154 protein-coding genes, 2 tRNA genes, 3 rRNA genes and 1 pseudogene (2 of these 160 only partly in view) are annotated in these 230,686 nt (G+C 36.2%); 85 read left to right on the forward strand and 75 right to left on the reverse strand.

Annotated features, from left to right (window positions below; all coding sequences use genetic code 11):
- Both LNQ34_RS18260 and LNQ34_RS18265 read left to right on the forward strand, forming a co-directional pair.
- Positions 1–835, forward strand: partial view of a CusA/CzcA family heavy metal efflux RND transporter gene (locus tag LNQ34_RS18260; protein ID WP_230000757.1) — the end only. The gene continues 3,545 nt to the left of window position 1, outside the view; 835 of the gene's 4,380 nt are visible here — the last part of the coding sequence; its start codon lies off the left edge, out of view; it ends in the stop codon at positions 833–835.
- Between the two features lie 4 nt (positions 836–839).
- Entirely contained in the window at positions 840–1,970 is a 1,131-nt protein-coding gene (locus LNQ34_RS18265; protein ID WP_230000758.1) for an efflux RND transporter periplasmic adaptor subunit, read from the forward strand.
- A gap of 75 nt (positions 1,971–2,045) precedes the next feature.
- Here LNQ34_RS18265 and LNQ34_RS18270 read toward each other — a convergent pair whose 3' ends face one another.
- The 4 genes from LNQ34_RS18270 to LNQ34_RS18285 all read right to left on the reverse strand — a co-directional run bounded on the left by LNQ34_RS18270 (position 2,046) and on the right by LNQ34_RS18285 (position 8,889).
- Positions 2,046–5,261 (reverse strand): TonB-dependent receptor, encoded by a 3,216-nt coding sequence (locus LNQ34_RS18270; RefSeq protein ID WP_230000759.1) that lies wholly within the window; start codon positions 5,259–5,261, stop codon positions 2,046–2,048.
- Between the two features lie 294 nt (positions 5,262–5,555).
- Positions 5,556–6,923, reverse strand: a complete 1,368-nt coding sequence (locus LNQ34_RS18275; protein ID WP_230000760.1) for a HAMP domain-containing sensor histidine kinase — start codon at positions 6,921–6,923, stop codon at positions 5,556–5,558.
- 332 nt (positions 6,924–7,255) lie between these two features.
- The gene (locus tag LNQ34_RS18280) at positions 7,256–7,939 is read right to left on the reverse strand and encodes a response regulator transcription factor (protein WP_202702890.1); all 684 of its coding nucleotides are present in this window, start codon (positions 7,937–7,939) and stop codon (positions 7,256–7,258) included.
- A 32-nt stretch (positions 7,940–7,971) separates the two neighbouring features.
- The gene (locus LNQ34_RS18285; protein WP_230000761.1) at positions 7,972–8,889 is read right to left on the reverse strand and encodes a bestrophin family protein; all 918 of its coding nucleotides are present in this window, start codon (positions 8,887–8,889) and stop codon (positions 7,972–7,974) included.
- A 701-nt stretch (positions 8,890–9,590) separates the two neighbouring features.
- Between LNQ34_RS18285 and LNQ34_RS18290 the strand changes: the two genes are divergently transcribed.
- Both LNQ34_RS18290 and LNQ34_RS18295 read left to right on the forward strand, forming a co-directional pair.
- The gene (locus LNQ34_RS18290) at positions 9,591–13,877 is read left to right on the forward strand and encodes an RHS repeat-associated core domain-containing protein (protein WP_230000762.1); all 4,287 of its coding nucleotides are present in this window, start codon (positions 9,591–9,593) and stop codon (positions 13,875–13,877) included.
- Positions 13,878–13,916: 39 nt separating this feature from the next.
- Complete coding sequence (locus LNQ34_RS18295; RefSeq protein WP_230000763.1) at positions 13,917–14,249, forward strand: hypothetical protein; 333 nt, start codon at positions 13,917–13,919, stop codon at positions 14,247–14,249.
- 220 nt (positions 14,250–14,469) lie between these two features.
- On the opposite strand, the gene LNQ34_RS18300 is transcribed toward LNQ34_RS18295, so the two are convergent.
- Together LNQ34_RS18300 and LNQ34_RS18305 are read right to left on the reverse strand one after the other, a co-directional pair.
- On the reverse strand, positions 14,470–15,321 hold the full coding sequence (locus LNQ34_RS18300; RefSeq protein ID WP_230000764.1) for a PorT family protein: 852 nt from the start codon (positions 15,319–15,321) through the stop codon (positions 14,470–14,472).
- Positions 15,322–15,374: 53 nt separating this feature from the next.
- A complete protein-coding gene (locus LNQ34_RS18305) occupies positions 15,375–21,467 on the reverse strand; it encodes an HYR-like domain-containing protein (RefSeq protein WP_230000765.1) in 6,093 nt (2,030 codons plus the stop codon).
- A gap of 86 nt (positions 21,468–21,553) precedes the next feature.
- On the opposite strand from LNQ34_RS18305, the gene LNQ34_RS18310 reads away from it, so the two are divergent.
- A complete protein-coding gene (locus LNQ34_RS18310; protein ID WP_230000766.1) occupies positions 21,554–22,573 on the forward strand; it encodes an SAM-dependent methyltransferase in 1,020 nt (339 codons plus the stop codon).
- A gap of 1 nt (position 22,574) precedes the next feature.
- On the opposite strand, the gene LNQ34_RS18315 is transcribed toward LNQ34_RS18310, so the two are convergent.
- Positions 22,575–23,129 carry a phage tail protein gene (locus LNQ34_RS18315; RefSeq protein ID WP_230000767.1) on the reverse strand — a complete coding sequence of 185 codons (555 nt, stop codon included), beginning with the start codon at positions 23,127–23,129 and terminating at the stop codon, positions 22,575–22,577.
- A 762-nt stretch (positions 23,130–23,891) separates the two neighbouring features.
- On the opposite strand from LNQ34_RS18315, the gene LNQ34_RS18320 reads away from it, so the two are divergent.
- The 10 genes from LNQ34_RS18320 (at position 23,892) to LNQ34_RS18365 (ending at position 38,669) form a co-directional block, all read left to right on the forward strand.
- Positions 23,892–24,449: an RNA polymerase sigma-70 factor gene (locus tag LNQ34_RS18320; RefSeq protein WP_230000768.1), complete on the forward strand. Its 558-nt coding sequence runs from the start codon at positions 23,892–23,894 to the stop codon at positions 24,447–24,449.
- Between the two features lie 114 nt (positions 24,450–24,563).
- A complete protein-coding gene (locus LNQ34_RS18325) occupies positions 24,564–25,484 on the forward strand; it encodes a FecR family protein (RefSeq protein WP_230000769.1) in 921 nt (306 codons plus the stop codon).
- Between the two features lie 187 nt (positions 25,485–25,671).
- On the forward strand, positions 25,672–29,061 hold the full coding sequence (locus tag LNQ34_RS18330) for a SusC/RagA family TonB-linked outer membrane protein (protein WP_230000770.1): 3,390 nt from the start codon (positions 25,672–25,674) through the stop codon (positions 29,059–29,061).
- A 20-nt stretch (positions 29,062–29,081) separates the two neighbouring features.
- Complete coding sequence (locus tag LNQ34_RS18335; protein WP_230000771.1) at positions 29,082–30,617, forward strand: RagB/SusD family nutrient uptake outer membrane protein; 1,536 nt, start codon at positions 29,082–29,084, stop codon at positions 30,615–30,617.
- 320 nt (positions 30,618–30,937) lie between these two features.
- Entirely contained in the window at positions 30,938–32,764 is a 1,827-nt protein-coding gene (locus LNQ34_RS18340; protein ID WP_230000772.1) for an alkaline phosphatase, read from the forward strand.
- A gap of 398 nt (positions 32,765–33,162) precedes the next feature.
- Positions 33,163–33,684: an RNA polymerase sigma factor gene (locus LNQ34_RS18345; protein ID WP_089076171.1), complete on the forward strand. Its 522-nt coding sequence runs from the start codon at positions 33,163–33,165 to the stop codon at positions 33,682–33,684.
- 46 nt (positions 33,685–33,730) lie between these two features.
- Positions 33,731–33,940: a hypothetical protein gene (locus LNQ34_RS18350; RefSeq protein ID WP_017495723.1), complete on the forward strand. Its 210-nt coding sequence runs from the start codon at positions 33,731–33,733 to the stop codon at positions 33,938–33,940.
- A gap of 12 nt (positions 33,941–33,952) precedes the next feature.
- Positions 33,953–34,795: a FecR family protein gene (locus LNQ34_RS18355; RefSeq protein WP_230000773.1), complete on the forward strand. Its 843-nt coding sequence runs from the start codon at positions 33,953–33,955 to the stop codon at positions 34,793–34,795.
- Positions 34,796–35,181: 386 nt separating this feature from the next.
- Positions 35,182–37,794: a TonB-dependent receptor gene (locus LNQ34_RS18360; RefSeq protein WP_230000774.1), complete on the forward strand. Its 2,613-nt coding sequence runs from the start codon at positions 35,182–35,184 to the stop codon at positions 37,792–37,794.
- 5 nt (positions 37,795–37,799) lie between these two features.
- Positions 37,800–38,669, forward strand: a complete 870-nt coding sequence (locus LNQ34_RS18365) for a DUF4249 domain-containing protein (protein ID WP_230000775.1) — start codon at positions 37,800–37,802, stop codon at positions 38,667–38,669.
- 182 nt (positions 38,670–38,851) lie between these two features.
- On the opposite strand, the gene LNQ34_RS18370 is transcribed toward LNQ34_RS18365, so the two are convergent.
- Both LNQ34_RS18370 and LNQ34_RS18375 read right to left on the reverse strand, forming a co-directional pair.
- Positions 38,852–39,280, reverse strand: coding sequence for an META domain-containing protein (locus LNQ34_RS18370; RefSeq protein WP_202703069.1), 429 nt, complete (start codon positions 39,278–39,280; stop codon positions 38,852–38,854).
- Positions 39,281–39,458: 178 nt separating this feature from the next.
- The gene (locus tag LNQ34_RS18375) at positions 39,459–40,244 is read right to left on the reverse strand and encodes a hypothetical protein (protein WP_230000776.1); all 786 of its coding nucleotides are present in this window, start codon (positions 40,242–40,244) and stop codon (positions 39,459–39,461) included.
- Positions 40,245–40,738: 494 nt separating this feature from the next.
- Here LNQ34_RS18375 and LNQ34_RS18380 point away from each other — a divergent pair, with 494 nt between their 5' ends.
- The 13 genes from LNQ34_RS18380 (at position 40,739) to LNQ34_RS18440 (ending at position 62,036) form a co-directional block, all read left to right on the forward strand.
- Positions 40,739–41,374: a hypothetical protein gene (locus LNQ34_RS18380; protein WP_230000777.1), complete on the forward strand. Its 636-nt coding sequence runs from the start codon at positions 40,739–40,741 to the stop codon at positions 41,372–41,374.
- Positions 41,375–41,591: 217 nt separating this feature from the next.
- Positions 41,592–42,041 carry a hypothetical protein gene (locus LNQ34_RS18385; RefSeq protein WP_017495730.1) on the forward strand — a complete coding sequence of 150 codons (450 nt, stop codon included), beginning with the start codon at positions 41,592–41,594 and terminating at the stop codon, positions 42,039–42,041.
- Positions 42,042–42,210: 169 nt separating this feature from the next.
- Positions 42,211–43,758 carry a peroxidase, FMP-type gene (locus tag LNQ34_RS18390; protein WP_230000778.1) on the forward strand — a complete coding sequence of 516 codons (1,548 nt, stop codon included), beginning with the start codon at positions 42,211–42,213 and terminating at the stop codon, positions 43,756–43,758.
- A gap of 400 nt (positions 43,759–44,158) precedes the next feature.
- The gene (locus tag LNQ34_RS18395; protein ID WP_230000779.1) at positions 44,159–45,823 is read left to right on the forward strand and encodes a T9SS type A sorting domain-containing protein; all 1,665 of its coding nucleotides are present in this window, start codon (positions 44,159–44,161) and stop codon (positions 45,821–45,823) included.
- A 41-nt stretch (positions 45,824–45,864) separates the two neighbouring features.
- Positions 45,865–50,310 carry a DUF5977 domain-containing protein gene (locus LNQ34_RS18400; protein WP_230000780.1) on the forward strand — a complete coding sequence of 1,482 codons (4,446 nt, stop codon included), beginning with the start codon at positions 45,865–45,867 and terminating at the stop codon, positions 50,308–50,310.
- Between the two features lie 17 nt (positions 50,311–50,327).
- Entirely contained in the window at positions 50,328–54,050 is a 3,723-nt protein-coding gene (locus LNQ34_RS18405; protein WP_230000781.1) for a DUF6443 domain-containing protein, read from the forward strand.
- Positions 54,051–54,062: 12 nt separating this feature from the next.
- On the forward strand, positions 54,063–54,548 hold the full coding sequence (locus LNQ34_RS18410; protein ID WP_230000782.1) for a hypothetical protein: 486 nt from the start codon (positions 54,063–54,065) through the stop codon (positions 54,546–54,548).
- A gap of 411 nt (positions 54,549–54,959) precedes the next feature.
- Positions 54,960–56,087 (forward strand): RHS repeat domain-containing protein, encoded by a 1,128-nt coding sequence (locus tag LNQ34_RS18415; RefSeq protein WP_230000783.1) that lies wholly within the window; start codon positions 54,960–54,962, stop codon positions 56,085–56,087.
- Positions 56,065–56,505, forward strand: a complete 441-nt coding sequence (locus LNQ34_RS18420) for a hypothetical protein (RefSeq protein WP_230000784.1) — start codon at positions 56,065–56,067, stop codon at positions 56,503–56,505. The genes LNQ34_RS18415 and LNQ34_RS18420 overlap by 23 nt, the downstream gene beginning before the upstream one ends.
- A gap of 8 nt (positions 56,506–56,513) precedes the next feature.
- Complete coding sequence (locus LNQ34_RS18425; RefSeq protein WP_230000785.1) at positions 56,514–56,927, forward strand: hypothetical protein; 414 nt, start codon at positions 56,514–56,516, stop codon at positions 56,925–56,927.
- Positions 56,928–57,314: 387 nt separating this feature from the next.
- Positions 57,315–57,881, forward strand: a complete 567-nt coding sequence (locus LNQ34_RS18430) for a helix-turn-helix domain-containing protein (RefSeq protein WP_230000786.1) — start codon at positions 57,315–57,317, stop codon at positions 57,879–57,881.
- Positions 57,882–57,965: 84 nt separating this feature from the next.
- Positions 57,966–60,386 carry a heavy metal translocating P-type ATPase gene (locus LNQ34_RS18435; protein ID WP_230000787.1) on the forward strand — a complete coding sequence of 807 codons (2,421 nt, stop codon included), beginning with the start codon at positions 57,966–57,968 and terminating at the stop codon, positions 60,384–60,386.
- Positions 60,387–61,814: 1,428 nt separating this feature from the next.
- Positions 61,815–62,036, forward strand: a complete 222-nt coding sequence (locus tag LNQ34_RS18440) for a heavy-metal-associated domain-containing protein (protein WP_230000788.1) — start codon at positions 61,815–61,817, stop codon at positions 62,034–62,036.
- A 411-nt stretch (positions 62,037–62,447) separates the two neighbouring features.
- Here LNQ34_RS18440 and LNQ34_RS18445 read toward each other — a convergent pair whose 3' ends face one another.
- The 8 genes from LNQ34_RS18445 to LNQ34_RS18480 all read right to left on the reverse strand — a co-directional run bounded on the left by LNQ34_RS18445 (position 62,448) and on the right by LNQ34_RS18480 (position 70,701).
- The gene (locus tag LNQ34_RS18445) at positions 62,448–62,882 is read right to left on the reverse strand and encodes a hypothetical protein (RefSeq protein WP_230000789.1); all 435 of its coding nucleotides are present in this window, start codon (positions 62,880–62,882) and stop codon (positions 62,448–62,450) included.
- 4 nt (positions 62,883–62,886) lie between these two features.
- Positions 62,887–63,975: an efflux RND transporter periplasmic adaptor subunit gene (locus LNQ34_RS18450; RefSeq protein ID WP_230000790.1), complete on the reverse strand. Its 1,089-nt coding sequence runs from the start codon at positions 63,973–63,975 to the stop codon at positions 62,887–62,889.
- A gap of 3 nt (positions 63,976–63,978) precedes the next feature.
- On the reverse strand, positions 63,979–67,125 hold the full coding sequence (locus tag LNQ34_RS18455) for an efflux RND transporter permease subunit (protein WP_230000791.1): 3,147 nt from the start codon (positions 67,123–67,125) through the stop codon (positions 63,979–63,981).
- Between the two features lie 10 nt (positions 67,126–67,135).
- Positions 67,136–68,521 (reverse strand): TolC family protein, encoded by a 1,386-nt coding sequence (locus LNQ34_RS18460; protein WP_230000792.1) that lies wholly within the window; start codon positions 68,519–68,521, stop codon positions 67,136–67,138.
- A gap of 74 nt (positions 68,522–68,595) precedes the next feature.
- Positions 68,596–69,000, reverse strand: a complete 405-nt coding sequence (locus LNQ34_RS18465; RefSeq protein ID WP_230000793.1) for an HYC_CC_PP family protein — start codon at positions 68,998–69,000, stop codon at positions 68,596–68,598.
- Between the two features lie 136 nt (positions 69,001–69,136).
- On the reverse strand, positions 69,137–69,340 hold the full coding sequence (locus LNQ34_RS18470) for a helix-turn-helix domain-containing protein (protein ID WP_017496797.1): 204 nt from the start codon (positions 69,338–69,340) through the stop codon (positions 69,137–69,139).
- A gap of 3 nt (positions 69,341–69,343) precedes the next feature.
- Positions 69,344–69,898: a DUF2975 domain-containing protein gene (locus LNQ34_RS18475; RefSeq protein WP_230000794.1), complete on the reverse strand. Its 555-nt coding sequence runs from the start codon at positions 69,896–69,898 to the stop codon at positions 69,344–69,346.
- A gap of 233 nt (positions 69,899–70,131) precedes the next feature.
- Positions 70,132–70,701 carry a hypothetical protein gene (locus tag LNQ34_RS18480; protein WP_202704278.1) on the reverse strand — a complete coding sequence of 190 codons (570 nt, stop codon included), beginning with the start codon at positions 70,699–70,701 and terminating at the stop codon, positions 70,132–70,134.
- A gap of 132 nt (positions 70,702–70,833) precedes the next feature.
- On the opposite strand from LNQ34_RS18480, the gene LNQ34_RS18485 reads away from it, so the two are divergent.
- Both LNQ34_RS18485 and LNQ34_RS18490 read left to right on the forward strand, forming a co-directional pair.
- Entirely contained in the window at positions 70,834–71,292 is a 459-nt protein-coding gene (locus LNQ34_RS18485) for an RNA methyltransferase (RefSeq protein WP_230000795.1), read from the forward strand.
- A gap of 106 nt (positions 71,293–71,398) precedes the next feature.
- Positions 71,399–73,720 carry a glycoside hydrolase family 20 protein gene (locus tag LNQ34_RS18490; RefSeq protein WP_230000796.1) on the forward strand — a complete coding sequence of 774 codons (2,322 nt, stop codon included), beginning with the start codon at positions 71,399–71,401 and terminating at the stop codon, positions 73,718–73,720.
- A gap of 93 nt (positions 73,721–73,813) precedes the next feature.
- On the opposite strand, the gene LNQ34_RS18495 is transcribed toward LNQ34_RS18490, so the two are convergent.
- Positions 73,814–75,322, reverse strand: a complete 1,509-nt coding sequence (locus LNQ34_RS18495; protein ID WP_230000797.1) for a fibronectin type III domain-containing protein — start codon at positions 75,320–75,322, stop codon at positions 73,814–73,816.
- Between the two features lie 558 nt (positions 75,323–75,880).
- Positions 75,881–76,285 carry a hypothetical protein gene (locus LNQ34_RS18500; protein WP_230000798.1) on the reverse strand — a complete coding sequence of 135 codons (405 nt, stop codon included), beginning with the start codon at positions 76,283–76,285 and terminating at the stop codon, positions 75,881–75,883.
- Positions 76,286–77,048: 763 nt separating this feature from the next.
- Here LNQ34_RS18500 and LNQ34_RS18505 point away from each other — a divergent pair.
- Positions 77,049–77,966: an N-acetylmuramoyl-L-alanine amidase gene (locus LNQ34_RS18505; protein ID WP_230000799.1), complete on the forward strand. Its 918-nt coding sequence runs from the start codon at positions 77,049–77,051 to the stop codon at positions 77,964–77,966.
- 66 nt (positions 77,967–78,032) lie between these two features.
- Positions 78,033–78,815: a hypothetical protein gene (locus LNQ34_RS18510; protein WP_230000800.1), complete on the forward strand. Its 783-nt coding sequence runs from the start codon at positions 78,033–78,035 to the stop codon at positions 78,813–78,815.
- Between the two features lie 62 nt (positions 78,816–78,877).
- Here the strand turns inward: LNQ34_RS18510 and LNQ34_RS18515 are convergent, their stop codons facing one another.
- Positions 78,878–79,726, reverse strand: coding sequence for a hypothetical protein (locus LNQ34_RS18515; protein WP_230000801.1), 849 nt, complete (start codon positions 79,724–79,726; stop codon positions 78,878–78,880).
- A gap of 173 nt (positions 79,727–79,899) precedes the next feature.
- Between LNQ34_RS18515 and LNQ34_RS18520 the strand changes: the two genes are divergently transcribed.
- The 3 genes from LNQ34_RS18520 to LNQ34_RS18530 all read left to right on the forward strand — a co-directional run bounded on the left by LNQ34_RS18520 (position 79,900) and on the right by LNQ34_RS18530 (position 82,845).
- Positions 79,900–80,451 carry a hypothetical protein gene (locus tag LNQ34_RS18520; protein ID WP_230000802.1) on the forward strand — a complete coding sequence of 184 codons (552 nt, stop codon included), beginning with the start codon at positions 79,900–79,902 and terminating at the stop codon, positions 80,449–80,451.
- 1,025 nt (positions 80,452–81,476) lie between these two features.
- Positions 81,477–82,274, forward strand: coding sequence for a rod shape-determining protein MreC (gene mreC, locus LNQ34_RS18525; RefSeq protein WP_230000803.1), 798 nt, complete (start codon positions 81,477–81,479; stop codon positions 82,272–82,274).
- 79 nt (positions 82,275–82,353) lie between these two features.
- Complete coding sequence (locus LNQ34_RS18530) at positions 82,354–82,845, forward strand: DUF6985 domain-containing protein (protein WP_230000804.1); 492 nt, start codon at positions 82,354–82,356, stop codon at positions 82,843–82,845.
- Between the two features lie 103 nt (positions 82,846–82,948).
- Here the strand turns inward: LNQ34_RS18530 and LNQ34_RS18535 are convergent, their stop codons facing one another.
- The 6 genes from LNQ34_RS18535 to LNQ34_RS18560 form a co-directional block, all read right to left on the reverse strand.
- Complete coding sequence (locus LNQ34_RS18535) at positions 82,949–84,004, reverse strand: serine hydrolase domain-containing protein (RefSeq protein ID WP_230000805.1); 1,056 nt, start codon at positions 84,002–84,004, stop codon at positions 82,949–82,951.
- A 220-nt stretch (positions 84,005–84,224) separates the two neighbouring features.
- Positions 84,225–84,581, reverse strand: coding sequence for a hypothetical protein (locus tag LNQ34_RS18540; protein ID WP_230000806.1), 357 nt, complete (start codon positions 84,579–84,581; stop codon positions 84,225–84,227).
- A gap of 489 nt (positions 84,582–85,070) precedes the next feature.
- On the reverse strand, positions 85,071–86,030 hold the full coding sequence (locus tag LNQ34_RS18545) for a PorP/SprF family type IX secretion system membrane protein (protein ID WP_230000807.1): 960 nt from the start codon (positions 86,028–86,030) through the stop codon (positions 85,071–85,073).
- Positions 86,031–86,063: 33 nt separating this feature from the next.
- The gene (locus tag LNQ34_RS18550; RefSeq protein ID WP_230000808.1) at positions 86,064–90,866 is read right to left on the reverse strand and encodes a T9SS type B sorting domain-containing protein; all 4,803 of its coding nucleotides are present in this window, start codon (positions 90,864–90,866) and stop codon (positions 86,064–86,066) included.
- Between the two features lie 262 nt (positions 90,867–91,128).
- Complete coding sequence (locus tag LNQ34_RS18555; RefSeq protein WP_230000809.1) at positions 91,129–91,515, reverse strand: hypothetical protein; 387 nt, start codon at positions 91,513–91,515, stop codon at positions 91,129–91,131.
- Positions 91,516–92,208: 693 nt separating this feature from the next.
- Complete coding sequence (locus LNQ34_RS18560; RefSeq protein ID WP_230000810.1) at positions 92,209–92,709, reverse strand: helix-turn-helix domain-containing protein; 501 nt, start codon at positions 92,707–92,709, stop codon at positions 92,209–92,211.
- A gap of 1,931 nt (positions 92,710–94,640) precedes the next feature.
- Here LNQ34_RS18560 and LNQ34_RS18565 point away from each other — a divergent pair.
- From LNQ34_RS18565 to LNQ34_RS18580, 4 genes are all read left to right on the forward strand, one after another.
- Positions 94,641–103,625 (forward strand): T9SS type B sorting domain-containing protein, encoded by an 8,985-nt coding sequence (locus LNQ34_RS18565; RefSeq protein WP_230000811.1) that lies wholly within the window; start codon positions 94,641–94,643, stop codon positions 103,623–103,625.
- Positions 103,626–103,671: 46 nt separating this feature from the next.
- The gene (locus LNQ34_RS18570; RefSeq protein ID WP_230000812.1) at positions 103,672–104,583 is read left to right on the forward strand and encodes a PorP/SprF family type IX secretion system membrane protein; all 912 of its coding nucleotides are present in this window, start codon (positions 103,672–103,674) and stop codon (positions 104,581–104,583) included.
- A gap of 97 nt (positions 104,584–104,680) precedes the next feature.
- Entirely contained in the window at positions 104,681–105,364 is a 684-nt protein-coding gene (locus tag LNQ34_RS18575; protein ID WP_230000813.1) for a tetratricopeptide repeat protein, read from the forward strand.
- A 55-nt stretch (positions 105,365–105,419) separates the two neighbouring features.
- Complete coding sequence (locus LNQ34_RS18580) at positions 105,420–107,354, forward strand: OmpA family protein (RefSeq protein WP_230000814.1); 1,935 nt, start codon at positions 105,420–105,422, stop codon at positions 107,352–107,354.
- Positions 107,355–107,545: 191 nt separating this feature from the next.
- Here the strand turns inward: LNQ34_RS18580 and LNQ34_RS23670 are convergent.
- Positions 107,546–107,779: pseudogene (locus LNQ34_RS23670) on the reverse strand (DUF1801 domain-containing protein); the annotation flags it as partial.
- Positions 107,780–108,742: 963 nt separating this feature from the next.
- On the opposite strand from LNQ34_RS23670, the gene LNQ34_RS18585 reads away from it, so the two are divergent.
- On the forward strand, positions 108,743–110,527 hold the full coding sequence (locus LNQ34_RS18585) for a T9SS type A sorting domain-containing protein (protein WP_230000815.1): 1,785 nt from the start codon (positions 108,743–108,745) through the stop codon (positions 110,525–110,527).
- A 52-nt stretch (positions 110,528–110,579) separates the two neighbouring features.
- Positions 110,580–112,073 carry a hypothetical protein gene (locus LNQ34_RS18590; RefSeq protein ID WP_230000816.1) on the forward strand — a complete coding sequence of 498 codons (1,494 nt, stop codon included), beginning with the start codon at positions 110,580–110,582 and terminating at the stop codon, positions 112,071–112,073.
- A gap of 363 nt (positions 112,074–112,436) precedes the next feature.
- On the opposite strand, the gene LNQ34_RS18595 is transcribed toward LNQ34_RS18590, so the two are convergent.
- Complete coding sequence (locus LNQ34_RS18595) at positions 112,437–112,835, reverse strand: hypothetical protein (protein ID WP_230000817.1); 399 nt, start codon at positions 112,833–112,835, stop codon at positions 112,437–112,439.
- 393 nt (positions 112,836–113,228) lie between these two features.
- Positions 113,229–114,221 carry a fumarylacetoacetate hydrolase family protein gene (locus LNQ34_RS18600; RefSeq protein WP_230000818.1) on the reverse strand — a complete coding sequence of 331 codons (993 nt, stop codon included), beginning with the start codon at positions 114,219–114,221 and terminating at the stop codon, positions 113,229–113,231.
- 505 nt (positions 114,222–114,726) lie between these two features.
- Here LNQ34_RS18600 and LNQ34_RS18605 point away from each other — a divergent pair.
- The 3 genes from LNQ34_RS18605 to LNQ34_RS18615 all read left to right on the forward strand — a co-directional run bounded on the left by LNQ34_RS18605 (position 114,727) and on the right by LNQ34_RS18615 (position 118,123).
- Positions 114,727–115,824, forward strand: a complete 1,098-nt coding sequence (locus LNQ34_RS18605; protein WP_230000819.1) for an IS3 family transposase — start codon at positions 114,727–114,729, stop codon at positions 115,822–115,824.
- Between the two features lie 39 nt (positions 115,825–115,863).
- Positions 115,864–117,024: an IS3 family transposase gene (locus LNQ34_RS18610; protein WP_255664579.1), complete on the forward strand. Its 1,161-nt coding sequence runs from the start codon at positions 115,864–115,866 to the stop codon at positions 117,022–117,024.
- Positions 117,025–117,781: 757 nt separating this feature from the next.
- A complete protein-coding gene (locus LNQ34_RS18615; RefSeq protein WP_230000820.1) occupies positions 117,782–118,123 on the forward strand; it encodes a helix-turn-helix domain-containing protein in 342 nt (113 codons plus the stop codon).
- A gap of 48 nt (positions 118,124–118,171) precedes the next feature.
- Here the strand turns inward: LNQ34_RS18615 and LNQ34_RS18620 are convergent, their stop codons facing one another.
- The 21 genes from LNQ34_RS18620 to mnmE all read right to left on the reverse strand — a co-directional run bounded on the left by LNQ34_RS18620 (position 118,172) and on the right by mnmE (position 138,809).
- The gene (locus LNQ34_RS18620; protein WP_230000821.1) at positions 118,172–119,314 is read right to left on the reverse strand and encodes a site-specific integrase; all 1,143 of its coding nucleotides are present in this window, start codon (positions 119,312–119,314) and stop codon (positions 118,172–118,174) included.
- The gene (locus LNQ34_RS18625) at positions 119,311–119,874 is read right to left on the reverse strand and encodes a helix-turn-helix domain-containing protein (protein WP_230000822.1); all 564 of its coding nucleotides are present in this window, start codon (positions 119,872–119,874) and stop codon (positions 119,311–119,313) included. Before LNQ34_RS18625 ends, LNQ34_RS18620 begins: the two co-directional genes overlap by 4 nt.
- 423 nt (positions 119,875–120,297) lie before the next feature.
- Complete coding sequence (locus LNQ34_RS18630; RefSeq protein WP_230000823.1) at positions 120,298–121,278, reverse strand: hypothetical protein; 981 nt, start codon at positions 121,276–121,278, stop codon at positions 120,298–120,300.
- A gap of 145 nt (positions 121,279–121,423) precedes the next feature.
- Complete coding sequence (locus LNQ34_RS18635; RefSeq protein WP_230000824.1) at positions 121,424–122,278, reverse strand: DUF6602 domain-containing protein; 855 nt, start codon at positions 122,276–122,278, stop codon at positions 121,424–121,426.
- A 174-nt stretch (positions 122,279–122,452) separates the two neighbouring features.
- A complete protein-coding gene (locus tag LNQ34_RS18640; RefSeq protein WP_230000825.1) occupies positions 122,453–123,055 on the reverse strand; it encodes a hypothetical protein in 603 nt (200 codons plus the stop codon).
- 163 nt (positions 123,056–123,218) lie between these two features.
- Positions 123,219–124,091: an AbiTii domain-containing protein gene (locus LNQ34_RS18645; protein ID WP_230000826.1), complete on the reverse strand. Its 873-nt coding sequence runs from the start codon at positions 124,089–124,091 to the stop codon at positions 123,219–123,221.
- Between the two features lie 478 nt (positions 124,092–124,569).
- Positions 124,570–125,250, reverse strand: coding sequence for a hypothetical protein (locus tag LNQ34_RS18650; protein WP_230000827.1), 681 nt, complete (start codon positions 125,248–125,250; stop codon positions 124,570–124,572).
- A 964-nt stretch (positions 125,251–126,214) separates the two neighbouring features.
- The gene (locus LNQ34_RS18655; RefSeq protein ID WP_230000828.1) at positions 126,215–126,484 is read right to left on the reverse strand and encodes a hypothetical protein; all 270 of its coding nucleotides are present in this window, start codon (positions 126,482–126,484) and stop codon (positions 126,215–126,217) included.
- Positions 126,485–126,701: 217 nt separating this feature from the next.
- Positions 126,702–127,607, reverse strand: coding sequence for a GIY-YIG nuclease family protein (locus LNQ34_RS18660; RefSeq protein ID WP_230000829.1), 906 nt, complete (start codon positions 127,605–127,607; stop codon positions 126,702–126,704).
- Between the two features lie 78 nt (positions 127,608–127,685).
- Positions 127,686–128,180 carry a hypothetical protein gene (locus LNQ34_RS18665; protein ID WP_230000830.1) on the reverse strand — a complete coding sequence of 165 codons (495 nt, stop codon included), beginning with the start codon at positions 128,178–128,180 and terminating at the stop codon, positions 127,686–127,688.
- Between the two features lie 37 nt (positions 128,181–128,217).
- The gene (locus LNQ34_RS18670) at positions 128,218–128,763 is read right to left on the reverse strand and encodes a conjugal transfer protein TraO (RefSeq protein ID WP_230000831.1); all 546 of its coding nucleotides are present in this window, start codon (positions 128,761–128,763) and stop codon (positions 128,218–128,220) included.
- A 45-nt stretch (positions 128,764–128,808) separates the two neighbouring features.
- Positions 128,809–130,725, reverse strand: coding sequence for a type IV secretory system conjugative DNA transfer family protein (locus LNQ34_RS18675; protein WP_230000832.1), 1,917 nt, complete (start codon positions 130,723–130,725; stop codon positions 128,809–128,811).
- Between the two features lie 2 nt (positions 130,726–130,727).
- On the reverse strand, positions 130,728–131,063 hold the full coding sequence (locus LNQ34_RS18680; RefSeq protein WP_230000833.1) for a hypothetical protein: 336 nt from the start codon (positions 131,061–131,063) through the stop codon (positions 130,728–130,730).
- Positions 131,060–132,163 (reverse strand): relaxase/mobilization nuclease domain-containing protein, encoded by a 1,104-nt coding sequence (locus LNQ34_RS18685; RefSeq protein WP_230000834.1) that lies wholly within the window; start codon positions 132,161–132,163, stop codon positions 131,060–131,062. Before LNQ34_RS18685 ends, LNQ34_RS18680 begins: the two co-directional genes overlap by 4 nt.
- Entirely contained in the window at positions 132,147–132,464 is a 318-nt protein-coding gene (locus LNQ34_RS18690) for a plasmid mobilization protein (RefSeq protein ID WP_123922193.1), read from the reverse strand. The genes LNQ34_RS18685 and LNQ34_RS18690 overlap by 17 nt, the downstream gene beginning before the upstream one ends.
- Before the next feature lie 241 nt (positions 132,465–132,705).
- Complete coding sequence (dnaB, locus tag LNQ34_RS18695) at positions 132,706–134,112, reverse strand: replicative DNA helicase (RefSeq protein WP_230000835.1); 1,407 nt, start codon at positions 134,110–134,112, stop codon at positions 132,706–132,708.
- Between the two features lies 1 nt (position 134,113).
- Positions 134,114–134,797 (reverse strand): helix-turn-helix domain-containing protein, encoded by a 684-nt coding sequence (locus tag LNQ34_RS18700; RefSeq protein ID WP_230000836.1) that lies wholly within the window; start codon positions 134,795–134,797, stop codon positions 134,114–134,116.
- A 216-nt stretch (positions 134,798–135,013) separates the two neighbouring features.
- Positions 135,014–135,301: a helix-turn-helix transcriptional regulator gene (locus tag LNQ34_RS18705; protein WP_230000837.1), complete on the reverse strand. Its 288-nt coding sequence runs from the start codon at positions 135,299–135,301 to the stop codon at positions 135,014–135,016.
- Positions 135,302–135,396: 95 nt separating this feature from the next.
- Complete coding sequence (locus LNQ34_RS18710) at positions 135,397–136,128, reverse strand: hypothetical protein (RefSeq protein ID WP_230000838.1); 732 nt, start codon at positions 136,126–136,128, stop codon at positions 135,397–135,399.
- Between the two features lie 3 nt (positions 136,129–136,131).
- The gene (locus LNQ34_RS18715) at positions 136,132–137,259 is read right to left on the reverse strand and encodes a tyrosine-type recombinase/integrase (protein ID WP_230000839.1); all 1,128 of its coding nucleotides are present in this window, start codon (positions 137,257–137,259) and stop codon (positions 136,132–136,134) included.
- A gap of 149 nt (positions 137,260–137,408) precedes the next feature.
- Positions 137,409–138,809 carry a tRNA uridine-5-carboxymethylaminomethyl(34) synthesis GTPase MnmE gene (gene mnmE, locus LNQ34_RS18720; protein ID WP_202703579.1) on the reverse strand — a complete coding sequence of 467 codons (1,401 nt, stop codon included), beginning with the start codon at positions 138,807–138,809 and terminating at the stop codon, positions 137,409–137,411.
- Between the two features lie 181 nt (positions 138,810–138,990).
- Between mnmE and LNQ34_RS18725 the strand changes: the two genes are divergently transcribed.
- The gene (locus LNQ34_RS18725; RefSeq protein ID WP_070905704.1) at positions 138,991–139,824 is read left to right on the forward strand and encodes a universal stress protein; all 834 of its coding nucleotides are present in this window, start codon (positions 138,991–138,993) and stop codon (positions 139,822–139,824) included.
- 68 nt (positions 139,825–139,892) lie between these two features.
- Entirely contained in the window at positions 139,893–141,665 is a 1,773-nt protein-coding gene (locus LNQ34_RS18730) for a MutS-related protein (protein WP_230000840.1), read from the forward strand.
- Between the two features lie 99 nt (positions 141,666–141,764).
- Here the strand turns inward: LNQ34_RS18730 and LNQ34_RS18735 are convergent, their stop codons facing one another.
- The 7 genes from LNQ34_RS18735 to LNQ34_RS18765 all read right to left on the reverse strand — a co-directional run bounded on the left by LNQ34_RS18735 (position 141,765) and on the right by LNQ34_RS18765 (position 148,312).
- The gene (locus LNQ34_RS18735) at positions 141,765–142,394 is read right to left on the reverse strand and encodes a DsbA family oxidoreductase (protein ID WP_230000841.1); all 630 of its coding nucleotides are present in this window, start codon (positions 142,392–142,394) and stop codon (positions 141,765–141,767) included.
- A gap of 370 nt (positions 142,395–142,764) precedes the next feature.
- Positions 142,765–143,883 (reverse strand): DNA polymerase III subunit beta, encoded by a 1,119-nt coding sequence (dnaN, locus tag LNQ34_RS18740; protein ID WP_026109975.1) that lies wholly within the window; start codon positions 143,881–143,883, stop codon positions 142,765–142,767.
- A 108-nt stretch (positions 143,884–143,991) separates the two neighbouring features.
- Entirely contained in the window at positions 143,992–145,677 is a 1,686-nt protein-coding gene (gldG, locus tag LNQ34_RS18745; RefSeq protein WP_230000842.1) for a gliding motility-associated ABC transporter substrate-binding protein GldG, read from the reverse strand.
- Positions 145,677–146,402 carry a gliding motility-associated ABC transporter permease subunit GldF gene (gene gldF, locus LNQ34_RS18750; protein ID WP_230000843.1) on the reverse strand — a complete coding sequence of 242 codons (726 nt, stop codon included), beginning with the start codon at positions 146,400–146,402 and terminating at the stop codon, positions 145,677–145,679. Before gldF ends, gldG begins: the two co-directional genes overlap by 1 nt.
- 64 nt (positions 146,403–146,466) lie before the next feature.
- A complete protein-coding gene (locus tag LNQ34_RS18755; RefSeq protein ID WP_230000844.1) occupies positions 146,467–146,844 on the reverse strand; it encodes a YbbC/YhhH family protein in 378 nt (125 codons plus the stop codon).
- 157 nt (positions 146,845–147,001) lie between these two features.
- Complete coding sequence (locus LNQ34_RS18760) at positions 147,002–147,298, reverse strand: putative quinol monooxygenase (protein WP_230000845.1); 297 nt, start codon at positions 147,296–147,298, stop codon at positions 147,002–147,004.
- A 186-nt stretch (positions 147,299–147,484) separates the two neighbouring features.
- Positions 147,485–148,312 carry an SAM hydrolase/SAM-dependent halogenase family protein gene (locus LNQ34_RS18765; protein WP_202703480.1) on the reverse strand — a complete coding sequence of 276 codons (828 nt, stop codon included), beginning with the start codon at positions 148,310–148,312 and terminating at the stop codon, positions 147,485–147,487.
- A gap of 239 nt (positions 148,313–148,551) precedes the next feature.
- Here LNQ34_RS18765 and LNQ34_RS18770 point away from each other — a divergent pair, with 239 nt between their 5' ends.
- The 5 genes from LNQ34_RS18770 to LNQ34_RS18790 all read left to right on the forward strand — a co-directional run bounded on the left by LNQ34_RS18770 (position 148,552) and on the right by LNQ34_RS18790 (position 154,672).
- Positions 148,552–149,502, forward strand: a complete 951-nt coding sequence (locus tag LNQ34_RS18770) for a PhoH family protein (RefSeq protein ID WP_017496394.1) — start codon at positions 148,552–148,554, stop codon at positions 149,500–149,502.
- Between the two features lie 147 nt (positions 149,503–149,649).
- Positions 149,650–150,012: a DUF1801 domain-containing protein gene (locus LNQ34_RS18775; RefSeq protein WP_230000846.1), complete on the forward strand. Its 363-nt coding sequence runs from the start codon at positions 149,650–149,652 to the stop codon at positions 150,010–150,012.
- A 138-nt stretch (positions 150,013–150,150) separates the two neighbouring features.
- The gene (locus LNQ34_RS18780) at positions 150,151–150,981 is read left to right on the forward strand and encodes a Cof-type HAD-IIB family hydrolase (protein ID WP_230000847.1); all 831 of its coding nucleotides are present in this window, start codon (positions 150,151–150,153) and stop codon (positions 150,979–150,981) included.
- Positions 150,982–151,164: 183 nt separating this feature from the next.
- On the forward strand, positions 151,165–153,513 hold the full coding sequence (locus tag LNQ34_RS18785; RefSeq protein WP_230000848.1) for a S9 family peptidase: 2,349 nt from the start codon (positions 151,165–151,167) through the stop codon (positions 153,511–153,513).
- 205 nt (positions 153,514–153,718) lie between these two features.
- On the forward strand, positions 153,719–154,672 hold the full coding sequence (locus tag LNQ34_RS18790) for a phosphoribosylaminoimidazolesuccinocarboxamide synthase (protein WP_230000849.1): 954 nt from the start codon (positions 153,719–153,721) through the stop codon (positions 154,670–154,672).
- A gap of 67 nt (positions 154,673–154,739) precedes the next feature.
- Here the strand turns inward: LNQ34_RS18790 and LNQ34_RS18795 are convergent, their stop codons facing one another.
- Positions 154,740–155,279, reverse strand: coding sequence for an SRPBCC family protein (locus LNQ34_RS18795; protein WP_202703485.1), 540 nt, complete (start codon positions 155,277–155,279; stop codon positions 154,740–154,742).
- A gap of 358 nt (positions 155,280–155,637) precedes the next feature.
- On the opposite strand from LNQ34_RS18795, the gene LNQ34_RS18800 reads away from it, so the two are divergent.
- The gene (locus LNQ34_RS18800) at positions 155,638–156,018 is read left to right on the forward strand and encodes an ankyrin repeat domain-containing protein (protein WP_230000850.1); all 381 of its coding nucleotides are present in this window, start codon (positions 155,638–155,640) and stop codon (positions 156,016–156,018) included.
- Between the two features lie 1,711 nt (positions 156,019–157,729).
- Here the strand turns inward: LNQ34_RS18800 and LNQ34_RS18805 are convergent.
- The 7 genes from LNQ34_RS18805 to LNQ34_RS18835 form a co-directional block, all read right to left on the reverse strand.
- Complete coding sequence (locus LNQ34_RS18805) at positions 157,730–160,828, reverse strand: efflux RND transporter permease subunit (protein WP_202703487.1); 3,099 nt, start codon at positions 160,826–160,828, stop codon at positions 157,730–157,732.
- A gap of 76 nt (positions 160,829–160,904) precedes the next feature.
- Positions 160,905–162,170 (reverse strand): carbohydrate porin, encoded by a 1,266-nt coding sequence (locus LNQ34_RS18810; protein ID WP_230000851.1) that lies wholly within the window; start codon positions 162,168–162,170, stop codon positions 160,905–160,907.
- A 4-nt stretch (positions 162,171–162,174) separates the two neighbouring features.
- Entirely contained in the window at positions 162,175–163,260 is a 1,086-nt protein-coding gene (locus tag LNQ34_RS18815; protein WP_230000852.1) for an efflux RND transporter periplasmic adaptor subunit, read from the reverse strand.
- 11 nt (positions 163,261–163,271) lie between these two features.
- A complete protein-coding gene (locus LNQ34_RS18820) occupies positions 163,272–164,516 on the reverse strand; it encodes a TolC family protein (protein ID WP_230000853.1) in 1,245 nt (414 codons plus the stop codon).
- A gap of 87 nt (positions 164,517–164,603) precedes the next feature.
- The gene (locus tag LNQ34_RS18825) at positions 164,604–165,962 is read right to left on the reverse strand and encodes a sensor histidine kinase (protein ID WP_230000854.1); all 1,359 of its coding nucleotides are present in this window, start codon (positions 165,960–165,962) and stop codon (positions 164,604–164,606) included.
- Positions 165,959–166,639, reverse strand: coding sequence for a response regulator transcription factor (locus LNQ34_RS18830; protein WP_202703492.1), 681 nt, complete (start codon positions 166,637–166,639; stop codon positions 165,959–165,961). The genes LNQ34_RS18825 and LNQ34_RS18830 overlap by 4 nt, the downstream gene beginning before the upstream one ends.
- Before the next feature lie 238 nt (positions 166,640–166,877).
- On the reverse strand, positions 166,878–167,966 hold the full coding sequence (locus LNQ34_RS18835; protein WP_230000855.1) for a M42 family metallopeptidase: 1,089 nt from the start codon (positions 167,964–167,966) through the stop codon (positions 166,878–166,880).
- An 81-nt stretch (positions 167,967–168,047) separates the two neighbouring features.
- On the opposite strand from LNQ34_RS18835, the gene LNQ34_RS18840 reads away from it, so the two are divergent.
- From LNQ34_RS18840 to rrf, 7 genes are all read left to right on the forward strand, one after another.
- Positions 168,048–168,731 (forward strand): DUF4294 domain-containing protein, encoded by a 684-nt coding sequence (locus LNQ34_RS18840; protein WP_202703494.1) that lies wholly within the window; start codon positions 168,048–168,050, stop codon positions 168,729–168,731.
- A gap of 307 nt (positions 168,732–169,038) precedes the next feature.
- Positions 169,039–175,938 carry a S8 family serine peptidase gene (locus LNQ34_RS18845; protein WP_230000856.1) on the forward strand — a complete coding sequence of 2,300 codons (6,900 nt, stop codon included), beginning with the start codon at positions 169,039–169,041 and terminating at the stop codon, positions 175,936–175,938.
- Between the two features lie 1,121 nt (positions 175,939–177,059).
- Positions 177,060–178,573: ribosomal RNA gene (locus LNQ34_RS18850) — 16S ribosomal RNA — on the forward strand.
- A 126-nt stretch (positions 178,574–178,699) separates the two neighbouring features.
- Positions 178,700–178,773, forward strand: a tRNA-Ile gene (locus LNQ34_RS18855).
- Between the two features lie 147 nt (positions 178,774–178,920).
- Positions 178,921–178,994, forward strand: a tRNA-Ala gene (locus LNQ34_RS18860).
- Positions 178,995–179,182: 188 nt separating this feature from the next.
- Positions 179,183–182,063: ribosomal RNA gene (locus tag LNQ34_RS18865) — 23S ribosomal RNA — on the forward strand.
- Positions 182,064–182,249: 186 nt separating this feature from the next.
- Positions 182,250–182,359: ribosomal RNA gene (gene rrf / locus LNQ34_RS18870) — 5S ribosomal RNA — on the forward strand.
- Together the 16S, 23S and 5S rRNA genes with 2 tRNA genes alongside form the textbook arrangement of a ribosomal RNA operon.
- A gap of 51 nt (positions 182,360–182,410) precedes the next feature.
- On the opposite strand, the gene LNQ34_RS18875 is transcribed toward rrf, so the two are convergent.
- Positions 182,411–182,608, reverse strand: coding sequence for a hypothetical protein (locus LNQ34_RS18875; protein ID WP_230000857.1), 198 nt, complete (start codon positions 182,606–182,608; stop codon positions 182,411–182,413).
- A 579-nt stretch (positions 182,609–183,187) separates the two neighbouring features.
- Between LNQ34_RS18875 and LNQ34_RS18880 the strand changes: the two genes are divergently transcribed.
- Together LNQ34_RS18880 and LNQ34_RS18885 are read left to right on the forward strand one after the other, a co-directional pair.
- Positions 183,188–183,640 (forward strand): DUF1569 domain-containing protein, encoded by a 453-nt coding sequence (locus tag LNQ34_RS18880; protein ID WP_202701963.1) that lies wholly within the window; start codon positions 183,188–183,190, stop codon positions 183,638–183,640.
- Between the two features lie 15 nt (positions 183,641–183,655).
- Positions 183,656–184,090, forward strand: coding sequence for a Cif family virulence factor (locus LNQ34_RS18885; RefSeq protein WP_202701964.1), 435 nt, complete (start codon positions 183,656–183,658; stop codon positions 184,088–184,090).
- A gap of 5 nt (positions 184,091–184,095) precedes the next feature.
- Here LNQ34_RS18885 and LNQ34_RS18890 read toward each other — a convergent pair whose 3' ends face one another.
- Positions 184,096–184,740: an endonuclease III domain-containing protein gene (locus tag LNQ34_RS18890; RefSeq protein WP_230000858.1), complete on the reverse strand. Its 645-nt coding sequence runs from the start codon at positions 184,738–184,740 to the stop codon at positions 184,096–184,098.
- 48 nt (positions 184,741–184,788) lie between these two features.
- Positions 184,789–185,655, reverse strand: coding sequence for an alpha/beta hydrolase (locus LNQ34_RS18895; protein ID WP_230000859.1), 867 nt, complete (start codon positions 185,653–185,655; stop codon positions 184,789–184,791).
- A 139-nt stretch (positions 185,656–185,794) separates the two neighbouring features.
- Between LNQ34_RS18895 and LNQ34_RS18900 the strand changes: the two genes are divergently transcribed.
- The 6 genes from LNQ34_RS18900 (at position 185,795) to LNQ34_RS18925 (ending at position 195,671) form a co-directional block, all read left to right on the forward strand.
- On the forward strand, positions 185,795–187,222 hold the full coding sequence (locus LNQ34_RS18900; protein WP_230000860.1) for a glycogen synthase: 1,428 nt from the start codon (positions 185,795–185,797) through the stop codon (positions 187,220–187,222).
- Positions 187,212–188,492, forward strand: coding sequence for a glucose-1-phosphate adenylyltransferase (locus LNQ34_RS18905; protein WP_230000861.1), 1,281 nt, complete (start codon positions 187,212–187,214; stop codon positions 188,490–188,492). The genes LNQ34_RS18900 and LNQ34_RS18905 overlap by 11 nt, the downstream gene beginning before the upstream one ends.
- Positions 188,493–188,528: 36 nt before the next feature.
- Positions 188,529–190,433 carry a 1,4-alpha-glucan branching protein GlgB gene (gene glgB / locus LNQ34_RS18910; RefSeq protein WP_230000862.1) on the forward strand — a complete coding sequence of 635 codons (1,905 nt, stop codon included), beginning with the start codon at positions 188,529–188,531 and terminating at the stop codon, positions 190,431–190,433.
- Positions 190,434–190,928: 495 nt separating this feature from the next.
- Positions 190,929–193,328 (forward strand): glycoside hydrolase family 31 protein, encoded by a 2,400-nt coding sequence (locus LNQ34_RS18915; RefSeq protein WP_230000863.1) that lies wholly within the window; start codon positions 190,929–190,931, stop codon positions 193,326–193,328.
- 86 nt (positions 193,329–193,414) lie between these two features.
- Positions 193,415–194,227 carry a M48 family metallopeptidase gene (locus LNQ34_RS18920; RefSeq protein WP_202701971.1) on the forward strand — a complete coding sequence of 271 codons (813 nt, stop codon included), beginning with the start codon at positions 193,415–193,417 and terminating at the stop codon, positions 194,225–194,227.
- A gap of 145 nt (positions 194,228–194,372) precedes the next feature.
- Positions 194,373–195,671: an MFS transporter gene (locus LNQ34_RS18925; protein ID WP_230000864.1), complete on the forward strand. Its 1,299-nt coding sequence runs from the start codon at positions 194,373–194,375 to the stop codon at positions 195,669–195,671.
- Positions 195,672–196,092: 421 nt separating this feature from the next.
- Here LNQ34_RS18925 and LNQ34_RS18930 read toward each other — a convergent pair whose 3' ends face one another.
- The 5 genes from LNQ34_RS18930 to LNQ34_RS18950 all read right to left on the reverse strand — a co-directional run bounded on the left by LNQ34_RS18930 (position 196,093) and on the right by LNQ34_RS18950 (position 200,939).
- Positions 196,093–197,922 (reverse strand): serine hydrolase domain-containing protein, encoded by a 1,830-nt coding sequence (locus LNQ34_RS18930; RefSeq protein ID WP_202701973.1) that lies wholly within the window; start codon positions 197,920–197,922, stop codon positions 196,093–196,095.
- A gap of 125 nt (positions 197,923–198,047) precedes the next feature.
- Entirely contained in the window at positions 198,048–198,779 is a 732-nt protein-coding gene (locus LNQ34_RS18935) for a head GIN domain-containing protein (protein WP_202701974.1), read from the reverse strand.
- Positions 198,780–198,800: 21 nt separating this feature from the next.
- Complete coding sequence (locus LNQ34_RS18940; RefSeq protein ID WP_230000865.1) at positions 198,801–199,865, reverse strand: DUF4097 family beta strand repeat-containing protein; 1,065 nt, start codon at positions 199,863–199,865, stop codon at positions 198,801–198,803.
- Positions 199,849–200,388 carry an anti-sigma factor gene (locus LNQ34_RS18945; protein ID WP_089077905.1) on the reverse strand — a complete coding sequence of 180 codons (540 nt, stop codon included), beginning with the start codon at positions 200,386–200,388 and terminating at the stop codon, positions 199,849–199,851. The genes LNQ34_RS18940 and LNQ34_RS18945 overlap by 17 nt, the downstream gene beginning before the upstream one ends.
- Complete coding sequence (locus LNQ34_RS18950) at positions 200,385–200,939, reverse strand: RNA polymerase sigma factor (RefSeq protein WP_026110196.1); 555 nt, start codon at positions 200,937–200,939, stop codon at positions 200,385–200,387. Before LNQ34_RS18950 ends, LNQ34_RS18945 begins: the two co-directional genes overlap by 4 nt.
- A gap of 286 nt (positions 200,940–201,225) precedes the next feature.
- Here LNQ34_RS18950 and lon point away from each other — a divergent pair, with 286 nt between their 5' ends.
- From lon to LNQ34_RS18980, 6 genes are all read left to right on the forward strand, one after another.
- Complete coding sequence (gene lon, locus LNQ34_RS18955; protein WP_202701976.1) at positions 201,226–203,679, forward strand: endopeptidase La; 2,454 nt, start codon at positions 201,226–201,228, stop codon at positions 203,677–203,679.
- A gap of 175 nt (positions 203,680–203,854) precedes the next feature.
- On the forward strand, positions 203,855–204,874 hold the full coding sequence (gene porQ, locus LNQ34_RS18960) for a type IX secretion system protein PorQ (protein ID WP_202701977.1): 1,020 nt from the start codon (positions 203,855–203,857) through the stop codon (positions 204,872–204,874).
- Between the two features lie 4 nt (positions 204,875–204,878).
- Positions 204,879–205,481: a murein L,D-transpeptidase catalytic domain-containing protein gene (locus LNQ34_RS18965; RefSeq protein ID WP_202701978.1), complete on the forward strand. Its 603-nt coding sequence runs from the start codon at positions 204,879–204,881 to the stop codon at positions 205,479–205,481.
- A gap of 126 nt (positions 205,482–205,607) precedes the next feature.
- The gene (locus LNQ34_RS18970; RefSeq protein WP_230000866.1) at positions 205,608–206,210 is read left to right on the forward strand and encodes a murein L,D-transpeptidase catalytic domain-containing protein; all 603 of its coding nucleotides are present in this window, start codon (positions 205,608–205,610) and stop codon (positions 206,208–206,210) included.
- Positions 206,211–206,256: 46 nt separating this feature from the next.
- Positions 206,257–206,949, forward strand: a complete 693-nt coding sequence (gene cmk, locus LNQ34_RS18975) for a (d)CMP kinase (RefSeq protein WP_230000867.1) — start codon at positions 206,257–206,259, stop codon at positions 206,947–206,949.
- Between the two features lie 67 nt (positions 206,950–207,016).
- Positions 207,017–208,393 carry a nucleoside permease gene (locus tag LNQ34_RS18980; protein WP_230000868.1) on the forward strand — a complete coding sequence of 459 codons (1,377 nt, stop codon included), beginning with the start codon at positions 207,017–207,019 and terminating at the stop codon, positions 208,391–208,393.
- A 73-nt stretch (positions 208,394–208,466) separates the two neighbouring features.
- On the opposite strand, the gene LNQ34_RS18985 is transcribed toward LNQ34_RS18980, so the two are convergent.
- Entirely contained in the window at positions 208,467–210,119 is a 1,653-nt protein-coding gene (locus LNQ34_RS18985; RefSeq protein WP_230000869.1) for a hypothetical protein, read from the reverse strand.
- Positions 210,120–210,553: 434 nt separating this feature from the next.
- Between LNQ34_RS18985 and budA the strand changes: the two genes are divergently transcribed.
- The 4 genes from budA (at position 210,554) to LNQ34_RS19005 (ending at position 214,492) form a co-directional block, all read left to right on the forward strand.
- A complete protein-coding gene (budA, locus tag LNQ34_RS18990) occupies positions 210,554–211,336 on the forward strand; it encodes an acetolactate decarboxylase (RefSeq protein ID WP_230000870.1) in 783 nt (260 codons plus the stop codon).
- Positions 211,337–211,371: 35 nt separating this feature from the next.
- The gene (locus LNQ34_RS18995) at positions 211,372–212,784 is read left to right on the forward strand and encodes an L-dopachrome tautomerase-related protein (protein ID WP_230000871.1); all 1,413 of its coding nucleotides are present in this window, start codon (positions 211,372–211,374) and stop codon (positions 212,782–212,784) included.
- 312 nt (positions 212,785–213,096) lie between these two features.
- Positions 213,097–213,345: a hypothetical protein gene (locus tag LNQ34_RS19000; RefSeq protein WP_230000872.1), complete on the forward strand. Its 249-nt coding sequence runs from the start codon at positions 213,097–213,099 to the stop codon at positions 213,343–213,345.
- Between the two features lie 304 nt (positions 213,346–213,649).
- Positions 213,650–214,492, forward strand: coding sequence for a helix-turn-helix domain-containing protein (locus LNQ34_RS19005; protein WP_230000873.1), 843 nt, complete (start codon positions 213,650–213,652; stop codon positions 214,490–214,492).
- Positions 214,493–214,595: 103 nt separating this feature from the next.
- On the opposite strand, the gene LNQ34_RS19010 is transcribed toward LNQ34_RS19005, so the two are convergent.
- The gene (locus LNQ34_RS19010; RefSeq protein ID WP_017497155.1) at positions 214,596–215,066 is read right to left on the reverse strand and encodes an Lrp/AsnC family transcriptional regulator; all 471 of its coding nucleotides are present in this window, start codon (positions 215,064–215,066) and stop codon (positions 214,596–214,598) included.
- A 210-nt stretch (positions 215,067–215,276) separates the two neighbouring features.
- Here LNQ34_RS19010 and LNQ34_RS19015 point away from each other — a divergent pair, with 210 nt between their 5' ends.
- The 8 genes from LNQ34_RS19015 to LNQ34_RS19050 all read left to right on the forward strand — a co-directional run.
- Entirely contained in the window at positions 215,277–216,071 is a 795-nt protein-coding gene (locus tag LNQ34_RS19015; RefSeq protein ID WP_230000874.1) for a DUF1338 domain-containing protein, read from the forward strand.
- A gap of 83 nt (positions 216,072–216,154) precedes the next feature.
- Positions 216,155–217,708 carry an L-piperidine-6-carboxylate dehydrogenase gene (gene amaB / locus LNQ34_RS19020; protein ID WP_230000875.1) on the forward strand — a complete coding sequence of 518 codons (1,554 nt, stop codon included), beginning with the start codon at positions 216,155–216,157 and terminating at the stop codon, positions 217,706–217,708.
- A 155-nt stretch (positions 217,709–217,863) separates the two neighbouring features.
- Positions 217,864–220,995: a SusC/RagA family TonB-linked outer membrane protein gene (locus tag LNQ34_RS19025; RefSeq protein WP_230000876.1), complete on the forward strand. Its 3,132-nt coding sequence runs from the start codon at positions 217,864–217,866 to the stop codon at positions 220,993–220,995.
- 24 nt (positions 220,996–221,019) lie between these two features.
- On the forward strand, positions 221,020–222,519 hold the full coding sequence (locus LNQ34_RS19030) for a RagB/SusD family nutrient uptake outer membrane protein (protein WP_230000877.1): 1,500 nt from the start codon (positions 221,020–221,022) through the stop codon (positions 222,517–222,519).
- 509 nt (positions 222,520–223,028) lie between these two features.
- On the forward strand, positions 223,029–225,035 hold the full coding sequence (locus tag LNQ34_RS19035; RefSeq protein ID WP_230000878.1) for an MGH1-like glycoside hydrolase domain-containing protein: 2,007 nt from the start codon (positions 223,029–223,031) through the stop codon (positions 225,033–225,035).
- A gap of 298 nt (positions 225,036–225,333) precedes the next feature.
- Entirely contained in the window at positions 225,334–227,469 is a 2,136-nt protein-coding gene (locus LNQ34_RS19040; protein ID WP_230000879.1) for a beta-galactosidase, read from the forward strand.
- Positions 227,470–227,671: 202 nt separating this feature from the next.
- A complete protein-coding gene (locus tag LNQ34_RS19045) occupies positions 227,672–229,969 on the forward strand; it encodes an aminotransferase class III-fold pyridoxal phosphate-dependent enzyme (protein WP_230000880.1) in 2,298 nt (765 codons plus the stop codon).
- 146 nt (positions 229,970–230,115) lie between these two features.
- On the forward strand, positions 230,116–230,686 hold the 5' portion of the coding sequence (locus LNQ34_RS19050) for an FAD-binding and (Fe-S)-binding domain-containing protein (RefSeq protein WP_230000881.1). Its footprint extends 2,381 nt past the window's final position; the window shows 571 of its 2,952 coding nt (coding positions 1–571); the start codon lies at positions 230,116–230,118; its stop codon lies beyond the right edge, outside the window.

Consider the following 230,686-nt stretch of genomic DNA (forward strand, 5'->3'; position numbering starts at 1 on the left):
TAAAAAGGAATTGCTGACTTATGCCGATTCGATTTACAGATTAATGGAACAGAAATCAGAGCTGCGCTATAAAACAGGAGAAACTACTGTTTTGGAAAAAACCGCTTCTCAATCGGCACGGCAGTTTTATATGAACCAGCTTGCAATGGTGAATAAAGATATCGTCATCACGCTTAAAACGTTTAATACGGTTCTTCAGGATAGCATGGTTCATGTGCCCGCTTCAGAGACTGTAAAAAATGATTTTATGGTTTCATTACATCAAAGTAAAGATACTGCAGAGCTTCCTCAGGTACAACTTTCAATGTACGAAGCAGAAGCGGCAAAATGGAGATGGAGAACGGAACAGTCCAAAATACTCCCTGATATTACCATTGGCTATAATAATTTAAGTATCATTGGAACACAAACAAACACTATAGGTAATGATATTTATTACAATGGTAGTCAGAGATTTAATTATTTCAATTTCGGTTTGTCAGTTCCTCTTTTTTTCGGCAGTCAGTCCGCGCGTAATAAAGCTGCCAAAGTAGATTATGAAGCATATAAAATGCAGGCAGAAACGACAAAGATTGAATTGAAGGCAGAGATTGTCAATGCGGTAAATGAAATCGAAAAATACAAAGAAAGCCTTTCCTATTATGAAAATGAAGGATTAAAAAATGCGACAATCATTATCGATACTGCCAATAGTCAATTGGAAAATGGAGATATCGATTACCTGCAATGGGTTTTAGTGGTCAATCAGGCGATCACCATAAAAAATGAATATTTAGACCGAATTAACGATTACAACAAAGCCGTAATTGATTGGCAAACCCTTAATAATTTATAAAATAATGAAAATATATAGCAGTATCATTTTTGTTTTTCTATGCTTGGTTTCCTGCCAGAGCGATAAAAAAGAACCACAAAGTAAAAAAGTACTAAGACCCGAAAATAGTATTCAATTAAGCGATGCACAGATCAAAAATGCAAAATTGGTTGTTGGTCGTCCTAAAGAAAGAACAGTAAAAGGAATATTACAGCTTCAGGGAACAGTGACGGTACCTCCGAAGAGTGTGGTAACAGTGAGTATTCCTTTAGGAGGTTACATCAAAAAAACGGATTTAATGACAGGTATGCATGTTAGAAAAGGGCAAGTATTGGCGGTAGTCGAGGACATGCAATACATACAATTGCAACAGGATTATCTTACCGCGAAAGAAAAATTTCAATTGGCCCAAAGTGAGTTTAACCGACAAAAGGAACTTAATGTTAAGAAAGCAAGTAGTGATAAACTATTGGAACAGACTGCAACTGAGATGCAGACACAACACATTTATATGTCATCATTAGCCCAAAAACTAGGGTTGTTAGGGATTAATGTCAAAAAACTAACCGCTTCAACAATAAGCAAAACAGTTGTGATTCATTCACCAATCAATGGGTTGGTTGCTAAGATTAATGTGAATGTGGGAAAATACATTTCAGCGACCGACATGCTTTTTGAGTTAATCGAAATGAGCGACATTGTCCTGATGATGAATGTTTTCGAAAAAGACATACAGCTGCTTTCAGTCGGGCAGGTTGTTACGGCTTTCACTAATGCGAATCCGTCTAAAAAGTATCAGGCAAAAATTGCTTATATCAATCAAAGTCTAAATGATGATCGTGCGGCAGAGGTGATTTGTAAAGTGAATCAATACGAAAGTTCGCTAATACCGGGACTTTTTATTAATGCCGAGGCAGAGTTTGACAATGCAAAAGCGCTTACAGTTCCGGATGATGCTGTGGTAAGATGGCAGGGTAAGTTTTTTGTTTTTTTGAAGGCTGGTGCGTACAGTTTTAAAATGGTTCCCGTTGAATTGGGTACTGCCAGTCAGGGATACCGTCAGATTAAATCTTCGGCTATCAATACCTCTTCGGCTGTTGTAATCAAAAATGCTTATACGCTGCTGATGGCTTTTAGAAATGGAGGAGAGCAGTAGGTTGTAGTTAAGAAAAATCCCCCAGTTTCAAAAGGGACTGAAACTGGGGGATAATAAAAAAATAAAACACAATCTTTAGAACGTATACCTCACTCCAAATTGTCCTTGGAATCTTGAGGCTAACTGATCTACAGTATAAGGTGATGTCGAAGGTTTTTGGAACGTATAAGTTGGATCGCCAGTAGCAACTCCGCCTAAGTTTCCTGATTTTGTTAACCCAAGATTTGCTGTTGAATTGTAGGTGTTCGGAACAAAGTAACTTCTTCCCCAATCTTTATTAATCAGGTTTCCGACATTTGCTATGCTGAATGAAAGCTGTAAAGTACCTGCTTTAGCAATTTTGATTTCATCCATTAGTTTCAGGTCAGCTTGTATGTTCCATGGTGTAGTGGCACCGTTTCTTTCCGTGAAGTTTCCTCTTCTGCTTTTCAAATAATCATTTCCATTAATAAAAGCTTCGTAATCTGCTACCTGTTGTGCTGCTGTAGCCGATGGAACTCCTGCTGCATTCACACCAATGTATTTCGCTGCTTCTGCGGCATCCTTGAAGATATAAGCCAATCCTGCTGCCTGACCCGTTCCTGCAATAGTGGAGTTTACAAATCCCCATGAAAACGGATTTCCGGATTGAGCATTGAAATATACATTTGCTGAGAACGTATTGTTATCGGCCACTTTTACGGCATATCCAACATTAGAAACAATTCTGTGCTTGATGTTGAAGTTGGATGTTGCTAACTGAGGATTATTTGGTGTTAACGACTGGTTCATCTGGAAATTACTTTCCATCGAGTTACGGATTCCGTTAGTAATATCTTTAGAATTTCCGTAGGTATAAGCGACCATAAAATTAAGACCAAAATCATACGTTTTTGAGATCATCTCCGTAATACTGTATCGGTATCCTTTGTTGGTGTTTGATAATAAATACGCATTTGAAAAAGCAGGATTTATATTGGCTGCATAAATGGGCATCTGATGATTGGTATCATAAGAAAAATAAGTTGGGTTATCAGTCTTATTGACTTGTTGAAATTCAAGATCACGAATTACTTTGGTATAAATACCTTCGGTGGTAAATTTATAACCGTTGATGATTTTATCGATGGCAAGTGAGTTTCTCAACACTGCCGGCATTTTAAATTTGTTATCCACTAAATCGGCCTGTACTTTTGGCGTTGCATCATGATAACCGTTTAATCCGTTTGCTGCCAAAGGATCTCCCGCTGTAGCAACTTGTGCCGGGCTAAGGTTATTTTTGTCATAACTTCCGTAACCTACACCATCATTGTAGTAAGCATATCCCAGCCATGCAAATGGAATTCTTCCTGTAAATACTCCTGATCCGCCACGAATAACAAGTGTTTTGTCTTCGTCAACATTATATGTAAATCCAATTCTTGGAGAAACTAATGCTGTACTGAAGAAGTTGTTTTTAATCTGACTTAAGGGAGTGTAGGAGTAAGTGTTACCGTAATTTGGATCAGCCGGAGAGTTTTGTACCTGCGGGCTTAATTTTGGTTTATTAGGCAGGTCTGTATAATCAATTCTCACACCAGGAGTAACTTTAAGTTTGTTGCCAATTCTAATTTCATCCTGTACATAAACACTGTAAAGATTTACTTTAAACTGTGCATAAGGATTGTTAAAGATTTGGTCTCTTGAAGAACCGTCAAAAGGATAGGTTCCACGAACACGGGTAGGAAGTTTGTTGTAGAAATCTGCCAGAGATTTGTAGGATACTCTTCCGTTAAGGGCATTTACGAATCCGTAATTGATGTCGTAGAACTCATTGTGTGTACCGAACAATAAGGTATGATTTCCGGTTTTGTAGGTAAGGTTATCTGTGATTTCGGCAGTATTTTGTTTCATGTTAAATACGGTTGCTTCACGATCGTTTCCTAAAAAGATGGTTCCGCCATTATATCCAATTTCGGTTTGTGGAAACATGATATTACCTGATTTTGGATCTCGATAATCTTTGATAGCCGAGTAACTGGCGATGAACGAGTTAGACCACTGGCTGTTAAAATGACTTTTAAGTTCTAAAACGGTACTGATAGATTGGTTTTTTTGCGTGAAATCCATGCTGGAGAATCTGAAATTTGCCGCATCACGCTCTAAGTTGGAAGCTTGCGAGATCACGGTGTTGTTTCGCAACGATAACGAATGTTTTTCGTTAATTTTCCAGTCTAATTTGTTGAAGAATTTTTGGCTTTTTGCAAAGTTGTTGTACCCACCGAAAGTTCCGGTATCAAATCCGTAGTTTGTTTTTACGAAGTCTGAGATTTGCTGAGCGGTAGTGTTGTCTACCAATGAAGTCAGTTTTCCGTTAGAATCAGTTTGTCCAGCATTGTAAAATATAGGATCAGTTCTTTCGGCATATTCCATATTCGTAAAGAAGAACAACTTATCTTTTACGATCGGTAAACCCAATCGGAATCCAATTTGATAATCACCAAAAGAGTTTGGCATTTTAGAACCGTCACCGGCATTGTTACGGCCTGTAATAGCCGCGTTTCTTCCGTAACTGTAAATCGATCCCGTAACATTGTTGCTGCCGCTTCTGGTAACAGCATTAACGCTTCCTCCTAATAAGTTACCTAATTTAATATCGTAAGGAGCAATATACACCTGAATATCCTGTATCGCATCAAGACTTATAGAGTTGGAACGTGTACTGCTTCCCGGCATTCCTGAAGTTCCTGATTGTCCCCCTAAAGACGGACTAAAACCGATCGCATCATTGTTGATCGAACCGTCGATCGTGACGTTGTTGTATCTGAAATTGGTACCGGCAAAAGAGTTGTTGGAACTTTGCGGAACTAATTTTGTCACATCCTGAATCCCGCGATTGATTAACGGAAGACCATTGACCTGTTTTTCATTAATGTTCGTTCCGTTATTTTTAGAAGAGGGTTTAGAACTTGTAATCACAACTTCTTCCAGTACATTGTTGTCTGCTTTGCCAACCACTATCACCGGCAGGTCATTATCGCCGAGTGCTAAGTGTATTTGTGCGTTGGAGTAGTCTTTAGTAGCAGAACTTTTAATTTCTAATTCGTAAGGTCCGCCGGCATTTAAATTTTCGAAACTAAATCTACCTTGTTTGTCTGTTACAGCTTTGTACACTGCATTAGTAGGTAAATGAGTTAAAGTAACTTCTGCACCCGTAAGCGGGCTTGTACCATCATTAACTTTTGCAGATAATGAAGAGGTAGTAATCTGAGCAAAAATGTTTCCCATAACAAGGAGCATTACAGCCGAAAAAATGAGTTTTAGTTTTGTCATTGATTTTTGAGTTTTTATTTGACAAAGAAACTCAGTTTGCTCCGATCGGATTTAACGCTTTTGTTAACTTAAAATGATAAAAATAGTTAGTGTTAACTTAAAATGATCAAGCCGTTAGGTTTGTAGAATCTTTTAGGTCTTTAAAATCAATGATTTGTGTAAATCATTAAAAATAAACGGATTAGAGTTGTATTTAAAGTAGATTAAAGAAAGATTAGAGTGTTAAGTAAAGGTTACCAACTGGAAAAACAGATTGGATTAAGGTTTGTAAAAACAGCAGAGAAACGAATCAGATTATGGAAATACTAAGGTAACAGAAGTACCTTTTCCAACTTCAGAATCTACTCTAACATGAATATCATGCAGTTTGAGTATCTGCATGGTAATGAAGAGACCTAAACCTTGTCCTTGTATGTGACGGGTATGATCGCTTCTGAAAAAAAGATCAAAAATAGATTCTTTGTCCTGTTCTGAAATTCCGGAGCCCTGATCTGTAATTTGTATTAAAAGTTTATGGTGCTCAGAGAAAGTTAAAACATTTACCGGTTTTGGAGATGAAAACTTGATCGCATTGTCTAAAATATTGTAAAGGGCTATAAAAAGCATATGTTTATTGGCATGAACCGAAAGTAAATTTTCACGATCGGCCAAAGCACTTAGATCTACCGATACTTTAGATTCGGGGTATTCAATTGCTTTTTTCTCCAGTACATTCCATAGTATTTCATCAATTCTTATGGTTTCCATTTGCTGAGGTTCAGACAACTGAAGTCCCGATAGTACCAGAAGACCATCTAAGGTTGATTTTAAATGCAGTGTGTCTTTTTTAAGAGATTTTAAAATTTCTTCATATTGCTCGTTGGTTCTGGGTTGTTGCAGGGATACGTCAATATCACCAATGATGATGGTCAAGGGAGTTTTGAGCTCGTGTGAGGCGTTTTTTAGAAAATTTTTCTGCGTCATCACACCGGTTTCAAGTCTTTCTAAGAGATAATTGAAAGTGGTTACAAGTTCTTTAATTTCATCTTTTTCCTGAGCTTGCTGCACTTCTAATCTCGAATGCAGATTTTCGGTGGTGATGGTATTTACTTTTGCAATGACTTCTTTAAAAGGACGGAAGGTTTGTTTGGCTAAAAATGTCCCCAAAAGATAGTTTAGAGGAATACCTGCCAGGTAAAAAAGGATAAACATTAGACCCAAAATCTCAAGCTGTCGGTTACCCGTGTGATTGATACCAGAGACTACAATTATAAAATCCCCTTGATTGTCTTTGTAAAATAAACCTACAAACTGCCTGTTTTTTATGGTAAACGATTCTATTTTATTTTTTACAATACTATTCAGTTCATGGTCGCTAAGCTCAATATCAATTGAATCTTTTAAGTATAATTTTTTGGTTTTAGCATCGTAAACCCGAATGGATTCATTGTTGATTCGGTGGTACTGAACTTCAATCTGATGGTATCGTTCGTTTGTGAATTCTTTTATTTCATCCTTCTTAAAATAAAATAAAGCAGCAGTCAAGGCATGATCTTCGAGATTGTCATAGTAAAGGTCTTTCATATGACTTCTGAAAAGCAGGAATGATCCGGTCATGAGTAATCCGACGATAAAAGCAAAAAGCAACGTAGAATTTACTGCTAATTTTTTTTTTAGATTCATAACGCTTTAGGTCTGTTTTTAATATATGGGAACATAATTCAAAATAAGTGGGTATTTATTTCCTCTCGCAGATTGCTTCGCCTGTTCCCTATCGCTCGGGTTAGCAGATTCAGCAGATTTTTACTCTTCACTCTTTACTCTTTACTCTTTACTCTTTACTCTTTGCTCTTTACTCTTTACTCTTTACTCTTTACTCTTTACTCTTTACTCTTTACTCTTTACTCTTTACTCTTTACTCTTTACTCTTTGCTCTTTACTCTTTACTCTTTGCTCTTTACTCTTTGCTCTTCACTCTTCACTCTTCACTCTTCACTCTTCACTCTTTACTCTTTTCAACTCTTCTGCTTCAACATATACCCCGTTCCTTTTATGGTATGAATGAGCGGAGTGGGGAAGTTCTTGTCGATTTTATTTCGCAGATAATTAATGTACACGTCAACAGTATTGGAGGTACTGTCAAAATCAATGTTCCAGACCGCTTGTGCAATGGCCACTCTTGACAAGGCAGTTTCGCGATTTTTCATAAAGAAAATCAGGAGTTTGAGTTCTCTTGATGAAAGGTTGAGCTCTTTGCCGTCTCTTGTGGCACTTTGTTCTTTCATATTGATTTCGATTCCGGCATAGGACTGAAAATCGAGAATTCCGGTACTGAATTCGGCACGACGAAGCTGTGCATTAATTCGGGCCAAAAGTTCTTCAAACAAAAAGGGTTTGGCGAGATAATCGTCGGCTCCGGATTGTAAACCTTTTACTTTTTCCTGTGGTGTATCAAGTGCACTTAAAATAAGTATGGGTACAATAATTTTTCTGCTTCGTAAAACTTCGCAAACTTCAAAGCCGGTAATGTCCGGAAGCATGATATCAAGGATAATGATATTGTACTCGTTTTGCATGACCTCTTTGATGGCTTCAAAACCTTTGGTAATGGTTTTAACTTCATACAAATGTTCTTCTAATCCTCTTGTGATAAATGATGCCACTCTGGGATCATCTTCAACTAATAACACTCTGTTCATATTCGAAATATAATGGAGGAGTGACTCCTCTTTTAGGTAATAAAGCAATCCTTATGATGCGTTACCGGATTTATTTTTTTATCGTTTAATTCTAATAAGGTGTTTTCGATCATTTCAGACATTGCATCAAGGGCAAGATCGTTAGGCTGCAGGCCAAATGGATTTTCGAGTTCATCTGCAATGGCTTCCAACGCCACAAAAGTATAGGCAATAAAAACAATGATAAACGGTGTAATCCAGCCCATAGTTTCGACAAAACCAAAGGACAATAAAAAGCAATAAATATAAACCGTTCTGTGTAATAATACACTGTAGGTGTAGGGGATAGGTGTGCCGGCAATTCGTTCGCATCCGCCAACAATATCGGACAGTTTATTTAAATTTTCTTCAAAAGCCAGTTGTGTAACACTGTCTATTTTATTTTCAGCTTTAGCGTCTTTTACCCAAAGACCTAATTCTCTTAAAAGGAGTATGGGTTTGTAGCGAGTTTCTTTTAATTGGTCGGCAAACTCTTTGGGTAGTAATCGACTCATATCGGCATCAGAATTGGTTTCCCGAAGCTGATGTTTGAGACTGTATACAAATGCAATAAGCAAATTAGTGAATTTTTCGCGTTGGACTTCATATCCTTTATCAGGAACAAGAGTGATGCTTTGTCGGGCAAGAGATCGGGTATCATTGAGCAATGCACCCCAAAGTTTTCGCCCTTCCCAAAAACGATCGTAACTCACACTGTTCCTGAAACCGAGGAAAATGGCCAGCGCAATTCCAAACAATGTAAAAATAGCAGGATTGATGTGCAGATTATATTGGAGTAGCCAGGGTTTAAAATAAACCACGACAAAGGAAAACAGCAGTAATAATAAAAGCCTTGGAAGCAGCTGTGGCAAAACGGAACCTCGCCATTCAAAGAGCATTTTAAACCAGGTATTCTTTTTCTTTATAATCATTGATGCTGATTAGATTTAATACCATAAAAGTAATTAAAAGTGCGGCCTCAAACAAAAAATGATAGAAATATATGAGGATTAAACGAGATCAGGCGTATAGATTGGAGTTTACTCTTTCGCCCTTACAGGACTTTGATAGATGGTTTATTTATTTCATAATACGCTGCATTATGCTTTTGCCTTTGGATTTTCAGCCCATCTTTGAGATTTAAATAAAAGTATTGAGAATATTATTCGAAGCTGCAATATTTTTTACAATGCAGTCTGATCTAAAAGAGATCACTTTTCCAAACCAGCTCTGAAAGAGCTTAAGCAACAGTATAGTGCAATGCACTATGCAGTAAATTAACATTAATTACCCTGAAAGGGTAAAAGCAAACCTAGGTTATACAGGCGTTTGCTCATCGAGAAATCAGTTTAAATTTGAATCAGTTACTAATTTGATTGTTTATCTGGAGATTACTCTTCCGTCCTTATTGAGACTTTGTCATTCAGAAATCAATTTGAAAACACTGAAAAATTAGTATTTCTGGCTCCTGAAATTTTGGTTTGTTATAAATTGAAAGTTTAATCTTATAAAAATGTATTTACGATTAATATTTTGTAGTACATTTACCCTTATTTGTCGTGGTTTTCGAATGTACTTGTAAGGGTATATGTATAAATAAGAAAAGAATATCAATTAAACAACGCCTGAAATTATGTTATTAGCCAACAATCACTTGACCATTGTGGTCGGGATAGATATTCATTTTACCACTTTGCCGCCTTTTAATCCCTTTCATCCTTATATAGGTATTGTAATTGACCCTGCAGATTATACTCCGTTTTTAGGTACCAGTGTGTATGTTAATGGTTTAAAAAGGGGTAACTCAGATACCAGCGGAATTATAATTCCTTTGGTGCATATTCCGCTTTTTAGCCCTCCCTGGCTTATGGCTCCCATTATTGGTCATGAAAGTGTGAACTTTTTTGCCTCACAAACCGTTTTTTCAGACAGTACCCGAATGAGCCCCAAAGGCCATATGCTAATGACCTGCAACGATATCGGAATCCCGATCTCGATGGGAAAAACAACCAAAGTAGGTCAAAAAAAGCTTCCCTTTGCCCCGACATTATTTGCCCCAACATCATTTTCTTTGCCTATTCCTACCGGAAAGCCCGTGATACTGGGCGGTCCTTATGTTCCCGATTTGGGAGGTATGCCTACCGGACTGATTGCCAGTATGGGTTTTGGTACCCTGATGAAAGAGAGGAGGAAAGCATTCAATAAATTTCTAAAAGGTGCTATTGGGCCTAATAAACTCAGTAAATTATTGTGTAAGGCAGGTTTTGAGCCTGTAAACCTGATCAACGGAGCGGTGATATATGAAGGCAGTGATTTTGATATTGCAAGTCCTATAACCCTGAATTGGGAGCGCAACTGGTATTCCGATTCAGACTATTTAGGCTGGCTCGGACATGGTGTACACAGTGTTTATGACAGAGCCGTAGAGTTGTATCCTGAAGATGATGCTTTAGGACTTCGTATGGACGATGGACGCCTGGTCGCTTTTCCTGCTTTACTACCCGGTGAAGAATTTTACCTGCGCCAGGAAAAAACCACTTTAAAAAGAACCCCAATCGGTTATCAGGCCTATGATCATAGCGGTAAACGGTATTATGATTTTGCCCTTTTTGACGGCAAAAAATACCAACTCACCCAAATAAGCAATTCCGATGGACTTTCTATCTTTTTTGAATTTTCGGGATATATCCTAAACAAAATCATCGATGCCTGTGGCCGAATCATAAAAGTAAGTACCAAAGACGGATTCATTCAGAAACTTGAACTGGAAGGCCCTGAGCAGGACGAGCTTTTAGTGGCCTATGAATATGATGAGTCACATAACATAATCGCTATTGTGGATGCCTTAGGCAAACCCACCCGAATCGTGTACGAGGATCATCTGATGGTGGAGAAAACGGATCGTAACGGACAAACCTTTTATTGGGAATACGATACTGAGAACCGTTGTGTACACACCTGGGGTGACGGAGGCTGGCAGGAAGGCCGGATCGAATATCATACTGAAGAAGGGTATAACCTGGTAACCGATGCCAACGGAGCGGTAACTACTTATTATTATGAACCTGATCAGCTCATTACCCGGATCAAAGACCCGTTAGGCAATAGTATCTATAACACTTATACCGAGTTTATGGAATTGTATCGCCAGATCGATCAGGAAGACCGTATCTTAGGATTCACTTATGATGAGATGGGCAATAAAATCAGTACCACTTATCCTGACGGCACTCAGGAAATGATGTTATTTGATGAGGAAAACCGTCCTTCCATAGCCATAGATCCGGAAGGACATAAAACCATCTATCTTTATAATGATCAAAAAACACATCAGCTCAAAACCATTATTGCACCCGATAAAACCTATACCAGTTTTACGTATTATGAAAACGGGCTATTGTCCGGCGTTGCTAAAAATAATAACGCACTTGAATTGGTTTATGATCAGCAGTATAATCTTATTGAATGGCGCGAAAACGACCAAAAACTAAAGAGTTGGGAATACGACCATCGTGGACGTGTAAAAGCCATTTACACCCCTATGCAAATGGCCGATTACTTTACCTATGATGCATTGGACAGAGTACAGCAAATTATAGAAAAAGACAGTAACATCATTGAGTTTGCGTATAATAATTATGAGGAAGTAATCGCTTTAAAAGACAATAAAAATCATATAAAATTCAGCTATACCCCAATGGGAAGCCTTGCCGTAAGAGAGCAAAACGGGGTAAAAGTACGTTTTGACTACGACAAGATTGAGCAGTTGACCAGTATAAAAAATGAAGACAACGAAAGTTATAGTTTTAGGAGAGACAAAGCCGGATACATCATGTGTGAAACCTCTTTTGACGGGATCATTAAAAAATACCATCGCAATCTGGCCGGTGAAGTAACCCGAATCGATCAAGGAGAGGGAAAATTTACCGACTATGAACGGGATGCACTCGGGCGAATTATCAGAGCCGATTACCATGATGGTAGCTGGGAAACCTATACCTACAACAAAAACGGATTACTGACAGAAGCCAACAACCAAAACGTAAGCATTTGTCTGGAACGCGATGCTGTTGGACGCATCGTAAAAGAAACCCAAAAACAACAACTTGACAGTCCCGAAAATGCTATAACGCTGATTTCAACTTATAACACCTTAGGACAGCGTACCCATATCGAAACAAGTCTTGGCGCCAACATCAACACCCACTACAACCCAAAAGGACAGCTCGAACGTATAGAAGCTCAAAGCAACGAACTCAAGGAACAACATCAGGCTTGGGAAACTACTCTGAAAAGAGATGATTTAGGGCGCGAGATAGAACGTTTTGCTACAGGAGGATTGCACATCAAAACCAGTTATAACAGCAGTGGGAAGCAAAAAGAACAGGAAGTTTTTGTCAATGGTAAACGTACCGGTTCCCGTTTCTATAATTGGGATACCAACGGACAGCTTCGCAGTGCTGTAAATCAGCTAACCCAAAACATGACCTACTTTGATTATGATGATTTTGGGAATTTGGCTAAAAGTTATAATGGAACTGAAGAACTCTATAGAACACCTGATGTCGTAGGAAACCTTTACAAAACCCTGGATCACAGCGATCGTAAATACGGTAAAGGAGGTAAACTGCTCAAAGACGATAACTACCATTACAAATATGATGAACTGGGGAATCTGATTCACAAAAGTCCTCGTGATATTACAAAACCGTTAGTTTTTGAAAAACCAACCAATCTCTTTGATAAACTTATAGGCAACAAAAAAGAAGAAAAAAAGCTACAACAAGAACACGAGCAGTGGCAACAAGGCGATACCATTTACCGCTGGCTGGCCAATGGTATGCTCGAGAGTTTACAAAACCCTGATGGTAAAGTGGTACGCTTTGAATATGATGCACTGGGCAGACGTACGGCAAAAATTGCCGACCAACAAATAAATCGCTATTTTTGGGACGGTAACGTTCTTATTCATGAGTGGAAATACGATCTGAAAGAAAGCCCCCGGTTAATCGCCATAGATGAAGACGGAGACTTTCTGATATACGATAAACCTGAGCCAAAAGACAATCTGATAACCTGGGTATATCAGGAAGGAAGTTTTACACCGAGTGCAAAAATAATGGGGGAAGAAAAATTCTCCATTATTAATGATTATATCGGTCGTCCTGTGCAGGCTTACAATGATACTGGTAATCTTATTTGGGAGACTGATTATGACATTTATGGTGCTTTAAAAGATTTAAAAGGGGATAGGAACTTCGTCCAATTCAGACAGCTCGGGCAATTTGAGGATGTAGAGACGGGCTTGTACTACAACCGATACCGTTATTACTCGCCGGACACAGGAACTTACCTGAGTCAGGACAGAATAGGACTGCTGGGAAATAACCCGAATTTCTATGCTTACGTGCATGACTCTAATGGATGGGTGGATCCGTTTGGGTTGAGTGCGGGACAATTGACTATTTATGCAGATGCTCCGGACAATACCTTTGTCGGCCATGCTTTTATTGGCGTGAATACAACCGGGGATCCTGAAGTATATCTGGGCCACTGGCCCGGACAAGGACGTGGTCTTCAAAAATCGGAGGCATGCCCTTTTATATTTTTCGGAATGCCGGGAATGTTAGTTGTAGATGATAAATCTCATTTAAGAAGTCCCGATTTGGTTTCAAGAACTTATCAACTTGATTTTAATCAAATGTCCCGTCTTTCAAATTATATAAGAGATTTTAATAGTGGGAATTCAGATACGTCCGGTTATCATTACCGCAGACAATGCGCCACTTTTGCGTATGGAGCTGCACAGGCAGTTGGTATAGAAGAAATGAGGTTGCCTTGTTATAAGTGGGTTACACCTGAAACTTTGGCAAATAAAATGATATATTTAAACAAAAGGGACCATATAAAATGTGTTTAGCAATTGCAATAGGCATATCAATCATTTAATTTATTATTTATGTTTTCAATATTATCCAGACCAACTATAGTTTCTTATGAAGAAGATCAGGATTCATGTATGTTAAATGTCTATTTAAAATCTCGTAAATGTGGCTTCATTTGCATATCCCAAAAACATGTCGTTTTTCATCTTTCTTGTGGATGTAGTAAAATTGGAAAAGGCGCATCAGATATCAAAAGTGTATTTTTAAAGTATGCAAACAATCAGATGATTATTTTTAGAGTTTATGATAATAAAGAAATACTTGTTATAAAATGTGATCAGATTATATATGAAAAAGCATTAAATTTTTTAAAAAATAAACAAAGAGAAATGAATGTGTTTATTTAGGTATGGCATTCGGGTTAAGAACTAATCTTAATTTTAAAGCTTAAATCAGTCTGGAAATAATCCAATTTGTATTCTTAATATTCATAATGGCAATGATTGGATTGATATTTTTGGATGAACTGAGATCCCTCAAAAAAAAAAGCCGATTTCCCCCAAGAAACCGACTTTTTTAATTTTTCCCGAGCGGGAAAAGTAGTTATTTAAGATTTTTATTTGTTAATTAACGTAAAGCAAATCTCAGCTTAAGTCCGTAAGAAACCAGTCTGACATTGTGTACGGATGGAGAATCCAATACGCTGTTGTATTGCAGCTGCACAGGAAGGTCCGGATTGTACTGTACCAGACTTTTGTCTCCATTTTTATTGTAGATGTTATTTAGACCATAATCGATATAAGCCCCAAGATAGAATGAACTTCTGTTCCCAATCTTTTGTTTTAAACCTGTTTCAAAAGTAGCAGAGTAAGACACTTTAGTATCTAAATCCTGTTCGCTGGTCTTTACATCATTAGTACTTGCAAAACCGGCAAACGCAGGGTTAAATAATTCTACATTGTATTGCGGATAGTAACCGCTTGTAGTAAGGTTTTGAAAGGTACTCTGATAACATCCTTTGATCGCAAATCCTACTTTAGCACCCGCAGCAACGTACAATTGAGTAGTTCCCGGAGTTTCAAATTGAATGGCGATTGGAACATTTATGTAACTCAGGCTTTGTTCTTCTCTGAAGTTAGTGGCTTTGTATCTAAACTGAAAGGTTTCATTTTCGGCATCTTTAGTAACATATTGTCCACTAAAAGAAGCATACTTTGCATCAGAATTATAGGATTGATACTCCGCTCCAATTCCGATACTTAAGCCTTCGTTTAAATAATAGGAGTATCTGATTCCTGCACTAATTCCGTTTCCGGGTACGATAGTACCACCGCCACTGTACTTAAGAAAAGAACCGGGTCCTGCGACGGAGATCGATATTTCCTGTTTTTTATCCTGACTATAGCCCTGGAGGCATATCGCTAAAAACGCCGTAACTGTAGCTATAGATTTTATAGAGGTACTGATATATTTTTTCATCTTAAAGTTGTATTAGCCAGTACCATTTTGAAGTGGTACTGGCATGATTTTGATTATTTTACAAGTACTTTGAATGACTTTTTGATATTGCCTGATTCAATAACTACAAGAACCATATTACTCTCAGTACTTGGAGGTAATTGCACCTGTGTTTGAGCAGTAGACGACTTCATTGTTGTAAGTAGTTTACCTGTAACAGAGTAAAGACTTATTTGCATGTTTTCTAAATCACCTTCTGGTAAATCAGCGTCTACAGTAAGCATTTTTCCTGTTTCAACCGGATTTGGATACAATTTAACCTCAAGTGATTTCTGTGTCTTAATTTTAGAAGGACATGTTTGCAGCACTTTACCATCTTTAGTAGTCATTTTTACACTATAATCGGCTGTTAAATCCAATGTATTAGATTGAGCCTCACCTGCTGAAAAGTATTGATTTGTTCCAATTACTTGTCCGTTTTTAAACCATTGGTACGAAACAAACTCGTAACCTCCATTCGTTTGAGGGTTGTTGTTTACGATAAGTACATTATTGAATTTTTGGTGTACAATATCATAGAATCCAAATGGTTTTTCTACAGTTATAGCATAAGTAGCATTAGCACTTCCGTCTTCAGAAGTAATTGTTACGTTTTGCGTATAAATTCCAGGTTTAGGTGTATTGATCGTAAAATTAGCTGCAGGCGTAAAGGTTGCATTGGTTGTATTGGTCAATGCTACATTTACGTTGTTCTCGCCACATGCCATCAGGTAATTAATAGTTTTAGCCGGATTTGGATAAACTTTAGTACCAACAGTAATTTGAGTAACAGTGATGTCATTGTTTTTGATCACCAAAAGCTGTGAAACATCCGCAGCAGGTAAATAATTCGCATCACCAGCCTGAGCAGCAATAATTGTTACTTCTCCAGGTCTTAACATAGTTACTAGACCAGTTAATGGAGCAACAGTAGCAGCAGGTAAAGCTGTTTTGTAGGTGAAAGAATAGTTCACCGCTAAACCTGAACTGGCAGTAGCCCCCAGTGAGAACGTATTTATAGTTCCAAGAGTTTTTACTCCTAAAGCTGCGAAAGTAATTTGTTGCGCTGCTTTTTGAATAGTAAGCTGTGCAGTAAGCGTAATTGGAGAACAATTAGGCTCGCTTGCAGCAGGAGTTACTAGCGCAGTTACCGTATATGTACCCGCATTTGTAGCTGAATTTCCTGTAGATCCAGGTGCTATTGTATAAGCAACAGTAGCTCCTGCAGGTAAATTAGCAACTTGTATTGCTTGTGGGTTTTTGTTGTAGGTTACTGTAGCATTGCTAAAAGTTACTGCTTGAATAGACGAAGGAAGAACTTTAACGGTCTGATTTTGTGTGCTTGTGTTTCCACTGGCATCAGTATACGTCCAGGTAATTGTATAGGTTCCCGGTGTATTATAAGTTAAAGGATTCGTTGTGGTTGCAGTAATATTTCCACTACAATTATCCGTTGCAGTTGGAACTGGAATCTGAGCCGATAAAACAGCACAAGCACTTGTAATTACTGGAAGAGTAGCCACATTTGGTACTGGTGGTGTTACATCAGGAGTAGTGGTTAAAGTTACTGATAGTGGTGCAGTACAACCATTAGCATCTGTAACTGTTAGGGTATAGGTTCCTGTCGTTAATCCGCTGATGTCTTTAGTTGTTGCTGCATTTGACCATAAGTAAGTGTATGGAGTTGTACCGCCAGTTATAGTAGTGGTAATCGCTCCATTGCTTGCTCCATTGCAGGAAATGTTTGTTTGAGTTGCAATGGTGGCAGTTAATAGAGCCGGTTGGTTGATCACAATATTGGTAGTTTTGGTACATCCATTTCCATCAGTAACCAGTACGGAGTAATTTCCTGAAGGTAAGCCACTTGCAGTTGCTGAATTTCCTCCGGTTGGAGACCAAACGTAAGTATAACCACCTGTTCCACCTGTTACATTAACAGTAGCCGAACCATTGCTTCCTCCGTTACAGCTAACATTTGTTCCTGTAATTGTAGTTGCGATTGCAGCTGGTTCTAAGATGTTGTAAACTTGAGTTTTAGTACAACCACTACCATCAGTGATCGTTAAAGTGTAAGTTCCTGCAGTAAGTCCGGTTGCAGTTGCAGCCGTACCTCCCGATGGAGACCATGAATAGGTATAACTACCACTTCCGCCACTTACGGTAGCCGAAGCTTGTCCGTTTTGCCCTCCATTACAGGTTACATCAGTTTGTGCTGGGGTAACTGTAATAGCAGTTGGTTGATATACAATAATATTACTAACTGTTTTGGTACATAAGTTGGCATCTGTTATGACCACATTATAGTTTCCGGCAACAAGATCAGTTATAGTTTGTGTTGTTGCTCCATTTGACCATAAGTAAGTATAGCCCGAAGTACCTCCGGTTGGAGTAACCGTTGCAGTACCGTCAGCTTGCCCAAAACACGAAACTACTGTTGTAGTTGCAGTTCCGTTAAGAACAGCTGGTTGACTAATAACAATACCAGTTATCGTTTTAGGACATGCGTTAGCATCTGTAATGGTCACGCTATAAGTTCCTGCAGCAAGCCCGCTTGCTGTAGCCGCTGTACCACCTGTTGGAGACCAGGAATAAGTATAATTTCCGGCACCCCCGGATGGAGTAACTGTAGCCGAACCATTGGCATTACCGAAACAAGTAGCAGCTGTTGTAACTACAGTCCCGTTCACGGCGTCAGCTGGTTGACTAATAACAATACCCGTTATCGTTTTAGGACATGCGTTAGCATCTGTAATAGTAACACTATAAGTTCCGGCGGCAAGTCCTGTAGCGGTTGCTGCGGTACCTCCGGTTGGAGACCATGAATAAGTATATCCTGCAGTTCCTCCGCTAGGAGTTACTGTTGCAGTACCGTTAGCTCCTCCAAAACAAGAAGCGGCTGTTGTAGTTACAGTTCCATCAAGAGCTGCGGCTGGCTGACCTATAATAATATTGTTTATCGTTTTAGGACAGTTGTTCGCATCTGTAATGGTAACATTATAAGTCCCTGCGATAAGTCCGTTTATGGTTTGAGTTGTAGCTCCGTTAGACCATGCATAAGTATATCCTGCAGTTCCTCCGCTAGGAGTTACTGTTGCACTACCGTTAGCTCCTCCGAAACAAGAAACGGCTGTTGTAGATATAGTTCCATCAAGAGCAGCTGCTGGCTGTCCTACCACAATACCCGTTATCGTTTTAGGACATGCGTTAGCGTCTGTAATAGTAACGCTATAAGTTCCGGCGGTAAGTCCTGTTGCTGTTGCAGCCGTACCTCCCGATGGAGCCCATGAATAAGTATATCCTGGTGTACCACCTGAAGGGGTAACTGTTGCTGTACCGTTATTACCTCCAAAACAGGAAACGGCTGTTGTAGTAGCAGTTCCGTCAACAGCTGTAGGCTGGCCAATAACAATACCTGTTATCGTTTTAGGACATGCGTTAGCATCTGTAATGGTAACACTATAAGTTCCGGCAGTAAGCCCGGTTGCCGTTGCGGCTGTACCTCCGGTTGGAGACCATGAATAGGTATATCCCGGTGTACCTCCTGATGGGGTTACTGTTGCTGTACCGTTAGCACTTCCAAAACAAGAAGCTGCTGTTGTAGCTACAGTGCCATCAAGAGCGGTAGCTGGTTGTCCTACCACAATACCCGTTATCGTTTTAGGACATGCGTTAGCATCTGTAATAGTAACACTATAAGTTCCGGCGGCAAGTCCTGTTGCGGTTGCTGCTGTACCTCCTGATGGAGACCACGAATAAGTGTAAGCTGGAGTACCTCCGGTTGCAGTTACTGTTGCAGTACCATTAGATCCTCCAAAACAAGAAGCGGCTGTTGTAGTTACAGTTCCATCGAGAGCTGCGGCTGGCTGACCTATAATAATATTGTTTATCGTTTTTGGACATAAGTTAGCATCTGTAATAGTAACGCTATAAGTTCCAGCTATCAAACCTGTTATAGTTTGCGTTGTGGCTCCTGTAGACCATGCATAAGTATATCCTGCAGTTCCTCCGCTAGGAGTTACTGTTGCAGTACCGTTAGCTCCTCCGAAACAAGAAACGGCTGTTGTGGATATAGTTCCATTGAGAGCTGCTGCTGGCTGCCCTACCACAATACCCGTTATCGTTTTAGGACATGCGTTAGCGTCTGTAATAGTAACGCTATAAGTTCCGGCGGTAAGTCCTGTTGCTATTGCAGCCGTACCTCCTGATGGAGCCCATGAATAAGTATATCCTGGTGTACCACCTGAAGGGGTAACCGTCGCCGTACCGTTATTCGCTCCAAAACAGGAAACTGCTGTTGTAGTAGCCGTTCCGTCAAGAGCTGTAGGCTGGCCAATAACAATACCCGTTATCGTTTTAGGACATGCGTTAGCATCTGTAATGGTAACACTATAAGTTCCGGCAGCAAGTCCCGTAGCCGTTGCGGCTGTACCTCCGGTTGGTGACCAGGAGTAAGTATATGCCGGAGTACCTCCGGTTGCCGTTACTGTTGCTGTACCGTTAGTACTTCCAAAACAAGATGCGGCTGTTGTAGTCACAGTGCCATCAAGAGCGGCAGCTGGTTGTCCTACCACAATACCCGTTATCGTTTTAGGACATGCGTTAGCATCTGTAATAGTAACACTATAAGTTCCGGCGGCAAGTCCTGTTGCGGTTGCTGCTGTACCTCCTGATGGAGCCCATGAATAGGTGTATCCAGGTGTACCTCCTGATGGTGTAACTGTTGCTGTACCGTTACTACCTCCAAAACAAGAAGCGGCTGTGGTAGTAACAGTTCCGTCAAGTGCGGCAGCAGGCTGACCTATAACAATATTGTTTATTGTTTTAGGACAATTGTTAGCATCTGTGATGATCACACTATAAGTTCCGGCTACACGGCCTGTTATAGTTTGCGTTGTAGCTCCGGTAGACCATAAGTAGGTATATCCAGGTGTACCTCCAGTTGGAGTTATTGTTGCTGTACCGTTACTGCCTCCAAAACAGGAAACAGCCGTTGTCGTAGGCAGTCCATTTAGTGCTGTTGGTTGTGTTATCGAGAAGTTTCTGGTAATTTGTGTCAATTCAGCATCGGTAATTGTAACGGTGTATGCATTTGCAGACAGTCCGGTTGCCGATGATCCGGTACCTCCTGCAGGAGACCATGAGTAGGTATAGGGAGTAACTCCGCCAATTACGGTAACACTGGCAGCACCAGTAGTTCCTCCGTTACAAGCCACATCTGTTTTTGAGGTGGAAGAAGTGGCTAAAGCAGCCGATGTTACGAAAGTTGACTCGGCACCATAAGCTGTACCGGCAGTATTCTTTGCATAAGCTCTGTAATGAATAGTCGAACCAGGAGTTAATCCGGTTACAGTATTACTAAAAATTCCAGTTCCAGTTCCGATTTGAAATTTATTGTTTGCGATCGTCGGGCTTGCTGTTGTTGCCCAAACGATTCCTCTTTCTACATTGGCATCTCCGCCATCTGCAGTTACATTTCCTCCAATAATTGCTTTCGTTGAACCCACATTTGTTGCGGTTGTAGTAGTTACTGTTGGTAAACTTACCCCATCAACCCAGGTAAAATTATCAATTGCAAAATAATCGTAATTGGCGCTTAGCTGAATTTCAAGCTGGTCAATGTTGATATTGGTAAAATTTGAAACTCCGTCTGTCGCGAAGTTGACAGGGATAAAACCTTTATTAGGTAAGGCAACACCAATGTTTGCGCCAGTAGTGCTTTTTACAATAGAGAATTGTGTTACACCTCCAAGTTTTCCGGTTAAGGTAACCGAACCAGGTGCGCCATCAAAGGTACTATTAGGAGTCTGACCAGAAGTACCGGTAAGGTAAATCCATAAACTATTCATCTTAAAGCTTCCGGAGGCAGCTGTAATGTATCCGGTTTGTCCTAAACTTTCGGCTAATCCGCCATCCGTAACCTGTATAAATCGGTTTGAACCGTTATAGCCTAAACCTGCAAATTGAACAGTAGTAAAGCTAATGTAAGTGTTAGTCAGATTAAAGGTCTTACCATTGCTGGTAAAGTTAGGCTGGTTAATTGTCTGAGCTTCGAAGGTCTCTACTGTTTGTGCAGTCAATTGCTGCAGCGTAAAAAACAGTAGAATGAGTAATAGGTAGAGTTTTTTCATAATTAACTGATATTAGATTTATCATTTTGTATTCTTACATTTGTTTTTCAGTTTCAACTTTAAAGCTTTAACTAAAATTGAGTATCATGTATAAACAAGAGCTTACGATTATTGTTCAATCTATCATTGCGTCAAATACTATTGATGAACACACCACATGTGCGCGAAACCTTTCAGAATTTTATGAAAAAATCGCAACAGTTAACCATTTTGAGAACAACGAAGTTCTTGTGAAAGGTGGCGTTGCCTTGTCAAGCTCTGGTGCGGCAGACTGTGTTGACGATTATTTACGCACGGTTTATTTCATAAAAGGCGTTTATAAGGCTCTGACAAAATTGTGTATTGATTTTCCAGAGAGAAGTATTAATGTTCTTTATGCGGGTTGTGGCCCTTATGCAACTTTAATTCTTCCTTTACTTCCTTTGTTTCATAAAGATAGAATTAAAGCCATTTTACTGGATATCAATACTGCTTCTATAGCATCTGTACATCATATTTTATCGGTGACCGGTTTAAACGATTATTCATTAGAATTAATCGAAACAGATGCCATTACATATACAAAACCATATGATTTTGAAATTGATTTGGCCATTTCCGAAACGATGCATTATGCTCTTACCCGAGAGCCGCAAGTGGCGATTACACGAAACATTGTTTCGCAGCTGTCTTCACATGGAATTTTAATTCCCGAAGAAATCAAAATCGATTTGGCTTTTACCTTTTTCGATCATGAGCCGTCACTTAAAGATGCTAAAACAGAGGTTAAGGGCCACAATGAAATGCAGCCCTATCCTCATAGTGTATTTGTAGATAGATTATTTACAATAAGCAAAGAACTTTTTGGCAATAGAAGTCAGGATTTAGAATTTAAAAGTGACTTTTATAATCTGCCCGATGATTTTAGTAACCATCCCGATGTGTGTATTTTTACTGAAATCAGGATATTTGAAGACATCGAATTAAAAACTGCGGAGTCTTATATTACAAACCCTTTTTGTCTTGTTTCTATGTACAATCTTACAGAGTATTCTGAAATTCAGTTTTTATACGACTTCAGCGATATACCCAAATGGTCTTATAATGTAAAAAATGCTCTTAAATAGTTTAATTTCTGGAAGGGAAAATTCCTTCTAGACAAATGATATAAGATAATGCTACATAAGGCTGCATTATTGAGATAGGCAGATTGCTACCAGTGGCACCAGTGGTTACATTGCTTAATAAATCGACACTTGGAGTTGCTGTTGCAAAGCCTAATGTTGGTGCAAAAACTCTCGATACAAGAGCTCCCGGTATTGCTATCGATGCTCCGGCTACCGGTGTTGAATCTGATGCATTTGTTGCACTCACAGAAATTTTACCAGGTCCTGCGTGAACGTGAGCAGGAAGGTTGCTTGTTAAAATTGAAACGTTTGGTGTACCTGCAGCTTGTCCAAGAACGTAAGTTCCTCCAGGTGAAGTTCCTTGTCCAATAGCTGTTGCACCTTGTAGATTTGGTAAAGCGAAAGTAGTCTGACCATTTCCTCCATAGGTTGTACCAAGGATTGAGAATAATGCCGTATTTTGTGCAATTGACAATATTTGTCCGTTACAAAAGGCCCAGCCTCTTGGGGCAAAATTTCCCGCAAAAAGTTTTACAACTCCAATGAATTCTTCCATAGTGTTTAGTGTTAATAGGTTAGTGTTTATATTTGTTTTTGATATTACTTGTGTTTTTAACTAAGAAATAAAAGGACAATTTTTATATTTCAACTAAGATATAAAATATAAAACTCTCAAAAACAGGTGTTTCTACCTGTTTTTCTCTTCTAAAACAGGTTAAAACTAAGAATCTTAGGCACCGAAACTGAAAAATATGTCATGAGAAAGGTTTTTATTGTCATGAAATATCTTTTTAATGTCGGAAACACTAATAATGAGTGAGATAAATCGCAAGTAGCAGAAAAATGAGCCACATCCTTATGTTTATTGGTGTTTTGCACGATTTTACGGTAGAAATATGATAGTTGTAGGAGGTATAGTACAACCTAAGCTTTCTATTGACACATTATTATGAAAATTATGGAGAAAAAATTCTGCACCAAATACTAAGATCGTTGCGGCAAATTCGTAATTACTTGCAGTATGCTTTGCTTTAACAAGTGACACTTTACAAAGCTGATATCGAACAAGATCTCCTATCAATATTGACGTAACATAAAGCATCAGATGTTAATATAATGTTTTATAACGAGCTCAGTTTATTAATGTAAACGTAACCTTCCAGACCTACCCTCAGCTTTAATTTTGAAGACATATTATAAACAACACAATTGTAGTATATGTCATTTTTTAAAATCAGAATACATCGCTGTATAAAGATTGGATCGAAAGTCTTATTTCGAACACTCCATTCGCCAAATCATTCAAAAACAGTGTCTCATGTATAAGAAGTTTACAGATGAGGAGCTTGTTGAGTTATTGAGACAAGGAAAAGATAAAGCGTTTGATGAATTGTATTTCCGATATCGGGATGTATTGGTTCGGTTTGTTTATGTGAGGATGAAGTCGGTTCCGGTTTCCGAAGAGATTGTTCAGGAAGTTTTTGCAACAATTTGGGAAAGACGAAAGAGTTTGGTTATTCAAAAGCAATTTTCAGCTTATATCTACACCTCTGTTCGGTATACCACTTTAGATTATATAAAATTGCATACCCTCACCGATCAGTATATAAGAGAGGTTATAGACAGAAACACCAATGATTGCGACGGCAGCAACACTACCGAAGATTCTATTTATTATGAAGAACTGCAGGAAGCCGTTGATAAGGCTGCGTTATTGCTTCCTAAAAAATCCAAAGAAGTTTTTATTCTCAGCAGAATCAAACATTACACCAACAAAGAAATAGCCGAAGAACTTAATGTTTCGCACGAAACGGTAAAGTATCACATTGCCTACGCATTAAAGTTTATGCGAAACTACCTGGGTGAATTTAACTAATAGCAGATGGCTAATGTAAGGTTATGCATTTTTTCTTAACAAAAGCGTAACCTTAAGCGCCTACCTGAAATTACTATTTCTAAGACATACTATTAAAGAGATAAACACATTATAATGCCTGAAAAATCACATCAAGATATAAAACTTTTTTTAGAAGGGAAGCCCTCTTTAAATGGGGAAGAATTATGGAATAACTGGTACGATCATCCTGAAGAAATATTCGACACGATAGCATTGATCACATCAGACCAATCGAAGTTAAAAAAGGAAATTCAAAATATTAAAAAAACGAATAAGGTTATTTCTTTTCCTAATAGTAATTGGGCGGTGGCAGCTTCTTTGTTATTTGTAGTTAGCTTGTCCTGTTTCCTTTATTTATCCTCGCTAAAAACCATTACCAGGCAATATGCGACAAGAGCAGGAGAACATGCTAAAATAGTTTTAAGTGACGGAACTCAGATATGGCTTAATGCCGGAAGCCATGTAAAATATCCGGTTACTTTTAAGGGGGATACCAGAGAAATCTATTTAACCGGAGAAGCCTTTTTTGATGTAGCCAAAGATAAAAAGCATCCTTTTATCATTCATACCGATAAAATGGATACCAAAGTACTGGGAACGAGTTTTAACGTGCAGGCTTATCCGGATCAGACTACTCAGGAAGTTTCGGTGCTGACGGGAAGAGTGAATGTCAAATCAACTGTGACCGAAGAAAATGTATATGTAACTCCGGGGCAAAAAGTGGTTTTTAAATCGCACAGTAACAAACTTCAGACGTTTAAGGATATCCCAATGAACTCAATTTCGCTATGGCGGAAACACATTATCGTTTTTGAAGATGCCCCTTTACCGGAAGTCATTGCAACGATCAATCGAAATTATAACGTAACCGTTCAGATTGCAAACAAAAATTTAAACAACTTAAAAATTAGTGCTTATTTCAAAGAACTTCCGGCAGGACAGGTCGTTGCTTTGGTGTGCAATATTATCAATGCAGATTACAAAATAGAGTCGGGGACTTATGTCATCCGTTAAGTTTAAAAAATACGGTTGAGAGAAAAATAGTTCGCATAGCGCAATGCGGGTTAGCGGAGTGGAGAGAATTTTTAAAATCTCCAATTCCTGTTTCGATCAGCCGGAATACAATTCCCTTAAAAATCAAATTAAAAAATCTACGTAGAAAACCGTTCCACAATCAAAAACAATTAAAAAACACACAATCATGAATAAAAAGCAAATGCGGTATGTCGTAAAGGCTCAGAGCATTAATAAATCGGTACTAATGAAGGCACTGCTTTTCGTGGCGCTATTTTTTATCGGATTAACCGTAAAAGCGGCCCGTTTTGATATCGGTAAAAGAGTAACTTTAAAAGTAGAAAATGAAAGTATAAAGAGTGTTTTTCAGAAGATTGAAAAACAGGTCGACGTGCATTTTATGTACGAAACCAATCAGGTCAATACCAATCAAAAGATTAGTTTAAAACTTAACAATGTACCTCTGGAGCAGGCTTTGGATAAAATATGCAGCAATCTCTTGTTGAGATATGAAATGGTCAGCAATAATATTGTGATTAAGAAAAGCATAAAAGTTTCAGACGTCGGTCAGGGTAAAATAAGCATTTCGGGAACTGTTTTTGGCGGTGATGACGGAATGCCGTTACCGGGTGTTGGAATCAAAGACAAAGATTCGGATGCAACAGCCACAACAGATTTTGACGGAACTTTTAAAATCGAAATCAATTCGTCTGCAGCAGTACTTGTTTTTTCCTATGTAGGTTATGTGACGCAGGAAGTAAAAGTAACACAATCCGATAAAAACATAAGTGTAAAATTGGCGGCCGACATGAAACAACTGCAGGAAGTGGTTGTAATGGGATACGGAAGCGTAAAAAAGAATGAAGTTTTAGGATCAGTAGGAACCGTTTCGATGAAAGAAACCTCAAGCAGAACCTACAATAGTGCCGCAGAATTACTGCAAGGAACAGTGGCAGGTGTTACCGTAATTAATAATGGTGGTGATCCAACTGCCGAGCCTACAATTAATATAAGAGGTATCGGATCTTTGAACGCCGAAACACCACTGATTGTTTTAGACGGAATTATTTACAGCGGTTCTTTAAACACTTTAAATCCAAACGATATTGCTTCGATAAGTGTTTTAAAAGATGCGGCTTCTGCAGCAATTTATGGAGCAAGAGCTTCGGGAGGAGTGATTTTAATTACCTCTAAAAAAGGAGTTTCGGAACGCATAAACATCAATGTAAATTATCAGGGAGGTTTTCAAAACGTAGCTAAAAAGTTAGACGTTTTAAATGCGGCGGAATATGCGGATGCGATGAACACCGCCAGAGATAATGCAGGTATGCCGAGAATTCCGGCTTTTGATCCGGCTTTTGAACCAACAGCCAGAACAACAAAGACCAATTGGATGGATGAAATTTTCCGTACTGGCGAAATTCAGGATTTGTCTATTTCGGTAAATGGTAAAACGGAGAAATCTAATTTCTTTATTTCCGGAAGTTACCGCAAAAACGAAGGAATATTGTTAAATACCTACGGAACCCGTTATACGGCGAGAGCCAATTCTTCTTTTAAACTGGCACCTAATTTTACAGTGGGTGAAAATTTGTCGTACTCTTTAACAGATGGTCAGGCAGCCAATACAACAAGTGGTTACACAGGAGCCATTTTAGCAGCGATCTTTTATCCGCCAAACGCGACAATCTATAGAGAAGATGGTTCAGGAAAGTTTGGAGGCGTTCCTGAAAAATATATAGGTTCTTATGGAGACGTAATCAATCCGGTGGCCTATTTAAAAAGACTGGACAACCGCAATCCGATTTCGACTGTTTTGATTAATCCTTATGCAGAATGGGAAATCGTATCAGGTTTAAAATTTAAATCAAACTGGGGATATACCAGAATTCAGAACAACGCAACCGATTTTGCGGTAAAAATAACAGAGCCGGGTAAAATATTTGACTTTAACCGATTAACAAAATCTTCTGCTACCACAACTGACTTATTAAGCGAGCAGACACTTTCTTATGAAAAATCATTAGGGAAGCACAATTTTAAAGCACTTGCCGGATATACCTATCAGCAAACCAAAAGAGATTTTTATACCGTGCAGGGAACAGGCTTTGATAATGAAGATCCATCACAGCGTTATTTATTAAATGCTAAGTTAGTACAGCAGGTAGAAGCAGGAATGTCCGAAGAAATCATTTCTTCTTATGTAGGAAGACTGAATTACGACTTTAATCAAAAGTATTTGATTTCAGGAATTATACGTCGTGACGGTACTTCAAAACTAACTTCAGACAACCGCTGGAAAGTATATCCTTCTGTTTCTGCCGGATGGTTGATTTCTGAAGAAGGATTCATGAAAAGCATAGACCCGTTAGTAAGCAACTTAAAATTACGTGCAAGCTGGGGACAGATTGGAAACTTAGGAAATCTTGGACCTTACCAGTTTAGTGTGCCTTTAACGCAGACACAAGCTTTAATTGGAAGCAGTCCGGTAATCTCTTACGGTTATTCTGAGAGCGAATTGTCGAATCCTAATTTAAGATGGGAAAGTTCAGAGCAGAGCAACGTAGGATTGGATTTTACGATGTTTAACAATGCTTTATCAGGATCTGTAGATGCTTACATTAAAACGAATAAGGACATGTTGGTTCGCGATCAGCTTCCGGGAGTTTCAGGAACTCCGTTAGGAAGAATCGTAAATTCGGGTAATGTTGAAAATAAAGGAATTGAAGCCAGTTTAACGTACCAAAAAACACGTGGCGAATTCAAATTTGATGTAACAGCAAATGCAGCTTTCTTAAGCAATAAAATTGTTTCGATCAAAGACGATTTAACTTCCTTAGAGCCTTTAAATCTTAGCCGTGTTCGTAGTTTGTCTTTGGCTAATATCTATCAGGTTGGAAGCCCTGTCGGAGCATTTTACGGATACTCTACAGACGGATTGTTTCAAAGTAATGCCGAAGCAAAAGCCTATGTAAATAATAAAGGCGTAGTGTATCAGCCTAATGCGGTTGCAGGAGACATTAAATTTAAAGATGTAAATGGCGATGGTGTAATCAATAACAGTGACAGAGTAGTGCTGGGAAGTCCTTTTCCGAAAACGACCTTCAGTTTAAACACCAATTTCAGATACAAAGGATTTGATATGAACATCTTCCTTAGCGGAACAGCCGGAAACAAAGTTTTTAATGCCGTAAAATATACAGGTGTGAATGCTTCTTTCCCAGGTTATAACTTATTAGCCGATTCTAAAAATGCATGGTCGCCAACGAATACCAATACCAATATTCCGGTGCTTTCGTCAACAGACAACAATAATAATTTCGGAAGAATCTCTGATTTTTATATTGAAGATGCTTCTTTCCTGAGATTACGAAACGTTTCGATTGGATATACAGTAAAAGAACAATGGTTACACGGAAAAGCGAAACTTAGATTTTTTATCTCCGGGCAAAACCTTTTTACCATAACTAATTATTCAGGAATGGATCCGGAAGTGGGACTTAGGAATTTCGGTTTAGACTTAGGAAAATATCCGCTATCCCGTATTTATATGACAGGTGTCAACGCAACTTTTTAAAAAAATATAACACAAATAAAATGAAAAATTTAAGTCTTTTATTATGGAGTCTGGTGCTTTTAATGAGCATGTCGGCTTGCGAAAATGAACTTGATTTAGTACCTCAGGGAGCACCTTCAAGTGGTAATTTCTGGAAAACACCTGCTGATGCAAAAGCGGGAGTGAATGCGATTTATGCACTCTATTCGGATGATAATATGTACGGTCGTGGATTTTTCTGGCTGAACAATGCCAGTGATGATATCGGAACGAAACCAAGACAAAATGCGGAACGAATCAAAAATTTTATTGTTGACGGAGCAGAATCTGACACCAAAGACATTTGGAGACTTCACTATGAAGTGATGAAACGCTGTAACGATGTGATTCGCAATATTCCGAAAATCAGTCTGGACGATAAAACAAAAAACATGATGTTAGGAGAAGCGTACTTCAATCATGCTGTAATGCATCTGGAATTGGCCTATCACTACGGAGATGATCGTGCCGGGATTCCAATTCAGGACAGAGAAAACCCAACCAATGTATATGTGCCGCGTGCTAAAAACGTAGCCGAAAACTACGCCTATATCGCTGCCGATCTGATTAAAGCTGCCGATTTATTACCTTATTTCAATGAACTTAGTTCAGACAATTACGGACGTGCGCATAAAACGGCAGCATGGGGATATTTGGTGCGTACCTATTTGTATGCAAAAGACTGGGACAATGCAATAAAGTATGCCAATATGATTGTCAACAGTGGAAAACACAAATTACTGGATAATTTCGAAGATGTTTTTAAAATTAAAAACAACTGGTCGTCAGAGTACATTTGGTCCGTAACCTCGAGTGCCGAAAATACAAGCTTAGGATCTATTTTTCCGGGAGTATGTCTGGAAGATAAAGGCTGGGGAGTTTACAATGGCTGGGGAAATTTTTATCCTACTAAAGAATTGTTCGATACGTATGATCCTGCTGATAAAAGACGAAGTGCTACAATTCTTCAAAAAGGAGACAAGTTTATGTACTTCGGTGAATTAGTCACTTTTAATGAAGGAAAATATATGGTCAGTTCAAGTAACAGAACCGGTTATCAGTTTAAAAAATACATGGAGCCATTCGGTTATCCAAAAACGACATCGGGTGGAATTGATATTCGTTATGTAAATGCAAACGGAGACAAGCCTTCTACCGCTTTAAATGTACCTCTTTTACGTTATGCGGATGTAATCCTGATGCTGGCTGAGGCAAAATTAATGAAAGGACTAAGTGCCGATACCGAAATAAACCTGATTCGAAATCGTGCCGGTTTACCAAGTATTGGAGGAGCCACATTAACGGATCTGAAAAGAGAAAGACGTTGTGAGCTGGCAGGAGAATGGACAGACCGTCATTTCGATTTAGTACGCTGGGGCGATGCTCAGGCGACTTATGCAAAACCTTTACACCATTACAACGGAACAGTGATTTACCCTGCCCGTAATTTTAATCCTGCCATTCACCATGTATGGCCAATACCACCGGATGAGATTGCCGTGAGCAAAGGAGCCCTTTTCCAAAACAAAGGCTGGTAGTTAATAGTTTCATTTTGTTTGTTTAGTTTTTTTTACGCTGCAGGCTTAGTTGTGGAGCTTGCAGTTGTAAAGAAAAAAGCTAACAATCTGTATATATCGTTAAACACATAGAAACATAGATTTTATACTCTTAAATAAGGCGTTTCACTTATTTTAAAAACACAGAGGAAGCTATGCGTAAGAAACAGGTTTCTATGTGTTAAATGATTTTTTATTAATTACAGTCAACGGGTTAAAGAAATCTGTAGAAATCTTTTTAATCTGTGGTTCATCTTCTAAGTATTGAAGACCATATTAGAATTGAATTAATTTTATTTGTAATGAAAAAAATAATTATACTTTTTTGCCTTCATTTTTTTCTGTTGGCGCAGGCACAGGAATACAGTTCGGCTAATATTCATTCACACAATGATTATGCAGGTAAATTGCCTTTTTATGAAGCCTATTCCAATGAAGCCGGAGTTATCGAAGCGGATGTTTTTCTGAGGAATAATGAACTTCTGGTAGCACATACTTCGGACGAAATTAAAACGTACAATACACTGCGAAGTCTTTATTTAGATCCTTTGTCGAAGAAGATAAAAAACTTAGAAGGTAAAGTTTACCCTGAGAATAAGCCTTTAATTTTAATGATTGATATAAAATCAGAAGCTGATGCCACACTTAAAGCAATTGTACAACAGCTAAAAACGTATCCGGATTTGATTTCAAACAAAAATCTAAAAGTCGTTATTTCAGGAAACAGACCTGAACCATCAAACTGGAATCAATATCCTGAGTTTATCTATTTTGACGGAAGAAGGAATGAAACGTATTCATCGGAACAATTGTCACATGTCGAAATGATTAGCGAAGATTTAAAAGAGCTTACCGTTTGGAACGGAAAAGGAGTAATGACACAGGCTGATTTAGAAAAAGTACAGTCGGTCATTAAAAAAGTTCATGCTCAGAATAAAAAAATCAGGTTCTGGTCGACACCCGATAATGTGAATACCTGGATGACTTTGATGAATTTAAAAGTCGATTATATTGGTACTGATAATGTGCCGGCATTGACGCAGTTCATTCAGAAGATAAAAAGTACTTTTTACCAAAATACATCATTTTATCAGGCCTATAAACCTAAGAATGCAGCTTTATTTTCTAAAAACAGCCGTCCCAAAAATGTAATTCTGCTTATTGGCGACGGAATGGGGCTTACTCAGATTTATGCCGGGTATACAGCCAATAAAGGACAATTGAACCTTTTTAATATTCCAACTCAGGGATTGTCGATCACGAAATCGTCAGACAGTTATATCACCGATTCGGCCGCAGGAGCTACGGCAATGGCAACAGGTCATAAAACCAATAACCGATTTATCAGTGTCGATGAAAACGGAAAAGGGTTGGAACTAATCACCCAGCAACTGGCAAAGAAAAAGTATAAAACGGCTATTATTTCCGCTGGAAATATTACAGATGCCACTCCGGCAGCTTTTTACGCGCATCAATCTGAAAGAACTTTAAGCGAACCAATTGCTGCAGATTTTCTTGTCAATCCGTCTGATATTTTGATTGGAGGAGGCACAAAAGAATTTAATAACAGAAAAGACGGTAGAGATCTGTCTAAAATAGTAAGAGAGAAAGGCTATACTTTTTCAGATCAGTTTAAAAGTCTGGACACCATTAAAAATTCACGTTTTGTAGTGGTAGATGATGCTTCTGTGGTTTCGATGAAAGAGGGAAGAGGAGATTTTTTAGCGAAATCTTTGGCAAAAACAACGACCGTTTTTTCAAAATCAAAAAATCCTTTTTTTGTAATGGCTGAAGGTGCGCAAATTGATTATGGCGGACATAAAAATGACCTGGAATATGTGGTTCGTGAAATGCTTGATTTTGATAAACTGGTAGGACAAGCCATGGAATTTGTCGATCAGAATCAGGAGACACTTTTAATCGTAACGGCAGATCACGAAACCGGAGGACTTTCCTTAATTGATGGCAGCATCGAAAAAGGATATGTACAGGGAAGTTTTAGTACAAACGATCACACAGCGGTGCCAGTTCCGGTTTTTGCCTATGGACCCGGAGCTGCAAATTTTATGGGAGTTTATCAAAACACAGAAATCTACTTTAAAATACTCGAAGCACTTTTAATCAAATAACTGGTACCACTTTGGTTTGATAGTGGAGATACACTAAATGCAGCGACAAAACATTTTGTCGCTGCATTTTTATTTTTAACAAGTGTAAACGTCAAGTTTGTTAAAAGTGAAATTTGGAGAAAGAACCATATTCTTGTCAGGATTATAAAGTCTTGATTTTGCAAGGTTGGTTTCTGCTTAAATAGTATGGTAAGAAAAATAAGATTAAAATAAAAAATAGTAAATTAGCATTTCTTTAGGATTAATTTCTTTTTCTGTTAAAAACTTTTACAAGAAAATTTCTGTTCTTTGTATCTTAAAATAGCTTAAGAAAAAGATTAAATAAGTCTTAAGTGATTCGCTTGACACCACAATATTATTTTAGACATTGAGTTTAGACTAATTATCATATTTGCGTTATGGATAACAGGAAGTTTATTTTAAGTTTAAAAAAAGGTAATGAGGCCGCTTTCAGGGAAGCATACCTTAATTACTACGATAAACTGATAAACATTGCCAAACGCTTTAATTTTACAGTACTTACCCCACAGGATTTTGTTCAGGAGACTTTTTTACGAGTATACAATAAAAGAGAATTACTCCATGAAGATGTTTTATTCGACAAACAATTATTTGTGATCTGCAAAAACATTATCCTCAATCATCTCAACAGAGAAAATAAAATAGTACAGCTCGAGCCTTCGCATGTTGTAATGGAAAATGTGGATAACGATCATGAAATTTTTGAGGAAAGACAGGAAATATTAAATAATTTAATAAATGAGCTTCCTGAACAACAGCAAAAAATCTATACTTTACATAAACTGGAAAACCTTAGCTATAAGGAGATTGCAGCTTTGACGGATCTTTCTGAAAAGACCATAGCCAATCATATTTATCTCGCCAGTAAATTTATTCGAAAAAAAGTCGAAAACCATTAGGAACTTTTTTGTTCTCGTTTGTTATCTATAAAAATGAGAACATAAAATGAATATTGAAACTTACAAAACGGATGTTACTACAAAGGAAGAAGCAAAATTTGTTGTAGCGCTGCTTCAATTTGTTATTTCTGATTGTATCATGAATTTTGATGTAGAAGACAAAAATCATGTTCTGACAATCGAAACCAACAGGGAGATTAAGGATATGGTGTATGGTGTTTTTAATAAGCAAGGATTTTATTGTCAGAAACTTTAACGCCCCAAAGATATGAATGATAAAAAAGTAGAAGATGAACTAAAGAAGATTTGGGATGATGTTCCCATTTCGCATTCTGATGAAGAAAAAGAGACCTCGTGGGAAGCATTTCAATCCAAAGCCTTTCCTTCAAAAAAAACAAGATTTAAAGCATGGTATTATGCCGCAGCGGCAGCCGTTTTACTTTTTGCGTTTATCGGAGTGGGACTTTTCTTTAATAAAGAGCAACACCAGCAGGAAATTAAATTGACTTCAAACGTAATTGAAAATAAGACTTCAATTGTAAAAACGATTTTTTTACCGGATAGTTCAAAAGTGGAGTTAAGTCCTGATTCCAGAATCGAGTATGCCGATAATTTCGAGACTAATCGTAAAATAGAAATTAAAGGAGAAGCTTACTTTCAGGTAACAAAAGACAAAAAACATCCCTTTCAGGTTTTTTGCAATGAAACGACAACCACTGTTTTAGGAACTTCTTTCTTAGTAAAAGGATACACCCAGAAAGAAGTTTCGGTAGCCCTTTTTGAAGGAAGCGTTGAGATGAGCGTAAAAGACCAGACTCAAAAATGGATACTCGTACCGGGTGAAAAATTTACCTATACCAATAATACGGTTGAGGTATCTGAATTTGAAAGATTTACCGATTTTGAAAATGAAAAGTTGACCGTTCTTGCTGCCTACATTAAAGCAAACTATGGTTACACGATGAAATTTCCAAAGGAATATTACGATCAGCACATTACTTTGAGAATCAATAAAAAAGAAGATTTAGAAATAATTATCCAGTTAATATCCGAAATGTATAACCTAAATTTTGAAATAAATGAAAAATTGAAAGAAGTTACTTTTCAATAGAAAAGAAAAAGGATGCACTAGCCGCGAAACTAAACATCCTTCTCATGGTCAGGATAATAAGAATTATCCAGTTTAATAATGTTCAAAAATACAAAATTTTATGAAACAGATCATTTCAGCATGTTTTTGTTATACATTGAAATTCCCAAAGGAATATTATGACCATCGTATTACCATACGAATTAATAAAAAAGAAGATTTTAAAAGAACCATTCAATTAATATCTAAAATGTATAACCTAAATTTTGAAATAAATGAAGAATTAAAAGTAATTACTTTTCAATAGAAAAGAAAAAGGATGCACTAGCCGCGAAACTAAACATCCTCCTCATGATCAGGATAGCAGGAAACTATCTCATTTAATAATATCAAAAATACAAAATTTCATGAAGCATATAATTTCAGCGTGCTTTTTTTTATTCAGCTGGGGAGTGTTTTCTCAAAACGTAACCATAACTGTTGATAAATCAGTAACACTAAAAGAATTCTTTAAACAAATTGAAAGCCAGAGTGATTTCAAATTTGCGCATACAGACCAAATCAATACCAGTCAAAAGTATTTTACCGAAACAAAGACTTATAAAAATATCAGCGTAAAAGAATTGGTCAATGAACTTAATAAAAGTGCAGCGGTTCAGTTTTCTATCGTTGGCAATAATATTTTTGTAAAGCAAAAAGTAACCAAAGCACCTAAAAAAAAAAATAAGCTGAGTGGTCAGGTTTTTGACGAGAACAAGCAGCCGGTTATTGGAGCTAATATTTTCATTAAAGAACTTTCTACCGGTGCAACAACTGATGCAGACGGGAAATTCTCGATAACACTGGACAAAGGAAATTACACCGTATTGATCAGTTATCTGGGCTTGAAAAACAACGAAAAACAAATTGTAGTTGCTGACGATTCAAGAATCAATTTTTATATGGATTCCGACAGTCATGAGCTGGAGCAGGTCGTAGTAACCACCAATAAGGCTGTGGATGTTAAAAATACTCAAATGAGTGTAAACAAACTTTCGATGGCCGAGATCAAACGAATTCCTGTGGCCATGGGAGAAGCTGATCCTTTAAAATCGATATTGACCTTACCCGGAGTTACCAACGCCGGAGAACTTTCGTCGGGTTTTAATGTCCGCGGTGGTGCAGCCGATCAAAACCTGATTCTGGTAGATGGTGGTCCGGTTTATGCTGATTCTCACATGTTTGGTTTTTTCTCCATTTTTAATCCTGATATTGTGAATGGATTAGATTTGTATAAAGGAGGAATTCCTTCTAAATATGGAGGACGTGTTTCTTCTGTTCTGGATATCACACAGCAAACCGGGGATTTTGAAAAGTACAAAGTTAACGGAGGTATCGGTTTGATCTCAAGCCGCTTATTGATGCAGGGACCTATTCAAAAAGAAAAAGGATCTTTTATCATTGCAGGACGTGCTTCGTATGCCCATTTATTCATGAAACTGGCTGATAGTAAGAATTCCGTGATGTTTTATGATTTAAATGCGAAGTTCAATTATCGCTTAGGAGCCAATAATACACTGTCTTTTTCAGGATATTTTGGGAACGACCTTTTTGATCTTAATAATCTTTTTAACAGTACTTATGGAAATACAATGGGTATTTTAAGCTGGAAGCATAAGTTTTCCGAGAACTTAAATACCAACTTGTCTGTATATTTCAGTGATTATAAATTTAATCTGGACCTGGATAGAGAAGGTTTTGAATGGAACAATAAGATTTCGACTTATGGACTTAAATATGGCTGGAGTCAGACGGTATCAGAAAAATTAAAATTGAATTACGGAATAGAAGGTCAGTATTACGATTTTAATCCCGGAACCGTAAAGCCTACCAATACAACTTCGCAGTTTAATTACAAACAGTTGGATAAAAAGTATGCTTTTGAGTCTTCTGTTTATTTGGACTTTGAGCATCAGCTTACAGAGAAACTGAACCTTCGATACGGACTTCGTTACAGTATGTTTTACCGTTTAGGAGGGGAAGAAATCAATACCTATGAAGATGGGAAAGCAGTAGTTTACAATCCGTTGTATAAAATTTATGAAGAAGGAACTCCAACGGGAAGTATCACTTATAAAAAAGGAGCGACCATCAGTAAGTTTGATAATTTCGAACCGCGTGCTGCAGTATCGTATGCTTTTAATGAGACTACTTCGGTAAAAGCGAGTTACAACCGAATGGCGCAGTACATTCACATGTTGTCGAATACGCAGTTTCCCTTGCCAACAACGATTTGGACACCAAGCGGCCCTTTTACAAAACCGCAGCTTTTGGATCAGTATGCCGTAGGTTATTTTCAGAACTTTAAAGATAATGAATACTCTTTCGAAGGAGAGCTGTTCTATAAAAAAATCAAAAACCGTATTGATTATATTGACGGAGCCGATATTTTGGCCAATAACAATATAGAACAGGTGATTTTGAATGGTAAAGCCAGGTCTTATGGTATGGAATTAATGTTGCGAAAAAATACGGGAGCATTAACCGGTTGGGTTTCTTATACCTTATCCAGAGCTGAACAAAAAACACCCGGAAGAACACCGGAAGAACCGGGAGTCGCAAATGGTAAATGGTATTTATCAGGATATGATAAACTGCACAATTTAAGTGTTGTGGGGAATTATGAATACAATAAAAAATGGTCTTTTAATGCAAATTTCAGTTTGCAGTCAGGTCAGCCAGTAACCTATGCCAATGGGTATTATGAATTTGGAGGGATTAATGTTCCAAACTTCTCCTTAAGAAATGAAAACAGATTGCCACTTTTCCACCATTTGGATCTGGCGGCGACTTATACGCCAAAACCGGATAAAAAGAAAGGATGGCAGAGCTACTGGGTATTTAGTCTTTATAATGTTTACAACCGAAAAAATGCAGCTGCGATGACTTTTGCAACAAATGAAGACACCGGGATGAATGAGACGAAAAGGCTTTCTATTTTTGGGGTAGTACCGGGAGTTTCTTATAATTTTAAATTTTAATGAATATGCAAAGGATTGATATAAAAACGATAAAGAAGAATACAATAGCTATTTTGGGTTTTGTTTTGGTACTGTTTTTCTCCTCTTGTGATGATGTGGTAAAACTTGATTTAGAAACCGGAGAAACGAGAATCGTAGTCGACGCCGAAATTATCTGGAAAAAAGGAACCTCCGGTAGTGAGCAGGTCATCAAGGTGAGTAAAACGGCTCCTTATTACAACGATAAAACTCCAAAAGTCTCAGGAGCTAAAGTAAAAGTGACCAATAGCAAAGGAGATGTCTTTACTTTTAATGAAACAGGACCAGGACTTTACGTATGTACTAATTTCGTACCTGTGATCAACATGGATTATGTGCTTTCTGTAGAGGCAGAAGGGCAAACTTTTACGGCTGCCGAAAAGTTAATTTCAGTATCACCTATTGATAAAATAGAACAGAAACGCGTTCCGGATGTAGCCGGAGACGACTTGTATGAGATATCGTTTTATTTTAAAGACCCGGCGGATCAGGTCAATTTTTATCTTACCGATTATAAGAGTGATGTTTTTCGTCTTCCTTCACACACGCTGTTAGATGATGAATTGTTTAATGGAAATGAAATATATCCAAGATTTTCAGATCCCGATTTGAAACCGGGAAAAAGTCTTTCGGTGATAAATCGAGGTATTTCTAAGAATTTTTACAACTATATGAGTTTAATTTTAGAGATATACGGAGGAAGTCCTTTTTCTATTCCTCCCGGAAATATCAGAGGGAACATTGTAAACACTACAAATGCCAATAATTTTGCTTTTGGTTATTTCAGGCTTTGTGAAGCAGATAGCTTTTCCTATACCGTACAAGAGAACGATAATATTGTCTATCCGGGAAAGTAAAATTTTAATTGAAGGTTGATTTGTGACTACATCTGGCATATAAATAGTTATGTCAGATGTTTTTTTTATGCCGTAATTTTAGGTTATAAAAAAAAGGATTTTAACAAAATCCTTTTTTTTAAATCTGATAAAAGATACAGCTGTTTTTAACTAAGATTGGGATGAATCAAGAAGTTACCGGACTACTTTCTTTTGAAACGCATCATCGGAACATCGTTAAGCAATAAGTTTAGTTTGCCTTCTTTATCAATAGAATAAGAGGTAATTTTTCGGATCATCTCAGTAAAAGTCTGTTCCCCGCCGCCTTCGCAAAACATCATCGTGGTAGGCCCCTGTTCGCCAAAGCTGATCGTTTTTCCCTTTAAAGTATAAGGAGCACTGTACCCATTACAACCCGCATTTCCGAAAACCTGACCGGTATTCTGGTCAAACTTGATAAAAGGTTTTTTGTTGGGATATAAACCCTCAAAAGCAATTCTCGGACCCGAAATGTATTCGAGCTCCCAGGTAGTATCAAAAAGAGCGGTATTTTTTGTAGTATCCTTTGTAGCGTTGCAGGAAGTAAAAAATAGAGCAATTGCAGCAAGCAGTAGTGTTACGTAGTTTTTCATCTGTTTTTTTGAAGATAAAATTAACAAGTTTTGGGTTATGATAATCGTTTTTCGGATAGAACTTCGTTTAAAATTTTAAAGCTTTAGGAAACAGCAATGTTTTCAAAAAACATTCGGAATCAGGACTGGATTTTAAAAAGCAAAACATAAATCAGGAACATTGAACTTACCATGTGTGTTACACTCTTCTGGGATCTCCTTTTAAATAAGTTTTGCTATATTTAAAATATTCGGTTGAAGTTCTTTCTCCTGCTTTCCCGTCAATTCTAAGAACACTTCCGGCACTATTAAGAAGTTTTTGAAGCTCGACAGCTTCGTTTGTAACCTTCCCGGAATAGTACATCGTTTGGTTTCCCTGCGCTATGATTTGTTCTACAATATGCGTGTTGGGCAGTGTAATTAGATGCTGTTCCATCATACGGCGCAACAGAACAGCGGCACCACATTGTTTGGAGACCGCATTGGGATCGTATTTGCCGTCCTGAACATATTTACCTTTAGTGTACTGATTCGAATAACTCCATAAATAAGGCGAATTTATTCCCTGCTTGTAATATCCTAATCCGTTAAACAATTCAAGTCGGTAAAGAATTCCGGCAATGCTCCAGTCTGTCCATGAATTTAGCTTGTCGTAAATCAAGGCGTCATTTGCGCTCACTTCCCAGGTAAATGGAGGATTTCCTGCTTTCGGACGACCTGCTGGTACGTTAACCGTACGCTTAGTAAGTGGGTCGCCATTGTGCAAATGAGTAGTAAAGTTCAGACTTCCTTCCATACAATGTATAATAGAAATCATGTACCAGGGAATATTTAAGGGATCACCAACAGATTGATATCTGCTTTTGTTTGAAACTATTTTAGCCACCAATGCATCAATTTCAGGATATTTGACTTCTTTTATAATGCAGGATGCAAACAACTTTTCGTAATTGCTTTTTTTGTCAGGGGGTACTGTTGTTGCCATAAGTATAGTTGGTTAGCGTTGAGTTCTATTCAACGGATTAGTTGGATTTAGATAGTATAAAGTTAGTTTAAAAATGCTATTTTTGTTTTAACAGGTTTAAAAACAGGTATTTATACTTGTTTTTGAAAAGGTGGCCAGGATTATTTTTGATAAAAAACGAAGAGAAGTAGTTGCAATTGAAAAAAGAAACGGATATCGAGCGTTGATAGAAGGTGTTGAGTTGGTTTTTATAAGAGTACAATAGGTGCTAAAGTTCTAAATTTAGAGTTAAAGTCGTCAAAAGCAAAAAATCAGCTCTGTTTCATTTTTTAGAAAACAGAAAGTTTTAAGTTAATGCAATCGTAACCCTTTCAAAAGGATTTACTTAGAGTATTCGCAACATTTTTTGATAAAAAGGAAGAAGTAGAAAACAATTTTACGTTGATTTTTATAGATTTGTACTATCAATAATATGCCCAAAAACGGATTGGGATTAATTATAAAATACTAAGACAATGAAAGCGGTTACTTCACTATTTTTATTTTTAATATTTGTCTACTCAAATTCTTATTCACAGTTAAGCTCAGATAAAATATTCGAAAGTTTTAAACAGGGAGAACGGACCAATTGTTCGTCGATTGCCTTTATTAAAGCCTCTTTAAATGTCTATGGATTAGACAATCTTTTTGTAAACGAAAAGACCGGTGAAAACACTCACAAAATCACCTTAAAAAACAATGCATCATTCAATCTGCAAGAGGGCGAAATCAGTAAAGCTAAAATATCGGCCGGGTTTATTTATATTAAAGACAATCCTGAGAGTGAAAAAATCACCGATTATGCAATACTGACTTATGCTGTAATGGCGAAATACAAACAAATTATTGATAAGGTCGATACTTTTGACAAAGCATTAGAAGATTTAGAAGATGGTTCAGTATATACTCCTACCATTTACAAATATTTAGGATTCAAAGAAGGTAAACAAGTGCTAAAGTTAAAACGACAATCCGGAAGTGAATACTGCGGAGTAGTAGCATGGTCTACTGCTCATGCCGTTTTTGTCTGTGAAGATTTTATGGACTATTATGGCAATAAAAAAAGTATCTGGATCAAGTATCCGGGACGTTTCAGAGTCATTAAATCGTAAGCACAAGTAAAGATTTACGGGGAAATGTGGAGATTTCCATAAAAAAACAAACAAGCATTAAATTCCTGAAATGTGCGCTCCAGTACCTCAGAATTGTCTTATAGATTGACATAAAATAAAATGTTAATTTTTTTTTAAAAAAAGGAATCATTAAAGTTGCGGCTTAAGTTAATTTGTATACTTTTGTGTTCCTCAAACAACCAATTACATTAGTAAAATGAAAAGTAAAATAATTCTAGTAAGTTTCTTTTTCTTTTTTGCAACTGGAGCTATTTCAGCACAGGCAAAAAATGCTCCAAGAAGTATAATCAGTACAACAGCAATTATCCGCAAATACCATGATCAAAAAGAATTGAGCGGTATGCAAAAAGGGGAGCTTTTGGAATTATACATCGAGCGTATTAAAGTTTTAGTAAAAACACTTCCTTATATCGCTTTGGTTACTAAACCAGGTGTTACTATGGCAGACTTAGGTATTCCGGACGATAGTGAGCACAAAAAAGTGTTAGACGGTCAGGCAGAAGGAACAACAGTATTTTTGGATACTACTGTAGAGTTTCAAAGAAAAATGATGCCTTACTCAGATAAAGGAAATTTAATTGCTGCAATTTTATTCTACGAAAGTACATTGAAATCATTACACGAGTTCAATGATATCATGAACTAAAGTTATCAGGATCTGATTCCTATAAAAAATAGAAACCTCCAAAGTCATTTGACTTTGGAGGTTTTTTTTTGTTTTTACAGTATAAAACGGGTATTAATACGGGTTTGCAATCACCATAAATTGGGTTACTTTGATTGCACAAGTTATTAACGCTAAAAAAAAGTTTATCATGCTAAAACGTAAAAACCCTGATGAAGAAGGGAATTTAAATCAGCTGACCTCTGATTTTGCTCAGCAGGCAAATGAGGCCCTATTCGAAGCACTTCAGGAAGAGAAAGGTGTATTGGATAAATTGATGTCCGGTTATCAAAAAGTTCAGATTGAAGATCCAATCAGACCTTTTTATGAAGAAGACCTTCAACAAATTGTAAAAAATGTAGATTATGGCATTTTACAGGTACTAGAAGGCACCTGGGTAAGTTACAATAATAACAGTGACAATCAGAGTGATAAAAAACTCATTGGCAGCGGTATACATACCACCATCATGCCTTCACCGGGTACCAACGCAGGAACCATTCCGGGAAAATACAGTTTTGAGTGCGAAGAATATATTGAAAAACTTACTTTTAATCTGGTACCGGGTGGTGTTCGAAACCGTGGTGGTGCAAACGAGCAGTTTTGCGGCGCTGTGAAATACGAACAAAGCATCAAAAGTGTAAACCGCGTAACCGGTCAGGACGCTTTGCAATACACTCCAATTCACGAAGAGAACGGAATGTATCTGTGGTTGAGTGATATCTTTAACTATGCGGCAACAGAAAAAACGATTAGTGAAGACCGTGGTATTCATGCCATATCACCTAACAATCCAAATAAAGATTTATACAAAAGCGGTTATCAGGATGAAACCCTGTTTTTAATCAAGAACGATCAGGGAAACAAAGAATATGTAACGCTGGAAAACTTAAACGGAAGAAAATATTACGAGATTATTGCTTCAAAAGAACTTAAAGCAGGAGCAGGGCAGACCGGACCTTATTTTATACCCGATTATTCGATTTCGAGAAGTGGTGTAATTCCCCATGGAAGTACAATTACTTTACTGGGAGATTTAAAGCCAAATAAATCGGGTTATTTGATTAGTGGTGCTCCACAGTACCCGGAAGGATTCGCGGCCTGGGACTATAAACACCTTGCTATTTCGCAAACAATGGGGGGAGCAGATGCCAGCAATGAGCCTATAAATCTGGATGCACCTCCACCACCTTGGGTATTTGAGACATTGGATGATAAAAACGATGAACGTGAAAATAAAATCTATACGCAGCGAATATTAGCGCATCCTTTATATCCTTATTCGGTGCGGCCAGATTTACGTCTTCGGGATACGCTTAAAAGTGATGTGGTAAAAAACCATGTACTGATCGAGATGTCCTCTAAAAATAAAACCGGAGCTCAGGGAGGAATCCTAAATGTTCCGTTTGTCAATCGTTTTGTTCCTACAGTCGAAATGAACATGAGAATGTGGATTGAAACTGTTGTCGAAAACAAAAAAGAAATTCTTCAATTGCAATACGAGCAGGTCATATTTTTCGAGTTTGATTTCGGAGACGATGGCGGTACGACAAGCTGGCCACACATACAAGTCAATACACTTCGTAAAATGGAAGATGTATCACCTGATCAGAAACGATTAATAGAAGAGCAATTCCCGGGAACTTATAAAATGGGATCTTCGGGGGAGGCTTCGGGCTGTCCGCATCACAAAGAGTAACTTACAATAAATGTTGACAAGCAGGAAGTGAGTTAATAGCCTATAACCGATTTAACAGATAACATAGTGCTGTAGGGCGTTACTGTTTATAATGTGCAATGATTTTTGATCATTGCACATTTTTTTTGTTTAAAAAAGCGACGAAGGTTCTCCTGGTCATTCAGAATTTGTGACTAACAATAGGGGATTCTGTAATCAAAATTTGCAGTTGTTTTATATATAAGTCCGTTTATGGCATGAATGCTGTCATTTGTTGAATTTGTTGACTATAGTTTGTTTTATTGGGATAACTTTTGCATAAATATCAGCGGAATGTGGAAAGCCGTAAAGAAAATATAAAACAGAGTGTTAGATTTGGCCTCTTAATTTGATTACCCAAAAGACTAAACCGGAATATCTTATGAAAAAACGACACCTATTACCCTTTTTAATTTTACCATTCTTTGCCTATTCTCAGGACATTCTCTGGGAGAAATCATACGGCGGACAGCATGCCGATTATTTGTTTGACGCACAGCCCACAGCCGACTACGGCTTTATTCTGGCAGGTAGTTCCTTATCTAATAAAACCGGAAATAAAGACGATGACAATCATGGAGATCTGGATTACTGGATCTGGAAAATGAGCGAAAAAGGAGATCTGGTCTGGCAGAAAAGCATAGGCGGAAGCGGATTTGATTTGCTTCAGAGTATTAAAAATACAAAAGATGGCGGCTTCATTCTGGCAGGAACTTCAGATTCGGGGAGAGGTTTTCAAAAGAATGAAAAATGCAAAGGCCTTACTGATTTTTGGGTCATCAAATTAGATGCATCGGGTACTGAACAATGGCAAAGAACTATTGGCGGTAAAGGAAAAGACGAACTCTTATGTGCTTTTCAAACCAAAGACGGAGGGTATATGTTGGGAGGTTCATCCAGTTCGGATTATTCAGGTAATGCACTTGCTGCTACAAACGGAATGTCCAAACCCACCACAAAAGCGTCTCAGTTTAATAAATCAGATAAATGCCGTGGCAATATGGATTACTGGATTGTTAAACTGGACCAACAGGGCGATGTCGAATGGCAAACGACCTATGGAGGAAGTTATAGCGATGTGCTGAGGAGTATGGAACAAACCACAGACAACGGATACATACTGGCAGGCTATTCCAATTCGCCTGTTTCAGGCGATAAAACCGAAAACAACAAAGGAATAGGAGATTACTGGATTCTTAAAATAAATGATACCGGTGAAATTCAATGGCAAAAGACCTATGGAGCTGAGGGAGATGATCAGCCTTATGTGATTCATCAGACTGCCGATGGCGGTTATATTGCGGGCGGAAACTCCAACAGCAAAAATGCCCTGACCACTTTGGGCGGTATCGTAGGAAACGGAACCGACTACTGGATCCTGAAACTCGATAAAGACGGAGGTGTGGTATGGAGTAAAACCTACGATTTTGGAAAAACAGACATCTTAACCTCACTGGTAGAAAACAAAGACCAAAGTTACCTTATTGGTGGTTACGCACAGAGCGAAAGCAGGCGCCCGCGTGAAGGGATCGTAGCCAAAGCACTTAACGCTGTCAGTAAAGAAAAAGAAGGCATCAACGACTATATCGCGATGAAAATAGACGACAAAGGCGAAGAAATCTGGAACAAAACCGTTGGCAGCGCCGGAGAAGACATCCTCAGGAAATTAATTGAGACCAGAGATGGCGGTTATCTGATGGCAGGAACCTCCAATTCGGCAGCCTCAAGAGATAAAAACGGCAGTATGGGAGGTAATGATTTTTGGGTAGTAAAGCTCAAAGACAAAACAAAAGTGGAAAAGGTAAAATCCAGTACCGAAGTCATTCCGAATCCTGCTTCAAGCTATACCAACATTATCATCGGTTATGATTTTAAAGAAGGCACCGTCACACTGATCGATATTGCCGGACGGACCTTACTGGAGTTTGACATCAACAACAGGACCGTACCAGTGAATCTAAGCCAGTACCCTGAGGGAATCTACATCATCAAAGTCAGAACAGATGTGAAAACAGAATCTGTAAAAGTGATTAAATCTGTTAGATAATTCAGGAGCCTTTTAATTATTATATCAAGTTACAAATCCATATGAAATCAAATATATATCAATTGCTGTTCCTCGTTTTGTTTTTGAATACTCAAAATGCGAAATCTCAAACGGACGATGGAGCAAAAAAATCTTATATTCCAAATATTAGTATAGCAACGCCACAAGTGGCTGCTATGAGTAAAGTAAACGAAATACCTGTAGATATTGCCACAGGAAGAATCAATTATACCATTCCGATATTCGAAATTAAGGAAGGCGAATTTACCATGCCTATTAACCTATCCTATAATTATTCCGGTCTTTTGGTAGATGAAACTCCCGGATATGCCGGAGTGGGCTGGACTTTTAACGTAGGTGGAGCTGTTATGCATACGATTAAAGGACTAAATGATGAAGGGCATGAACTCGACAGAAGCATGATGCACAACTATTTTAACAAGCTGCCTCCGTATCAGGATGAGAATGTACCAGCATCAAAAGCCAGAATTTTAGATCTGTATGAAAAAATAGCAGAAGGGAGAATAGATGGCAGACCCGACAAATATTCTATTAACATTGGAAATATTAGCTGTAATTTTTATTTAGATAAGAATGATAATCCTATCTTCATGAAAAATGAAAATTACAAACTGGTTAAAAATGGCTCTTCGGGATTTACATTAACTGACGACAGAGGCATAAATTATATTTTCGGTTTACCTCAAATGAACACAAATACCGGTTCAAGTATTGAGGGATATGGGTATAATTCTTCTTTTTTGATAATGGAGATCAACTTTCCGTATACCAGTAACAAAATTACATTCAATTACACAGCTCCAAACACACTGTATGATATTTATGACAGTTATACTTCCATTAATACAGTTTTAAATGGACATAGTAGTTGGTCTATAAGCAAAAGCAGGACAGAAACAAGTGCATCGGTCACCAAACTTTCTAAAATTACAACCGATAATTACACGATCGAATTGCAATATGAGAATAACCCTACTGAACTTGCAGTAGCTGTTGTCACTAAGTTAGAGATAAAAAACAAAGTCGGAATCGCAATTAAAACTTATGATTTTAACTATTCACAATGGTCCGGAAGAAGAAAGAATCTATTAGATGTAAAATACAATGGACAAGTTATAAATACCATGGAATATGATGAAAGTTTGGCTTATCCTAACTTTTCTGAATATGATTTGGTAAAAAAAGATTTATGGGGTTACTACAATTCCAATGGTTCACTTTCTCTGGGTAGTGGGCCGCATAATCCCTTAGATAATCCCGGAATCAAACCGAATTTCGCAAGTACCAAGATTGGAAGTCTTAAAAAAATCACCTATCAGACAAAGGGCTATTCATTAATTGAATACGAGCCCAATTCGGTTTTTATGATTGTGACCGATTATAATTTTCCATACCCTAATGACTCCAACTCCTCTAAATCTTTATCGGCAACAGCAACAAATATTGTAGAACCCGAACCTACTGAATTCGACGTAATTTCAGTTCCTGTAACATTAAATCTTTATAATGTACTGTCTAATGATACAGGAAAAAACGGTTGGGAAGACAGGATTTCTATAGTTAAACTATTTAAACAAGGAGAAGAATCGAATCCAATTTTTATAAGAAGCCAGACCTGGAGAAAGGATGGACGATGGGAACCTACACAAACCTCATTTGTCAATCAAACTACAGTTACAATAAACACGCCTGGCAAGTATTATTTAAGGGCGATATCAAGTGTGGGATCTACAGCGCATATAACCACCACCCTTCAGCAATCGGCACAGACCTTTAACCAAACTGTGGGAGGAATGCGGGTAAAAGAAGTAAAAAACTGTGATTTTAACGGAGCCTGTACCACGACTGCTTACAACTATTCGCAATCGGGTAAAAGTACCGGTATCATGCTGCAAAAACCACAATTTTACTCAGGATCCTTTTTTACAGACAGAAGAGGTTGTTTACCTGAAAATGATAATAGAAGTTCCTTTACTTATTACTACAGTTACAACAGTGTTTCTCCGCTGTCTAATTTTAGAGGAAGCCCCGTATTGTATAAAAAAGTAGAACAAATTGAGAGAAATCCTCTTGAAAACAATGGAAGAACCGTGTTTTTGTACTCAGGAGGAAGTGTTAATTTTCTGCATGATGATGGATATAATTTGGGTCAGTTGGACCAAAAAATGATTCAGTCAAAAACCGGAGATACGATCCAAAAACAAAAAAATACCTATTTAAATAATGTAAAACGCAACAATCGCAGGTTTATCCTGGGTTTAGAATGCAAACCTACCCGCATTACATTTGGTACTTATCCGTCTAATGTAACCAATGCATCCACGGCATGTTTACCAATACTACAAAGACCATTAAGTGATTTTGTAACCGAAACATTTACACATGAATCTAAAAATTATTTTTTGGAGAAAGAAGAGAACACAAGCTATCTGAATGGTAAAACAGTGATACAAAAGACAGTCAATTCCCATGATCCGGAAACAGGAAATCTTAAAAATCAGGTTACAACAAATTCTGAAGGGGAAAATTTAGAGACAAAATATTTTTATGTTACAGATCCTGAAATGACAAATGAGTCTTTTCGAAATGAATTGATTGCGAAGAACATGGTTAGCAAACCGATGAGTACACAAAGTTTTAATGGAGAAAAAATAGCAGAACAGAAAACAGCATATAGCAATGAGGCTTCAACCGCTAATTTGCTACTGCCAAAACATGTTTATGCAAACAAAGGGGCTCAGAACATAAGTATTCCCGATGATAAAAAAATTACCTACGACCAATACGATCAAAAGGGCAATATTTTACAATATACTGTTGAGGGAGGTTTACCAGTGGCTATAATTTGGGGGTACAATAAAACACAGCCTATTGCAAAAGTAGAAAACGCCAGTTACGATCAGATTGCCAGTTATGTTTTGAATCTGCAGAATCGATCTGATTTAGACGATGATAATTGTTTGACTGAGGATTGTAATGAGCAAATATTGAGAAGTAACCTGCAAACTTTAAGGACTTCTTTCCCTCAATTTATGATTACTACTTACACTTACAATCCACTGCTTGGTGTTACAAGTATAACAGATCCCAAAGGTATACCTTCTTATTATGAATATGATACTTTGGGAAGATTGAAATTTGTAAAGGATCAGGATCTAAATGTAGTTCAAAAATATTGCTACAATTTTAAAGGGCAGCAAACTGATTGCAGTGATAATACTTCAACCAGCGAGTACCTCTATAAAAGCGCAGCCAGAAGCGGGGTGTTTACCAAAAGGAATTGTGCTGCAGGAGGAACAGGTCAAAGTGTGACCTATAATCAGGCGAGAGGGGTGGTTACCTCGACCATTTCACAGGCAGATGCGGATGAAAATGGTCTCAGAAAGTTCAATATAGACGGACAGACTTATGCAGACAATAATACGGATGTTAAATGTATTTTTAAAAATACGATTCAAAGCCGATTAGTGACACGAAACAATTGTGCTACCGGAGGAATCCCGGATAGTGTTTGGTATACCGTTGCGGCCGGAATCTATAGGTCTGATGTTTCTCAGGCGGAAGCTGATGCACAGGCCCAGTGGGAAATTGACAACAATTGGGTGACTTTCGCCAATAATGATAATAATGCAAAATGTACCTTTAAGAATACGGTTCAAAGTCGATTAGTGGCACGAAATAACTGCGCTGCAGGTGGAATTCCAGATAGTGCTTGGTATACCGTTGCTGCCGGAATCTATAGTTCAAATAGTTCTCAGGCAGAGGCTGATGCACAGGCCCAGCGGGAAATTGATCGAAATTGGGAGGCATTTGCAAACAATGATAATAATGCAAAATGTACATTTTGGAATACGGCTCAAAGCCGATTAGTGACGCGAAACAATTGTGCAGCCGGAGGAATTCCAGATAGCATTTGGTATACCGTTGCTGCCGGAAAGTATAGTTCGAATAGTTCTCAGGCAGAAGCCAATGCATTGGCCCAACGAGAGATCGATAACAATTGGGAGGCTTATGCAAACAACAATAATAATGCAAAATGTACTTTTTGGAATATTGCACAAAGTCGATTGATCACCAGAGATAACTGTGGTGCTAGAGGTACTGGTGACAGTGTTTGGTATACTGTTCCTGCAGGAACATACGGTTCTTATAATTCCCAGGAGGAAGCTGATAGTCGGGCTGTATATCAAATAAATAGATATGGACAAGCTTATGCAAACGATAATAATAATGCAAAATGTACTTATTATAATTATGAGTTAAACCTTCAGTATACTAAAGATAATTGTTCAGGTCCGCTAGAAAGAGGCTCTACGGTTTACTACCATATACCAAATGGAAAACACAAATCTAATGTATCACAAGCCGATGCGGACTATAAGGCACTTATGGATGATGCAGCAAATGGACAAAACTATGCTAATGAAAATGGCTATTGTTTAGATCCCGGAGAGGAAGAACAATAAAAAAAGAACAAATTAGTATGATGAAATATTTAAATAACATTCAAATTAGGATGAAAGAATATATTCTTTTAATAATATTGCTATTTACAGGTTGGGGCATAAAAGCCCAGACCTTCAGCGATGACAACTTCATATACGCACTTACCCCTAAGAAACCGGTGCGGGCAGCAAACTTAAATTCGCTCACCAAAGACGAGATGAGTCAAAATGTGACCTATTTTGATGGACTGGGGCGTCCGATACAAACCATTGCCATTGGTCAGGGAGCAGCAGGACAAGATATTATAACCCCTATGGAATATGACGGCTTTGGCCGACAAGCCATAGAATACCTGCCCTATCCGGCTGCCAATGGAAGCAGCAGTTATCCCAGAATTGACTCCAATACAGCCATAGCTGCCGCAAAAGGCATTTATAGCGCTGCAAAATACGACAATACTGCGAACCCTTTCTCTCAGAAGGCATTTGAACCATCACCGTTGAATCGCGTTGTTAAACAAGCTGCTCCGGGAGCTTCGTGGGAAATGGGCAAAGGCCATGAAATTAAAATCGATTATCAGGCTAATACCGCTGCTGATACCGTAAAACTGTATAAAGCCAATACCACTTGGGACGCAGATTTAGGGTTGTACGACATTAGTTTTTCAGATGCAGGAATTTATGCCGAAGGGAGGCTTTACAAAACGATTACGTACGACGAGAATACAACTGCAAACCCAAGCGAGTCATCAGGCTCCACAGTAGAATTTAAAAATACCGAAGGGCAAGTTATTCTCAAAAGAACCTACAATTCAGGCAACCGACACGATACCTACTACGTTTACGATATTTATGGGAACCTGACTTATGTATTGCCGCCAAAAGTATTGGGGACAGTCAGTGACGAGATTTTAAACGGTTTGTGTTACCAATACAAATACGACTACCGCAATCGTCTGGTCGTGAAAAAACTGCCCGGAAAACAATGGGAGTTTATCGTGTACGACAAACTTGATCGTCCCGTAGCCACAGGGCCCGCTTTTTCGCCTTTTAAAGACGAAACTGCCGAAGGCTGGCTCATTACCAAATACGATGCTTTTGGCAGACCTGTTTATACGGGTTGGAGCAGTCAGCCTTCCAATGCGGTGACCAGAAAAGCAATGCAGGACACCCAAAATACAACCAATGTTATATTTGAAACGAAAAAGACCTCAGGAACCATAGATGCTATTTCGGTATATTACAGTAATGACATTGCTCCGACCAATTTTAAGCTTTTAACGGTTACTTATTACGATAATTATGCTTTTCCCAACGCAGAAAGCCGGCCTACTACAATTGAAGGACAGACTGTTTTGGACAATTCCAAAGGTTTGGTAACCGGAAGCTGGGTAAGAGCTCTGACTACTGCCTCAGCGGCATTGGGAGAAACCACTACGACTTTTTACGATACCAGATCCCGTGCGGTAAGAACCCGGACTCAAAATCACTTGGGAGGTTATACCAATACCAACAGCAGTTTAGATTTTACCGGAAAGTCGCTCTATACCATTACCAAACACAAACGTACTTCCGGAGACACAGAACTCACCATAAGAGAAGAATTCAACTATTCGCCACAAGATCGTTTATTAACCCATACCCATCAAATCAACGGAGGAACTGTTGAAGTTTTGGCAAACAATACTTATGATGACCTGGGACAATTGAGCGTTAAAAATGTGGGGAACAGCGCAGGAACTCCGTTACAGAAAGTACACTACAGTTACAACATCAGAGGCTGGCTTACCGGAATCAACAATGTCGAAGAACTACAGCAGGACACTGATCCGAAAGATCTGTTTGCTTTTAAAATTAATTATGACAAACAGCCGGGCAACACACAGGTTCAGGCCTTGTACAATGGAAATATCTCAGAGACCACCTGGACAACAGATACGGATCTTAGCAAGCGTTCTTATGGGTATCAGTACGACAAGCTGAACCGTCTGACCAGTGCCATTTACAGTAAACCCAATGAAGCTATACCGGTTTCAGGAGCGTATAACGAAAGTTTGAGTTACGACAAAAACGGAAATATCAAATCTTTGCAGCGTTATGGAGACAGTGATGCACCTTCTATAGTTTTTCAAACCGATGATTTAACTTACGGTTATTTAGATCAAAACTCGAACCAGCTCACTAAAGTAACCGACGGCCCCGCCGGAAATGACAACAAAGGTTTTAAAGACGGCAATAAAACGGGGGATGATTTCACGTATGATGTCAATGGGAATATGATTGCAGACAAAAACAAAAACATCACCGAAATACAATACAATCATCTGAATTTACCTAAGAAAATTACATTTGGAACAAATGGCACGATTGAGTATATTTACAACGCAGCGGGGCAAAAACTGAAGAAAATTGTAAAAGAGGCCAGCGGTACAACTCATACTGATTATCTGGGAGGATTTCAGTACAGGTATAGCGAAGATCAAAGTATTCCGGTTGATCCGGGCGGTGGAGATCCAGAACCTCCTGCACCGGATGATCCGGGAAATCCGAAAGACCCAATCGATGGGTTCGACCCGGTTCCTAAAGATCCACCGGCAGAAGCGAATCGTTTTAGTGCCTTTGCAGCGCAGTCGGCAAGTCAGGCTGCTCCGTCGCGACCAACGTTGGAGTTTTTCCCTACGGCAGAGGGGTATTATGATTACATAGGTAAAAAATATGTGTACCAATACAAAGATCATTTGGGTAACATACGATTGAGTTATGCTAAAAATCCCGCAACCCAAGTTCTTACCATTATTGATGAGAATAATTATTATCCTTTTGGATTGAAACACAAGGGGTATAATGATTATGTACCTACAAGTCATAAGTTCAAGTATAATTCGAAAGAATTCCAAGACGAGCTGGGGCTTGAGGTTTACGACATGGAGGCTAGAAATTACATGCCTGATATTGGGCGCTGGGGTAATATTGATGCACTAGCGGAAAGTTTTTTTGAATTTTCACCATATAGTTTTTCAAATAATAATCCGATATATTTTTCTGACCCAACTGGACTCTCACCTGAAGCATCAACTTTTCTATCTGCAACATTCATCAATGGAGCTGGAAAAGTGGTTGAGCATAGAAATGACGGCGATGATAATGTTTATTTAGTTGATGACGATTGGGAAAAAGGAGGCTCGAAAAAGGGATTACCAGTAGTAGGAAAAGAAAAGCCAGGGATGGTTTATACTCCTGGACTGACTTATCAATTTGATGAAAATCTAGAATTAACAACTCCAGATTTTGGTAGCTTCCGTAAAGCAAATGGTTCTGCGACGCCTGTAGGTGGTGCGTTCGACATTTTTGGATTTTGGGATGCATTCTATACAGAGTTATTCTCAGAAATAGGTGGTGATTCGCCAACAACTGCTTTAGCTTTTGCTGTGGTTACAAAGGGAAAAGCAAAACCGTCTACCTCTATAAGAGCATTAACTGGTTTGCTAAAAGCTGGAAAGTTGCATAAACATCATGTGCTTTCTCAACAGTTTAGAAAATGGTTTGCTAGTAGAGGAATTAAAAATATTGATGATTACACTATTCAAATCAGTGCAAAAAATCATCTAAAATCTTTGCATGGACAGGGAAAATGGAATCAGCAGTGGGCTGATTTTATCAAAGCGAATCCAAGTGCTTCACCTTCTCAAATATTTTATCAGGCTGAATCAATGCTCGCAAAACATGGATTAGAACATTCTCGTTATGTTCCTTATAAATAAAAATATTAAAAAATGAAAAATATATCTAAAAATAATGAACCTTTAGAATTGAGTATAGGCAAGAAATATTACATTATTGATGCACTTTACGTTACTAATATTAAAAATGAATTTCTGAAAGCTAATATTTTACCCAAAGATATTAGAAATGAAGTTTTTCCGTTTACCGATACACCATTTGCTTTGTATAAAGCAAATAATAACATTTTTTTTATTAACCAAATAAAGAAAGTAGATTACGATGAAGTTGTTTTAGAAGATTTGTCATTTTTTTCAACTGATACAGGTTTGATATTATTCCTTAATGAAGATTTATTAGTTGATTTTTTGAAAGAATTCAATTATGATGATTTAGTTAATTCAGACAATGAATTAATAAATGAAAAATATTGGGAAGAATTAGTTTCAAATTTTGAATCGACAGATTTTGGATTGGTATTAGCAGATATTGATTCGGAAAATGACTTTGATGGTAGCGGAACTTATAAGGTTTTTTGATAATAAATTTTTTCTAATAAACAAAGCCATTCCATAGCGGAGTGGCTTTTTTATTTACATTGTCTAGTCCTGAAATAGCGGTACACAAAAATTACCTTTGCAAGCCCTCGATCAATTGAGTACATTTACAACGCAGCGGGTCAAAAACTGAAGAAAATTGTAAAAGAGACCAGCGGTACAACTCATACTGATTATCTGGGAGGATTTCAGTACGGGTATAGCGAGGACCAAAGTATTCCGGTTGATCCGGGCGGTGGAGATCCAGAACCTCCTGCACCGGATGATCCGGGAAATCCGAAAGACCCAATCGATGGGTTCGACCCGGTTCCTAAAGATCCACCGGCAGAAGCGAATCGTTTTAGTGCCTTTGCAGCGCAGTCGGCAAGTCAGGCTGCTCCGTCGCGACCAACGTTGGAGTTTTTCCCTACGGCAGAGGGGTATTATGATTACATAGGTAAAAAATATGTGTACCAATACAAAGATCATTTGGGTAACATACGATTGAGTTATGCTAAAAATCCCGCAACCCAAGTTCTTACCATTATTGATGAGAATAATTATTATCCTTTTGGATTGAAACACAAGGGGTATAATGATTATGTACCTACAAGTAATAAGTATAAATTTAATGGAAAAGAGCTGCAAGACGAGCTGGGGCTTGGGATGACAGCGATGGACTTCCGTCAATATGATAATACTTTAGGTAGATTTAATTCTATTGACGTTTTAGCAGAGCTATTTTCTGATGGAAGCCCTTATATGTTCTCCTTTAATAATCCTGTTGCATTTGCAGACCCTACTGGTTTGTGTCCTCAATGTCCAGATCCTAGCATGGCTAAGAATGGTCAAAAGTATGTTTCAACAGGGGGAATGACGTATACATTCAATGATGGGCAATGGACGGGAGAAGGAGGTGAATTAAAAGAGGTAGTAGTAACTCGTGATAAGCGTGAAAAGAAAGAAACATCAGATTCGGAGGGACAAGAAGGTAAACATCCTGATGCAGGATCAGGAGTTGGTCAACCAGGGGCATTAGAGAGTATGATTCCAGTATGGGGATCTGGAAGAGCGGCAATAGATCATTTTCAAAATGGTAATTATTGGCAAGGTACTTTTTATACAGCAATGGCTATATCTGATGTTTTTTTAGTAAAATCTATTGCAACAGGAATTGCTAAAGGAGGTCTAAAAGCTTTTGGCAAAAGTTATTCTTCTTGGAGCTCATATCGAAGATTTTATGGTAAAGAAGGTTTTGCAGAAACAGGGCAACATTTGCATCATTGGGCTTTAAGAAGAAATGGTCAAAAAGTAGGTTCTGGTTTAGGATGGAAATTGAAAAACCAAATGTGGAATCTAATGCCAATGAGAAGTCCAGCTTTCCATACAGCAGTACATGGAAATGGTATAAATGCGTTCAACACATTAGAACGAGCTTACTATGGTAGTCCAATTTGGTTTCAAACAGGAATAATATCAACCATTGGACATTCATTAGAGTTAAGATATATATATACAGATGAAGAAAGTGAAACAGAATAATTTTAAATACCCAATAGTTGCCTTTTCAAAATCAGCTATTCATTTAGCGAGAAATTCCGATGAAATTCTTGTATGCACTAAAACCGCATTAAAAAACAATTTTTATAAAAACATGAAGATTGTTGACAGTGCGGGAATTTTGTACAAAGTTAATAATGCAATTAAACTAAAAGGGCATGGCTTTTTATGGGGCTATAATATATTTTTAAATCAAAAAGTTGATGTTGAATTAGTTTTTACTGAAGATCCAATTTTAATAAACATTGAAGATTTAAAAAAAATGTTGCTGAGTTCACTTAAGGGAGAATTTTGGAGATCAGGAGACAATCATAGTAAAATAATTAAAGAGGTAGAGAATACTACTAATTTTCATCATATTATTAAATATTTGGAGATTATATATTATAATTTAGAGTAGGTTGTAAAATGCATATAAAATTTCCAATACTTGGCTTAGTTGATAATGATAATTTTTTGTACTTTTTTGACAAAGAAGAAAGATTGAAAAAAACTAGTGAAGATATATTTAAGAAAGGGGTACTACCAGGAGAAAAGTATATCGACTCCAATGGCTTTATATTTAAAGTGATAAATATAAAAAAAATTGGTTATGCCCCTTTCTTTGGCTTTAGTCTAGTTTTGAAAGGACGACAAATAAAAATAGAAATGGAATTTGATCCCAATGTTGAGAAAATGGAATTAAGTACTTTAAAACAAATCGCTCTTGAAAAAGTAGAAAAAACAAAACAATTTTGGAAAGAAGCTTGGAGCATTAAAGATTTAAAAAATGCAATAAAAAATGCACAATCATTTGAAGAATTGATAATTCTTTTCAAATAAAATTATTTCGAATATTATGTAAAAAAGTAATGAGTTATTATCCAAAGAAATAAAAAATGAAGAAACTAATTCAAATAGTATTTATTTTAATATTTATAAATGTATATGCTCAAGCAAATAGGGTAATGTTACAGATTAGGTGTTTTTGCAAAATTACGATGCAACGAACTGAAAGAGAATATAAAATTTTAATTCTTGAATAGAAAGAGAGGTGACCTATTGGTCGCCTCTTTCGTTTTTTGTCTTTTAATAAGGCTTAAAATGCTTTTAGCTTAGCTTAAGCAAAAATCAACCGTCTGATTCTCTCTGTATAACTTTTTGATACAGGTTTAATAAAAATTTAGTGGTAATTTTGTAAGTACATATAAAATCAGATCAAATAGGGATATGAGTACATTATTCGTTAAAAACATGGTTTGCAACCGCTGTATTATGGTGGTTCAGAACGAACTTGAAAAACTTGGACTAGAATTTACCCACATAAAGCTTGGAGAGGTTACTCTGGCAAAAGAACTGACTGCCACAGAACGAACTTTACTGGAGCAGGAACTGGTTGCTCTTGGATTTGAAGTGATCGACGATAAAAAAAGCAGAATCATAGAAAAGATTAAAAACATCATTATTGATTTGGTACACCATCAGGATAATGATACCAAGAATAACTTGTCGGATATCCTGAGCGAAAAGATCAATCATGACTATAATTATCTTTCCAATTTGTTTTCTGAAGTAGAAGGAACTACCATAGAAAAGTATTTTATTGCGCAAAAAATTGAAAAAATAAAAGAACTTCTGGTGTACGATGAGTTATCGCTTAGTGAGATCGCTTTACGTCTGAACTATTCAAGTGTGGCTTATCTGAGCAATCAGTTTAAAAAAGTAACCGGCCTGACTCCAAGTTATTTCAAGCAAATTCGGGCAGAGAAAAGAAAACCTCTGGATGAGGTGAAGTAAATATTACAAATCAAATCCATAATTCCACAATACAATTCAGCGCTATTCTTGCCAACTTTGCAGGTATAAAAGAACAACTGAATTATGGCAACAACTGATAATAATAAAGAGACAATTTACATTCCGTTAGAAGATGTAAACAGCGAGCACTGTGCATTAATCGTAGAGAAAGGATTGGCAGAGGTTAAAGGAATTGAAACTCACAAGGTGGAAGTTAACAACCGCAGAGCCGCTATAACGGTTAAAGGCAATGAAACAGTTGGTAACGCTGTGAAGGCTATTAAAGACCTTGGGTATGGTGTACCAACCGTAAAAAATACGTTCCCGGTTCTGGGAATGACCTGTGCCTCTTGTGCCAGCAGTGCAGAAAGTATAGTAACTTATGAATTGGGAGTAGTGGATGCTTCGGTAAACTTTGCAACAGGAAATCTTACTGTTGAATATCTTCCCAACCTTACAGATGCTTCTAAATTGCAAAAAGCAGTTCAGGGTGTTGGTTACGACTTGCTTATTTTAGAGGAAGCGAAACAACAAGAGTCTTTAGAGACTATTCATGCAGAAAATTTCAAAAAATTAAAAAACAAAACCATCTGGGCGGTGTTATTGTCATTGCCTGTAGTGGTGATAGGGATGTTCTTCATGAATATTCCTTATGCCAATGAGATCATGTGGCTTTTTTCAACACCTGTAATTCTTTGGCTGGGGAAAGACTTCTTTGTAAATGCATGGAAGCAGGCCAAACACCGCTCGGCCAATATGGATACGCTGGTAGCTCTGAGTACAGGAATTGCTTACCTGTTTAGTGTTTTTAATATGTTATTCATAGATTTCTGGCACCAACGCGGATTGCACGCGCACGTTTACTTTGAAGCGGCGGCAGTTGTGATTGCGTTTATTCTGCTAGGTAAATTATTAGAAGAAAAAGCAAAAGGAAATACGTCATCGGCTATTAAAAAACTAATGGGACTACAGCCTAAAACCGTGATCGTTATTCAACCCGACGGGACAGAAAAACAAGTAGCTATTGAAGAAGTAAATGCAGGAGATGTTATTTTGGTAAAGCCGGGTGAAAAAATTGCGGTAGACGGTATGGTGATTTCGGGTCATTCTTATGTAGACGAAAGCATGTTAAGCGGTGAACCGGTTCCGGTACTGAAAAAAGAAAATGAAAAAGTGTTTGCCGGAACGATTAATCAAAAAGGAAGTTTTCAATTTAAAGCCGTTAAAGTAGGCAAAGAAACCATGTTGGCCCAGATTATCAAAATGGTGCAGGATGCTCAGGGAAGTAAAGCCCCGGTGCAGAAATTGGTCGATAAAATTGCAGGTATATTTGTTCCGATTGTAATGGGTATTGCACTTCTTACTTTTATGGCCTGGATGCTTTTGGGTGGAGACAATGCCGTAGTGCAAGGACTGATGGCAGCGGTTACTGTATTGGTTATTGCCTGTCCTTGTGCTTTGGGTCTGGCCACACCAACTGCGATTATGGTAGGTGTAGGTAAAGGTGCCGAAAATGGAATATTAATCAAAGATGCCGAGAGTTTAGAATTGGCCAGAAAAGTAACGGCTATTGTACTCGATAAAACGGGAACCATTACCGAAGGTAGACCACAAGTGACCGGGATAAAGTGGCTAAAAGACGTGGATAGGACCAAAGATATTCTGCTAAGTATTGAAAAACAATCAGAACATCCGTTAGCCGAAGCAGTGGTGAAAAGTCTGGAAGGAGTGTCAGGTGTGGTTTTATCCAATTTTGACAGTATTACCGGTAAAGGTGCGAAAGCGGTTTATGCCGATGAAACATATTATGTGGGGAACAAAAAACTGCTGGCAGAAAATAGTATTGTCATCGCAGAATCACTATTGATTCAGGCAGAAGAATGGGGGAAGGAGTCCAAGACGGTGATTTGGTTTACCAATAGCAAACAGGCACTTTCGGTTATTGCGATATCCGACAAAATCAAAGAAACCTCTGTTAAGGCGATCAAAGAATTGCAGGAGATGAATATTGAATTGTATATGCTCACAGGAGATAACGAAGCGACTGCAAAAGCGATTGCCGCACAAACGGGAATCAAACATTATAAAGCAGAAGTTCTGCCACAGCACAAAGCCGATTTTATAAAAGAATTACAACAGCAAGGTAAAACAGTAGCAATGGTAGGTGATGGTATCAACGACAGTACAGCTCTGGCAACTGCAGATGTCAGTATCGCGATGGGCAAAGGAAGCGATATTGCAATGGATGTAGCAAAAATGACGATTATCTCCTCTGATCTGACCAAAATACCTCAGGCGATTCGTCTGTCTAAACAAACGGTTGCGACAATCAAACAGAACTTGTTTTGGGCGTTTATTTACAATCTTATCGGTATTCCGCTTGCAGCAGGGGTACTTTATCCGATAAATGGATTTTTACTAAACCCAATGATTGCAGGTGCTGCCATGGCTTTGAGTAGCGTGAGTGTAGTGAGTAACAGCTTGCGTCTGAAATGGAAAAAATAAACTCTTGATGCGTTTGTCAAACGGCGGTTCCAAAATTTTTGGGCCGCCGTTTTTATTTGTAGACCATCTGACTGAAATCATTTTAATTCCCGGAACTATCGTACTTGTATACCTGGAAAGGGCGTTAGACTAATGAATTCAGGTTTTTGGTTAATTACTATGGCGTTCCCCTCCGGGTCGGGCTGTCCGCTAAATCTTTTGCGATAGACATTTTTTGTCTGATATAAAAATAACAGGAATCGCAAAAGGATACCGCTTTCATCCCTAACGCAGTCTGCGATAGAAGGAATATTTAAGGAAAAGAAACCTTCTGATCTAATAATTTATAAGAGTATCGCTCTGAAAGAGCAAAAACATCAGCATGGTGCTTTCATCCCTAACGCAGGCTGCGATAGAAGGAATATTTAAGGAAAAGAAACCCTCTTATCTATAATTTATAGAGTAATATGAAGAGTATTACTCTGAACGAGGAAAAGCATCAGCATGGTGCTTTCATCCTTAACGCAGTCTGCGATAGAAGGAATATTTAAAGAAAAGAAACCTTCTTATCTATAATTTATTAGAGTATTATGAAGAGTATTGCCCTGAAAGAGCAAAAACATCAGCATGGTGCTTTCATCCTTAACGCAGTCTGCGACAGAAGGAATATTTAAGGAAAAGAACCTTTCTTATCTAATAATTTATAGAGTATTATGAAGTGTATTACTCTGAAAAAGCAAAAACATCAGCATGGTGCTTTCATCCTTAACGCAGTCTGCGATAGAGGGAATATTTAAGGAAAGGAACCCCTTTTGTCTATAATTTATAGAGTATTATGAAGAGTATCGCTCTGAAAGAGCAAAAGCATCAGCATGGTGCTTTCATCCTTAACGCAGTCTGCGATAGAGAGAATATTTAAGGAAAAGAAACCTTCTTATCTAATAATTTATAGAGTATTATGGAGAGTATTGCCCTGAAAGAGCAAAAACATCAGCATGGTGCTTTCATCCTTAACGCAGTCTGCGATAGAGGGAATATTTAAGGAAAGGAACCTCTCTTATCTATAATTTATAGAGTATTATGAAGAGTATCGCTCTGAAAGAGCAAAAGCATCAGCATGGTGCGAAGCACTATGTCTTAAATTAAAGTAAATATCGCCCTGAAAGGGCAATAGCAATTTCCACGCCTGTAAATAAAATAATCCGTTCTGATCTGCGTTTTCGCCTGGCGAATCGGTTTAATCCGTGTGCTGTTTTTATCCAATTTACTAAACCTGTGCTTTGTTTTTTAATACCTGCCAACTAGCAACTTGAATGAATTAATGGATGAAGTAAAACAAGACACTGCAATCAGTAAATTTCATAAATCTAACACAGAATAGTGTATAACGATTACGGTTTAATTGACGGAAATTTGTAGTATAAAATAACAATTAAAAACAGCAATATAATGGAAAAGCAAGATTTTCAATTTAAAACCAACCTGAACTGCGGCGGATGTGTTTCTAAAGTACAAGCAGACCTGGACAATGCAGCAGGAATAGGGGAATGGAATGTAGACACTACTAATGCAGATAAAATACTTACGGTTCAATCTAATGGTGCTACTGCCGAAGAGATCATTGCCATTGTTAAAGCAAAAGGTTTTAAAGCAGAACCTTTAGAAATTTAATCCTTTAAGACTACTGTTGGATTACAGATTTTAAACAAAAGTTAATGCTTATCGTTACCGAATTGAAAGTAAGCCCGATGTTTTATCGGGCTTATTTTTTTTAAAGTAATACTTCAAGTAAAAGGTAGTAATGATTATCGTGTAGATGGCTGATTACTAATGAAAACGCGATAATTTTAATTAAATTAATTATTAAAATAATGCATTATAATAATTTGTATTTTATTGATTTATATTTTATAATTAATTCATTTTATACGGATCTGTAAGTTTCAGTTTAAAAAGATAAAGTTTAATCTTTAACAGAATTAGATAAGTGAATTTTAGCTTAAAAAAGTTAGGGCTGTCCGGTGATAATTCGGACAGCCCTTTTGGTATACTTACTCGAAAAGTGAATCTGTTTTTCAGGTTTTATTTTTTCAATTCTTTGTTGGCTTGAATGAAATTCTGATAATTCTCTTCCGATTCAAAGTAAGCTACATTTCCCTGTTTGTTCAGCGAAACGATGTAAGCCGAAGCTTTGTCAACTTTTACTCCGGTATGTGGATCCGTTGCCTGACGAACGTTTTCATCGTTTGGGATACGTTCTACACACATATTGCAGCAGCCGTAATACATTTTTCCGCCAAACGGAACTTCAATTTGTTTTTTACCCATATGCAGATCATTTACCATACAAACTTCATCATTGGGTACAGGAGTTCCTTCTGAAACAGCAGTACTGTCTTTCACAGTTAATTTCTGTTGGTCTGAAACCTGATTCTGCGGTTTGTTTTCCTGATCTTTACACGAGATCAATACTACTGCCATTGCGGCAATAAGGAAATAGCGGCCAAGTATTTTCATTGTTTTATTTTTTAATTTTTGTTCCTTCTGTTATTTCTTCGGTGGCTTTCATTAAAATGTTGTCGCCTTCATTTAGCGTACCAAACACTTCAATCTGATCCATCAGCGCACGTCCTTTCGCAACGGGAATGTTTTTGGTTTTTCCTCCAATTACCTGAATAACGTACATTCCTATATTACTTTCTACCAAAGCTGTTTTGGGTACAAAAAATGTCGCTTCACTGGCTTGTAACGAAAGCATCGCTTCTACCACCATCAAAGGCTTCAGTTCGGGATGTATTTTTAGAATATCAGCTTCTATGCGTTCTGAACGTAATTTAAAATCTAAGACACCTGATTTACGCGAAATTTTAGCCCTATACTTTTTCTGCGGAAGCGAGGTGACCTTAAAATGTATCGAATCGCTCAAGTTCAAATAAGGAGTATTGGCCTCTGGAATAGAAAGTGACACACGCAGTTTTTTATTGTCCTGAAGCACTAGTAACGGTTTGTCGGAACCTTTACCCATTGGACCTACATAAGAACCGGGATCTACATTTTTTTCAGCAACAATTCCGTTAAAAGGTGCCCGGATGATCAGATAATCATTCATGGCTTGTATTTCCTGATAGGCAGATTTTGCAGCCTCTAATTGTGACTGGTCGGATAGTTTTCTGGCGGTAATCTGGTCTAAGGCATCTTTCGCAATAGCGCCTTTGGTTTCATTGGCTTTAAACATTCGGTCATAATTCGATTTGGTAGCAATGTATATGGCTTCCTGTGCTTTCCATTTGGATTTTGCTGCCGCCAGCTGTGCCTGAATTTCAGGTGCTTCTAAAACCATGATGATTTGTCCGGCAGTTACCGGAGAACCAATGTCGACATGCAGTTTTTTTACGTAGCTGTTTACTTTGGCATAGATGGCCGTTTCTTTGTCCGAAACCAATTCTCCGGCAAGTTTCAGAGGAACCTGGGGATTGCTCTTTTTCAGAGAAACCGTTTCAAAATTCTGCATCATCATCATGGGCATGGCTGCCGGTTTCTCTTCTTTTTTGTTTTCTGAATTACAAGATGCAACTGCAATTCCGATAAGGATATAATAGATTAATTTCATGGTTTATTTTTCTAACGTTATATAATGAATACTGTTTTCGTCTTCAGGATCTAAGGATGGTGATTGGGTAGTGGTTTTGTTTTGTATCCACACAAATACCAGTGGTAATAGGATCAATACACTAAATGAAGATGCAATTAGTCCGCCAATTACCGCTCTTCCTAATGGAGCCACCTGATCACCGCCTTCTCCGTGTCCAATAGCCATTGGAAGCATACCTGCAATCATAGCCAGTGTAGTCATAATGATAGGACGTATACGCAAAGCTGCGGCCTGAATAGCCGAACTAAGAGCGTCACCATTTTCTAAACGGAGCGATTCCGCATTACTAATCAGCAAAACAGCATTCGCAATAGAAACTCCGACAGACATAATAATTCCCATATAAGACTGTAAGTTCAGGGTAGAACCTGTAAGTTTCATTAAAATCAAAGAACCCAGAATTACAAAAGGAACAGTGGTCAGGATAACTAAGGACACTTTAAACGATTGGAAATTGGCCGTTAGCATTAAGAAAATAACAATAACTGCAATCAGTAAACCTGTTGCCAGACTATTCATGGTTTCCTCGAGCACCGGAACCATTCCGGATACCTGTATATTGACTCCTTTAGGCAATTCACCAAGCGAATCGATAGCAGCCTGTACGTCTTTCTGTGCTCTTCCTAAATCAGTATTATGAATGTTTGCCGTTACCGGTGTGTAACCCATGGTTCCCAGATTGTAGCTTTCACCTAATACTTTTGTAGGAGTAATTGTTGCCACATCACCCAGAACAGGTCGGTCTGAGTTTTTTCCTAACGGGACATTCATCAACTCATCTTTGCTGTTTAAAATGTTTTGTGGGGTTTGTACCTGTACATCGTAGGCAATTCCCATCATTCCGCCAACCCACATGTTTTTACTAGTGTAGCGTGAAGAGGCCGTTATAGGAACCAAAGAACGCGCGATGTCTTGTGCGTCGATACCCAGTTGAGCCGCTCTTATTCGGTCGATATTGATTTCGTATGCCGGATAGTTTAGCGATTGTGGAATTTGTTGATCTCTCAAATAATCAATTTCTTTTAGCTTGGCCAAAAGTTTATTAGCATACATCACGTTCATTTTTTTCATCATTCCCGAAAAGCGAACCTCAATCGGAGTATTGGTTCCCTGGCTTAGAATCTTCTCCGTAAGTTCGATAGGCTCGAAAGAGAAATGCAGTTCGGGCATCTTTTGCTTCATGTGCTTGCGGATGATTTCTTTCAGCTCATTGGTATTTCCGTCAAAATCTTTCAAGGCAATCTGCATTAAGGCTTCATGCGGACCTGCATTGTACAAATAAATTGGACTCACTGCAAAAGAGGAGGGATGCTGACCAATAAATACCGATGATATGGCAATATGATCTTTACCGATAATCGTTTCCAGTTCACCTAAAACCTGTTTTATTTTGAGTTCCGTTTTTTCGATACGAGTCCCTTCAGGCGCTTTAATACGAACCTGAAACTGACTTGAATTTACAGTAGGCAAAACGTCTTTACCGGTACTGCTGTACATTAAAAATGCTCCAACTGCAACCAGGATAAAACTGATAATTAAAATAGGCTTGCGTTTGCCCATTATGGATTGCAAAAACAGCACGAAACGATTTTTGAATCCGTCGAATTTATCTTCGGTATGCTCATGGTTTTCTTTGTCCTTCATTAACCAGTTAGCCATTACAGGCACAAACGTTTGTGACAGCATAAAAGACAGCAACATAGAAAAACCAATTGCGAGAGCCAAAGGCATAAACAACGATCCCGGAATACCGGTCATCATAAAGGCTGGTGCAAAAACCGCAAGAATACACAACAAAATCAATAGTTTTGGGAACGCAATTTCCTTACAGGCGTCTAAAATAGCTTTGGCTTTCGTTTTACCCATGGCTAAATGCTGGTGGATATTTTCGATGGTAACGGTACTCTCATCCACCAAAATTCCAATAGCCAGTGCCAGTCCGGATAGTGACATGATGTTGATACTTTGTCCGAATAACTTAAGGAACAATACTCCCGAAATAATAGAGATCGGAATGGTGAGTACTACGATTAAAGCGGCTCTGCGGTCACGTAAAAACAGAAGCACCATTAATCCCGTTAACATTGCTCCCAAAACACCTTCTGTAATTAAACTTTTGACAGCATTGATTACATATACCGACTGATCGAATTCGTATGAAATCGCAACATCATCCGGTAAATTATTCTGAATGGCAGGAATCGCTTTTTTAAGATTCTTTACCACGTCCCAAGTAGAAGCATTACCCGATTTTGCAATGTTAATATATACTGATCTCGTACCATTAATAAGGGCATAACCGGTAGTAATATCGGCACCGTCTTTTATGGTAGCCACATCACGGATGTAGACATTATCAACTCCGTTTTTAAAAATAGGAATGTTGCCAAAATCAGCCACCTCTTTAATGGTATTGTTTGTAGGCGTCAGATAGTTGATATCATTCACATAAATATTACCTGAAGGTGATGTAATGTTGTTTCGGCTAATCGATTCCACAATTTGCTCTGGCGTTAGCTGATGGGTACGCAGTTTATTCGGATCGATGTTGATTTCGATCGTCCTCGGACTTCCTCCAAATGGCGGAGCGGTTGTCAATCCAGGTATTTTAATCAGAAACGGACGTGCCGTAAAGTTGGCGATATCCTGTAACTCATTGTTGGTTTTGGTTTTACTTTTAAACACCAGCTGACCGACAGGCTGAGAGGAAGCATCAAAACGAATAATAAACGGAGGTGGAGCTCCCGGTGGTAAAAATACCTGAGAACGATTGGAGAGCGCATTGATTTCGGCAATGGCCTGCCCCATGTCTGTACCTTCATAAAAATTAATTTTCATTAAGGTAAGTCCTTGAGTATTTTTAGTTTCGATGCTTTCGATACCGCTCGTAAACAGCATCATATTGACATACATTTTGGTAAAATAACCTTCCATTTGCTGAGGGGTATAACCATTAAAGGAATGGGCAATGTATACCACAGGAAGATTCATATCAGGTAAGATGTCGACCTTTATTTCTTTTGAAGCTTTAATCCCGAAGAATAAAAGCCCCAGCACCATCACCATGATAGAGATGGGCTTGCGCAAGGCAAAACGTATTAAATTCATAATTTGGGGTTTAGTGTATCGCGTTGAGTAAAATGTTCAGATTGCCTGTGGCAGCAGCTTTAATCCATAAGGCCTGCCAAATGTTGTTTTGGGCAATTTCATAATCAATCTCTGCGCGGTTAAGAGTGTAGAAAGATTGTGTTAAATCAACAATGGTGGTAAGGCCGTTATCATACAAAGCAGTGTGCTGGTGATAAGCGTCAGTAGCAGCGATTACTTGTGTTTTGGTTTCTTCAAAATTCTGAAAGGCATTTTTTAGTTTGTCATTCGCCAATTTTTGCTGAGCAATCAATTCCTGATTCATATATTCATATTCGTTTTGAAGCGATTGGGTAACCAATTTTTGTTCCCGCTTTTTAGAAGACTGACGGTAGATATTGGTTAGATTCCAACTTAAATTGATTCCAACGATATAATTGCTGCGATCGATTCCAACACCATCGGCATACGATTTCGAGAAAGCGGTATTGTCCTGTACATAATTCCAGTCAAAACCGGAACCGCGTCCCTGCAGGACTCCAAAAGCAGATAGGCTTGGCAAAGCCAGTGCAGACTGTAGTTTTTCCTGCTGTTCGCTTTTCAGAATATCACTTTTTCTCCATTCCAGTATAGGATGTTGACCTGTTTCTGTTGCAGACTCTGAAAGAATAACAGGTGTTTTAGTAGTAAAGACGCTATCGAGTTGATACACCTGATACCCTTCGCCCAACATTACCGCAAGTGATTTAGAATGATCCAGTTCCATATCATAAGCCTTTATCACAGCCGATTTAGCACTAGCCACTTCGGCTTTTGCCAAAGAATAATCAACCTCCGGAATCAGACCGCTCTCTGCACGGCTTTTGGTTGTAGTTTCCACCACTTGAGCACGTTCGAGATTTTTGTCCTGCACAAATTTAATGCGCTGAGCAGCAAGTAAGTTCAGATATGCAGCACCTACTTTTACCTGATGCTGAAACTTTACCTGTTCCAGATCTTTTTGGGCTACATTTTCGTCGGCTTTGGCAATGGCAACCTGTGTTTTAATTTTGCCAAATGTGAAAAGATTCCAGTTGATGTTAGCCAGATACAAGGATCCAAAAGCGGCATTCCAGTTTTGGTCTTGTAAGGGCATTGAGGTCGCAGCACTGCCCAGTCCGCCATAACTGTACAAAGGACCGTTTTGCGCATTGATAGTGCCATAACTTTGTTGCGCCATTACAGTAAAGTCAGGTAAGTACTGGCTTTTTTGATAGGTAGTGTTCTCTTTAGAAGCGTTAACGATGGCTTCTTTGGCTTTTATTTTTTCAAAATTTTGAATAGAGCGTTCAAGAGCATTGGATAATGTTACTGTCTGTGCCCAGAGATTTCCGGAAACCATACAGAACATAGCCAACGCAAAATATTGCATTTTCATAGGATGTATTTAAAATTAAACAATAGAAATCGCATAGCATCTTTAAATGCTACGGTTCGATCAATTGTCTAAAATCAAATACGGTAAACGCAGTAGAAAATATAAAGGGGATTATTCCGAATGGGAATAGAGGAGAAGAAAGAATAGTCCGTTTTCTTTTCCTTAGAAGAACAAGAACTGAAGACAGTTTCGTAAAAATGAAAAGGTACTGCAATTCCTAAGAATTTTGGAACTAAGTCAGCGGGAGCAGTTTGCTGTACCTTTTCGGTCGCTTTATGAAACTGTGCTTTATGTTTACAGCAGTCTTTACTTTTTTGTTGTTTTTTCGCCACACATTTTGGACAAACTTTACCAACCGGAATATCACCAAACAGATTGGTTTCCTGTGGTACCCCTTTGCAAAAATGAGTTATCGTGGTAAAGCCTGACGACAGTACCAGATAAAAAACAGAAAGAAGTAGTAGAAGTGCTTTTCTCATAATCAGTTACAAAGGTGGCCTTATTTTGCCACATAGCTGTTGCAAAATTTTGGATGAAATTTGTAAAATTTATAAATCTCCTCTTGATTTTTTTTATGCTAATTGCTTAAGAGTTTTTACTACTGAAGGTGTTTTTTTATTCTTTAAACTCCAGGATATCCCCCGGCTGACAATCCAATACTTTACAGATGGCTTCTAAGGTGCTGAATCTTATGGCTTTTGCTTTTCCAGTTTTCAATATCGAAAGATTGGATAAGGTTAGGTCTACTTTTTCAGAAAGTTCATTCAATGACATTTTTCGTTTTGCCATCATCACGTCTAGGTTTACAATGATTGCCATATCTTATATTGTTAATTCGTTCTCGTCCTGTAATTCGATTCCCTTTTTGAAGATATAAGCAACAACAAGCAATATTACCCCCATAAACAACCAGACATCTGCACCTGCAATTTGCAATTGTTGAATGTCTTGCAGCTTAAGACCGCTATTAGACAAAGCCTTTACTAATTCTATTCCCCAGGAAGAAAAGAAACCAATGCCAAAGGACAAATAAGCCAGTGTTAGAATAAAATTCCTGAAGAGATTATTGAAGGGTGCTGCAATGTTGAGGTTCTTGTTCAGGAAAATTTTTATAATGCAGTAAAACAATATCGCTTTTAATAGAGCAACAATAATGATAACACTGCTTAGGGTGACGTACTGACTCTGATTAAACTGATACACTTCGGTTAAATCCACCGATTTCCAAAATTTAGCGGCATCAGCAGGATCGAGCGTTAAGGTTGCAATTGTTTTGGTAAGTATTCCTCCGGCTTCGATACATAATCCAACAAAAATAATCCACGAAAGCACGTGTAATACTTTCAGAATGGTTTGGGTACTAATTTTAATTTCCATAATGTTTGGTTTAAAAATTCAATGTAAAAATAATAAATATTTATTGATAAACAATAAAATTGTATTGAAAAATAATTAAAACTAGAGAGGATGTTCTTTTAAGACCAGTAAAAGCAATGCTTTTAGAACAAAAAAAATCCTCAACTATTTTAGTGTTGAGGATAATCTATATTCGTTTCAAAACTGAGACTGAAAACTGAGACTGAGACTGAAACTGAAAAACTAATTTATATTCAATACACCATGTTATTTCTTATATTATCGCAAAATTCGACAAAATCATCAGGCTGCTTAACACTGAACTGCTGCAGATAAACTTTATTTGTTGTATAGGATTTCTTAATTGTTGGAATTTTTATACGTTTTTTTAATTTAAGGTCAACGCGAATCCATTCGCCAATATATTGATGTGTCAATAAATTTACACTGGATTCCCCACTGCCATCTTGCGCCGCATTACCATCACTATATCTACTCATTCCAATTAGCTCAATTTTATTTTGTGCGGTGTTATATCTGAATTGACAATAGTATCCGGATCGCATTGAATGATTATAAAATTGAAAACCATTTTTTGTCAATTCAATTCCTGATGTATCATTTAAATCATCTAATTTTTTGCTTTTAATAGGTAATGAATTCTGTGAGGATAGTTTACAGATTATTTGAGTATTTTTTCTATCAAAGAGTATCTCATCTTTTATAGTATCATTGTCCAGATCTTTTAACAATAAATCTTGGGCATAACATTTCTTTGATATCGTCAGGAAGCAAAAAAGAAATAAAAGTCTCAGGGTATTCATAAATATTTGTTCTTTAAAATTAAGTCGTTGGGTACAATTAACAAAAAAAAAGCAATTAACGCATAGAAACATAGATTATAGGTATAAAAAAGAACTTTTTTTTTATTTCACATAGTTTGTATTTTTGCCCTTATGAATGATAATTTTACAAACGAATATTTTGGTATAGGGATACAAAATGGTAAAACGCCTGAGAATTTGGGTGTACTGTGGCGATCGGCTCAAAATCTGGGAGCTACATTTATATTTACTATCGGTAATCGATATGCCAAACAAGCCTGTGATACCCACGATGCGGTAAAAGCAATTCCGTATTTCCATTACGATACCTTTGAAGCTTTTCTTGACAACTTACCTAAAGGAGCACGATTAGTGGGGGTCGAACTAAACGAAAATGCTTCCGACTTAGAGACCTACGAACATCCAAGACGCTGTGTTTATTTATTGGGCGCAGAAGATCATGGACTGTCCAAAAAAGTAATGGAAAAATGCCATCATTTAGTAAAATTTAAATCCGTAAAGAGTTTAAATGTGGCTGTTGCAGGAACTATCATTATGTACGACAGAAATTTAGCCAAACCACGCTCTTAAATCGCAGATAGCTTGTTTTACAACGTGATTTTTCAGTTTGATTTACTAAGAGACAAAGGTTGTCTTTATCAATTTAAAACGTTATCCTCTTTAAAATAAATAAAGAATGAGAGTACTAAAACCAGTTGTTATTGCGTTTTTTTTGACCCTTTTAAGCAATGCTTACAGTCAAAAAGTAAATAGAGAAAAAGGGATTCAAATCATTCCGAAACCAAAACAATTGGTTCTTAAACAAGGTAATTTTCAGTTTTCTGCAACGACTAAATTTGTGGTAAAGGATGACGCTCAAAAAGAAATCGCTACGGTTTTAATAAACAAATTCGGAAGTGCAGCAGGATTTCGCCCTGAAATTTCAAATAATACTCCCAAAAGTAATTACGTTCAGTTTATAGAGGATGCAACTTTAAAGAATGAAGCTTATTTGTTGGAGGTAAATAAAGAAAACGTTAGCATTAAGGCAAAAGGAAATGCGGGTTTTATTTACGGTTTAGAAAGCATCCGACAATTACTTCCCGAAGAGATTGAAAGTAAAAGCAGCATTAAAGGGGTGAAATGGGAAATTCCAAATCTTACGATTACCGATGAACCCCGTTTTCAATGGCGAGGATTGATGCTGGACTTATCGCGTCATTTTTTTGATAAAAATTATATACTCGAGACTATCGACCGTTTGGCAATGCTTAAAATGAACGTTTTGCATTTGCATTTGGTTGACGATCAGGGGTGGAGAATTGAGATTAAAAAATACCCAAAACTGACCGAAGTGGGTGCCTGGAGAGTCGATCAGGAAAATGCGCCCTGGAATGCAAGACAGCTAACCAATCCGGAGGAAAAAGGAACGTATGGCGGCTTTCTGACCCAGGAAGAGCTAAAGGAAATTGTAAAATATGCCGCTGAAAAAAATATAGAAATCATTCCCGAGATCGAAATGCCGGCACACATGAGTTCTGCCATTGCAGCTTATCCTGAACTGGCTTGTTTCAACCAGAGAATCGGAGTTCCATCAGGTGGATTATGGCCTATTACGGATATTTATTGTGCCGGGAAAGAAACTACTTTCGAATTTTTGCAAAACGTCATACAGGAGGTTATTGCCATTTTTCCATCAAAATACATCCACATTGGCGGTGATGAAGCCACTAAAACCAATTGGGACAAATGTCCGAATTGCCAAAAGAGAATGAAGGACAATGGCTTGAAAGACGCTCACGAACTGCAAAGCTATTTTGTGAAAAGAATGGAGCGATACATCAATTCTAAAGGCAAAAAGATAATTGGCTGGGACGAGATACTCGAAGGCGGTTTAGCTCCCGAGGCTACTGTAATGAGCTGGAGAGGAACGGTAGGAGGGACTGAAGCCGCAAAACAAGGCCATGACGTCATCATGTCGCCCGAATCACCTTGTTATTTTAATTTTTATCAGGGACCTCAAAACGAAGAGCCTCTGGCTTTTGATGCTTTTAATCCGTTAAGCAAAGTTTATGAGTTTGACCCCATTGTCGATACCATGACTCCACAAGAAGCCCGTCATGTTTTAGGCGGTCAAGCTAATTTATGGGCAGAATACATCACCAATCCAAAAGCTTCCGAGTATATGATCTTTCCGAGATTGGCCGCTTTGTCTGAAGTGTTGTGGAGTGCAAAGGAAAACCGAAATTGGAGTAATTTTACCTACAGATTGCCTTCTTTGTTGCAACGCTACGATTATTTAGGGATTAATTATGCCAAAAGCGCTTATCTGGTTACAGCTTCTGCCATGGCTGATTTAGACAAAAAGGTGATTAATGTTACGCTTAAAAATGAATTTCCAAATTCCGATATTCGTTATGTTTTAGGAAATAAAAATATTAACGATAAGGCTATAAAATATGAAAAGCCTATCCCCGTTAACCAAACTACAATTCTAAAAGCGTCTTTGTTTCAAAATAGTAAACCGGTTGGAAGAATATTTTCCGATACGATTGTATTTCATAAAGCGGTAGGGCATAAGGTCAATTATGCGATACCATATAATGAAAGTTACAAAGGCGATGGACCTCTCGGAATGGTCAATACCATCAGAGGGTCTAAAAACTTTCATGACGGTCAATGGCAGGCATGGTTGGTTAAGGACATGGAAATTGTAATCGATCTTGAAAAAGAACAAAACATCGAAAAAGTAACTGTTGGAACTTTAGAGAGCCAGGGTGCCGGAATTTATTTTCCAATACAACTAACCGTTTTAGTCTCTAAGGACGGCAGTAATTATAAAGAAGTCGGAAAAATAAATCGTCCGTTTGCTGTTAACGTCAATTCGGAGTTGAAAGACTTTAAAATCAATTTTGAAAAACAAGAGGCCAGGTTTGTAAAAGTAATCGCTACGAATTTAAAAAAGAGCCCAACTGGTTCAAGTTCGTGGTTGTTTGTTGATGAGGTTGTGGTGGATTAATAAAAAGCAGCTCATTAGTTGAGCTGCTTTATCTTTTTTATCTGTACGTTTTACTTAAATAGTCAAATGTGTCCGATTAGCAGTTAAGAGTGACTAGTTTAAAATATCAGTAAAATTTCCAAAAGGATCCGTTTTATAAACTACTAATTTTGGTTTTTCATCTCCGTAAAAGAAATTTTTTCCATTATTCCCTACCACAACATAACCGCCATCCTCTGCTGCTAATATTGAATGGCCGATTAAATAAGTATATTGGATATAATAATTTTGCCTCCAAGTTTTTTTCCCCTTACCATCAAATTTGCATACAGATAAGGCATTAGAAAGTTGAGCACCAATATAACCAGTTGTTACGTATCCACCATCTAAGGTTTCGGCAATTGCTTTGATACTATCGCTTTCTTCCGTAGTAATATTCCAAATTTCATTTCCAGATGTATCTATTTCAAAAACTCTTCCATTGCCTGTATCATATGCCCCCCAACTATATCCTGCGAATACATAATTACCACTACGAGTAATAATTAGCTGACTTGAAAAATCGAAACGTGCATCTCCAAAAGATTTATCCCATATAATCTTTCCATCACTATTTGTTTTTAATATCCAAAAGTCAGTTTGGCCACGTTTAGTTCCGTCTTTCATTTCAGCGTATGTAAATCCGGAAGTTTCTTTTGTGCCGAAAATTATTAATTCATTAGAAGAACTAATTTTTATGTCATTAAAAAAATTTCTTGCTGTAGATCTGTATGTTTTTTCCCAAATAATATTACCTAAGTGATCTAATTTTGTAAGTACGGCTTCCTGTTCTATTTCTTCTTTAGAATCGGATCTACTTCCAACTAGATAAATATTATTATCTTTATCTTGAGCAACAGATTTTATTTCATTAGGGTCACGAGGCAATTCGTAACTATTTATCTTTTTTGACCAAATCAAATTTCCATCATTATCTAAACTCAAGACATACTTGTCAGCAGCCAATAATAAACCTGTTGTTGATTCAATTATTCTACAGTTAAGAGCATCACCGATTCGGTAGTTGTAGAATTTTTTCCAGATTTCATTTCCTTTATAATCAATTTTTAATATAAAGAGCTGACTGGCATCACCATTTGGTCTCGCAGATTTTCCGGCGATGATATAATTTTTATCTTTAGTTTTTATTATGTTAAAAGGTGTTCCGGGTGCATATCCATTAATACGTCCTGGACCATAGTCATATGATTTGAAATATTTTAAATAAAACTTGTTGGTTACAAATGATAAGGATTTGGAGGTTTTATTTCGAAACGAATCTTGTGCAATTATTTGAACTGTATAATTAGTAGATTCTGTAAGATTAGCTAACTTATAAGTTAGTTCCGAAAGTCCTCCAATGAGTAAAGATTGATTTAGAAATATGCTGTAGGTAATTGGGTCATTTTCTGGGTCAATAACCTGATTCCATGTTATAGTTGCACTGTTGTGCGAAACCTCTTTAATTTTCATTTCAAAATCATTAGGAGCTAAGTTTTTTATCTTTTCTTCTGTATTAAGATCATCTTTAGAACAACTCATTATGATAAACAAGAAAGCAATTATTGAATAAAGTTTTTTCATAAAAATTTTAGTTATTGGTAAGTTTGTTGTGGGTTAATTTAAAGAAATAGTTTATTGAAATGTTAAGGTTTTCCGTATTTTTAAAAGAGTTTCGATATTGTATGGTGCTTTATTTATAGTATAAAAAAGTAATTACCTGATAAAATACTTTTTTTGGGATTCTCTTCGCTTATTTTTAATTACTGAATTGCCTGTTTAACTAAACTCATAATGTACTCTAGGTGATGAGTATCACTTACGATGGTTTCATAATTACCATTTCCTCAATGGCCTTTTTTTGAAACGCCTTTCATTAAACCTTTTGAATCATCTAGTTCTCCCTTTTTGAGATTAATGAAAATTTTGATTCCTTTTTTAGAATAACCATATCCGCTATCTTTTTATTCTTTTTAAAAGCGATGTATAGTTTTATTTTAGCCACAATTATATTTAATAGTGAAGTCTTTGTCGATATTAGCTAAACAGTTTTAATATTATATGTTTTATTATGTAAAATTATATCTGAATATATAAGAATTCGGAAGGCTTTTCTAAGAAGGAAATTGCTTAAAACTGTTTCTAAATTAAAGCAAAGATTCTGCTAGCATCATTGTTATTGGCTTGACTTTCTGTTAAGATTTGAGATGCGATTGTTTTTGAAATCCTTGTATTGTTAAATTGATTTATTCTGTTATTTGCCCTTATTTTTGGGGTCCCGGTACTTAAAGAGCAAATAAAAAGATCACACTTTTGATTGTTGTAATGTACAATAGCTTGTGAAATTGCGGTGGAGTTGTCACCCATAGAAAATACTGCAATTTTTAAATTTTTGTAGTTTATAACAATATCTGAAAAATCCTTTGGGTCACCCCCTAGAGGTTGTTTATTAGTTGAGGTACCAACATTTAATAACAATTGATATAATAATCCAATTGTGGTTGATTTTCCCGTATTTGAAGATCCTTCAAGTACAATTATTTCCATGCGTTGTATTGTTTATTGATGTTTTCTAAAAAGTTGAACGGTAAAACTAAATAAAAGATCTAATATGAAAACCAGTATATATACGTGTTGTCTGATAAAGGCAACCCTTTTTTTATGTTATTTTTAGAGAGGAGGGAGTATTTTTATACTAGAATTTATAGGGTTTACATTGGCTTTTGCCCTTTCAGGGCGGTATTGGTCATGAATTTAGATTATAGTGCGTTACACTATGTTAATGCTAAAGCTCTTTCAGAGCAATTAGCCGAGTAAATCGCAATTTAATACTAATGCGTACTTACTTCGAAGTAATACGAATTACAACTAAAACTCTAAGACCAGACAGGCTGAAAGCCTAAAAGCAATAGCATAGTGGAACGCACTATCAATAGTTATTCGTATTGTTTACGCCCTGAAAGGGCAAAAGCCCAACCGCAAAGAACTGAATTACGAATGAATTACCGGAAAACAAAAATCAGAACACGAATTAATTCAATGGCAAATCCGTTCCTTAAATCACGTATAAATACTCGCTTGTAAAATACTGATTGTCAGTATATTTGATAAGTTTTAATGTTTTAAATTATGTTGCTTATAAAATGATAAGTAACGGACGCTACTACTCATTTTTAATCCTAAACAATGACTTAAGCCTATTGATTTTATGCGTAAAGAGGTAAGTATTTAGGGCTTCATCATCCATAAATGCAAATTGAAGGTATTGTTTAGAAACTATCCTATTTCAAACTCTAAAAAACAAATCCTTATGAAAATTGACAAAAACTGGCTTGTTCAGGAAAGCCAAGCAGAAAAAATAGTAAAAGATCCCACCCCGAATTTTCAATATCAAATTTCGCCAAAATATTTAATCATACATTACACGGCAGGCGATAAAGCATCGGGGGCAATAACCTATTTTAAACAAACCGCAGCACAAGGAAATACTGACCGGATTTGTGCTCATATTGTAATTGATCTCGATGGAACGATTACACAGCTTGCTCCATTTAACACCAGATGCAACCATGCCGGCTACAGTAGTTGGGACGGCAGAACGGGAATGAATGAGTATGCTATTGGTATTGAAATCGTAAATGTCGGATTCTGTGAGAAGTTAACAGATGGGAGTTTTAGGAGAAGAGAAGGGGTGAAAAAAGACGGAACGCCAAGTTATAAAACATATCCTGCGTCAGAAAAAGACAGAATTGTAAAATTGAAACACAAACATAAATTTTGGGACAGTAAAGAAAATCAGTATTGGTTTAAATATACAGATGCTCAGATAGCAGCAGTTTCAAAATTAAGCAAACTCCTGATTGATACCTATCAATTATCGTTTGTAGTAGGGCACGACGATATCTCACCGGCAAGAAAACCGGATCCGGGACCTGCTTTCCCTTGGGATGAGTTTAAAACAAATGTTTTTGGAAAAACAGACAATATCGGAAAGATCTTTTTGGTGAACTCAGCCTCTGATGGCGTTGCCGAATTTAGAACAAAACCCGACAAAACGTCAAGCTCAATCCGAACGCTAAAAAACGGCTATGAAGTTGGATTAATTGAAACTTTTGGACAATGGTCTAAAGTTTACTTAGTGAATGATATTAAAGATATCAAGGATTGGAAACATAGCATTAAAATAGAGGGATGGATACATTCAAGTCTTCTAGAACCAAAAAAATAAAGGTTTACTAACGATAGCAAAATGTTTATACGAAGTGTATGAATTAACATTTATTTTATTTAAAATATGTCAAACATTGGTCTGGTTTCGCTTTTACTATATCTATTTGTTGTACTAGTGGGTATTTCATTTGTTTTTATAGTATATAAATTGATTAACAAATCAACTTTAGAAAATGATAAAATTGATAAGTTTATCGAGTATCTCAAATGGGCATTAGTGACCCTTTCTCTGCCAACAGTAGCAATTATAGTAGCAAATTTTTATCAGGAAAGGAGAGAAGCTATTGAAGAAATGAAATATTTTGAAAAATATTCAGTAGATGTCAGAGATTTAGATAAGCTGGAGGAGAGACGGCAATTAGTTCGATATTTTGCAACAGTGGCACCAAATGATAGACTCAAAAAGTCATGGAGGAATTATCTAGATACTATAAATAAAGATTACAGTAAAGCGATTGTTATTGATAAGTTGGTAAAAGAATTTAGAAGAGACTCTGTAAATAATGAAAAAAAAATAGATTCTTTAAATAATGAACGAATTAAGATTGAAGCCCGAATGAGTTCAAGTAAAGATTTTATAAATGCTGAGAAATATGAATTAGCGGGTTTTAAATTTTTAATAAACAAAGATGTTAACGCTGCAATAGAGTCATTTACAGAATCCGAAAATTCATATAATGGTTTTCATAATGTTTATGAAATTGCTAGATATTTATCTAGAAACAAAGCTAATCTTTTAAATAAAAATTCAGCACAATGGAAATCGGTATACAAAATGATTGGTACCGAATTTAGATGGAGAATACCGGACATTTACAAAAAAGAATTGATAGAATTGTCTAATTAAAGAAATTAGCCAAAGTATCAAGATGATTATTTAGAAGTGATTGTTTTTTAAATGTAGTACTCTTATGTTTTTTTTATCTCTAAAAGTATTTTTAAAACATTATCAGTAAATTTTTGAGTTTCAAAATTTTGAGGGTCGTCATGGCTGTCATTTAAATTTTGATCAATGTTAGCATGGAAAGCAGGCACTAGCCATTCCCCTTTTCTAAAACTAGAGCAGATGTAAAGTAATGCAAGTTTTTCATATTGAGCATTAGTAAATCCTGGTTTTGGTGCAACAGGAGCGTTTTTTATATTTCCGGGAGGATATACTCTTGGTTGCACTAATTCAATATGAACGTATAAACCACGTGAAGGAACTCCTAGTATTTTTAATTCAAATTTTGTAGCTCTTAATCCTTCAGAGAAATCTGCGACAGTTTTAGATTTTCCGGTTCTGGTTAGATAGACATGAGTTACTTTTTTACTCCATTTATTTACATTATTAAAACTCCAGGATTCATCGTTAATATTTGTGGGAAAATCTGTCTTGTAAACTGGCGAGCTTACATCATGAATTACAAAATATTTCGCAAAAACTTTCTTGTTACCAACAATTATATGTGAAATAGGAGAGTTTATATCACCTCCAATTTCATTATTGGTGATATTTTTAGAATGTAGGTGTTTTTGAAGCTGTTCCTTGGTTATGCCAATGCTAGAATTCAAGAGTTCTAAATAAGTAACGTCTAGTTTAGCCTCCTTTTCATTTATTTTTCCCCAAATATCCACATGCCTCATCAGCATCTTGGCTTGCATTGATTTGCTGCCTTTATATTCCATTTTTGTTTTGTCAAATTCTTCCGAAGGAATTTGCGCCTGTATTATCAATATATTAAAAGCAAACAGTATTGGAAATAATAGATTTTTCATAGTGCAGTTTGTTAATATTTTAATAAAGTTAGAAAAGAATAAAGAATCAAACAATACGTATATATACGTGATTTAAATATTTGTGAATTAACTATTTTTGTTCTGTTCTAAAAGTATATTGTATCTTTATTATTAAAATCCTGTAATCATTGTTATTTGCTTAGAACTGATTTATGAGAACACTCCGAACAAAATATTTAAGCAGTATTCCTATCAATGAGGATAATTATAAAGTAGATTTTATAATTTTAGAAAGGTATCAAAGTTTTTCTTCAGAAATACTAAGACTTTCATTACTGGGTTTAACAATTTATGGTTTTCTGATAACGAATGTAATATTTAAAATTACAGATTGTGAAAAGAAATATATATTTATCAAACCATTTTCAGCAAATAAGTTATGGTTGTTTCTTGGAGCGATAACTTTAATATTGACAGCCCTGTTGACTTTAGGTCATCGTTATTTTTCAACAGATTGTATGACACATTTTATAAGAGGCTTTCGTTTACGACAAAAGATATCTGAGATTAAAAGTGTAAAAACAAAAGATAACAAAGTACTTACCAAGCTTAAAAAATCTTTGAAAAATGAAAAATTGAGCTTTGAAAAGGATTTGAATCGGTGTAAGTGGTTATTGCTCGTTTCTTGTTTATTTTTAATTACAGGCATCTTAATAATTACAATTGCTTTGGCATGTTCTTTTAATACTATACTGATGATATAGAGACAAATTTCTTTTCCTTATTGCTAGGGCACGAAATTATCTGTGTGTAAATTGGAGCAATGTTTTTAGATGGTATAATTAGGGACTTTTTGTATACTGCTAAACACCTCTGTATTTTCAATGCGAAGGTGTTTAGAATCGCATTGATTAGACCATTGATATATTAAAATTTTTTTATAATATATCATTAGATTATCCAACTCGACATTGATAAGATCCATAATAGTACTCGCAGTACCCTCATTGTGATGGGCACCAAAGCCAACATTCATTCCAACCTGTAGGGGCGCTACCTGAAATGGTTTTCATTTCGGTTCTTGAAAGCACTTTTCTGCGGTTTTTAAACTCAATTTTTTCATGATTTTTTAAGGTTTTAAAATTAATTGAGTGGCAAATATTTTGCGATTTTAGTTTTTCTCTTAATGATATATTATCTCCATTGTATACAATGTTATCCTAAAGGTAAATAATGGTTGATTTATATAAATAACTTCTAAAAAGAAATAAACAGTATAGAAATGTGAAGAGAAAAAAGAGGTTTAATTTTAATAAAAAACCTGTTGACCTATTACAAAAGTGAAGTGATTAGTTTTTTTGTTTTTATAAACAATTGATATTCTTTTTTTAGGTGTGTGAGATGTAGTAGGGGTGAAATGTTAGTAATTTTTTGTTTTAGGTGGTAAAAGGCATATTCCAAAAAAAATGAAATTAGTTTGACTTTTATTCTGTGGATTAAAAGATTGAATTTTCGTTTGGGTAATATAATATTATTAAGGGATACTAAAATACTCTTTTTATCAATTGAGATTCCTTTTTTTTGTTCAGAAAAGTCGGTAATATTTTTAGGTTTCCAGGAGTGTGATTTTCAACTATTATGAAATCAAAATTGGTTAAGATTTCTTATTTGCAGGTTGAGTTTGCAGTATTCAAATTTGAATAAAATTTAAAAGAATGAATTGAGAATTAAGATCTGCGTATTCGAGAGAAAGCATAGGCCTTAAAATTATTACAATAATCATTTAAAGATGCGTCGAATATTTAATTTTATATATACAAACAGTAATAGAATAGTATTTCTACTTCTTTTAGGAACTTCCTTAGGATTGACTATTCAATCGCATTCTTATCATAAAAGTAGGTTCATTAGTGTTACAAATTCATTTTCAGAGGGAGTTCATCAAAAAATTGATGAAGTAAGGGAATACATTAATTTAGTAAATAAGAATGATTCACTAGCGCAAGAGAATGCTAAGTTATTAGAAATGTTATTTTATAAACAAAAAGAAGGTAACGTTCCAGAGATAGATAGTATTTTTGGTATAGGATCTGATGATATAATTGTATCAAAACTTATCCGTAATTCCTATACACTCCAACAGAATTACCTTATTATTAGTTCTGGACTAAAAGACGGTATCAAAAGCGATATGGGAGTAATTAACAATCGTGGTATTGTGGGAGTGGTAGATAAAGTTTCACAAAACTTTGCACTTGTTACAAGTGTCTTAAACACAAAATCTCTTATAAATGCCAGAATTAAAAATAGTAACTATTTTGGGACTCTAAGTTGGAATGGAAAAAATGCGGGCTTTGTTCAGTTAATCGATGTTCCCAGAACAACGTCTGTGAAGAAAGGAGATACTATTGTGACAGGCGGGATCTCAGAAATTTTTCCTGAAAATGTAGATATTGGAATTGTCGATAAGACATTGCAGGAAAACAATTCTTTTGTTATTAGTGTTAAATTGTTTAATGATATGACGAATCTTGAATATATGTGCGTGTTGAAAAGTATGCCGATTAAAAATGCTAAAAAACAGTAATCCCGTTCCAGACCTTTTGCTTTTTTTATAACTTCGACAATTGTAAAAAAGGTAGCTATCTGACCTAACAAAAATAAATATGACAAAACATAAATACTGGGGAAAAGTAGAACAGGATTGGGCAGGATTTTCTTCCGGTATAACTTTTTCTAATCCATTTTTTGACCAGCAAGATGTTGAAATTTTTCTGGGCGAAGAATATGACGAAGAGGGAGAAGAAATAGAAGAGTCACCTACAGAAGATCAATTGACACAATTTGAAGAAACGTATCAAGATTTTATAACGAATATTGATAGTAATTTGAAAAGCATTCAGAACAAAGCCTATGAAAGGTATTTAAAATTATATGCTCATTTTTATGAAGATTCTGAAAAGTCAGGCGAACTGGCTTTGAATATTGACAACCTCGATAAACATAACGAAAACATAAAAGAGATTATGTACCTGAGAGTTTTGGATATGAAGACCATTAAACTATCAATTCGCTACAAACTGGACACTGAACATGGACTTGAATTCAAGTTTGTAGATGGACAAATAAAGAATGTTGGCGGAATTGCAGAGACATAATAGAAAGCCATAAGATGCGCTGCAAAAGCTCTAATAAAAGACTGCCCGAATCAAGTTTACTTGTCTGTGTAATTTCGTTCTACTTGCTGTTTATTTTTTTAATTTATATCGATTTATTTATGTCAGCATACAATTTATGAACTACTTTTTCCAAAATTTCTCCTGTTTCATTAAAGCTAGTATTTGTCAATATAGATATTCCTATATCTTGTTTAGGATAAATCACAAACCAATTCTGCATTCCGTATATACCTCCATGATGTCTGTAAATTAATTCACTATCATTTTCTAATATATACCAATGATAGCCTTCCCAAAAATCAGAACCTTCTTTATATAGTTTTTTATGTGATTCATTTATAATATGATTTGACTCGTCAAGCTGTAATTTTATATATTTTATCAAATCTGTAGTGGTAGAATGCAATCCTGAAATTCCACCCCATAAAGTTCTATTGAAGTTTGGCATTAATTCGTTTTTATCGTTGTAGCCTTTTACCAATCTTAGTCTTTCATTATCATTTAGTGTAAATTTGGTTTGGTTCATTTTATTTGGTTTTAAAACAAATTCGGTTACCAATTCCTCATAAGGTTTTTGATACACTTTTTCAAGTATATAGGCTGTTAACTCTGGAGCCGTGTTGGAATAAGAATAGGTTCCTCCAGGTATCGTTTCAATTTTGATTAATTTCAATCCCTCCAAAAAAGCCGTTTTATTTTCACCTTTTATGGGGAAATTGGGAAACCCGCTTGTATGGGTGAGAAGATGTTTAATTTTTATAGGCTCACCTCTAAACTCTAAATTAGGGTAAGGTTCGTTAAGATAGATTCTGATATCGTCGTCTAAATTTATTTTTTTATCAAGTACAGCTTTAGCGGCTACATAACCGGTAAAAGTTTTAGTTACAGAAGCTAATTCGTAAAGTGTAGAATCGTTTGGTTTATTTCCTTTTCCAATAGATAACTCTCCAAAATGTTTTATTGTAGATTCCCCATCTTTAAACACTGCTATTGAAACAGAATGAAATCTTTTGTCTTCTAACAACCGATAAGCATTTTTTGTAATCGCATTTTCAATATTTTGTTTATCGTTTTGCTGTTTACTTTTGCATCCAATTAAGGCAAAAATCAAAAATGGCATTAAATGTTTTAGGAGCATAATTTTTAGTTTAATTACTGGAAACTTACCTCATGTTTACCTATAAAAAAGATTAAATAAATGCTGTTTTATTTCATCTTTTTTAATTCATTAAGTTTTATCGAGAGTAATAATTCTTGCTAAGATATTGAAAAAAGGATTTTTATCATTACGGAAAAGCGTAAGTAGCAAAGAAATAATTTAGCTCTGATTTTTTCTAATGCAAAAGCGTAAATTCGATTTAGTTTAAGTTTTTAGTCTTCATACGTAAACAGTACTCAACCCCCAAATAGAGCGGGTTTCCGTGTTTTTCGGACCAAAAACCTTCCAGTACATCTGTAGTGATGCATTTATAAACAGCAACTCCTTTATAGATTTTATTTTCGTCTCCTTTATAGCTAAAGTTAATGACCAGAATATTGTCTTTAAAGAATCCGTGACCTTTTTGTTGTTGGGTGTTGTTAATAAGCCATTGGGCAATAATCCGATTGTTTTCATCTAAAGATAAATTCAAAATACCTTTGTAAGTTATCTGATTACTTTCATCCTGATTACTTCCGGAAATGGAATAACTACCAACTAAATCCTGTATAGTCATTTACTTGCCAATACAGAAATTAACAGCCCAGTGTTTACAGGGTTTTCAGATTATGAAGTACAAAGTAAGTACGAATCTGAACAAAATAAAACAAACCAAAAACAAGTAAACTTTTATCCAATATTTCAATTGAAAAATCGCATTTTGCTAATCAGTTATATTCACTTTTTTGAAGAACACATTAACCCAATGGTTAGAACAAATATATAAAATATATTTTATAGAAAAAGGCAGCTTATTTATATTTTAAGACGAAGAGAGCAGGATTCGAACTTAATCGTATAAAACCCCTGCCTATACTGCATTTTTTAATTTTTATAGCGACTGTGCCACGATTTTGCCACGAAACTTAGAATGATAAATTTCTGAGAACATTATCTTGTTTTAAAGGAGTAAAATAATTCTGTTTGTATCAAAAATAAACAATTCCTTAGTCAATTAATAACCTTAGTTTTTTGTGATAAATAAGCTATCACTTTCTCTTTTTTTTTATAAATTACGGACATATTTTTGGGTACAAGGACAATTGCTGATGGATTGAAAGAACCTTAGTCCGATAGATATCGAATGGGTACCAGAATTGTATTGTGATAAATCATTCATCATGATTTGATAGGAATAACTTAAAGTAAAATAAGCCTTTTTGAAGCCAATCATGGGGCCTATAGTTAATGGTTTTCCTATTTGATCATTCAGAAATCGGTACGATATACCTGCCCAGTAATAATCCTCATACCGATTAAATTTTCGGTATTTCAAATTCAGGTCGGTAACAGAACGTCCATCACTTTTATACCACTGGTAAAAGATAGAGGGCTCGATTTCCGTTTCGTTTTCTAAACGAACAGCATATCCGGTGTAGAATTGGTAGTTGGTCAGTTCTTTGGGTTCAGGACTTGTATAAGAATCTAATTTTTTGGGTAAAATATTGGTCATATTGGCGCTGAAATAAAAACCTTTGTTGCGATACAAAAAACCAGCTTCAAAATTATTATTGGATGTAAACCTGTTATCGGTTATATCAGGATCCGGTTCAGCAGGTTTACTATTATTGATATCTATTTTAAATGAATTATAAATATAGGAAATACCAAAAGAAAGGTATTGTTTTGAATAATAATCCAGAATAAGATGATGGGCAAAAGTAAATTTGCCACCAGCCTGTTTGACATTCCCATTAGTATCATTATACAAGGATAATCCAACTCCGGATCTGTCTAATATTCGAAGATCGGCATAAAAAGATTGATTCTGAGGGGCATTTTCGATACCCACCCATTGCTTATAAGCATTCAAATTAATCCTAAGATCATCACCAATTCCGGCATAACCAGGAGAAATAATAAAGGGATTATCTGCCAAATATTGAGTAGCTACCGGTACATTAAGTTCTTGACTGTAATTGATCATTACATTCAACAGAAAGAAGCAGTTTATAATTTTCTTCATCTTATTTTTATTACTTAAACGTTAGATTACAGACTATCTGTAAAGAGTCACATTTCCAATAAATTCCCGGTCATCTCTGGTGTTTCTAAGTTTTAAAACATACCAGTAATCTCCGGTGGGAAGGTTGGCACTTTCATACTTTCCATCCCAGGACTCTTCATGTTTTAGCACACATATTTCACGGCCATAGCGATCGTAGATCCGGATTCTGATATCGGGATAGTTATCCTGTCTTAATGGTTTCCAGCCATCATTTATACCACTGTCATTTGGAGTAAAAATGTTGGGAACTATGATATCGATAAATTCAAAGTACTTAGTTGCTGTTGCGGTACAGCCATTACTATCGACAACAGTCGCCGTGTAATCTCCGGATTTGTAATAAATATATTTAGTAGTAAATTTTAAAACTTCATCATTGATGGTAAGGCTGTTATAAAAACCTGAACCTCCTTTTATGGTTATAATGATTTCATTCAGTCCTCCCTGACTTAATGAAATCGTCAAAGGAGGGTTTGATTCATCAACGGCAAACAAAGGTGAAACCTCACTACATCCACTTACATGCTCTACCTTTACAAAATGATTTCCGGCGGGGACATTGCGAAATATATTACTGTCCTGCTTAGGTTCTTTTCCGTTTAATGAGTACTTTATTAAAGTGGGATTTGTATTACTGGCGTCGATCTTTACAGTAACCTTATTTCCGGGAGTATTACTTTCGCAATCATAGCTCACCTTTGCAGTGGGTTTAAGAACAATGGTTGGAATATCCAGCAGGATTGCTAATTCAAACGGACAATTATTTTTATCCAGAATATATAAAGTGTGTTTGCCTCCAGAAAGGTTGTCGAAATCTAGTTGATCCTGAGTGTAAGTCCCATTGCGATTGTCTAAACTTGTTTTATAGGGAGGAATTCCTCCTGATATGTCAATACTAAAAGCAGCTGTTTTTTCTCCAATACATATTTCTTGTTTTATACTGCCCTGTACTACAGAAGCGTGTATTGGCTGCGGATCGATAATCGTAATTACGTCGTGTATGCGGCAATCATTTTCATCTTTAATGGTAATATTATAGGTTCCTGCTTTTATCCCTCTAAATATACCGGTATCAAAAAACTGGTTGGGAAATGACGAAATTGCATATTTAATTCTTCCAGTCCCACCGCTGGCTTTCACTTCAATAGTTACATTGGCTAAACCGGCACAGGTAACATTATCATATTTTACGCGGTGGGTAAGGGAAAGCGTGGGTTCTTTTATTTCTATCGGAACAATCACCGGATCGCAGTCCCCACTCGTAACACTAACCTGATACAAACCGGCCGGTAATTGCGTAAAATTACCCGGAGTGCTTTGTGTCGGATTAAAGGGAAGTTCAAGCCCTTCATGATCTAATAGCGTAAAAACATAGTTGCCTAAACCACCTTTTGCCTGGGCCGAAAGCTCACCCGTTAAATTTCCTTTGCATTTGATGTCTTTTGATGAATTTATTTTTAACGTCAAAACCTCTAATGGATTATAGTTGAATAAGCCGGCATAAACTTCTTTGCAATTATTCGCGTCTATAACATAAAATCGATAATTCGTAGCTGAATTATGATTTGGTATGATGATACTCATTGGACTAGGACCGGTATAATATTTTTGATATTCCTCACCATTTGCATTATTGCCCAATACCGTAAAAGTGTAGGGAGGCGTTCCGCCTATGGCAGTCACCGTGATCTCGGCAGGAGTACAGGTAGGAACTTTGGTAATTTGAGTACTGGCGGTAAGTACTTTTGGACCTGTAATTGTAAATGGATAACGAGCTTCGCATCCGTCTGTTGTAGTAACCAAAATATTATAGTCGCCAGATTTCAAATTGTCAAATGTATAGGTGTTACCTGCAATTGTTCCAGAGGTTTTTAGAACTTCATTCCCGGAATAAATAGTAAACACATAATTGGAACGTACGTTGTTTGCCGTGACTTCAATAGAGGCCGTATCATCAAAACAGTTTAGAATTGAATTGGAGATTTTGTGGGTAGTATTTAAGTTTTTATGTTCAATTTTGATATTAGGAATCTCATAAGAGCACTTTGCCTTATTGGTTGAATTGGGTCTGATGTACACCGTATAGGTTCCGGCAATTTTTACGGGCAGATTTGTACTGGTCTGATAATTTATTTTATCCAGACTGTATTCATAGCCGGTTCCCATTGCCGGGCTATTGACAGTAATGTTGCCTGCTGTTTGGCAAAAAATATTCTCAGAAGTTGCTGTTGGTACTATTTCGCCATAAACGTTGAAATAAAATGGAGCCGAACAATTAGTTCCGTAACTGAGTATGACACGATATTGTCCTTCTGAAGTAATCGCATAATTTCGATTATTATTGTTGTTTAAAGTATCCCACTGACAAGCTGTGGATTCATCAGGGCAAGTTGCGCCGGGAATGAGAGCACAGTTACTTTTTTCCCATGTTATAGAGGACACTCCTTCGGGTATGTTCAGATTAATAGTTTTAACAGGGCTATTGGGACACAGATAAAAGTTGGTTAACTCCTTAGCATTGTTAGCTGCACAAATGATCTTCTCACCAAAAGCTCCTCCCAGAGGATCCAGATCGGACATGATGAAAGGTTTGACTTCGATAATTTCTTTAAGTGTGGCGCAAGCCTGATTGGGTAGGGGGTTTGCAAAAGGAGTGCAGACCACATAATAAGTCCCTATAGCGTCTACAGTAATGGTTTGACCCGATTGAAACACAGGGATCCCCGATGGATTTTTGGACCAACTGTAGCTCGCAAATCCATTTTCTGCTGACAATATTGTATTAGGCGGACATAATAGGACTTCTGACTGTTTGTCGCAAAACAGTAAATTGCTTAATATGTTATTGGTTTTTCCATCTATATTTTCACAGTTATAAATTAAACCCGAGTCACCGTTAAAATGGGTTTGATTGACAACTCCCGTGAAGCTGGTAGAAACCTCATTCGTAATGGTCAGGTCGCAGCTCTGTTCAAAATTTGGATCTGAATCTAAAGTAATACAGGAAACGACCTTAACTCTGAATTCGATAACAGATGGGGTGCCGTCAATATTTACTAAACTGTCTGAGACTTCAAAAATAATGGTTCTCGTTTCGGGATTATAGCCCGATAACTGATTGCCATTGGCATCATAAGTGACCACTGAACTTACAGTAACACCGTTGGGTAAACAGGTGAGGTCTTGCGGATAATTAAAAATTACATTTTTAGGCAGAATGTTCTTAATTAAAACTTCTCTGGCATTGTCATCGCCATTATTGTTAAAGGTTATTTTATATTTTAAGTATTCTCCTAAATTGACAACCTCATTGTCTTTGACTTCAACATTATTTTCATTTGTAACCGTTTGTTTAATGACAATATTTGGTTGTACAATATCTATTGCTAAAGTGACTAATGAAACGGCATAAGCATCTCCGGCGGTCGTTAATTGAAGGTCGAGCGATGTTTGACCGTTCCGTAAATACCCTTTATTGATATTGATGAGATCCATATCAAAACCGAAGGTATTTAATCTGGAAGGGCTTCTTTTGGTGATGTATTCGGCACCAGGTATGACCGGACTATCTGTAAATAAAGGGGCAGATGGAATGGTTATCGAAGAATTAAAAACATTCCTCACATCATTAAGCTCATTAAAAATAGATTTGAACACCGGCTTTCCATTGCTGCCTATCGTTTTGATGTTCAGATAGTCACCCAGGTAAGCCAATTCGCCCTCCTGAGAAACAATACCTATAGTGGCCTTTACCGGTTCGGGACCTGCGGGGGTGATAAATCCGTCAACGGTAAAATTGAGTTCCGTCAGTTCTCCCTGATTTGCATCTCTTTGAACTCCGACAAAACCATCAAAAGTGACAATTTTTTTACTGGGCTGTGTGATGTCTTCATACACAATTACTAATGTCCAGCCGGAAGTAGAACCTAAAGTCCTTCTTCCTTTGGTTGCTTTAACATTTGCAACAAAATAATTACCATTAGGATCTCCAAATTCTTTTAAGCGATTTGTAACGTCTGCGTAACACAGGTAAGGAGCATTTCTAAAACTTTCACGTATGTTGGTTTCATTTAAACCGTCGAAAATGATTTCATCTGCTGTTATGTCCTGATAATTGGTATCCCAAGGACGTTTAAACTTAACTTTTTCCCAATCGTCTAAACGTTTTGTCCCTGAAAAGTTGTTTTCGTTATTAGGGTTAAATTTCCTGCTCCTGTCGTTGATATAAACGGCCTGCCAGTATAAACCGGCATATATAATCTTTTTACAGGCGCTCTCAATATGGAGTTCAGCACTACTCGAAGCAAAGGTGCTGTTATCGTTATCGATATCAATATACTCCATGCTTTTTCGATTATTGGCTAATCCATCTTCCTTATCTTCACCATCTAAGTCAGGATCGATCTTCCAAGGACTTCCATTGGCCTGATTGGTATATACCGCATTCGAATTGGCCTGAGCAGTCAAAACCGCTAAATTAGTGGGTATGGGCGATCCCAGTACCATAACAGCATCTGTTCGTGTTACACCGAGCATTGTATTGCCAATAAGTACAAGATTTCCTTTAATTGATTGATTGGTATATCTCGCCTTAAATTTTTTACCTTCTTGTCCGTAACCACTTGAAAAGATGAGGACCAAAATTAGCGTTTGAAGAAACTGAGGGGAAAGAAAACGTATTTGCTTTTTACCTGATACGATTTTTTTTCTTTTGCTATTTACGAACCACAAATCTGGTATTGTAATTACTTTCGATGATCTCAATAGTAATCGGGTCAAGATAGATTTTTTCATAATTATAGAGTCAATTTTAAAACAATTAAATCACTATCAAATTGAGTCGTCATTATTTATTGAATGTTTGCAGGTGACGATTTTTTATCTCATTTAATTTTTTTCCATCATAATTGATGATTAGAGTCAGTTTCGTATTTGCATTATTCTATTTTAGAATTATCATGTTCCTGTTACTGTTGCTCTAATGTATAAGTATCCTTGTTTGCGTAAATGGGTATTCGTTTGCATCTTAGTTCAAATGCATGCATTATTAGTGATTTCAGAAAGTGCTATCGCATTTTCTGTCAGCAAGAAATTCGTTGTATATTAAATTTTTGATATTAGTTGCTATTTCATTTTTTTTCAATGAAATATCGAGTACAAACACATTATTGAGCCGGCTCATTTTTTTTAGTACTTCAATCTGGTCTGAGGCAACAACTATGGGAATGTGTTTTACATAAAGCTGCATAAAATCATACAAATCCATATCGGAGTAAAAAACAAAAAAAACGAAGCAAAAATCTTTTTCGACTAAATTGAATTCCTCATTTTTTTTATTCTTTTTTAGAATTGCAAAGTCAAAATTTTTGCCGAATTTATATTTTAAAAAATTGGCAAAATAATGCTGACTGTCATAAACTAGTATTTTCGTTGATTTCATCATAGTATGATTTAGGAGGCTAAACAAATTGCTATTATTAAATTAACGACTTTAAATTTTTTTCATCTGTAAGTGATGCCCCTTGTGTTACTGTATAGCGACACATTCGAATGGACTTTTGATAGATAAAAAATAAACACCCAATAACGATATGAAACTTTCTTTAATTCTAAAATCTCAATTGAACTATCGTAAATTTTGTTACCTAATGATTTTTAAAGAATTGAAGAATTTTAATTACTAATCATAAGTACTAACGAATTCATAATTAGTCAATCATTTCAAAGGTGTACGGAACAAGTGCTTCCAAAAAGTTTAAAAGTTAGTTTTCCGGAAAGCAAAAGAATATATTCTATTAATAATCGTGCAACATCATCAAATTTTTAATCTGAACTTTAGCATTGTACCTTTAGTAGAATAATATTCTCTTTATCATATCAAATGTAGCAACTAGATTATTTTTTAAGGTTTTTTGAGCACCGGAATAAGTCTCAATTTATAAAACGAGACTGTTAAGTAAGCTCTTCGGTGGGATATACGCACGAAATACAGAAACTCAGAAAGCAAAAAAACTTTCCTTTTTTAATATCGTGAGATAAAGAAAGAATCATCGTAAATAATAGTATGAAATTTTGAGCTTTTATACCCAAAAAAAGCCCTCAAACAGTCAGTAACTTTTTGAGGGCTTTCAAACAATTATACGGGATTGTTTTTAAAATATTCGGAAGGAGTTTTACCGGTAGCAATTTTAAATGCTTTAAAAAAGCTGTTCTTAGAATTAAAACCAGCTTCAGCTGCGATACCTTCCAGTGAAAATTGTGACCAGGCTGGATCGTACCGGTGTTTAATGATATAATCGATACGGGAATTATTAATGAAACTGACGAAATTTGTACCAAATTCTTTATTAATGACTTGTGACAAATGATGAAGCGGAATGTCTAAATCAGTAGACATATCTGTTAAAGAGTAATTTTTTATGAGAAATATTTTTTCATTTTGAATTAGTAACTCAATTTTTTCCTTGTATTCTTTAGTTTTTAAATCAGGTAATTTAAAAGTTTTGGGATTGATTATTTCCTGTTCGTTTTCTGCTTTAGCTTTAATGTAATTATCCTTGTAGTTCAGTCCATATAATATAGTAGGTTTAAAAAACAGAAATACCACAATCGTGAGTATAAAAATTACAGGGGTCATAATTAGAAGGTCCCGGTAGATCTCTTTTTTATAAAGTAGTATTCCAATAATCGGCGTAAATATGGATATTAAATGAATCCCAATGTGTCTCGTTAGCCAAAACCAAATATGATTGTTTCGGGTAATCCACAAAGGATTGTTTTTATAAAATTTTATAAAGAGAGGAATTGTTAAAAGGATATAGAAAAGATAGCTGCCCATTTTTAAAAAAACATGGACATTCATGGGTAAAACAAAATAGGGAAGTTGATAGAAGTGATTAGGATCTAAGAGATACTTGGTTAACAAATACTGTTTTCTTTCAACATTTAGTAGATAGAAGGGAACCAGCTCCAGAAAATGTAGTAATGCTGGTACAAAATGAAGATAATCTTTTTTGGTAATTTTTTTTGTCTTTTCGAGGATTGATTTTGTATACAAGTAAACAGTACATCCAGGAAGATAATGCAAGGGAAAACAGAAAATCCAAAGGTAAGCATGTTTAAGCAGGGGGAATTTATCCTGAAAAAAAGTCCAGGGCGCAATAACCAGTATGCAAAAAATAAGACAAATTAGCATCAAAAATTTGTAGTAGACATGAAATTTGTTCTGAAAGAAAATAATTAGAAAACATATCGCACTTAAGAAACAAGCGAAATAGCATAAGTTTAATAGGATTGTGTTCATTTTTTGATTAATGATGTAACAATTAAAAACGAAAATATTTGCATAGTTCCGGATTTAATCGCTAGGTGGTTAGGGGTTTTTATAGGTTTGTGGAACGTGTTTTTTATGAACGGTTAATAGGAGTACTGTAATTTTGACTAAGAGTCAGGATTGAAAAGGCATTGAAAGGCTCCGTAGTTTTTTCCGGAATAAAATGGATACCATGAATTTTGGAAAAATGTTTTAATCCTTTTTTGTGGCGTACTAAAAAGGTGCAGTTGAGGTGACGTTTTTTTTGAGTTGTTTGTCATGGTTTGATTTTGGTTTTTGGTTTAATGCTTAGAGTAAGTCTTATTTGAATAGGCTAAACAACTTTTTTATCAGAGAGCAAACAGTTAGATGTTTGTTGCCGAATGTTTTTGAAAGGGGGTATACCATATGCTTTACTTTTACTTATAGTTATAAAATGAAATTAACTTGAAACAGTAGGTATTTTCTGTAGATTATAGCCGTAGAACGTACTGTTTTGCAAGATGAAGAATTACTTATAAGAAACCTTTTCAATTTCATTTTATAAATTTTGAAGAATGTATGTTGAGAAAATCCTTGTAGTGATTTGATATTCAGTAAAATAGTCTTTAAAACCAGAAAAGAAATCAACTTATTTTGTGCTTGTATTTTCGATAACTCTTAAAAATTACCTCTTATCCTATTGAATTTACTCCTTTTATATTTGCGAATTTACCTTCGCTTCATGAGGCTTTGTCAGAATATATTTTCACTGCATAAAGTTTTGTCAGAATTTATCTTTTAAATAATTTACTCAAGTTTATTATAAATATTCTATGCAATTATAGGGTCAAATATATATGATTATTTTTATTAATTGCAAGTACTCAAATCAATATTATTTTAAGAAAAAGTTTCAATATTTAACCTGTGAAAGTCGCTTTTATTGTGAAAATAGATGCATTAATTCTTTATACAAGAACTTTGAACTTGAAGTGAAGCATCATATTTGAATTATTTAATGTTTAAATAAAAAGTTTGTAACTATCTGTAAAAGTGGTAAATAAGTACTATCTACTTTTTTTTACCTATTTCAAAACAGTCTCATTTTATAAACCGATACTACTCTGTTGCGAATAAAATGTTTAAAAAAATGGTCTGTTCTTAATTTTGGAATACAAAATTGCATTTGCCTAATTTTTTAAGATGTGAATCTAAGAGCAGTGCAAAAGAAATTAAACTTCGAAATGACCATTTTATTTAAACAGATTTGATATATGAAAAACTTTACTCCAAAAAGCTTCAATTTTCTTAAGCCTGTCTTTTTACTTTTTTTATTAGGCATTTCTTATCAACTGGAAGCACAGACTTGTGCCGGGCTTAATTCCATCTATCAAACCAGAGGAGGGACTGGAACTACAGTAAATATATTTGAGTATAATTTGCCATTACAGCGGTTCAATGCCTTAAGTACTTCCGTTACTACGGGAATTACCTCTGGAGCTGCTTCGGCTTACAATTCTAACACAGGATATTTGTATATCAATGGTGATGGTACTGATCCATTACATGATGTTAGGGTTTTTGATCCGGCCGCTGGCTTTGGCTATGTAGGAAAGATTAGCCTTAATTTAATGGGGACACAAGATATTTATGCCAATATGTTTTCAAGAGGTGACTATATCTATTTCAGGGATGAGGCGAAGAATATTCTAACAAGATTTAATGTCAATCAGCCTTTTGTCGGAGGAGTTTTCAGCGTTAATGTTGAACAGATACCACTTACGAATAACATGGGAGGAGCCTATTCGGCCAATGATTATACGTATTATAACGGAAAATTTTATGGAATTGCAGGAAAAGGAACTAGTCCACGAACAGAGTGTTTTTTAATTATTATCGATGAAGTTGCTCAAACTCTTGAGAGCAGAGTATTGAAGCTGACAGATTCTAATGTTTCCCATAGGTTCGGGAATACCATTGGAAATGATTTTGGTGCAGTTTGGATTGATTCCAAAGGTGTCATGATGTTTTTTAATAATGATACGGGAAATGTTTACTTACTTAAAGATGTAGATCTTCCGGGATCAACTAATATTAACTGGGTTCTTCCATCCAATACCTCGTCCGATAATGACGGGTTTGGATGTGAAAGTATCGATTTGTTCACGCCTATTATAGCCATAGGAGGTATTTGTTCTCTGCCTGGTACGGCGACTATAACGAACTACTTGAATAATGCAAGTGAATACGAATATAGATTTTATGAATATCCTAGTGGAACTCCGGTTAGCGGTGTAACAACTTCATCAGCGGGAGTAATAAGCGGGTTAAATTACAATCAGGCTTATACCGCAGCTTTATATATTATTGGGGCTGATTATACTTCGAGCCCGTCAGAAGTTTTTACAATTCCAAGTATTACAGGACCAACTGCTGATGCAGGTTCCGATTTTACTAAAAACTGTACGATAAATGTTACGGGGAAACAAATTGGAATGGTAGCAGAGCCTGGAGTTACTTATTCCTGGTCTCCCTCAACTGGATTAGATTTTAATAGTCCGTATTCCAGTTCAAATCCATTTGCGAATCCATCAGTAACAACAACTTATGAGTTAACGACGACGAAATCAGGTTGTTCTAAAACAGATACGGTAGTTGTTACAGTAGATACAACTCCACCGGCAACTCCGATAGTAACCGTAGTAAATAATTGTGGTAATTCTGTACTATCAACAACGGCTCTGGGTACATTGTTGTGGAGCAATGGGCAAACGGGTTCAAGTATTACGGTGACTGATTCAGCAACTTATACCGTAACGACAACAGCTGCTAATGGTTGTGTGAGTGCAGCTGGAAGCGGTGTTTCGGCACCAAACGCGAACCCTGCAGCACCAACGGCCAGTGTAACGGTTCAACCAGACTGTTTAACTCCAACAGGAACCATTGTAGTTACCGCTCCGGCTCCTGCGGCTAATGTGACTTATACCGTAACAGGTACCGCTCCGGTAACTCCTGCGGTGACACGGTCTACGACTACCTTTGCCAATTTGGCTCCGGGTACTTACGCCGTAACGACCACTAATACCACTACAGGCTGTGTTTCGTTACCTACCAATTTAACCATCAATGCCGTTCCGGGTAACCCTGCAGCGCCAACAGCCAGTGTAACGGTTCAACCAGACTGTCTAACTCCAACAGGAACCATTGTAGTTACAGCTCCGGCTCCTGCGGCCAATGTAACGTATACTGTAACGGGTACCAGTCCGGTAACCCCTGCGGTAACGCAGTCTACGACTACCTTTGCTAATCTGGCTCCGGGTGCTTATGCCGTAACGACCACTAATACCACTACAGGCTGTGTTTCATTGCCAACGAATTTAACCATCAATGCCGTTCCGGGTAACCCTGCAGCACCAACGGCCAGTGTAACGGTTCAACCTGATTGTTTAACCCTTACGGGTACCATTGTAGTTACAGCTCCGGCTCCTGCGGCCAATGTGACTTATACTGTAACGGGCACCAGTCCAGTAACCCCTGCAGTGACACAGTCTACGACTACCTTTGCCAATTTAGCTCCTGGTACTTACGCCGTAACGACCACTAATACCACTACAGGCTGTGTTTCATTGCCAACGAATTTAACCATCAATGCCGTTCCGGGTAACCCTGCAGCGCCAACAGCAAGTGTAACGGTTCAACCAAACTGTTTAACTCCAACGGGTACCATCGTAGTTACCGCTCCGGCTCCAGCGGCCAATGTGACTTATACCGTAACAGGTACCAGTCCAGTAACTCCTGCGGTGACTCAGTCTACGACTACCTTTGCCAATTTGGCTCCGGGTACTTATGCCGTAACGACCACTAATACTACTACAGGCTGTATTTCGTTACCTACCAATTTAACCATCAATGCCGTTCCGGGTAACCCTGCAGCACCAACGGCCAGTGTAACGGTTCAACCTGATTGTTTAACCCTTACGGGTACCATTGTAGTCACAGCTCCGGCTCCTGCGGCCAATGTGACTTATACTGTAACGGGCACCAGTCCAGTAACCCCTGCAGTGACACAGTCTACGACTACCTTTGCCAATTTGGCTCCTGGTACTTATGCCGTAACGACCACTAATACTACTACAGGCTGTGTTTCGTTACCAACCAGTTTAACCATCAATGCCGTTCCAGTTCCACCAGTAGCGCCAACCGCAAGTGTAACGGCTCAGCCAGACTGTTTAACCCCTACGGGTACCATAGTAGTTACAGCACCGGCTCCTGCAGCCAATGTAACGTACACCGTAACGGGTACCAGTCCGGTGAGACCTGCGGTAACGCAGTCGGGTACTACTTTCGCCAATCTGGCTCCGGGTACTTATGCCGTAACGACCACTAATACCACTACAGGCTGTGTTTCATTGCCAACGAATTTAACCATCAATGCCGTTCCGGGTAACCCTGCAGCGCCAACAGCCAGTGTAACGGTTCAACCTGACTGTTTAACTCCAACAGGAACTATCGTAATTACCGCTCCGGCTCCTGCGGCTAATGTAACTTATACTGTAACGGGCACTAGTCCGGTAACTCCTTCAGTGACAAAGTCTACGGCTACCTTTGCCAATCTGGCTCCTGGTACTTATGCCGTAACGACCACCAATACCACTACGGGTTGTGTTTCATTGCCTACAAATCTAACCATCAATGCCGTTCCGGGGAATCCGGTAGCACCAACTGCGAGTGTAACGGTTCAACCAGACTGTTTGACTCCAACAGGCACCATTGTAGTTACTGCTCCGGCTCCTGCGGCTAATGTGACTTATACCGTAACAGGTACCAGTCCAGTAACTCCTTCGGTGACACGGTCTACGACTACCTTTGCCAATCTGGCTCCGGGTACTTACGCCGTAACGACCACTAATACCACTACAGGCTGTGTTTCATTGCCAACGAATTTAACCATCAATGCCGTTCCGGGTAACCCTGCAGCGCCAACAGCCAGTGTAACGGTTCAACCTGACTGTTTAACTCCAACAGGAACTATCGTAATTACCGCTCCGGCTCCTGCGGCTAATGTAACTTATACTGTAACGGGCACTAGTCCGGTAACTCCTTCAGTGACAAAGTCTACGGCTACCTTTGCCAATCTGGCTCCTGGTACTTATGCCGTAACGACCACCAATACCACTACGGGTTGTGTTTCATTGCCTACAAATCTAACCATCAATGCCGTTCCGGGGAATCCGGTAGCACCAACTGCGAGTGTAACGGTTCAACCAGACTGTTTGACTCCAACAGGCACCATTGTAGTTACTGCTCCGGCTCCTGCGGCTAATGTGACTTATACCGTAACAGGTACCAGTCCAGTAACTCCTTCGGTGACACGGTCTACGACTACCTTTGCCAATCTGGCTCCGGGTACTTACGCCGTAACGACCACTAATACCACTACAGGCTGTGTTTCATTGCCAACGAATTTAACCATCAATGCCGTTCCGGGTAACCCTGCAGCGCCAACAGCCAGTGTAACGGTTCAACCTGACTGTTTAACTCCAACAGGAACTATCGTAATTACCGCTCCGGCTCCTGCGGCTAATGTAACTTATACTGTAACGGGCACTAGTCCGGTAACTCCTTCAGTGACAAAGTCTACGGCTACCTTTGCCAATCTGGCTCCTGGTACTTATGCCGTAACGACCACCAATACCACTACGGGTTGTGTTTCATTGCCTACAAATCTAACCATCAATGCCGTTCCGGGGAATCCGGTAGCACCAACTGCGAGTGTAACGGTTCAACCAGACTGTTTGACTCCAACAGGCACCATTGTAGTTACTGCTCCGGCTCCTGCGGCTAATGTGACTTATACCGTAACAGGTACCAGTCCAGTAACTCCTTCGGTGACACGGTCTACGACTACCTTTGCCAATCTGGCTCCGGGTACTTACGCCGTAACGACCACTAATACCACTACAGGCTGTGTTTCATTGCCAACGAATTTAACCATCAATGCCGTTCCGGGTAACCCTGCAGCGCCAACAGCCAGTGTAACGGTTCAACCTGACTGTTTAACTCCAACAGGAACTATCGTAATTACCGCTCCGACACCTGCGGCTAATGTGACGTATACTGTAAGAGGTACCAGTCCGGTGAGACCTGCAGTGACACAGTCTACGACTACCTTTGCCAATCTGGCTCCGGGTACTTATGCCGTAACGACCACTAATACTACTACAGGCTGTGTTTCATTGCCTACAAATCTAACCATCAATGCCGTTCCGGGGAATCCGGCAGCACCAACGGCCAGTGTAACGGCTCAGCCAGACTGTTTAACCCCTACGGGTACCATAGTAGTTACAGCACCGGCTCCTGCGGCCAATGTGACTTATACCGTAACAGGTACCGCTCCGGTGAGACCTGCGGTGACACAGTCTACGACTACCTTTGCCAATCTGGCTCCGGGTACTTATGCCGTAACGACCACCAATACCACTACAGGCTGTGTTTCATTGCCTACAAATCTAACCATCAATGCCGTTCCGGGTAACCCTGCAGCGCCAACGGCGAGTGTAACGGTTCAACCAGACTGTTTAACTCCAACAGGAACTATCGTAGTTACCGCTCCGGCTCCTGCGGCTAATGTAACTTATACTGTAACGGGCACTAGTCCGGTAACTCCTTCAGTGACACAGTCTACGGCTACCTTTGCCAATCTGGCCCCGGGTACTTACGCCGTAACGACTACCAATACCACTACAGGCTGTGTTTCGTTACCAACCAATTTAACCATCAATGCCGTTCCAGTTCCACCAGTAGCACCAACCGCAAGTGTAACGGATCAGCCAGACTGTTTAACCCCTACGGGTATCATAGTAGTTACAGCACCGGCTCCTGCAGCCAATGTAACGTACACCGTAACGGGTACCAGTCCGGTGAGACCTGCGGTAACGCAGTCGGGTACTACTTTCGCTAATCTGGCTCCTGGTACTTATGCCGTAACGACAACCAATACCACTACAGGCTGTGTTTCATTGCCTACAAATCTAACCATCAATGCCGTTCCGGGTAACCCTACAGCGCCAACAGCCAGTGTAACGGTTCAACCTGACTGTTTAACTCCAACAGGAACTATCGTAATTACCGCTCCGGCTCCTGCGGCTAATGTAACTTATACTGTAACGGGCACTAGTCCGGTAACTCCTTCAGTGACACAGTCTACAACTACCTTTGCCAATTTGGCTCCTGGTACTTATGCTGTAACGACCACCAATACCACTACAGGCTGTGTTTCGTTGCCTACGAATTTAACCATCAATGCTGTTCCGGGTAACCCAGTAGCACCAACGGCGAGTGTAATCGTACAACCTGATTGTTTAACTCCAACGGGAACCATTGTAGTTACTGCTCCGGCTCCTGCGGCCAATGTGACTTATACCGTAACAGGTACCGCTCCGGTGAGACCTGCGGTGACACAGTCTACGGCTACTTTTGCCAATCTGGCTCCGGGTACTTATGCCGTAACGACCACTAATACTACTACAGGCTGTATTTCGTTACCTACCAATTTAACCATCAATGCCGTTCCGGGTAACCCTGCAGCACCAACGGCCAGTGTAACGGTTCAACCTGATTGTTTAACCCTTACGGGTACCATTGTAGTCACAGCTCCGGCTCCTGCGGCCAATGTGACTTATACTGTAACGGGCACCAGTCCAGTAACCCCTGCAGTGACACAGTCTACGGCTACCTTTGCCAATCTGGCCCCGGGTACTTACGCCGTAACGACTACCAATACCACTACAGGCTGTGTTTCGTTACCAACCAATTTAACCATCAATGCCGTTCCAGTTCCACCAGTAGCACCAACCGCAAGTGTAACGGATCAGCCAGACTGTTTAACCCCTACGGGTATCATAGTAGTTACAGCACCGGCTCCTGCAGCCAATGTAACGTACACCGTAACGGGTACCAGTCCGGTGAGACCTGCGGTAACGCAGTCGGGTACTACTTTCGCTAATCTGGCTCCTGGTACTTATGCCGTAACGACAACCAATACCACTACAGGCTGTGTTTCATTGCCTACAAATCTAACCATCAATGCCGTTCCGGGTAACCCTACAGCGCCAACAGCCAGTGTAACGGTTCAACCTGACTGTTTAACCCTTACGGGTACCATTGTAGTCACAGCTCCGGCTCCTGCGGCCAATGTGACTTATACTGTAACGGGCACCAGTCCAGTAACCCCTGCAGTGACACAGTCTACGACTACCTTTGCCAATCTGGCTCCGGGTACTTATGCCGTAACGACAACCAATACCACTACGGGTTGTGTTTCATTGCCTACAAATCTAACCATCAATGCCGTTCCGGGGAATCCGGCAGCACCAACGGCCAGTGTAACGGCTCAGCCAGACTGTTTAACCCCTACGGGTACCATAGTAGTTACAGCACCGGCTCCTGCGGCCAATGTGACTTATACCGTAACAGGTACCGCTCCGGTGAGACCTGCGGTGACACAGTCTACGGCTACTTTTGCCAATCTGGCTCCGGGTACTTATGCCGTAACGACCACCAATACCACTACAGGCTGTGTTTCCTTGCCAACGAATTTAACCATCAATGCCGTTCCGGGTAACCCTGCAGCGCCAACGGCGAGTGTAACGGTTCAACCAGACTGTTTAACTCCAACAGGAACTATCGTAGTTACCGCTCCGGCTCCTGCGGCTAATGTAACTTATACTGTAACGGGTACCGCTCCAGTGACTCCTGCAGTGACACAGTCTACGGCTACCTTTGCCAATCTGGCCCCGGGTACTTACGCCGTAACGACTACCAATACCACTACAGGCTGTGTTTCGTTACCAACCAATTTAACCATCAATGCCGTTCCAGTTCCACCAGTAGCACCAACCGCAAGTGTAACGGATCAGCCAGACTGTTTAACCCCTACGGGTATCATAGTAGTTACAGCACCGGCTCCTGCAGCCAATGTAACGTACACCGTAACGGGTACCAGTCCGGTGAGACCTGCGGTAACGCAGTCGGGTACTACTTTCGCTAATCTGGCTCCTGGTACTTATGCCGTAACGACAACCAATACCACTACAGGCTGTGTTTCATTACCAACGAATTTAACGATCAATGCCATTCCAGTTCCACCAGTAGCGCCAGTGGTAACTGTTGTTGATAATTGTGATGGCACATCTACTTTGTCAACTACAGCTTTAGGTTCTTTATTGTGGAGCAATGGAGCGACAACATCAAGTATCACGGTATCTATAGCTGGGACGTATAGCATTACTGCTACTGTTAACGGTTGCACAAGTCTTGCCGGTTCGGGTGTGGCTACACCAAGAATAACACCAAGAGCTTTTGAGATAACACGTTTACAACCAAACTGTACAAGAACAAGTGGTACTATTACCATAAAAATTCAAAATGCAGGCGATACTTATAGTTTTGATAACGGTAATACTTTTAGCGCAAATAACATTAAAGAAGGACTTGCAGCAGGGACTTATCTTGTGATTGTAAGAAGTGCTTTGGGTTGTCAATCAGAAGCAGTGCCCATTACGATAAGTAATAGTGAATGTCCGGGTATTGCTATTATAAAAAAATCACAATTTGTAGATGAAAATCAGGACGGATATGTACAAGTTGGGGAAACTATTAGATATAGTTTTGAAGTTAAAAATACAGGTAACACACCTTTAACCAATGTAATGGTAACGGATAATTTACTAGGATTAGTTTTGTCCGGAAGCCCAATTAATTTAGGGATTGGCGAAATAAACACTACAAATTTTAGCGGTGTTTATCGCATTACTCAGGCCGATATTGATTTTGGATCGGTTGTTAATCAGGCTATGGCAGAGGGAACAACTCCTTCTAATACTAAAGTTAGTGATCTTTCTGATGATAACAGCTTCTTAGAAAATGATCCTACTATTCTCGCCATACAAGACTGTAATGTTGAAGTATTCAACGCTGTTTCTCCAAATTCAGATGGAATTAATGATGAGTTTCTTATTAAAGGTTTAACATGTTACCAGAATAATACAGTTGAAATTTATAACCGTTGGGGAGTTAAAGTATTTGAGACAACTAATTATGGTTCTAATGAGAATTTTTTCAGAGGTTATTCAGATGGCAGAACAACAATTTCCAGAAATGAGAAATTACCGGATGGAACTTATTTCTATATTCTAAAGTATGTTGATAACGCTTCTAAAATGCATGATAAGTCTGGTTATTTGTATTTAAACAACTAGTTCAGGTTAATTTTCTTTCCCTACTTATAATTTAAAATATACGAAAATGAAGATTAAAATAATAGTTTTAGCGCTTATATCCTTTGCCGGTTATGCTCAACAAGATGCTCAGTTCACACAATATATGTACAACACCATAAGTATTAATCCGGCCTATGCGGGGTCCCGTGGAGCTTTAAGTATTTTCGGACTGTACCGCACCCAGTGGATTGGGCTTGACGGAGCTCCGGAAACAAGCAGTTTTTCGGTTAATACACCAATAAATGGCAGTAACTTAGGAGTAGGAGTTTCCTTTGTAAGTGATAAAATTGGTCCCACGAATGAAAACGCAATATCAACTGATATATCTTACACGATCCGCACATCAGCAAATTTTAAGCTCTCTTTTGGTATCAAAGGAACAGCCAATTTGTTTAATCTGGATGTTAACCGATTGCATCCTGCCAGTCAGGGAGATCCAAAATTTCAAAACTTAACCAATAAATTTTATCCAAATGTAGGAGCAGGGGTTTACTGGCATTCCGATAAAGCTTATGTTGGTTTGTCTGTGCCCGGATTTATTGAAACCAATCGATATGATGATAACGATGTGGCGATTTATAAAGATAAAATGAATTATTATTTAATGGCCGGTTATGTATTTGATTTAGATCATTATCAATACATAAAGTTTAAACCTGCCGTACTGACTAAAGTAGTTGAAGGTGCTCCTCTGCAAGTAGATGTTTCTGCCAATTTTATGTTTATGGACAAGTTTGTAGCCGGAGTGGCTTACAGATGGAGTGCCGCAATGAGCGCCATGGTGGGCTTTCAAATTAGTGATGGAATGTATATTGGCTATGGTTATGATTACGAAACCACCAATTTAAACAATTACAACTCAGGATCACATGAAATCTTTCTGCGTTACGAATTTTTAAGAAAAAATGATCGAATAACGACACCGAGATTCTTCTAAATACTATAATTAAAAAGGTTGTACAGAAAGAAAAAATATAGCATTTAAATATTAGTGGTACTTCAAAAAGTAGGCAATATTCATTTAAAACGATATTATGAAAAATCATTTACTCCTTTATTATACAACAATAGTTAGTATGTTTTCATTCAATTGTTTTGCGCAAAATGTCAGTAATCTTTATTTGAATCAAAAGAAAATTGGAGATTCAAAAACGAATGTCCTGGCCATGACAGACAAAAATTATCCCGGGAAAAAAGTTGCATATTATCACGTTGAAGAAATCATTAATGTAAAATTTGGGAGTCACAAGACAACCTATGATGTGACTGATCCTGAACTAATAAACACAAATAATCTGGGGCCTAACAACACTCGTACTATAACGCCAAAGTTTGCCAATGCAGAAAATAATACTTTAAAATTAAAAGCTGCCAAATCAAGGGTAATCGAAGATTCATCTGCTATTACAACAACGGAGATTAAGAAAAAGAAAAATGTTTCTGTTTATATCGATGTGATAAAAACATATGAAAGAATGTATAATAAAGGTTACAGATCGGTCGATATGCTGAAAAAAACAGGAAATGCTTATTTTTTTAATGGAGACATGGATAGCGCCGCCAAAAGCTATGCAGATTTATTCAAAATGACTTCTGACTTAGAGCCTGAATATTATTATCGTTTTTCGCTTTCATTACGATCAGTTGGAGAAAACGATAAAGCGAATGAAATGCTTAAAAAATTTAATGAATTATCCGGGAATACTGCCAGAGAGTAAGTCAGATTGAATAATAGAGACCACTCATAAATATTACCCTAAAAAATAGTAAAACATGAAAAATTTTATACTCTTTTGCCTCACAATACTATGTTTTTTGCCATCAAACACTTATTCGCAACAGAAGAAAGTAATTGCTGCGGATAAAAAATACAATAGTTACGCTTATATCGATGCCATTAAAACATATGAACGTTTAGCCGAAAAAGGATACAGCTCTGAAGACATGCTTAAGAAACTGGGGAACTCCTTGTATTTCAATTCAGAATTTGAAAAAGCTGCAAAATGGTATGGTAAATTATTTGCCATGAATGTGGAAATAGAACCGGAATACTACTATCGTTATGCACAATCATTAAAATCTACCGGCGATGTGGTCAAAGCCAATCAGATGCTTGATTTGTTCAATCAAAAAGCAGGAAATGACAGACGAGGTAAACTTTATGAAGAGGATAAGAATTATATTGATGAAATTAAAGCCAATACAGGCATCTATAAAATTAGCGATCCCGGAATAAATAGTAAATACTCCGATTACGGGACTGCATTTTATAACAACAAGATTGTTTTTACTTCGGCCAGAGATACGGGTAGTTTGGGACAACGCAAGCACAAATGGACCAACGAAAGTTTTACCAATCTGTACGAATCGGATATAGATCAGGATTTTAAAGCGGAGAAACCGAAAAAGATTCAGTCCAAAATAAATTCGAAGTATCACGAATCTACACCAGTGTTTACAAAGGATGGAAAAACAGTGTATTTTACACGAAACAACTACATTAATGATAAAAAAGGGAAAGATGGAACGAACACTACCTTGATTAAAATATACAAGGCCACGTTTGAAAATGGAGATTGGGTAAATATCACAGAACTTCCATTCGACAGTAACGACTATAGTACCGCACATCCCGCATTGAGTCCGGATGAGAAAACATTATATTTTGCATCAGATATGCCCGGAACATTTGGACAATCGGATATTTTCAAAGTTAGTATCAATAGTAATGGAGGATTCGGTACTCCGGTTAATCTGGGGAAAAGTATCAATACGGAGGGAAAAGAAACATTCCCTTATATTACAGATGAAAATGAAATCTATTTTGCTTCAGACGGACATCCCGGTCTTGGAGGCTTGGATGTTTTTAGTGGAAAAATCAATGAAAACGGTGTAAGTGATATTCAAAATATTGGCGCAGATATCAATTCAGTGCGGGATGATTTTGCTTTTATAATCGACACCAAATCTCAAAGAGGTTTTTTCTCCTCCAATAGAGAAGGAGGGAAGGGGGCTGATGATATTTATGAATTTTTGAGAACAAAAAAGGTAACTTGTACTCAGGAATTGTATGGTGTAATAACTGATGTTGGCACCGGCGAAATTTTACCAAACACCAAATTAACCTTATTTGATAGCCAGTTTAATGTAGTAGGAACAACTTATTCAGATGAATCCGGTAACTATACTTTCTCTGTCGAGTGTTTGAAAACGTACCATGTGAGGGCTGAAAAAGAGAAATATTTGACTAAGGAATTAAGCGTTACCGTATCAAATGAAACAGGAAAAACAAACTTGCCAATTACCCTTGAAAAATTAGGATGTACGGTAACAATTGGCGATGATTTAGCGAAATGTTTTGGCATAAAAATGATCTACTTTGCCTTAGATAAATCAGACATCAGAGCGGAGGCAGTACTGGATCTTGAGAAAATTTTAGATGTTTTAAAACAGTATCCGGAAATGAAACTGGATATACGTTCCCATACCGATAGCCGTCAGACTCACAAATATAACGAGGGATTATCTGACAGAAGGGCGAAATCGACTATTAAGTGGTTAGTTCAAAATGGAATAAATCCGAGCAGATTAGAAGGTAAAGGATATGGAGAAACACAACTGATAAACGGATGTTCTGATGGTGTAAAATGTACAGAAGAAGAGCATCAGGCTAATAGACGTAGCGAATTTATTGTTGTTGCTTTATAATTTACCAGAAGTGTAATCAAAAAAAAATAGAAACATTTATTTGGAAGATTATGTTTTTATGGACAAGTAGCTGTCTCAAAATTTGAGACGGCTACTTTTTTTATAACAGTTTGTTTTAATCAGCGGCTTAGCACTAAATAACAGTTTAGTAAAAGTAATAATAGATTTTAGATGTTGAAGATTACAACAGCTTAATCTTCATTCACAGCGACAAACAATTGGCTAAACAGTTGGGCATCTATGTCTGAAACAGCTTTAATCTTGACATGTCGCATCGTTTTTCCGGTACTCTCTAAAAACCCATTAGGGCCATTGAGTTTTTCAATATTTCTGCTAAAACCAAGATTGACATGATTCGTGTTGGTTTGTAGGTAAGCAAAATCTTTAGTTGACTTAAAAACGGGTCTGCTCCACTTGTATTCCTGAACTACACCATCAACAGTCTAAAAGAAAAAAAACTATGAGTCTTAGGATTTGCAGGTTTTATAATGTTTTCTTAGGTCATAAAAAAGTCCTGAAATGTTTCAGGACTTTTTTATGGGGAGAGCAGGATTCGAACATTAAGCTTGAAACCCTTGCCTATACTACATTCGTTAATTTTTTTAATCACTTTGCCACGATTTTGCCGCGAAACTTAGAATTATCAATTTACAAGAACTCTATCTTGTTTTAAATGAGTAAGATAATTCTATTTGTATCTAAAAATAGGCAACTTTTTTGATAAATGCGGGAAATTAACAACTTAATATATTCGAACTTAGACTTCTTAGAGCCTTATTGGGTTGGTTTTTTGCTTTGTGTTATTAGTAAGAACTTGCTAATTTATACTGTTTTCTACCCCAAAGCAAAAAAGGCGGTTTCATCTCTTCCGAAGTAATTACCAATAATACCTAGGTGGGAATTATTAGTAAAAGTGCAATATTTAAGTTTTCAAAATTAGAATACAAAAATAATAAACAATTGTATATAAGGAATTTATTTGTAATTTCCAAAAACACATCTCCTTTTGTTTTGTAGGATATTTTGTATCTTTGAATAAATAGATTACTAAGCCTAATTATTGTCATACCAAGAATAGAATAGTAAAAAATTACAATTTAATTAGTTTCACACCTCTTAATCATACGTAATATGAAAGTTAAATCGTTAAAATTGGTAGTAATTCTTCTTTTTATTTCGCATAATAACATAGCTGCGCCATCGCCCCCAGTACCACAACCGCAATCTATACCTCCACCAGTTGGAGATCCTGTACCAATAGACAACGAAATTTCGATATTATTTCTAAGCGGAATAATACTTGGAGCTTTTTTTTTTAATTAAAAAAAGAAAAAGCATCTAATATATAGTTTTAGTAAATAAACCCTATTAATCTTAAAGTTAAAGTAATGAAGATCATAATTCTATTTATTTCCCTGTTGATTAATTCAAAATGTATCTCACAAATTTATTTCAGTCCAAATACGAACATGTATGTAAAGAATGAAGTGTTATATGTTCAACAGGGTATCAACTTAGCTTTGAATTCTAATCTCTACCTACGTAATAATTCACAATTGTTGCAGGGAACAATAGGGAATTCAACTAATTCGGGATTGGGTACATTGTCAGTTTATCAAAGGGGAACTTCAGATAATTTCGATTACAATTATTGGTGTTCTCCTGTTGGAAACGCCTCTAATTCATCCGGAAATGAAAACTTTGGTATTACATTGCTGAGCAGACCTACCACAGCAATTGCTTCAGTAGTATCAACAATTTTACCCGTAAGTAATTCCGATGGAACTTCCAATCCTCTGGCAATAGCACCTAAATGGGTTTATAAACTCATAAATGCTAATAATTATTCACAATGGGTTTTTGTTGGGGGATCTACCATTTTAGCACCTGGCGAAGGTTTTTCAATGAAAGGAACAAGTGGAACTGATTCAACAGATCCTGAGGGAACTGGTGTTACAAATAACCCCGGCGGATCCCAAAGGTATGATTTTAGAGGAAAACCAAATGATGGCAATATTACTATTTCCTTAGGGGCTAATAATGCCACTTTAACAGGAAATCCATATCCTTCAGCTTTACATTTAAATGCTTTTCTCTTAGATCCTTCTAATGCAAATACAGGTGGTATTGCTTACTTCTGGGAACAAGATAAGACAGTAAACACACATACTTTAGTAAATTACAAAGGAGGCTATGGCGCATATTCTCCAATCGGTTTAGGTTCCAATGGTGTATATGTACCGGCCACTTTCAATACATATAACCCGGATGGCTCAGTGAACAATACTGGACTGTCTTCCGGACTTGTAATACAAAGAAAATATTCTCCAATTGGCCAGGGGTTTGTAATTAGTGCGACCGCTAGCGGAACTGCGACGTTTAAAAATGCCCATAGGGCATTTTACAAACAAGGAAGTGGTTTGTCACAATTTGAAAAACATATTCCTAAAGAAAAAAGTACTAAAGGAATCGAAGTTACTGAGGAGATTTCATATTTGAAATTGAATGTTATAATCAATAATGAATTTACCAGACAATTAGCCCTTGTATTTGTCTCTCGCGCAACAGATGGAGTTGATATTGGTATTGATGCGCTTGGTATGGATGAACTTCCCAATGATGTGAACTTTTTAATAGAAAATAATAATTATATCATTCAGGGTTTAAATTTCGATGCTGAAAAAAAAATCCCCATAATCGTAAAAGCAACTACCAATACTACCTTTAAATTCAAGATTCCCGAGGTAATAAATTGGGAAGCTTCGCAAATGATTTACCTCTATGATGCACTGAATAATTCTTTTCATGACATAAAAAATGGAATGTACGAGGTAAATCTTGAAAAGGGCGTTTATACAGATCGTTTTAAAATTACATTCAAAGACGATAAAACACTTAATACCAGTGACAAAAACTATAATCCGTTTTTCATTAATCAGGATAATATCAATAATAGCTTAAAAGTATCTAATCCCAAAAATCTTTCTTTAAGAACATTTAAGCTTTATGAAATAACCGGGAAAGTTATTCTGCATAAAGAAAATCTGGGAACAGAACAAAATTATATTTTTTCAACCAATGGATTAAGCAATGGAGTTTATATTGCCCAATTTTTAACCCTGAATAATGAAAGATTCACGGAGAAAATAATCATTTTAAACTCTAAAAATTAAAAGTAATTACTCAAAATAGACAACAGAAAAAAATAACTAATACCAAAAAAATATGATCAACAAACCTGCTCTTAGAAATCATAAAATGTTCTTAGTGTTTCTCTTTCTTCTCTTTGGATTTATAGCTAATGCGCAAGTCGGAATTGGGACAATAACGCCAAATTCCAGTTCAATACTAGACGTTACCTCTACTACACAAGGATTACTTACGCCCAGAATGACAACTGCTCAAAGAACTGCGATCACAACTCCGGCTGATGGTCTTATAGTCTATGATACGGATTTAAAAGTTTTTTACTATTATTCAGCAGGCAGCACTTCATGGATGCCGTTAAGCAGTGGAGTACAGGGAAGGATCAATTTTAAACGTATAAAATCTACGGATAATTTAGCCACTATTTTAGCTGATGAACTTGCCGCCGGAGGTGGCTCCAAATATCTTTTGAATTCCAGTACATTATATGAAATTAACGGTAATGTTACTTTTAATTTTCCTATTGACCTAAATAATGCTTATTTACAGGGAGTGGATTCCAATCAAGATGTTATTATCAGATCATCAGGAAATATTTTTGAAGGTGCCAACGGAGGAACTATAAAAGGTCTAACTTTTCTTGCTACCGCCGGAAACGTATTTAATCTTAGTGGAGCGGCGACTCAAAACTTAATATTCAGAGACTGCATAGTAGCTAATTCTAACTCTGTAGGAAGTATATCAGGCTTTGGATTGGTTTTTTTAAGTATCATTCAGTTCTCGGGAAATACAAATGGAATAACATACAACAATATCACGCAATTATTACTTAGTAATTTGGGATGGTTCAGCAACAATTCGGGGACTTATGAAAAACTAACCGGAACTTTTACTCTTGTAGAAAAACAAGGTGGCTTCAGTCAGGTCAATGGTACTGCTATTGGATTTGATGTATCTTCAAATCCAACAATATCAGGAGATGCTGTCTTAGAAACAGTTGTTTTTACCGGTACCAACACTAGCGGATATGTAAAGCCCTACACTGCCGGTACGTATAGCGGATACAACTTTACCAACAGCTGGAACGTACGATGTTCTGGAATTCCTACCGAAACTGACGCCAGTTCTGTAGCCGATTTCACTATGGATTATCCTGTTGGCTCCGGTGCTTCTACAAGCTTTAATACATCGAATCCAAGTAATATTGTTAAAGTTAATGGGAATTCAACATCTTATAATTTATTTAGATTTTCCTTAGATGCACCAACAAATAATAATAACAGATTGAGATATATGGGAAAAAAGAAACGAATTTTTCAGGTTACAGGCTCTATTTCCTTTCAAGTATCCTCAGTAGGGACCTATATAATCTATATTGCAAAGAATGGAACAGCTTTAACACAGAATAAAATTTATGGAAGAGGAGTAGCAATAAATGACATTATCGTCCTTCCTTTAAATGCTTCTGTCGAACTATTAACAAATGATTATCTTGAAGTTTATGCCCAACGATTCACAGGAGGAATAACTGACGCTATAATTGTTCCTAATATGACATTAACTGTTAAATAATTTTTTTAATTTGAATTAGTGTCATGTTTTCGTAACAATTTATAATAGATGAATATGCAAACAAAAAGTAATGGATAAGTAGAGTTGTCTCTAGTTTAATTTAACGAAAATTAAAGAGATAAATACTATGTCTACCAAAAGAGATAACAGTCTGACTATGAGTATAGTGTATGCAAAAAGTAATATCAGTTAAAATATAATTTTATTTAGAAAAAGTCTATGAGATATGAAATATCTCATAGACTTCTGGTATTACAGGGCATTTGAACTATAGTTAAGCCATTATTGGATTTACACCTGTGCGATAGCGAATAGACGTAGTAAATTATTCTAATTGCATGTTAATTGTTAGCTGTTGTTTTTTTATAAGTTGCATACCTCTCTCGCTACGATATCCATAAAAGATTCAGGATAGATTTTTTCCAATCTTATTACAGCGTTTTCTGATTTTTCGATCTTTCCTTTTTTGTCATAAGTGATTACCTTAATTAAATTGTAGGTTTTCTCCAAACATTTTAATTCGATCAGCATCAATTCACGATTTCCGCCAAAGAAGAGTTCCTTTAATTCGGCATTTTTAATTGGCCGTATGGGAACAGTATGACTTATCCAGAATTTTAAATAATCACTATCTTTTTCAGGAGATGTGATATAGATTTTCTCGCCGTCGTTGTCCTTGGCAATAAATTTAAAGTCCTTGTCAGATTGACAAAAACAAATTAGCGGTAAAAGAAAAGTAATGACCAAAGGAAAGTTCTTCATATAAATATGCTTTTATAAAATAACTGCTAGCTTTCTTGTTCTTGACAAGGTTGAAGAATAACTATGCGTTTTTTCGGTTTTATACAATTTTCTTAAATACAAAAGTAATTTTCCATTAAGGCAATTGCCAAAATTTTTTCTAGCAGCTGTTGACGATAGTGTTCTTTTGTTTGTTTATGCTTTCCGGCTATAAGTACAATTGTTTTTGTTTATTTTTAGGAAACGCACCTTAATTATTACAGATATCGAAGAGTTCATTCACGTACTTTCCATAAAAACTCTATTGCTGTAATCAGTTGATTTTTATTGCAATAGAAAATATTCACCTGAATGCATAGCCCCTATCTGAACAAATCAAATAGGGCTCGTTGATCGTATAGAAGTAAGGGGAAATTATTTCTTTTCGTATTTTTTTACTCTTTGATTAATTTTACCAAATAGGGAATCACCGACTGCATTTTTCATTTCAATTTCAATTTTGTCTCCAAATTTCATAAATGGAGTGGAAGGTTTTCCGTCTTTTATGGTTTCCAGACATCTGATCTCAGCAATACAGCTGGATCCCGTTGGACTTCCCTGATTGGCCACCGTACCTGAACCAATAACTGTGCCGGCCATTAATGAACGGGTTTTTGCAGCATGGGCAATTAATTCGCCAAAATTAAAGGTCATGTCGACGCCTGCATTGGGAGCCCCTACAATTTCATCATTTAATATTGATATCAATGGTAAGTGCAGTTTACCGTTAATAAATTCGTCTTTTAATTCATCTACAGAAATGATAACAGGAGCAAAAGAAGTCCAAGGTTTGGATTGATAGAATCCGAATTGTTTAGAGAGTTCATTGGGAATTAGGTTTCTGAGTGAAACATCGTTTATTATTGTTACAAATTTAATATGATTTAAGGCATCTTGAGCACTTACACCAGCAGGAACATCATCAGTGATTACAGCAACTTCAGATTCAAAATCAATTCCCCACTCTTCATTTTCAATCTCTATGGCATCATAAGCTCCAATAAAAGCATCCGAGGCTCCCATATACATTAGAGGATCTGTCCAAAAAGATTCAGTAAGCTCTGCGTTTCTTGCTTTTCGAACAAGTTCGACATGAGTAACATAGGCGCTTGCATCTGCCCAGTGATAAGCTCTTGGAATTGGAGCTAGAACACGCACGCTTGTAAAATCAAAACTACCGATTGTTAATTTGCCAGAGTTTAGTTGCTGGTAAATATCTTGAAGTTTCTTTTCATTGATTGGCCAGTTATCGATTGCCTGTTGCATGGTTACGGCAATTTCAGTAACGCGGATGGCTTTTGTCAGTTCTTTATTTACAACAACCAATTCTCCATCTCTGGTGTTATTATCTATTGATGCTAGTTTCATTATAATACTTCGTTTAGTTTTTTTATTCGTTTTAAGTTTAACTGATTCATTATTAGTTGTCAAAAGTATTTGACGAAGTTTTTGATGTTTAGAACGAATATATGAAATAAAGATACATTTACAGCTACTCCATAATAAATTCAATTTTTATAAAATAATAGCTATTCTTGGATTGAGCCCAACATAAAAAAGAGAACAATGTAATTTCCGGTTCTGTCGCATTCTGGAATAACTTTTATCTAAATAAAGATAGATTCTAATGCAACAGATAGTAGCGGCAGATTTAAACATAAAGATTATAATCAAAATTGACACACAGGGTATATTATTATCAAATTTGTAGAAGGAAATATAGATAGACTACAAAAATCAATTTTTAAATTTAGATAGGGGGCTTTCTAATAAAAGATTGCAATTTTTCAGTATGCCAGTTTTTACTTTTTTTACACATCTACGTCATTATATTTCTTAAATTCACGGAAGACATACATCTTAATTTTAAGAAATGAAAAAAGCTAAAATTTATGACCGTAATTTCAGAGTAAATGCAGTTAAATTAGGGCTTGAAACAAATCTTTCTAAAGCTGCAAAAGAGCTTGGTATAGCTCCTACCAATATCTATAGGTGGCAAAATGAACTTCAAAAATATGGTGAAGAAAGTTTTTGTGGACCAGGTCATTTTAGAACCCCTGAACAAAAAAGATTTTCCGAACTTAAAAGAACACTTAAACAAAAGCTTAAGGATACAGAAATTGAAATTGAAATTTTTAAGAAAGCAAGTAAAGATATCTTTGAAGGGAAACCAATGATTTTTCATTTTATTGAAAACAATTTAGATATATATCCGCTTTGGAGAATGTGTAAAGTTTTAGGTATAAGAGAGAATACGTATCATAAATGGAAAAATCAAATAATATCTCCAAGGCAACGCCAAACAATTTTATTGCAAGAAGAAATAACTTCTATATTTCATGAATATAAAAGCATGTATGGCAATGCAAAGATTTCAGCAGAGTTACAAAGTCGGGGCTTCAAATTATCACGTTCTCGAGTTACTCTCTACATGAAAAAACTAGGTCTTTCTAGCAAGGTTAGAAGAAGAGATAAAGCGACATCGAGTAAATTTTATAATCCTTGTGTTTTTTCCAATGTTCTCAATCGACAATTTATAGCTGAAGAACCTTCTCAGATTTGGGTTTCGGGAATAACCAACATAGAAACAATGAACGGATTTTTGTTTCTAACAATTATTATGGATTTATTTGACAAAAAAATTATTGGATGGAGTTTGAGTGATGGATCAACAATAAAAGAAACTTCTATCCCTTCTTGGGAAATGGCGGTTGATAATCGAAAAATAAAGAAGGGGTTAATATTTCATTCTGATCGATCTCCTCAATACGCTAATAAGTTGTTTACCGATAAATTAAAATCTTGTAAAGAAATCAGACAAAGCATGAGCCGAACAAGGAATCATTTAGATAATGTGGTACCTATAAGTTTTTTTACTTCCCTTAAATCTGAACTAGTCGCTTTAAATATGCTTCTGACTAAAAAACAAATGGAAGAAAAAATACTTGAATATATTGAAAATCCGCATTAAAAAAGAAGCCGTTTTTTACGAATAATTAAACTTCAGAATATGAAAAAATACGAACGTTCTTTTAAAGTATATGCGGTTAAATTAAGTTATGGCAGAGGAAAGGGGCAAATTGAAAATCTTGAAAAAGAGCTGGGGATAACTCGAGGTTGTTTAAATAGATGGCGGAAAGACTTTAAAAAATTTGGAAAAGGAAGTTTTTGTGGAGGTGGTTACTTAAAATTAACTCCTGAACAAGCCTTAATTACTAATCTTGAAAAAAAGCTCAAAGAATCACAGCATACACTGGAAATTTTAAAAAGTGGAAGTAAATACGTTTCTCAAGGAAAAGCAATGATTAAACAATTCATTGAAAACAATAAATCTAAATTCTCAATTTTAAAGATATGTACCGTGTTAGAAGTGTCGAGAAGTACATATTACTGGAGAAAAAAACATGAACCTACAAATACGAAAATTCGAGTAAATTTATTAAAAGAGGAAATTACAGCTATATTTTATGAATTTAAACATACGTATGGTTGCATAAAAATTACTAAAGAACTTGAAAAGAGGGGATTTAAAATACACAGCTCGCGAGTATCACTATATATGAAAATGCTGGGACTTCGAAGAAAAGTCAAAAGAAAATATAAGGTCACAACTGATTCAACTCATAATCATTATGTATCTCCAAATGTATTAAATAGAGAATTTAGAGTTAATGAACCTTCTAAAGCTTGGGTTTCCGATATTACACACATACAAACAACGAACGGCTATCTATACCTTACCATTGTTATGGATTTATTTGACAGGAAAATCATTGGATGGAGTTTAGGCGATCGATTGAGCACTAAACAAACTACCTTGCCTGCTTGGGAAATGGCGGTTAAAAACAGGAAAATTGCTAAAGACTTAATTTTTCATTCTGATAGAGGTGTTCAATATGCCAATAAAATTTTCACCGGTACTTTAGACTCCTATAAATGTGTTCGGCGTAGTATGAGTCGGAGACAAAGTCATTATGATAATGCCGTTTCTGAAAGTTTTTTCAATTCTTTTAAAGCTGAGTTAATTAATGGAAATAAACTCCTACCGAGGAACCAGATGAAAATGAAAGTATATGAATACATTGAAAATTGGTACAATAAAAAAAGAAGACATTCATTCTTAGGTTACAAGACGATCGAAGAGTTTGATAAAATTAATAATTTAATCTAAAAGTTCCAGATCAATTATTCGTTAAGTATTAAAGATCTCTTTCTTAGTAGTTTCAGTTCCATTAGATTGTAAAAGAACTGAACTAGCAAGTTGCTTTGTAATTTGTAACCACACAGATTTTAAATTCCAAAGAGCCCTTTTTTCTAGTTGTCTGTATAGTATCAAATTTTTAAAGAGTTGAATTATTTTACCCTCGTTTCTTTAATAATTTATGTAACTAAAAAAACAATCTCGTATTTTTTTAAACCTCCTTAGCTTTTGTGGTAAAGATGGAGGTAACTCCAATACCAATGTGCCGCGATTTTGCCACAAAACTCAAAAAAAACATGTCTTTTGTGGTTAGTAGTGATATATGAATTTGTATCTTATATGTACTTCAAAAGCATTTTAATTTACTTAATAGTACAAAACTAATTTCTGGGAGTGAAATTCGCAACAGGCTTTTCTACACTCAAAGTCCATTTTTAAAAAATGGACTTTTTTTTTGCCCTATTTTCAGTCTTTTTCTTGTAAGTATTTACTGTTTTTATGTCCCGTCAAGTGACCTCTACGATACAATTTGCAAACCACCATTTTTTTGATGATTTGACGAGACTTTTACGTGTTAATGTACCAGATGTTAATATGTTTGAATACAGCGATTTAAGTGTATCCGCTTAATTGATTACTTTGTTTCTTGAAAAATATAATAATCCTAAAATTTAGAAAATTAATAAGATGTATAAAACAATTTTTACATCTATAAAATTTACATACTATGAAACGATATAGATTTGAAGATTTGCCTGATATTATTGGAGAGCTACTCTTGAAAATGAACAGTATTGAAAAACTTTTACTAGAAAATAAAGTAAATAATGTTGTCGCTGATGATGATTTGTTAACTATTTCTGAGGCGGCCAAATTATTAAAGTTGTCTGTAGCCACTATTTATACAAAAGTGTGTAGAAATGAGATTCCCGCCAATAAACAGGGTAAGCGTCTCTATTTTTATCGTGGAGAATTATTAAATTGGATAAAATCGGGTCGAATTAAAACTATTACTGAAATACAATTAGAAACTGAAACTAAATTTAATTCAAAAAATATATATAAATAAACAAGAAAGACATTGGCCGAAGTAATGTCTTTCTTGCTTCACGTTATTTTATTTTAAACTTATCCTCAAAGAAGCTTCTCTCTTCTTCTCATCAATTATTTTTGTGTATATCTGCGTAGTTTTTACACTCTTGTGACCAAGCATTTTAGAAACAGTAAAAATATCAGTTCCTGAGAATATCTGCAATGTTGCATAAGTGTGTCGAAAACAATGGAATGTAATATGTTTTGTAATTCCAGCTAGAGCAATCCAAACAGGCAGTACTCTATCTACGTCCCATTTTTTTAAACCTTCAAATACTTTGTCATCTTCATTTGTTCTTTCGCCAAGGATTTCAAATGCCTCGTTTGAAATAGGCATAGTCTGAAGTCCTTCAGTTTTCTTTTGCTTAAATCTGATATAAAATCCGTCATCTTCCATATATTGGACTTCAGACCATGTAAGTTTGGCTATGTCTGAATATCGAAGCCCAGTCAATGTAGAGAACATAGAAATATTATACACAATCATATTTGAACATGGCGTTGCGAATAATTTCTTGGCTTCACTAAGTGTTAAAAAATTTCGCTGTGATTCCTTTTCTTTAATAGAATCAATTCCTGAATTAATATCATTTCTTAATTTTCCTTCTTTATAAGCTCTTTTAAGAGTAGTCTTAAGTTTGTTGTGATAGGAAAGGGCAGTATTTTGAGATAATGTTTCTCCTGTATTTCTTCTGCTTTTAGCTTTTAAGAGATATTCTTTAAAATCATTCATCAGTATTACTGTCGTATTTTTAAAGCTAATATCTTGGTTTATAAGGAATGCTTCAAAGTGTGCTATAGCGCTATTCCAAATCTGCCTGTTGTTACCTTCTTTTCTATCAGCAAAATTTTTGAAATACTCCAGAAATGATCCTCGTCCAATTCTTTTAAACTCCAGTTGCTCTTTCTCAAATTCAGAATATATATCATCTTTACGAAGTTCATTTTGTCTGCGAATGTGAATTAATTCGGCCGTATGAAGATTCTCAATATTTGCGATCTTTTGAATTTGATTCTTTGGCTTTTGAAAAATATATATTTTTAGGAATTCCCGTCTTGTAAGCTTGTTTGTTTCAGTGTTCAGCAACGGCGGATAAAAATCCAGGTAAAGTGATATTTTTCCTTTTGAGATCACTTTTTTTCTTAATGATACATTAATCTTTTTCATATTCTTTCTACATTAAATAAAATATCAATATCTTTTTTCGCAACGTAATTAAACTTTCCTATTGCATACTTGGCTATTCCATGCTTTTGAATGAGCGTATAAAGCCCTCCGGGTGATATTCCAAACTTCTGTTGAATTTGTGTTATATTATAACAATTGGCAAGTCCTGGAAATTCTTGAATAGGCCTTAGTAAAGATTCCTCCAGTGGAATGGAGAAAAAGCTATCCATATCACATCTTCGAATAACCGTTCTTGTTCCAAACTTGGCGATATCAAGCTCTCCTCTAGAGATAATTCTGTAAATGGTCCTCCTGCTTATTCCAAAGAGAAGGCTTGCCTGATTCACGCTAATGAAATCCTTGGTTTTAACTATTTCAAGATTAGGATTTTTGGCAATTTCAGTCTGTCTGTTACTTTCTGTAATTTTTGACTGCCTTGTTCTTGATTTGTAGGCTCTGGAACCGCATTTAAGCGAGCAATAGAGCGTTTTTGTGGTGCGCGCTGTAAATTCTTCTTTACAGAAATCGCAGATTCTGGTAATCTTAATGTTTGAACTCATAGAAATGTGACTTTAAGTGTCCCACTGCGACTATGTGTGTCTCTATGTGCCATCATATGGCCAAAAAAAAATATTTTTTGTACTTCGTTTTTTGAGGTACAAAGAAGGTACAAATTTAAACAAAACATCACTTAATATCCAAAAGAAAAAGTAATTAAAAAACGAGTTAAAATATTGTTTATAAATACTTTAACTCGTTTGTTTGTAGTTGTTTTGTCCTGCTACTTTCCAATACAATAAGTAATATTGCTTAATTTTAAAGGGTTTAGAAGAGTAGAGGTGTACATAGGGTGTAGTTATTTGATTAAGGATATAGTAATTAATGGTAGTAAAAAAGAATGCTCTTGCTTACGTTTAATTTCGGTAAAACTAGGTGCGATAAAAACAATAATTCTCTTAAATCTATAAAAGGCTATAAACGCCTTACTTGCTATTGTTTATGTTTTTTAGCTTAGTCACTATTTCTCGATATTTTTCGTCATAGATAATTTGTTTTTTTAAAGGATTAAATAAAATTTTAAAGCTTTGATTTAGGCATGTAATGATTCCGCTCAATTGAGGGTTATTGTAAAATTCTCCAAGAATTGTCCATTCTTTACCTAAATTCAACTGTTTAAATTCGGGAATGTATTTTACTTCTTCATAGTCAATTAATATCGCTGATTTTCCTTTAAAATATTCTTCGAATTCGTCATGGTTAACTCCAGTTCCAAAATCTATGTCAATACATAGAAAGTATGGCATGTTGAATGATTCAATAATTTCATTGTACTTAGTTAACTTTTTTGTTATTTCGTTCGGATAAGAATTTTGTTCCTGTTCAATTTTTCCAATTTTGTATTCTATTGAATTTATATTTCCCCAACAACTTACAAATTGGTGATTAGAGTTATTTGATAAAACTGTGAAATAAAAATTTTCACTTATCAAAATTTTATCTCCAATTTTAGGTTTACTCTTAAAAATCCACTCACTAAGTTTAGTGACAATTGACTTTATATTGTAGGTTTCGGGTTCGAAATATTCTTGAATAAATGAAATGCGGATTATATAATGGGCCTGAATTTTTTTAATATGTTCAATTAGTGAATTTTCGAAATCACTTCTTATTTGATCTGATTTACTTTGACCAAGTCTATAAACGTCACAGATTATTTCCGATGTAGAACAGTTTAATGTCCAATCGGGTGTTTTCGAATTTATTTTTTTATCATAAATAGACTCAATATGCAATGCATTAAATAATTCGCCAAATTTAATTTCTGAAATTGTCGACAAGAAATTTCTTTTATCTTTTTCAATTTCCAATTTTTTAATTAACCTCCTTTTATTTATTTCCGAAAATTTTGATAGGCGCCCAATTATGTCAGGGTGGTATTCTTTATAAAGTTCTAATAATGACATTTAAGTGATGGTTAAGACTTTTTTTTTATGACTTTTGCCGTTTTGCTGTTTTGAGAAATTTTCTCGCTTGATGAAAGTATATTTTAAAACGGCAGTTCCATAAGATTTGTAAATCTCTATGTAAGTTAACAGTTGGACGTTTAGATTATTCTCTTAATGTATATGCTTTAATATCTGTCCCTGTAATTCTAAAATCAGTCTTAGTGTCTAAATAGTTTGATATGCTAAAAGGTTCAATGTGACATTTGTTTAAATGATTGATTAGTTGATTTAGTAAAGTGCCGATACAATTTACACCCGGTTTTTTAACTTCAATAAGTGTTTTTATCATAGAAGTTTCATCTTCCAGCATCGGAACTATAATTCCATCTTTAATTTCTCCAAATAAATAATAACCATAATTTAAAACGTAAATATCATTTGGCATATATTTATGGTCATCACTAACTTCTAAATTTTCTATTTTTTCTTCGTCGATAGCAAAGATGAACGAAAACAATGGATTCTTAAATTTTCGTTCTGACGTCATGTTAATAAGATCGGAGATTAGTGTATTATTAGAAATTTTATTTCCAAATGCTGTATTACTAATTAGTTTACGTTGCATATCTTCTTTTAAATGTCTAATTTTTTTTCCAAATTCTATCGGGTCTTTGCTCCTCAAAGTTTTTTTTATCTCTCCAACAGCAAGAACCGATTCAATAGGGTAGAATACAGTTTCATTGCTTGATTCAAAGAATTTAGGAGTATTTAATCTATCAAAAATTATGATATCAAATTGATTACTTACTTTGCCTTGGGAATTAATAATATGACCTTGTTTAACTAAATATCTTTCAGGTAAAAAAAGGCTTATTTTTTCGCGTATTAAATTTTCAACTTCATCACCTGAAGTTTTTATATTTCCAGCATTATGAATAGATTTAGACTTTCTTTTGGCTTCATTTATTTCACCAATTATATTTTCAATAATCTCTTTAAATTTTAATTCTTTAATCATATTTTAATTTATTTGGTGGTTTTAAGGTTGTCTTAGCGTTAAGGTTCTCATTCTTCTTGATGTTTACAAGTTATGAAAACGGTTATTTTAAGCTTATCGAAAATAGGAATTAAAAACGATAATTCCACAGAACTTGCAAACAGCTAAAGACGTATGTTATTATCAGTGTTTTATTTATACTTTCCAAGCTATTGCTTTTATTGGAAACAGCTCAATTTCCCCTTTTTTTGTTTTCCATTCGAGTAGTTTTCCTTTTACGGTTAATTTAGCTTCTCCGTAAATTAAAAGTCTTTGTTGAGAAATGTGGGTAATTTGAATATTTGCGGAGTTGTGTTTGAGCTTCCCATTAATTGAAAGAACTACAGGATAATTCTCATTGTTAGTGTTAAATATTCCAGTAATTTCACCGTCTTCTGAATCTACTTCAATTTCGAAATCAATATAAGGCAATGGTTGTGGGGATGTAATATCACCTTCTGTTCCCCATTTTCCACTTAGATATTTTCTTAATTTTAGTCTTTTCTTACTATAATTTTTATAAAAGAAGTAACTAACTAAGCTTAATGCTGTTATTATAGATAATATCAGAGAGAAAGTACTAATATAATCGGAGTATGTTATTTCTGAATTTTTATTTTCTAAACTTGTTGTTCTAATTTGTAAATCTTGTATTGTAGAACTTTTTAGTTTATTCAACTCTGATTTTATTTCATTAGATTTCTCAAGTACTAATATTCGATTTTGCAATTCTAAAATCAAAGAATCCCTTTCTCTCATCTATTTCTGTATTTTTGTTGCATTAGTGATAAAGTTTCGCGGTTTTGCGAGGTGGCAAACTTCGTAATCAAGTTCTTTAAGCTAAGGTATTTCTTGTAATAAATAAATGTGCGATTAGCAGCATAATTCAAAATCTCGTAAAAACCGCTGTTAGGAGCAGTATTTACAAATAGTCTTGAAGCTTTTCTATAATTACGGGTAATTGTAATTCCATTCCTTTTTCAACCACTTTAGTAGATAATTTACCAAGCCAATTTAGAACTTTCTTTCCAATTCCTTTTTTGTCTTCTTGTTCAAGAATACCTTTTAATTCATTTGTTTCGTTAGAATCTACACCTAATTTTTGAAGTTCATTAATAAGTTCTTCAATTTTTTGATCAGCAACTATACTCTGATTTATATTATCACCAACTGCGATATTTGAGTTTGAATTATTACCATAAATATTTTGAGTAATTATATTTTGGACTTTCTGATTATTAGCATTCGAATCTACATAATCATTTTCTAAGTTCGGAAATTTTTCATTGAGTTCTAAAAGAGTATCAAGTAATCTTTGTTTTGTTTGTTCCAATATATAATCTATTTGTGATAATTGAATTCTTCTTTTGATAGCAATTATACTGTCACCTTCGTCTGTCATTTTTTTGAAGTGATTTGTCAAATCCATTGGGAAATATTCATAGCCATATTGATTTTTTCCGCTTTGACTTTGTCCAAGTTCTAAAGTACCAATGCTTTGAGTAATTCTCATTTCATTAAAAGAATGGTCGCCAGCTAAATCTTTAATTGAAGTTACATCCATAGGAATCGTTTTTGTTCCTTGAAAAGGAATTGATACTTCAGCATAAATATCACAGGGAATAATTCTATGTTTTGGTAATTTGCGACCTTTGTAGCCTCCATTAATTTCTCCGACAAGCCATTCTTTAAAATCGTTATTATTTATTTTATAGGCAATAATTTTTGCTCTTGTCAGAGCTTGGCTTAAACTTATTTTGTCAAACGTTAAATCTTCAATGAGTTGTTTTATCATCAGGCTTTCTTTAAAATTGTCACTAACTTATTTATTCGAGCTATACAGTGGCTCCACTAAGACCAAAATGAATTGTCTTTACATCATAAGTCAATATTTCTTTCTAGCGAATATAGGAAATATCTTTATTAATTTATTTACTGTTTTAAAGATAAATTATACTATTTATTTATATAGTATATTTTCAAATTAGAAGCATTTTTTTTATGATTTATAAAACCAACAGGAAACAAAATATTCATAAAAAAGTCCGAAAAAGATTTGATATAAAAGTAGAATATAAAAAAATCCTACCGAAGCAGGATTTAAAATATAGTTACTTAAGGTATAACCCTATAATCATTAAGGCTAGCACAAAAAATAACTCAACTAACCATTTAATCATATCTGTTTTCGTATCAGATAAACCTTTTGCTAAAACTTACAACTTAAATTAAGCCAATTGCCCAAATCTATTGTAGCAAGTATTAGCGGTAGTTTATATATTAAAAAAGGTATTCAAAAATTCCACTTCTTTTCCATTTGGTAGGTGCATTGTAATCATCTCATTTTCTTTCAATGAAAGTTTTTTTATTACTTCAGTGATTTTGTGTTCTGGAGAATTCACATATATCATAAATTGTAAGCTATCCATTAAAAACATATAACCATTTAAACCTGATTTTGTTTTAATCCTCCTCGGTTCTGCGATTAAATTTTCAAGGTTGTTATTAGCTCTCATAAACGATGTAATAACTATTGGATATTCATTCTCTGATACTTTTTCATTATTCAAAAGTATATTTCTAATTCTTTCTTCGTGTTTTTTACCAAGATTTACGTGATTAAAAAACGGTCTATTAGTGACACTTGCTCTCCATAGAATGGATAAATAGAAATTCTTTATTTTAGTATAATCAAAATTTTTACAAATGCTATATTCTGCACCATCATTAGGATTTTGATAGTTTTCGCATTTTGGTGAAACATCTATAGGTAATTCACCACCATATATCGCTTTTTGAGAATAGGATTCATATATTCCTCCAAGAATTTTATTGTCGCAATTTTCACATAAAATATTTCTATCATAATCTTCAATTTGCGTTTTTTTGGTTTTAAATTCTTTTGAGTCTAAATTATATATTACTTGATAAAATGCATTTTCATCATTTTTCATTTTTTTGAACATAAATTTTGGTATAATATGAGACTTTACCAATTTACCTTCACTTTCACATAATTTGCAAATATTCATATAAAACTTTTATATTTTTGTAATACGATTTCTCCGATTCTGACGATAAATTACCTCTAAATTATTTACTGGAGCTATAAAATGGCTCCAAGAAGACTAAAATTAATAATCTTTATGTCATAAGTTTGCACTTATTTCAAGCTAATATAGGAAATATCTTTATTTAATTTATAGCTACTTATAGATAAAATATACCAATTATTTATATAGTATATTTTTAAAATTAAGCCATATTTTTAAAGCGAAGCGTGGGTAGAATTATTACGAAAGAGATAAACGAAATATTTATAAAAAAGTCCGAAAAAGAATTGCTTTAAAAGTTAGAATATAAAAAAATCCTACCGAAGTAGGATTTAAAATATAGTTACTTAAAGTATAGGCCTATAATCATTAATGCTAGCACAAAAAATAACCCAAGTAACCATTTAATCATTTCAGTTTTTGTATTTGCGAAATCTTCTTTTGATGCTAAATATCTAGTACTCTTTTTTATCTTTTTATTCATTTAAGAGTTGATTTGGTAGTTATAATTTTATTTTTTTTAATTCCACGAGTGCAAATGTGCATCCTTTAATTTCACGTTATTTTTGATTGGCCAGCTGTAAGCGCTTTTTGTGTTTTCACGTTATTTTGCCTTTATGCAGCTCGTCCCTGGTTCTCATTTTAACGTTGTTTTGTGCATTTGAAGAAAGGATCCGGAACAGGTTTTCACGTTATTTTCTTATCCATTTAAACAATTCTTTTCATAGATTCAGCGTGAAAAATCACCATAACCCATGTTGTGGTTTTTGTTCTGCACTAAATTCCCAAGCAATCATCTTTTAAGAACATTATTTAGGACTTGCTCAGTCCAAATAATTTGTATCATAAATTATACTCAACATACTTATTTGAAGTGTTTAGAGAATCTTGATTTTATTTTTGCCATCGCTTGTTCGTGAGAATGTACTCTGCCATTTGCAACATCATCGAAAGCTTCATCTAATGCATTAAGTTCAGGCATCGGATGTTTTTTGTCTTCATAATCTTTAACTAATAAACATAAAATTTTTAGTTCATCATCTTCGGGAGTATTAGGTTCAGCGTGAAAGATTTCAATCATTCTTTTAACTGCTTTTACGTGCTCTTCTTCTGTTTTTATTGCTTTCCAGTTCATTTTAAGTTTTATTTAAATAATTTAGTTTAGTAAAATGATAGCATATAAACCAAATATCATTAATAAAAGGGTAATAAATATGCCTAGCATCCATCTTGATTGCTCTTTAAAGCCTTTTTTTAAATCTTGTCTAGTGACTAAGTGTCTCGGGTCGTTCTTTACTGTCATCTTTTAAAAACATGATTTAAAACTTGTTTTGAATTTTAATCTTAACAAATTAAGATAACCAGTCATATTCACCATTTAAGTATGTGTCTAAATTATTTAAAACCATATCTATGTGCTTAATCCAAATATCGTCAATTATTTTTTCTTTCTTGAATAAATCGTATTTTAAAAATAATTTTTTTGAACTATTAATGATGTTAGAACAAGCCATTCCAGTACTGTCAAACCAGTAATATTCCTCAAAAATTGATTCTTTTTTATTTGAAGTAATCAAAACATAGGAATCTTGTTTGAATTTTTCTTCTAATAGTTTTAGATCATAAAAAATTTGTTTATCATACTCATCATTATGATTTAAATGAATTGATTGTTTATGTTCACTTAGTAAATGATCTACTTCTAAACAAAAAATATAAAGCTCCTTATTTATTCTTACGAAATAAAAATCATCCCAACAAGAATACCCCCAAAGATTCCTTATTAAACAATCTTTGTTTTCTTTTTCATAAAAAATAGTACATGTACTCAGTCTAAAAATTTCTGAGTCATCATTTATTGTTATATTGGAATTATTTTTGCTTAAAGTAAAATTTTTAATTTGATGAAATTTTTTAGATTTGACTTCTCTTTTATTTATTAAGCTTTGTGTATCAATACTATATAATTTCCAATCGATGTCAATTGTGAATGAAAATTTATTATTATTATTAAGTTTGTTGTTATACTTTGGTTTTAAATCGTTTATCAAATATCTTTCCTTAATCTTCATATCATCGGATGATACACCTTGATGGTACAGAATTTTATGTGATTCCAAAATACATTCTTCACTTAAATTCCCGTGCTGACTCAAAAAATGTTGTTTTTCAATTCTTACTGCTAAATGTATAGAACTTCCGATGTATAAAACATTGTCATCTATATCTAAAAACATATATACAAAATATCCTTTCATTACTCAAATGTTATGTTAAAAAAGAAACGCTTTCTCAATTAAACAAATTTAACTGAAAAAGCGTATTTATTATCCCGTTTATTCAGATTCAAGATAGTATGTTACTATTCTGTTAGTATAACGTTCGTCGTAGAAACTAAATTTAAGTGCTTGTTTTCCGTCCCTGTAGCTGACAAAAACATCTGTAAGTTCTAAAAACTCACTTTCTTTTTCTCCTTTGTGAAATATTTCCATAGAAATAGTTTTTTTTGCCTTGTCATAACTGTAATTAAAATAATCGTCGGAAGGCTCTAGAGCATTGCTACAAATATCAGAACCATCAGCCCAAATTCCTTTGTTACCATTGTTAAATGAAAAAGTATCATCAAAACGACAATAGCCACGGTCTTTTTCTTTACTCATATCTGTATTAGCAACTCCATCGTTGTCTAAATCAACAGGTAAATCTGTTATAATTGATTTAATTTTGTAAGAGCCTGCTAGTTTTGGCTCTAAAACATCTACTTCTTTGGTGCAAGCCATTAAAGAAAATATTATCATTAACATTCCGATTTTTCTAATATTTTTTTTCATCTTTATTATATATAATTATATTGTTTATTTAATCTATTTAATTGGTATAATATCTTAATCCAATTCCTGCAAACGGAACAAATTTTCCTAAATCTGAATTAGCATGATAATACTCGTTTACTTTTATGAAAAGCGTTGTTCTATCATTAATAAGGTAGTCAAAGTCTAATCCCACATAAGCTCCGTAAATGAATTTTGATTCGTCCAAAATCAAACTTCCATTGCTTAAATTTAAATCTTTATTACCGTTCACTATTTCGTAGCCAAGTACTACACCGCTCCCGAAGACGATCCCAAATTTTCTGTTTTGAGTAAGATACAGCGGAACAGAATAACCCAAATTAAGCGTAATGTCGTTGTAACCTATCTTATTTTCTCCGATTTTGTATTTAGCATCGGTTGCAAGAATAGAAGCTGAAATTGAATTTCTGTCGTTAATAAAATAATTATGACTAAGCATAACACCATAACCGTCCTGTGTTGCCCCAATGCTAACACCAAAAGCATTTTTGTAGGTTTGGGAATAGCCTTTCGTAAAAGCTGATAGTAATAATACCCCAAGAAATAATTTAGTTTTTTTCATGTGTAATTGATTTTAATTTATAAAAATTGATTTGAATACTTATTTTTAGCTTGATATAATTTCTTTGCATTCTGCAATGATTTTAAAGTAATTCTCTTGCATCATACTTTCGCTTATTGGGATTTTCTGATTGATATATTTCCCTTTTATTTCGTCTCTTAAAAATTGAGTTTTTAAAAACTCTCGTGGACTTCCTTCAGCTATAATCCCGTAGAATTCTCCTTGCGCTAAATTGACTATGTCGCTAATTTTTACGCGATTTCGTTCCTGTATATTTTCGCTAGTTCCTGAACTGGTATTACTTCCTAAATGCACAAACTTTCCACTAGTTCCATCGCCAGTACTTTTTGACGTAAATACTTCATCTTTCTTACTAAATAGATTTTGAACCATTTCAGAAGATTTGCCACTAACAGACCTACCGAAAAATTGCGAGCCTAGGTTCGAGATAATTACCTGAGCTTTTTCTTCACTGTATTTATCCGATAATTGGCTATAATCTTGCACTCCGAATATTGTAGCAATTTTATTACTTCTTGCGGTAGCGGGAATTTGTTCAATATTTGGAATGAACACCGTTGGAGCCTCGTCTAGCAATACAACTGATTTTTGTTGATCAGGTTTATTCATCTGCTTAAGTGCTACAGAAATGATAAGGGAAATCGCAGGAGTGTAAACATTCGGCAACGTAGAATCGTTCCCAAGACAAAGGAATTGAGGTTTTTCAGGATTGTTTAAATGCAAATCAATATCGTTACTCGAGAGAATCCAAAAGATATCAGGAGTATTCAGAACCGACAAAGCATTTTGAAGAGTTGAAAGCATTCCTGCAACTGTACGCTCCGAACCTCTATCAATAGATTCTCGTAATGAAGCTATCATACCGCCAGCTTCATAATCTTCAGATATATTTTGAACTAAAACATCAATTGGTGTTTGTACTATAAATGATATCACATGTGGCAATGTGCATATATCGGGGTGCTTTTGTCTCAACCACCAAATGACAGATGCTAAAATGTTTTTAGCACTACTAAGCCAAAAATCCATTTTCTTAATTGATTCAGGTAAAAGATTGTTTATAATGACCTGACTGTACTCATTTGCAATAGCTGCTTTAGTTAAATACATTGGATGAATAGGATTTACTCTATCGCTCAGTAAAGGATGCTTAAAATCAATATTTTTAACCTTTATTGAAGTGTTTTCATAACTCAAGTAAACTTTTTCAGTCAATTCAGGGCTTTTGAAATCATATAATATTCCCGAAAACTCTTTTAGCCCAATTTGTTGAATAATCGGTTCAAAAATTGATGCTGATTTTCCTGAACCTGCTCCACCCTGAATATAGATTCCCCTGTACGGATTATCTAAGTTTATTAAACCTTGATTTGTTTTAAATGTGAAAGAATCTTCTTTTTCGGACTTTTTTATATTATTAAATTTCTCAGTTTGATTTGGCTTGGTTCTATTTTTAAACTTTAATAGATAAACCGTATATAGAATAGGAGTTAGACAGATTATTGCTCCAAAATTTCCAATAAGTGTGCTAAATAATTTTCCTAATAAAGTAATTAAAAAGATTATTAAAATGTTATTGATTAAAGTGCTAATAATTATTCTAGGAAATCGCTTTTGTTTCGCATGATAAAATGAAACATAAACTATCGAGGGAATACATAAAATCACTCCAAAGTTTGCCCAATATGGCATCTTATTAGCTATAAATTTTGAAAACAGATACAAGAAGTTATTATACCCATTTGCGAAGTAATTGGGCTTTAGTTCTTTTAATTGAAAATTATAAGAATCAGTCCACAAATTAGTTATAGAAAACCCAAACAAATGAGTTTCCAAAAGTATTACACTTGACACTACAGAGAAAATAAAAATTATTTTCAATATTTTCCACATAATGCCTAAGAGCGAGTTTCCTTCTTGAATGCCTATACCGTGATCCATGATTATAGTGTTTTAAATGTTAATATTAGCAGTACTGAAAGCAATAAGATTATTGCTAAAGACAGTAAAATGTAAATCCCTAATTTTTGCTTTTTGTTTTCATTCTTCTGATTGTGCTGCATCTCTTGAATTTGATTTTTTTGAGCTGTAAACAGCTGATTCCAGTGCGATATAATTTCTTCAAGGCGGTCAGTTCTTGGCTGTATTTCAATTTTTTCCGCTTTTTCCATACAGATAGAAAATTCCTGTACTAAACTTGATTGTTCTGAAACTAGTTTTTCTAGTTTTTTGGTTTCATCAGCGATGATTTCTGCTATTATTTCGATGTTTTTACTCATATCCCGTAATCTTGTTCTAATTTTAAATTATTGTTTGGTTTATCTATTTGAGCATCTTCAATTTTTTGAAGATTTTTAGCGTATTCAATGTCTTTTGAAATTGACTCTAAGCGTTGTTCTTCAGTATTTTTTAGTTCAATTTCTGCCATTGGTTTAAGAACTGTTTTCAGGTATTTAAATTCCTGTTGTGACATTTTCTGTTTTCCCACTGCCTGAGAAACTGATTTACTTCCGTTCCTGCTCAATTGACTTATTTCTTTTTTAATTCCTTTTGGAATTGTATTGCCTAAGTTTTTATTGAGATAGCTTTTTGATATCTGCTTGCTCTGTACACGTTTCAGGGTGGTATCGAGATTATGATTTAAGTCGTTTTTTAAGCCACTTTTTATCAAATTGCTAGCAGACATAGAACGGTGTATTTCACTTGCTTTAAAGTCTTTTTTTGTTTCCTTATCTAAAATCCTGAAACCTTGAATCTGCCCTTGTTTATTTATGGTTGGTTTTACTTCTAATCCTTTTAAATCCATTTGATTAATCCAATTTTGAAAGCTTTGAGGATTTTGCTTTAAAACCTCCTGATGCTTTTTATAGATTTCCGCTTTGATTTCTTTTAGCTCATTTCTGTTTTTTTCAATGTTTTGAAACATCTTGTCCCTTGCTGAAATCAATCCTTTTTCTTTCGCTATTTCATTAGCTTTTTGAGAAGTCTTTTTTCCAATAAAGGAGTCATTATAGGCATTGCCTTTGTTGTCAATTCGGTTTACATATATATGTAAATGGTTGTGGTCTCTATCTTTATGAACGTAGGCAATATGCTGGTGCTCTTTTAAATTCATCTTTTCAAGATAACTTTCGGTGATTTGCTTAAAATCTTCGTTTGTTAATTTTCTTCCGTCTTCAGGCTCTGGACTTAGTACAACTGAGAGAGTATTTAGTCTCGTATTAGAATTTAGATTTTGATATACCTTAAACTCATTTTCAATTTCTAATCCAGTACTACCAATTACATTGTGCCTAGTGATTTCTTCGGCATTCAATTTGTCTTTTCCATAGTCAATTGCATTTGATGTGTGTCCGATGCTTTTAGCTTTGCCTACCATCACTAAAAATTTTTAAAACTGAATCAGTTTGTTTAACCGTTTTCATTACCTCAGAGGCAAACAAAGAATCTTTATCTTTTAGAAGGTTATTAATTTTGACAAAACCATTTCGTATGTAATGTAGATTCTCAAAAGCTTTTAATTCTTCCTCTGTAAAAACAGATTTGTTTTTACGTTCTAAGGCTACCATTCTGCAAAAACTAGCAGTATTCATTTTTCGATTTTTTGCCTTTTTTTCAATGATTTTCTTCTCAATGGTTGTAGTTCGGAACATTATAATTTTTGTTCTTGCTTGACTCATAATCATGATTTTTAATTGTTGTGTTTTTCATTTGCGACCATCGGGAGAAAATGCAAGATATGTTTGTAGCGATAGCGGAAAACACATCTTGAAATTCTAAACTTTGCGTATATCACTATGCGCATATAAATTCGGATGAATCTTTGAAATGGATTATTTTCCGTTTGGAAAACCTTTTACTTCTAAATTGATTTTTCAGTGAAAATGTCCTTTAAAAGTAGCTTGAATGTAAATTTTTACATTAGGCATTTTGCATGTCTTCAGAACATTCAACATCAATAAATTTAGTTTTACATGCAACCCATTTAAGCATTGTCGTATTAGTTGAGCCACCACGATATTTAGCAAAAATCACTTCACTATTTGCACCTTGGGTTATCAACGATTGCATTGATGAATCATAATCATCTTCGTTGATTTCTATTTTATAATACTCAGGGCGGTAAAGAAATTGAACAATATCGGCATCCTGCTCAATCGCTCCGCTTTCTCTAAGATCGGATAAAATCGGACGTTTATTTGGGCGAGATTCTACACTTCTGCTCAATTGAGATATAGCAATTATAGGTATATTCAACTCTTTGGCTAATCGTTTTAATCTGCGGGAGATAGATGATATTTCACCCTCTCTATTACCTTTTACTGTTCGGTCAGACATTAGTTGTAAGTAATCTATAATCAATAATTTTATATCATTTTTGCGAACCCACATCTTAGCCTGTATTACGATGTCATTGATATCCGTTTTACCACTATCATCAATGTAAAAAGGATAGTTATTCATCCTTTCTTGATGATGCGTGTAACTGACAAAATATTCAAGACACTCAAATCCTTTTGTCAATAATTGTGTTAAATGAAAATTTGTGTCTATCGCTATCGCACGAGCTGTCAATTGCTGGATTGACATTTCAAGTGATATCATACCAACTGGATTATTAATTTTACAATTTTCAATTGCACATTTCAAGACGTAAGATGTTTTCCCCATTCCTGGACGCGCAGCTATAATAACCAAATCTTGATTACGATATCCTCCAGTATATTTATTAAGTCTTCTAAACCCCGTATGTGCGCCTACAAGCTTTACTTTTTCTTTGTTCGAAGTAAGTAACTCAATCTCTTTTTTAAGATTTTGTAATGCAATGGGAAAAGTTATTGTTTGTCTACCAGTAGAAATGAAATCCTGCACCTTATCAAATTCAGATTGCCAACGTTGCATCAATTCAAAAATGTCTGTTGTTTCATTGTGCGCTAGTGCGATGATATGATTTGAAAACACAATTGTTTGACGTGCCATAAATTTTTGTAGAACCAATCTACAGTGATAATCGATATGTGCTGACGAAGCAATTTTTTGCGTTAATTCAATCAAGTATGAATCACCTCCAGCTAACTCTGATTTACCAATTCGTCTCAATTCTACTGCAACCGTCAACATATCAATAGGATTTCCAGCATTGTACAAGTTTAAAATCGCTTCGAAAATATATTTATGAGCGTCTTTGTAAAAGATATCAGGCTTGGAGATTATTGAAAGGGCCTCATCAACTCCTTTTGAATCGATTAACAACGCACCTAAAACAGCGCATTCGATATCTACGGATTGAGGTAGTGACTTTTCTTTTTCTAAACTTTTCTTTTCCATATTAAAAACCTCCTATTTTATCATTTGTTTGATTTGGATTCAATGAGATTACTTGGGTATCGTATTTTGATTGGTTATCAATCCAATTTCGCGCGTACTTTTTAAAACGACCTGAAATCACACTTAAATCCAATTTTAATTTTTCTTGCTCAACGGTTGCATCAAACATTTCCGTGAACTTGACAAAGTCATTAATTTGATTTTTATATTGCATCAGAACTTCGAATTGAGAAGGATAATTTTCTTCTAAAAAAGAGAGAGCGGTTTCTTCTCTATTCACTGTATTATTAATTGTATTATTCATCCTTATATTAGAAGTGACTTTTTTGTCACTAGGTATTGACTTTTTAATCACTAGGGTAGTGCTTTTTTTGTCACTAGGTCGTGACCTTTTTGTCACTAGGTTATTCCTAGAATTTGATAAAAATATTTGGCGCTTGTTTCCGTCATTTTTAAAAACTTTAAGAGAAATATATCCCCTTGAAACAAGCTGTGAAATCCATCTAGAAATTGTTTTATGATTAACTTTATATAATCCTGCAAAATAATCGTTCCTAGCCCAGCAAAACCCGTCGCGATTACACAATGCAGTTATTTCTCCATACAATAATTTTGCATTTGGCTTTAACTTTTCATCATAACGGACATTAGCTGGAATGATGGCGAAAAAATTAGGTTGTTCCATCGGGCTTGTCTGATTGAACTATCTTTCTTGAAGATTGTTGGTGATTGCTTTAGCATAAAGAATAATGACACAGCTATTAAGCAACATTACTAAAGACCTTAATAATGGATAAGCCGAATAACTAAACAAGAATAATTGGTATACAGCAAGGGTCGAAAAAATGATTAGTAGAATAACTAATCGAATGTTTTTAGTTTCCATAAAATATTGATTTAGTTATTTTTTTGTAGAATTAGTATATGAGACAGCCTCTTGCTCAATTTGAGAAATTGATTTAGACTTGTTTTTCATTAACCATTCATCAATCTCCGTTTTTGTAAAAAAGAGGGTTCGATTGTTGGGTTTAGAGTAGGGGAGTATATTATTATGTACTAATTTGTATACATAACTTTTTGAAAACCCAGTGTAGTTTACAACATCATCAACAGTAAAGATTTGTTTTGATGTACCGATTATAAGAGTTTCTAATCGGTTTAATTTTTGAATAATAGCATTGCTTTCCATAAGTGATATGTTTTATCGTTATGGTAGCAAATGTCTCTAGTGGAAAGCTGTAATAGGTTGATATGTTATGATTATCAACCTATTTTTTTTAAATATTAACCTAAAAATATTGATTCAATCAATTCTTTCTTTTTTGCGCCATTTAAATTTTTACTTTTTGAAGAACTTATTGAAGCAGGGGTAGCTGTTACATTTTTAATAATAAATATTTGTAGAAATTTAGGCATAGTTAGTTTTAATGATTTATTCTTTAATAGCTTTTGGAAATCTTTCGTTTGAATGTTGTCCATGTGCAACTTAAAAATTGGCTCTTTTGGTAAAACACCTTCACTCAGTGTTTTTACAAAAAGATTTTTATCCATAATACTTTCATTATCTTTTATTACTTCTATAAAGTCATACTCAACTAATTTGTCAAATATTTTTTCAAGTTCTAGGACTGTGTATTTATTTTCGAAATCTTGAATAGATTTATTAATTGAGTCGTTTTTAATATTTGAAGACACACCGTTCTTGGCTCTTTCTTTAGAACCTATTCTGTAAATTAAATACATAGAGACTGTCAATAATATTAATATTGTCATATATGGGATTGTTAAATACAATTCATTCGAAGCTGTAAGTAACTTACGGCTTAAAATGAGAGCTAAATAAAACAATCCTATAAAAGCACCTGTAATTACCCTATCGTAATTTGAATTCCAAGTGATTTTTTCATTTTTAAAATATTGTATAATTAGTGGATAATAATACCTTAGAATTAAACCAAATTGCACTAAAAGATTAAGTAGAATTGAAATAACAATAATGTAGCCTATAATTTTCATTTTTTAAATATTAATGTTAGGAATTAAGTTAGCTGCTTCTTTCATCTTAGAATCAATGATTTTGGCATAAATTTCAGTTGTTTTTAGTTCTTTATGACCTAATCGTTTCGAAACGGTGTAAATGTCTGCTCCATTTTCTAAAAGCAGTACTGCATTGGTATGCCTGGCACTATGAAATGTAATATGTTTTGTTAGTCCTGCTCTCATACACCATCTTAATATTTCAGCATTAAAATGAGCTCCATACTTTAAACCTTTAAAGACTCTCTCGGATGGACTTTCTCTTTCTCCAAGTAATTTTCTTGCTTCATTTGAAATATATAGATATTCGACTCCATCTGTTTTTTCTTGTCTAAAATTTACTCGGCTAATATCTCCCTCGTCTCTTACTTCTTTCCAAGTGAGGGTGTTTATATCTGACCATCTTAAACCAACTAAACAAGAAAAAATGAAAGCTCTTTTAAGAACATCATATTTACAAGTAGCTTTGTTCATAGCTACTAACTCATTATAAGTTAGATATTCTCTTTGACTTTCTCCTTGCTCAAAACTTTTTACTTTTTTTACAGGATTTGTAGTAAGATAGCCATCTTCAAAAGCGGAGCGTATTGCTGCTTTGAATTTATTGTAGTACGAGTATTTAGAGTTTTGAGATAATGGAAGATTACTTTTGGTTTTGGCATCTTTATCGAGATAATTTCTGTATGCTTTTACAAATTCTTCGTCTACTTCATTAAAAGTTGTATTTGGACTGCAGAATCGCTTTAAATGTAGAAAAGAAGCTGTCCAGTTTCCGTAATTCTTTGGGGAGTCAACTCGCTCTTCTGCTTGATTACTGTAATACTCTAAAAAGAGCGTTTTAGATTTTGTATTGTTTTTAATATCAAATTTTCCTTGAAAGTATTCCGCTTTTCTAATCGAAAGTATTTGCTCGCCTAAAACCTCAATCTCTTTATTCTCTTTTTTTTCGTTTGCAGTTTTAGGCTCTTGATGTGGATATAATTTTAAGTATTCAAAATCTCTCAAATGAACACGCTTACCATCTGCGTTAGCGGTTGATCCTTTGTAGTATTCTAGATATAAACTATATCTACCATTTTGCAGTTTTTTCTTCTTTAAACTAATTATCATAAGGTGTACATTTTTACACCTTATTTTTGACAAGGTGTACGTGGAGTGTAACAAATGTACAAACTAAAGATAATACAAGAAAGTAAAAATCAAGTTAAATCAATGGTAGTCAAGTAAAAGAAAGTAATGGAAACTTAAAGAAACGGCATTTACTTCCCAATACAGAAATTCGCAAATATATTCCCTAACAATTCATCGTTGGAAACCTGGCCGGTAATAAGACCAAACTGGTACAGGGCTTCGCGTATGTCAAGTGCAATCAGATCGCTTGAAAGATTAGTTTCCAGACCAAATTTTACTTTCTGAATTTCATCCAGGGCTTTAAGTAGAGAATCGTAATGCCTTGTATTGGTTACGATAGTTTCATTATTACGTAGTGCTCCTGTGTTGACATAAGAAAGCAATTGCTCTTTTAATTCTTCCACTCCAATATTTTCTTTAGCTGAAATTTTTAGAAGTTTTAAGTTTAAAGTTTCAAGTTTTTGATTGATGTTCCCGATTTCATTTTCACTCAATAAATCAACCTTGTTAACCACTACTAATATTGGTTTAAGTGGGTATTTGTTTTTAACTTTTTCAATTTCTACAATATAGTCAGAACCTGAAACCTGGAACCTGAAACCATCAAACAAAAAGACGACAAGCTGTGCCTGATCGATTTTTTCGAAGGTTTTTTTAATTCCGATGCTTTCTACCACATCTTTAGTCTCACGGATTCCTGCCGTATCAATAAATCTGAAACCAATTCCGCCAATCACTAACTCATCTTCGATGGTGTCGCGTGTGGTTCCCGCAATGTCAGAAACAATGGCGCGCTCTTCGTTTAATAAGGCATTGAGAAGAGTAGATTTACCTACATTGGGTTCTCCTACAATAGCAACCGGAATTCCGTTTTTGATCACATTACCAACGGCAAACGAATCAATCAGACGTTTTAGAACAAATTCGATTCTATTCAGTAACTCATGAAATTGGGTACGGTCGGCAAATTCTACATCTTCTTCTGCGAAATCCAGTTCCAGCTCAATTAAAGAGGCAAAGTTTAGTAGCTCTTCACGAAGTTTGGCTATTTCATTACTGAAACCACCACGCATTTGCTGCATAGCGATTTGGTGAGACGCTTCATTATCAGATGAAATCAAATCAGCAACTGCTTCTGCCTGCGATAAATCAAGTTTTCCATTTAAAAAAGCTCTAAGGGTAAATTCCCCCGCATCAGCCATTCGACACCCTTTTCGCAACAATAACTGAATAATTTGCTGTTGGATATACGTCGAGCCATGACATGAAATTTCAATCGTATTTTCTCCTGTATAAGAGTTAGGCCCTTTAAAAACAGAAACCAATACTTCATCAAGTGTTTTCGAATCGTCCACAATATGGCCTAAATGCAAAGTATGGGTTTTCTGGAGTGTTAAGTCTTTGTTTTTTATGGATTTAAAAACCGAATTCCCAATGACAATAGCATCGGAACCTGAAATACGGATGATCGCAATAGCTCCAGCCCCGGATGGGGTAGCCAATGCAACTATAGAATCTTGATTTATCATGCTGCAAAGGTATAAAAAAAGCCATAAAGTTACGAACTCAAAGAAGAGTTGATTAGGAGACTTCCCGTCTTTCAAATGTCAATTTTAGTAATTTTTTAAATGTTAAAATACTGATAATTATCAGTTTGATTTGTGTTTAGAATGTTTAAATTTGAGAAACAAACCTTTAATCTCAAGCAAAATGAAAAAGATATTATTTCCCACAGATTTTTCTGAAGCGGCGACAAATGCTTTTGTCCATGCCTTAGAATTTGCCAAAATTGTAAACGCCGAATTAGTTTTGTTGCACACTTTTGAGATTCCGGTTTACGATAGTCAGTTTTTTCCCGAAAATTACGCCTCGATTTACAGCTCAATCGAACTGGCAAAGTTTGAAATGTTTAAAGATGAGATTCCAAAGCTCAGAACTATTGCCGCGGAACGAAAATTAGATCACATTGTAATCAAACATCGTTTGATGGACGGTGATTTGATTTTTAATTTGAAAAATGCAGTAGAAGAAGATCATATAGATTTTGTGATAATGGGAACTTCGGGTGTTTCAGACTGGACAAAATTTTTCCTCGGATCAAATACAAGTTCTGTAATTTCGGAAGTCAAAGTACCCGTTTTGTGTATTCCCGCAGATGCAAAGTTCAAAAAAATAAAAACAATTGGTTTTACAACCCGCTATCGTGAAAAAGACAAGGCCGAGCTTCGAAAAGTGCTGGAAATAGCTAAGAAAACAAATGCTAAAGTAAAAAGTCTATACGTTAGAGCATCAAACACAGATGTTTCTGATGCCACAATTAAAGAATGGGATAAAGAATTTGCTCATGAAAATGTAGAGTTTTTGGTCTTGCCAAGTGATGAAGTAAAAGAGACTATTCTCGATTTTGTACTGTATAAAGATGTAGACGTTCTGACGGTTATTACACACAAAAAATCTTTCTTTGAAAGTATTTTCGAATCCAGTTTCAGTAAAAAAATAACTAAGGAGGTTTCGATACCGGTTTTGGTTATGCATGAAAGCTAAAATCAAAGACTAATTAGTGCTGGAATGTGAGTGTAAAAGCTATATTTGTGTTTCATTAATTTATAAGAATGGAAGCCTATCACAATAAAGTTGAATACTATACAGCACTCTTTAATAAAATCAACAAAAAATACAACAGCATTAGTATACTGCGTCTTTTAAGCGTATTTCTGTGTTTGTTTTTATTGTTTTACTACATAAAAACGAATGAAATACTTTACGTAGCTTTTGCTTTTCTATCTTTTGTTGGTTTTCTTTTTTTAATGCGTATTCATTCGCATTTATCTTTCAAAAGAGAACATACAAAGGCAATTCTAAAACTAAATAAGAATGAAATTGCCTATTTGAAAAGAGAAAAAATCCCTTTTGAGAACGGAATCGAATTCAATGATTTTAGTCATCCGTATGCTTACGATCTGGATATTTTTGGAGAGCATTCGTTATTTCAAAATCTAAACAGAACGGCTACTTATATCGGAAAAAAAACACTGGCAAATCAATTACTGAATTTGTCTTGTAATCAAACTATTCTTGAAAATCAGGAAGCAATCGAGGAATTGAAAACTAAAATGGATTGGCGTCAGGATTTTTTGGCCTTGGCAATGATTAGTTATGATACAAAGAATTCTTATGATGCTTTAATTTATTGGAAATCATTTCAAAATAATATATTACCTAAAGTTTTAATTGCGCTATCTGTTATTCTTCCAGTCTTGTTTTTTGGCTTTTTGGCAGCCTATTTTGTTACTTCAAAAACAATTTTATTATCGTATCTGACCTATGTTTTTATTGCCAATATGATTGTTTTGGGAAATTCTTTTAAACGGATTCAGTCAGAGATTGCGAAGGCTGATAATGTGGATAAAATTATTAAGCAATATAGTTTACTGGTTCAGAAAATTGAGACAGAAACTTTTCAGTCAAAAAGATTGATTGATTTACAGCAGGAGCTTATTTTTAAGAATGCAACGGCGAGTAAACATTTAAAAGATCTTTCGGAACTGTTTTCCAGGATGGATACGATCAACAATTTTGTAACGGCAATGGTTTTTAACGGCATGTTTTTATTCAATTTACATGTTTTAAAAGCGCTTTTGAAATGGAAAGAAAACTATTCTGAAAAATTGGAGCAATGGATTAATATTGTTGGCGAGTTTGAAGCACTGAACAGTTTAGCTAACTTATCGTATAATAATCCTGATTTTGTGTTTCCTGAAATCAATTCCGACTATAAAATTGGATTTTCAAATTTGAGTCATCCTTTGTTAAATTCGGTAACAAGAGTAGGGAATGACACTCACTTTTATCCTGAATCTTTCATGATTTTAACAGGTTCTAATATGTCGGGTAAAAGCACTTTTTTAAGAAGTTTAGGAATCAATATGGTGCTCGGAGGAATTGGCTCAGTAGTTTGTGCTTCAAATGCTAACATACATCCACTTCCTGTTTTGGTTTCAATGCGACTGTCCGATTCGTTAGCTGATAGTGAATCGTACTTTTTTGCTGAAATTAAACGTTTGAAGCAAATTATGGACGCTCTGGAAGAACGCCCTGCTTTTGTTTTATTAGATGAAATTTTGAGAGGGACAAACTCCGATGATAAACGAAACGGAACAATCGAAGTCGTTAAAAAGGTAATCGCTAAGAATGCAATTGGTGCGATTGCTACACACGATATTGAGGTGTGTCTGACAACAAATGAATATCCTCAGGTCTTAACCAATCAGTGTTTTGAAGTAGAAATTAAAGACAATGAACTCCATTTTGATTATAAGCTGCGCAATGGGATTTGTAAAAATAAGAGTGCAACTTTCCTAATGAAGAAAATGGGAGTAATATAATTGTAGATTGTAAAATGTGAGATGTGAAATGTAGATTGTAAGTTGTCCCTCTGAGCGAAGTCGAAGAGCGGACCAACTTACAATCTAAAAATCTATAATTTATTTCTGTACTTCTTTGATTGTATTTACAAAAGCTTCAACTGGCTGAGCTCCCGAGATCGCATATTTTCGATCAAAAACAAAAAACGGAACTCCTTGTATGCCCATATTCTGCGCCTGAATAAGATCAGTGTGTACATCACTGATATAAAGTTTTTCATTTTCAACCGCTTCTTTGACTTCATCCGCATTTAAACCTGCTTTCACACCAAGTTCAATCAAAGTTTCGGGATCATTTAAGTTTCTTCCTTCTGTAAAATAAGCTCTAAAGAAAATTTCCTCCATTGCATCGGCAAGATTTTTGGTCTTAGCCAACTGAATAATGCGATGTGCCGACAATGAATTTGAAACTATCGCTTTATCAAAATGATAGTCTAAACCAACGCTTTTAGCATGTTCTACGACACCTTTGTGCATTTCGATGGATTGTTCAACAGAGATCCCTTTTCGTTCAGCAAGAAACGTATAAACGTCTTTATCTGTTTGTGCTTCAATAGTAGGATCAAGCTGGAAACTTTTCCATTCAATTTCAAACTCGTCATTAGGAAATTCAGCTAAAGCTGTTTCCAATTGTCTTTTTCCGATATAACAAAACGGACACATGATGTCCGACCAAATTTCTATTTTCATTTTGTAAAGTTAAAAAAATGTTTCAGATTTCAGGCTTTGGTTTATTACGAATTTAACCGCAAAGTTCGCTAAAGGATTATGCCAAGCTCACGAAGCTTTGCGCTCTTTGTATTTGTGAGTATAAATTAAATAAAAAAAAAACTTTGCGTGCTTTGCGGTAAAACCTACTCAATCCATAATTATATTTCAACTTGTAACCTGAAACCTGAAACGAAAAATCTCAAAAATAAAAAACCGCAACTCTTTTTGGGAATTGCGGTTTCTAGGTATAAAAAATGGTTGGTTAATAGCGATGTTGTATTTTTTTTACAATGATATGTCTTTAATTTGAAACTAAAAAAGATCTCTGTAACAAAAAGAAGTTTTGATGTTAACTATTTAACATTACCGGCATTACTAACATCGTAACAGTTTCTCCTTCTTCTAAACCGTCTACCGGAGTTAGGATACCTGCTCTGTTAGGTAATGACATTTCCAACATAATCATATCGGATTGTAAGTTAGTCAGCATTTCAGTTAAAAAACGTGAGTTGAAACCAATTTGAAGATCATCTCCCTGATAATCACAAGTTAGTCTTTCCTCTGCTTTGTTAGAGTAATCGATGTCTTCTGCAGAAACATTTAATTCAGCTCCGGCAATTTTTAATCGAATTTGGTGTGTCGTTTTGTTAGAGAAAATGGCCACACGTTTCACCGAGCTTAAAAACAAAGAACGGTCAATCATTAATTTGTTTGGATTTTCTTTTGGAATTACCGCTTCATAATTAGGGTATTTTCCGTCAATCAAACGACAGGTTAAAATATAATTGTCAAATGAGAAAGTCGCATTTGAATCGTTGTATTCAATTTTTACTTCAGCATCAGAAGTTCCCAGGATACTTTTTAAAATATTCAAAGGTTTTTTAGGCATGATAAAATCGGCTACCTGAGATGCTTTTACATCTGTACGGGCATATTTCACCAATTTATGAGCATCAGTTGCTACGAAAGTTAATCCTTCTGGTGAGAATTGGAAGAAAACCCCCGACATTACCGGACGTAAATCATCATTTCCGGCAGCGAAAATAGTTTTACTTACAGCAGTCGCCAAAACATCAGCAGGAACAAGCGTTACAGATGGTTCTTCAAGACTTACCGATTTTGGAAATTCTTCTCCTGCAGCGTATGCTAAAGCATATTTTCCGGAGTTTGAACTAATTTCAACGGTATTGTTTTCTTCAACAGTAAAAGTTAAAGGCTGTTCCGGGAACGTTTTTAAAATTTCAAGCAAAAGTTTAGCTGGTACAGCAACACTTCCTTTACTTGTAGAATCGATTGACAACGTAGCAGACATGGTAGTTTCAAGATCTGAAGCCGAAACGGTCAGTTCGCTGTTGTTTAGTTCAAATAAAAAGTTGTCTAAAATTGGCAACGTATTGTTACTGTTAATTACACTACCTAAAACTTGTAATTGTTTTAATAAGTACGAACTCGATACTATAAATTTCATCTCTATTGTTTTATTTTTTTGCTCTTTTCTTTAGTTTTTTCTCAACTAAGATAGGTTTTACAAATATATCGTAAACAATCTTAATTTGTGCATTTTTTTTATTAACATCTAGTTACTGTATTTTCTTTTTCGGATGTAAGTAAATGCCAGTCCGAAAATCAATAAAATTAGAATTGGAAGTCCGATAGTTATGAATTGTGTGAGTGTATAATTTTCATAAACTTTCTCTTTGTCTAATAATGGCAGACTGACATCTTTACTTCTAATGTTAATAAGTCCTGTATCATCCAGTAAATAATTAATACAGTTCATCATAAAATCTTTGTTGTCGTATAGATTTCCGGTACGCTGATCGTAGCCCAATTCAACCGGCATCATATTTTTGTCGAGTTGATTTCTGGCCAGATCACCATCGGCTATTACGATCATTTTGTTTGGTTTTCCTTTTGCTAAAAACGAGCTTTCTTTGAAAGGTAAAACTCGATTTTCAAAAGCGGAGTGGAAGGATCCTTCTAATAAAACCGAAAGCGAAATGTTTCCTTTGTTTGCATAATCCTGCGGAGTTGTTTTTTCTGTAACGCTATTTAAAGTAATAGGAGCCGGAGTTCCGATTGCTTTTGAATAAGGAGAGGATTGTAGTAAAACCGTTTTTTTGATTCCGTTTTTCAAAGTATCGATCGGACTAGCGAAATCAAATTTGATTCCCCCCAGATTTTTAACGATCGGATGTTGACTGCCTGGCTGCACCAGAGGAGCATACTTCCATATAAAATCCTGGTATTGTGTAGCGCTTCCTTGTTCACCTGTAGCCAGTTTAAGCGGACTTCCTTGTTCGTCCTTGATCAGATCAGGATTGATTCGGATTCCGTATTTAAAAAACATATCGTTAAGATTCAGATCTCTGGGATAAGCCAGAGTTGCTCCCGCCTGGTTGTACAAGCTGTCCATATCAGCGGCAACCTGATCAATTAACCATAAAGTTTTGCCTCCATTCATGATGAATTGGTCTAAAACCTGTTTTTCCTCATCCGTGAAAGTTTCGGTTGGCTTTGAGATAATGGCTAAGTCATACTTTTTTAGGGCCGCTAAAGTTCCTGTTGGGTTTTGTCTCACAGAATCTAATGTAAACGGACCGATATAATAGCTTTCGCGAATTTGCTGGAGCATTTTGGCAATGTGAATTTCGTTCAACTCACCATTTCCTTTTATGATGGCTACCTTTTTTTGTCTGTCTTTACTAATTTTATTGATCGCATCTGCAATCGAATATTCTAAATGCTGAATCGATCCGATTACTTTTTGCGTTGTTGAAGCTCCCATGATGTTTTTCAACAATGGAATATTAACTTCTTTGTTATTGTAAACTGCAACAGCCCACGGAAAAACCATAGCCTGCGATTGTTTTCCTTTATCGTCAACCGTAATGTTTATAGGGGTAAGACCTTTTTGATACAGCGATTTAATAACGTCCATGCTTTCGTCTTCGTTTTCCAGAGGATTAACGAATTCAAAAACAATATTACTGTTGTAGGCTTGAAATTCTTCCAATAACTGACGCGTCTCTTGCTGAAGACGTCTGAAGTCTGCCGGAAGTTCGCCCTGCATATAAATTTTAATCGATAGCGGATTCTTTACCTGTTTTACGATTTGTAAAGAAGTTTCAGATAAAGTATAACGTTTGTCTTTGGTTAAATCGAATCGGTGAAAGAATAAGCTTCCCAATACATTTAAAGCGATTAAAACAAAAACGGTGATGCCTAATGTCTTAACATTATGTTGAGTAGATAACTTCATTACGCTTTAAAAGATTTTAATTGATAAACAGTAAACGAGAGGAACAATGCGGTGATGCTTAAAAAATAAATCACATCACGAGTATCGATTACACCGCGGCTCATACTTTTAAAATGGTCCTGCATTCCAAATACTGAAACAATAGCAGAAGATCCGGGAATCAGTGATGCGAGTCCTTCAAAACCAAAATAAAGAAGAAAACACAGAAAAACAGCTATGATAAAAGCAACGATCTGATTTTCGGACAGGGTAGAAGTAAAGATTCCGATTGCCGAATAAGCAGCAATTAAAAACAATAGTCCAAAATAAGAACCGATAGTACTCCCCATATCAATATTTCCTTCGGGAGCACCTAAACTTGAAATGACTTTCACGTAAATAAGTGTTGGAACGATGGCCAAAACGATTAATAAGAAAGAGCCTAGAAATTTTCCGTTTACAATTTCCCAGATCGATAGAGGTTTGGTTAATAACAATTCCAGTGTCCCCTGTTTTTTTTCATCAGAAAAACTTCTCATGGTAACGGCCGGAATCAGAAAAATCATAATCCACGGAGCCAGAGTGAAAAATGGCGTTAAATCAGCATAACCCGTATTTAAAATATTGTAGTCGCCTTCAAATACCCATAAAAATAGTCCGTTGCTGATTAAGAAAATGGCAATGACTAAATAGCCTATAGGAGAGCCAAAAAAGGATTTTATTTCTCTTAAAATGATTGATTTCATGTATAACGTTTATTCGTTTATTTGTTTAATCGTTGGTTTGTTTTTGGCGCTTGAAATATCTTAATTATTTTTCGTGTGAGATTCTTAAAATTTTTGAATTTCGAGCATCAATTATAATTAAAAAAGCACCTCCTTTAGAATTTTTAGGCAAAGTTCCAGTGATAAACCAGTAGTATTTATCTAAAAAGTATATTTCATAAGGTCTTTTTTCAATTATATTTTGTTTTCCATAAATACTAAATAAAACTGATTCTGCGATTTTAACTGCAGTATTTTTGTCTTTCAAAAGTATCCTTTCATTATCAACATAGTTTTCTCGTGTTTCTTCGGATAATGTTATTTCTAGCTCTTTTTGTGCATATTCTTTTCCTAGAAGTAGGCGTTTATTTTGCGAATAAGCGTTAAAAGAAAATATTAAAAACAATAAGAAAAAATATTTCATAATTAGATTTGTTTTAAGTCGCTTTCCTTTGCGAACTTTGTGTTTTGCCAAAGCTTTTAAGCACGATCTTTGTGTTCTTTGCGGTTAAACAGTTCCAATTTTCAAATCCAGTATAGAACATGAAACATGAAACATGAAACCTGAAACTATTTTTTATTTAGTTCAGAATCATCAGCTTATCCACACTCCAGGCTTCCGGTTTGGCATTAAACAATTGCTTTGTAAAACTCCAAACCGTATTAAAGAGTTCAGATTGTCTGTAATTTTCTAAATCTTCTTCAGTTTCCCAGTAGCTGTAAGTGAAAAATATGCATTTATTATTTTTATCCTGATACAACTCTAAAAAACGATTTCCATTCGCTTCTCGTATTTTATTTTTCACACTTTCGAAATTCTCCAGAAAATCGGGGATTTTTTCTTCATGAAAACTCATTTTTACTATTCGAACAAACATTTTTTTTATTTTAGATTTTAGATTGTTGATTTTAGATTTTTAAATATCTAAAGATTTTACAGGTGCGCAAAAATACCAAAATTGATTGTTCTTTTGATGAAAAAAAATAAATTCCAAAAATGAAACTTTAAATTTTAAATCTTCGGTACTTTTAGATGTAAAAATTAGATTGGAAATTCAAAAGTATTACAAGAACTTAATCGTAATAACATCTCTGTAATTTAATCCTAAAAGGCTATTCGCTGAACCCACTTTAGAAGGATTGCTTCTAAAAATGGCGATTTCAAGGAATCCGGCTTCGTTAAAAATAGCCAGTTTCTCTCCTTCGTAAGTTTTTATGGGGTATTTATCAGAGCTGGCAATGGCAGAGTAATTGGGTAAAATGGCTTTGATACTTTTGGGTTTCATAACAATTTCATAGGCCCGACCTTTTGCAACTTCTGTAAACTGCCTTTTCGAAATGTTGGTTACCACGTTCCCGAAATGGTCAATGTAAATCACGTATCCTTTTATAGAGTTGTTGTCGCCGGCAACTACGGGCTGTAACTCTGTAATTTGCTTGATTTCTTTAATTTCTTTGCCAATAACATTAAGTAAGCCCCCTTTGGAAATGTGACAGGCGACCTTAATAAAAATATCCAAATCGCTAAATTCGCTCGGAAAGCGGTCGTGTATGTTGATGGCAACAATTTTTTGCGGAACAATTTTCTGCGTAAGCATACTCAGAATACCATTATCGGCACAAATAAAGTAATGATCGTTCCATTGCATGGCAATATGCTGATTTTCTTTATTACGTTCGATATCTACTCCAATTAAGTGAACGGTTCCTTTTGGGAAACTCAAATACGAAGCGCCAATAACGTAACTTGCTTCGGCTGTGTTAAATGGGTCAATGTCATGCGAAATGTCAACAAGTGTAACCTCTGGATACTCAGATAATATTTTACCCTTTAGCGAACCAACAAAGTGGTCTTTTAAGCCGTAATCGGTAGTGAGGGTAATTATTGACATAATTTTGTTTATAACTATTGGTAGTATTTAAATCTAATTTTCATTAAATTTGAGAAATGCAAAGCTAGTAATAGTAATTGCAAAAAGGAAGAAATGAAAAGACAAATTGCAATTATTGGCCTGAGTTTTCAGTCTCGGTCACGCCAGCCGAAAACTCCAGCCGAGACTGCGACGAAAAAAAGACCCGACAACTACTGATTTATAAAAACTGATTTATTTTTAATTTAAAACTATCTCATTTGAACGAAAGAATTATTGAGCTCATAGACATCGCTCCAAAAGACTTTTGGGGTGCTCAGGATACGCATCTTGAAATCATTAAAAAGTATTACCCAAAGCTTAAAATAGTAGCGAGAGGGACCACTTTGAAGGCATTTGGCGAGAAAGAAGTTTTAGATGAATTCGAAAAAAGATTCCAGAGGCTTATGCTTCATTTTACCCGATACAATAACATTGACGACAATGTGATCGAACGGGTAATTATGAGCGATGGACAAGATGAAAAAAAAGCATACGATCATGACAAAATATTAGTTCATGGTGTTGGCGGAAAAATCATTAAAGCCATGACGCCTAACCAGCAGTTATTGGTAGATACCATCAAAAAAAATGATATGGTATTTGCCGTTGGACCTGCCGGAACCGGAAAAACGTACACGGGTGTTGCAATGGCGGTAAAAGCGCTTAAAGACAAGGAAGTAAAAAGGATCATATTGACGCGACCGGCAGTAGAAGCAGGGGAAAACCTGGGATTTTTACCCGGCGATATGAAAGAAAAATTGGATCCTTATATGCAGCCTCTTTATGATGCGTTGCGCGACATGCTTCCCAACGAAAAACTCGAAGACTACATTTTGAAAGGAATTATTCAGATTGCACCATTAGCCTTTATGCGTGGGCGCACACTTGATAATGCTTTTGTAATTCTGGATGAGGCACAGAACACCACACATTCACAAATGAAAATGTTCCTGACCCGTATGGGGAAAAATGCTAAATTTATGATTACAGGTGATCCCGGACAGGTCGATTTGCCACGCAGAACTATTTCCGGTCTGAAGGAAGCACTTTTGGTACTGAAAGACATTGAAGGTATCGGAATTATTTATCTCGATGATAAAGATATTGTACGTCACCGATTAGTCAAAAAAGTAATTGACGCTTACAAGCAGATCGAAAATCACGACTAAGTTTAATTATAGTGAAATGTTAAATGTAAATCGTAAAATGTGTTTTAACATTTAGTAATATTCGTTTTATACCTAATCTTTAATAGGAGAGGTGTAAAACGAATATTTTTTTAAATCAAGGTATGTAGATTTTAAATTAAATGGGGAATGAAAGAAGTTGACAATTTTTATGAAAAACTTGAAGAACCCGGGAAAGGAGTCTTTTTGGCCTTAAAAGAGATTATCTTAAGACAAGACAAAGAGGTTACTCATGTTTTAAAATACGGGATGCCTTTCTTCTGTTACAAAGGAAAAATGTTTTGTTACTTATGGACGCATAAAAAATACAAAAAGCCATATATCGGAATTGTAGAAGGGAAACACTTTGATGAACCTTTTTTACTTCGGGAAGCCCGATCCAGAATGAAAATTATGCTTTTTGATCCTGAAGAAGATTTACCTGTAGAAAGAATTGAACAAATTATAGAACAAGCTCTCCATTTATACAAAACCGGAATTATTAAAGTTTGAATATTTAAAATGGAATAGTTAACGTAATAGTTAAATATATAATAAACTTGCTGTTTTTGAAGCTTTCGAAGCCCATAATTTTTGCTCTTCTGCGAGCAAAGCCGTAATTTTGTCATTCATAAATACCTGAATTTTAATATGACGAAGCTTAAAAATATAAAAGTTGTAGTAACCGATTTAGACGGAACGTTACTCAACCCTCAACACAGAATATCAGACTATACCAAATCCATTTTTCAGGAACTTCACCATCAAAATTATCTTATTGTCGTAGCTACAGGCCGTCATCATTTAGATGCGATGGCTATTATTGAAACACTTGAAATTCCCGTTTATCTGGTGAGCTCAAACGGAGCAAGGATTCATTCTCCTGAAAGAGAAGAGCTTTTTGCGTTCGATTTAAAAAGTGATGTGGTAAAAGCGGCTTTAGATGTCGAGATTGATCCTGAAATTACAGTAGTTTTATTCAAAGAAAATGTTTGGCAGACGAATAGAATTAATGAGCGACTAAATGCTTTTCAGGCCGAATTAAAATACCGTCCTGAATTGGTAGATTATAAAACGCTGGAAGATTTTGCAGCCATTAAAATTTTCTTCTCACATGAGAATCATGAAAAACTGGTAGCCCTAAAAGAGGCAATTTTGGCAAATTCAGCCAGTGATTTACATCATGCATTTAGCTTGCCAACCTGTTTGGAGTTCATGGACAAATCGGTTGATAAGGCTGTGGCAATTGAGCGTGTTTTAGAAAAAGAAGGATTTTCTTTAGAAGAGGCAGTCTCTTTCGGTGATGGTTTTAACGATGTGCAAATGTTAGCTGCAACCGGAAAAGGTTTAATTATGGGTAATGCTCCGGCCTTACTAAAAGAAACTTTGCCTGACTTGGAGGTAATTAAAACCAATGCAGAAGACGGTGTTGCCAATTACATCGCTTCTAAGATTTTGAGTAAAGAAGTTGTAATGGATTAAAAATAAGAATTTGCTGTATTGTTTTAAACTTTAAACAGTTTTACAATCAAAGAATCTGAAAGTCTTCAAAATAGGTTTTGAAGGCTTTTTTTTATCTCTTTGAACGATTGGCTGTTTGAAGTTGTAAAAACATTTTTTTAGTAAGTTTCAAAGTGTATTTTTGTTTTATCAAAAAACTATACCATGACAAAAAACATCTTTATTCTTGCCTTTTTTATGCTATCGATCCCGGGCAATACCCAAACTCTGAAATTAGAAGAAATAATGAAAGGGGAAGGTTTTACTGGAAATCAACCCACTTACGGACGCTGGTCTTTAGACGGTAAAAAAGTATATTTCGAATGGAATCCAACCAATGATTTGGGCGCAAATACCTATTCCTGGCAAAAAGGAGCAGCAAAGCCAACTTTGGTAGAGCCAAAAGAAGCTGCTTTTTCTAAGCTGGATTTTAAAAGAAAACCAACTTCAGACGTAGTGTATTACAGTGACAAAGGAGGTTTGTACTCGTATTCCATCAGTACAAAAACAGTTAAGAAAATTATTCAGCAAAGCACTCCGGTATCCAATGTTGAACTTGGTGCGGCTGCAGGGATTGTTTTCTTTGAACAGAATGATAACATTTTCAAGTACAATGCAAAAGAAGGAACCGTTTTGCAGTTAACAAACTTTAAAAAAGGAGTAAAAAAGGAAAAAACACCTGATAAAGAGTCCTTCTTAAAGACACAACAAAAAGAACTGTTTCAGTTCGTGAGAGATGCTGCGGCTAAAAAACAATGGAATCTTGCCAAAAGCAAAGCCGTTAAATCTGATTTTGCAAAGGAATATTTTTATGGAAAAGACAACTTTTACAATTTAAAAGCAGATCCAAACGGAAATTTTGCCACTTTTAGTTTGGTGGAAGAATCAGACAATAAAAAAGAAAAAATGGAGGTTTTTATAACAGATGATGGTTATAACCAAACTCCTGATACAAAAGGAAAAGTGTCGACAGCCAATTTGGTAAAGACTAAATTGGGAATTTACTCTGTTGCCAAAGACACGGTTTATTACGTTAATTTTTCGACTTTAAGCCATATTCAGGACAATCCGAAGTATTATGAAACGTACGATAACTTAAAAAATAAAGCTAAGGAAGATCGTTTTATTTCTGCTCAGGCTCCTGTGTATAACGAGAATGGTTCTGCAGCAATTGTAGAAATCAGAAGTCAGGACAACAAAGACAGATGGCTGGTGAATCTGAATCTTGAGAACGGGACGTTTAAAGAAATCGAACATCAGCATGACGATGCGTGGATCGCGGGTCCCGGAATTCCATCGTATTCATTTGATTCCGGAGTTTTAGGCTTTTTAGCAGACAATGAAACTGTTTATTTCCAATCTGAGGCGACAGGTTATTCACATTTGTACACGTATAATCTAAAATCAGGGAAAAAGACTCAATTGACTACAGGAAATTGGGAAGTTCGTGATGTAACCTTGTCTAACGATAAAAAAACATTTTATTTAACAACCAATACCACACATCCGGGGAATAGAAATTTCTATAAATTGCCTGCAGCAGGTGGTGCTTTAGAGCCTGTTTTAACCAAAGACGGAGCACATGAAGTAGTGGTTTCTCCAGACGAGAAATCGCTTTTAGTACGTTATTCGTATAAAAATATTCCTTGGGATTTTTATATTGCTGACAATAAAAAGAATGCGAGTTTACAGCAAATATCATCTTCAGTTTCTGCAAGTTTTAAAGAATACAAGTGGAGAGAACCGGAAGTAATCACTTTCAAAGCTCAGGATGGAACTCCAGTAAACGCTAGATTATACACTCCAAAAACGGAAAATGCCAACAAAGCGGCAATCATTTTTGTTCACGGAGCAGGTTATTTGCAAAATGCGCACAATTATTGGAGTAATTATCACAGAGAATATATGTTCCATAATTTATTGACTGATTTAGGGTATACAGTTTTGGATATCGATTACAGAGGAAGTGATGGTTACGGACGTGATTTCAGAACCGGAATTTACCGTTTTATGGGAGGAAAAGATTTGTCTGATCATTTAGATGGAAAAAAATATTTGGTTGAAAAATATGGTATAGACGCCAATAGAGTAGGTATTTATGGAGGATCTTACGGCGGTTTTATTACTTTAATGGGAATGTTGACTGCTCCGGGTGAATTTGCCTCAGGAGCCGCCTTACGTTCTGTTACGGATTGGGCACATTACAATCACGGATATACCGGAAACATTTTGAACTTTCCTGAAACAGATCCGGAAGCCTTCAAAAAAAGCTCTCCTATTTATTATGCCGATAATCTAAAAGGAAATTTAGTGATGTTACACGGAATGGTAGACGATAATGTTGAATACAAAGACATTGTTCGTTTGTCTCAACGTTTTATAGAACTTCAGAAAAAGAATTGGAGTCTGGCATCATTTCCTGTGGAAGCTCACGGATTTAAAGAGACCTATTCCTGGATTGATGAATACAGTAGAATCCTGAATTTGTTTAATTCGACATTATTGAAGAAGTAGTTTTTAGTTTTCAGTCACAGTTTTCAGTCACAGTTTTCAGTCTCGGTCTTCCTAGTGCAAACTGAGAGAACTTTACACTGCGACTGAAAACTGAGACTAAAAATGCGACTGAGACCGTAACTAAAAAAAAGAATCTGAATAGGTTCTTTTTTTCTTTTAATTAGTTTTAAATTTGCATTCATAAAAAACAACACAACACTAGACAATGAGTAATACAATCACAACTACAAACTTCAATTTCCCAAATCAGAAATCGGTTTATCGCGGAAAAGTAAGAGAGGTTTACAACATCAATGACGATCTTTTAGTAATGGTAGCAACCGACAGACTTTCGGCTTTTGATGTGGTTCTGCCAAAAGGAATTCCGTATAAAGGGCAAATTTTGAATCAGATTGCTACAAAGTTCATGGAGTTAACTCAGGATATTGTACCAAATTGGCTGATTGCTACTCCGGATCCCAATGTAGCTGTGGGACATTTATGCGAGCCTTTTAAAGTAGAAATGGTGATTCGCGGTTATGTTTCAGGACACGCTGCACGTGAATATGCAGCCGGAAAAAGACAAATTTGCGGAGTTACAATGGCAGAATGTCTAAAAGAGAACGATAAATTTCCGGAGCCAATTATTACGCCTACTACAAAAGCAGATAACGGGTCTCATGATGAAGATATTTCACGCGAAGACATTTTGGCAAAAGGAATTGTTTCTGAAGAAGATTATCTTGTTTTAGAAAAATATACTCGTGCTTTGTTTCAAAGAGGTACTGAAATTGCGGCAAGCCGTGGTTTAATTTTGGTAGATACTAAATATGAGTTTGGGAAAACAAAAGAAGGTGTAATCGTTTTAATTGACGAAATTCATACACCGGATTCTTCCCGTTACTTTTATGCGGATGGATATCAGGAAAGACAAGAGAAAGGAGAGGAGCAAAAACAATTGTCAAAAGAGTTTGTACGCCGCTGGTTGATCGAAAACGGTTTTCAAGGGCAGGAAGGACAGCAAATTCCGAATATGAGTGACGAATATATTCAATCTGTTTCTGAAAGATACATTGAATTGTATGAAAATATTCTGGGAGAAAAGTTCGTAAAAGCAGATATTGATCATATTGATCAGCGTATCAATAAAAATGTAGTAGAATATCTTTCCCTAAAATAATAAATTATTAAATCCGACAGGCTTTTAAAACCTGTCGGATTTAATTTATAATGGATTAAGTCAATTTTTATTCTTCCATTTTGGCTTTTAAATTTTCCAGACCTTTCTGCAGGTCATTGCCAATCATTTGGTCCATTTTCATCATCGGCAGCATAATATTCATCGGATAAGGAATAACACCGCTGATTCCCCATTTTACTTTTGTTTGATTTCCCGGTGCAGTCTCCGTTGACATAAAACCTACCGCTGTATCGTCCATTGGTTTTTTGAAACGTAAGGCAAAGTCAATGCGTTTTCCCTCCGTAATTTTTGTGATTTCCTGTTCACCTTCGCCAACTTCTTTTACTGTGCTTTCCCAGGCAGATACTGATCCAACATCTCCATCGGTTCCTTTATAAGTAGATTTCATTTTGGGATCGAGATTGGCCCAAACACTAAATTCATTTTGATTTTTTAAAGATCGGACATATTTAAAGACACTGTCAACAGGTTTGTTAATGGTGATTTCTCTTTCTATGGCATAAGTTTTAGGCATAAAATTAGCTGCAATCAGTACGATAGCAACGATCAGGATTAAAACAATTAGAATTCTTTTTAAGATCTTCATAGTTTGTGGTTTTAGGTTGTTAGTTTTTTCTTTTCTGTAATTAAAAGTGTAACACCTTTGTTTGCAGAGTTTTTTGTTTCGTAAAGTTAAAAAAGTTACGCTTCGTATTTAATGCTATGAAAAAAAATAATAAGATTTTTTATATTTTTTTGCTGTAAACTGTAACAAATTGAATCTTCTGGCGTCTATTAAGAAAGCTGACAATTAACATTCAAATTACTTTATACAGCTTATATTAATTGAATGTTAAGAATTAGTTAAAACATGGTACTTTGTTATACATAATACATGAGAATGAATTACCTTTACAAAGAATTTAAAAATCATCATCAATCAATCAATTAAAAAATCAATCATTATGAAAAATTCAATCGTTTATTTAGGAGTAGCTTTAGTAGCATTTGCAAATGTTTCAATGGCATCAAATCACACAACAGTAGTGAAACCACAATTAGAGATCGTAAACAGTTTCTCAACACCATTAAATGTGGCAGTTAGTAAGGGAGATTTAGATTTCGTTAAAAAATTATTAGAATATGGAGCTGACGTAAACGAGATGTCAGAAGGTTTATCACCTTTAATGATCGCTGCACGTTATAATAAAGTAGATATTTTGAAAGTATTATTAGCAAAAGGAGCAGATGCTTCAGTTAGAAATGAGAAAGGTTTTACTGCTTTGAAATACGCAGAATTATCGAATGCGACAGATGCAATAGCCATTTTAAAAGGTTTAAAATAAGAGTTTAAAAGTTTAAATCTAGTTTTGAGTTAGTATATGAAACGACCTTCTTTGAGCAGAAGGTCGTTTTTCATTTCCATGAAATTAGAATTTGGTCAGAAAGAACTCTGGCGATAATATGATGCTGCTAGAAATGAGAAAGGTTTTACTGCTTTGAAATATACAGAGTTATCAAATGCGATAGCTGCAGTAGCCATTTTAAAAAGTTTAAATCTAGCTTTGAGTTAGTATATGAAACGACCTTCCTTGAGCAGAAGGTCGTTTTTCATTTTTATGAAATTAGAATTTGCTCTGAAAGAGCTCTGGCAATAGCATGGCGCTTTGAAATATACAGAGTTATCAAATGCGATAGCTACAGTAGCCATTTTAAAAAGTTTAAATCTAGTTTTGAGTTAGTATATGAAATGACCTTCCTTGAGCAGAAAGTCGTTTTTCATTTTCGTGAAATTAGAATTTGCTCTGAAAGAGCTCTGGCAATAGCATGGTGCTTTGAAATATACAGAGTTATCAAATGCGATAGCTGCAGTAGCCATTTTAAAAAGTTTAAATCTAGTTTTGAGTTAGTATATGAAATGACCTTCCTTGAGCAGAAAGTCGTTTTTCATTTTCGTGAAATTAGAATTTGCTCTGAAAGAGCTCTGGCAATAGCATGGTGCTTTGAAATATACAGAGTTATCAAATACGATAGATGCAGTAGCCATTTTAAAAAGTTTAAATCTAGTTTTGAGTTAGTATATGAAACGACCTTCCTTGAGCAGAAGGTCGTTTTTCATTTTCGTGAAATCAGATTTTGCTCTGAAAGAGCTCTGGCAATAGCATGGTGCTTTGAAATATACAGAGTTATCAAATACGATAGATGCAGTAGCCATTTTAAAAAGTTTAAATCTAGCTTTGAGTTAGTATATGAAATGACCTTCCTTGAGCAGAAGGTCATTTTTCATTTTCGTGAAATCAGAATTTGCTCTGAAAGAGCTCTGGCAATAGCATGGTGCTTTGAAATATACAGAGTTATCAAATGCGATAGCTGCAGTAGCCATTTTAAAAAGTTTAAATCTAGCTTTGAGTTAGTATATGAAACGGCCTTCCTTGAGAAGAAGGCCGTTTTTCATTTTCGTGAAATTAGAATTTGCTCTGAAAGAGCTCTGGCAATAGCATGGTGCTTTGAAATATACAGAGTTATCAAATACGATAGATGTAGTAGCCATTTTAAAAAGTTTAAATCTAGTTTTGAGTTAGTATATGAAACGACCTTCCTTAAGCAGAAGGTCGTTTTTTATTTTCGTGAAATTAGAATTTGCTCTTGCAATAGCATGGTGCTTTGAAATATACAGAGTTATCAAATACGATCGATGCAGTAGCCATTTTAAAAAGTTTAAATCTAGCTTTGAGTTAGTATATGAAATGACCTTCCTTGAGCAGAAGGTCATTTTTCATTTTCGTGAAATCAGAATTTGCTCTGAAAGAGCTCTGGCAATAGCATGGTGCGCAGCACTATGAATAATAATGGAATTAGGGGTTAAGCCCTGAAAGGGCAAAAGCCTGTTCGCAAAGAAAAGTTTTTTAGCTCTTTTTTTGTATTTTGATTCTTGACCCAAACATTGTTTCGCCCTGAAATAATGCTACATAAAAAAAGCACCATTAAAAATAATGATGCTTTTTTCGCTAAAACCGAATCAAATTAATTTAACCAATTAATCTATCTTCAATATTTTTATTCAATTGGAACGTGTTTTTTGCGATTGAATACCCAGAAGATTATAGGAAATACCAAAAGGGTCAGAATCGTTGCTGTAATTAAACCTCCAATGATTACAATGGCCAACGGTTTTTGTGATTCAGAACCAATTCCGGTAGAAATGGCCGCCGGCATTAAACCTATAGAAGCCATCAACGCGGTCATCACAACAGCTCTTGTTCGGGCTTTTACTCCCATAAAAATGGATTCTTCGAGGGAGAATTTCGCTTTTAAATTATGATGGAATTCAGAGATCAGAATTACACCGTTTTGAATACAGATTCCCAGTAATGCGATAAAACCAACACCAGCAGAGATTCCAAAATTCATTCGGGTAAGATGCAAGGCAATGATTCCGCCAATAATGGCGAACGGAACATTAGCCAAAACCAAAAGCGAATCTTTAATATTTCCAAACAGAATGAATAAGAGTACAAATATCCCAATTAAACTGATCGGTACGACCTGGGCTAATCGGGCACTGGCACGAACCTGATTTTCAAATTCCCCAGTCCAGCCAACAGTATAGCCTGTTGGAAGTTTCAACTTAGCTACTTTTGCCTGTGCTTCGGCAATGGTACTTCCCAGATCCCGATCACGAACCGAGAATTTTACCCCAATAAAACGTTTCGTATTATCTCGATAGATAAAAGCAGGACCTGTAATAGTCTTTAAATCGGATATTTCTTTTAATGGAATCTTAATTCCGCTAATCGTTGGAACCTTAAGTTCGGCGATATCATTCTCATCTTTACGATACTCTTTTGAAAAACGTACTCTCACATCAAATTTTTTGTCGTCTTCATATTTTTGAGTAGCTGTTTTTCCTCCAAAAGCCAATTCTAGAACGGCTTGTGCATCACTCAGTGTTACACCGTAAGCAGCCATTTTATCTCTGTCCAGAACAACACTAATTTCAGGCTGTCCAACATTTCGCAGGATTCCGGCATCTTTAATACCCGGAATGTTTTTGATTTGTGCCAAGACTTCATTTGATAGTTCATCCAGTTTGTCAAGATCATCTCCATAAATTTTTACGGCATTCGAGGCTTTAAAACCGGCAACAGATTCGGCTACGTTATCAATTACGGGCTGCGAGTAGTTATAGGTAATTCCCTGATGAACTTTTAATTTATCGTCCATTTCGTTAATTAGTTCGTCCATTGTTATTTTTCGCTTCCATTCTGATTTGGGCTTTAAATCCACCTGAAGCTGTATAAACCCGAAACCATTCGGATCTGTTCCGTCATTACTTCTTCCGGTTTGTGACAAAACATTTTTAACTTCAGGAAAACTTTCCAAATCTTTTCGAATCATCGCGGCAGTTTTAACACTTTCAGGCAATGAGGTACTCATAGGTAACTCGGCCGTAACCCATAAAGCACCTTCATTTAACTGAGGTAAAAATTCGGTTCCTAAAAAGGTAGCTGAAAAGAAAACCGTTACTAAAAGCGCTATAGACCCTACAAGTGCTTTTACCTTGTGTTTGAAAGTCCATGCAAAGCCTTTACTCACTATTCGATCCCAGAAATTAACAAATGGGTTGTTTTTTTCCTTCACATTCTTATTCAATAAAATATGGGATAAAACAGGTACCAAGGTTAGCGTAAACAGCAAGGCTCCCATTAAAGCAAAACCAAGGGTATACGCCAAAGGTGAGAACATTTTTCCTTCTACTTTCTGGAAAGAGAATATAGGGAGCAAGGCTGTGATAATAATTAACTTAGAAAAGAATATGGCTTTACCCATTTCTGCTCCGGTTTTTTTTATCAGACTTCCTTTTGCTATTTTATTGTAGGCCGTCATTCCCAGTTGATGTGCCCGATGATCTAAGACGACGAATAATCCTTCGACCATAACTACCGCACCATCAATAATAATTCCGAAATCGACCGCACCTAAACTCAAAAGGTTAGCGCTCATTCCCATCATTTTAAGACATAAAAAGGCAAATAATAAGGAGAGTGGAATAACAATAGAAACGGTGAAAGTAGTCCTCCAGTCGGCCATGAACAAAAATACTACACAGGTAACCAGAATGATTCCTTCAAATAAGTTGTGCATAACGGTTTCCGTCGTGAAGTTCATTAAATTATCACGATCGTAAAAGGTTACTAGTTTAATGTCTTTTGGAAGCACATTATCGTTTAGGTCTTGTATTTTGGCTTTAATCAGAGCCAGGGTTTCCTGTGGATTTTCACCTTTTCTCATGACGATAATACCTTCAACAACATCATCGTTCTTCGCTAAACCGGTTTGCCCGACTCTCGGCATCGCACTTTCATAAACAGTGGCCAGATTCTTGACTAAAATAGGATTTCCGTTAGCATCGTCTACAATAATATTTTCGAGATCCTGAATCGATTTTAAGAGACCAACTCCACGAACAACAAAAGCCTGACCATTTTTTTCGATGATGTCACCACCAACATTCAGGTTGCCTCCATTTACAGCATTATAAACCTGAAGAGGTGTTATGTTGTATTTGGCTAATTTTATCGGATCAACTCCAACTTCGTAGGTTTTAGTTTGTCCACCAAAAACATTTAGATCGGCAACACCGGGAACAGAACGTAATTGTTTGTCTATTACCCAGTTTTGATAAGTTAACAATTCTCTACTGTCTCTGCTGTCACTTTTTACGATATATCTGAAAATCTCGCCTGTTGGTCCATAAGGCGGTTGAACATCCGGTTCTACATCGTCGGGAAGAGATACATTTTTTAGTAAGTTATTGACCTGAAGACGTGCAAAAGTATCATCGACCCCATCGTCAAAAATAATTTTGATCACTGACAGACCAAACATTGTAATACTGCGAACGCTGGTTTTCTTTTGTACCGAGTTCATCGAGATCTCGATAGGAGAGGTTACAAAGCGCTCTACTTCTTCGGCACTTTTTCCATTCCATTGGGTAATGATAATAATTTGGGTATTGGTTACGTCCGGAAAAGCATCGATTGGCATATTCTTGAAAGAAATGAATCCTGCTACGGCCAATAATCCCACCCAGAAAAAGGTAAATGCCTTATTTTTTAGGGAGAAAGCTATAATGTTTCTAATGAATTTGTTCATTTTAAAAAGTATTTTTAAGGATGAATTTTTATTTGTGATGCTTTTTTCTGAAGCATTTTATATGATATACTTCCGCTTAGAATTCTGTATGAAAACGCAAGGCGAAAAATTGTACCGGACCTCTGTCTTTATTATAGGCAGGATTGATGGCAAACTGATAATCCGGCGAAAGCGTAATATGTGTATTGGGTATTAAGAACGAATAGAAAACTTCTGCGATTTGTTCTATACCGTAGTTTAAAGTACCGTCACCGATCATGAAACCATCTCCGCCAAGTTTTTGATATTGTTTATGTGAATTGGATAATCCGTTAGCTACTATGGCAATACCGGCAAAGTCCTTATTTCGGTTCCACATCTTTCCGTTCAAATGCATTCCTAACTGTGCCGATCGGTCAATTTCGGTAAAGGCCCACGTCTCATTTTTACCGTCATTATAGCTCATTCGGGCAAACAATCCCCAAGTATCTTTGTGCGTATAATCCATGTTTAAACCAATGCCATATTTGGTGCGCCCATTTTGCCTGGTATTTTTTATGTCGGGCATTGTTATAAAATTTGAATTGGCTTCGTCGTAATTCCCCATTCCTGCAACATTTCGAAAGCCTAATAGTTTTAAGGTTGCCGTATCATTATTTTTAAAGACGAGCTGTTTTTCAATTTCAACGTTTATTGCGTTGGAATTTTTAAAACTAAATTCAACATTCGGACCGTTGGCATAAGTGGGTAAAGCAGTTAATGAAGCTCTTACCTGCCAGGAATCAAACTGATAATTAGCATACAATCCATCTGTATATCCCCGGGTATTTGCGGCATAATCCCAAGCTCCATGTGTCATTAATGCCCAATTTAAGAATTGTGTTCTGGGATCGTGTGAATAGGAGTTATTGTCAAAATAGTCGGCTAGCCCAAATTTTCCGAAAACCAGTTGTAACGATTGGTTGTTTTTAAATTGGAACTTTTGTTCTAAAAGCATTCTTGCCACATAAACAACGGGTTTGGTATCTCCAATTCTAAAGGTTTCCCCGTTTGGAAAACCTCCCAATCCTCTTGCCTGAGACAAACCTTGACCTCCTGACATTTCAGGGTTAAAAGTCAAGGTAGCTCCTTTCCATAGTGGAACATCAAGGTATAAGGTTGATGTTAAGGATAAAGCGCCTTCTTCTTTAGGAGACATACTATTGGTACCTGAATAATTAGCATGAAAAGCCGGATGGTACTGGTATATAGAGGTCATTTGGAACCCCAGACTATATTTTCGAATCGAATCTGTTTCCTGTGAAAAAGATAGTGTTGAAATAAATAGTGTGGCAAAACTCAATATTTTTACAGATTTCTCCATGTATTTATTCGTTTAGAGCGCGATAAATAAATAACTGATTAGTGGTAATTACTTTTTCATTGTCTTTTAAACCTTTTGAAATATAGGTTACATCGCCAACGACTCTGTATACGTCTACTTGTCTGGTCTCAATGTTGTTGCGGTCTTTGAAAATCATGACAAAGTTTTTACTCTTATCAAAAACAATTGCTTTACTGGGTACGGCTATCATAGAATCACCTTCACTGTAAGATAGTTTGATATTGGCATTCATATCAGGTTTTAACATGTAACCCGGATTTGACAGTTTTATACGTGCCTGCATGGCTTTAGTTTCGGGATCAATTACATTAAAGATTTTATCTACTTTTCCTTTGAAAACTTTATCAGGATAACTTAGCGTGGTTACATCAGCATCGATGCCCAGTTTTACTTTGTTGATATCAATTTCGTTGATGTTGGCTAACGCCCAAACTTCACTGATTTCGGCAATATCAAAGATGTTTTCGGAACGGTCATTTCGCAGTAACATGTCCTGATTAATGCTTTTTTGAATGATAAAACCGCTAATTGGGGCCGTTACTTCGTAAATAGAACCTGCTTTGATATTGTAAATTTTATAGGTTTCCTGAACTTTACTCAATTGCGATTGTGCTTTATTGACTTCTGATTTCGCCTGAAGTACATCACTTTCAGAGTTTAATTTTCCGTCAAATAATTCCTGAGCTACTTTCAGATGATTTTTGGCAACCAGTAAATCATTTTTGGCATCAATGGATTGTTTTTCAAAATCAGCAATATCAGTACTTTTTATGGTGGCCAAAACCTGACCTTTGCGGACATAATCTCCGAGTTCGACATTTACTTTGATTACGTTTCCGCCTACGAGAGGATAAACATCAATCATTTTGTTATTATCAGCCGTAATTTTTCCGTAAAAGCTCAATACATTTTTTACCGGTTGCGTTTTCGCTTCTGCTGTAGTAGTCGTTTTTAGCATCGATTCGCTTAAGGCAAAAGAGGTATTAGTGCTCGGGTTTTCAACTTCTTTTTTGCAGCTTAGGATTGATAAACTTACGAGAACAATTCCTATTAGTAGTTTATATTTCATTTTATTTAGTTTTAGAATAAGTCTTTGTTGATGGTACTATTTAGTTCTTCACCCGAAAGGATAACTTTTTTCTTGAGTTCATTTACCTGAACAGAAGCCTGATTGTAACTTTCCATAAAATCGGTAAATTCTAATAAACTGATATTTCGTTTCTGGAAATTGGTCAAGATTCCTTTATAAACCGCTTCAAAATCTGAATTAACAGTAGGTTTTATGATCACATAGTTTTTACGGGATTCTTCCCATTTGTTCCATGCAGTTGTAATTTCGGTTTGCAATTGAAGGTCAAAATTTTGCTTTTCAATTTTGGACTGCTCGAGAATCGTTTTCGCATACTTGATATTTCCTTTGTTTTTGTTCCAAAGTGGCAGAGGAATTCCTAGTGTTAGATTGGCTTCTCTGTTAAAAGCTCCACTGCGCTGATCGTAAGTGGCACCAACGGTGATATCAGGAACGGAAAGGGATTTTTGCCATTTTACATTGATTTCGTTTGCCTCAATATCTTTTTGTTTGGCTAAATAGTCCGGGCGATTTGCAATGGCTTCATCCTGAAATGTTTTAAGGTCAAAAGGAATTGTTTTGGTATACTTATTAAATTCTTCCTTAGTAACTTCCGGAACAACATTTTCGGTGGAATTTAGCAGTAATTTTAAGTTACCCTGTTCTTCGATATTTTCATTGACAACCTCCATACGCTCATTTTTGAAGTTTAAGTAAAGCGATTGCAGACGAACAAGATCTCGTAAAGGAATATTACCTTTTTCAACCTGTATCGAGTAGGAGCTTATCAAATCTTCGATATGCGCTAGCTGGTTGTCAGTAGTTTCAAGACTTTTTTTGTTGTAGTATACGGTGTAAAAGCTCTTTCTTAGTAGGAGTTTTAAAGTTCTCAGTAAATCATTGAACTGTAACTCGGCTAATTGTTCATTGGTTTGTGCCAGTTTTATTTCATTGCGTTTTTTTCCGCCTAAATAAATCAACTGCTCGATACCAAATGCTTTTTGCCCTTGCTTGCCAATATCAAAATATTGATTTCTTTCGGGGTTGTAAGCATTGAGTTCTGCCGTTAGTGAAGGATTATCCCAAATTCGGGCTTGGATGGTTAATGCTTTTGATGCATCAATATTATATTGTGATGCCAACAGAAAGAGGTTGTTTTTAAGGAATTGGCTTTCACAGTCCTGAAGGCTGACCGTTTTTTGAGCCAAAACTACCGGACCGATAAGTACAAGTAGGAATGCACAGAGTTTTCTCATTGTATCAATTTTAATTTATACAAATATGCTATCACGGGACTTTAAGAGACCTTAAAATCTACCTTAAAAATAACTTAAAATAAATTACTAATGAAAAAACAATTGAAATAAATTCGTGTTAATATCTGGAACACTGTAGGTTATCGATGCGTTGTGAAGTGTGAGAATGCGATGAACAATTCTTAGTCCGAGACCAAAACCTGTGGTGCCTTTCGAGTTTTTACCACGCATAAAAGGCTGAAAAAGATTTTTTTGTTCTTCTTCGTTTAAGGTTTGCCCTGTGTTTGAAATGGAGATGACTAATTGATCATCCTGAGTACTTATAATTACTTTGGCTTGTTTGTTATCAGAATAAACACAGGCATTTTTTAGGATATTGGTTATGGCAATTTCCAATAAGTTTTTATTACCATTTATCTCTAAAGCGGTATCCAGATTGTTGCTTTCTTCTATTTCAAATAAAATTAGAAACTCCGGATAACTTTTATTCAGATTTTCGATAGCCGAAAACAAAATTTCATCCATACGATGAACTTCTTTGTTTTCATTTTTCTTATTGTCTATTTTAGAAAGGATCAATAGCGAATTAATTAATTCAGTCAATTGATTGATGTCAGACAATATCGTTTTTAGAAAGCTTTTTCCTTTGTCGGATGTTGTTGGATCTGCAATGGTGTTTTCAATCTGCGAGGTAATTCTGGATAGGGGAGTTCTCAGCTCATGTGAGGCATGGGCCGTAAATTCTTTTTGTTTTTGGTACGAAACTTCAATTCGATCCATCATGAAATTAAATTCATTGGCGATCAGATCAATTTCATTTTTGTTGTTTTTTGAAGCAACACGGGTATCGAGATTGTTTTCGTTGATATTCTTTATCTTTTGGTGGAAAATATTCAACGGACTCATAGCTTTTTTAACCATAAAAGAGGTTAGAACCCAGCAGATACAGGTAAAAAAGATATAGGAAATAATTAGCGTATACCTTAGGAAAAGTAATTTTCGTTTGCCATAATCGTCGGTGGCAGATATCAGGGCATAAAAATCCCGGTCTTTTGTATCATAAAAAACACCATATACTTCGTAATCACCCTGCTGTTTAAAGAATGTTTTATGTTTTCTAAGGTATTTCAGATCTTCAACTGACCAATTAATCTTGGCATCGTCAATACTACTGTAGATGAGTTTGAAGTTTGAATCAAAGACCAGTGTTTTTTCATCATACAGTTGGTTAATGGAATTCTGATCAATAACTTTTAAAAGCTGATCGTCGACCTCTTTAACGTTAACGAGAAGTTTAATGTTGGAAAGAGCTTTAATTTCGAGTCGATCACGAAATTCTTCTTTTCTGAAATTCGAGTATAAAACAAATATCAAGGTAGAAGCCAATCCGAAAAGGATGGTAAATAATAAACTTACTAAAAGTGATATTCGGTTTTTTAAAGTCATTCCTGATCGCTCAAATAATATCCGTAGCCCACTTTGGTACGAATAAGTTTAACAGTATGATCCTTGTCGATTTTCTTTCTTAAAAAATTAATATAAACTTCAATAGTATTTTGATTGGTTTCGATGTGATAATCCCAGAGTTTTTCGGCAATAAATTGTTTCGATAAGACTTTACCTTTGGCATGGGCCAAGATTAAAATGAGCTTGAATTCTTTGGGAGTAAGTTTGATTTCTTCTTTAGATCGAAATACTTTCATATCGCTTTCCAGAATTTCCAGATCAGCAATCGTTATTTTAGTTTCTACCTGTTGTGGAATTTCTTTTCGACGTAGTAGAGAAGTGCTTCGGGCATACAGTTCCTTAAAATGAAAGGGTTTAACAAGATAATCATCGGCTCCATTATCAAAAGAAGCTAATTTATCCTCAATTTCACTAAAAGCAGTGAGCATAATAATCGGAGTCTTTTTATCGACTTCCCGAATACTTTTACACACTTCAATTCCGTTACTTCCGGGAACATTAATATCCAGAATAATTAAATCATATTCATAGGGGAAATACTTCTTCAGCAGTAATGAACCATCATAATAAGAAAAACACTCGAATCCATTTGAAGTAAAGAATGCAGAGATTTCTTTCGATAAGGTAAAATCGTCTTCAAGAAGGAGTATTTTCATAGTGTTTTGTTTGCGTTATGAGATGTGAGATGTGAGTTGTGAGTTGTGGGTAATGTGTTAAGGGGATTAGTCCGTTGTTTTTACATTTTACAACTCACATCTTACTTTTTACTTTAATTTTTTATTAACAAGGAACTAGGCACTTAGAACTAAGCACTAATCACTAATTACCAATTACTAAGAACCAATTACTAAGAACTAATTACTAAGAACTAATTACTAAGAACTAATCACCAAACTAGTTAAAATAAGAAAAAGTTTCGTTGTTCTCAATTTTCAGTAAGGATTCGTAAATCAATTGAATTACATTTTCAACATCCTCTCTTTGTACCATTTCTACGGTAGTATGCATATAACGTAAAGGCAAGGAAATTAATGCTGAAGCCACACCGCCATTACTGTAAGCAAAAGCATCAGTATCTGTTCCGGTAGCACGAGATGTTGCATGACGCTGAAACGGAATTTTTTTCTCTTCGGCAGTATCTACAATGAGGTCACGCAATTTATTTTGTACAGCCGGGGCATAAGCAATTACAGGTCCTTTCCCCATTTTCAGATCTCCTTCCACTTTTTTATCAATCATTGGAGTAGTGGTATCATGGCAGACATCGGTTACAATTGCCACATTAGGTTTAATGGTCTGAGCAATCATTTCGGCTCCGCGAAGACCAATCTCTTCCTGAACAGAATTTACGATGTACAAACCAAACGGTAGTGTTTTATTATTTTCTTTTAGTAAACGAGCTACTTCGGCAATCATAAAGCCACCCATTCTGTTGTCGATCGCACGGCATACAAATTTATTTTCGTTCAAAATCATAAATTCATCCGGATACGTAATCACACATCCTACATGTACTCCCATAGCTTCAACCTGCTCTTTGGTTTCACAGCCTAAATCGATAAAGATATTACTGATTTTTGGAGTTTCTTCCTTGTCACGCAGACGGGTATGAATGGCAGGCCATCCAAATACACCTTTTACAATTCCTTTTTTAGTGTGAATGTGCACTCTTTTTGATGGTGCAATCAGATGATCGGAACCACCATTTCTGATTACGTATAATAAACCGTCATCAGTAATATAATTAACATACCAGGAAATTTCATCGGCATGACCTTCAATGACTACCTTAAATGGAGCGTCAGGGTTAATAACTCCTACAGCTGTTCCGTAAGTATCTGTAATAAAAGTGTCTACATAGGGTTTTAGATAATTCATCCAAAGTTTTTGCCCTTCGCTTTCGTAGCCTGTAGGGGAGGCGTTATTGAGATAGCTTTCCAGGAAAGCAATTGAGGTATCCTTTAAGATTGATTTTGTGCTCATAAAAATATTTTTTTGCTAATTTATAAATTTGGTATCAGAGTTGTATATAAATATATAATTTTACATTTAAATTATGACTCGATGAGATTTACTGCCCCTATTTTATTTTTTATATTGATTTCGTTAACAACTCAGGCTCAGGTGAAACCTAAAGAGAATGAGCAAATGGGTTACATATTAACGGAACAGGATTCTATTTTGAATGACACGATTGAATTGCCCGAAATTATTATTTCAAAGGAAAAACTGGATCCTGAAGCGCAAAAGCAATTTACGATTCTTCAAAACCGTGTTTATAAAGTATACCCGTATGCAAGACTTGCAGCAGACCGATTAACGGCATTGAATAGCGGAATGGCGCGCTTGAAAACCAACCGCGAAAAGAAAAAGTACTTTAAAATTGTAGAAGATTATCTCAATAACGAATTTGAAGCAAGACTTAAAAAACTTTCCCGCAAACAAGGACAGATTCTAGTGAAACTCGTTCACAGGCAAACGGGAATAACGACTTATGAGTTAATCAAAACCTTAAAAAGTGGTTTTAAAGCTTTTGTGTCCAATACAACGGCAAGTCTATTTGACATTAGTCTGAAAATGGAATACAAGCCATTTGAATCCAACGAGGATTATTTAATTGAAACTATTCTGGTCAGGGCATTTGATTCCGGAAAACTTGTGAATCAAAAAGCAGCAAATCCTGTAAATTATGATGATTTGATGAACCATTGGGAAACAAAAGCAAAAGAGACAAAAGCGGAAAAATAACAGTATTTTATTTAAAGCGGAATTGATAAAGACCTACAGATGATTCTGTAGGTTTTTTTTTATTGTTTTAAGTTTTGGATTACAAGGTTAACTTAGATTTAAGAGAATATACTTACTTAATTTTTAATACTGCGATTTATCTCTGATAGCCCGTAAATTCAGTGTTTTTTGTTATATTTTTTGCAGTTAAACAATGTTTACTTTGTTTTTTTAACAAATTAACTGGGAATATAATTTGTTAATTATAGTTTAATTTGTAGGTTTACGATCTTAACAACCACTAAGTTAACCAAAAACCAATTTATTTATGAGATTAAAACTACTTACACTATTGGTGTTATTAGTGGCCATTCCCATTTGGTCGCAGAAGACATCAGAAAGTGATTTTGTAATTTCTTTAAATGGAAACAAAATCACAACTACGTCAAATTTTAAACAGCAGTTTAAAGACAAAAAAAGTACAGCTAAGCAGAGCCTGAAAACAGAGTATACTTTGCTGCAGTTTACAAAAATTCCTTCTGTGGAAGAACAGCAAAAGTTGAAAACACAAGGAATAACTTTACTTAGTTATTTATCGAATAACGCTTATTATGCAGAAATTGCTCCTGAGTTTTATAACAAAAGCAGTGTTTCTGATAACATAAGAGCAGTGATTGCAGTCGATCCGAAATACAAATTGGATCCTATGATTGTGGATAACGCTATCCCGGATTATGCTGCAACAGGTGGTAACGGAATTAAAGTTGTTGTGAGTTATTTTAAAGGCGTTGACCGTAAGCGTGTTGAACAGGATTTAGCAGGCCTGTTTTTAAAAAACAGCAATAACGATACAACGTTTAATGAAATTTATATCCAAGCCTCTAAAGAAAAATTAGAAGAGGTCGCAAAATTCAATTGGGTACAAAACATTGAGTTGGTTGCTCCACCGGTAGAAAGCGATAATAAGCCGGGTGTAACTTTGCATAAAGCAAATGTTTTGGGATCTACAATTCCTGGCCTTGGTTACGGATTAACCGGAAAAGGAGTGAAAGTTGGTGTTTGGGATGGTAATTTGGAGCCTCATAAAGATCATACCGGCAGAGTTATCATTAGAGAATACGAATATAGTTCGTCGCATGGAGATCACGTTGCAGGTACTATTGGCGGTGCCGGTTTATTAGATCCAATAGCAAGAGGAATGGCTCCGGAGGTGCAAATGTACGGTTGGAATTTTAATACTCAGTCTAACGGTTTAAGCGTTCAGCAAGAAAGAGTGAAAGCTGCGAATGAAGATGGTATTGAATTAACATCAAATTCGTATGGAGTAAATTTAACTTCAGGTTATAATACCAGAAGATATGATACCGGAGATCGTGGTGATGATAATGTTACCGTAACATTTCCTTATCTTTTGAATATTTATTCGAATGGAAATGCACAAACAGCATACCCTGGGGGATTTAATACATCAACAAAAAACTCAAAAAATGCACTACACGTTGCAAACGTTCAGGCAGATGGAGTAATCAGTGGCTCTAGTAGTTTTGGTCCTACCATTGACGGACGTTTAGTGCCACAAATCTCTGCAGTAGGAAATAATGTTTATTCGCTGGACTACAGTAATTCTTATCAGATTATGAGTGGTACTTCGATGGCTACTCCTGGAGTTACAGGTACAATAGCTTTGCTTTGTGAGAGATATAAGAATATTTATGCTGCCAAACCGTTGGCCTCTTTGATGAAAGCTTTGGTGTGTAATACTTCTAAAGATGTCGGAAATCCAGGTCCGGATTATAAGTATGGTTTTGGACATATTAATGGACTTAGAGCCATTAGAGGTTTAGATAACAAATTGTTCTACACAAATACAGTATCTAATGGCCAAAGCTACGAGAAAGAAATCGTCGTACCGGCAGGATTGGTGACTTTGAAAGTGATGCTTGCCTACACAGATTTAGGCGGAACACCAGGAGCTTCGTCGGTTTCGGTAAACGATTTGGATGTAAAAATTGTAAAAGATGGTGTAACCACTTTGCCTTGGGTTTTAAATGCTACGACACCAAATGCTAATGCAGTTCGCGGTGTGGACAATTTGAATAATATTGAACAAATCACTTTGGACAATCCTGATGCAGGAACTTATAAAATTATCGTTAGCGGCTCGAGAGTGCCTATTGGTACACAAGAGTTTTCTGTGGTGTATGATTTTGTAGCTCCTGAATTAGTTTTAACTTATCCTATCGGAGGAGAGAAATTTAACACAGATACCACAGAGTATATTCGTTGGGATTATGAAGGAGAAGCAAAACCTTTTACAATCGAATATTCTGTTGATGGAGGGATTAACTATCAGGTTATAGCGAAAGATGTTCCTTCTGCTGCGAGAAATTTTGCATGGAAAGTTCCTGCAGGAATTGTTGCTAATGCAAAAATAAGAGTAATTGCTGGTTCAAAAGTGGATACTTCAAGAGAAGTGTTTAATATTATTTCAGAGCCTAAAAATTTAGTGATAGCGCCTTCAGCATGCGGTGTTTCATCGTATAAGATGGATTGGGATCCAATTCCGGGAGCAAAATACGAAGTATTAAAAATGAACGGGTACAAGTTTGACGTTGTTGCAACGGTAACTGATCCTACTTATACTTTTACAGTATCAGTTGGGGATGATAACTGGTTTTCAGTTAGAACCGTTGATATCGCAACGGGAATTGTTTCTGAAAGAGTAAGAGCAGTAAACGTAGAGCCGGTTTCTCAAGCGGTTGTTAGTGCTGCTACGCTTCCTTTTACCGAGAACTTTAATTCCAGAAAAGCAGGTAATTATGTGTTTTCTAAAGGAACAACTGGTTTAGTAAAGTATGAATATATTAATGCAGATTTTGTAGACGGAGCAAAAATGGCCGGATCAGGAGATGTGTCTGCTTCTCCTTGGGTAGCCAGTACATCAGCAAATGCGTTTGCTAATAATCCGAACTTCGTTAAGAAAGTTTCATTCTGTGATATCGATGCTACAAGTTTGACTGGTAAAACAATTGGACTTAAATTTAATTTAATTTGGACTACAGTTGGTGCTTCACCACTGCCAAACAAAAACTTCTTTAGACTTGTTGTAAACGGTACTCCAGTGAATAGTTACGAAAGTATTGGTGTTTACGGCGGAACAGCTACGTCTGGTAATACAGAATTATTATACGATTTATCGGCTTATGCGGGAACTGTCTTTAGCGTAGCTTTTGAATCGGTTATGGATAATGATGTACAAGTGATAAGCAATGATAATGTTTACAATTCTGTTTTTATTGATAATGTTTCCATTTTTGAGGCAACTGCGACGGATGTTGAATTAACTTCATTAACTCCAAATGCAGGAATTACAGCCAGTGAAACTGTAAAAGTAAAAGTATTCAATCACTCTCCTGTTGCGGTAAGCAATGTACCTGTTTCTTATAAAATTGATAGTGGAGCAGAAGTGATTGAAACTATTCCGGGGCCAATTAATCCTTTTACAGAAGCATCTTATGATTTTGCACAAAAAGCTGATTTTTCAACTCCAAAACTTTACAAAGTAGTTGGAAAAGTAAATTATACAGGTGATGCAGTTGCAGACAACAATACGATAGAGAAAAGTGTACGTAATACAGGAACTGATATTTTAATGGGCGGAGCTGCTCCGGCACCTACTTGCGCAGCGACATTTACAGATAGTGGTTCGCGTTATGCAAATTACGCAAACAATCTTTCGCAAACTATAACTTTCAAACCTGCAACAGCCGGAAATAGTATTAGGGTAACTTTTTCTGCCTTTAATGTAGAGCAGGATTATGACTACTTATATGTGTATAACGGAACAACTACATCTGCGCCTTTATTAGGCACCTTTACCGGAAATACTTTGCCTCCTTCTATAACATCAACAGCTGCAGGTGGGGAGTTGACATTTAGATTTACCTCAGATAGTGATGTAAATGAGTTAGGATGGATAGCTGATATTGAATGTGTTGTAAAGCCGGTAATAACAGACGTATCTGTAGTTTCGATTACAACTCCTGAAGTTTTAGGAAAAAAGACCAGTACGCATGATGTAACCATTAGAGTTAGTAATTTAGGAGCAAGTGCTTTAACTAATCATCCGGTGTTTTATCAAATAAACGGAGGGACAAAAGTTACGGAAACCGTTCCGACGATAGCAGCTTATTCTACAGTAAATTTCACTTTTACAGCTAAAGCTGATTTATCAGTGGTTGATGCTACTTATACTATCAAAGCGGGAGCTGATTTGCCCGATGCAAATGCAGCTAACGATGCAGTCGAAAAAGTAGTGTACAATAAAAACGAGTTACCGGTTCATACCAATACAAATGGATACGCAATTTCGCGCTTCAAATGGAATGATGTGGTAAATAATTCAGGAACTACGGCATATTCTGATTTTAAAAACATAAAAATTCCGGTTTATCCTGGCTTTACTTATCAGCCAGAGGTAAGCATTACAAAGACAGAAACGCCAATAACCAGAGACTTGTCAACAACTGCAACAGGAGTTTTCACAATGATTGTGATCGATTTGAACGGAGATGGTAATTTGACAGATGAATTTTATGCAGGAAATTTTTGGGTAAATACTACTCCAACTTCTGCAGCACCTGCTATACCATCGACCACAAGTACACATTATTTCAGAAATATGGCTACATTGGCAGGAGGGTTTACCATTCCGTCCAACACAACAGCTGGTGAGAAATTGATGAGAGTAGTACACATGTTTCGTTCTCCAAATGAATATTTTAATGTAAATCTAGGGCCAACTTTTGATGGGTTAACAAGTTCAAGAAACGATTTTGAAGTAGAGGAGTATACTATTAATGTATTACCTTTTACAGCTGCTGATGCCAGTATTGATGCAATTACAGCACCAATTAAACCAGGTAATGCTCCTGTGACGGTTTCGGCTGTAATTCGTAATTATTCAACTGCAGCAATTTCGAACTTCCCGGTTGCTTATAAAATCAACAATGGCGCTGAAGTAATTCAGAATCAAGTTGCTTCAATTGCAGCAGGAGGAACAGCTACCATTACATTTACTACTAAGGCAAATTTAGGAGCGCCTGATAATTATACAATTCAGGTTTATACGAAACTGCCTGCGGATACAGATCCTTCAAATGATGCTAAATCAATAACACTTTCACATGCTGCAAATCATCCTGTAAATGTGACTGGAACTTTTGACGGTGTAAACGACTTTATAATAACGGGGACTACACCTGCTTTGAATCTTACTAATAATTATACGTATGAGCTTTGGGTAAACCAAAAACAACCTACAACTTTTGCAAGGCTTTTAGATAAGAGTACAGCGTTAGCGTTTATTCACACTAATAATAGTTTGAGTTTATATAAGGAAAACAGTTTAGTGATCTCTATTACTACTGCTACAGGATCATATGTAATTAATACAGGAGTAAATACTATTAAACAGAATACATGGCACCACATCGCTTATACGGTAAGTGCTGCTAACGTGTATACCGTTTATATTGATGGAGTTTCAGTTCCTTATACCAGTACAGGTACTGCCGGGGCATCAACTTCAAATGCTGCAGCACCTGCCTATATAGGTAATAACGCAGGATTGGCTCGTGGTTTAAATGGTAATATTGATGAAGTTCGTATTTGGGCTGGAGTTCGCAATCAGGCAACAATTGCTGCAAATTCAACAACAAAATACGTTGGAAACGAACCTGGATTATTGGCATATTACAGCTTTTCAGAAGGGAATAAACAGTTTGTTTTCGATAGTACTATAAGCGATAATACGGCTATAGTTACAAATGCTGATACAGATGGTTTGGGAGCTGGAAAATTCTGGAATGTTCCTGTTTTATTGCAGAAATTGGAATTTGTAAATCAATTAGCAACATCTTATGATGAAGGAAGTAAGACATTCACTGTTCTGTTAAACGATGGAGCTGATGTAACTACTGCGGTTGCAAACTACACTTTAGGAATGAAAAGTATTGCAAAAATTGGAGGTGTGACACAAGTGAATGGAGTGACGCCAAACGATTATACCAATCCAGTTACTTTAACAGTAGAAGGAGTTGGATTTAATACCGGAATTTCTGAAACATACACTATTAAAGTTGTTACTGGTTTAAGCAATGAAAGTAAGTTACTTTCTTATGATTTTAAAACCGTTTCAAATCCAGGTTTGCCACAGGAAATTTATACCGATATTGTTGGGAATAATGCTACTAAAACAGTACCATTCGGTTACAATGTTTCAAACTTAATTGCAGATTTTACGGTTTCGCCAGGGGCAGAGCTTTATGTTGACGGAGTAAAACAACTTAATTCTAAAGTAACTGCTTCAGATTACCGTAATAGTTTCTTGGTAACAGTTGTTTCTCAGAACAAGCAATCTCAAACAAACTATACGGTAGATATTAATGCAAAAAATACTAAAGCAAGTATTTTGTCTTATTCAGTAGCTAATCAGGTTGGAACAAGTGTTATTGATCCTGTAGCTAAAACGGTAAAAGTTCAGGTAAACAATAATGCTAATTTAAGCGCTTTAGTGCCTAATGTTCAGGTTTCTGATTTCGCTACATTACGTATCGGGACTTATATTCAGACTAGTGGAGTGACAACGTTAAACTATACTGAACCAGTGTCTTATAATGTGTTAGCTCAAAGCAGAAGTATTGAATATTGGACATTGACAATTGAATCAGCTAAACCTACAATTACACTTTTAGGCAATGCAGTCATTTCAATTGATAAAGGTTGCGTATATACAGATCCAGGTTATACAGCTGTAGATAACACAAATGCAGATATTACTTCGTCGGTTATCGTTTCAGGTACTGTTGATGTAAATACTCCGGGTCAATATGTAATAACATATACGGTAAAAGATGCGTTGCAAAATCAAGCTACAGTAACCCGTACAGTAAATGTATCAAGTACAACATGTACATTAGGAGTACCAACTAATGCTATTGAAGGTTTTGTATTATATCCAAATCCGGTTATCGAAGGTAAGGTTCATATACAATCAGCTTCAACTAGTCCTAAAAACATCGTCATATCTGATATGACAGGAAAGAAAATACTTTCCGTTCAGACAGAAAAAACAGAATTGAATGTTTTAGGCTTGCCAAGCGGTGTATATTTAATAAGAGTAGAACAGGACGGGAATACATCTATAGAAAAATTAATCATTAGATAATTTCACAGACTAGTTCTGGATAATTAATAAGTTACAACCCTACAGGTTTTAAAACCTGTAGGGTTTGTTTTTTTACTATCTATATATAAGGAGTGATTCTGTCCGGCTGAGCGAAGTCGAAGCTTGGTGTTTGGAATTCTATAACTATACATAAGAGTAGTTTTTGTCCAGTTGAGCGAAGTCGGAGCCTTTAAGCTTGGTATTTGAGATTCGGAATTCGATACTATAATATAGTGTAGTTTTTGTCCAGCTGAGCGAAGTCGAAGCTTGGTATTCGAGATTCTATACTATATATAAAGAGTGATTCTGTCCAGCTGAGCGAAAATGCAAGAAAAGTAGTTTCTGTCCGGCTGAGCGAAGTCGAAGCTTGGTATTTGAGATTCTATACTATATATAAAGAGTGATTTTGTCCAGCTGAGCGAAGTCGAAGCCTTTATCTGCTACTATCGGGGCTAGGGCATGGATTTTCAAAGGAAAGATCGGTCATAAAACAAAAACTTCGCGCCTTTGCGTCATTGCGAGATTAGTAAAAAGCCAGTAAAAATGGGGCTTTGTATCTAAGAGTTTTATTTGAGAGAAGAAAAATCTTTCAAACCTGAAAATAGTTTAATTTGTAAAAGAGGTGTTATCAGACTGTTAAGAAGAATTTTTAAAAAAGATTAAAAATAAGTTTAGAAAAAGCTTGTGAAAGCGGATAAAGTGACTACTTTTGCACCCGCAACAGCGATAAACGTTCACCGAAATACTGACAAGCAAAGGAGTTAAGACGAAAAGAAATTTTCAAAAAAAGATTCGAAAAAGCTTGCGAGATTCGAAAACGGGTATTACATTTGCACCCCGCAAAACATGGGAAGTTCATTGAAAGATTGGTAAGGAGGGAAGTTGAAAACGAAAAGAAATTTTCTAAAAAAAAACTTCAAAAAACTCTTGCCGATTAGAAATAAGTTTTCTACTTTTGCACCCGCTTTGAGAGACAAGCGAAACAATAAAAAGAACACGTTCGTAGACATATTGAATTGACAGCCGTTTCGATGAAAATCGGAACAAAAGAATAAGAGTAATAGAATCGTAAGATTCGAAAAGAACCGATAGATATTCATCGCAATATAATATAAAAATATACGATGAAGAGTTTGATCCTGGCTCAGGATGAACGCTAGCGGCAGGCTTAACACATGCAAGTCGAGGGGTATATGTCTTCGGATATAGAGACCGGCGCACGGGTGCGTAACGCGTATGCAATCTACCTTTTACAGAGGGATAGCCCAGAGAAATTTGGATTAATACCTCATAGCATAGCAGTCTCGCATGAGATCACTATTAAAGTCACAACGGTAAAAGATGAGCATGCGTCCCATTAGCTAGTTGGTAAGGTAACGGCTTACCAAGGCTACGATGGGTAGGGGTCCTGAGAGGGAGATCCCCCACACTGGTACTGAGACACGGACCAGACTCCTACGGGAGGCAGCAGTGAGGAATATTGGACAATGGGCGCAAGCCTGATCCAGCCATGCCGCGTGCAGGATGACGGTCCTATGGATTGTAAACTGCTTTTGTACGAGAAGAAACACCCCGACGTGTCGGGACTTGACGGTATCGTAAGAATAAGGATCGGCTAACTCCGTGCCAGCAGCCGCGGTAATACGGAGGATCCAAGCGTTATCCGGAATCATTGGGTTTAAAGGGTCCGTAGGCGGTTTAGTAAGTCAGTGGTGAAAGCCCATCGCTCAACGGTGGAACGGCCATTGATACTGCTAAACTTGAATTATTAGGAAGTAACTAGAATATGTAGTGTAGCGGTGAAATGCTTAGAGATTACATGGAATACCAATTGCGAAGGCAGGTTACTACTAATGGATTGACGCTGATGGACGAAAGCGTGGGTAGCGAACAGGATTAGATACCCTGGTAGTCCACGCCGTAAACGATGGATACTAGCTGTTGGAAGCAATTTCAGTGGCTAAGCGAAAGTGATAAGTATCCCACCTGGGGAGTACGTTCGCAAGAATGAAACTCAAAGGAATTGACGGGGGCCCGCACAAGCGGTGGAGCATGTGGTTTAATTCGATGATACGCGAGGAACCTTACCAAGGCTTAAATGTAGTTTGACCGGTTTGGAAACAGATCTTTCGCAAGACAAATTACAAGGTGCTGCATGGTTGTCGTCAGCTCGTGCCGTGAGGTGTCAGGTTAAGTCCTATAACGAGCGCAACCCCTGTTGTTAGTTGCCAGCGAGTGAAGTCGGGAACTCTAACAAGACTGCCAGTGCAAACTGTGAGGAAGGTGGGGATGACGTCAAATCATCACGGCCCTTACGCCTTGGGCTACACACGTGCTACAATGGCCGGTACAGAGAGCAGCCACTGGGTGACCAGGAGCGAATCTATAAAACCGGTCACAGTTCGGATCGGAGTCTGCAACTCGACTCCGTGAAGCTGGAATCGCTAGTAATCGGATATCAGCCATGATCCGGTGAATACGTTCCCGGGCCTTGTACACACCGCCCGTCAAGCCATGGAAGCTGGGGGTGCCTGAAGTCGGTGACCGCAAGGAGCTGCCTAGGGTAAAACTGGTAACTAGGGCTAAGTCGTAACAAGGTAGCCGTACCGGAAGGTGCGGCTGGAACACCTCCTTTCTAGAGCCTTAATGTTAGCCTAGTGCACGTTAAGGAAAAAAGATGATTATTTATGGGTCTCTGAATTGGAGATTGTATTACTCTTGCTGTTAATTTAAAAAAATGAAAAGAATTAAGTAAAAACAGAGTCTCGTAGCTCAGCTGGTTAGAGTACTACACTGATAATGTAGGGGTCGGCAGTTCGAGTCTGCCCGGGACTACTTTTTAAAACAATTGACAATTGATAATTAACAATTGATAATTAATAACTAAAAAGACTGTAAGTTTAATTTAAAAGGAAATTTTAGAGGTTGAGTGACCGTTTTAAGTACTGTTAACTGAGAACTGTTAACTGACAACTAAAAAATGGGGGATTAGCTCAGCTGGCTAGAGCGCCTGCCTTGCACGCAGGAGGTCAACGGTTCGACTCCGTTATTCTCCACTAAGGGCTATAAGCTATAAGCTGTAGGCCGTAAGCTAAAAAGCTTAAAGCGTATTGCTTAAAGCCTAAAGCGAAACAAAGTTCATTGACATATTGAGATAAGAAAATAATAAGAAAGTAGAAAGCGTTTTTTGTTATTCGTAACAAAAGACAAAGAAAAACGGTCTTGTTTTATAGCAAGATTGGTACAATAAGCAAAATAAGGGCGTATGGGGGATGCCTAGGCTCTCAGAGGCGAAGAAGGACGTGATAAGCTGCGAAAAGCTACGGGGACGAGCACACATCGATTGATCCGTAGATATCCGAATGGGGCAACCCACTATGTTGAAGACATAGTACACCGATAGGTGGGCAAACCCGCTGAACTGAAACATCTAAGTAGGCGGAGGAGAAGAAAACAAAAGTGATTCCGTAAGTAGTGGCGAGCGAACGCGGATTAGCCCAAACCAATGATGTTACGGCATTGTTGGGGTTGTAGGACCACGACATTTTATGTACAAGGAACCAGAATCGACTGGAAAGTCGAGCCATAGAGAGTGATAGCCTCGTATGGGTAACAAGTATAATAGATAGTGGTATCCTGAGTAGGGCGGGGCACGTGAAACCCTGTCTGAATTTGGCGGGACCATCCGCTAAGGCTAAATACTCCTGAGAGACCGATAGTGAACCAGTACCGTGAGGGAAAGGTGAAAAGAACCGTGAATAACGGAGTGAAATAGATCCTGAAACCATACGCTTACAAGCGGTCGGAGCCCTTTAGTGGGGTGACGGCGTGCCTTTTGCATAATGAGCCTACGAGTTAACGTTGCTGGCAAGGTTAAGTGATTAAGTCACGGATCCGTAGCGAAAGCGAGTCTGAATAGGGCGCTTTAGTCAGTAGTGTTAGACGCGAAACCGTGTGATCTACCCATGGGCAGGATGAAGCGCTGGTAACACAGTGTGGAGGTCCGAACCGGTTGACGTTGAAAAGTCTTCGGATGACCTGTGGGTAGGGGTGAAAGGCCAATCAAACTCGGAAATAGCTCGTACTCCCCGAAATGCATTTAGGTGCAGCGTTATTTTAGTTATATAGAGGTAGAGCTACTGATTGGATGCGGGGGCTTCACCGCCTACCAATTCCTGACAAACTCCGAATGCTATATAATGATTGATAACAGTGAGGGCTTGGGTGCTAAGGTCCAAGTCCGAGAGGGAAAGAACCCAGACCATCAGCTAAGGTCCCCAAATATATGCTAAGTTGAAAGAACGAGGTTTGTCTGCCCAGACAGCTAGGATGTTGGCTTGGAAGCAGCCATTCATTTAAAGAGTGCGTAACAGCTCACTAGTCGAGCGGACGAGCATGGATAATAATCGGGCATAAGCATATTACCGAAGCTATGGATTTTGTAGTAATACAAAGTGGTAGGGGAGCATTCTAACAGGGTTGAAGGTGTATCGTAAGGTATGCTGGACTGGTTAGAAAAGAAAATGTAGGCATAAGTAACGATAATGCGGGCGAGAAACCCGCACACCGAAAAACTAAGGTTTCCACAGCTATGCTAATCAGCTGTGGGTTAGTCTGGTCCTAAGGCGAACCCGAAAGGGACAGTCGATGGCCAACGGGTTAATATTCCCGTACTACTAATTACTGTGATGGGGTGACGGAGTGATGAAAGCGCCGCGAACTGACGGAATAGTTCGTTGAAGTACCTAGCTATATTCTCTATAGGCAAATCCGTAGAGAATGGTGAAATACGATAGTACTCGGAGTCTTCGGACAAAGAGATAGTGCGCCTAAGGGCTTCCAAGAAAAACCTCTAAACTTCAGGTAATTAGTACCAGTACCGTAAACCGACACAGGTAGTTGAGGAGAGAATCCTAAGGTGCTCGAGAGATTCATGGCTAAGGAATTAGGCAAAATAGACCCGTAACTTCGGGAGAAGGGTCGCCCCGAGTAATCGGGGCCGCAGTGAAGAGGTCCAGGCGACTGTTTATCAAAAACACAGGGCTCTGCAAAATCGTAAGATGAAGTATAGGGCCTGACACCTGCCCGGTGCTGGAAGGTTAAGAGGAGATGTTATCTTCGGAGAAGCATTGAATTGAAGCCCCAGTAAACGGCGGCCGTAACTATAACGGTCCTAAGGTAGCGAAATTCCTTGTCGGGTAAGTTCCGACCTGCACGAATGGTGTAACGATCTGGACACTGTCTCAGCCATGAGCTCGGTGAAATTGTAGTAACGGTGAAGATGCCGTTTACCCGCAGTGGGACGAAAAGACCCTGTGCACCTTTACTATAGCTTAGTATTGACCTTGGATAAATGATGTGTAGGATAGGTTGGAGACTGTGAAGTGGCGTCGCCAGGCGTTGTGGAGTCATTGTTGAAATACAACCCTTTGTTTATCTGAGGCCTAACTCTTCGATGAAGAGGACAGTGCTTGGTGGGTAGTTTGACTGGGGTGGTCGCCTCCAAAAGAGTAACGGAGGCTTCTAAAGGTTCCCTCAGTACGCTTGGTAACCGTGCGTAGAGTGCAATGGCATAAGGGAGCTTGACTGAGAGACATACAGGTCGATCAGGTACGAAAGTAGAGCATAGTGATCCGGTGGTTCCGCATGGAAGGGCCATCGCTCAAAGGATAAAAGGTACGCCGGGGATAACAGGCTGATCTCCCCCAAGAGCTCATATCGACGGGGGGGTTTGGCACCTCGATGTCGGCTCGTCACATCCTGGGGCTGGAGAAGGTCCCAAGGGTTGGGCTGTTCGCCCATTAAAGTGGCACGCGAGCTGGGTTCAGAACGTCGTGAGACAGTTCGGTCTCTATCTACTGTGGGCGTTAGAAATTTGAGTGGATCTGATTCTAGTACGAGAGGACCGAATTGGACAAACCTCTAGTGTATCTGTTGTCCCGCCAGGGGCACCGCAGAGTAGCTACGTTTGGAAGGGATAAGCGCTGAAAGCATATAAGCGCGAAACCCACCACAAGATGAGATTTCTTTTAAGGATCGTGGAAGATGACCACGTTGATAGGCTATAGATGTAAAGGCAGTAATGTCATAGTCGAGTAGTACTAATAATCCGTAAGCTTATGTACACCCTTTTCCCGTCCCGTTGAAAAACGGGACGGGAGGAAACTTTCTCTCTTCGACTCTAGCTCAGAGCTGAGTGAAGTCTTATTTGTTTCTTTATCTCAGTATGTTAAAATATTGTTTTAATTTATAATTAACAATTTATAATTGATAATTAATAATTAAAAAGTTGCCCAAGCAACTAACAACCTTAAGGTGGTTATTGCGGCGGGGCTCACCTCTTCCCATCCCGAACAGAGAAGTTAAGCCCGCCTGCGCAGATGGTACTGCAGTTATGTGGGAGAGTATGTCGTCGCCTTTCTTTTAAGAACCCTATCCAAATCGGATAGGGTTTTTTGTTTTATAACGTTTTTTAAATCTTTGCGGTTAAAAAAAATAACACACGGATGAAACGGATTCGCCAGGCGAAAACGCGGATTGAAACGGATTTTTTATTGGATTCAAATTGCTTTTGCTCTTTCAGGGCGAAAATGACATTATTTTTATTTATTTCATGGTGCTTTGCACCATGCTCTTTGCTTTTCGGGCTTTCAGCCCTTTTTTCTTGCATGCTTTGCGTAAACCTTCGCGCTCTTTGCGGTTAAAAAAAATAGTACGCGAACGATACGGATTCGCCAGGCGAAAACGCGAATTGGAACGCATTTTTTTTGATTTGCAGAAATGAAAATTGCTTTTGCCCTTTCAGGGCGAAAATGACATTATTTTTATTTATTTCATGGTGCTTTGCGCCATGCTCCTGCTTTTCGGGCTTTCAGCCCTTTTTTCTTGCGTGCTTTGCGTAAACCTTCGCGCTCTTTGCGGTTAGAAATTAGCTCATAGATGATTTATGGTCCTTTTTTTCTTTAAATATTCTTTTTATCGTTGACTGCGTTAGGGATGGAAGTGATATCCTTTTGCGATACCCATACTTCTAAAAAAAAAACTGAAACTTCTATCGCAAAAGATTTAGCGGACAGCCCGACCCGTAGGGGAACGCCATAACTATCTTTACTATATTTTTGCTCAGTAGAAATTAATTTAAAAATCTGTGAGTAATTTTTTTTTCGACGGTTTAAAATCAGAGATTGTAATTTCAGATAAAAATCATATTTTTACTTTAGTGTTTAATTGATCTAAAAATCGGAATACGATGAAAAATGTCTTTTATAAAGGAGATTGTGATGAGTTTGTAAAACGTATTAATTCGCTTCAACCGGATTCGAAAGGGCTGTGGGGAAAAATGGATGTAGCTCAAATGCTGGCACACTGTAATGTTTCCTATGAGATGGTTTACGAGGATATTCATCCCAAGCCGGGTTTCTTTTTGAGGTTTATTTTAAAGACATTGGTTAAAAATAAGGTGGTAAGCGAGACACCGTATAAACATAATAATCCCACTGCATCTCAATTTATCATAAACGGCAGTCGTGATTTCGATCTTGAAAGAGATAGATTGATTGCTTACATTAATAAAACGCAATTGCTGGGTGAAAAAGATTTCGACGGTAAAGAATCGCATTCTTTTGGTAGATTAACTGCGACAGAATGGAGTAATATGTTTGCTAAACATCTGGAGCATCATCTGAGTCAATTTGGGGTTTAATTTTATGCTTTGCTTATGAGAATGTTCTGTATTATCAGTTCGTTATTTTTGGGATTAGCTGTAAACGCACAGCAGCAGGAAGTCCAAAAGAGTATTGAAACTTTTTTTGAGGGTTTTCACCAAAGAGATACCGTAAGAATGAAATCTGTTTGTGCGGATAAAATAGTCCTGCAATCTATTAGTGAGAGTTTGGTTAAAGGAAACAAACTTACAGAGGAAAATTCGGGTAAATTCTATAAGTCAATTGCTACCATCCCATCTAATATTGAATTTTCTGAAAAGATTTTAAGCTACAATATTCAAATTGACGGAACAATAGCACATGTTTGGGCACCCTATCAGTTTTATGTGAACGATAAACTGAGTCACTCGGGAGTAAACACTTTTACTTTGTTTAAAGAAAAAGACAACTGGAAAATCATCTATCTGATCGATACCAGAAGAAAATAATGCTTTTATGCAATTTCAGTTGCAAAGTAATAACAGGAGTCTGCCAATGTGCACTCATCGCATTTGGGTTTGGGTCTGCAGGTTTCTCTTCCTAAAAAAGAAATTGCCATCCCAATTTCAGACCAAATGGTTTTGGGTAAAACCTGCATTAGGTCTTTTTCTGTTTTAATTCCGTCTTTACTCTCTTTGATAATACCAATTCTTGGTGCTACGCGTATGACGTGTAAATCGGCAATAATTCCTTCTGCCGGTTGATGAGTTTCTCGTAAAATTACATTGGCTGATTTTCTTCCAATACCTTTTAAAGCGGTTAATTCTTTCATGGTTAATGGAATGTTTTCATCATTTTGAACCGTTTTTGCAATTTCCAAAAGCCATTGTGCTTTTGTGGGATAATTACGGACTTTGCTTATGTAAGGAAGGAAAGCTTCTGCATCGGTTTGAGACAGACTTTTTAGTGTGGGATATTTTTCAAATAGTGCTGGTGCAATTTTATTGATGTTGGCATCAGAATCCTGAGCAGATAGAACAACCATTACTAGCAATTGATAAGTATTTTGATAGTCTAAAGGATGTTTTCTTCCTTTATATTTACTTAGGATGGGTTCCAGTTTTGTTTCCCAATTTGTTGTTTCTCCAAATAAGTCCATTTTTAATTTCTTTAGAATTGAACAATAGAAAGTATAACTATCACAAAATTAAGGGGTTTTGATGAAATCGAGTATTTTTTTAATGACATTTTGATTGCCAAGAATTTTTCGGTGTCCCAAACCTTCTGTTAGATATAAAGTCCCATTTTCCAGTTGTTTATGAATATGGATTCCTGCTTTCACCGAAACTTCAGGATCATCATGATCATGAATTACGAGGACTGGTAGTTTAACTTTCTGAGCTGCTTTGTAAGCCGAAAAATCATCCATTTTTACCTGATACTTCTTTTCAAAATGGTCGCGCAAACGTTCGCTTATTTCTGGTTTTAGCTCTAGCTTGGCTACAAAATCATCCAATATATCCTGTACTATATCACCACTGCCAATTACTATTGCCTTTTTTACCTTTAATCCGTCTTTAATCGCGTTTAGAACCGACATTCCGCCTAAGGAATGGCCGATAGCAAATTCAAAAGGACCAAATTGTTTTTCAATTTCTAAAATTGAAGCAATAAATTCAGACATGATCGTACTTTTTCCTTCGGATTTTCCATGTGCTGGAGCATCAAAACTTACCGTTGAAAAGCCATTTTTTAAAAGTTCATCGGCTATTTTGAATAATTGGGTTCCTCTTCCGGCCCAACCGTGCACCAGTAAAATTTTGCGATCACTTTTCCCATATTCGTACGTAACCACGCTTTTATTAATTACGGGAACATAAATGGTTTTTTGAATACTTTTTTGCTCCATATCGAATTCGCGTTTTGGAACTTTATGTTTTACAGGAGTTGTGAAAAGTTTTGCGGCATAAGTGGTAACCAGTTTTGTCGAAAAAAAGGCACAAATTTTAGCGGATGCAATAATAAACTTGGGAATTTTTAGAGATTTAGTAGGATTATTTTCCTTTTTTGACATATCAATAATTTTTTTCTGAGGGCTGAATTCTGTTTATTTTTTCCTAAATTTAAAAAAAGATAAAAGTAACACATTAATAGATGTTTACTGAAAAAAAGAATTGAGAAAATAGTATTTAGTACGCATATAAATTTTAAGAATGGAAATATTTCACATCAGTGCAGAGTGTTATCCAATGGCAAAGGTGGGGGGGTTGGCCGATGTGGTTGGCGCATTGCCTAAGTATCAGACTAAAGCTGGTCACGACGTTCGTGTTGTGGTCCCTTGTTACGATACAAAATTCAGAAAAGAAAACGATTTTGAATGTGTTCATTGGGGAACTGTGAAGCTGGGGAATTTTAATTTTCCGTTTAGTGTTTTGAAAGAAACAACAGATAAACTGGGATATGAGTTGTATCTGATTGAAATTAAAGAATTGTTCGATCGCCCAAATGTTTACGGATATGAAGATGATATTGAAAGATTTGTATCCTTTCAGATTGCGGCTTTAGACTGGATTACAGCACGGAATAAAGTTCCGGATGTTTTAAATTGCCACGATCATCACACCGGATTGATTCCGTTTTTAGTTCAATATGCATACAAATATGAAAGCCTTAGCAATGTAAGATCAGTAATTACGATACACAATGGTCTTTATCAGGGTTGGTTTGGTTTTGATAAGCTGTTTTATTTGCCTGAGTTTGATTTGAAACATGTTGGTTTCTTAGAGTGGGACCATTCGATTAACTCATTAGCAGTAGGAATCAAGTGTGCCCATGCTGTGACTACGGTTTCTCCAAGTTATCTCGATGAAATTAATAATGCAGCAAATGGTTTAGAAGCCCTTTTTAAAGCTGTTCGGCACAAATCAAAGGGGATTTTAAACGGGATTGATTTTGAAGTTTGGGATCCTGTCAAAGATCAAATGATAGAGAGTAATTATTCGATAGATACTTTTGAGATCGGAAAACAGCAGAACAAAGAAAAATTGTGTGAGGAGTTTGAACTCGATCCTGCAAAACCATTATTCAGTTTTATTGGACGTCTGTTTGAGGAGAAAGGTGGGGATTTGCTTCCACAGGCTTTGGCACTGGCATTATCTGAAAATTTTGAAAATATTAGTATACTGATTCTTGGATCAGGAAATTCGTTGATTGAAGAACAATTGGTTCAATTGCGAAATGATTATAAAGGGAATTACAACGTTTTTATTGGGTATAATGAGGCATTAGCACATTTGATTTACGCAGGAGCAGATTTTATTTTAATGCCTTCGAGAGTTGAACCTTGTGGCTTAAATCAAATGTATGCGTTGCGCTATGGAACGGTTCCGATTGTGAGAAGAACCGGAGGTTTGAGAGATACGGTAATAGATTTTGGCGACGATGGTAATGGGGTGTGCCATGACCAGGCTTCGGTAGGGGATATTTGTTATTCGATCAATCGTGCTGTAAAATTATACGGGGATAAAATTAGTTTTAAAAATATTAGAGCGAAAGGAATGGGGACAGATCATTCCTGGGAGCGTGCATGCCAAGAATACATCGAGATATACAACCTAATAATTGAGAAAAATGAAATTTAAGAAGAAGAATGTAGTTGCCATTATTTTAGGAGGAGGACAAGGATCACGCTTGTTCCCATTAACCGAAACCCGATCTAAGCCCGCAGTTCCAATTGGTGGAAAATACCGATTGGTGGATATTCCTATTTCCAATTGTATTAATTCTGATATTTTTAAAATATTTGTCCTGACACAGTTCAATTCGGCTTCTCTAAACGCACATATTAAAAACACTTTTAATTTTAGCATCTTTAGCCAGTCGTTTGTAGATATTCTGGCAGCAGAACAAACCCCAGATAATCCAACCTGGTTTCAGGGAACAGCTGATGCCGTTAGGCAATGTATGTCACATTTTTTAAAACACGAATTTGATTATGCCTTAATTTTATCCGGAGATCAATTGTATCAGATGGATTTTAATGAAATGCTCGAGGCTCACATTGCTGCTGATGCTGCGATTTCGATTGCGACATTACCGGTGAATGCTAAAGACGCACCTGAGTTTGGAATTCTTAAAACCAATCATGAGAGTTTTATCGAAGCTTTTATAGAAAAACCCCATGCTTCATTGTTACCCGAATGGGAATCTGATGTAAGTGAACACATGAAGGAGAAGGGAAAAAATTATCTGGCTTCTATGGGAATCTATATTTTCAACCGTGAATTACTCGTAGAACTGATGGCTGATCCGGAAACAAAAGATTTTGGAAAAGAAATCATTCCGCAGGCTGTAGGCAAACATAAAATTCTGAGTTACCAATACGAAGGGTATTGGACGGATATTGGGAATATTGAATCTTTCTTTGAAGCTAATATTGGCTTAACAACCGATATTCCTGAATTTAATTTGTTTGATAATGACAACAAAATTTTTACAAGACCCCGATTATTACCACCGTCTAAATTTAGAAATTCTACCATCAATCAATCGCTGATTTCGGAAGGATGTATCATTAATGCAAAGGAAATTAAAAGTTCAGTCATTGGAATCCGTTCCAGAATTGGAGAGGGAACTGTATTAGAGAATTGTTATGTGATGGGGAACGATTTTTATCAGGATCTGGACGAACTAAATCGTGAAGCCGCAATCCATAAAATTCATGTTGGTATTGGTGAAAACTGTTTCATACAAAATGCTCTGATTGATAAGAATGTCAGAATTGGAAATAACGTTCACATTAGCGGTGGAAAACATTTGGATAATTTTACGAATGAGTTGTACAGTATCAAAGATGGTATTGTTGTGATTAAAAAAGGAGCTGTTCTCTCTGATAATTTTAGAATTGAATAAAATGCTTACAATTAATTATTGCCTTAAAAACCAAATATGTCTAAAGTAATTACGCATTCTCTCTTTACCGAATTTGATATTAATTTATTCAAAGCAGGAAAACACTATCAGTTGTACGAAAAATTAGGAGCGCATTTAATTGAGGTTAATGGGGTAAAAGGAGTGTATTTTGCCGTGTGGGCCCCAACAGCGCAATCGGTTTCTGTGGTGGGTGATTTTAATTATTGGACACAGGGCGAACATGCTTTACAGGTGCGTTGGGATTCTTCAGGAATTTGGGAAGGATTTATTCCGGAGGTTTCAAAAGGAACTTTGTACAAATATAAAATTCAATCGAATATTGACGGAATTGTTACCGAAAAAGCAGACCCATTTGCTTTATATTGCGAAAAACCACCTCATACCGCTTCTGTGGTTTGGGATTTGGATTATAACTGGAAGGACGAAAAATGGATGCAATCACGTCAGGAGAATAATGCGTTAGATAAACCTCACTCGGTTTATGAAGTGCATTTGGGATCCTGGAAACGTGGCGAACATAATCGCTTTCTAACCTATTTAGAACTGGCAGATGATTTGGTTGCGTATGTAAAAGAAACGGGGTTTACGCATGTAGAATTTATGCCAGTTATGGAATATCCTTACGATCCTTCATGGGGATATCAGCTCACGGGATATTTTGCACCGACTTCGCGTTTCGGGAAACCGCAGGATTTTATGGTTTTGGTAGATAAATTACACCAGGCCGGTATTGGCGTTATTCTAGACTGGGTGCCGTCGCATTTTCCTGATGATGCACATGGTTTAGGCTTTTTTGACGGATCGCATTTATACGAACATCCGGATCGTCGAAAAGGGTATCATCCGGATTGGAAAAGCTTGGTTTTTAATTATGGACGCAATGAAGTTCGCGCTTTCCTCATCAGCAATGCCGTTTTCTGGTTGAAGCATTACCATGCCGATGGTTTGCGTGTGGATGCCGTGGCGTCTATGTTGTATCTCGATTATTCTAGAAATGAAGGGGAGTGGGAACCGAATATTTATGGAGGAAGAGAAAATTTGGATACGATAAGTTTTCTTAAAGAATTCAATGAAGTAATCTATGCTAATTTTGATGGAGTTCAAACTATTGCAGAAGAAAGCACGTCGTTTCCTATGGTTTCCAGACCAACGTTTACAGGAGGTTTGGGCTTCGGGATGAAATGGATGATGGGCTGGATGCACGATACTTTAAAGTACTTTCAAAAAGAAACCGTTTACCGAAAATACCATCAGAACGAGCTGACTTTTTCGATGACTTATGCTTTTACCGAGAATTTTATGTTGCCGTTTTCGCATGACGAAGTAGTGCATGGAAAAAAATCGATCGCCAATAAAATGCCAGGCGATGAATGGCAAAAATTTGCCAATTTAAGATTGCTGTACGGTTATATGTTTACACATCCGGGAGCTAAGTTATTGTTTATGGGATCTGAATTCGGGCAAAGTGATGAATGGAATTTTGAAAAAAGTCTGGATTGGCATTTACTGCAATACGACTACCATTCCGGAATTAAAAAAGTAATTACAGATTTGAATCAATTATACAAAACTCGTCCTGCATTGTATGAAAAACAATTTTCGGGAGAAGGTTTTGAGTGGATCAATTATTCGGACCATCAGAATGCGGTTTTATCGTACATTCGAAAAGGAAACAATCCGAAAGAGAATCTGATTATCGTTGGCAATTTTACACAGGTAGTCCGTGAAAATTACAGAATAGGAATTTCAGAAAAAGGTAAACTGCAGGAAATTTTTAATAGTGATGCTGTTATTTATGGAGGAAGCGGTGTAGGAAATCCTCAGTCATTAACAATAGAGTCATCGCCTTATGATGGGAGAGATTATTCCGTAGCTTTAAATTTACCGCCTTTGAGTATCACCGTGTATTCATTTGTATAAAGGACACACGGATGACACCAATTTAGACTGATAAGCACGGATTTTACATTTAGATTGTTTAAAGTCAGTATTGTATAGTTGTATAGTTGACTTATTAGTTCGTTTAGCGGATAGTCCTATAAAATAGTTGATAAGGATCAGGCAGATTTTGGTAAAATCATTTTAATTCTTTCAATCTGTGGCAGATAAATTGGTTTTAGTTTGTGCAATTCGTGGCAATAGAAAGTAATTTATATTGATGTCAATGAAAATCCATCAAATGCGTCTCATCCATTCGTATTATTGAGTTATTTGTCCGCTTAGCGAACAGTCAATATATTATTTTATCAGTTTCACGTTCTTAGATTATCGATTTGTTGAATTTTTAAGAAGATATTTAACACTCATTCAGAAAAAACGTTTTCGTGAATAATCCTTTTATTTATAGAGGTTTATAATGTTTTTTTGTATGTTTGAAAGGGAGACTAGCGTTATATAATTAATACAGAAATCGACATGATTACAAATACAGCATTAGAATACAAGGGCGATTTATATCCATCAAAAATTATCTCGCATCAACATGAAGGAGATTCTGTTTTTTTTCATACTGACAATAAAGTAATCTTAAAAGTCACTATTCTTAGAGACAGTTTGATTCGCTTTCGTTTTACCACAAAAGGGTATTTTAGTAATGATTTTTCGTATGCCGTCGATAAAACACAGCTTCACGGTTACAACTTTTTAGAGCTCACAGAAGAAGAAGCTTATTTCCAAATCAGAACCAGTAAAGTAAAATGTAAAATTCAAAAAAGAGATTTGCGTCTCGCTATTTACGATTTAAACGATTTTCTTATTCTGGAAGATGAACTTGGTTTTCATTGGGAAGAAAGTTACGAATACGGGGGAAATATCGTAAAAATGAGTAAATCCTCTAAAGACGGGGAGTGTTTTTATGGTTTAGGAGACAAAGCAACACAAATGAATCTAAAAGGCAAAAGACTTGAGAATTTTGCCACCGATCAATATGCTTACCAAAAAGAACAGGATCCGTTATACAAAGTGGTTCCGTTTTATATTGGTTTGCACAACAAATTATCTTACGGAATCTTTTTTGACAATACCTTCAGAACCTTCTTTGATTTTTGTCAGGAAAGAAGAAACGTTACCAGCTTTTGGGCAGAAGGTGGAGAAATGAATTATTATTTCATCTACGGTCCGCAAATGCAGGATGTAGTAACGACTTATACCGATTTGACCGGAAAACCGGAACTGCCGCCGCTTTGGGTTTTAGGATACCACCAATGCAAATGGAGTTATTATCCCGAAAGCAAAGTAAAAGAAATCACTTCAAAATTCAGAGAACTCAAAATTCCGTGTGATGCTATCTATCTCGATATCGATTACATGGAAGGATTCCGATGTTTTACCTGGAACAAAAACTATTTTCCCGATCCTAAAAAAATGGTAGCCGAATTGGCCGAAGACGGTTTCAAAACAGTTGTGATCATTGATCCGGGAATTAAAATAGACAAAGACTATTGGGTGTATCAGGAAGCCTTAGAAAAAGATTACTTCTGCAAAAGAGCCGATGGGCCTTATATGAAAGGGAAAGTCTGGCCGGGCGAATGTAATTTTCCCGATTATACAAACCCCGTAGTAAGAGAGTGGTGGGCGGGGTTATTTAAAGAATTAATTTCAGATATTGGCGTAAAAGGAGTTTGGAACGATATGAACGAACCCGCTGTAATGGAAGTTCCCAACAAAACATTTCCAACAGATGTACGTCACGTATACGACGGAAATCCATGCAGCCATAGAAAAGCACATAATATTTATGGCACACAAATGGCTCGAGCCACTTATCATGGGGTAAAACGTTTTGTCTACCCTAAACGCCCCTTCGTGATCACCAGATCAGCCTATTCCGGGGCACAGCGTTATACTTCTTCCTGGACAGGCGACAACGTTGCTACCTGGGAGCATTTATGGATTGCCAATATTCAGGTACAAAGAATGAGCATATCCGGAATGGGATTTACAGGTTCTGATATTGGAGGTTTTGCCGAACAGCCTACCGGAGAATTGTACGCCCGCTGGATTCAGTTAGGCGTATTCCACCCATTTTGCAGAACGCATTCTTCCGGAGATCATGGCAATCAGGAACCGTGGGCATTTGATGAAGAGGTCATAAACATTACCCGTAAGTTTGTGAGCCTGCGTTATCAGTTACTCCCTTATTTATACACCATGTTCTGGCAGTATATTGAAGAAGGAGTTCCGATGTTAAAACCCTTAGTATATTACGATCAGGAAGATACCCAAACCCATTATCGTAATGATGAATTCATCTTTGGGAATCAAATTTTAGTATGTCCGATACTCGAACCAAATGCTGTCGGCAGAAGAATGTACATTCCAAGAGGAGAGTGGTACAATTACTGGACCAACGAGTTTGCGACAGGAGGTAGGGAAGTCTGGATTGATACTAAATTTGATGAAATTCCGGTTTTTGTAAAAGCAGGCGCCGTTATTCCGAAATATCCCGTACAGCAATATGTTGGCGAACTAGAATTTGATGAATTAACACTCGATCTGTATTTTAAACTCGGAAAAGAAAAGTCAGTCGTTTACGAAGACGCACAGGACGGATACGATTATAAAAAAGGACGTTACAGCTTTTTATCTTTCAGAACCATCGGAAAAGAAAAAGAACTGATCATTCAGTTGCACAAAGAAGGAAAGTATGATACACCGTACAGTAAGTATAAAATCAATTTAATCGGACTGCCTTTTAAAGTGACAGAAATTGAAATCGATAATGAGAAAATCGCATTTGACAAGGAAGGTTTTGAACTTAATCATTTTTTAATTGTGGATAAAGAGTTCAACGAACTTCATATTGTTGGGGAATAGTATAATCCTGATATTTTTTTTGGTAATTATATAAAAGTAGAAAAATTAATAATCGTATTTTTGTATGTTGTTATAATACCACTATCATGAGAAAACATCTAGCATCAGGCTTACTTGCCGTTGTTTTAGCGGCCGGTTGTGCGACCAATCCCATCACAGGAAAACAAAGTTTGAATTTTGTTTCAAACAGTGAATTATTTCCATCTTCGTTTCAGCAATACAATACTTTCATATCCGAAAACAAGGTAATTACGGGAACTGCAGATGCGAAAAAAGTAGAATTGGTAGGAGGAAGAATTAAGGCAGCAGCCGAAAAATACCTGATCTACTTAGGACAATCGCAGTATTTGAAAGATTATCGTTGGGAGTACAAGCTTGTAGACAATAAAGAGGTGAATGCGTGGTGTATGCCTGGAGGAAAAATTGTGGTATACTCGGGAATTTTACCGATAACACAAAACGATTCCGGTTTAGCTACCGTTATGGGACATGAGGTTTCACACGCTTTAGCGAATCATGGCGCACAAAGAATGAGTGCCGCACAGTTACAGCAAATAGGAAGCGTCGCTTTAGGAGCAGCCACAAGCGGTAAAACCCAGCAAACACAGGAAATATTTGCACAGGCTTATGGTTTGGGGACTCAGGTGGGAGTAATGTTGCCGTTCAGTCGTAGTAATGAAACGGAGGCAGATAAAATTGGCCTAACGTTAATGGCCATTGCAGGTTACAATCCGGATGATGCTATTTCATTCTGGAGCAGAATGTCAGCCAAATCCGGAGGATCGGGAACACCGGAGTTTATGAGTACACACCCTTCAGATGCATCAAGGATTGCCAATATAAGAGCTTTAATACCGGAAGCAAGAGCGACAGCACTTAAAGTTGGAATCATTAAATAGATTTTTTACGATAAAATACGCAAAGCTATCCTTTTTAGGGTAGCTTTTTTTATGCTGATAATTTATTAATACATGAATTACTGAAAATTGATTTGATTGTAATAAAAAAGAAATAAATTCGTAGCCTGTTAACAAAACCATTACTATGAAGAACCTACCAAAAGGAGATAAGAAATTATTGAATGCCTGGGCATTTTACGACTGGGCCAATTCGGTTTATACACTAACGATTGCATCGGCAGTATTCCCTATTTTTTACGAAGCTTTATTTACTGACCGAGATCATTATATTGATGTATTTGGAATGCATCTTAAAAATTCGGCCTTAATTAGTTTTATTACCGCAGCAGCCTTTTTGGTAGTATCTTTTATCTCTCCTTTATTATCCGGAATTGCCGACTATGTGGGGAACAAGAGAGTATTCATGAAATTCTTTTGTTATATGGGAGCCTTGTCTTGCATGGGATTGTATTGGTTTGATCTCGAGAATATTTATGTTGGATTGGCTTTTTATTTCTTAGGATTGCTGGGATATTGGGGCAGCTTGGTTTTTTACAACTCCTATTTACCGGATATTGCTTTTGAAGAGCAGCAGGACAAAATTAGCGCCAAAGGGTACTCAATGGGGTATATTGGAAGCGTTATTTTGTTAGTTATCAATCTTGTGATGATAATGGGGGCAGAAGACGATACAGCCAGAATGAAAGCCATGCGCTATTCGTTTATAATGGTTGGGGTTTGGTGGATTCTATTCAGCCAGTATACCTACTATTATCTGCCAAAAGGAAGTAAAGCGAGTGGTCAGAAATTAACTACTTCAGTTGTTTTTAATGGCTTTAAAGAGTTAAAAAAAGTTTGGGCTTTGCTAAAAGATAACATTGCTCTAAGAAGATATTTAAGCGGATTTTTTGTTTCAAGTATGGCGGTGCAAACGGTAATGCTTGTGGCGACTTATTTTGGAGCACAGGAAATTGAGTGGGCAACCAAAGAAGATAGTACCATTGGATTAATAAAATGTATTTTGATCATCCAGTTAGTAGCAGTTGTTGGAGCAGTTTTAACCTCAAGAGCTTCGGCTAAGTTTGGAAACATTCCAACTTTGATTGTGATCAATAGTGTTTGGGCTGTATTTTGTGCTTTGGCGTACTTTATAGTATTACCAATGCATTTTTATGTGATGGCTACCGTTGCCGGATTTGTGATGGGAGGTATTCAGGCATTGTCCCGTTCGACTTATTCAAAATTATTACCGGAAACAGAAGACACCGCCTCTTTCTTTAGTTTTTACGATGTAGCGGAGAAAATCGGAATTGTAATCGGAATGTGTGTTTATGGTATCATCGATCAGATCACCGGAAGTCCGCGTGCCGCAATTGTGATTTTGGCCATCTTCTTCGTTACTGCCATTTTCCTTTTAAGAAGAGTGCCAAAAAAGGCACTTTAAAAAGCTGCTCTGTGGATGAAGTATAATGAATAACACGAATTGTCACTAATTTGTTTGTGTAATTCATTTCACAAACAAGATCAACGGACTAAAATTGGTGTAAATATTATTTTAACACATAGATACATAGTTAAAATACAAGGTAAGACGTTTCACTATAAATAAAACACATAGTACTATGTGAAAGAAATTTATTTCTTTTGTATCCTCTTTTAAGAATTAAAATCTATGTTTCTATGTGTTAAAATTTTAGCGTTTCAATCATCAAAACATAGATTATAGCTTGCTCTGTGGATGAAGTATAATGAATAACACGAATTGCACGAATTGTCACTAAGCATTGGCTCGCCTTTTAGAATTTGTGCAAATTCGTGGAATTCGTGTTCAAACTAAAGCTTTAAAAAGTTCCTCTACTTTTATTTTATTTAGATTTAAGCTGCGCATTGATTTTTACAAGCATTTGTACAGCATTTTCGTTTTTAGGATTTAACTCCAACGATTTTAAATAATTCTCTTTAGCAGGAACTAATTGTCCAATGGCTTCATAAATTTCACCCAAGCTGTCAAAAGCATTCGCAGAAGCCGGATATTCGGAACAATTAAGAGCAAAAATCTGAACCGAAAGATCCGTTAGTTTCTTATTAAATAAATTATAACCAAAATTGTTTAAATCGTCTTCAAAATTGTAATCAGGATATTTTAATCTTAATTTTTTAAATTGATTGACAGCAGTTTCAAACGTATTCTCACTGAATATCTCAATTAACTGAGTCTGAGGTGTTCTGATTTGTTCCAAGCTAAGCTGCAAAAATCGCGTGGTACTAGCTGCACGTGTGATCGTTATGGCTTGTAATTTATGGTTGAGTAAGTTAAAATGTATCTCGTTGGGATAATTATCGATTTTAAAAGTATTGTTTCCTAAGTAATGCATCTTAGTTTTTTCAGTATCAAAATTCTCTTTTAAAAATGGAGAGTAAAGATAAAGACTACTATTTTCTTCCTCAATTTTAGAGGTTCCCATTCCGTCATATCCATACAGAAATTCAGTATAATACCCTTTTATGGCATTTTTTAATTCTGATGGAATTTTGATTGAATTCGTTTTTATAGACTTTGCCCAGTTTAGTTTTGTGATGACTTCTTTTTCGATGTACGCCATTACGGGAAGCCTGTTAGGTTTATCACCATTGGCTAAAACGACAATTCCGTTACCATTCTTCATGGTAGCAAGTAACTCTCCGCCGGTTCCGGTATTAGAGCCATCATGCGAGAACCAGTCTAGATTTCCGTATCCAAGACTGCGCTGCCATCCGTAACTCCATCCTCTTGGACCTTTCATTGTCACCAGGTTTGTAACCTTTTCAGCCACAGCTTTAGAAATTACTTTTCCTTTACCCGCAAGTGCTTTTTGCAATTCAATCGCAATTAAGGCCAGATCAGTAGGAGTAGACCACAATCCCGAAGGTGCAACTTGTGGCGTTATAGGAATTCCTGTTCGGATTATTTTACCATTACTATTATGTACTTTAGCAGTATTTGTCAGAAAACCATTTTCATTGGGCTGAATCATGGTTGAATTCTGCAAATGCAAAGGATCAAGCAACTGTTCTTTGACAATTTGTGCCAATGGCTTTTTGAAATGATCTTCCAGAGCACATTGAATAACTACATAACCGCCACCGCTATATTGCCACTCGGTTTCAGGTTTGAAAAGAAATTCGATAGGCTTTTTAGATCGGGTTAATAATTTACCCTGCAGACTTTCTACAATTGAGGGAATGGAATCTCCCTGATAATAATCTTCGAAACCGCCCTGACTTGTTCCGGCTGTATGAGATAAAAGGTGTTTCCAGGTAACGGGTGTTTTTTGAGTAAAGTCGCTTTTAGGCAATTGCCATGATTTTAGATACTGAGAGATAGGGGCATTAAGGTCGATTAATCCTTTTTCCTCTAAAATTGTACAAACAATAGCGACGATAGGCTTTGAAATGGAGGCAGTAGAAAAAGCAGTATTCAAATCAATTTTTTCTCCTGTATCCGCTGCTTTTACACCACATTGATTCGTCCAGATTACTTTGTAATTTTCAAAAACGGCAACACTTAATCCTTTAAGATTGTATTTTGACATCATTTCTGGGGTACCATTTTTTAAGCTGTCCAAAGATTTGATTTTTTCAGAAATAGTTGTTTCCTGAGAAAAGGAAAAGGTATAAGAGGTAATCAGAAGTAAAACTAAAAAAGTTTGTTTCATTAGTAATGATTTTGGATTGCGGTACCGCTTTGAAAGTATAAGGCTCAATAATAAAAGAAAAGTAAGCTGTTTGTTCTTTGATTTGATGATGATAAATATTCTTTTATTATTGAGCTTTTATAGAATTAAGCTTTTGAGATACTTCCTGATCCCGAAACTTTTACACTTCGTTTTTCTGGATTTCCGCTGTATCTGACATCGCCGGATCCTGAAACTTTTGCACTTATACTTTCAGTACAGTTTACGCGAACGTCTCCTGATCCCGAAATGGTTACTTCAGTATTTTTTGTTTTAAGATTTGTGGCATCGATATCTCCGGAACCTGATAATATGGTTGAAAAATTCGCTGCATTTCCTTTTAAATTTACATCACCTGATCCGCTTAAAATAAATTCAAGATCGTTGGAGTCTAAAGTCAGATTAAAGTTTCCTGAGCCTGATAATCTTGCCTTAAATTTGTCACTTTTAATTGGATTTTTAGTGCGGATGTCTCCTGAACCTGCAAGGCTCAATTGAGATATGGTTTCAAAAGGTATCGTCATTTCGATCTTTTTTCCAAGACTTGGGGAGAGATTAACGCCTTTCTCAACGTAAACTTTTAAAATATTATTCTCCACTTCAACTTTTATGGCGGCCAATAAATTTTGTTCCCCTTCCAGTGTAATTTTTCCTTCTTTCCCTGCTACTAAATCCACATCAAAAAAACCGGAAATTTTTATACCATCATAATCAGAAGTGGTTCTGGTTTCAGAAACAACATTGCCATTTCCTTTTATCTTTTTATTAGACCATTGAGCATTTGCAATAAAACTGAATAAAAATGCACTGCAAACGAATAATTTAACTGATGTTTTCATTGTTTTGATTGTTTTAGATTGTTATTTTTTGATTAATGCAGCATTACCATAGCTGGTAGTTACCGTTATTTTGCTTTGTCCTTTTTTCTTGTTGTAACCGCTTATTTTTTTAGCACTGCCTTTGCTTTCCGTCACCGATGTTTCTAATGAACTGTCGTACTTGATACTCCCATATCTGGTGTTAATGTCAAAATCAAAAGAAAGATCAGCGCTGTAACCCAGTGATACATTCGTGTAGCTGCTCGTAACATTCACATTCTTTTTTTTCTCATTTAGAGTATCCACATTTATCTTTGAATAAGCAGTGTCAATATTCAAATTACCGGTGAGCTCCCCAACAGAAACACTTAAGTAATTTCCGGAACCCGTCAGCGAACTGATTTTTTGAAGTTTAAAAGTAGAGTAATTACTATCATATTTGATGTTCTGACCTTCATCAAGCAAATACAAATCAGTGTAATTGGAGTCTATATTTAAGTTTCCGGAATGGGTTATTTTCAGGTTAGAATAGCGCGCTTCAATATTTCCGTTTTTGATAGATTCAATGGTTGAGTTCTCGCAATAGCCAATTTCAATTCGATTGCTGGAACCATTTAGTTTCCCTAACGTTATTTTTCCGTATTTACAAGTAATATCTGTGGTAGATTCTAAACTCAGCGTTGTGATATCTCCATACTTATTATTAAGTTTTACCGAACCGTTTTTCGGAATCTTAATGACATAGTTAATTTCAAAGAAATCAGCACTTCCTTTACTTCTTAACGAAGAATTCCCAAGATTTGTCACCGCAGTAACCATCGATTTAAGAGCAGTAATGTCAACATCAATACTGTTAATTCTTTGGTTGGCCCAACTTTCATTTTTGCTGGTTGCCTTTATAGTAATGTCAATGTCGATTTTATCCTCATTCCAGGTACTGACCGTGATGTCTCCGTATTTGTTGTCAATATCAATACCTGCGTTCGAATTTACGATATAGGTTTTTTTAATGTTCTTTTGCTTAGTGATGTAACTATTATCATCGTTTGAGAATCCTAAAAAAGGAAGCAAAAGGAATAGGATGAGTATTTTATAATGTTTTTTCATGTGTAGTGTTAGTTTTAAAATTTTCATTTTCTTCAATGCGTTTCAATACTGTTTGTAAAAAGGAAATACGTGTTTCCAGGTTACTGATCATGGCATAAATAATTTGTTTGTTTTCGCCGTTTTTCTGCAATTCTTTCATGATTTTTGCATAATCGGTATCAAACACCTTCATTTGTTTTAAGGCATCGTTAATAATCTGTTCATTCTGAGGAGAACTTTTTTCTTTTAATTTTACTAGCTCATTATCGATTAAAATACTGAATATCGAATCGGTTCTTTTGGCTTCCTTTGAAGCAAACTTATACTGTTTAGGCTCCTGGTAACTGTTGTAGAATATAGATACCCCCAACAATACCACAATTGAAGCAGCAATGGCCCAGACCGCATGATTTTTCTTCTTAGGTTGTTTTTTGTTTAATTTATTTAAGAAATCAAGCTGATGGTCAGAAGTTAATTCGGCTACATCCCATTGGTTCTCAAACTTTTTGAATAATTGATCTAAATCGTCATTTTCCTTTTTCATATCTCCTCTAATTTTTTTCGTAAACTTTCTTTTGCTCTGCTTAGCGTCGTCCGGCAATTAGCATAACTGATGTTTAATATTTCACTAATTTCCTCCTGATCGTAACCCTCAATATAAAAAAGGGTTAAAACCATACGATAATTGTCTTTCAGGTTTGAAATCGTATCTAAGACTTGTTTTACTTTAAGTGAATTCAGGTCAATGCTGTCACTTAATACACTGTCATTTTCCTCTATTTTATAAAGGGTTTTAGTCAAATCTTCTGCCTGAAAAGCATTATTCTTTTTATAAAAATCAATACTGTAATTGATGATTATTCTTTTTAACCACGCACCAAATGCTACTTCTTGTTTATAGTCATTGATTTTTGTAAAAGCTTTCAGAAAACCTTCCTGCATGACGTCCTGTGCAAAATGTTCATCTTTCACAATGCGGAATGCCACATTGTACATCGCTTTACAATAACGATTGTAAACTTCGAACTGCGCTTTTTGGTTGTTCTCCTTACAAAGCGTGATTAATTCTTCGATATTCTGGTTAGTTATACTCAAGTAATTGTTGCTAGTTTTTAATAATGACTTTGCTTTTTTGGGTTTGTTACAGTTTTGATAAAATTAATTTTATTTTTTTTTAAAATAATTGTCTTTCTTAGGTTATTTAACTTCTATCATACAATTTCAAAACTTTCTTTTTTGCTTTTGGCACAATGATTGTCTATTTTTACCGCTAATCTTGTAAATGAAATACTTTGCATAGATTTAGCTGAAACTACCGCCTGTAAAGTTATATTTGCGGTTAGTATGAAATATTTAATGACAAAACGACTTATATACTATTATGTCAAACCATAAAATACTCACAATTGACAATCTGTCACTTCAGGAATTTGACTCAGAAGCAGATTTGATTCCATTATTAACTCCGGAAGACGAAGAGGAAATGAATAACGAAGAGCTTCCGCTCTCGTTGCCTATTTTACCATTGCGCAATACCGTTTTATTTCCGGGAGTTGTTATTCCGATTTCGGCAGGAAGAGATAAATCAATCAAATTAATTAATGATGCCAATGCCGGCGGAAAAATTATTGGTGTGGTTTCTCAAATTAATGAAGAAGACGAAGACCCGTCAAAAGATGATATTCATAAAATTGGAACCGTAGCCAGAATTCTTCGCGTTTTAAAAATGCCTGACGGAAACGTAACCGTAATTCTACAAGGTAAAAAACGTTTTGAAATTGACGAAGTAGTTTCAGAAGAACCTTATATCACTGCCACGATCAAAGAAGTTTCAGAAGAACGTCCGACAGAAGATGATACCGAATTTACCGCAATTTTAGATTCAGTAAAAGAACTGGCAATTCAAATTATAAAAGAAAGTCCAAACATTCCGTCAGAAGCTACTTTTGCGATTAAAAACATTGAAAGCCAGTCGTTTTTAATCAATTTTGTTTCTTCCAATATGAATTTATCCGTAAAAGAAAAACAAGGTTTGTTATCGATAAACGGATTAAAAGAACGCGCGCTTGAAACTTTGCGTTACATGAACGTGGAACTGCAAAAATTAGAATTAAAGAACGACATTCAGTCAAAAGTTCGTTTTGATTTAGACCAGCAGCAGCGTGAATATTTCCTTCACCAGCAAATGAAAACCATTCAGGAAGAATTGGGAGGCGTTTCGCAGGAGGAAGAAATGGATGAAATGGGATTGAAAGCCAAAACCAAAAAGTGGGACGAGAAAACGCAGAAACATTTCGAAAAAGAATTGTCTAAAATGCGTAGAATGAACCCGCAATCTCCTGATTTTGGAATTCAGCGTAACTACCTGGAATTATTTTTAGAATTGCCTTGGGGTGAATATTCTAAAGATAAATTCGATTTAAAACATGCACAAAAAGTATTAGATAAAGATCATTTTGGACTTGAAGAAGTAAAGAAAAGAATGATTGAACATTTGGCTGTATTGAAACTTCGTAACGATATGAGATCGCCAATTATTTGTTTGACAGGACCTCCGGGAGTTGGTAAAACTTCTATCGGTCGTTCGGTTGCTGAAGCTTTAGGACGTGAGTACGTACGTATTTCCTTAGGTGGTTTACGTGATGAAGCTGAAATTCGCGGACACAGAAAGACTTATATCGGTGCTATGCCGGGACGAATCATTCAGAGTTTGAAAAAAGCCGGAACTTCGAACCCTGTTTTTATACTGGATGAGATTGATAAATTGTCAAGCGGTAACAGTGGAGACCCTTCTTCTGCTTTGTTAGAAGTATTAGATCCGGAGCAAAACAATGCTTTTTACGACAACTTCCTTGAAATGGGGTATGATTTGTCTAAAGTAATGTTTATCGCAACTTCAAACAATATGTCAGCCATTCAACCGGCATTACGCGACAGAATGGAAGTAATCAAAATGTCCGGTTACACCATCGAAGAAAAAGTTGAAATTGCCAAAAGACACCTTTTTCCGAAACAATTAGAGGCACACGGATTGACAGCTAAAGATTTGACCATTGGTAAAAAACAACTGGAAAAAATCGTAGAAGGATACACACGCGAATCCGGAGTTCGTAATTTGGAAACTAAAATTGCTCAGGTCATTCGTAATGCAGCAAAAGCAGTTGCGATGGAAGAGGAGTACAATAAAAAAGTAACCGACGAAGATATCGTGACCGTTTTGGGGGTACCAAGATTAGAACGCGATAAATATGAAAACAACGATATTGCAGGAGTAGTGACAGGTTTAGCCTGGACGAGTGTGGGTGGAGATATTTTGTTTATCGAATCTTTGATTTCTGAAGGAAAAGGAGCTTTGACCATTACCGGAAACCTTGGTAATGTAATGAAAGAATCGGCTACAATTGCTTTAGAATACATCAAAGCCAATGCTAAAAAATTAGGCTTGAATGTTGAATTGTTTCAAAAGTACAATATCCATTTACACGTACCCGAAGGCGCAACACCAAAAGACGGCCCAAGTGCCGGAATAGCCATGTTGACCTCTTTGGTTTCATTACTTACACAAAAGAAAGTAAAGAAAAGTTTAGCCATGACAGGTGAAATTACGCTTCGAGGTAAAGTCTTACCGGTAGGCGGAATTAAAGAAAAAATCCTGGCAGCAAAAAGAGCCAATATTAAAGAGATCATTTTATGTCATGAAAATAAAAGCGACATTGATGAAATTAAAGCCGAATATTTAGAAGGACTTACTTTTCATTATGTGAAAGAAATGAGTGAAGTTTTGGCTTTGGCATTGACGGATCAGAATGTTAAGAACGCGAAAACGCTGAAATAAAGTATATACTTAATCTTCAATACAAAAATTCCAAAATCCAAATTCCAATCTGAGACCTCAGTTTTGGAATTTGGATTTTTTTATTGGAATTTATTTTTATTGTATTTTATTTTTATAATTGATATAATTTTATCTTCGCACTTGCGTTATCCCTCTATAGGATCGCCCCAAAAGAATGTTAAAACAATTTGTTTTATTTTTATTAGTAACAATTTGCTCCATTAGTTATGGGCAAATAGGAGGGCGTCACACCTATCAGTTCTTGAATTTAACGACTTCTCCAAGACAGGCAGCGTTAGGAGGAGAAACCATCACGATTTATGACGAGGATGTCAATCAGGTGATGTCTAACCCAGCAGCTTTAAATGAAGATATGGACAATCGTCTTGCTTTGAATTATGGGAGTTATTATGGAGAAGCTTCTTATGGAACCGCTTCGTATGCCTATACTTACGACAGACATGTGCAGACATTCTATGCAGGAGTAAGCTATGTCAATTATGGTTCATTTGAAGGTTATGATGAAAATGGTCAGGCCACTTCTAATTTTACTGGGAGTGAGGGCGCACTTTCATTAGGGTATGCTTATAATGTTCCTTATACTGATCTGCATATTGGAGCAAGCGCTAAGTTAATAACTTCAACTTTAGAGAGTTATAATTCGATGGGAGGAGCAATTGATTTAGGTTTTTTGTATGTAATTGAAAAAAATGATGTAAATTTGGGTTTGGTAATCCGTAATATAGGTACACAGTTTACAACGTATTCGGGAATAAAGGAAAATTTACCATTTGAAATCGTGGCTGGAGTTTCTCAGGAATTAGAGCATGTGCCCCTTCGCTGGCATCTTACATTAGAAAATTTGCAACAGTGGAACATCTCTTTTTCGAATCCCGTTCGTGGGGGAACCGGCATAGATGGATCAACAAACAAAGAAAAAGTTTCGTTTTTAAACAACGCATTAAGGCATGTTGTTTTAGGAGTGGAACTTTTCCCAAAAAAAGCATTTAATTTGCGTTTAGGATATAATTTTAGAAGGGGAGAAGAATTACGGGTGAATGAACAACGTAATTTTTCAGGAGTGTCAGTAGGATTTGGATTAAAAATGAACAGGTTAAAATTTAACTATTCTTATTCCAGATATACGTTAGCAGCAAATACAAGTCTTTTTGGTCTAATTTTAAATTTTCAGTAATGATATGAAAATACTTAGTTTGTTTTTGTTTTTAACAGTAGGTGTTTTTACGGGTGCAAAACACTACTATAAAAAAGAAACCGCTATTTCCACTTTGGAAGTAGAGCGTATGAATCTTAGAGTAAACGAAATAAAAAACATGATGAGTATTGATTCTAAATACAATACCAAAATTGCTTTTTTCGTTGATATGAGCATACCATCAGGCAAAAATCGTTTTTTTGTTTACGATCTGGTAAACAGTAAAATTATCGATCAGGGGCTTGTAGCACATGGTTCAGGATCAGAAACGGGTGTAAAAGGGAATTTACGTTTCAGTAATACTCCTAATTCCAATTGCACTGCTTTAGGCCGATATGTGATTCAGAAATGTTATAAAGGAATCTTCGGAAAAGCCTATAAATTAAACGGTCTGGATGAAACCAATAATAATGCTTTAAAAAGAGCTATAGTGTTACATTATTACTCGGCAGTTCCTTATGAAGAACAAGACTATTACATCAGTAACAGCCATGGCTGTCCAATGGTGAATGAACAGTTCTTTAAAAGACTCGAAAAATATATAGATTGTTCTAAGTCAAATATCATTCTGGATGTTTATTATTAGAAAAACTTAGAATAAAATTTCAATACACTTAAATCTTATATTGCTGTTGTTTTTCCTTCAACAGCATTTTTTTTGCCTCGATTTTATCTGTTTTTCCAACTTAATTCATTGTTTTAGTATTGTAATATGAAGAAAATCTTTATTGGTTTATTGGTTTTACTTTTGATTTTCGCGGGATATAGAATCCTCAGGAAAGACCATACTGCATCTCCTTCAGTAGCAAGAACAATTGATATTATAAAAATAAATGAAGTCCGGAGCATTATAAAAAGCAATCCAAAATACAATGACAGATATGCTTTTTTTATAGATATGAAAATTCCTTCCGGTAAGAATCGCTTTTTTATATACGATCTAAAAAATAATAAAATTATTGATAAAGGTTTAGTAGCTCATGGTTTAGGATCTGAGACTAAAGTAAAAGGTAAACTAAAATTTAGTAATGTCCCTAATTCACTCAGTACTTCGTTGGGGAGATATGCTGTTGGCGGGCATTATAATGGAAAGTTTGGCAAGGCCTATAAATTATACGGATTAGATACTACAAATTCCAATGTATTTGATCGTGATATTGTTTTCCATTATTATTTTGATGTTCCGTATAAAGAGCAAAAAGGATATATTTGCAACAGCTATGGATGTCCGATGGTGAACAAAAAGTATTTTGAACGAGTGGCTAAAATAATTGATACTTCCGGATCCGATATTGTGATGAGTATTTATTATTAAGTCCGAACCAAAACAGTAAACAAGTTTAAATTAAAAAAATAAAAAATTGAAAAAAATTACCATTGCAATTGATGGATTCTCCTCTACAGGAAAGAGTACTTTGGCCAAACAATTAGCGAAAGAGTTAGAATATGTTTATGTAGATACCGGAGCAATGTACCGTGCCGTAACGTACTTTGCCATGCAAAATCAGCTTATTGCAGCCGATTTTTTTGATAAAGTAGCCCTTATAGCGGCTTTACCGAACATTCAGTTAGAATTTAAATTTAATGCCGATCTTGGTTTTGCCGAGATGTATCTTAATGGCGAAAATGTGGAGAAACAAATCAGAACCATCGAAGTTTCCAGTTTCGTTAGTAAAGTAGCAGAAGTTTCTGAAGTACGTTCCAAATTAGTGGAACAACAGCAGGAAATGGGAAAAAATAAAGGTATTGTAATGGACGGAAGAGACATTGGTACCGTAGTGTTTCCAAATGCTGAACTTAAAGTATTCATGACCGCCAGTGCCGAAACCCGTGCACAGAGACGTTTTGATGAATTACAGCAAAAAGGAGATAACGTTTCTTATGAAGACGTCCTGAAAAATGTAGTCGAGAGAGATTATATCGATACACATCGTGAAGATTCTCCTTTAATTATTGCCGATGATGCGATAGAAATAGATAATTCTTACTTAAACAGAGAAGAACAGTTTACAGCAGTGCTGGAATTAGTAACAGATGTTGTTAAAACAATTTAATTTTTTGTAGATATCATTTTTAATGGTAGTTTTACCGCTTCATTTATTTTAAAGACAATTTCATCATATGGGAATTAAAAACAGGTTGATTATAATGAGCTTTCTTCAATTTTTTGTTTGGGGAGCCTGGCTTATAACAATTGGAAATTATTGGTTTGGAACTAAAAACTGGGAAGGAACCCAGTTTGGTTTGGTCTTCGGAACCATGGGAATTGCTTCTTTATTCATGCCCACCTTAACCGGGATTATTGCGGACAGATGGATTAATGCAGAAAAACTGTATGGTGTCCTGCACATTTTATATGCAGTAGTTTTATTTACTATTGCACATATTACCACCCCAGATCATTTTATATACGTAATGTTTGCTGCAATGTGTTGCTACATGCCCACCATTGCTTTGAGTAACTCGATTTCGTATACTTCACTAAAATTGAACAATAAAAACATCGTAAAAGATTTCCCACCTATCCGTGTTTGGGGAACCGTTGGTTTTATTGCCGCAATGTGGATCACTAATTTAAGTGGAAGTAAAGCGACAGAATATCAGTTTTACATCGCCGGTGTAGGTGCATTAATTCTTGGAATTTATGCTTTTACATTACCAAAATGTGAGCCACAGCGCCTGACAAAAGAAGATGCTTCACTAGTTGAAACTTTAGGATTGGAAGCTTTTAAGTTGTTTGGAAACTACAAAATGGCTCTGTTCTTTGTATTCTCTATGTTTTTAGGCGGGGCTTTACAATTGACGAATGCTTATGGAGACGTATTTTTAGACGAATTCAAACATTTTCCTAAATATGCAGATTCTTTTGTAATCCAGTATTCGACTATCATCATGTCGATCTCTCAGGTTTCTGAAACATTATTTATTCTCGCAATTCCATTTTTCTTAAGACGTTTTGGAATCAAACAGGTAATGCTGATTAGTATGTTGGCCTGGGTACTGCGTTTCGGATTATTTGGTTTTGGAGATCCTGTAGGCGGTTTATGGATGATCATATTGTCATGTATTGTGTACGGAATGGCATTTGATTTCTTCAATATCTCAGGTTCTTTATTTGTTGAAAGCAATACAGATTCGAAAATACGTTCGTCTGCGCAAGGATTATTTATGATGATGACCAATGGTGTAGGAGCCGTTTTAGGAAGCTTAACTTCAGGTTGGGCTATTGATCGTTTCTTTACCAAATCATTTGCAAATACTACTGAGTTAGCTGGATTTTTGCAAACAGACAGTACAAATTCAATAATGTTGGAATTTGTAAAAAAGCAAGGTAATTCTGTTTCTACTGATGGAGTTTTTGCTAACCCTATATTAATGAAAGACTGGCAAACCATCTGGCTGTCATTTGCCGCTTATGCCTTAGTAATTGCAATTGCATTTGCGATTTTGTTTAAACACAAACACGACCCGAAAGAATTAGAGAATTTAAGTCATTAAAAATATAAGACACTGTCTGAGATCCCGTTTTCAATTGATGAAAACGGGATTTTTTTTGAAATAAGCCGCATCGTTAATTGACTTCGATGCGATTAAATTGAAACAGCTCATTTTTGGCGGATTTTGCTGTAATATAGTATTGTCCAACAGGCAAATCAATTTCAATTGTGTTGTTTTTTGGAGCTACTAAGATAGATTGAATCGGAATTAGTAAATCTGCATTTTTAGTCACATTATACTCTTCTAATAGGAAAACGTCAACCAATAGTGCTTCGTTTTTAAATTGTGAGAGCTTCTGGTCTTTCAGATTAACTTTTTTAAAAGTCTGATTAGGGTAAACAGACTGCAGGTTCGCTTCAAGATTATTGATTACAAAATAATCAGCACTTGATTTCATTAAAGTATCTTTTGCAAATACAGCTCTAGGAAGTAAAACTAGTTTTTCTTTTGTATCCATCATAACAGTTTCCTGATTGATGGTAATGGGATCTATGTTCGAGTATTCCTTTAAATAATTGGCCATAAGACGCTTTTTTCCTCCTTCTTCCAGATGACCATGACCTACATAAATGAAAATTTTTGCCTTTGGATCTTTTTCCAGTATTCTCATGATATTTTTAGCTTGACCTATTTCCCGGTCTACCTTCTGATCAGAATTTTCATGCCCCACTAAAGTAAATCCCATAGCATTTGCTTTTCTTACGAAATGACCGAAATAAGGGTCTTTAATATAAAATCCATTTCTAGCATTTGGAACGGGCGCTGTATTGGTACTATAGTTTGGAACAAAGGTCTCCATAGAAATTACAGTGAATCCTTTTTGTTTTAAAACATCCAAAAGATTTAGTGCAAACAACCGATGTTTGGGATAAAAATGATCCTCATTGAGTATAATAATCTGATTGCTGTTAGCGAGATCTGCAATTGCTGCGATTACAGATTCGTCTCTTTTGACCTCATTTTTTGTTAGAGAATTTAGAACAGTCTGATTAAAATCACTTTTATCGCTTTCATGTTCTTTAAGCAGTAAATTATATTCTTTATTATTGCCTATAAATGAATTGATTGTCAGGTATAAAGGGGGCTTTAACATTGTTTTTTTGGGATCTTTTATAGGTGCCTGCTTTATTTTTTCTCTTCCCTGCAGGTAGTTTTTATGAGATTCAGTGGTATAATAATTAAATAGCTGCATATAAGACAATTTATTCAAAGAGGTACTGTCCAGATGAACCCTTCGGATATTTTCGCTAGCCTTTTCCAAATGATTGGAATTACCAGACATTCGTGTAAGTGAAATGATTTTTTTTGCTCCCTTTTGTTTTTCAAAAATTATAATGCCATTGATACTATCATTTCGAACTAATTTTTCGTGAACAATAGTGTCAGTTGGTTTTTCAATCTTTTCAAAGAAATAATAGCTTTCTAAATTTTGATTCGTTTTATAACTAAGTATTGCCTTTGCGGCAGATATATCTTTATAATTCCCAATTTGCTTCCTTAGTGTACTTCTATTAATCTTAGAAAGATCTTTATAGCTCACATTTTCCGGTATGTCGATGGAAACATCCAGTAATGTATTGTAGAATAAATCGCCTTTGTTTTTATCGCCGGCAATATAATTGTGCTGTATAACATTTTGCTGGCCGGTTTTGCACCCAACCAATAGTAAAAAACAACTTGCGGAATAATAATATTTGTGAAATTTGATGGGAGTTAATTTTATCATAGTTTTAGAAGAATAGAATAACAAATGTAAGACAAATCGCCATTGTTTTTTCTCCGGCGGAAAATAAAAGCAGTTAACCGAACAATACTATTTTGAAATCTGACAGGAATTAATTTTATCATATTTTTTGAAGTATGAAACAACAAATATCATTGCTTTCTAAAGGTTTGCATGCCGCTTTATTATCGTAAATCTATACTATGTTAGCCCGTTAAGAGAATTAATTCTAATAGGCTTCTGATCTCGACTTTGTTTGACACGAAATGTTACAGCAACTATGAGATTAATGTAACTTAATGGTTAACAGGATTGTCTTTTTTAGTGGATGATAAAATTGTACAGGAAAAAAGCCGTGAAGTACAATTTGTCTTACTTTTTTATGAGATATCTTTGTTTGTGTAATGAGAGGAGAATGTCATCTAATAAATAAAAGTATGAGAAATAAAATCGCCGGATCTGCTGTTTTTTGTATTGCATTACTGAAATTTCTAACGTCAAATGCTCAAATTCATTCAGAGAAACCTGTTTTTCATTATTCCGTAATGGACGCGTTACGCAATGGTGCTTATACAGGAGAATTTACTATTGCCGAATTGAGAGAAAAGGGAAATTTCGGAATAGGGACTTACAATTATTTAGATGGCGAAATGATCGTACTTGAAGGTATTTGTTATCGGGTAGATGCTTCCGGAGCAGTTAGTATTGCTGAAACTAGTCTTCAGACACCATTTGCTTCTGTGGCATTCTTTAAATCCGATGTTGAGTTTGAACTCTCCAACATAAAAAACATCGAAGAACTTCAGAATGAGGTGATAAAAAGACTACCGTCTTCTAATAAACTTTATGCCATACGTATTGATTGTACATTTGAGATTATTACTGTAGGCAGTGCCAAACGTCTTGGTGAAAATGAAACTACCGGATTAGCCGAGCTAATGAAATCAAGACCTTTGTACTCAAAAGAAAATGTTTCAGGAACGATGGTCGGTTTTTACAATCCGCCTTATTTTTCAGCGATTGATTTGTCTCCGTTTCATTTTCATTTTATTTCAAAAGACCGTACTTATGGCGGACACGTGATGTCTGGTAAATTGACTGCAGCAACCATAAAAGTAAGTCTTGATCAAAAACCGGGCTGTGAGGTTATTTTGCCACAGCAGAACAGTGTCTTCAACAAACCGTGGACAAAAGAAAACAATGTTAAAAGCGCTTATTAAAAAGACCGCTTATTAAATTTTAAAAATCAAAAAACATGACAAAATTAAAATTAGCAATTTCTGCAATGATTTTGCTCGGTACTGCTATGGCAGCACAGCAGACGAAAGAAATCCAACATCTAAAATTTGATAATTTGGGATGGGAACAATTGGGGGATAAATTACATCGTAAATACGTGTATGGGGAGCAAGGGATGCTGGCGTTGTTTAAGATGGATAAAGGGGCCAAAGTACCACTCCATCAACATCCAAATGAGCAAACGACTTATATTACAAAGGGAAGCGTAAAAGTGACCATGCAAGGTAAAGAGTACATAGTTAACACCGGAGAAGTATTGATTATTCCGGGCAATATACCGCATGAATTTGAATGTCTGGAAGACGGAACATTAGACATTGATTTTTTTGCTCCTCCACGCAAAGACTGGATTGAGGGAACTGCCAGTTATTTCGGGAATTCAAACACAACAGCAGCAGCTCTCGAAGTAGTTGCCGCCATGGATATACGCCCGGGTGACGTTGCTGTATCAGCCGAGGGTCGTGTTTTTGCAACCATTCATCCGTTAGGAAGTCAGAAGATGCAATTGGTAGAAATTGTAAACGGAAAAGCGATTCCTTACCCATCTGAAGCTTATCAGAAATATGACACAAAAGCAACCGATGCAAAATTTGATGCGATGTTAGGATTAATCTTTGATAAAAACAATCAGTTATGGGTTACCGATATGGGGCTCGAATTAGGTAAATCCAGACTTTGGGCCTTTGACATCAGTAAGAATAAGGTAGTTCAAAAAATTGAATTGCCTCAAACTGTTGCGCCTAAAGGTACATTCACGCAGGATGTTGCCATTGATGAAAAAAATGGTTTTGCTTACTTAGCCGATATTGCCAACCCAGGTATTATTGTTCTGAATCTGAAAACAAAAAAAACACGTCGATTTAGCGGACATACTTCTTTACAGGCAGAAGACAAAGACATGATTATTGACGGGAAAGTGATCTATTTTGGCAGAAAACCGGCGCGTGTAGCTATTGACCCGATTACACTTTCAAATGACAGGGAAACAATCTTTTTTGGAGCTATGAACGGAACTTCCTGGTATAGTGTACCGGCTAGATTATTCAGAGAAGGAAAAAGTGATGCTGAAATTAGTAAGGCAATAAGAAAAGCAGGTAACAAACCTTTTAGTGACGGTGCTTTGACAGATGAATATGGAAATCATTATTTTACGAATCTGCAAGAACACTCCATAACAAAACTGGACATTTCAGGTCAATTGACTACGGTCGTACAGGATGCTCAAAAAATGCAATGGCCGGACAATGTTTATAAAGGACCTGATGGTTGGATGTACATTTCAGTCAATCAGCTCAATAGTTCGCCAGCTTTTACAGGTGCGGACGATCAGGGAAAACCTCCTTATTATATTTATCGTTTCAAACTATAAATCAATCTTTTATATTTGGTATGATAACAATAGTGCTTGTATCCGATTGATTTTACCGAATATTATCATTTTGCAACCGATTATTGCGTAAGTGATAACGCATTTTTAAAACGTGTCGTCAAATAGTACGAATAGACTTAGTTTTGAACAAACAGTATCACCCTTTTATAGATTCTGTTGATGTTCATAAAGTAAAAGTTAATCTTTAATAATAAGCAATAAAAAAATAGTCAGTGTAGTAATGCTATTTTGCGTTCTTGCGGCAAATGCTCAAGATAAAGGGAAAAAAAGTGAAACTAGAGTAGGGTAAACATGGCTTTTGGTATAAGTGGAGTCAAATACAAGAATACGAAGTCTGCCACATTTGGAATGTTTGAAGTAGCTTACCGTTACAACATTAGGGAAAAATTTAAGGCAGGAGGTGATTTGAGTTACCTTAGAACCGAAGATAAATTTGAAAAAAGCAAACGTTTGGAGCCTTCGTGGAGTTGGGTTTTGGATATAAAGGAATTGCTACGGCAGGGCTTAATTATAAATTTTAAAGAAAGATTTAACAAGTAGACTAACTAGAACCAATTATTAAAATTTAACCATTTTTAAGAGGGGAGAAATCTCCTCTTTTTTTTGTCATTACGCTGGATTTTTGATAGCAACTAGCTCACAGGAATACTTAGACCAATGTGTTAAATTAATAAGATTCTTATTCGAATTAAATGATGCTTGAAGATAAAGGTGTTGATATTCAGGGTTATGTGTTTTTTTTAACTTAGAGTATATTCCACATTTACACTAAAAGTTATCAATTATTCCACAGTTGATGCACTTATTGAAATCGGCATTTGAGTCCCATAAGACCACCCTATATTTGTACTCAGAAAGCAAGTTTTATCAACTAACAGCTCCTTTAAGAATTAAACAACAGGCAAGCCATGATGATTTGTATATCATAAACTTTGATCTTAGCGAAGAGTTCAACTGGATTCAGATTCGTGATATTAGTTATAAAATAGGTTCTTTAGCGAATTTAGGACTCTTTGTTTGGAAGAATAGCATAGAAAATATTTATGAACATGCAGCCGGAAAGAGGATATTTACAATGCGTTTAATCGTGGATCAGAAGTTACTTCGTCCTATCTATATTCATAAACTAAACGATAAACTAGCTTTAAAAAGCAACGATAAATTTGACAGCAAAGAACTTTGCTTTCACGATCTTATTGACAGCAATAGCAGAATACTGATTGATTCGATAAAGCATAAGGATGTTTTAAATCAATTTTCAAGTTTCTATCTCAAAGGAGTCGCTTTAAAATTACTGGGAAACTTTATTCAGCGGTATTCAGATACCGTTTTACCTTCATGCAGAATAAAAAAAACAGACCTGGCCGGCATAGAGATTTCTAAAAAGTATTTACTGCAAAATTTAAAAAATAAATTCCCCGGAATTGGAGAGTTGTCAAAAGTTGCCAATATGTCGACCAGTAAATACAAAAGACTCTTTAAAGAAATTGAAGGTGTAACACCAAATGATTTTTTTAAGAGAGAAAAAATTATTTTGGCGCACCAATTATTGTGTAGCGGATCTTATGATTCTATTGTTCGGTTGGCCTATGATCTTAATTTCACCAGAGCAGATTATTTTTCAAAGAAATATTTTAAAGTTTTTGGAAGAAATCCTTCTAAAGATTTGATTGAAAAAAGTATATAAATACTTTTAAAACACATGCTGTTTTCTAAAATTAAGTTTTAGGAAACAGCTTTTCTAATTTAAACCGGGATAACTGTAAACCTTTAGCTGCTAATATAAATGGTTATACCGGCAGGTTTTTCTCAAATGCTGATCCAAATGAAAAGAACGAATCGGTGCTTCCTACACCTTCAATTTGATGGATTTGCTCGTACAAAATTTTGCGGAGCTCTTCATTATTAACGGCCACAATTTTTATAAACAAGGCATACTTTCCCGAAACCCAATGGCACTCTACAACTTCCGGAATTTCTTTTAATTTTTCGGCAATAGAATAGGAAAATCGTGCTTCTTTAGTCACAATTCCTGTATAGGTAGTGGTTTCAAAACCAATTTCTTTAGGATTTAATTTTACCGAAAAACCGGTAATAATTCCCGATTCCTGTAATTTTCTAACTCTTAAATGTACCAATGAATTGGATATGTTTAATTCTTTGGCAAGATCTGAAAAAGAGATTCTTCCATTTTCACTTAGTTTATGTATGATTTCACGGTCTAAATAGTCAGTATTTTCATTCTTCTTGATACTTGGCATGGTTGGGCGTAGTTTAGAGATTTCTATTATTTTGACAATTCTTAAGTTAAAAATGATTTTATAAGTGTCAAAATTACAAAAAAAAGGATATGAAATGTCGGATTTTAAATAAACGTAAAAGTAAGGTGTTATAATAACACTTTTATATATAAATTTGTGTGATAATCACACTATTTTAACAAAACGGAAATGGATAAAAATCAATTACTTATGAAATTATGGGAGCAATATGCCAATATTACCCCATCTGCAAGAAGAATACATGAATTACTGGAAGAAAGAGGAGAAGAGATAAAAAATGACCATATAGCGATTCGTACTTTTAATGATAAACGTGTAAATATTGAGGTTTTGGAAAAAGCTTTCCTGAATGTTGGTTATGAAGCAAAAGGAGAATATAATTTTGAGAGCAAAAAACTTTTTGCCAAACATTATGAGCACGCTACTGATAAGGATGCACCAAGAATTTTTATTTCGGAGCTGGAATTAGAAAAATGTTCCTCTGAGTTACAGGACACGGTACAAAATATCCTGAACAGTTGTGATCAGAACTTGTTTAACGATCCTGAATTAGTTTTAAGCGGATCTGTATGGAAAGGGAATTCGCAGGCCATCTATAAATCTTTATTAGAGGAATCGGAGTATGCAGCCTGGATGTATGTTTACGGTTTCAGAGCGAATCACTTTACGATTAGTACCAATGCATTAAAAGGATTTAACACCCTAGAAGAGCTTAATACTTTTCTGGAAAACAACGGATGGAAACTGAATGCTTCCGGTGGAAAAATCAAAGGAACACCGGAGCAATTATTAGAGCAATCCAGTACACTTGCTGATTTGTATGTAGTTGATTTTGAAGAGGGTGTTTTAGAAATTCCATCTTGTTATTATGAGTTTGCCCTTCGTTACCCAATGGCGAATGGCGAATTGTATCAGGGATTTGTAGCATCGTCTGCCGATAAAATATTTGAAAGTACAGATGTAAAGCTGCAGGAGGTTAAATAATCACAGGAATTAAGTATAGTTATCGTTATCATAATCAGTTTTTTATAATTTAAAGCTGAACAACCTATTTTAAAAAAGTCATAATGGCAGTAACAGAATTACAATTCGGAATAAAGGAAGCTTTAAGCCAATTGGGAATAAAAGAAGTTAATGAGGGAACTTCAACCGGATTGAATCATTTTTCGGGAGGAGAAATTCTGGAGAGTTATTCTCCGGTTGACGGACAATTGATCGCAAAAGTTAAAACATCAACTGCTGCTGATTATGAAAAAGTGATGGAGGCAGCAACAGCTGCTTTCAAACAGTTCAGACTGATGCCGGCACCACAGCGTGGAGAAATTGTACGTCAGTTTGGGGAGAAGTTGCGTGTGCATAAAGAGGCATTAGGAAAATTGGTTTCTTACGAGATGGGAAAATCTTTGCAGGAAGGTTATGGTGAAGTGCAGGAAATGATAGATATCTGCGATTTTGCAGTTGGACTTTCCCGTCAGCTTCACGGATTAACAATGCATTCAGAACGTCCAGGACATCGTATGTACGAACAGTATCATTCTTTGGGGGTAGTTGGAATTATTTCGGCTTTTAACTTTCCGGTGGCTGTTTGGGCGTGGAATACAGCCCTGGCATGGATTTGTGGAGATGTTTGCGTTTGGAAACCATCAGAGAAAACGCCTATTTGTGCCATAGCTTGTCAGAATATTATAAGTGAGGTCATCAAAGAGAATAATTTACCGGAAGGTATTTCAGGTTTGATCAATGGCGACTATACCATTGGAGAGTTACTGACAAAAGATATACGTGTTCCTTTGATTTCGGCTACTGGTTCAACCCGCATGGGAAAAATTGTAGCGCAGGTAGTTGCAGGACGTTTAGGAAAATCATTATTGGAGCTGGGAGGAAATAATGCGATCATTGTAACTCCGGATGCTGATATTAAAATGACGGTTATTGGTGCTGTTTTTGGAGCCGTTGGAACTGCGGGACAAAGATGTACGTCGACACGCCGTTTAATTATTCACGAAAGTATATTCGACAAAGTAAAAGATGCAATAGTTGCTGCCTACAAGCAATTACGCATCGGAAATCCGTTGGACGAAAAGAATCATGTTGGTCCGTTGATCGATACTCAGGCAGTTGAAATGTATCAGCAGGCGCTACGAAAAGTGGTAGCCGAAGGAGGAAAAATTCTGGTTGAAGGTGGTGTACTTTCAGGTGCGGGATACGAAAGCGGCTGTTACGTAAAACCAGCTATCGCAGAGGCTGATAACTCATTTGAAATCGTACAGCACGAAACTTTTGCTCCGGTTTTATATTTATTAAAATACTCAGGGACTGTCGAGAATGCGATCGCCATTCAAAATGGTGTAGCACAAGGCTTATCCTCAGCAATCATGACTAATAATTTAAGAGAAGCCGAATTATTTTTATCGGTTACCGGCTCTGACTGCGGTATTGCGAATGTTAACATCGGTACTTCCGGTGCTGAAATTGGCGGTGCTTTTGGCGGAGAAAAAGAAACAGGCGGTGGGAGAGAATCCGGCTCCGATGCCTGGAAAGTGTACATGCGCAGACAAACCAATACCATTAATTATACCACTAGTCTGCCATTGGCACAAGGAATAAAGTTTGACTTATAAAATAAACGAATACCAGCAGTTTTTCTAAAAGTCAAATTAAAGAGAATACCGCACTTTATAAGGCAGTTTTGTAATCGAATGTCTTATAAAGTGCTTGCCTACAAATAAAAAAACTAAAAAAAGCGAAATTTTAATTAACCAAAACCATTACCAAAATGAAAAAACTACTCATTAGGAAGTTCTATTTTCTTCCTTTATTGTTATGCTTGTGGTTGCCAAACATCAATTTTGCGCAAGCAAATCAAGCACAAAAGACCATTTCCGGAAAAGTTACTGATGATAAGAACAATACGCTGCCGGGTGTGAGTATTTCTATTAAAGACTCTAAATACAATGCAGCAACAGATATTGACGGAAATTATACTTTGGTGTATTCATCAAGTCTTGTGAATCCGGTTATCGTTTTCTCTTATATGGGATTTATAGAGAAAAGTGAGGCTGTAAACAATCGTGGTGAACTTAATATTACCATGCAGGAAGAAACCAATAAACTGAATGAAGTAGTCGTTATTGGTTATGGTTCTCAGAAGAAAAGCAACGTTACGGGAGCTATTTCTACTGTTAAAAAAGAAAGTTTAGAAACCAGAGCGACAACAAGCCCTTCTGAGGCACTTCAGGGCTTAGTTGCGGGAGTAAACGTGCAGAAAAGCGGAGGTGTAGCAGGTGCTTCGGTAAGCGTAAAAATCCGTGGGGTAAATACCTTTGGAGCTACAGAACCACTTTATATTATTGACGGATTCCAGGGAGATATTAATACGATAAATCCAACCAATATCGAATCGATGGAGGTATTGAAAGATGGTGCTGCGGCTGCAATTTACGGATCTGTTGCTGCAAATGGTGTGATTATCGTAACCACTAAAAACGGACAAAAAGAAGGTGTAAAAATAGATTTCAGCTCTTTTTTAAGTATCACCAATCCGTCGAAAACATTAGATTTATTGGATGCTGACGGATATCGTACGGTTCATAAAAGAATGTACGATGAGTATAACAAGTATGTGACTTCACCAAAAGCGCTTCCGGCTTATATCACGGCTCCATCTGATGTTAATACAGACTGGCAGGATGAAGTTTTCCGTTCCGGATTTACACAAAACTACGGTTTAGGAGTTCAAGGAAGACAAGGTGATTTTAAATTTGCTTTATACGGAAACTTTGTAAAGCAAAAAGGAATTATTATCGACAATCAATTTGGTTCTCAAACAGGAAGTGCAAGGGTAAGTTTCAAAAAATCTATTTTTGATATTGATGGAAAAATGGCTTATATCGGAACCCAAAATGCATTGCCTAACTTTCAGTTGAAAGAAGTTTATACAATGTCTCCGTTAGTTCCGGTTTATGATGATAATGAGCAATACGGTTATGGATTGACTAATAAGAATGGTTTGCCGGCCGGAACGAATCCGGTTGCCGAAGAGCATTTCAGAAAAAGTAATAATGTAGGGCAGGATATTACAGCTAATATTGCTGCAACGGCTAATATAGCACCTTGGTTCAAATATAAATTGGCCTATTCTTACCGTGTGAAAAACAACCAGCAAACCGCTCATTTTCCTCCATTTATTGCTAATCCAAAAGAGGTACATCTTTATCCCTTGCAATCGGAGTTGAGAACAACCTGGAGTGAGCAGATATTAGATAACATTATTACTATCGATAAAACTTTCGGAAAACATGTTTTTGGTTTAATGCTGGGTAATACTTTTAACAGTCAGGCATCCAACTGGAATCAGGTAAGTGTTGAAGGAAAAACAACTGATTATACTGTAGAAAATGGACAGTTGGTTTCTATCGACCGTCCGTCAGGATTTCTTGATCCTGGTTTTGAAACTATCGGAGCCGGAAGAGGAGGGACTTACACTGCAGACGGTTCAAAGTTTCAATACAATCGTGTTTCTTTCTTCGGAAGGTTAAACTATTCGTATAATGATCGTTATTTATTGCAAATGACCGTTAGAAGAGACGGTTCTTCTAAGTTTGGTGCAGACAGCCGTTGGGGAACTTTCCCGTCTATCGCCTTAGGATGGAAAATCGAGCAGGAAGATTTTTTCCCGAAAGATATTTTTATCTCTACTTTAAAACTACGTGCGAGCTGGGGACAATTGGGTAACGAAGCTGCTTTAGGATACTATTCTGCTAATACTTTAATTAACACAGGAAATTCTTTAGGTTCAGGTTATGTACAGGGAGTTGGAAGTAATCCCTGGCCGGGAAGTATTGCGCTAGCATTAGAAAATAGAAATTTACAGTGGGAAACTACAGATTCTAAAAACATTGGTATTGATTATACTCTTTTGAAAGGAAAAATCAGCGGTTCGATGAACTACTATCACAATGTGACGGACAATTTATTAATTACAAAAAAACTGGCTCCATCTGCCGGAGTTGATGATCCGATTCTTAACGTAGGTAAGATTAGCAACAGCGGTTTTGAATTTGAAGTAAATTACCGTGATCAGGTTGATGAATTTAAATACAATGCAGGTTTGAATTTTACAACTCTTAAAAATAAAGTAGTAGCCTTAGCAAATGAGGGACAAACTATTTATGGAGAAGGATTAAAATTCAATGCCGAACATTTTCCAACTCAGGCACGTGTAGGAAGTCCAATCAGTGGATTCTATTTGTACAAAACAGATGGTATTTTTCAATCGGTTGAAGAGGTAAATGCTCACAATAAAAATGGTGTTTTATTACAGCCAAATGCAAAGCCGGGTGATATTCGTTTTAAAGATATAAACGGAGACGGAGTTATTGACGACAACGATAAAGCTTATTCAGGAACAGGATTGCCAAAAGTAGAAGTGAACCTTACTTTGGGAGCCAGCTACAAAGGATTTGATTTTTCAGCATTGATTGGAAGTGGCTGGGGGAATAAATTGTACAACGGAAACCGTTATTTTTACGAGTCTATGAGTTCAGGAACTAACATGTTAGCTTCAACATTAAATTCATGGACACCGGATAACCGTAGTGATATTCCAAGAGCAGTATTACAGGACCCTAACGGAAACAGTCGTGAGTCAGATCGTTTTCTGGAAAGTGGAAATTTTATAAGAATGCGTCAATTGCAGTTTGGATATACGATACCAAGCAAAATGTTAGGCAAAGCCAAAATAGACAAGCTTAGAATTTATATCAGTGCAGAGAATTTATTTACGATCACCAATTATTCAGGTATTGATCCTGAGTTTTCACGTAGTTCTGTACTTAACACTGGTATTGATCGTTTTGTGTATCCATTTACAAGATCGTTTGTAACGGGTATTCAGTATATATTTTAATTCTATTTTATAAAAGACATCATCATGAAAAAGATATTTTTATTATTTTCCACTATAGGTTTGCTGACTATAACAAGCTGTAGTGATTATCTGGAGCAGCAATCTCCGGACCAATTGACCTCAGAGAATTTCTGGAGAAATAAAGCCGATGCCGAATCTGCTTTAGCGGCAACTTACGGACAGCTTGAATGTGCTACTAACGAATGGACTTTTGCGGAAATAAAATGGCCGGTAGAAGCCTATCGTGAAGACATCAACGAATTGGGAAGCGATGCTTTGAACTATCAAAACTGGGTTGAACTTTCAACTTTTACATATACGAACGGGAATAGTCAGTTCACCAGTTATTGGAAAATTAATTACAGAGGAATCAGTAATGCCAATCAGGTGATTGATAAATTACCAAAGGTCCCGGCTTCTGCCATAACAGATGCTGACCGTAAACAAATTGAGGCGGAAGCTCGTTTCTTACGTGCTTATTACCACATGAAATTGCTTTTGAACTGGGATAAAATTTATGTTAGAGATAAATACGTAACTAAAGAAAGTGATTTAAATATTCCACTATCAACAAGACCGGAGGCCTGGGATTTTATTACAAAAGAATTTAAAGCAGTAGCAGACATACTTCCTGCGAAGCAAACTTCGGATAAAACAGGACGCGCAACAAGCGGAGCAGCCAACAGCTACCTTGGGTTTGCTTATTTAACCAGAGCTTATGAGGAAACAGCTCAAAAGCAAGCTTTTTTAAACGAAGCGCTTACAGCATTGAATAAAGTTCAGGGGTATGAGTTAGTGAAGGATTATGTATCGATGTTTGACGGTACCACAAAAAACAGTAAAGAGTCTATTTTTGAATTGCAATTTTCTGAAACTACGGCTAACGGTGCTTTTTATCGTAATGCGCTTCATTATTGGATGGCAGCGGGAGAACTTGGCGGATGGGATGAAATTTTACCAAGCCCTATGTTGGTAAACGAATTCAAAAAAGAAGGGAAAATTGCGACGACAGGAAATTATGATACGCGTTTGTACAGTACTATTTTCTTTAAAGATCCTTATTTTAATGATGCCAATAATCCTTTGGTATTAGGCACTACTTATGATGAAAAGTTTGAAGGGAAAGACAAACCGGTATACCGCAGATACATTCCAAATACTCAGGAAAAAATGAATCAGGAGTTTACGGCAATCAACATTCCTTTGATGCGATATGCGAATGTATTGTTGATGCAGGCTGAGGCACTGAATGAGTTAGGACGTACCGGAGAAGCTATTCCGTATATCAATAAAGTTCGTGAAAGAGCTGATATGCCAGCGATGACCGGAACAACTGCTACCGCTGTTAAAGCTCAGATTGAACACGAAAGAATCATAGAATTTCCATTAGAAAACTACCGTTTTTATGATTTACGTCGTTGGGGAAAAACGAAAGCAGCACTTGATGCAGTAGGACGTAGCGGTTTTGATGCAGCAAAAAACAATTTTTACCCAATTCCATTAACGGAATTACAGACAAATTAATTCTTTAGCAGAAAGAGTTGAATTCCTAAAAAATGTTTTCAATAAAGATTTTAATCCTGCAAGATCTTTTTCAGATCTTGTAGGTTTAATTTTTATAGCTACAAGCCTCACATACTAAAAGGATTAGATTGAAAGATTAAAGAAAACCTGCAAAATCTGCGAGAGAAAATTCAGCACAAAACAACTAAGCGGTTGTTGAAATAAAGCCACAGATTAAAGGATTAAAAGAGAAAAGAAAATCTGCCAAATCTGCGAGAAAACATTCAGCACAAAGCAACTAAGCAGTTGCCGAAATAAAGCCACAGATTAAAGGATTAGAAAGATTAAAGAAAATCCTTAATCTCCAAAATCTGCGAGAGTACATTAAACATAAAGATTAAAAAGGTACTGTAATAAAGCCACAGATTAAAGGATTAAAGAAATCCACTAAATCTAACGCAAAGCACTTAAGTTAATGAAAAATTTACTACATTATCTAACTAAAAAACACACCACAAAAACAAAATAACATGAACAAAAAGGAAATACTTTTTATTCTTGCATCCTTTTTTATAGTACAATCCGGTTGGACACAAAAAAGCTATCCAAACTTAGAATCGGCTAAAAACAGTCTGAACTATAAAGGAAACCCAACAAATGCAACAGATCGAAAATCACTGGCGTTTTCAGATAAAGGGGCCTGGTTTGGGTTTGGATTTTTAGAACCATCCGTAGTGCAGGCCGGATTTTCAGGACCTTTTTTAATGACAGAACAAAATGGTGTCTGGTTAAGTTCTTCGTTTGTTTCTTTACAGCTTACGGATGAAAACAAAAAAGAAGCCATTCAATGGAAAAATACGCTGGTGAACCAATGCAGCTATAACAGCCATTTGGAACAGGAGTTTAAAAACGAAAAGTTAACGGTAAAACAGCAGTTGGTTTATTTATCCGGTCATTCGGCTTTACAAAAGACGAGTATTACCAACACATCAGGAAAAACAGTAACCCTTTTTCCGTCCTACCATTCAACACTTTTTTTAAATGATTTAAAGCTTTCAAAAGAAGGTAAAACTTTAAAAATTGTTTCTTCTAAAAGCACAGCAACGGGGTACATTCAGTTTTTGAATAGTACTCCCGAAATTGAAATTACGAATCAGGGCTATAAAGCTCAAACCGGGAAATTGGTTTTAAAACCAAATGAAACTAAAGAAATAGTGGTTTCTCAAACCTTTATTTTTTCTCAGTATTCCTGGAAAACAGAAAATGAAAGCATTGCTAAAACGGCATTCAATACCTTACTAAACAACACACAAAAAGAAAAAGAAAATCAACTGACACAATTAATTGCCAGAAAGAAAAATATTTACAAAGAGGCAGTTTACTCTAATTTGATTGCTAAACTGCTATTGACTTTACAAAACAATACCCGAATTGCTGCCGAGGGTTTGAAACATCGCGGACTTTTCCCAAGCTATAATTACGAATGGTTTCATGGTTTCTGGGCCTGGGACAGCTGGAAACACGCCGTTGCGGTTGCCAATTATAATTCAGAACTGGCAAAAGATCAGATGCGTGCTTTATTTGATTATCAGGAACCAAACGGATTTATTCCGGACTGTATTTACAGAAACAATCTTCTCGAAGAAAACAATTACCGAAATACTAAAGCGCCGCTTGCAGCCTGGGCCATCTGGAAGATTTATGAAAAATCAAAAGACGTTACTTTCATAAAAGAGTTTTATCCAAAGTTGAAATTATATCACAATTGGTGGTACAAAGACCGCGATCACGATCAGGATGGTTTGTGTGAATTTGGTTCTACAGATGGAACTGTGATTGCTGCCAAATGGGAAAGCGGAATGGACAATGCGGTTCGTTTTGACGACAGTAAGATTTTGAAAAACGGTGAGAAAGCCTTTTCGTTAGATCAGGAAAGTGTAGATTTAAATTCCTTTTTATATGCCGAGAAAAATTATTTGAAGAAGATGGCAGAAGTTTTAAAACTAGCGGAAGAAGCTAAAAAATGGAAGGAAGAAAGTTCCATTTTGAAAGTTAAAATTCAAAATCAGTTTTGGGATGCTGCTACAGGTTGGTTTTACGACACGACTATCGATGGTAAAACCTTGATAAAAGCAATGGGCTGTGAAGGATATTTGCCTGTTTGGGCAGAGGTCGCTACCGCTGAGCAAGCTCAGTTAGCCAAACAAAACATGTTTGATACGGCCAGTCTGAACACATTTGTTCCTTTACCGACACTGGCAGCCAATCATCCGAAGTTCAAACCGGATAATGGGTATTGGAGAGGACCGGTCTGGCTTGATCAAAGTTATTTTGGTATAAACGGACTGGAAAAGTATGGCTATGTGAAAGAAGCAAACGAACTGGCTCATAAATTAATTTACAATGCCGAAGGAGTTTTGGACAAAGGAACTTCTATCAGAGAAAATTATCAACCTATTACAGGAAAAGGATTGGAAGCGTACAACTTTAGCTGGTCGGCTTCTCATTATTTAATGCTGCTTTTAGAAGATAAATAGACAAGGTAGTTGCGTAAGATTGCTAATCTCAAATCAATTAACTAAGGACAATTTGATTTAATTATGAGATTTTAGAATGAAGATTAACGATTGCAGATTTCTGATTTGGTATTGGTAAATAGTACTATTTTCTATTTTTCTAAATTTACACATCTGAAATCAAAAATCGTTAATCAAATACCAGCAATTGTTTTAACTATTTTATTAACTTAATCACATTGCTCGTAAGGGGAGGCTATATTTAAGCCCGCAGTAGGAATTAACTATCTAAATTTGATTAACACCAATAGTACAGATTATGTTCAACCACAACAGATCACTTACCAAAATAGTTGCAACGGCTTTGCTTATTGCGGGCTGTAATACAACGACCGTTTATTCTCAAAGTAAAAAAACGGCAGCGACAGAAAAGAGAGACCCACAGCGTTTTTTCTCAAAACCAGATTTGATGCAGATCGGTGTTTATTATTATCCGGAGCAATGGCCAAGGGAGCAATGGGAACGCGATTTAAAAAACATCAAAAAACTGGGATTTGAGTTTACACATTTTGCCGAATTTGCCTGGACGTATATGGAACCGGAAGAAGGCAAGTATGACTTTAAATGGCTCGATGACGCTTTGGCAATTGCCGAAAAAGAAGGTTTAAAAGTGATTCTTTGCACACCAACACCAACTCCGCCGGCATGGATGGGGGAAAAGTACCCTGAAATTTATCTCGTAGATGCAAGCGGACGTCGCAGAGAGCATGGAAACAGAGCCAATCAATCGGTTTCAAATGAAAAATACAGAGCATTTGTCGAAAAGATAGTGACTGAACTTGGAAAAAGATACGGGAAGAATAAAAATATTATGGGCTGGCAAGTGGATAACGAGCCGGGAGCTCCGGATGATTTTAGTCCATCTGCACAAAAAGGATTTCAAAAATGGTTAAAGGCAAAATACGGTACAATCGAAAAATTGAATGCCGAGTGGCTGGGCAGTTTTTGGAGTATTCGCTATAACAACTTCGAACAGATTGCCATTCCAAATGCTGAGATTTATTTTGAAGACAAATTGAGCCCGCATGCCATATTGGATTTCAAAAGATTCACGGCAGATTCACAAGCCGAATATTTGAATTTACAAGCAGAAACACTTCGAAAATATGTTGATCCAAAACAATGGATTACGACCAATTATACGAATGTAGTTTATGGTGCAGACCCAAGAAGAACCGATAAGATGGATTTTGCCACCTACACTATGTATCCGGTGAGCGGGAGAAATCAATTAGGTGGTCAGAATTTTAGAATGGGACATCCGAATAAAATATCAGAAGCCAATGATTATTACAGATCGATCAATGGGGTGACTGGGGTTATGGAAATGCAGCCGGGACAAGTGAACTGGGCGAGTATTAATCCACAATTACTTCCGGGAACTGTTCATATGTGGATCTCACAAGCTTTTGGAGGAGGCTGTTCTTTCACCTGCACCTATCGATACAGACATCCACTGGGGAGCAGTGAAATGTACCATGACGGAATTGTAGGTACCGATGGTGTAACCTTGACTACAGGAGGAAAAGAGTTTGTACAGTCGATCGAAGATATGAAACTGCTTCGAAAAGAGTACAATCCGAAAGCGGTACTTCCGGCTGATCTTGCCAAAAGAAAAACAGGATTTTTATGGAGTCATGAGAATCTGTGGGATTTGGAAAACCAAAAACAAACGGAGTTCTGGAGTACGTGGAGACATCGAAATACCTATACTTCAGCAGTAAAATCGACTGGAGCACCAATGGATTTTATTACAGAAGAAGATGATTTTTCTGCTTATCCGTTTATCGTGGCACCGGCTTATCAGCTGATCGATCAGAAATTGGTTGACAAATGGACGAAATATGTAGAAAATGGTGGTAACCTGATTTTGTCCTGCCGTACCGGTCAGAAAGATAAAAACGGACATTTCTTTGAGGCTAAATGGAGTGGACCAATCGTTCCGTTAATTGGTGCTGATGTAGATTTTTTTGATATGCTTGTAGCAGATGTAAATGGAACCATAAGTTCTGGAAACAATACCTATAAATGGAATACCTGGGCAGATGTTTTAAGTCCGAAACCGGGAACAGAAGTTTTAGCAACGTATGCCGATCAGTTTTATAAGGGAAAAGCGGCAGCAATTACCAGAAAACAAGGAAAAGGAACGGTTACTTATATAGGAGCAGAAAGTAAAGACGGTGACTTGGAAAGACAAGTAGTGAGATCGGTTTACGAACGTTCTAAAGTTACTATCGAAGATTTGCCAAAAGGTGTATATTTAGAATGGAGAGACGGGTTTTATACAGGAGTAAATTATACCAATGAGCCTATACAGTTAGCAATTCCTGAGGGAAGCAAAATTTTGGTAGGACAAAATCCTTTACAACCGGCTCAGGCGATTATTTGGAAATAAAATTTAGACACGAATTTCACGAATGAGCACGAATTTTTTAAGTGGCATGCGTACAATAGTTCGTGAATTACTTCGTCCGTTCGCTATCGCTCGGGTCGTGGCGAAAAAGGTTTGTCAGATTGGGTAAACAAACAAAATATAATTCGCGTTAATTTGTGAATTTCGCGGCAAAAAAATAAGAAACAATTTTAATATAGTATCAATGATTTTTTCAGAAGCAACTATTCAGGATTTAGTAAAAGAACATTACGGATTAAATGTTACCGTAAAAGCATTAAATGGATATGATGAACTGAACTTTCTTTTATCGAATGAGAAGAATGAAAAGTACATTCTAAAAGTATCAAACGAAAGTCACCCTTTTCCTTTTTTAGAAGCGCAGATCAATATCATTCAGCATCTAAAAAAGAGCCCTGTTTCAAATTGTTTTCAGCATTTTAGTATCAATAAACATGGAGAAGAACTGACTAAAATTGTTGGTAATTCTCAAACCTACTATATCAGAATACTGAACTTTTTGGAAGGTGTTTTTTGGGTGGATGAAAAAGCTAAAACAAAAGAATTACAATATGATCTGGGAAGCTTTTTAGGAAAGATGGATCATGCTCTGCAAGATTTCTCACATCCTGCCATGCACCGCAATTATACTTGGGACATCAGTCGTGCGAGTGAAGCAGCGGACAATTTAAAATACATTCTAAATCACGAAAAAAGACGTATTGCCGGCTATTTCCTGTTGCAGTTTGATACCGAAGTTTTACCTCAATTGCATCGCTTGCGTCATGCTTATGTGCATAACGATGCCAATGATTATAATGTATTGGTACAGGACAATCGTGTCAGCGGTTTAATCGATTTTGGTGATATGGTGTATACTGCTTTAATCAACAATTTAGCGATAGCCTGTACGTATGCCATGCTGGATGAAGAAAATCCGGTGGCCGTTGCAGCATTAATCGTTGAAGGATACCATAAATCGTATGCTTTAACCGAGCAAGAATTGGATGTATTGTATTATCTGATTGCCGGAAGACTTTGTATCAGTGTAACACAATCCGCTTACAATGCTTCATTAGACAGCAACAACGAACATCATTTTATTACCGAAAAACCGGCGTGGAATTTATTGTTTAAACTGATTCAGATTAATCCAATCAAAGCGCAGGATGCTTTTAGAAAAGCCTGTGGTTTTGAAGGAGTAATTACTGGGGATGATTACAGTGATTTATTGGAAGTTCGAAAAAAGAAAATAGGACGTAATTTAAGCATTGGTTATCAGGACAAATTGAAAATTGTGAAGGGTGCTTTGCAATATTTGTATGATGATAAAGGACGAACCTTTGTAGATTGTGTCAATAATCCTTCGCATGTGGGACATTGTCATCCGGTCGTGGTTCGAAGAATGCAGAAACAGATTGCCACTTTAAATACGAATACCCGCTATTTAAATGATGCGATTACGGCCTATGCCGAGAAACTGACAGCAACATTACCTTCAAAACTGAGTGTTTGTTACTTTGTGAACTCGGGTAGTGAGGCCAATGATCTGGCGATTCGAATGAGCCGTCATTTTACCAAACAAAAAGATATTATTGTATTGGATCATGCTTATCACGGAACTTCTACCGTTGCGATGGAAATGAGTCCGTATAAATTTGACAGTAAAGGTGGATTTGGCCAAATGCCTTGGATACACAAGGCGATTAATCCTGATTTGTATCGCGGCCCTTATAAATATGGTGATACCAATGCGGGAGAAAAATATGCTGCCGATGTACAAAGAATTATAGAGGACTTGAAAGAAGAGGATAAAGCTCCTGCGGTATTCATCTGTGAAACTTTATTGGGAGTAGGAGGTCAGATTCCGCTACCGGAAAATTATTTAAAAACAGCGTATGATTATGTCAGAGCCGCCGGTGGGGTTTGTATTGCCGACGAAGTTCAGGTTGGATTTGGACGAATCGGAGACCACTTTTGGGGCTTCGAATTACAAAATGTAGTTCCGGATATCGTGGTATTAGGAAAACCAATTGGTAACGGACACCCTCTTGCTGCGGTGATTGTAACAGAAGAAATTGCGGATGCCTTTAGTAACGGAATGGAGTATTTTAACACCTTTGGCGGTAATCCCGTATCGATGACTACAGGATTGGCTGTATTGGATGTGATTCAGGAGGAAGAAATGCAGCAGCATGCTCTGGAAACGGGTAATCATTTAATGGATGGTCTTAGAAAGTTAATGGCGAAGTATCCAATTATTAGTGATGTTCGCGGACATGGTCTGTTTATTGGTGCCGAAATGGTAAAAGACAGATCAACCATGGAACCTGCTGTTTCTGAAATAGATTTTGTAGTAGAAAAAATGAAAGCCCATGGCTATTTATTGAGCACAGACGGTCCTTTGCACAATGTTTTGAAAATAAAACCTCCTATGACATTCAGCAAACAAAACGCTGATGAAATGGTGCGATTATTAGATATTGCTTTGAGCGAATTGTAGGTACCTAATAACACACAATATTGTCATTTCGAGGAACGAGAAATCTTCACGTCAATATTCTGCAAAGATTGAAATACTTTGTCGAGTTACTTGCGAAGATTTCTCGTTCCTCGAAATGACAAACTCCAATTAATAAAAGAATAAAAATGAATAACAATAATGTCTTTTCCGATAGTTCTGTTCCTTTAGAACAGTTGGAAAAACAATTAGAAGGTAAATTATTCTACGATCATACCATGCGCTTGCTTTATGCCACTGATGCGAGTGCCTATAAAGAAATGCCGCTCGCAGTTGCCATTCCAAAAACAAAAGAAGATATTCAGAAGATCATTGCTTTTGCGAGAGAGTATAAAAGCAGTGTAATTCCGCGCGCTGCCGGAACATCATTGGCGGGACAGGTTGTGGGGAACGGAATCATAGTAGATATTTCACAGGAGTTTACCAAAATTATATCGGTCGATGAAGTCGCTAAAACGGCATGGGTTGAGCCCGGAGTTATACGTGATGAACTGAACCTCCATTTGAAACCTTATAAGTTGTTTTTCGGACCTGAAACTTCGACCAGCAATCGCTGTATGATTGGCGGAATGGTAGGCAACAATGCCTGCGGTGCGAGATCGGTTATTTATGGATCAACCCGCGAACACTTGCTTGAAATCAAAGGCTTTTTGGCCGATGGTCACGAAGTCACATTTGGCTCGTTAACCAATGCTGAAT

Source organism: Flavobacterium lipolyticum (genome assembly GCF_020905335.1).
GTDB classification, from domain to species: domain Bacteria; phylum Bacteroidota; class Bacteroidia; order Flavobacteriales; family Flavobacteriaceae; genus Flavobacterium; species Flavobacterium lipolyticum.

Excerpts from the sequence above, each read along its gene's own strand:
- LNQ34_RS18620 (WP_230000821.1), bottom strand. The coding sequence starts at position 119,314 with ATGAAAAAGATTAATGTATCATTAAGAAAAAAAGTGATCTCAAAAGGA.
- LNQ34_RS18270 (WP_230000759.1), bottom strand. The coding sequence starts at position 5,261 with ATGACAAAACTAAAACTCATTTTTTCGGCTGTAATGCTCCTTGTTATG.
- LNQ34_RS18645 (WP_230000826.1), bottom strand. The coding sequence starts at position 124,091 with ATGATAAAACAACTCATTGAAGATTTAACGTTTGACAAAATAAGTTTA.
- LNQ34_RS18315 (WP_230000767.1), bottom strand. The coding sequence starts at position 23,129 with ATGGAAGAATTCATTGGAGTTGTAAAACTTTTTGCGGGAAATTTTGCC.
- LNQ34_RS18785 (WP_230000848.1), top strand. The coding sequence starts at position 151,165 with ATGACAAAAAACATCTTTATTCTTGCCTTTTTTATGCTATCGATCCCG.
- LNQ34_RS18435 (WP_230000787.1), top strand. The coding sequence starts at position 57,966 with ATGGCAACAACTGATAATAATAAAGAGACAATTTACATTCCGTTAGAA.
- LNQ34_RS18660 (WP_230000829.1), bottom strand. The coding sequence starts at position 127,607 with ATGAAAGGATATTTTGTATATATGTTTTTAGATATAGATGACAATGTT.
- LNQ34_RS18730 (WP_230000840.1), top strand. The coding sequence starts at position 139,893 with ATGGAAGCCTATCACAATAAAGTTGAATACTATACAGCACTCTTTAAT.
- LNQ34_RS18425 (WP_230000785.1), top strand. The coding sequence starts at position 56,514 with ATGCATATAAAATTTCCAATACTTGGCTTAGTTGATAATGATAATTTT.
- LNQ34_RS18550 (WP_230000808.1), bottom strand. The coding sequence starts at position 90,866 with ATGAAAAAATCTATCTTGACCCGATTACTATTGAGATCATCGAAAGTA.
- LNQ34_RS18290 (WP_230000762.1), top strand. The coding sequence starts at position 9,591 with ATGTTATTAGCCAACAATCACTTGACCATTGTGGTCGGGATAGATATT.
- LNQ34_RS18310 (WP_230000766.1), top strand. The coding sequence starts at position 21,554 with ATGTATAAACAAGAGCTTACGATTATTGTTCAATCTATCATTGCGTCA.
- LNQ34_RS18510 (WP_230000800.1), top strand. The coding sequence starts at position 78,033 with ATGTCAAACATTGGTCTGGTTTCGCTTTTACTATATCTATTTGTTGTA.
- LNQ34_RS18500 (WP_230000798.1), bottom strand. The coding sequence starts at position 76,285 with ATGGAAATAATTGTACTTGAAGGATCTTCAAATACGGGAAAATCAACC.
- LNQ34_RS18935 (WP_202701974.1), bottom strand. The coding sequence starts at position 198,779 with ATGAAAACATCAGTTAAATTATTCGTTTGCAGTGCATTTTTATTCAGT.
- LNQ34_RS18810 (WP_230000851.1), bottom strand. The coding sequence starts at position 162,170 with ATGGAGAAATCTGTAAAAATATTGAGTTTTGCCACACTATTTATTTCA.
- LNQ34_RS18905 (WP_230000861.1), top strand. The coding sequence starts at position 187,212 with ATGAAATTTAAGAAGAAGAATGTAGTTGCCATTATTTTAGGAGGAGGA.
- LNQ34_RS18815 (WP_230000852.1), bottom strand. The coding sequence starts at position 163,260 with ATGAAATATAAACTACTAATAGGAATTGTTCTCGTAAGTTTATCAATC.
- LNQ34_RS18340 (WP_230000772.1), top strand. The coding sequence starts at position 30,938 with ATGAAAAAAATAATTATACTTTTTTGCCTTCATTTTTTTCTGTTGGCG.
- glgB (WP_230000862.1), top strand. The coding sequence starts at position 188,529 with ATGTCTAAAGTAATTACGCATTCTCTCTTTACCGAATTTGATATTAAT.
- LNQ34_RS19035 (WP_230000878.1), top strand. The coding sequence starts at position 223,029 with ATGAACAAAAAGGAAATACTTTTTATTCTTGCATCCTTTTTTATAGTA.
- LNQ34_RS18930 (WP_202701973.1), bottom strand. The coding sequence starts at position 197,922 with ATGAAACAAACTTTTTTAGTTTTACTTCTGATTACCTCTTATACCTTT.
- LNQ34_RS18360 (WP_230000774.1), top strand. The coding sequence starts at position 35,182 with ATGAAGCATATAATTTCAGCGTGCTTTTTTTTATTCAGCTGGGGAGTG.
- LNQ34_RS18345 (WP_089076171.1), top strand. The coding sequence starts at position 33,163 with ATGGATAACAGGAAGTTTATTTTAAGTTTAAAAAAAGGTAATGAGGCC.
- LNQ34_RS18790 (WP_230000849.1), top strand. The coding sequence starts at position 153,719 with ATGAGTAATACAATCACAACTACAAACTTCAATTTCCCAAATCAGAAA.
- LNQ34_RS18800 (WP_230000850.1), top strand. The coding sequence starts at position 155,638 with ATGAAAAATTCAATCGTTTATTTAGGAGTAGCTTTAGTAGCATTTGCA.
- LNQ34_RS18775 (WP_230000846.1), top strand. The coding sequence starts at position 149,650 with ATGAAAGAAGTTGACAATTTTTATGAAAAACTTGAAGAACCCGGGAAA.
- LNQ34_RS18890 (WP_230000858.1), bottom strand. The coding sequence starts at position 184,740 with ATGGACTTATTTGGAGAAACAACAAATTGGGAAACAAAACTGGAACCC.
- LNQ34_RS18830 (WP_202703492.1), bottom strand. The coding sequence starts at position 166,639 with ATGAAAATACTCCTTCTTGAAGACGATTTTACCTTATCGAAAGAAATC.
- LNQ34_RS18630 (WP_230000823.1), bottom strand. The coding sequence starts at position 121,278 with ATGTCATTATTAGAACTTTATAAAGAATACCACCCTGACATAATTGGG.
- LNQ34_RS18900 (WP_230000860.1), top strand. The coding sequence starts at position 185,795 with ATGGAAATATTTCACATCAGTGCAGAGTGTTATCCAATGGCAAAGGTG.
- LNQ34_RS18430 (WP_230000786.1), top strand. The coding sequence starts at position 57,315 with ATGAGTACATTATTCGTTAAAAACATGGTTTGCAACCGCTGTATTATG.
- gldF (WP_230000843.1), bottom strand. The coding sequence starts at position 146,402 with ATGAAATCAATCATTTTAAGAGAAATAAAATCCTTTTTTGGCTCTCCT.
- LNQ34_RS18530 (WP_230000804.1), top strand. The coding sequence starts at position 82,354 with ATGACAAAACATAAATACTGGGGAAAAGTAGAACAGGATTGGGCAGGA.
- LNQ34_RS18895 (WP_230000859.1), bottom strand. The coding sequence starts at position 185,655 with ATGTCAAAAAAGGAAAATAATCCTACTAAATCTCTAAAAATTCCCAAG.
- LNQ34_RS18565 (WP_230000811.1), top strand. The coding sequence starts at position 94,641 with ATGAAAAACTTTACTCCAAAAAGCTTCAATTTTCTTAAGCCTGTCTTT.
- LNQ34_RS18625 (WP_230000822.1), bottom strand. The coding sequence starts at position 119,874 with ATGAGTTCAAACATTAAGATTACCAGAATCTGCGATTTCTGTAAAGAA.
- LNQ34_RS18480 (WP_202704278.1), bottom strand. The coding sequence starts at position 70,701 with ATGAATACCCTGAGACTTTTATTTCTTTTTTGCTTCCTGACGATATCA.
- dnaB (WP_230000835.1), bottom strand. The coding sequence starts at position 134,112 with ATGGAAAAGAAAAGTTTAGAAAAAGAAAAGTCACTACCTCAATCCGTA.
- LNQ34_RS18835 (WP_230000855.1), bottom strand. The coding sequence starts at position 167,966 with ATGAGCACAAAATCAATCTTAAAGGATACCTCAATTGCTTTCCTGGAA.
- LNQ34_RS18795 (WP_202703485.1), bottom strand. The coding sequence starts at position 155,279 with ATGAAGATCTTAAAAAGAATTCTAATTGTTTTAATCCTGATCGTTGCT.
- LNQ34_RS18760 (WP_230000845.1), bottom strand. The coding sequence starts at position 147,298 with ATGTTTGTTCGAATAGTAAAAATGAGTTTTCATGAAGAAAAAATCCCC.
- LNQ34_RS19000 (WP_230000872.1), top strand. The coding sequence starts at position 213,097 with ATGGCTTTTGGTATAAGTGGAGTCAAATACAAGAATACGAAGTCTGCC.
- LNQ34_RS18540 (WP_230000806.1), bottom strand. The coding sequence starts at position 84,581 with ATGACTATACAGGATTTAGTTGGTAGTTATTCCATTTCCGGAAGTAAT.
- LNQ34_RS18690 (WP_123922193.1), bottom strand. The coding sequence starts at position 132,464 with ATGAGTCAAGCAAGAACAAAAATTATAATGTTCCGAACTACAACCATT.
- amaB (WP_230000875.1), top strand. The coding sequence starts at position 216,155 with ATGGCAGTAACAGAATTACAATTCGGAATAAAGGAAGCTTTAAGCCAA.
- LNQ34_RS18495 (WP_230000797.1), bottom strand. The coding sequence starts at position 75,322 with ATGAAAAAACTTTATTCAATAATTGCTTTCTTGTTTATCATAATGAGT.
- LNQ34_RS18970 (WP_230000866.1), top strand. The coding sequence starts at position 205,608 with ATGAAGAAAATCTTTATTGGTTTATTGGTTTTACTTTTGATTTTCGCG.
- LNQ34_RS18735 (WP_230000841.1), bottom strand. The coding sequence starts at position 142,394 with ATGAAAATAGAAATTTGGTCGGACATCATGTGTCCGTTTTGTTATATC.
- LNQ34_RS18885 (WP_202701964.1), top strand. The coding sequence starts at position 183,656 with ATGAGAATGTTCTGTATTATCAGTTCGTTATTTTTGGGATTAGCTGTA.
- LNQ34_RS18925 (WP_230000864.1), top strand. The coding sequence starts at position 194,373 with ATGAAGAACCTACCAAAAGGAGATAAGAAATTATTGAATGCCTGGGCA.
- LNQ34_RS18395 (WP_230000779.1), top strand. The coding sequence starts at position 44,159 with ATGAAAAAACGACACCTATTACCCTTTTTAATTTTACCATTCTTTGCC.
- LNQ34_RS18515 (WP_230000801.1), bottom strand. The coding sequence starts at position 79,726 with ATGAAAAATCTATTATTTCCAATACTGTTTGCTTTTAATATATTGATA.
- LNQ34_RS18555 (WP_230000809.1), bottom strand. The coding sequence starts at position 91,515 with ATGATGAAATCAACGAAAATACTAGTTTATGACAGTCAGCATTATTTT.
- LNQ34_RS18780 (WP_230000847.1), top strand. The coding sequence starts at position 150,151 with ATGACGAAGCTTAAAAATATAAAAGTTGTAGTAACCGATTTAGACGGA.
- LNQ34_RS18915 (WP_230000863.1), top strand. The coding sequence starts at position 190,929 with ATGATTACAAATACAGCATTAGAATACAAGGGCGATTTATATCCATCA.
- LNQ34_RS18485 (WP_230000795.1), top strand. The coding sequence starts at position 70,834 with ATGAATGATAATTTTACAAACGAATATTTTGGTATAGGGATACAAAAT.
- LNQ34_RS18650 (WP_230000827.1), bottom strand. The coding sequence starts at position 125,250 with ATGAAAAATGATGAAAATGCATTTTATCAAGTAATATATAATTTAGAC.
- LNQ34_RS18405 (WP_230000781.1), top strand. The coding sequence starts at position 50,328 with ATGATGAAATATTTAAATAACATTCAAATTAGGATGAAAGAATATATT.
- LNQ34_RS18280 (WP_202702890.1), bottom strand. The coding sequence starts at position 7,939 with ATGAACAGAGTGTTATTAGTTGAAGATGATCCCAGAGTGGCATCATTT.
- LNQ34_RS18355 (WP_230000773.1), top strand. The coding sequence starts at position 33,953 with ATGAATGATAAAAAAGTAGAAGATGAACTAAAGAAGATTTGGGATGAT.
- LNQ34_RS18325 (WP_230000769.1), top strand. The coding sequence starts at position 24,564 with ATGCCTGAAAAATCACATCAAGATATAAAACTTTTTTTAGAAGGGAAG.
- LNQ34_RS18940 (WP_230000865.1), bottom strand. The coding sequence starts at position 199,865 with ATGAAAAAACATTATAAAATACTCATCCTATTCCTTTTGCTTCCTTTT.
- LNQ34_RS18470 (WP_017496797.1), bottom strand. The coding sequence starts at position 69,340 with ATGGCAATCATTGTAAACCTAGACGTGATGATGGCAAAACGAAAAATG.
- LNQ34_RS18805 (WP_202703487.1), bottom strand. The coding sequence starts at position 160,828 with ATGAACAAATTCATTAGAAACATTATAGCTTTCTCCCTAAAAAATAAG.
- LNQ34_RS18545 (WP_230000807.1), bottom strand. The coding sequence starts at position 86,030 with ATGAAGAAAATTATAAACTGCTTCTTTCTGTTGAATGTAATGATCAAT.
- lon (WP_202701976.1), top strand. The coding sequence starts at position 201,226 with ATGTCAAACCATAAAATACTCACAATTGACAATCTGTCACTTCAGGAA.
- LNQ34_RS18305 (WP_230000765.1), bottom strand. The coding sequence starts at position 21,467 with ATGAAAAAACTCTACCTATTACTCATTCTACTGTTTTTTACGCTGCAG.
- LNQ34_RS18715 (WP_230000839.1), bottom strand. The coding sequence starts at position 137,259 with ATGATAATTAGTTTAAAGAAGAAAAAACTGCAAAATGGTAGATATAGT.
- LNQ34_RS19045 (WP_230000880.1), top strand. The coding sequence starts at position 227,672 with ATGATTTTTTCAGAAGCAACTATTCAGGATTTAGTAAAAGAACATTAC.
- LNQ34_RS18585 (WP_230000815.1), top strand. The coding sequence starts at position 108,743 with ATGAAGATCATAATTCTATTTATTTCCCTGTTGATTAATTCAAAATGT.
- LNQ34_RS18825 (WP_230000854.1), bottom strand. The coding sequence starts at position 165,962 with ATGACTTTAAAAAACCGAATATCACTTTTAGTAAGTTTATTATTTACC.
- LNQ34_RS18265 (WP_230000758.1), top strand. The coding sequence starts at position 840 with ATGAAAATATATAGCAGTATCATTTTTGTTTTTCTATGCTTGGTTTCC.
- LNQ34_RS18465 (WP_230000793.1), bottom strand. The coding sequence starts at position 69,000 with ATGAGAAAAGCACTTCTACTACTTCTTTCTGTTTTTTATCTGGTACTG.
- budA (WP_230000870.1), top strand. The coding sequence starts at position 210,554 with ATGAGAAATAAAATCGCCGGATCTGCTGTTTTTTGTATTGCATTACTG.
- mreC (WP_230000803.1), top strand. The coding sequence starts at position 81,477 with ATGCGTCGAATATTTAATTTTATATATACAAACAGTAATAGAATAGTA.
- LNQ34_RS18580 (WP_230000814.1), top strand. The coding sequence starts at position 105,420 with ATGAAAAATTTTATACTCTTTTGCCTCACAATACTATGTTTTTTGCCA.
- LNQ34_RS18560 (WP_230000810.1), bottom strand. The coding sequence starts at position 92,709 with ATGACCCCTGTAATTTTTATACTCACGATTGTGGTATTTCTGTTTTTT.
- LNQ34_RS18575 (WP_230000813.1), top strand. The coding sequence starts at position 104,681 with ATGAAAAATCATTTACTCCTTTATTATACAACAATAGTTAGTATGTTT.
- LNQ34_RS18400 (WP_230000780.1), top strand. The coding sequence starts at position 45,865 with ATGAAATCAAATATATATCAATTGCTGTTCCTCGTTTTGTTTTTGAAT.
- LNQ34_RS18460 (WP_230000792.1), bottom strand. The coding sequence starts at position 68,521 with ATGAAAATGCAATATTTTGCGTTGGCTATGTTCTGTATGGTTTCCGGA.
- LNQ34_RS18490 (WP_230000796.1), top strand. The coding sequence starts at position 71,399 with ATGAGAGTACTAAAACCAGTTGTTATTGCGTTTTTTTTGACCCTTTTA.
- LNQ34_RS18570 (WP_230000812.1), top strand. The coding sequence starts at position 103,672 with ATGAAGATTAAAATAATAGTTTTAGCGCTTATATCCTTTGCCGGTTAT.
- LNQ34_RS19025 (WP_230000876.1), top strand. The coding sequence starts at position 217,864 with ATGAAAAAACTACTCATTAGGAAGTTCTATTTTCTTCCTTTATTGTTA.
- mnmE (WP_202703579.1), bottom strand. The coding sequence starts at position 138,809 with ATGATAAATCAAGATTCTATAGTTGCATTGGCTACCCCATCCGGGGCT.
- LNQ34_RS18875 (WP_230000857.1), bottom strand. The coding sequence starts at position 182,608 with ATGCAAGAAAAAAGGGCTGAAAGCCCGAAAAGCAAAGAGCATGGTGCA.
- LNQ34_RS18705 (WP_230000837.1), bottom strand. The coding sequence starts at position 135,301 with ATGGAAAGCAATGCTATTATTCAAAAATTAAACCGATTAGAAACTCTT.
- LNQ34_RS18995 (WP_230000871.1), top strand. The coding sequence starts at position 211,372 with ATGACAAAATTAAAATTAGCAATTTCTGCAATGATTTTGCTCGGTACT.
- porQ (WP_202701977.1), top strand. The coding sequence starts at position 203,855 with ATGTTAAAACAATTTGTTTTATTTTTATTAGTAACAATTTGCTCCATT.
- LNQ34_RS18665 (WP_230000830.1), bottom strand. The coding sequence starts at position 128,180 with ATGAAAAAAAATATTAGAAAAATCGGAATGTTAATGATAATATTTTCT.
- LNQ34_RS18390 (WP_230000778.1), top strand. The coding sequence starts at position 42,211 with ATGCTAAAACGTAAAAACCCTGATGAAGAAGGGAATTTAAATCAGCTG.
- LNQ34_RS18945 (WP_089077905.1), bottom strand. The coding sequence starts at position 200,388 with ATGAAAAAGGAAAATGACGATTTAGATCAATTATTCAAAAAGTTTGAG.
- LNQ34_RS18880 (WP_202701963.1), top strand. The coding sequence starts at position 183,188 with ATGAAAAATGTCTTTTATAAAGGAGATTGTGATGAGTTTGTAAAACGT.
- LNQ34_RS18410 (WP_230000782.1), top strand. The coding sequence starts at position 54,063 with ATGAAAAATATATCTAAAAATAATGAACCTTTAGAATTGAGTATAGGC.
- LNQ34_RS18820 (WP_230000853.1), bottom strand. The coding sequence starts at position 164,516 with ATGAGAAAACTCTGTGCATTCCTACTTGTACTTATCGGTCCGGTAGTT.
- LNQ34_RS18285 (WP_230000761.1), bottom strand. The coding sequence starts at position 8,889 with ATGATTATAAAGAAAAAGAATACCTGGTTTAAAATGCTCTTTGAATGG.
- LNQ34_RS18655 (WP_230000828.1), bottom strand. The coding sequence starts at position 126,484 with ATGAACTGGAAAGCAATAAAAACAGAAGAAGAGCACGTAAAAGCAGTT.
- LNQ34_RS18595 (WP_230000817.1), bottom strand. The coding sequence starts at position 112,835 with ATGAAGAACTTTCCTTTGGTCATTACTTTTCTTTTACCGCTAATTTGT.
- LNQ34_RS18845 (WP_230000856.1), top strand. The coding sequence starts at position 169,039 with ATGAGATTAAAACTACTTACACTATTGGTGTTATTAGTGGCCATTCCC.
- LNQ34_RS18300 (WP_230000764.1), bottom strand. The coding sequence starts at position 15,321 with ATGAAAAAATATATCAGTACCTCTATAAAATCTATAGCTACAGTTACG.
- LNQ34_RS18455 (WP_230000791.1), bottom strand. The coding sequence starts at position 67,125 with ATGAATTTAATACGTTTTGCCTTGCGCAAGCCCATCTCTATCATGGTG.
- LNQ34_RS19040 (WP_230000879.1), top strand. The coding sequence starts at position 225,334 with ATGTTCAACCACAACAGATCACTTACCAAAATAGTTGCAACGGCTTTG.
- LNQ34_RS18420 (WP_230000784.1), top strand. The coding sequence starts at position 56,065 with ATGAAGAAAGTGAAACAGAATAATTTTAAATACCCAATAGTTGCCTTT.
- LNQ34_RS18980 (WP_230000868.1), top strand. The coding sequence starts at position 207,017 with ATGGGAATTAAAAACAGGTTGATTATAATGAGCTTTCTTCAATTTTTT.
- LNQ34_RS18640 (WP_230000825.1), bottom strand. The coding sequence starts at position 123,055 with ATGAGAGAAAGGGATTCTTTGATTTTAGAATTGCAAAATCGAATATTA.
- LNQ34_RS18610 (WP_255664579.1), top strand. The coding sequence starts at position 115,864 with ATGAAAAAATACGAACGTTCTTTTAAAGTATATGCGGTTAAATTAAGT.
- LNQ34_RS18680 (WP_230000833.1), bottom strand. The coding sequence starts at position 131,063 with ATGAGTAAAAACATCGAAATAATAGCAGAAATCATCGCTGATGAAACC.
- LNQ34_RS18700 (WP_230000836.1), bottom strand. The coding sequence starts at position 134,797 with ATGGAACAACCTAATTTTTTCGCCATCATTCCAGCTAATGTCCGTTAT.
- LNQ34_RS18370 (WP_202703069.1), bottom strand. The coding sequence starts at position 39,280 with ATGAAAAACTACGTAACACTACTGCTTGCTGCAATTGCTCTATTTTTT.
- LNQ34_RS19010 (WP_017497155.1), bottom strand. The coding sequence starts at position 215,066 with ATGCCAAGTATCAAGAAGAATGAAAATACTGACTATTTAGACCGTGAA.
- LNQ34_RS18320 (WP_230000768.1), top strand. The coding sequence starts at position 23,892 with ATGTATAAGAAGTTTACAGATGAGGAGCTTGTTGAGTTATTGAGACAA.
- LNQ34_RS18275 (WP_230000760.1), bottom strand. The coding sequence starts at position 6,923 with ATGAATCTAAAAAAAAAATTAGCAGTAAATTCTACGTTGCTTTTTGCT.
- LNQ34_RS18985 (WP_230000869.1), bottom strand. The coding sequence starts at position 210,119 with ATGATAAAATTAACTCCCATCAAATTTCACAAATATTATTATTCCGCA.
- LNQ34_RS18635 (WP_230000824.1), bottom strand. The coding sequence starts at position 122,278 with ATGATTAAAGAATTAAAATTTAAAGAGATTATTGAAAATATAATTGGT.
- LNQ34_RS18670 (WP_230000831.1), bottom strand. The coding sequence starts at position 128,763 with ATGAAAAAAACTAAATTATTTCTTGGGGTATTATTACTATCAGCTTTT.
- LNQ34_RS19030 (WP_230000877.1), top strand. The coding sequence starts at position 221,020 with ATGAAAAAGATATTTTTATTATTTTCCACTATAGGTTTGCTGACTATA.
- LNQ34_RS18590 (WP_230000816.1), top strand. The coding sequence starts at position 110,580 with ATGATCAACAAACCTGCTCTTAGAAATCATAAAATGTTCTTAGTGTTT.
- LNQ34_RS18295 (WP_230000763.1), top strand. The coding sequence starts at position 13,917 with ATGTTTTCAATATTATCCAGACCAACTATAGTTTCTTATGAAGAAGAT.
- LNQ34_RS18520 (WP_230000802.1), top strand. The coding sequence starts at position 79,900 with ATGAGAACACTCCGAACAAAATATTTAAGCAGTATTCCTATCAATGAG.
- LNQ34_RS18505 (WP_230000799.1), top strand. The coding sequence starts at position 77,049 with ATGAAAATTGACAAAAACTGGCTTGTTCAGGAAAGCCAAGCAGAAAAA.
- LNQ34_RS18380 (WP_230000777.1), top strand. The coding sequence starts at position 40,739 with ATGAAAGCGGTTACTTCACTATTTTTATTTTTAATATTTGTCTACTCA.
- LNQ34_RS19015 (WP_230000874.1), top strand. The coding sequence starts at position 215,277 with ATGAAATTATGGGAGCAATATGCCAATATTACCCCATCTGCAAGAAGA.
- LNQ34_RS18440 (WP_230000788.1), top strand. The coding sequence starts at position 61,815 with ATGGAAAAGCAAGATTTTCAATTTAAAACCAACCTGAACTGCGGCGGA.
- LNQ34_RS18600 (WP_230000818.1), bottom strand. The coding sequence starts at position 114,221 with ATGAAACTAGCATCAATAGATAATAACACCAGAGATGGAGAATTGGTT.
- LNQ34_RS18605 (WP_230000819.1), top strand. The coding sequence starts at position 114,727 with ATGAAAAAAGCTAAAATTTATGACCGTAATTTCAGAGTAAATGCAGTT.
- LNQ34_RS18840 (WP_202703494.1), top strand. The coding sequence starts at position 168,048 with ATGAGATTTACTGCCCCTATTTTATTTTTTATATTGATTTCGTTAACA.
- LNQ34_RS18350 (WP_017495723.1), top strand. The coding sequence starts at position 33,731 with ATGAATATTGAAACTTACAAAACGGATGTTACTACAAAGGAAGAAGCA.
- gldG (WP_230000842.1), bottom strand. The coding sequence starts at position 145,677 with ATGAAGTTATCTACTCAACATAATGTTAAGACATTAGGCATCACCGTT.
- LNQ34_RS18710 (WP_230000838.1), bottom strand. The coding sequence starts at position 136,128 with ATGAAAATTATAGGCTACATTATTGTTATTTCAATTCTACTTAATCTT.
- LNQ34_RS18365 (WP_230000775.1), top strand. The coding sequence starts at position 37,800 with ATGCAAAGGATTGATATAAAAACGATAAAGAAGAATACAATAGCTATT.
- LNQ34_RS18335 (WP_230000771.1), top strand. The coding sequence starts at position 29,082 with ATGAAAAATTTAAGTCTTTTATTATGGAGTCTGGTGCTTTTAATGAGC.
- LNQ34_RS18535 (WP_230000805.1), bottom strand. The coding sequence starts at position 84,004 with ATGCTCCTAAAACATTTAATGCCATTTTTGATTTTTGCCTTAATTGGA.
- LNQ34_RS18615 (WP_230000820.1), top strand. The coding sequence starts at position 117,782 with ATGAAACGATATAGATTTGAAGATTTGCCTGATATTATTGGAGAGCTA.
- LNQ34_RS18965 (WP_202701978.1), top strand. The coding sequence starts at position 204,879 with ATGAAAATACTTAGTTTGTTTTTGTTTTTAACAGTAGGTGTTTTTACG.
- LNQ34_RS18920 (WP_202701971.1), top strand. The coding sequence starts at position 193,415 with ATGAGAAAACATCTAGCATCAGGCTTACTTGCCGTTGTTTTAGCGGCC.
- dnaN (WP_026109975.1), bottom strand. The coding sequence starts at position 143,883 with ATGAAATTTATAGTATCGAGTTCGTACTTATTAAAACAATTACAAGTT.
- LNQ34_RS18685 (WP_230000834.1), bottom strand. The coding sequence starts at position 132,163 with ATGGTAGGCAAAGCTAAAAGCATCGGACACACATCAAATGCAATTGAC.
- LNQ34_RS18765 (WP_202703480.1), bottom strand. The coding sequence starts at position 148,312 with ATGTCAATAATTACCCTCACTACCGATTACGGCTTAAAAGACCACTTT.
- LNQ34_RS18445 (WP_230000789.1), bottom strand. The coding sequence starts at position 62,882 with ATGAAAATACTTGGCCGCTATTTCCTTATTGCCGCAATGGCAGTAGTA.
- LNQ34_RS18475 (WP_230000794.1), bottom strand. The coding sequence starts at position 69,898 with ATGGAAATTAAAATTAGTACCCAAACCATTCTGAAAGTATTACACGTG.
- LNQ34_RS18375 (WP_230000776.1), bottom strand. The coding sequence starts at position 40,244 with ATGGCAACAACAGTACCCCCTGACAAAAAAAGCAATTACGAAAAGTTG.
- LNQ34_RS18755 (WP_230000844.1), bottom strand. The coding sequence starts at position 146,844 with ATGAAATATTTTTTCTTATTGTTTTTAATATTTTCTTTTAACGCTTAT.
- LNQ34_RS18385 (WP_017495730.1), top strand. The coding sequence starts at position 41,592 with ATGAAAAGTAAAATAATTCTAGTAAGTTTCTTTTTCTTTTTTGCAACT.
- LNQ34_RS18675 (WP_230000832.1), bottom strand. The coding sequence starts at position 130,725 with ATGGATCACGGTATAGGCATTCAAGAAGGAAACTCGCTCTTAGGCATT.
- LNQ34_RS18450 (WP_230000790.1), bottom strand. The coding sequence starts at position 63,975 with ATGAAATTAATCTATTATATCCTTATCGGAATTGCAGTTGCATCTTGT.
- LNQ34_RS18330 (WP_230000770.1), top strand. The coding sequence starts at position 25,672 with ATGAATAAAAAGCAAATGCGGTATGTCGTAAAGGCTCAGAGCATTAAT.
- LNQ34_RS18725 (WP_070905704.1), top strand. The coding sequence starts at position 138,991 with ATGAAAAAGATATTATTTCCCACAGATTTTTCTGAAGCGGCGACAAAT.